The following is a 227,799-nucleotide window of genomic DNA, read 5'->3' on the forward strand; positions in this document are numbered from 1 at the left end:
CGGGGGGGGTTGGGGGGGGGGGGGGGGGGCCCCCCCCCCCCCCCCCCCCCCCACCCCCCCCCCCCCCCCCCCCCCCCCCCCCCCCCCCCCCCCCCCCCCCCCCCCCCCCCCGACACGGCCCCGCCCCACCCACCGAACCCCAGGCGCTACCCCCACCCCCACCGAAGCCGCACAGGCGCCGCAGGCATCCGCGCCCAAGCCCCCCACCCCCCGTCTCGTACCCTTGAGCCCGTGCAGGAACGACACGATGCCCCCCTCGCCCCGCTGACCACCTTCCGGCTGGGCGGTCCCGCGACCCGTCTGATCACCGCCACCACCGACGCCGAGGTGATCGCAGCGGTCCGCGAGGCCGACGACACCGGCACCCCGCTCCTGCTGATCGGCGGCGGTTCGAACCTGGTCATCGGCGACAAGGGCTTCGCCGGCACCGCACTCGTCATCGCCACCAAGGGCTTCGACCTCGACGGCACCCGCCTGGAACTCGCCGCCGGCGAGGTGTGGACCGACGCCGTCGCCCGCACCGTCGAGGCGGGGCTCGCCGGCATCGAGTGCCTGGCCGGCATCCCGGGCTCGGCCGGCGCGACCCCCATCCAGAACGTCGGCGCGTACGGCCAGGAGGTCTCCTCGACCATCACCGAGGTGATCGCCTACGACCGCCACACCCGCGAAACGGTCACCGTCCCGAACGCCGACTGCGCCTTCTCGTACCGCCACAGCCGCTTCAAGGCCGACCCCGAGCGCTACATCGTCCTGCGCGTCCGCTTCGAACTCGAGGGCGCCGACGGCCTCTCCGGCCCCATCAAGTACGCCGAGACGGCTCGCGCCCTCGGCGTCGAGCCCGGCGACCGCGTCCCCCTCGCAGCGGCCCGCGAGGCCGTCCTCAAGCTGCGCTCCGGCAAGGGCATGGTCCTGGACCCCGAGGACCACGACACCTGGTCCGCCGGTTCCTTCTTCACCAACCCGATCCTCACCGACGCCCAGTTCGCCGCCTTCCACGCGCGCGTGCGGGAACGACTCGGCGACGGCGTGGAGCCCCCCGCCTACCCGGCGGGCGAAGGCCACACCAAGACCTCCGCGGCCTGGCTGATCGACAAGGCGGGCTTCACCAAGGGCTACGGCACGGGCCCCGCCCGCATCTCCACCAAGCACACCCTCGCCCTCACCAACTGCGGCGACGCCACCACGGAGGACCTGCTCGCACTCGCCCGTGAGGTCGTCACCGGCGTCCGCGAGGCTTTCGGGATCACCCTGGTCAACGAGCCGGTGACGGTCGGCGTCAGCCTGTAGCGCCAGGCCGGCCTGTGGGGACGGCCAGGGGGCGCGGTGCGTACGCCTCTGGTACGCCCAGGGGCGCGGGGCATACCCCTAGTACGCCAGCCCCACCCCCTGCTTCACCGTCCCCTCGTCGTCGATCATCGCCAGCATGGCGTGCGCGACGTCTGCGCGTGCGATGAAGCGGCCCTTGCGCGGGAAGCCGCCGACGACGGTGCGATAGCGGCCGGTGAGCGGCTTGTTCTGCAGGCGCGGTGGCCGTACGGACGTCCAGTCCGTGCCGCTGCGGGCCAGCTCGGCTTCCATGCCGCGCAGGTCGGCGTAGACGTCCTTCAGGGCGGCAGACACCAGACCGCGCATCGCACGGTCGAGCGCGCCGTCGCCCTCGGCGGCGGGGCCGACGGGACTGGCGCTGACCACGAGCAGCCGTCGTACGCGCTCGGCCTCCATGGCGCGCAGGACCGTACGGGTCAACCGGGTGGCGACCCCGGCGTCCTTGCGGCTGCGCGCGCCGAGGCCGGAGAGGACGGCGTCCCGGCCACTGACGGCGGCACGCAACTCCTCGGGGTCGGTGAGGTCGGCGCGGAAGACCTCCAGTGCGTCCCCCGTGACGTCGAGCCGGGCCGGATCGCGGACCACGGCGGTCACTCGGTGGCCGGCGCCGAGGGCCTGACGCACGATCTCCCGGCCGATGCCGCCGGTGGCGCCGAAAACGGTGAGGTTCATGAGTGCTCCCGTACTCGGGACTGGTGGGTGAGTGTTCACTCACCCCTGCTTCTCCTAGAGTGGGTAATCACTCACTCACCCGTCAAGCCCGATTGGACGTCCCATGGAGCCGAAGCCGGCGCGTGTCCGCATCCTCGACGCCGCCCACGAGCTCATGCTCACCGTCGGACTCGCCCGCACCACCACCAAGGAGATCGCCCGAGCGGCCGGCTGTTCCGAAGCGGCCCTCTACAAGTACTTCGACAGCAAGGAGGAGCTGTTCGTGCGCGTGCTCGCCGAGCGGCTGCCGCGGCTCACGCCCCTCCTGGCCAGTCTCGCCGCCGAACCGGGACAGGGCACCCTGGAGGCAAACCTCACCGGGATCGCCCGCCAGGCCGCGCTCTTCTACGAGCAGAGCTTCCCGATCGCCGCCTCCCTGTACGCCGAGCCCCAGCTCAAACGACGCCACGACGACGCCCTGCGCACGCTCGGCGCCGGCCCGCACCGGCCCATCCAGGACCTGGACGCCTACCTGCGAGCCGAACAGGCCCTCGGCCGCGTCCGCGCCGACGCCGACACCTTCGCCGCGGCCTCCCTGCTGCTGGGCGCCTGCGCACAGCGCGCGTTCGCCTACGACATGACCGGCACCGGGGAGCGGCCGCCGCTCGACGCGTTCGCCGCACGGCTCGCGAGGACGCTGCTGGGCGGAATCTCCGTTGCGCCCACGCGCGCGTGAACCTCACGCTGGGTGCATGACAAGCAGCCGGACAGCCGCCCCGTGGAACACCCAATGCGGCTGAGGCTGCGCAAGTTCCGGCCCCGCACCGGACCACACGCATACCGGGTCGTCCAGCCCCGGCACACGTTGCGGCACACCTCCTTGCGCGCCCCCGACCCCATCGGCCTGCTGCTCGGCGACCACGACGGACTGAGCCGGCTGGCGGGTCTGTTCTCCTTCGCCGCCTGCTCCCCGCACACCGTCGTCCATGTGCCGCTGCGTGACGGCGTACCGCCCGACGAGGGCGTCGGCGAGCTGGTCGACCTCGTCCTGGTCCACCGCGGCCTCGGCCTGCGCGCCGGCCAGTGGCCCGCACTGCGGCGCAGGCTGCGGCAGGGCACCCCGCTCACCGTTCGCACCGACGAGGCGCGCACCGCGCGGGACGCCGCCGCCTGGCGTGCACGCCAGGAGCGGACCGGTTTCCAGGACGAGCTGAGGCACGCCACGCACGCGCGTACGGTCTTCTTCTTCGGTGGGCGGGACCTGTTCGCCGACACCGCCGTCCGGCTCGCCCACGCGGCGGGCCGCGGGCCACATCACAAGGGTGTCGGCGAGGGGCGCATGGCGTACATAGGATCGATCTTCCCCCTGGTCGACCCACCCGGCGGCGGACATCCGACCGAGGTGATGATCGGCTTCAAGGCATATCCGCCCTACGCCCACTTCAGGCCGCCGGGCGCGCCAGCCACTCGTCCACGCCGGCCAGCAGCCGTGCCCTGACGTCCTGGGGGGCGGCCGAGGCCCGGACCGACTGGCGGGCCAGCTCGGCGAGTTCGGCGTCCGAGAAACCGTGGGCCTGTCGGGCGATCTCGTACTGTGCGGCCAGCCGGGAACCGAACAGAAGCGGGTCGTCGGCGCCCAGCGCCATCGCGACTCCGGCGTCGTACAGCGTCCGCAGCGGAACGTCCTCGGGCTTCTCGTACACGCCCAGAGCCACGTTCGAAGCGGGGCAGACCTCACAGGTCACCCCCCGCTCGGCGAGCCGCCTCAGCAGCCGCGGGTCCTCCGCGGCCCGCACCCCGTGCCCGATCCGGTCCGCCTCCAGGTCGTCGAGACAGTCCCGTACCGACGCAGGACCCGTCAGCTCGCCGCCGTGCGGCGCCGACAGCAGCCCACCCTCACGGGCGATCGCGAACGCCCGGTCGAAGTCCCTTGCCATGCCCCGGCGCTCGTCGTTGGACAGCCCGAAGCCGACCACACCCCGGTCCGCGTACCGCACCGCCAGCCGGGCCAGCGTCCGCGCGTCCAGGGGATGCTTCATACGGTTCGCGGCGACCAGCACCCGCATCCCGAGCCCGGTCTCCCGCGAGGTCGTCTCCACCGCGTCCAGGATGATCTCCAGTGCCGGGATCAGACCGCCCAGACGGGGCGCGTACGAGGTCGGGTCGACCTGGATCTCCAGCCACCCCGAGCCGTCCTTCAGATCCTCCTCGGCGGCCTCCCGCACCAGCCGCTGGATGTCCTCGGGCTCCCTCAGGCACGAGCGCGCTGCGTCGTACAGCCGCTGGAAGCGGAACCAGCCCCGCTCGTCCGTCGCCCGCAGCCTCGGCGGCTCCCCGCTGGTCAGCGCCTCGGTCAGGGCTTCGGGCAGTCGCACACCGTACTTGTCGGCCAGCTCCAGCACGGTGGTGGGCCGCATCGACCCGGTGAAGTGCAGATGCAGATGGGCCTTCGGCAGCTCAGAGACATCACGTACACGCTCCATTCGAGGATCCTGCCGTACGCCCCAGCCGTCCCGGAAGCGGATTCCCCGTACGTGGTCTTGCTCGCACGAAAAAACGGACCCCCTCGCACGAGGGGGTCCGCATCCGCTCGGTCCGCACAGGTCAGTCCTGTGCCTCCGCCAGCAGCTTCTGGATCCGACTGACACCCTCGACGAGATCCTCGTCACCCAGGGCGTACGACAGCCGCAGATAGCCCGGCGTACCGAAGGCCTCGCCCGGGACGACCGCGACCTCGGCCTCCTCCAGGATCAGCGCGGCCAACTCCACGGTGTCCTGCGGCCGCTTGCCGCGGATCTCCTTGCCGAGCAGGCCCTTGACCGACGGGTACGCGTAGAACGCACCCTCGGGCTCCGGGCAGACCACGCCGTCGATCTCGTTCAGCATCCGCACGATGGTCTTGCGGCGGCGGTCGAAGGCCTCCCGCATCTTCGCGACGGCGTCCAGGTCCCCGGAGACGGCGGCCAGCGCCGCGACCTGGGCGACGTTCGACACGTTCGACGTGGCGTGCGACTGCAGGTTGGTCGCGGCCTTGACCACGTCCTTCGGGCCGATGACCCAGCCCACGCGCCAGCCGGTCATGGCGTACGTCTTCGCGACACCGTTGACCACGATGCACTTGTCGCGCAGCTCGGGCAGCAGCGCGGGCAGGGACACGGACACCGCGTCGCCGTACACCAGGTGCTCGTAGATCTCGTCGGTCAGCACCCACAGGCCGTGCTCGACGGCCCACCGGCCGATCGCCTCGGTCTCGGCCTCGGAGTACACCGCGCCGGTCGGGTTGGACGGCGACACGAAGAGGACGACCTTGGTCTTCTCCGTGCGGGCGGCCTCGAGCTGCTCGACCGAGACGCGGTAGCCGGTGGTCTCATCCGCGACGACCTCCACCGGCACGCCACCCGCGAGACGGATCGACTCGGGGTACGTCGTCCAGTACGGCGCCGGGACGATGACCTCGTCGCCCGGGTCGAGGATCGCGGCGAAGGCCTCGTAGATGGCCTGCTTGCCGCCGTTGGTGACCAGGATCTGCGAGACGTCGGGCTCCCAGCCGGAGTCGCGCAGCGTCTTCGCGGCGATCGCGGCCTTCAGCTCGGGCAGGCCGCCGGCCGGCGTGTACCGGTGGTACTTCGGGTTCTTGCAGGCCTCGACGGCGGCCTCGACGATGTAGTCCGGGGTCGGGAAGTCGGGCTCACCGGCGCCGAAGCCGATCACCGGACGCCCGGCGGCCTTGAGGGCCTTGGCCTTGGCGTCCACGGCGAGGGTGGCGGACTCGGAGATCGCGCCGACTCGGGCGGAGACCCGGCGCTCGGTGGGAGGGGTTGCAGCGCTCATGGGGCCCATCGTTTCAGACCGGAAACGACCCCGGCACGCGGGTTTCACAGACTGAACATCTGTGGGTCGACCACTGAACACCTGTCCGGAATGAGCCGGTGGCCTGGGTGATCTTCCACCGGTTTTCCGGCGATCTTCCTCCGCCAAGCCCCCTACGGGCGCTTTCTGTTCGACGATGCGCTCCGGACCACGTACACTCTCACCTCGTTGGCCATCAGCAGCCGCGCCGCGAGCGGTGCACACCGAGCACCCGGTCGGATGCGGTACGTTGGGGGACATACAAAGGGTCGTAGCTCAATTGGTAGAGCACCGGTCTCCAAAACCGGCGGTTGGGGGTTCAAGTCCCTCCGGCCCTGCTACACACACCTTCGCCAGGATGTGTGCGCATGTACGTACAGCAATGCAACGCCGTGCGGCTCAGACCGGGCGCGGCACGGCCACGACCCGGGAACAGGTGAGGACGAATGGCGGACGCCGTGGGCTCCATCGACACGCCTGATGCCCAGGACGAGGCGCAGGAGTCGAAGAAGAAGGCCCGCAAGGGCGGTAAGCGGGCCAAGAAGGGCCCGTTCAAGAGGCTTGCCCTCTTCTACCGCCAGGTCATCGCCGAACTCCGCAAGGTCGTCTGGCCTACGCGCAACCAGCTGACGTCGTACACCACCGTGGTGATCTTCTTCGTCGCCGTCATGATCGCCCTGGTGACCGTGATTGACTATGGGCTCAACCACGCGGCCAAGTACGTCTTCGGCTGAGCCGAGAGCGAAGGGCGCCGAGGTACCCGGCGCCCCTTTCGCATGTTCCACCCCTATGTATCCAGGAAGAAGCAGCCACCGTGTCTGACACGAACCTGAACGACGACGCCATCGAGCCGGACGAGTCCGTGGACGACGAGCTCGACATCGTCGAGGGCGCGGACGAGCAGGACGAGTTCGAGGCTGCCGAGGCCGAGGCGGGCGAGCCGGCCGAGGAGGCCGCCCTGCAGGTCGTGGACGAGGACGAGACCGCCGACGACGAGACCGCCGAGGAAGAGATCGCGGAGGAGGAGTCCGAGCCGGTCGACCCGGTCGAGGCCCTCCGCGAGGAACTGCGCACCCTGCCCGGCGAGTGGTACGTCATCCACACCTACGCCGGTTACGAGAACCGCGTGAAGACCAACCTGGAGCAGCGCGCCGTCTCGCTGAACGTCGAGGACTACATCTTCCAGGCCGAGGTGCCGCAGGAAGAGGTCGTCCAGATCAAGAACGGCGACCGCAAGACGATCAAGCAGAACAAGCTCCCGGGCTATGTCCTCGTCCGCATGGACCTGACGAACGAGTCCTGGGGTGTCGTCCGCAACACCCCCGGCGTCACCGGCTTCGTGGGCAACGCCTACGACCCGTACCCGCTGACCCTGGACGAGATCGTCAAGATGCTCGCCCCGGAGGCCGAGGAGAAGGCCGCCCGCGAGGCCGCCGAGGCCGAGGGCAAGCCCGCTCCGCAGCGCAAGGTCGAGGTCCAGGTGCTGGACTTCGAGGTGGGCGACTCGGTCACCGTCACCGACGGCCCGTTCGCCACGCTGCAGGCGACCATCAACGAGATCAACCCCGACTCGAAGAAGGTCAAGGGTCTGGTGGAGATCTTCGGCCGCGAGACGCCGGTCGAGCTTTCGTTCGACCAGATCCAGAAGAACTAGCAGCTTCTGGACGGACCGCTTCCGCGCAGGTCAGGCGGGCTCTCGTAGCCGGTCTGACCTGCTCGGTTTTTAGCCGCGCATCTATACCCGTTATCGTTGTGCGGTATGCCTTCATCCGGGACGCGACCCGGGCGGGGGCACGCCTCAATCGAAAGGACCCGGAGAGCAATGCCTCCCAAGAAGAAGAAGGTCACGGGGCTCATCAAGCTCCAGATCAACGCCGGTGCGGCGAACCCGGCTCCGCCGGTCGGCCCCGCGCTGGGCCAGCACGGCGTCAACATCATGGAGTTCTGCAAGGCGTACAACGCCGCGACCGAGTCGCAGCGTGGCTGGGTGATCCCGGTGGAGATCACGGTCTACGAGGACCGCTCCTTCACCTTCGTCACCAAGACGCCGCCGGCCGCCAAGATGATCCTCAAGGCCGCGGGTGTGGAGAAGGGCTCCGGCGAGCCGCACAAGACCAAGGTCGCCAAGATCACCGAGGCGCAGGTCCGCGAGATCGCCCAGACCAAGCTCCCCGACCTCAACGCCAACGACCTGGACGCCGCGTCGAAGATCATCGCCGGCACCGCCCGTTCCATGGGCATCACGGTCGAGGGCTGAGCCCCAATCCCCCAGCAGTAGAAGTGGCAGGGCCTGCTCGGCCCGCACCACGACTCCTCAAGAACACACAGGAGCAGTAGTGAGCAAGCGCAGCAAGTCTCTCCGCGCTGCGGACGCCAAGGTCGACCGGGAGAAGCTCTACGCCCCGCTCGAGGCCGTCCGTCTCGCCAAGGAGACCTCCACGACCAAGTTCGACGGCACCGTCGAGGTCGCCTTCCGTCTGGGTGTCGACCCGCGCAAGGCCGACCAGATGGTCCGTGGCACCGTGAACCTTCCGCACGGCACCGGTAAGACCGCCCGGGTCCTGGTCTTCGCGACCGGTGACCGTGCTGCGGCCGCGGAGGCCGCGGGCGCCGACATCGTCGGCTCCGACGAACTGATCGACGAGGTCTCGAAGGGCCGCCTGGACTTCGACGCCGTCGTCGCCACCCCGGACCTCATGGGCAAGGTCGGCCGCCTCGGCCGCGTGCTCGGTCCCCGTGGTCTCATGCCGAACCCCAAGACCGGCACCGTGACCCCGGACGTGGCGAAGGCCGTCAACGACATCAAGGGCGGCAAGATCGAGTTCCGCGTCGACAAGCACTCGAACCTGCACTTCATCATCGGCAAGGTGTCGTTCGACGACAGCAAGCTGGTGGAGAACTACGGCGCCGCGCTGGAGGAGATCCTCCGTCTCAAGCCGTCCGCCGCCAAGGGTCGCTACATCAAGAAGGCCGCGATCAGCACCACGATCGGCCCCGGCATTCCGGTCGACCCGAACCGCACCCGCAACCTCCTCGTCGAGGAGGACCCGGCCGCCGTCTGATCCTGACGGCAGTCGCGCGTACGCGTTTTTCCCACGGGCCCCGCACCCTCACTGGTGCGGGGCTCGTCCCTTTTCCCGGACGGGTGTCAGTGCTCTGCGTTAGCGTGCAGGCACAGCAATCGTTCAGGGGCGGGGGACCGATGAAGAGCACGACCGTGCGCCGGATGGGCCTTACGATCGCAGCGGTGACCGCGCTGTCGGGCGTGGCCGCCTGCAGCTCCTCGGACTCCTCAGGCAAGGGCGAGGGGGCCTCCGGCAAGGGGGCGACGCACGTCAGCCTCATAGCGGCCCTGCGCACCGCCGAGAGGTCCACCGACGGCGCCGACTCGGCGAAGGTCGAGTCCACGACCACCATGGGCTCCCTGATGTCCATGACGGGCGACGGCGCTCTGGGCTGGGCGGACGGCCTCACCGGCAACATGACCATCACGTACACCGGTGGCACCATCGCGGACACCATGCGCCGGCTCGGTACCACGTCGATGGCGGCCCGCTATCTGCCCGACGCCTTCTACGCGAAGATGGGCGACACGTTCGCCGGGCAGGCGGGCGGCAAGCACTGGATCCGGTACGGCTACGCGGACCTCGCCAAGCTCGGCGGCAGCTCCGGCGCGTACCTCAAGGACCAGATGCAGAACACGACCCCCAACCAGTCGGTGAAGCTGCTGCTGGCCTCCGGCGACGTCAGGAAGGTCGGCACGGAGAAAGTGCGTGGCGTCGACACCACGCACTACTCGGGCACGGTGGACGTCGCCGACCTCGCCCGCAAGAACTCCAACCTCACCGCGAGCCAGCTCGCCGGCCTGAAGAAGCAGCTCACCCAGGCCGGCGTCAGCACGGAGTCCGTCGACATCTGGGTCAACGGCCAGAACCTCCTGGTCAAGAAGGTCGAGAAGGGCCGCATGTCGGCCGGCGAGTACACCCAGACCGCGTACTACAGCGACTACGGCGTGAAGGTCTCCGCCACCGAGCCGCCCGCGAGCGACACCGAGGACTTCAAGCAGCTGATCAAGAAGCAGGGCTGGACACCGGGCAGCAGCGACACGGCCAGCGGATCCGGCAGCAGCTCCTGAGACCGGCGGAGCTGCTGATGTCCGAGGGAATACGGAAGACTCCTGCAGCCTGCTGAGGTTAGGCTCGCCTCCGTACTGTGTATCGGCCATGCACTCCATGGGGGGAATCAATGGGAACTTCCGTACGGGTTTCAGCGCGCCGTAAAGCGACGGGAGCAGGGCTCGCAGCCCTGCTGCTCGCCGGGGGAGCGGTCGGCTGTCAGAAGGGCGACTCCGCCGAGTCGCCCGCGATGACACCGGCGGCGGCCGTCGCCAAGGCGGCGAAGAACAGCGAGGACATCAAGTCCGCGCATTACAGGATGACGGGCCAGGTCCCGGGGGCGGGCCGGATTTCCGCCGAGGCGGCGGTGAGCATCAAGCCGCTGGCCATGAGCATGAAAATGACCGCCCAGAACCAGGCGACCAAGGGTCCGGTCGAGATCCGCCTCGTCGGCAAGGCCATGTACATAGGCGGGAACACCGCCATGGCCAAGGAGATGGACGGCAAGAGCTGGATCAAGCTCGACATGTCCGCACTCGGCGGCAAGGGGCTGAACCCGGATCAGCTGGGCGCCGGCCAGGCCGACCAGAACCCGGCCGCCAACTCCACCTTCCTCACGGGCTCCAAGAACGTGAAGAAGGTCGGCACCGAGACCGTCGGCGGCGTGAAGACCACCCACTACGAGGGCAAGGTCACCGTCGACGACCTCAAGGCCTCGTTCAAGGACAAGGACAAGACCGTCCGGGAACAGCGCGAGAAGAGCCTCGAACAGTTCGAGAAGATGGGCGTCGACTCGTTCACCATGGATGCGTGGATCGACGGCGACGACCACACCAAGCAGTTCCGGATGCGCGGCCAGGCCGACAAGGGCCCGCTCGACATGACGATCACCTTCCTCGACATCAACCAGCCGGTGAAGGTCACCGCCCCTCCGGCCAAGGAGACGGCCGACCTCGCCGAGATGCTGAAGGGCGCCCAGAGCTGAGCCGTAGAACCGGATTTGCTTGACAGCGATCCGTTCACGTACCCTCCTGGAGAAGCCAAAGACCGCTGGTCGTTGCCGTGCGCTCCTGGAGGGTGCGGTGGCCGAAGGATCCGCTGTACCGCGGACGACCCGCGCAGGTGACTGTGGAAGTGCTCCCGGAGCTCGCAGCTGGCGCTGTGATCGTCCGGTCGAGCTACGCCCCGTGCGCCTGCGCCGGGGCGTTTCGTTTGCCAGCCCCTTCCGAGCGGTCGTCATCACCCGGAAGGAGGCCGACGCTCATGGCAAGGCCCGACAAGGCTGCCGCGGTAGCCGAGCTCACGGACCAGTTCCGCAGCTCGAACGCCGCCGTGCTGACCGAGTACCGGGGTCTCACCGTGGCGCAGCTCAAGACGCTGCGTCGTTCGCTCGGTGAGAACGCCCAGTACGCCGTGGTGAAGAACACGCTGACCAAGATTGCGGCCAACGAGGCCGGGATCAACACGCTCGACGACCTGTTCAACGGTCCGACGGCGGTCGCCTTCATCACCGGTGACCCGGTGGAGTCGGCGAAGGGTCTTCGTGACTTCGCCAAGGACAACCCGAACCTCGTCATCAAGGGCGGTGTCCTTGACGGCAAGGCGCTGTCCGCCGACGAGATCAAGAAGCTTGCGGACCTCGAGTCCCGCGAGGTTCTGCTCGCCAAGCTGGCGGGCGCCCTGAAGGGCAAGCAGACGCAGGCTGCACAGCTCTTCCAGGCGCTTCCGACGAAGCTCGTCCGCACCGTGGACGCCCTTCGCGCCAAGCAGGACGAGCAGGGCGGTGCCGAGTAACTCGGCTCGCATCATGATCGCCGCCTGAGGCAGTCCGCCTGAGGCAGCGGTCGTAGCGGGCCGAACGTACGCCCGCCAGACATGTACATCCGGCACCAGCCGAAATTAGTGGAAGGAAAGCCATCGTGGCTCTCACCCAGGACGAACTGCTCGCCGAGTTCGAGGGCATGACCCTCATCCAGCTCTCCGAGTTCGTGAAGGCGTTCGAGGAGAAGTTCGACGTCACCGCCGCTGCCGCGGCCGTCGTCGCCGCCGGCCCGGCGCAGGGTGGCCCGGCCGCCCCCGCCGAGGAGGAGAAGGACGAGTTCGACGTCATCCTCACCGGCGCCGGCGACAAGAAGATCCAGGTCATCAAGGTCGTGCGTGAGCTGACCTCGCTGGGCCTGAAGGAGGCCAAGGACCTCGTGGACGGCGCCCCGAAGCCCGTTCTCGAGAAGGTCGCCAAGGACGCCGCCGAGAAGGCCGCCGAGTCCCTCAAGGGCGCCGGCGCCTCCGTCGAGGTCAAGTAAGACCTCTCGGCTCCACAGGGCCTGTAACGCCTGAGCACTGAAGAGCGATCATCCATCCGGGTGGTCGCTCTTCGGCGTTCCTGAGCGTCGGGTGGTGGCTGCCTTGCACCCGCGGGTGTGCGGAGTATGGTGATCTTCGTCCTGCCTCCAAGCACCCCAGGTGGTATGTGGTTTGGGCCATGGGGGCCTTGACGAACCGCACGCAGCGCGCAATTCTCAGGACGCGTCGTCACAAGGATCCGAATCCGAGGCATGGATCGACGACGAAGAGGGCAGTATCAACTCGCATTGAGGGCGTGGGCTTGCCGCAGGTGTTGAGAACAACGAGGGTCTCAGAAAACCGGGACTGGACATCAGTGTGCCGAGTGGCTACACTGACCCTTTGCGCTGCCTGTTAGCTGTCCCCTGCCCGTCACCAGGGGCATGCCCTCGCTTGAGCACCGACGATCGGAACGTCCCTGACCTGGCCTTTCGGCCAAATCGGGGAGTCCTGTCTCTGTGTGCGGGAGAGGGACCGGTACGCGCGTAGTGAGTCCGAGCCCTCGGAAGGACCCCCTCTTGGCCGCCTCGCGCACTGCCTCGACCGCGAATACGAACAACGGTGCCAGCACCGCCCCGCTGCGCATCTCCTTTGCAAAGATCAAGGAGCCCCTCGAGGTTCCCAACCTGCTCGCGTTGCAGACCGAGAGCTTTGACTGGCTGCTCGGGAACACCGCCTGGCAGAGTCGGGTCGAGGCGGCTCTGGAGTCCGGTCAGGACGTCCCCACCAAGTCCGGTCTGGAGGAGATCTTCGAGGAGATCTCCCCGATCGAGGACTTCTCCGGGTCGATGTCGCTGACGTTCCGCGACCACCGTTTCGAGCCGCCGAAGAACAGCATCGACGAGTGCAAGGAGCGCGACTTCACGTACGCCGCTCCGCTCTTCGTGACGGCTGAGTTCACCAACAACGAGACCGGCGAGATCAAGTCCCAGACGGTCTTCATGGGCGACTTCCCGCTCATGACGAACAAGGGCACGTTCGTCATCAACGGCACCGAGCGTGTCGTGGTGTCGCAGCTGGTCCGTTCGCCCGGTGTCTACTTCGACTCCTCCATCGACAAGACGTCCGACAAGGACATCTTCTCCGCCAAGATCATCCCGTCCCGGGGTGCCTGGCTGGAGATGGAGATCGACAAGCGCGACATGGTCGGTGTGCGCATCGACCGCAAGCGCAAGCAGTCCGTGACCGTTCTGCTCAAGGCTCTCGGTTGGACGACCGAGCAGATCCTGGAGGAGTTCGGCGAGTACGAGTCCATGCGCGCCACCCTGGAGAAGGACCACACCCAGGGCCAGGACGACGCGCTGCTCGACATCTACCGCAAGCTGCGTCCGGGCGAGCCCCCCACGCGTGAGGCCGCGCAGACGCTGCTGGAGAACCTGTACTTCAACCCGAAGCGTTACGACCTCGCCAAGGTCGGCCGCTACAAGGTCAACAAGAAGCTGGGCGCCGACGCTCCGCTCGACGCGGGCATCCTGACCGTCGAGGACGTCATCTCGACGATCAAGTACCTGGTCAAGCTGCACGCCGGCGAGACCGAGACGACCGGCGACAGCGGCGGCACGATCGTCGTCGAGACCGACGACATCGACCACTTCGGCAACCGTCGTCTGCGCAGCGTCGGCGAGCTCATCCAGAACCAGGTCCGCACGGGTCTGGCTCGTATGGAGCGCGTCGTCCGTGAGCGCATGACGACTCAGGACGTCGAGGCGATCACGCCGCAGACCCTGATCAACATCCGGCCGGTCGTCGCCTCCATCAAGGAGTTCTTCGGCACCAGCCAGCTGTCGCAGTTCATGGACCAGAACAACCCGCTGTCGGGTCTCACCCACAAGCGCCGTCTGTCGGCTCTTGGCCCGGGTGGTCTCTCCCGTGAGCGGGCCGGCTTCGAGGTCCGTGACGTGCACCCGTCCCACTACGGCCGCATGTGCCCGATCGAGACGCCTGAAGGCCCGAACATCGGTCTGATCGGCTCGCTCGCCTCCTACGGCCGTGTCAACGCGTTCGGCTTCGTCGAGACGCCGTACCGCAAGGTCGTCGACGGTCAGGTCACCGACGAGGTCGACTACCTGACGGCCGACGAGGAGGACCGCTTCGTCATCGCGCAGGCCAACGCCACGCTCTCGGACGACCTGCGGTTCGCCGAGAACCGGGTCCTGGTCCGCCGCCGTGGCGGTGAGGTCGACTACGTCGCCGGTGACGACGTGGATTACATGGACGTCTCGCCGCGCCAGATGGTGTCGGTCGCGACCGCCATGATCCCGTTCCTCGAGCACGACGACGCCAACCGTGCCCTCATGGGCGCGAACATGATGCGTCAGGCCGTGCCCCTGATCAAGAGCGAGTCCCCGCTCGTCGGCACCGGCATGGAGTACCGCTCCGCCGTCGACGCCGGCGACGTGGTCAAGGCCGAGAAGGCGGGTGTGGTCCAGGAGGTCTCCGCGGACTACATCACCACCGCCAACGACGACGGCACGTACATCACGTACCGCCTGGCCAAGTTCGCCCGCTCCAACCAGGGCACCTCGGTCAACCAGAAGGTCATCGTCAACGAGGGCGACCGGATCATCGAGGGCCAGGTCCTCGCCGACGGTCCGGCCACCCAGAACGGCGAGATGGCGCTGGGCAAGAACCTGCTCGTGGCGTTCATGCCGTGGGAGGGTCACAACTACGAGGACGCGATCATCCTGTCGCAGCGCCTCGTGCAGGACGACGTCCTCTCCTCGATCCACATCGAGGAGCACGAGGTCGACGCCCGTGACACCAAGCTCGGCCCCGAGGAGATCACCCGGGACATCCCGAACGTCTCCGAGGAGGTCCTCGCCGACCTCGACGAGCGCGGCATCATCCGCATCGGCGCCGAGGTCATCGCCGGCGACATCCTCGTCGGCAAGGTGACCCCGAAGGGCGAGACCGAGCTGACCCCGGAGGAGCGCCTGCTGCGCGCGATCTTCGGTGAGAAGGCCCGTGAGGTCCGTGACACCTCGCTGAAGGTGCCGCACGGCGAGACCGGCAAGGTCATCGGCGTGCGCGTCTTCGACCGCGAGGAGGGCGACGAGCTTCCCCCCGGTGTGAACCAGCTGGTGCGCGTGTACGTGGCGCAGAAGCGCAAGATCACCGACGGTGACAAGCTCGCCGGCCGGCACGGCAACAAGGGTGTCATCTCGAAGATCCTGCCCATCGAGGACATGCCGTTCCTCGAGGACGGGACTCCGGTCGACATCATCCTCAACCCGCTGGGTGTGCCGTCCCGAATGAACCCGGGACAGGTGCTCGAGATCCACCTCGGCTGGCTCGCCAGCCGTGGCTGGGACGTCTCCGGTCTCGCCGACGAGTGGGCGCAGCGCCTGCAGGCCATCGGCGCCGACCAGGTCGACCCGGGCACGAACGTCGCGACCCCCGTCTTCGACGGTGCGCGCGAGGACGAGCTCGCGGGTCTGCTGCAGCACACCATCCCGAACCGCGACGGCGAGCGCATGGTTCTCCCGTCCGGCAAGGCGCGGCTGTTCGACGGCCGTAGCGGTGAGCCGTTCCCGGAGCCGATCTCGGTCGGCTACATGTACATCCTGAAGCTGCACCACCTGGTCGACGACAAGCTGCACGCGCGTTCGACCGGCCCGTACTCGATGATCACCCAGCAGCCGCTGGGTGGTAAGGCCCAGTTCGGTGGCCAGCGGTTCGGCGAGATGGAGGTGTGGGCGCTGGAGGCTTACGGCGCCGCGTACGCCCTCCAGGAGCTGCTGACCATCAAGTCCGACGACGTCACCGGCCGCGTGAAGGTCTACGAGGCCATCGTCAAGGGCGAGAACATCCCCGAGCCCGGCATCCCCGAGTCCTTCAAGGTGCTCATCAAGGAGATGCAGTCGCTCTGCCTGAACGTGGAGGTGCTGTCCAGCGACGGTATGTCCATCGAGATGCGTGACACCGACGAGGATGTCTTCCGCGCTGCGGAGGAGCTCGGCATCGACCTGTCCCGGCGCGAGCCGAGCAGCGTCGAAGAGGTCTGACGGGAGTCCGGCCGGAGGCCCTGGTGAGGAACCTCCGGCCGGCCCCAGGACCCCCGTATCAGACCAAAGACTTACAACCCTGAGAGGGATTGACGCATAGTGCTCGACGTCAACTTCTTCGACGAGCTCCGGATCGGCCTGGCCACCGCTGACGACATCCGTCAGTGGAGCCACGGCGAGGTCAAGAAGCCCGAGACCATCAACTACCGCACCCTCAAGCCCGAAAAGGACGGACTCTTCTGCGAGAAGATCTTCGGTCCGACCCGGGACTGGGAGTGCTACTGCGGCAAGTACAAGCGCGTCCGCTTCAAGGGCATCATCTGTGAGCGCTGCGGCGTCGAGGTGACTCGCGCCAAGGTGCGCCGTGAGCGGATGGGCCACATTGAGCTGGCCGCTCCCGTCACGCACATCTGGTACTTCAAGGGTGTTCCGTCGCGGCTGGGTTACCTGCTCGACCTCGCCCCGAAGGACCTGGAGAAGGTCATCTACTTCGCGGCGTACATGATCACGTACGTCGACGAGGAGCGCCGTACCCGCGACCTGCCCTCCCTGGAGGCGCACGTCTCCGTGGAGCGCCAGCAGATCGAGAACCGCCGGGACGCCGACCTGGAGGCCCGCGCCAAGAAGCTCGAGTCCGACCTGGCCGAGCTCGAGGCCGAGGGCGCCAAGGCCGACGTGCGCCGCAAGGTGCGCGAGGGTGCCGAGCGTGAGATGAAGCAGCTGCGCGACCGTGCGCAGCGCGAGATCGACCGTCTCGACGAGGTGTGGACCCGGTTCAAGAACCTCAAGGTCCAGGACCTGGAGGGTGACGAGCTGCTCTACCGCGAGCTCCGTGACCGCTTCGGTACCTACTTCGACGGCTCCATGGGTGCGGCTGCTCTGCAGAAGCGCCTGGAGTCCTTCGACCTCGAGGAGGAGGCCGAGCGCCTCCGCGAGATCATCCGTACCGGCAAGGGCCAGAAGAAGACCCGTGCGCTCAAGCGCCTGAAGGTCGTCTCCGCGTTCCTGCAGACCAGCAACAGCCCCAAGGGCATGGTGCTGGACTGCGTGCCGGTCATCCCGCCGGACCTTCGCCCGATGGTGCAGCTGGACGGTGGCCGCTTCGCGACCTCCGACCTGAACGACCTGTACCGCCGTGTGATCAACCGCAACAACCGACTGAAGCGCCTTCTCGACCTCGGTGCGCCCGAGATCATCGTGAACAACGAGAAGCGCATGCTCCAGGAGGCCGTCGACGCGCTGTTCGACAACGGCCGTCGTGGTCGCCCGGTCACGGGCCCCGGCAACCGCCCGCTGAAGTCCCTCAGCGACATGCTGAAGGGCAAGCAGGGCCGTTTCCGTCAGAACCTGCTCGGCAAGCGTGTGGACTACTCCGCGCGTTCCGTGATCGTCGTCGGTCCGCAGCTGAAGCTGCACCAGTGCGGTCTGCCGAAGGCGATGGCGCTGGAGCTCTTCAAGCCGTTCGTGATGAAGCGCCTGGTCGACCTGAACCACGCGCAGAACATCAAGAGCGCCAAGCGCATGGTGGAGCGCGGCCGCACGGTCGTGTACGACGTCCTCGAAGAGGTCATCGCCGAGCACCCGGTTCTGCTGAACCGTGCTCCCACCCTGCACCGCCTCGGCATCCAGGCCTTCGAGCCGCAGCTGGTCGAGGGCAAGGCCATCCAGATCCACCCGCTCGTGTGCACCGCGTTCAACGCGGACTTCGACGGTGACCAGATGGCCGTGCACCTGCCGCTGTCCGCGGAGGCGCAGGCCGAGGCCCGCATCCTGATGCTGTCCTCGAACAACATCCTCAAGCCCGCAGACGGCCGTCCGGTGACGATGCCGACCCAGGACATGGTCCTCGGTCTGTTCTTCCTCACCACCGACGGCGAGATGCGCAACGTCAAGGGCGAGGAGCGTTCCTTCGCGTCCGTCGCCGAGGCGATCATGGCGTTCGACGCCGGCGAGCTCTCGCTGCAGTCGCGTGTGGACATCCGCTTCCCGGTGGGCACCATCCCGCCGCGCGGCTGGACCCCGCCGGCGCAGGAGGAGGGCGAGCCGGAGTGGCAGCAGGGTGACACCTTCCGGCTGCGGACGACCCTGGGCCGCGCGCTCTTCAACGAGCTGCTGCCCGAGGACTACCCGTTCGTCGACTACGAGGTCGGCAAGAAGCAGCTCTCCGAGATCGTCAACGACCTCGCCGAGCGCTACCCCAAGGTCATCGTGGCGGCGACGCTCGACAACCTGAAGGCGGCCGGCTTCTACTGGGCGACCCGTTCCGGTGTCACCGTGGCCATCTCCGACGTCGTCGTTCCCGAGGCGAAGAAGGAGATCGTCAAGGGCTACGAGGCGCAGGACGAGAAGGTCCAGAAGCAGTACGAGCGCGGTCTGATCACCAAGGACGAGCGCACGCAGGAGCTCATCGCGATCTGGACCAAGGCGACCAACGAGGTCGCCGAGGCGATGAACGACAACTTCCCGAAGACCAACCCGATCTTCATGATGGTGAACTCGGGTGCACGAGGCAACATGATGCAGATGCGTCAGATCGCCGGTATGCGTGGTCTGGTGTCGAACGCGAAGAACGAGACGATCCCGCGTCCGATCAAGGCGTCGTTCCGTGAGGGCCTGTCCGTGCTGGAGTACTTCATCTCCACGCACGGTGCCCGTAAGGGTCTGGCGGACACCGCTCTGCGTACCGCCGACTCGGGTTACCTGACCCGTCGTCTGGTGGACGTCTCGCAGGACGTCATCATCCGCGAGGAGGACTGCGGCACCGAGCGCGGTCTGAAGCTGCGGATCGCCAACCGCGGCGCCGACGGTGTGCTGCGCAAGGCGGACGACGTCGAGACCAGCGTCTACGCCCGCATGCTCGCCGAGGACGTCGTCATCGACGGCAAGGTGATCGCGCCGGCCAACGTGGACCTGGGCGACGTGCTCATCGACCAGCTGGTGCACCACGGTGTCGAGGAGGTCAAGACCCGCTCGATCCTGACCTGCGAGTCCCAGGTCGGCACCTGCGCCATGTGCTATGGCCGCTCGCTGGCCACCGGCAAGCTGGTCGACATCGGTGAGGCGGTCGGCATCATCGCCGCCCAGTCCATCGGTGAGCCCGGTACCCAGCTGACGATGCGTACCTTCCACACCGGTGGTGTGGCCGGTGACGACATCACCCAGGGTCTGCCGCGTGTCGTCGAGCTCTTCGAGGCCCGTACGCCGAAGGGTGTCGCCCCGATCTCCGAGGCCTCCGGCCGCGTCCGGATCGAGGAGACCGAGAAGACCAAGAAGATCGTCGTCACCCCGGACGACGGCAGCGACGAGACGGCGTACCCGATCTCGAAGCGTGCCCGGCTCCTGGTCAGCGAGGGCGAGCACGTCGAGGTGGGCCAGAAGCTCACCGTGGGTGCCACCAACCCGCACGACGTGCTGCGCATCCTGGGCCAGCGTGCCGTCCAGGTCCACCTGGTCGGCGAGGTCCAGAAGGTCTACAACTCGCAGGGTGTGTCGATCCACGACAAGCACATCGAGATCATCATCCGGCAGATGCTGCGCCGTGTGACGATCATCGAGTCCGGCGACGCCGAGCTGCTGCCCGGCGAGCTGGTCGAGCGCTCGAAGTTCGAGGTCGAGAACCGTCGTGTGGTCCAGGAAGGCGGCCACCCAGCCTCCGGCCGTCCGCAGCTGATGGGTATCACCAAGGCCTCGCTGGCGACCGAGTCGTGGCTGTCGGCGGCGTCCTTCCAGGAGACGACCAGGGTCCTCACGGACGCGGCGATCAACGCCAAGTCCGACTCCCTGATCGGCCTCAAGGAGAACGTCATCATCGGTAAGCTCATCCCGGCCGGTACGGGCCTGTCCCGCTACCGCAACATCCGGGTCGAGCCGACCGAGGAGGCCAAGGCCGCGATGTACTCGGCCGTCGGCTACGACGACATCGACTACTCGCCGTTCGGCACCGGCTCCGGCCAGGCCGTCCCGCTGGAGGACTACGACTACGGTCCGTACAACCAGTAAGGCCTACGTCCACTGAGGGGCGGTCACCTTTTGGGGTGGCCGCCCCTCGGCGTGTGCGCAGCTCTCGACCGGGAGACGCGGCATGGCCCCGGGCGGGTGGTCCTCGTCGGCGACGTCTCGCCCGGCCTTCGTCGCCTCCGCGACGCGGGCCCGTCGAGCCTCGTCCTGAGCCTGCAGGTGCAGCAGCACCTCCGCCATCTCAGGGGCGAAGCCGAGAGCGACGGCCGCACGGGCGGTGACCTCGTGCCAGATCGGTTCGAGACGAGCCCGTTCGCAGGGCGAAGGACGCGGCGGGCGAGCGGTCGCACGTCCTCTTCCTGGTACAGGGCTGGACCAAGGTCACGGCCTCCGCGGCCAACGGCTACGAGGCGCTGCCCGCGCTGCGTGGGCCCGGCGACCTCGTCGGCGAGTCGGCGGCACTCACCGGGCGGCCGCGGTCGGCGACCGTGGCCGCGCAGAAGGAGGCCGGACCGGACCATCGCGTCCCGGACGCGGTCTGTGCCGCAAATGCCGCTTCGGCGCATCATGGAGTGACTCGGGGGGTTCGGGGAGGTACTCGTGTCCAATCCGTCGTGGCAGCCCTGGCAGTCCGGGCAGGGGGACTCGCAGCGGGCGCAGGATGTCCCGCAGTCGGGGCAGGACGTACCCCTGCGGCCCTGGCAGCAGGGCTCGCAGGGGCAGCGTGGTCTGCCTCAGGCCTGGCAGGGGGGCTCGCCGCCGCTCCAGGGCCCGGGGCAGACCTGGCAGGGGCAGCCCGCTCCGTCCATGCTCGCCTCCCACGCCGACCGTGAGCGTGCCGTGGACGTGCTCCGGGCGGGGTACGGGGAGGGGCGGCTGGAGAAGGGGGAGTTCGACCGGCGGGTGGCGCGGGCCTACGCGGCCCGTACGGTGGGGGAGCTGGCCCTTCTGGTCGCCGATCTGCCGCAGGGCCCCGTGCCGGTCAGCCAGGCCGCTCCGGCCGTGCCCGCGACCTTTCTGCCGGCCCCGCCGCCGACGAACGGCAAGGCGGTCGGCTCCATGGTCTGCGGGATCCTCACGTTTTTCACCGCCGGGCTCACCGGCATCCCCGCGGTCATCCTCGGGCACTCCGCCCGCAGCGAAATGCAGCGCACCGGTGAGCGGGGCGAGGGCCTCGCCATGACCGGGCTTGTCCTGGGCTGGCTGTCGGTCGCCGGATGGGCGCTGATCATCACGATCCTGATCGCGGCGGCTCTGGCCTCCGCCTGACCTGGGGTGAGCTGCGGTGACGTAGCTTCCCAAGGTGTCGGGAACGTGAATTCGAAGATCATGTACGGCGTAGGGTCTTGACATGCTTCGTATGGCAATGCGGGCGCGGCCCATTTGTTTTGACCACAGCGTATGAGGTAGGTACGCTCAGACCTTGTGCCTGGGGTGTGCCCTGGCTCTTGTGCGTGCCATCAACCGCATAGCGAGCCGCTACTGGCCACCGTAATCTGTGCTCTTTTCGCCTCGCGGCGGGAGTCCGCCGGATTCGACACACCCGACCGCGTGGGTCGGCGACGTTCCAGGTTAGCTGTACCCATCGGCACACAGAAACCGGAGAAGTAGTGCCTACGATCCAGCAGCTGGTCCGTAAGGGCCGGCAGGACAAGGTCGAGAAGAACAAGACGCCCGCACTCGAGGGTTCCCCTCAGCGTCGTGGCGTCTGCACGCGTGTGTTCACGACCACCCCGAAGAAGCCGAACTCGGCCCTGCGTAAGGTCGCGCGTGTGCGTCTGACCAGCGGGATCGAGGTCACGGCCTACATTCCGGGTGAGGGACACAACCTGCAGGAGCACTCCATCGTGCTCGTGCGCGGCGGCCGTGTGAAGGACCTGCCGGGTGTTCGCTACAAGATCATCCGTGGCTCCCTCGACACCCAGGGTGTCAAGAACCGCAAGCAGGCCCGTTCCCGCTACGGCGCCAAGAAGGAGAAGTAAGAATGCCTCGTAAGGGCCCCGCCCCGAAGCGCCCGGTCATCATCGACCCGGTCTACGGTTCTCCTCTGGTCACGTCGCTCATCAACAAGGTGCTGCTGAACGGCAAGCGCTCCACCGCCGAGCGCATCGTCTACGGCGCCATGGAGGGCCTGCGCGAGAAGACCGGCAACGACCCGGTCATCACGCTGAAGCGCGCTCTCGAGAACATCAAGCCGACCCTCGAGGTCAAGTCCCGCCGTGTCGGTGGCGCCACCTACCAGGTGCCGGTCGAGGTCAAGCCCGGCCGCGCCAACACCCTGGCGCTGCGCTGGCTGGTCGGATACTCCCGCGCCCGTCGCGAGAAGACCATGACCGAGCGTCTGCTCAACGAGCTTCTCGACGCTTCGAACGGCCTCGGTGCGGCCGTCAAGAAGCGCGAGGACACGCACAAGATGGCCGAGTCCAACAAGGCCTTCGCGCACTACCGCTGGTAGTCGCTACCCACATCGAGACCGAGAGAAGACTGAAGCCTTATGGCTACCACTTCACTTGACCTGGCCAAGGTCCGCAACATTGGGATCATGGCCCACATCGACGCGGGCAAGACGACCACCACCGAGCGGATCCTGTTCTACACCGGTGTGTCCTACAAGATCGGTGAGGTCCACGACGGCGCTGCCACCATGGACTGGATGGAGCAGGAGCAGGAGCGTGGCATCACGATCACCTCTGCTGCCACCACCTGTCACTGGCCGCTGGAAGACGTCGACCACACCATCAACATCATCGACACGCCGGGCCACGTCGACTTCACCGTCGAGGTGGAGCGTTCCCTGCGCGTGCTCGACGGTGCCGTGACGGTGTTCGACGGCGTCGCCGGCGTGGAGCCCCAGTCCGAGACGGTGTGGCGTCAGGCGGACCGCTACGGCGTCCCCCGCATCTGCTTCGTCAACAAGCTCGACCGTACCGGTGCCGAGTTCCACCGCTGCGTCGACATGATCTCTGACCGCCTCGGCGCTCAGCCGATCGTGATGCAGCTGCCGATCGGTGCCGAGGCCGACTTCAAGGGCGTCGTCGACCTCGTGACGATGAAGGCCCTGGTCTGGTCCGCCGAGGCCACCAAGGGCGAGATGTACGACGTCGTCGACATCCCGGACACCCACGCCGAGGCTGCCGAGGAGTACCGCGGCAAGCTGCTCGAGGCCGTGGCCGAGAACGACGAAGAGATCATGGAGCTGTACCTGGAGGGCACCGAGCCCTCCGTGGAGCAGCTGTACGCCGCGATCCGTCGCATCACCATCGCGTCCGGCAAGTCCAAGGACACCACGGTCACCCCGGTGTTCTGTGGCACCGCGTTCAAGAACAAGGGCGTCCAGCCCCTGCTCGACGCGGTCGTGCGCTACCTCCCCTCCCCGCTCGACGTCGAGGCCATCGAGGGCCACGCCGTGAACGACCCGGAGGAGGTCGTCAAGCGCAAGCCGTCCGACGACGAGCCGCTGTCCGCGCTGGCGTTCAAGATCATGAGCGACCCGCACCTCGGCAAGCTCACCTTCGTCCGGGTCTACTCGGGCCGCCTGGAGTCCGGCACTGCCGTGCTGAACTCCGTCAAGGGCAAGAAGGAGCGCATCGGCAAGATCTACCGCATGCACGCGAACAAGCGTGAGGAGATCGACGCGGTGGGCGCCGGCGACATCATCGCCGTCATGGGTCTGAAGCAGACCACGACCGGTGAGACGCTGTGCGACGACAAGCAGCCGGTGATCCTGGAGTCCATGGACTTCCCGGCGCCGGTCATCCAGGTCGCCATCGAGCCCAAGTCCAAGGGTGACCAGGAGAAGCTGGGTGTCGCCATCCAGCGTCTCGCGGAGGAGGACCCCTCCTTCCAGGTCCACTCGGACGAGGAGACCGGCCAGACGATCATCGGTGGTATGGGCGAGCTGCACCTCGAGGTGCTGGTCGACCGTATGCGCCGTGAGTTCAAGGTCGAGGCCAACGTCGGCAAGCCGCAGGTCGCCTACCGCGAGACGATCCGCAAGGCCGTCGAGCGCGTGGACTACACCCACAAGAAGCAGACCGGTGGTACCGGTCAGTTCGCCAAGGTGCAGATCGCGATCGAGCCCATCGAGGGCGGCGACGCCTCGTACGAGTTCGTGAACAAGGTGACCGGTGGCCGCATCCCGAAGGAGTACATCCCTTCGGTGGACGCCGGTGCGCAGGAGGCCATGCAGTTCGGCATCCTCGCTGGCTACGAGATGACGGGCGTGCGCGTCACGCTCATCGACGGTGGCTACCACGAGGTCGACTCCTCCGAGCTCGCCTTCAAGATCGCCGGTTCGCAGGCCTTCAAGGAGGCCGCGCGCAAGGCCAGCCCCGTGCTGCTCGAGCCGATGATGGCCGTCGAGGTCACCACGCCCGAGGACTACATGGGTGAGGTCATCGGCGACATCAACTCCCGCCGTGGTCAGATCCAGGCCATGGAGGAGCGGGCCGGTGCCCGCGTCGTGAAGGGCCTCGTGCCCCTCTCGGAGATGTTCGGCTACGTCGGAGACCTCCGCAGCAAGACGTCGGGTCGCGCAAGCTACTCGATGCAGTTCGACTCCTACGCCGAGGTTCCGCGGAACGTCGCCGAGGAGATCATCGCGAAGGCCAAGGGCGAGTAACGCACTGCGTTAACGCACTGCGTTCATACGCCTTAGGCTTGACTCCGGAGCCTGCCGGGGCATTCACCCGCATTCGTCACCGTTTGCGGGGGGTGCCCCGGGGCCCGGGCACTAACAGCAAAGATCACCTGGCGCCGATGAAGTAAGGCGTACAGAACCACTCCACAGGAGGACCCCAGTGGCGAAGGCGAAGTTCGAGCGGACTAAGCCGCACGTCAACATCGGCACCATCGGTCACATCGACCACGGTAAGACGACCCTCACGGCCGCCATTACCAAGGTGCTGCACGACGCGTACCCGGACATCAACGAGGCCTCGGCGTTCGACCAGATCGACAAGGCTCCCGAGGAGCGCCAGCGCGGTATCACCATCTCCATCGCGCACGTCGAGTACCAGACGGAGACGCGTCACTACGCGCACGTCGACTGCCCGGGTCACGCGGACTACATCAAGAACATGATCACCGGTGCTGCCCAGATGGACGGCGCCATCCTCGTGGTCGCCGCCACCGACGGCCCGATGCCGCAGACCAAGGAGCACGTGCTCCTGGCCCGCCAGGTCGGCGTTCCGTACATCGTCGTCGCCCTGAACAAGGCCGACATGGTGGACGACGAGGAGATCCTGGAGCTCGTCGAGCTCGAGGTCCGTGAGCTGCTCTCCGAGTACGAGTTCCCGGGCGACGACGTTCCGGTCGTCAAGGTCTCCGCGCTCAAGGCGCTCGAGGGCGACAAGGAGTGGGGCCAGTCGGTCCTGGACCTGATGGCCGCCGTCGACACCGCGATCCCGGAGCCGGAGCGCGACGTCGACAAGCCCTTCCTGATGCCGATCGAGGACGTCTTCACGATCACCGGTCGCGGTACGGTCGTCACCGGCCGTATCGAGCGTGGTGTCCTGAAGGTCAACGAGACCGTCGACATCATCGGCATCAAGACCGAGAAGACCACCACCACGGTCACCGGCATCGAGATGTTCCGCAAGCTGCTCGACGAGGGCCAGGCCGGTGAGAACGTCGGTCTGCTCCTCCGTGGCATCAAGCGCGAGGACGTCGAGCGCGGCCAGGTCATCATCAAGCCGGGCTCGGTCACCCCGCACACGGAGTTCGAGGCCCAGGCGTACATCCTGTCCAAGGACGAGGGTGGCCGCCACACGCCGTTCTTCAACAACTACCGTCCGCAGTTCTACTTCCGTACGACGGACGTGACCGGCGTCGTGACCCTCCCCGAGGGCACCGAGATGGTCATGCCGGGTGACAACACCGAGATGAAGGTGGAGCTCATCCAGCCCGTCGCCATGGAAGAGGGCCTGAAGTTCGCCATCCGTGAGGGTGGCCGGACGGTCGGCGCCGGCCAGGTCACCAAGATCAACAAGTAATGTTGTTGACTTGACCTGGTAGCTCCCAGCGCGAGCTCCTGAAGGGGCCCGTACGACTTCGGTCGTACGGGCCCTTTCGCTTGCCCCGCGCCTGCCCCCGCCCGACGGGAGGCGACGGTCGCACGGTGAAGTCTCGGCGAACCTTGCGGGACGGCTCATGGAGAGTTCGGCCAACTCCCCGTTTCCGATGCCCCGAATGTTCTTGTCTGCTCACTGCGGGGCGCTGGTGACCCCCTAGCGTGAGGGGTCGGAACAGGCAAGACACAGGGATGGTCGTTGATGTCCACGATGGTCGACCGGCCGACGCGACAGCTGCGGACGGTGCAGGTACGCCGTCAAGCGGCCCCACTCCGCCGCGAGCGTCCCCGCCTGTACGCCATCGACGGCATCCGTCTCGTCGCCGCCCTGATGGTGGCCGTGCACCACTACGTCGGCAGCTGGCGCGTCGACCAGCCGGGCAACGCCATCTGGGGCCGGCCGGTGTCCGACACCATGCCGACGGTCTTCCACTTCGCCGCCTACGGCTGGATCGGCGTCGAGATCTTCTTCGTGATCAGCGGCTTCGTGATCTGCATGTCCTGCTGGGGACGCACCCCGCGCGACTTCTTCGTCTCCCGCGTGATCCGGCTGTACCCGGCCTACTGGTTCGGGATCGCCTTCACCACGGCCGTGCTGGTGGTGGCGCCGGGGCCGGGGATCTGGGACCGGCTGAAGCTGCGCGACATCCTGCTCAACTTCACGATGCTGCAGTCGGGTTCGGGCGTGGCGAACGTCGACCGCGTCTACTGGACGCTCTGGTCGGAGCTGCGCTTCTATCTGCTCTTCATGGTCGTCGTCGCCACCGGGCTGACGTACCGCAAGGTCGTGATCTTCTGCTGTGTGTGGGGTGCGGCAGCGATGCTCGCCCCGGTCTCGGAGTTCCGCCTCATGACGCTGGCCGCCAACCCGGAGGGCGCCTGGTTCTTCATCGCGGGCCTTGCCCTCTACCTCATGCACCGCTTCGGCCAGGACCTGCTGCTGTGGGGGATCCTCGGGATGGCGTGGCTGATGGGGCAGCGGCAGCTGGGGCTGAGGATCGACAACACCGAGCATGTCTCCGGGTGGCGGGGGAGCATGGTGATCTACACCGTGTTTCTGCTCGTGATGGTCGCGATCGCACTGGGTGCGACGGATCGCGTGCGGTGGAAGTGGCTGGTCACGGCGGGGAGTCTGACGTATCCGCTGTATCTGATCCACTACGTGGCCGGGACGACGGTGATCGGGCAGCTTCGGGACGCGATGGATCCCCGGGTGCTGGTCGCCGGCGTGATCGCCGGATTCCTCGTGCTGAGCTGGCTCGTCCACCGGCTCGTGGAGCGGCCTGCGGCCCGAGTGTTGAAGCGGGGGTTGGATACGTCGTTCGCGCGGTTGCGCACGGCGTAGCTCCGCAGGGCGTTGCCGGCGCCTCGTCAGAAGCGCAGCAGGTTCACCGCCCGGTCGAATGCCGAGTCCCTGTTGTGGACGAACTCCTCGCTGGTGAACACCGGCTCGGTGATCTGGGGCGGGATGCCCGTGCCGTCGAAGGTGTGGCCCGTGTGGGTCAGGAACTCCTCGTTGGGGAGCCAGGCCGTCATGCCGTTCGGGAGCTTGCGGGACATGACGTCGGAGAACACGCCCTGTGTGGGCTGCCCGATGCGGATCGTCCTGCCGGGGCGGTCCATGAGGGCCTGGGTGAAGGTCTCGCCCGCGCTGACCGTGGAGCCGCCGGTCAGGACGGCGACGGGGCCGGTGTAGCGGGGCGCGTGGGCGGGGACCACGGGTACGGGCTCGGGGCGGGTGTGCCGGGTCGGGTCGGCAGGGTCGTTGCGGGCGCGCTTGGCGTAGGCGATGTAGGGCCGACCGGTGAGCCGCTCGGCGAGGTGGATGCCGAGGGCGTCGGAGCCGCCGCCGTTGATGCGCAGGTCGATGATCAGACCCGGCAGGCGCCGGGTGCGCTCCGTGGTGAGGACGGTGTCGAGTGCCTTGTCGAGCTCGGCCAGGTTGGCGGCGTACGAGCCGTGGTCGGCGGTCGTGTACCCGCCGAAGCCGGAGACGCGCAGGTACCCGGGGCCGTTGCCGGGCAGGTCGGCGTACGTGACGCGCCCAGCGGCGAAGTCCCGCCGGTAGGGGGCTTTGGCGAGGTCGCGCTCGACGATGAACTTCTTGGCCCTGGCGTCCAGTTGCTCCGTGGGTATCTCGGTGCCTGGGCGGCCCTGGGCGAAGACGCGGTCGCCGTCCTGCACGGCGACATGGGCGTCGTGGAGCGGGGCGACCATCCGGCTGAAGACGTCGAAGAGCCGCGAGCGGGTCGTGTCCTTGTGGATCAACGGGCGGTAGCGGTCGCGCACGGCGTGCCAGTCGATGCCCTTGGCGGCGAAGAACGGGTAGTTCTCCTCGAAGGACTGCCAGAAGACGTCGAAGGCGGTACGGGGATCCTTGGGCGTCGGACGGGTGCACTTGTCGGGCAGCGCAGCGATCCGGAGCAGCTGCCGGTGGCCGACTGAGCTGTCCGCCGACAGCCGGGCGTGATCGTGGTCCCGTCCGAGGCGTACGGTCAGCGTGGTGCCGTCCGCCGTGTACGTGCCCGGGCCGGTCTGCCGCGCGGTGTCGCCCTTGAGGCAGCTCACCGCGGTGGTCTGGTACTCCTGGTACACCCCGTGGCCGAGGGCGAGGACGGTGCCGTAGCCGTCCGTGCGCCACAGGCCGTCCGTACCGGATGGGCCGGAGCCGGCCGCGGTGGCCGGTGCGGCTCCCGCCGCCAGGATCAGGATGACGGCGGTGGCCGTGACGATGCGCACGAGGTGTCCTTCCGGTGGCCGTGGGCTGTGCCACCACCGTGGCCGGGGCGGCTTCCCCCGGACCATCCGGCAAGCCGGTCCATCGGGGTGGGGGAAGCCCCAGGGGACGTCAGAAGCCCCTGGTCACGGCGTCACCACCTTGCGCGGTCTTGTCGTTCGAACCGCTCACGCCGAAGCGGCACGAGGTGCTCGTCCGGAACACGGACGTTCCCTGTAGCGGAAGACGTTTCCGGTGCCGGTGGTGGGCTTCGCCGCGAAGCCGTCCGCGTTCTCGCCGCCGGAGCCACGTTGTCGTGCGACTCCGAGCTCACGATCAGGTTGTTCCACGGCCACTGGCTGCTCGGGGTGCTGGAGGAGGTCCGGCCCAGCTGCAGGCCCGTGTCGCGGTGCCGCTCGGCGACACGTACCGCATGGTGCTCGCGGCCCGCGGTGATTCTTTTTCACGGACATGAACAAAAGCGGGGCTGGGGCGAGGGTCTGTCAGCGGCTCGTCCGAGGGGTGTCGGGGGTGCGGGTTTGACCTGCGTCACCCTGGGGGTATTCTCTCCGGCCTCGATTGGCCAGGCCCCTGCCCCGTATGGCAGACTGTCGGAGTTGCTCGGTCGAGTGTTGATGCTGCGCGCCTCCCGCCGGGAGGACCGGAAGCGAGTCCCACAGTACTCGTCGCCCTAACTGCCGTAAGGCAGCACTGGGGCGGACGTACGGGAATCTTCCGGGAAGTGCGGTGCGGCACTGGCCAGGCACCCGGGTGAACCTCTTTCCCAGGCAAGGGATGTTCGAACAAGGGACATCTGTGTCAGTGAAAGCGCGACACGCCCGACCGCGTGGGTCGGCGAGGAGCGTGTGGAGGACCGGGTTCCAGAGCGTGAAGAGACAAAGGACTACTGAGTAGCCATGGCGGGACAGAAGATCCGCATCCGGCTCAAGGCCTACGACCACGAGGTCATCGACTCCTCGGCGAAGAAGATCGTCGAGACGGTGACCCGCACTGGTGCGTCGGTCGCGGGCCCGGTGCCGCTGCCCACTGAGAAGAACGTGTACTGCGTCATCAAGTCGCCGCACAAGTACAAGGACTCGCGCGAGCACTTCGAGATGCGCACGCACAAGCGCCTGATCGACATCCTCGACCCGACGCCCAAGACCGTTGACTCTCTGATGCGACTCGACCTCCCGGCCGGTGTCGACATCGAGATCAAGCTCTGAGGGCCGGTGATCTGAGAATGGCTAAGCAGATCAAGGGCATCCTGGGCGAGAAGCTCGGCATGACGCAGGTGTGGGACGAGAACAACCGTGTTGTTCCGGTCACCGTCGTCAAGGCCGGCCCGAACGTCGTCACCCAGGTGCGTACGAACGACAGCGACGGCTACGAGTCGGTTCAGATCGCCTTCGGCGAGATCGACCCGCGCAAGGTGAACAAGCCCCTCAAGGGCCACTTCGCCAAGGCCGACGTCACCCCCCGCCGCCACCTCGTCGAGCTCCGTACCGCTGACGCCAGCGAGTACACCCTCGGCCAGGAGATCACCGCCGAGGTGTTCGAGGCGGGCGTCAAGGTCGACGTCACCGGCAAGAGCAAGGGCAAGGGCTTCGCCGGTGTCATGAAGCGCCACAACTTCGGTGGCCTCGGCGCCGGTCACGGCACCCAGCGCAAGCACCGCTCTCCCGGTTCCATCGGTGGCTGCGCCACCCCGGGCCGTGTGTTCAAGGGCCTCCGCATGGCGGGTCGTATGGGCAACGAGCGGGTCACCACCCAGAACCTGACCGTCCACGCCGTTGACGCGGAGAAGGGTCTGCTGCTCATCAAGGGCGCGGTTCCCGGTCCGAACGGCGGCCTCGTCCTGGTCCGCACCGCGGCCAAGGGGGCCTGAGGTAACCGATGAGCACTGTTGACATCCTTTCGCCGGCGGGCGACAAGGCCGGTTCCGTCGAGCTCCCCGCGGAGATCTTCGACGTCGAGAAGGTCAGCATCCCGCTGATCCACCAGGTCGTCGTCGCGCAGCTGGCCGCGGCCCGTCAGGGCACGCACAAGACCAAGACCCGTGGCGAGGTCCGCGGTGGCGGCAAGAAGCCGTACCGCCAGAAGGGCACCGGCCGCGCCCGTCAGGGCTCGACCCGCGCCCCGCAGTTCGCCGGTGGTGGCGTCGTGCACGGTCCCGTGCCGCGCGACTACTCGCAGCGGACCCCGAAGAAGATGAAGGCTGCCGCGCTGCGTCACGCCCTCACCGACCGGGCCCGCCACAACCGCATCCACGTCGTCTCCGGCGTCGTCGAGGGTGAGAACCCGTCGACGAAGGCCGCCCGGACGCTGTTCGGCAAGATCTCGGAGCGCAAGAACCTGCTCCTGGTTGTCGAGCGCGCCGACGAGGCCACGTGGCTGTCCGCCCGCAACCTGCCCCAGGTCCACATCCTGGAGCCGGGCCAGCTGAACACGTACGACGTTCTCGTCTCGGACGACGTGGTCTTCACCCAGGCCGCTTTCGAGTCCTTCGTGTCTGGCCCCAAGGCCGCTGACACCGAAGGGAGCGAGGCCTGATGGCTACGCGTCACCCGAGCATTGCCTCCAAGGCTGCGAAGGCCGCCAAGGCCGCGCGCGTCGCCAAGGCGCGTCGCCACGCCGCCGAGGGCAAGAACACCGTCGAGACCCCGCTGAGCAAGGCGTACACGGACCCCCGTGACGTGCTGCTCAAGCCGGTCGTCTCCGAGAAGAGCTACGCGCTTCTCGACGAGAACAAGTACACGTTCATCGTCGACCCGAGTGCCAACAAGACCCAGATCAAGCAGGCCGTCCAGGCGGTCTTCTCGGTCAAGGTCACCGGGGTCAACACGATCAACCGCATCGGCAAGCGCAAGCGGACCCGCACCGGCTTCGGTCAGCGTGCGGCCACCAAGCGCGCGATCGTGACCCTCGCCGAGGGCGACCGTATCGACATCTTCGGCGGTCCGACCGCGTAAGCGGGTCGGATCGTCCGATATCGGACGAGGACTGAGAAATGGGAATCCGCAAGTACAAGCCGACTACGCCGGGCCGTCGTGGCTCCAGCGTCGCCGACTTCGTCGAGGTCACGCGGTCCACGCCGGAGAAGTCGCTGGTCCGCCCGCTGCACAGCAAGGGCGGCCGTAACAACGCCGGTCGTGTGACCGTTCGCCACCAGGGTGGCGGACACAAGCGCGCCTACCGAGTGATCGACTTCCGTCGTCACGACAAGGACGGCGTGCCGGCGAAGGTCGCGCACATCGAGTACGACCCCAACCGCACCGCGCGCATCGCGCTGCTCCACTACGCGGACGGCGAGAAGCGCTACATCCTGGCGCCGAAGGGCCTGACGCAGGGCGACCGGATCGAGAACGGTCCCGGCGCCGACATCAAGCCCGGCAACAACCTGGCGCTGCGCAACATCCCGGTCGGTACGACGATCCACTCCGTGGAGCTTCGTCCGGGCGGCGGTGCCAAGTTCGCCCGCTCCGCCGGTGCCTCCGTGCAGCTGCTCGCGAAGGAGGGCACGATGGCCCACCTCCGCATGCCGTCCGGTGAGATCCGCCTGGTCGACCAGCGCTGCCGCGCCACGGTCGGCGAGGTCGGCAACGCCGAGCAGAGCAACATCAACTGGGGCAAGGCCGGCCGCAAGCGCTGGCTGGGCGTCCGCCCGACCGTTCGCGGTGTGGCGATGAACCCGGTTGACCACCCCCACGGTGGTGGTGAGGGCAAGACCTCCGGTGGTCGCCACCCGGTCAGCCCCTGGGGTCAGAAGGAAGGTCGTACTCGTTCGCCCAAGAAGGCGTCGAACAAGTACATCGTCCGCCGCCGCAAGACGAACAAGAAGCGCTAGGAGCGGGTTTAGATGCCGCGCAGTCTCAAGAAGGGGCCCTTTGTCGACGAGCACCTCGCCAAGAAGGTGGATGCTCAGAACGAAGCCGGCACCAAGAACGTCATCAAGACCTGGTCCCGTCGCTCGATGATCGTCCCGGCCATGCTCGGCCACACGATCGCGGTGCACAACGGCAAGACCCACATCCCGGTGTTCGTCACCGAGTCGATGGTCGGCCACAAGCTCGGCGAGTTCTCGCCGACGCGCACCTTCCGGGGCCACGTCAAGGACGACCGGAAGTCGAAGCGCCGCTAGTAGCGGATCGCATTCAGACACGTAAGTAACTGAGAGGGACAACCATGGAAGCCAGGGCCCAGGCGCGGTACATCCGCGTTACGCCCATGAAGGCCCGCCGCGTGGTGGACCTTATCCGTGGCATGGATGCCACGGAGGCTCAGGCTGTTCTGCGATTCGCTCCGCAGGCAGCCTCCGTGCCCGTCGGCAAGGTGCTCGACAGCGCCATCGCCAACGCCGCGCACAACTACGACCACACCGACGCCGACAGCCTCTTCATCTCCGAGGCGTACGTCGACGAGGGCCCGACCCTGAAGCGGTTCCGTCCGCGTGCCCAGGGCCGTGCCTACCGGATCCGCAAGCGGACCAGCCACATCACCGTGGTCGTCAGCAGCAAGGAAGGAACCCGGTAATGGGCCAGAAGGTTAACCCGCATGGGTTCCGGCTCGGTGTCACCACGGACTTCAAGTCCCGGTGGTACGCCGACAAGCTGTACAAGGACTACGTCAAGGAAGACGTCGCCATCCGTCGGATGATGACGTCCGGCATGGAGCGCGCCGGCATCTCGAAGGTGGAGATCGAGCGCACCCGTGACCGTGTGCGTGTGGACATCCACACCGCTCGTCCGGGCATCGTCATCGGCCGCCGTGGCGCCGAGGCCGACCGCATCCGCGGTGACCTCGAGAAGCTCACGGGCAAGCAGGTCCAGCTGAACATCCTCGAGGTCAAGAACCCCGAGACCGACGCTCAGCTGGTTGCTCAGGCCGTCGCCGAGCAGCTCTCCTCCCGCGTCTCCTTCCGCCGTGCCATGCGCAAGAGCATGCAGTCGGCGATGAAGGCCGGCGCCAAGGGCATCAAGATCCAGTGCGGTGGCCGCCTCGGTGGCGCCGAGATGTCCCGCTCGGAGTTCTACCGCGAGGGCCGTGTGCCCCTGCACACGCTCCGCGCGAACGTGGACTACGGCTTCTTCGAGGCCAAGACGACCTTCGGCCGCATCGGTGTGAAGGTCTGGATCTACAAGGGCGACGTCAAGAACATCGCCGAGGTCCGCGCCGAGAACGCTGCGGCCCGTGCGGGTAACCGCCCGGCCCGTGGTGGCGCCGACCGCCCGGCCCGTGGTGGCCGCGGTGGCGAGCGTGGCGGGCGCGGTCGCAAGCCGCAGCAGGCTGCCGGCGCCGAGGCCCCCAAGGCCGAGGCCCCCGCCGCCGCTCCGGCTGAGAGCACCGGAACGGAGGCCTGACCGACATGCTGATCCCCCGTAGGGTCAAGCACCGCAAGCAGCACCACCCGAAGCGCTCCGGCGCTGCCAAGGGCGGCACGCAGGTTGCGTTCGGCGAGTACGGCATCCAGGCGCTCACCCCGGCGTACGTGACGAACCGTCAGATCGAGGCCGCTCGTATCGCCATGACGCGTCACATCAAGCGTGGTGGCAAGGTCTGGATCAACATCTACCCGGACCGTCCCCTCACCAAGAAGCCTGCCGAGACCCGCATGGGTTCCGGTAAGGGTTCTCCGGAGTGGTGGATCGCCAACGTCAAGCCCGGACGCGTGATGTTCGAGCTGTCGTACCCCAACGAGAAGATTGCGCGTGAGGCCCTCACTCGTGCCGCTCACAAGCTGCCGATGAAGTGCCGGATCGTCAAGCGCGAGGCAGGTGAAGCGTGATGTCGGCCGGTACCAAGGCGTCCGAGCTGCGCGAGCTGGGCAACGAGGAGCTTCTGGCGAAGCTCCGCGAGTCCAAGGAAGAGCTGTTCAACCTCCGCTTCCAGGCGGCGACGGGTCAGCTCGAGAACCACGGCCGTCTGAAGGCGGTCCGCAAGGACATCGCGCGGATCTACACCCTGATGCGCGAGCGTGAGCTGGGCATCGAAACGGTGGAGAACGCCTGATGAGCGAGAGCAATGTGACTGAAGAGCAGACGACCGAGGCACGTGGCGCCCGCAAGACCCGTGAGGGTCTCGTCGTCAGCGACAAGATGGACAAGACCGTCGTCGTCGCTGTCGAGGACCGCGTGAAGCACGCGCTGTACGGCAAGGTCATCCGCCGTACGAACAAGCTCAAGGCGCACGACGAGCAGAACGCCGCGGGTGTCGGCGACCGTGTCCTCCTCGCGGAGACCCGGCCGCTGTCCGCGACGAAGCGCTGGCGCGTCGTCGAGATCCTCGAGAAGGCGAAGTAATCAAGCGGGGGCTCGCCCCCGCTGACCCCGCCGGGGCTTCGGCCCCGGCAGGGTTTCCGCCTCAAGAGGCGCAAGTAATTCCTGCGGGGCAAATCCGCAGGACGGTTCCGCCAGGCTCGCAGGTTCGCCCCCGAAGGGGCCCTGCGGGAACCGGCAGACAAACAGGAGATAGACGTGATCCAGCAGGAGTCGCGACTGCGTGTCGCCGACAACACTGGTGCGAAGGAGATCCTTTGCATCCGTGTGCTCGGTGGCTCCGGTCGCCGCTACGCGGGCATCGGTGACGTCATCGTCGCCACCGTCAAGGACGCGATCCCCGGTGGCAACGTGAAGAAGGGTGACGTCGTCAAGGCGGTCATCGTTCGCACCGTCAAGGAGCGCCGCCGTCCGGACGGCTCGTACATCCGCTTCGACGAGAACGCCGCCGTCATTCTGAAGAACGACGGTGACCCTCGCGGCACCCGCATCTTCGGCCCGGTCGGGCGTGAGCTGCGCGAGAAGAAGTTCATGAAGATCATCTCGCTGGCTCCGGAGGTGCTGTAAGCATGAAGATCAAGAAGGGCGACCTGGTCCAGGTCATCACCGGCAAGGACAAGGGCAAGCAGGGCAAGGTCATTGCCGCTTACCCGCGCGAGGAGCGCGTCCTGGTCGAGGGTGTCAACCGGGTCAAGAAGCACACCAAGGCCGGTCCGACCGCCAGCGGTTCGCAGGCCGGCGGCATCGTCACGACCGAGGCGCCGATCCACGTCTCCAACGTCCAGCTGGTCGTTGAGAAGGACGGCAACAAGGTCGTCACGCGTGTCGGTTACCGCTTCGACGACGAGGGCAACAAGATCCGCGTTGCCAAGCGGACGGGTGAGGACATCTGATGGCTACCACCACCACTCCGCGTCTCAAGACGAAGTACCGCGAGGAGATCGCGGGCAAGCTGCGTGACGAGTTCAAGTACGAGAACGTCATGCAGATCCCCGGCCTCGTCAAGATCGTGGTCAACATGGGTGTGGGCGACGCCGCCCGCGACTCCAAGCTGATCGAGGGCGCCATCCGCGACCTCACCACGATCACCGGTCAGAAGCCGGCCGTCACCAAGGCCCGCAAGTCCATCGCGCAGTTCAAGCTGCGTGAGGGTCAGCCGATCGGTGCCCACGTCACGCTCCGTGGCGACCGCATGTGGGAGTTCCTGGACCGCACCCTGTCGCTCGCGCTGCCGCGCATCCGCGACTTCCGCGGCCTGTCCCCCAAGCAGTTCGACGGCCGTGGCAACTACACCTTCGGTCTCACGGAGCAGGTCATGTTCCACGAGATCGACCAGGACAAGATCGACCGCGTCCGGGGTATGGACATCACCGTGGTGACCACGGCGACCAACGACGCTGAGGGCCGTGCGCTCCTTCGTCACCTCGGCTTCCCCTTCAAGGAGGCGTGAGCGAGATGGCGAAGAAGGCTCTGATCGCGAAGGCTGCTCGCAAGCCCAAGTTCGGCGTGCGTGGCTACACGCGCTGCCAGCGCTGCGGCCGTCCCCACTCCGTGTACCGCAAGTTCGGCCTGTGCCGCGTGTGCCTTCGTGAGATGGCTCACCGTGGCGAGCTGCCGGGCGTGACCAAGAGCTCCTGGTAATCCCCTACTTGGGGATACCTGAAGCTCTCGGTAAGCAAAGGGTTTGGTCAGGGGCCCACCCCTCCATGGCTTAGGCTGGGAGGGTTGGGCGCCCTGACGCCCGTACGACTTACTACGCCGTAGGTCCACCGCACCGCACCCGCCTCGTCTCGGATCGAGGAGAGGGATGGGCACCTGGAAACCCCGGCGAGAGAGGCCGAAGGCCAATTCATGACCATGACTGATCCGATCGCAGACATGCTTACGCGTCTGCGGAACGCGAACTCGGCATACCACGACTCCGTGTCGATGCCGGCATCGAAGATCAAGTCGCACATCGCGGAGATCCTCCAGCAGGAGGGCTTCATCACGGGCTGGAAGGTCGAGGACGCCGAGGTCGGCAAGAACCTCGTCCTCGAGCTGAAGTTCGGCCCGAACCGTGAGCGCTCCATCGCGGGCATCAAGCGGATCTCCAAGCCCGGTCTCCGGGTGTACGCGAAGTCCACCAACCTGCCCAAGGTCCTCGGTGGCCTCGGCGTGGCGATCATCTCCACGTCGCACGGTCTCCTGACCGACAAGCAGGCCGGCAAGAAGGGCGTAGGCGGAGAAGTCCTCGCCTACGTCTGGTAGCGGAAAGGAATCGGAGGAAACAGCTATGTCGCGTATTGGCAAGCTCCCCATCACGGTTCCCGCCGGCGTGGACGTCACCATCGACGGCCAGACGGTCTCGGTCAAGGGCCCCAAGGGCACGCTGACCCACACCGTCGTGGCGCCGATCGAGATCGCCAAGGGTGAGGACGGCGTCCTGAACGTCACCCGCCCCAACGACGAGCGTCAGAGCAAGGCCCTGCACGGCCTGTCCCGCACGCTGGTGGCGAACATGATCACCGGCGTGACCCAGGGTTACGTGAAGAAGCTCGAGATCAGCGGTGTCGGTTACCGAGTGACCGCCAAGGGTTCGAACCTCGAGTTCGCTCTCGGCTACAGCCACCCGATCACCGTCGAGGCCCCCGAGGGCATCACCTTCAAGGTGGAGGCCCCCACCCGGTTCTCGGTCGAGGGCATCGACAAGCAGAAGGTCGGCGAGGTTGCGGCCAACATCCGCAAGCTGCGCAAGCCCGACCCGTACAAGGCCAAGGGCGTCAAGTACGAGGGCGAAGTCATCCGCCGCAAGGTCGGAAAGGCGGGTAAGTAAGCCATGGCATACGGACAGAAGATCCTTAAGGGCGACGCCTACAAGCGCGCCGCGATCAAGCGCCGCCACATCCGGATCCGTAAGCACATCAACGGAACGGCGGAGCGTCCGCGTCTGGTCGTTACCCGCTCGAACCGCCACATCGTGGCCCAGGTGATCGACGACATCAAGGGTCACACCCTTGCGTCGGCGTCCACCCTGGACACCTCGATCCGCGGTGGCGAGGGCGACAAGTCCGCGCAGGCCAAGCAGGTCGGCGCCCTGGTCGCCGAGCGCGCCAAGGCCGCGGGCGTCGAGGCCGTCGTATTCGACCGTGGTGGCAACCAGTACGCCGGGCGCATCGCCGCCCTGGCGGACGCCGCCCGCGAAGCCGGGCTCAAGTTCTGAGCCGCTCGTAGCTAGCGGAAAGAGAGAGGTAATCCAATGGCTGGACCCCAGCGCCGTGGAAGCGGTGCCGGTGGCGGCGAGCGGCGGGACCGTAAGGGTCGTGACGGTGGCGCAGCTGCCGCCGAGAAGACCGCTTACGTTGAGCGTGTCGTCGCGATCAACCGTGTCGCCAAGGTTGTGAAGGGTGGTCGTCGCTTCAGCTTCACCGCGCTGGTCGTGGTGGGCGACGGTGACGGCACCGTGGGTGTCGGTTACGGCAAGGCCAAGGAGGTGCCGGCCGCCATCGCCAAGGGTGTTGAGGAGGCCAAGAAGCACTTCTTCAAGGTCCCCCGTATCCAGGGCACCATCCCGCACCCGATCCAGGGTGAGAAGGCTGCCGGCGTCGTGCTGCTCAAGCCCGCGTCCCCCGGTACCGGTGTTATCGCCGGTGGCCCGGTGCGTGCCGTGCTCGAGTGCGCCGGTATTCACGACGTGCTGTCGAAGTCGCTCGGCTCCGACAACGCGATCAACATCGTGCACGCGACCGTGGAGGCCCTGAAGGGCCTGCAGCGTCCCGAGGAGATCGCGGCCCGCCGTGGTCTGCCGCTCGAGGACGTCGCCCCCGCGGCTCTGCTGCGTGCGCGTGCCGGGGCGGGTGCGTAATCATGGCGCAGCTCAAGATTACGCAGGTCAAGTCCTACATCGGCAGCAAGCAGAACCACCGTGACACCCTGCGCTCCCTTGGTCTCAAGGGCATCAACACGCAGGTCGTCAAGGAGGACCGCCCCGAGTTCCGCGGCATGGTGCACACCGTCCGCCACCTCGTGACGGTCGAGGAGGTCGACTGATCATGGCGGAGAACAACCCGCTCAAGATCCACAACCTCCGTCCCGCCCCGGGCGCCAAGACCGCCAAGACCCGTGTCGGTCGTGGTGAGGCGTCGAAGGGTAAGACGGCCGGTCGTGGTACCAAGGGCACGAAGGCCCGCTACCAGGTTCCGGAGCGCTTCGAGGGTGGGCAGATGCCCCTCCACATGCGCCTCCCGAAGCTGAAGGGCTTCAAGAACCCGTTCAAGACCGAGTTCCAGGTCGTGAACCTCGACAAGCTGGCCGCGCTCTACCCCGAGGGTGGCGAGGTCACCGTCGAGGGTCTGGTGGCCAAGGGTGCCGTTCGCAAGAACAGCCTCGTCAAGGTCCTCGGCCAGGGCGAGATCTCCGTGGCGCTGCAGGTGACGGTCGACGCCGTCTCCGGCTCCGCCAAGGAGAAGATCACCGCCGCCGGCGGCACCGTCACCGAGCTCGTCTGACTTTCTCGGACGTCTCGATGACGTAAGCAGTCCCGACCGGGGATACCTCACAATGGGGTATCCCCGGTCGGTCGTTCCAAGGGGAGCCGTGCCGCCGGTAAGGTAGCCTGCACTGTTCTTTTTTGTATCCGTCGAACCTCAAGACCGTCACCCTTGACGCAGTTGCGCGGGGGTCGCAGGAGGCACCGTGCTCACCGCGTTCGCCCGGGCGTTCAGGACGCCCGACCTGCGCAAGAAACTGCTCTTCACGCTCGGCATCATCGTGGTGTACCGGGTCGGTACGCACATCCCGATCCCGGGCGTCGACTACAAGAACGTCCAGCAGTGCATGGATGTGGCCAGCTCGAACCGCGGCCTGTTCAGTCTGATCAACATGTTCAGCGGCGGCGCGCTGCTGCAGATCACGATCTTCGCGCTCGGCATCATGCCGTACATCACGGCGAGCATCATCCTGCAGCTGCTGACGGTGGTGATCCCGCGCCTCGAAGCCCTCAAGAAGGAGGGCCAGGCCGGCACCGCGAAGATCACGCAGTACACCCGGTACCTGACGGTGGCGCTGGCCATCCTCCAGGGCACCGGTCTGGTCGCCACCGCCCGCAGTGGCGCGCTGTTCTCCGGCTGCCCGGTGGCCAGCCAGATCGTCCCCGACCAGTCGATCTTCACCACCATCACCATGGTCGTCACCATGACCGCCGGTACCGGCGTCGTCATGTGGCTCGGTGAGCTCATCACCGACCGCGGCATCGGCAACGGCATGTCGATCCTGATGTTCATCTCGATCGCCGCGACCTTCCCGAGCGCGCTGTGGGCGATCAAGCTGCAGGGCAAGCTCGCCGGCGGCTGGATCGAGTTCGGCACCGTGATCGCCGTGGGTCTGGTGATGGTCGGTCTGGTGGTCTTCGTCGAGCAGGCCCAGCGGCGGATCCCCGTGCAGTACGCGAAGCGCATGATCGGACGCAGGTCGTACGGCGGTACGTCCACGTACATCCCGCTGAAGGTCAACCAGGCGGGTGTCATCCCCGTGATCTTCGCCTCGTCGCTGCTCTACATCCCCAGCCTGATCGCGCAGTTCTCGGGCGGCAACTCCGGCTGGAAGACGTGGGTCCAGAACAACCTGACCAAGGGTGACCACCCGGTTTACGTGGCCACGTACTTCTTGCTGATCGTTTTCTTCGCGTTCTTCTACGTGGCGATCTCCTTCAACCCCGAGGAAGTCGCCGACAACATGAAGAAGTATGGTGGCTTCATCCCGGGCATCCGGGCTGGCCGACCGACCGCTGAGTACCTCAGCTACGTACTCAACCGGATCACCTGGCCGGGTTCGCTGTATCTGGGTCTGATCGCTCTCGTACCGACGATGGCGTTGGTTGGCTTCGGGGCAAGCCAGAACTTCCCGTTCGGTGGTACCAGCATCCTGATCATCGTGGGTGTTGGCCTCGAAACGGTGAAGCAGATTGAGAGCCAGCTTCAGCAGCGCAATTACGAAGGGTTCCTCCGCTGATGCGAATCGTCCTCGTCGGGCCGCCGGGTGCAGGGAAGGGCACGCAGGCCACTCGCCTCGCCGACAAGCTGCGCGTCCCGCACATCTCCACGGGCGACCTGTTCCGCGCCAACATCAGCCAGCAGACGGAGCTCGGGAAACTCGCGAAGTCCTACATGGACGCCGGCAACCTCGTCCCCGACGAGGTCACCATCGCGATGGCCAAGGACCGCATGGAGCAGCCCGACGCGGAGAACGGCTTCCTGCTCGACGGTTTCCCGCGCAATGTCTCGCAGGCCGAGGCGCTGGACGAGCTGCTCAAGACCGAGGGCATCAAGCTGGACGCGGTACTCGACCTCGAGGTCCCCGAGGAAGAGGTCGTCAAGCGGATCGCCGGCCGGCGCATCTGCCGCAACGACTCGTCGCACGTGTTCCACGTGACGTACAGCCCCGCGAAGAAGGAAGGCGTCTGCGACGTCTGCGGCGGCGAGCTGTACCAGCGTGACGACGACTCCGAGGACACCGTGCGCACGCGGCTGGAGGTCTACCACACGCAGACCGAGCCGATCATCGACTACTACAAGGCGCAGGGCCTGGTCGTCACGATCTCGTCCCTGGGCCCGGTGGCCGAGGTCACGCAGCGGGCGCTGGAAGCCCTCAAGCGCGAGGACGACGGCAAGTAGCCGTCAGCCAGTTACGGCCGTGGCACCCGAAGGGGCGTCACGGCCGTACTGTTGTGTACGTAACCGGTTGACGTGAGTGACGGAGAGCGCAGGCCACCCATGGTGCAGATCAAGACCCCCGAGCAGATCGCCAAGATGCGTGAGGCGGGGCTGGTCGTCGCCGCCATCCACGCGGCCACTCGTGAGGCCGCGGTGCCCGGGGCCACCACCAAGGACCTGGACCAGGTCGCGCGCAAGGTCCTCGCCGAGCACGACGCCAAGCCGAACTTCCTCGGCTACGGCGGCTTTCCGGCGACCATCTGCACCTCCGTCAACGAGGTCGTCGTCCACGGCATCCCGTCCGACGACGTCGTCCTGAAGGACGGCGACATCATCTCCATCGACTGCGGCGCGATCATCGACGGCTGGCACGGCGACGCGGCGTACACCGCCTTCGTCGGCTCCGGCCACGCCCCCGAGCTGATCGAGCTCTCCCGGGTCACGGAAGAGTCCATGTGGGCCGGCATCGCCGCGATGAAGCAGGGCAACCGGCTGGTGGACGTGTCGAGGGCCATCGAGACGTACATCCGCCGCCAGCCGAAGCCGGGCGGCGGCAAGTACGGGATCATCGAGGACTACGGCGGTCACGGCATCGGCACCGAGATGCACATGGACCCGCACCTGCTGAACTACGTCGAGAAGCGGCGCGGGAAGGGCCCGAAGCTGGTGCCCGGTTTCTGCCTCGCCATCGAGCCGATGGTGTCGCTCGGGACGCCGAAGACGGAGGTCCTCTCCGACGACTGGACCGTCATCACGATCGACGGTACGTGGTCGTCCCACTGGGAGCACTCGGTGGCGCTGACGGAGGAGGGCCCGCTGGTGCTCACGTCTCCCGACGGGGGCAGGGCGAAGCTGGCGGAGCACGGGATCACCGCCGCCCCGGACCCGCTGGCGTAGCCCCGCAGGCAGAGGTCGGCTTAATGATCTCCCCGTCTGGGCATCCTTCCTCGATTCGTCTTTCAGGGTGTGCTGACGTAGACTGACTCGTCGGCTCTCGTGCACCCGCATGTCCGCATGCACCCGTAAGGGAAACGCACGGAGTCGATCAAGGTAGTCGATTCGAAGGGCGAAGCGTGGCCAAGAAGCAAGGTGCCATCGAGATCGAGGGCACTGTCGTCGAGTCTCTTCCGAACGCCATGTTCAAGGTCGAGCTCCAGAACGGCCACCAGGTCCTGGCACACATCAGCGGCAAGATGCGTATGCACTACATCCGCATCCTCCCTGACGACCGGGTCGTGGTGGAGCTTTCTCCGTACGACCTGACGCGTGGCCGGATCGTCTACCGCTACAAGTAGATCTTGCCCGCACTCCGCCTCGGCGGGGTGGTGGCACTGACCCGGAGAACCTCAATCCCATGAAGGTCAAGCCGAGCGTCAAGAAGATCTGCGACAAGTGCAGGGTGATCCGCCGTCACGGTCGGGTCATGGTCATCTGCGAGAACCCGCGCCACAAGCAGCGCCAGGGCTGACGCACGATCGACCGATCCCTCTGCATCGATATCGCAGAGATTCGCGCGACGCGAGCTGAATATGTTCATACGCAGGACCCAAGCCGACACGGCTTGATACCCCCGGTTCGGAGGCCGGGGACTCGGTTCGTACCTAGTACGGCGGCCGGGAATCGGTTCTGTGGCAGACCTCCGAAGATCACCAGGAGCCATTAAGTGGCACGCGTTTCCGGTGTTGACATCCCGCGCGAAAAGCGCGTGGAGGTCGCCCTCACCTACGTGTTCGGCATCGGCCGGACCCTTTCGCAGCAGACGCTCGCGGAGACGGGCATCGACCCGAACACCCGTGTTCGTGACCTGAGCGAAGAGCAGCTCGTCGCGATCCGCGAGTACGTGGACAACAACATCAAGACCGAGGGTGACCTCCGTCGCGAGATCCAGGCCGACATCCGCCGCAAGGTCGAGATCGGTTGCTACCAGGGTCTCCGTCACCGTCGCGGTCTGCCCGTCCGCGGTCAGCGCACCAGCACCAACGCCCGTACCCGCAAGGGTCCGCGTCGCGCCATCGCCGGCAAGAAGAAGCCGGGCAAGAAGTAGTCCTCAGCGGACAACGCTTCATCAGCGGTCTTCGCTGTAGGACCGACCACCTCCCCGTAGGAGTTAGTAGATGCCCCCCAAGGGTCGTCAGGGCGCTGCCAAGAAGGTGCGCCGCAAGGAAAAGAAGAACGTCGCTCACGGCCACGCGCACATCAAGAGCACGTTCAACAACACGATCGTCTCGATCACGGACCCCTCGGGCAACGTGATCTCCTGGGCCTCCGCCGGCCATGTCGGCTTCAAGGGTTCGCGCAAGTCCACCCCCTTCGCCGCGCAGATGGCCGCCGAGTCGGCCGCCCGCCGCGCGCAGGAGCACGGCATGCGCAAGGTCGACGTCTTCGTGAAGGGCCCGGGCTCCGGTCGCGAGACCGCGATCCGCTCCCTCCAGGCCACCGGCCTCGAGGTCGGCTCCATCCAGGACGTCACCCCCACCCCGCACAACGGCTGCCGTCCGCCGAAGCGTCGTCGCGTCTGACGCACGGCCGGTAGGTCTTCGGGTTTCGGGCGGTACGGCGCGGTCAAAGCGCCGTATCGCCCGTACCCTTGCAGTACCCGTCCCTTGTGCCGGGGCGGTTCCGTCGGGCGTCAAATAGCGGGCGTCCACGAATGAAGGATCTGATCCACACATGCTGATCGCTCAGCGTCCCTCGTTGACCGAAGAGGTCGTCGACGAGTTCCGCTCCCGGTTCGTGATCGAGCCGCTGGAGCCGGGCTTCGGCTACACCCTCGGCAACTCCCTGCGTCGTACGCTCCTCTCCTCGATTCCGGGTGCGGCGGTCACGTCCATCCGCATCGACGGCGTTCTGCACGAGTTCACCACCGTGCCGGGCGTCAAGGAGGACGTCACCGACCTGATCCTCAACATCAAGCAGCTGGTCGTCTCCTCGGAGCACGACGAGCCGGTCGTGATGTACCTGCGCAAACAGGGCCCGGGTCTCGTCACCGCCGCCGACATCGCGCCCCCGGCCGGTGTCGAGGTGCACAACCCCGACCTGGTCCTCGCCACGCTCAACGGCAAGGGCAAGCTGGAGATGGAGCTGACGGTCGAGCGCGGCCGCGGTTACGTCTCCGCCGTGCAGAACAAGCAGGTGGGCCAGGAGATCGGCCGTATCCCGGTCGACTCCATCTACTCGCCGGTGCTCAAGGTCACGTACAAGGTCGAGGCGACCCGTGTCGAGCAGCGCACCGACTTCGACAAGCTGATCGTCGACGTCGAGACCAAGCAGGCGATGCGTCCCCGTGACGCCATGGCCTCCGCCGGCAAGACCCTGGTCGAGCTGTTCGGTCTCGCCCGCGAGCTGAACATCGACGCCGAGGGCATCGACATGGGCCCGTCCCCGACGGACGCCGCCCTTGCCGCTGATCTGGCGCTGCCGATCGAGGAGCTGGAGCTCACCGTTCGGTCGTACAACTGCCTCAAGCGTGAGGGCATCCACTCCGTGGGTGAGCTCGTCGCCCGCTCCGAGGCCGACCTCCTGGACATCCGCAACTTCGGTGCGAAGTCCATCGACGAGGTCAAGGCGAAGCTGGCCGGCATGGGCCTGGCCCTGAAGGACAGCCCGCCCGGATTCGACCCGACCGCCGCCGCGGACGCCTTCGGCGCCGACGACGACGCGGACGCCGGGTTCGTGGAGACCGAGCAGTACTGATCGGTCGTTTGCCGGTGAGCATCCGCTCATCGGGTTCCTGACCCCGGTACCTGATACGGCCGGGGCAGACACACAGGAGAAGAACAATGCCGAAGCCCACCAAGGGTGCCCGTCTGGGCGGCAGTGCCGCGCACGAGAAGCTGCTTCTCGCGAACCTCGCGAAGTCGCTGTTCGAGCACGGCCGTATCACCACCACCGAGGCGAAGGCCCGTCGGCTGCGGCCGTACGCCGAGCGTCTGGTGACCAAGGCGAAGAAGGGCGACCTTCACAACCGCCGTCAGGTGCTGCAGGTCATCACGGACAAGAGCGTCGTCCACACGCTCTTCACCGAGATCGGCCCGCGCTACGAGAACCGTCCGGGTGGCTACACCCGCATCACCAAGATCGGTAACCGCCGTGGCGACAACGCGCCCATGGCTGTCATCGAGCTGGTCGAGGCGCTGACGGTTGCGCAGCAGGCGACGGGTGAGGCCGAGGCCGCCACCAAGCGTGCCGCCAAGGACGCCGAGGCTGCCGCTCCGGCTGCCGAGGAGACCAAGGTCGACACGGCCAAGGCCGACGAGGTCGAGGACGCTGCCGCCGAGGAGTCCAAGGACGCGTAAGCGTTCTGCCGGGGGGCTGTTCGGTTGGCGGCTGCGGGTTCGTTGTGGCTGGTCGCGCAGTTCCCCGCGCCCCTGTCGGGGCGATTGCGGGTCCGTTCCTTTTCAGGAGCGGGCCCGCTTTTGTGTGGGTGAGAGGATCTCTGTGTGAGTGACGAAGTGCAGCCCGGGTTCGTTCGTGTCCGTCTTGATCTGTCCTACGACGGTTCCGAGTTCTCCGGGTGGGCCAAGCAGGCCGGGGGGCGGCGGACCGTTCAGGGGGAGATCGAGGACGCGCTGCGTACCGTCACGCGGTCTCCGGAGACCTATGAGCTGACCGTGGCCGGGCGGACCGACGCCGGGGTGCATGCGCGGGGGCAGGTGGCGCATGTGGATCTGCCGCGGGAGGTCTGGGGTGCGCACCACGACAAGCTGCTCAAGCGGCTTGCCGGGCGGCTGCCGCGGGATGTGCGGGTGTGGGCCCTCAGGGAGGCGCCCAGCGGCTTCAACGCCCGTTTCTCGGCGATCTGGCGGCGGTACGCGTACCGGGTCACCGACAACCCGGGCGGGGTCGATCCGCTGCTGCGCAGCCATGTGCTCTGGCACGACTGGCCGCTCGACGTCGACGCCATGAACGAGGCCGCCGAGCGGCTGCTGGGGGAGCACGACTTCGCCGCCTACTGCAAGAAGCGGGAGGGCGCGACCACCATTCGTACGCTGCAGCAGCTGAGCCTGGTGCGCGGGGACGACGGGATCATCACCGCGACCGTGCGGGCGGACGCCTTCTGCCACAACATGGTGCGCTCGCTGATCGGGGCGCTGCTGTTCGTGGGGGACGGGCACCGGGGGCCGGACTGGCCGGGCAAGGTGCTCGCGGCCGGCGTGCGGGACTCGGCGGTGCATGTCGTACGGCCGCACGGGCTGACCCTGGAGGAGGTCGGCTACCCGGCCGACGAGCTGCTCGCGGCGCGCAACAAGGAGGCACGCAACAAGCGGACGCTGCCCGCGGCCGGGTGCTGTTAGTTACTGGTTCGCTGCTGCCGACGCCTGGGCCTCGCCGCGGGCGTGGATCTGGCGGAAGGTGTACAGCTGCAGGTCGTTGCCGGTCTTGAAGACGGACGTGGACTGGTTCGTGACGTCCTTGCCGTTGGTGAAACCGACGGTGGCGAAGTAGGCGTAGCGGCCGTAGGAGTTCGCCGTCGTGAGGCAGGTGGCCGCGTTGCAGAAGGCCTTCACGCCGTTGCCCGGCAGGGCCGTGACGAAGGCCTTCTGGTGTGCCTTGGCCGCCGCGTTCGACTGCGTTCTGGCCTTGGCCGCCTGCGCCTCGGTGTCGAAGACGGCGACGCCGACCGTCACCGCGACGCCGTCCTTGCTGTAGGTGGCGCGCAGCAGGCGGGTGCAGCCGTTGCCGGTGAGGATCTTCGGGAGGGAGTCCTGGGCGGCCGAGGCGCAGTTCTTGGTGTCGGCCGTGGCGCCCCTCTTGTAGACGTTCGACTCCATGGTCAGCTGCGCGAGCGGGAAGAGGTTCTGCACGCTGAGCGGGGCCGTGTCCTTGGCCTTGCTGGCGATGAACTCCTTCGGGTCCAGCGGGGGCGGCGCGCTGGTCGGGGCGAAGGAGGGCGCCGAGGCGCTGCCGCTCGGGATGGCGCCGCCGGCGGGCAGGTTGGACGGGTTGCCCGAGGCCTCGTTCTTGCCGTTCGCCGAGACGACGGCCATGGCGACGGCGGTGCCGATCGCGATCGTGGCGAGAGCGCCGCCGCCGATGAACAGCAGCCGGCGCCTCTTGTTGCGTGTCTCGGAGGCCTCGGCGAGCGCTGCCCAGTCCGGGGTCTGGCCGTCGTCGCCGCCGCTGGTCCACGGCTGCTGCGAGTGCGGTTTCCAGGGGTCCCACTGGGACTGCGGTCCCCCCTGCTGCCCAAAGCTCATGGGGCGCATCTTAGACGGGAGGCGGGTGGTGCCGGTGAGGGTCCGGGGAGGCCCGCGGGGACCTTTCCGGCAGGGCCGTACATCTCGGCCGGGTATTGTCGCCGTGGCGTTGTGCGGGAGAGGGGGCGGGCCTCGTTTTGACCCGTCTGGGGCAGCGCTAGTACCCTTGCGGTTTGTTATGCGTATTGGCTTGGTCGCTCTCCGGCGGAAGGCCCTTACGTAGGTTCCCTGGAGCAGTTACCAGTGGGCGGCATACGGGCAGTGGTCCCGGCTTCTGTCGTCCCCAGCTGCACGATCGCTTCAAGGATGCCTTGTGTCAGCACCCATCCCTGAAGAAGAAGGCTGAGAAGTGCGTACGTACAGCCCTAAGCCCGGCGATGTGACTCGCCAGTGGCACGTCATTGACGCTCAGGACGTCGTCCTGGGCCGTCTCGCCACCACCGCCGCTTCCCTCCTGCGGGGCAAGCACAAGCCGATCTACGCCCCCCACGTCGACACCGGTGACTTCGTCATCATCATCAACGCCGACAAGGTGCACCTCTCCGGCAACAAGCGGACCCAGAAGATGGCGTACCGCCACTCGGGCTACCCGGGTGGTCTGCGCTCGGTCCGCTACGACGACCTCCTCGCGAACAACCCCGAGAAGGCCGTCGAGAAGGCCGTCAAGGGCATGCTCCCCAAGAACACCCTGGGCCGTCAGATGCTCTCCAAGCTGAAGGTCTACTCGGGCGACCAGCACCCGCACGCTGCCCAGCAGCCGGTGCCGTTCGAGATCACCCAGGTCGCGCAGTAAGTCCGGCCACCCCCTAAGACTGAAGAGAATCTGAGGAGAATCGTGGCCGAGACCACCGTTGAGCAGCCGGTCGAAGAGACTGAGCTCGTCGACATCGACAGCTACACCACCGAGTCCGAGGTCCCCGTCGAGGGCGAGTACACCTCGGAGTCCCTCGCGTCCCGCTTCGGCGAGCCCCAGCCGGCCGCCGGCCTGGGCCGTCGCAAGAACGCCATCGCCCGCGTCCGGATCGTCCCGGGCACCGGCAAGTGGAAGATCAACGGTCGCACCCTCGAGGACTACTTCCCGAACAAGGTGCACCAGCAGGAAGTCAACGAGCCCTTCAAGGTGCTCGAGCTCGAGGGCCGTTACGACGTCATCGCCCGCATCGCGGGTGGCGGTGTCTCCGGTCAGGCCGGTGCGCTCCGTCTCGGTGTCGCCCGCGCGCTGAACGAGGCCGACGTCGACAACAACCGCGGCCCGCTCAAGAAGGCCGGCTTCCTCCGCCGCGACGACCGTGCGGTCGAGCGCAAGAAGGCCGGTCTGAAGAAGGCCCGCAAGGCCCCGCAGTACAGCAAGCGCTAAGCTTCGCTGCCTGCTCGTACGTACGCCCCGGCGGCACGCCTCAGTGCTGTCGGGGCGTTCGTTTATCACCGTCGGGGGCGTATAACGGCACAAGACCCTCGAAGGCTTGTCTGATGGGCTGCCGGTACGCCTGCGACAACTGACGCTTCCTCAGGAGGACAAGTGGGACGACTCTTCGGCACGGACGGCGTGCGCGGCGTCGCCAACGCGGATCTGACGGCGGAGATGGCGCTCGGCCTCTCCGTGGCCGCGGCGCACGTACTGGCCGAGGCGGGCACCTTCGAGGGCCACCGAGCGACGGCGGTCGTCGGACGGGACCCGCGCGCGTCCGGAGAGTTCCTGGAGGCCGCCGTGGTCGCCGGCCTCGCCAGCGCCGGTGTGGACGTCCTGCGTGTCGGCGTGCTGCCCACTCCTGCTGTGGCGTATCTCACGGGTGCGCTCGGCGCCGACCTGGGTGTCATGCTCTCCGCCAGCCACAACGCCATGCCCGACAACGGCATCAAGTTCTTCGCCCGCGGCGGCCACAAGCTCGCCGACGAGCTCGAGGACAAGATCGAGGCCGTGTACGAGTCCCACCGGCACGGCGAGCCCTGGGAGCGGCCGACCGGCGCGGGCGTCGGGCGGGTGCGGTCGTACGACGAGGGGTTCGACCAGTACGTCGCGCATCTGATCGGCGTGCTCCCGAACCGGCTCGACGGGCTGAAGATCGTCCTGGACGAGGCGCACGGTGCGGCGGCGGGGGTGTCGCCGGAGGCGTTCTCGCGGGCCGGCGCCGAGGTGATCACGATCGGCGCCGAGCCGGACGGACTCAACATCAACGACGGCTGCGGTTCGACCCATCTGGGCCCGCTGAAGGCCGCCGTCGTCGAGCACGGGGCCGCGCTCGGCATCGCGCACGACGGGGACGCGGACCGGTGCCTCGCCGTGGACCACACCGGTGCGGAGGTCGACGGCGACCAGATCCTGGCCGTGCTGGCGCTCGCGATGCGGGAGCGGGGCGTGCTCCGGGAGGACACCGTTGTCGCGACGGTCATGTCCAACCTGGGCTTCAAGCTGGCGCTGGAGCGGGAGGGGCTGCATCTCGTCCAGACGGCGGTCGGGGACCGGTATGTGCTGGAGGAGATGAAGGAGCACGGGTACGCGCTCGGCGGCGAGCAGTCCGGGCACGTGATCATCCTCGATCACGCGACCACCGGTGACGGCACGCTGACCGGGCTGCTGCTGGCGGCCCGGGTCGCCGAGACCGGTCGTACGCTCAAGGACCTCGCGGGGGTCATGGAGCGGCTGCCGCAGGTGCTGATCAATGTGCCGGACGTGGACCGGGCGCGGGTGAGGACCTCCGCGGAGCTGGCGGCAGCGGTTGCCGAGGCCGAGCGGGAACTCGGGTCCACCGGGCGGGTGTTGCTGCGGCCGTCGGGGACGGAGCCGTTGGTGCGGGTGATGGTCGAGGCCGCGGACATCGACCAGGCTCGGGCCGTGGCCGGGCGGCTTGCCGACGTGGTGAAGTCGGCGCTGGGTTAGAGCCGACCGCGTCACCCGAAGGTCGTAACATGATGTGCCGAACGGGTTACTGATTGTTTCACTGACGTCGAGGCCGCCTGCGCGTGGCGTCCCCGACGGAAGTGAGAAAGGCACCATGAAGACAGTCAGCAGCACCCTGAAGCGAGCGGCCGTTCCGGCCCTGGTCGCGAGTCTCGCCGTCCCGGCGCTCGCCACCCCGGCCGCGGCCCAGACCCCCGGCTCCACCGCGTTCCGTCTCTTCGGCATGGTGATCCTCAGCGCACGTTCAGGCGCGGCCAACCAGGTCACCGCCAGTACCTCCACGGGTCGTGTGATCCTCACGGACTCCACGGGCATCGCGCTGGGGCCCGGTTGTACTCGGTTGTCCGCCACCAGCGTCGACTGCGGCAGCGTCGCCGGCACCTCCCAGCTCTCCATCGGGCTGGGTGACCTGAACGACAGCTTCGACGGCAGAAACGTTTCGCTGCGCACCCTCGTCGACGCCGGCACGGGCTCCGACACCGTGGCGACCGGCAGCGGCAACGACACGATCGGAGTGAGCGGCGACTCGCCCGCCGTCGACACGGTGAGCTGTGACGGCGGCTCCGACGTGGTGTTCGCCGACCCCGGCGACAGCGTCGCGTCGGACTGCGAATCGCGCTCCTAGACGCCGCCCGCCTTGGCCGTGCGTTCACGCTGCCTGGCCCAGAGCCATTTCTGGGCCAGGAGTGTGAGGGTGCCGGCGAGGACGATGCCGAGGAGGTTCAGCAGGAGCTGCTCGGTGGAGCCCCAGGCCTGTCTGTACTCGTCGTAGGCGAAGGCCACTGCCGCGTTGGCGGCGGCGGGAACCGTCGTCACCGAGATGGCCACGCCCACCAGGGCACCCGACTTCGCCGAGGTGAGGGAGAGGGTGCCTGCTGCTCCGGCCAGCACCGCGACGACGAACGAGAACGCGTCGGGGCGGTAGATGAAGTTGGTGTTGGGGCGTTCGGCTTCCAGCCGGACCTTGGTGAACAGGTCGACGCCGTCCATGAAGTGGGTGAAGCCGACCGTCACCAGCATGGCGACGGCGAAGCCGACCAGCAGGGCGGTCAGCGAGCGCAGGGCGAGGCGTGAGCTGCGCTGCACGATGGCCGTACAGATGCCCGCCAGCGGGCCGAACTCCGGGCCCACCGCCATGGCGCCCACGATCAGGATCGCGTTGTCGAGGACGACGCCGCAGGCCGCGATCATCGTGGCGAGCGTGATGAAGGCGACGTAGGTGACGGAGAGCGTGGACTCCTCGTGCGTCGCGCCGGTGAGGTGCTCCCACAGCACGGCGTCCGCGCCTTCGCCCGGTGCCTCCGCCTCGGCCTTGTCGGCACGCTTGGACAGCGACAGGTCGATGTTCTCCACGGCGATGGATCCGGTGCGGTCGAGCTCCAACGCCCTGAGCTCACCGATGAGTTCGTCGCCCGCCTCGCGTGCGACGTCGCACAGCACGACATCGCCCACGGGGTTGCGGGCGGCGCCCGGCATCACGACGAGATGCGTGGTGCCGACGGTCCTCTCGATCAGGCGGACCACATCGTCGGTCCTGTCGGACGGTGTGATCAGACGCAGGTGCAGCATGGTCCTTTTTAACAGGCGGGTTTGCCAGGCGGCTCAACAGGCGGGTTTGCCAGGCGGCTCTACAGCTTGCGCAGCCGCAGGCGCTGGACCTTGTGGTCCGGGCCCTTGCGGACGACCAGGGTGGCGCGGCCGCGGGTCGGGGCGATGTTCTCCACCAGGTTGGGCTTGTTGATGGTGCGCCACTGGGTGCGGGCGTACTCGAGGGCCTCCTCCTCGGACACCTGCGTGTACTTGCGGAAGTACGAGTGCGGGTCCTGGAAGGCCGTCTGACGCAGCTTCTTGAACCGGTTGAGATACCAGCGTTCGACGTCCTCGGCGTTCGCGTCGACGTACACGCTGAAGTCGAAGTAGTCGGCGAGACCGACCCGGGTGCGGCCGTCCTTGCCGGGCAGGGCGGGCTGGAGGACGTTGAGGCCCTCGACGATCAGGATGTCGGGGCGGCGGACGACGAGCTTCTCGCCCGGGACGATGTCGTAGATCAGGTGGGAGTAGACGGGGGCGGTGACCTCGTCCTTGCCCGCCTTGATGTCGGCGACGAAACGGGTCAGGGCCCTGCGGTCGTAGGACTCGGGGAATCCTTTCCGCGACATCAGGCCGCGGGCCTGCAGCTCCTTGGTCGGCAGCAGGAAGCCGTCGGTGGTCACCCGCTCCACGCGCGGGTGCTCGGGCCAGCGGGAGAGGAGGGCCTGCAGGAGACGGGCGACGGTCGACTTGCCGCACGCCACGGATCCGGCGATCCCAATCACGAACGGGGTGCCGGACTGGGACCCCTGTTCGCCGAGGAAGGTGTTCAGGGCGCCTCTGAGGCCGTCGGTGGCCCCGACGTAGAGGTTGAGGAGCCGGGACAGCGGCAGGTAGATGTCCCGCACCTCGTCGAGGTCGATGACATCGCCGAGGCCGCGCAGCTTCTCGACCTCTTCGGCGGTGAGTGGCAGCGGAGTCTTGTCGCGCAGCGCGCTCCACTCGGAACGGGTGAGGTCGACGTAGGGAGTCGCCTCCGGCCTGGGCCGGTGGGCGCTCCGGGGTGTCGAGGAGACCGGTGAGATCACAGTCCATTGTTAACGGAGTTTGAACGGGGGTGCGGGGTGGGGTGCGTCACGTGACGGGGACACGGCGAGGGCGGCCCCCTGCGGGGGAGCCGCCCTCGCTGTGATCAGGCCGGGTGCCGGTCGTCGGACGCCCGCCAGTATCCCGGCCGCCACCAGTACAGAGTGGTTCTGTCCGGTGGCCAGTATCCGGACTCCGTCCGCGGGTCGGGACCGCGGTCCAGTTCCACGTCGAACGGCCTCCAGCCCGCGTCCCGCTCGTCGGACGCCAGCGGGGCGGTTGCCCACTGACGCCGGCGCGGATCACTCACACCGGTCTCCGCGAACGAGCGCTGGGCCTCCATGAGTGAAGGCCGGTTCGTCCCGTCGGGAAGCCAGGGCGAGCGGAGCTGCCCCGGATCGTCCTCCCAGCGGCAGATGCGGCAGATCTCGTACGCTCCGGGCCCGTCATCGAGGACGAGGTACCCGCAGCACGGACAGGGATACACGGTGCTCGCTACCACGGAATCGCCGTACCCGGCGGGACGATCGCGCCCTGCACGCGGAGCGGGTCGTTGAAGTAGTCCACCCCCCGGTCCGGCTTGAAGTAGGTGACGAGGCCCTTCTTGCTCTTCACTGCGATCTCCCCGGTGTGGGTGTCGAAATAGGTCGCCGTCTGGGTGATGGAATCGAACCTGCGCAGAATGGTCGGATCGGCCGGGTCGCAGTCGCAGGCGAGGACAGCCGCCCCTGCTTCGTACTCCCGTTCCGACTGCGCGCCCACTTCCGCGCCGTGGTCGATGAAGTGGTCCCGAAGGCTACCGTGGCTGGTCCAGCGGTCCCCGCAGTTGTGGACCAGGACCGGTGTGGCGCCAGCCTTCACATAGAAGGTGTGGAGGTCGGCGACGGTCAGGTCCCAGACCCGCTGCGGCGCGGTCACCGCACGGACACCGACCACGGCGTCCGCGGCACCGGTCGCCGTCCGGAGCTGGTCCTTGGGGTGTAGGTCGGAGGCCTGGGCCCAACCGCGTCCCACCACATACACCCGGTGTCCCGGCGTGGTGAGGATCCGTCCGCCGTCGGCGAGGGTGATCTCCAGCAGCCGGTCCGTGGGGTGGGAGAAGGTCGCGGTGACCCGTGCCGGCCGGGTGATGCCCACGTCGGGGTCGGTGGCGAGCAGTTCGTCACCATCGGCGATCTGATCGATCGGCTTGGTCGTTCCGTCGGCCAGCAGGACCGGTGTGCCTGCGGGGAAGCTGTCCTTCAGGCAGCCGGATCCCAGCTTCCTGAGTGTGGACTCGCTGACCCCGGCGACCGCGTCCGCCTCCAGCCCGGCGGCCCTCAGCCCGCGCCATGCGTTGAGGACTCCGATCCGGGTCTTCAGGGCGGCGTCGAGCGCCTTGACCGCGTCGGCGGCCACCTTGATGATCTTGCCGTCGAAGAAGGAGGCAACGTCGACGGCGGCCCAGGCGCAGTCGCCCCAACTGCCTCCGTTGCCGGTCAGCTTCTCGCCGCAGCCGATGAAGTCGCCCAGGAGGACGTCGACGGGGTCGATGTTCGAATTGAAGTCGACCATCGAGATGGTGTGGGTGACCGTGTCCCACTGGTCCTTGACGAGCTGGGACCTCAGGTACACCGTCTCCGACGACGGGCATCCGGTGACCGGCAGCTCCGCCAGGGTGCACAGGTAGAAGTCCAGCCTCACATTGAAGTGGATCTTCGCCGTGATGACGCAGTCCCCGAAGTGAACGATCGGGTTGCAGTTCTTCTTGTCGAGGACCTCCGGTTTCCCGATGGGTTCGATCTTCTCGTCCCAGAACACGCTGCCGATGCCGCTGCCGGCGCCGTCCGAGATCCGCTGAGCGTTCTTCGCGCTCTCGGCCCGGTCGGCCGCGTCCTGGGCTTCCTTGGCGTACTTGTCGGCGTCCTTGGCGGCCTGTTCGGCTTCGGTGGCGGCTGCGTCGGCGCGGTCGGCGGCGGCGCGGGCGTCCTTGGCGTCCTGTTCGGCCTGGGTGGCGGCGGAGCGGGCGGCTTCGGCGTCGAGGGCGGCGGCGTCGGCTGAGTCGCGGGCGTCCTTGGCGTAGCCCTCGGCGTTGCCGGCCGCGGTGTCCGCTGCTGCCGCGTCGGCGGCGGCCTGTTTGTCGTAGTCGATGGTGCGGGCCAGGGAGGCTGAGGCTGCTGCCGCCGCCTTCGCGGCGTCGGCCGCGTAGCCGAGGGCCTCCTTGGAGTAGGTGCGGGCATCCGCCGCGTACTGGGCCGCGTTGGCCGCGTGCTGGTAGGCCTCCTTGGCGTCGCCCTTGGCCTGGTCGGCGAGGTTCTTGGCGGCCTGGGCCTCGGCGGCGGCGTTCTTGGCGTGCGCGTCGGCGACGGCCTGCTGCTGCTCCGCGATCGTCTTCGACGCCTGTCCGGTCAGGACGACCAGACCGGCGGCCGAGTCGGTGTCGACGTAGGCCGAACCGAGTTGGATGGCGTCGTTGGCCGGGTCGGCGACCTGCTGGGCCGCTTCGCCCGCGTCCACGGCGGCCTGCGCGGTGACATGCGCATACCCGGCGGCCTTCGCGGAGGCTTCGAGTGCCTTGCCGGCCTCGGTGTTCGCCGCGTCGGCCTGGGTTTTGGCGTCCTTGGCGTGCTGTTCGGCCTCGTCGGCGAGCTTGACCGCGGTCTTGGCCTCGGTGGCGGCGTCCTGGGATGCCTTGATGGCGTCGGCTGCGGCGCTGGTGGCGGTCTTCACCGCCGCGTCGGCCTTCAGCTTGTCCGCCTGCGCGGCATCCGCATCGGAGCGGGCCCGCTTGGCGGCCGCCTCGGCGCGGGTGGCCGCTGCGTCCGCGTCGGCGGCGGCCTGGGTGGCAGCGTCGGCCTCGGAACGGGCCTTGGTGGCTGCTGCTTCCGCGTCGTCGGCGGCCGTGTCGGCGTCGTTGGCGGCGGTGCGGGCGGCGCTCGCGGCGTCCCCGGAGTCGAGCGAGTCGGCGTAGGCGTCCTTGGCGTCGGCCTTGGCGCGCGCGGCGTCGGCCTTCTGCTTGGCGTCCCACGCGTCGTCGCGCATCGCCTTGGCGTGGTCCTTGGCCTTGACCGCGTCGTCGCGCTTGCCCTCGGCGGTCTTCTCGGCGGCGTCGGCCTTGTCCTTGGCGTCCTTCGCGGCGGTCGCCTGGGTCTCGGCGTTCTTCTTGTGCTCGGCGGCCTCGGCCTGCTTGGCCGCGGCCGTCTCCTTCTCCGCCTTGGCCGTCTTCTCCTCGGCCTCGGCGTCGAGCCGCTTGGCGTGCGCGTCGGCGGCGGCCGCCTTCGCATCACCCTCGGCCGTCAGGGCGTCGGTGAGCTTGGCCTCCGCGGTCTCCTTGTCCTTCTGGGCGTTGTCCCGGTGCATCTTGGCCGCGTCCGCCGCGGCCTTGGCCTGCAGCTCCGCCGCCTCGGCGGCCTTCTTGCGGAACTCCGCCTTCGACTGCGCCGCCTGCGCCAGGGCGCGCTGCGCAATCGTCTCGCTGTCCCCGGCCGCGGCACGGGTCGCGGCCTCCGCGGTCTCACCGGCCTTCTCCAGCGCCTGCAGCGCGGCAGCCGCACCCTTGGTGACCTGGTCCTTCTGCAGACCGACCAGCAGACCACGACCCCGCGGAGCACCAGCCGCATCAGCGATGCCGTACGCCGCCTGCAGCGCGGTGTCCGACGTGGTGGCGGCCTTCTGCCCGGCCGTCAGCTGCGTCTTGAGTACGGCCAGCTGGCTCTTCGCGGCGCTCTGGGCGGCCGTGAGACCGGCCTTGGCCTTGGTGAACTGAGCCTTGTCCGGATAGCCCAGCTTGTCATCGCCGGTGTGCCCCTCGGGGACGAGGCGGAACTTCTGCGCGGAGGAGCCGTTGCAGGTCGACAGCACGGCGTCTTTGCTGTTGTCGAACGTCGGCAGGTGCAGACACTTGTCGGTGGCCGCGTTGCGCAGCTCACCGGCGGCACGGACGTCGAACTGCCACTGCTGGGCATTGGCGTTGCCGCAGTCGCGGATCTGGATCTTCGTGCCGTTGGCGTTGTTGCCGTTCAGGACCTCAAGGCACCTGCCCGAGTTGATGTTGCGCAGGGTGTAGCTACCGTCGTGGTAGGACCCCAGCTGCCACTTCTGGGCACTGCTGCCGTTGCAGGTGTAGACCTGAACCGGGGTGCCGTTGGTCTTGCCGGAGCCCTGGACGTCGAGGCACTTGCCGGCAGCGCCCGGCACCTGGATGACCAGCGGGGCGTCACCGATGTAACCGATGCCGCCGGGGGACCAGTAGTCCTGCCAGCGGGTGATGTGGTCGGCGACCCAGGACTGCCCCAGCATGTCGGAGAGGGCCTTCGCGCCCTTGGCCAGGGCGTCGGTGGCGTCCTTGTTCGCGCCGACGATCTGGTTGCGCTGCGTGGCCTGCGAGGAGATCTCCTGCTGCCACTCGCCGGCCGCGGTCGCCGTGACGTCGTCGAGAACCCGGTCCGGGTCGAGCGGGTCACGCCACGCGCACGAGGCGAAGCGGGTCTTCAGGTCCTCGACCGCAATGCGGTACTCCGGCGTGCCCGGCTGCGGGGCGGTGCGCGGGAAGCCACCCGAGGACAGGAAGATACGGGCGTCGTCGGCGCCCATGTTGGCGTTGCTGAAGTTGTGCATCCACGCGAAGGCGTTGTGCTCGTCGAGCGCCCGGTTCCAGTCGGGCCGATGCGGGTCCGGGTCCTGTGCGTACAGCGGGTTGCCGAGATCGTCGACGGCCTTGACGGTCTGGGCGTCGGCCTTGGGGGTCGAGTCCTCGTAGAAGTCGCCGTCGTTCTTCCAGAACCGGTCGGCGACCCAGGTGGTCAGACCCGTCTGGTCGTAGAAGGTCTGCTTGCCGTCGCCCGGCGACCCGGGCGGCCAGTGGAAGTCCGTGTCGGTGAAGCCGACCGGGGTGTTCAGGCCCGACAGGGGCTTCTGCCATCCGTCCCGGGCGGCGGCGAGGTCGTCCAGCTGCTTGCCGGCGGCGTCGCGGTCGCTCTTGTAGGCGGTCGCGAGCGGCGTCTGGTCCCAGTGGTCGCGGTTGGCGAGGACGTGGAGTTTGTCCGCCGGCTGGTTCAGTCCGTCCTGCGCGGTCGTGGCCATCGACGGGCCGCCCAGCCGCAGGACCTCGCTCATCAGGCACTGGTCCTGGCGCAGTTGCTCGGCGGCCGTGTCCTCGTACCACGGGTCCGAATCGCTCACGGGTGCGGCGTTCGGCCGGATCGAGCCGGGCTGAACCGCCAGGCCTGCCACGACGGCCAGGGCGGCGACGGACGTGACAGCGGAGGTGAGCTTCTGTGATCTTCGTTTTCCGGGCAGGCGGAACCACGGTCTGGGCTGCAAGGAGGCATCCCTTTCTGCGTTCAGCCGGGGGTGCGGGTGCGGGCCGGAAAGGCGTACGACGGCATGGCGATGCGACCCCTCCCCGTGAGCGACGGCGTTCCCCCGGTCGCTGGTTGGCGCGCGTGAAGGCGGAATGGTCAGGTTCGGCCCATACGCGGCGACAGCATAAGCATGTACACGCAGAACCGCACAAGGTTTCGCTTCGGCTGGATTGCCGTAGGCCCTCGCACCCCAGCGGGAATTTCCGAAATCGGGCAAGCGGAGGGCGGTTTCGGCGGCCGTCGGATCGTAGGCTGCCGCCCATGTGCGGAATCGTGGGATACGTGGGGTCGCAGTCGGCGCTTGATGTGGTGATGGCCGGGCTGAAGCGGCTGGAGTACCGGGGGTACGACTCGGCGGGTGTAGCCGTGCTGGCGGACGGCGGACTGGCGGCCGCGAAGAAGGCCGGGAAGCTGGTGAACCTGGAGAAGGAACTGGTGGACCGGCCGCTGCCGACGGGCTCGACGGGGATCGGGCATACGCGCTGGGCCACACACGGCGGCCCCACGGACCCGAATGCACATCCGCATCTGGACAACGCGGGGCGCGTCGCCGTCGTCCACAACGGGATCATCGAGAACTTCGCCCTGCTGCGGGCCGAACTGGAGGAGCGGGGGCACGACCTCGCCTCCGAGACGGACACCGAGGTGGTCGCCCATCTGCTCGCCGAGGAGTTCTCGGCGTGCGCGGATCTCGCCGAGGCGATGCGGCTGGTGTGCCGGCGGCTGGAGGGGGCGTTCACCCTGGTCGCGGTGCATGCGGACGAGCCGGACGTGGTGGTCGGGGCGCGGCGGAACTCACCGCTCGTGGTGGGCGTGGGGGAGGGTGAGGCGTTCCTGGCCTCCGATGTCGCCGCGTTCATCGACCACACGCGGTCCGCGGTCGAACTGGGCCAGGACCAGGTCGTCGAGCTGCGGCGCGACGGGGTGACGGTGACGGGGTTCGACGGCAGCCCGGCCGACGTGCGCTCGTACCACGTCGACTGGGACGCCTCCGCCGCGGAGAAGAGCGGCTACGACTACTTCATGCTCAAGGAGATCGCCGAGCAGCCGAAGGCGGTCGCCGACACGTTGCTGGGGCGCATCGACGCGGGAGGTTCGCTGACGCTGGACGAGCTCCGGATCAGCGCCGCCGAGCTGCGGGAAGTCGACAAGGTGGTGATCGTGGCGTGCGGTACGGCATTTCATGCCGGGCTCATCGCCAAGTACGCCATCGAGCACTGGACGCGGATTCCGTGTGAGGTGGAGCTCGCGAGTGAGTTCCGGTACCGGGATCCGATCCTCGGGGCGCGGTCTCTCGTCATCGCCATCTCGCAGTCCGGCGAGACCATGGACACGCTGATGGCGTTGCGGCATGCGCGGGAGCAGGGCTCCAAGGTGCTGGCCATCTGCAACACCAACGGGTCGACCATTCCGAGGGAATCGGATGCGGTGCTGTACACGCATGCGGGGCCGGAGGTGGCCGTCGCGTCCACCAAGGCGTTTCTGACGCAGCTTGTGGCCTGTTATCTGGTTGCTCTGTATCTGGGGCAGGTGCGCGGCACCAAGTGGGGCGACGAGATCGGGGCCGTCATCCGGGACCTGTCGCACATCTCCGGCGAGGTCGAGCGGGTGCTGGAGACAATGGAGCCGGTACGGGAGCTCGCGCGGTCGCTCGCCGACAAGAACACGGTGCTGTTCCTGGGGCGGCATGTGGGGTATCCGGTCGCACTGGAGGGGGCTCTGAAGCTGAAGGAGCTCGCCTACATGCATGCGGAGGGGTTTGCGGCGGGGGAGTTGAAGCACGGTCCGATCGCTTTGATCGAGCCCGATCTGCCGGTGGTCGTGGTCGTGCCGTCGCCTCGGGGGCGGTCCGTCCTCCACGACAAGATCGTGTCCAACATCCAGGAGATCCGGGCGCGGGGGGCGCGGACGATCGTGATCGCGGAGGAGGGGGACGAGGCGGTCGTGCCGTACGCCGACCATCTCGTACGGATCCCCGCGACACCCACGTTGCTGCAGCCGCTGGTGGCCACGGTGCCGTTGCAGGTGTTCGCGTGCGAGCTGGCTACGGCTCGTGGCAACGAGGTGGATCAGCCGCGGAACCTCGCGAAGTCGGTGACGGTGGAGTAGGGAGCAGGGGTTCAGTCGAGGGTGCCCCTGGAGTTGCGGTAGGCCCGGTGGGCGAAGCGGATGATCAGGGCGAACGGCACGATAACGCGCAGGAGGTGACTCCACTGAGGTTCGGAGGAACCGGCCTCGTGGAGGGCGGTGAGCAGGATGCCCGCCCCGAACACCACGTACACCCCGAGCAGGATCGTGAACCCGAGCGACCAACTCCAGGGCGTTTTCTCCCCGGTGCCCACCGCCGCCTCGCTCAGCTGTTCCCTTGGCGGGGCGGTCTCCCGCTTGCGCGGCTGCGGTATCTGATCCGCAGTTCGGGCCGGTAGGGCGACGACCGCGGCTGGGGGGACGCCCGCGTCCAGCACCGCGATCCGCTCTGCCGTGACGTCCTCGAACAGCGTCGGCTCCACCGCCACGCGGAAGCCGTCGAGGCCGGTCAGGTGCCGGGCCCCGTCGGGGCGGGTGGTCATCGCGGCGCAGGCGTCGTACCGCACGGTGACCAGGCCGCCCGGCAGCGACAGGGTTACGCCGGTGTCGGCGATGACCAGCGTGACGTCGTCGTCCTCCAGTGACGGGTGCAGGGTGCCGGAGACTCCGGTAGGCGAGTACTGCGGGGCGGCGGTGAGGCCCGCCCAGTCGGCACCCAGGGTTGGCACCTGCAGCAGCCCGCCGTCCCACGCCTCACGGGCGACCTCGCGCAGATCCTCGACCGTGACCGCCCGCAGTTCGGCCCGGTGCTGCTCGGGGGCCATGATCGGATGCCCGAGCAGCAGGCTGAGCGCGTACGACGGCAGCACGGCCGCGCCGAGGTCGGGAGTGTCGTAGACCTTGAGCAACTTGGCGCGCGCGGAGTCCAGTTCGGCCTGCTCGATACGGCCCGCGCGCAGCCGGGCGAACGCGTCGACGAAGCCGCCGACCACCGCGTCCTGCTTCTGCGGCAGCGCGTCGGCGTACGCGGTGAGGGTGGCGAACTCGGCGTCGCGCGGGGTGTAGTCGGCCTCCGCGGAGTACGAGTAGCCGCCTTTCTGGCGCAGGTCCTGGAAGAGGGCGCGGCCCAGGATGTCGGCGAAGACGCCGGCGGCGGTGGAGCGGCGCAGCACCGAGTCGAAGACGACGTGGCCGTCGTCGCCGCAGATGTAGGCGGGCGTGACGGGCAGCGCGCTGGTCGCGGCCGGTGCGGGGAGGCTGCTGCCGGCGGGCAGGGTGAGGTCCAGGCCGTCCGGTACGCGGTCGCCGGTGAGCCAGAGCACCGCGTTGTCCCGGGTGAAACGGGTCTCGGCCCAGTGCCGTACCTGGTCGGCCGTCAGGCTCCAGGTGCCCAGTTCGTCGTAGCCGGCCAGCCCGTAGCTCTGGGCGCCGTAACGCCACAGCGGCAGCTGGGACATGGGGCCGCTGCCCCGGCTGTGCGCCTCGGTCCGCAGGATCTCCTTCTCCGTCTCCAGACGGTCCAGCGGCAGGTCGCACAGGGCCGCGCAGACGCTGTTGAGGTAGGTGACGACCTCGTCCTCGTCGCCGGTGACGTGGAAGAGGGTGTACACGTTCGCCGTGGCGCCGTTGTAGTGCAGGTCGGACAGGCCGAGGCGGTGCAGGGCGAGGTGTTCGACGAGGTGGGTGAGCCCGGCCGTGGCCAGGGTCTCGTCGGCACGACCCACACGGAAGAGGAGGCCGGCCGTGATGTGGCCGGGGCGGGGGGCGAAGAGCGTGGGAATGCCGTGGGTGATGGTGTGGCTGACGAGGCCGTGGAGGGCGCCGAGATCGGTGACGGGCGGCTGCGCGGTGCCTGCGGTGTCCTGCGTGGTCATGTGTCCGTCTTCCCTCAGATCAGACCGTCGCCAGAGCGGCCGTGCGGTATGTCGCGAACCGGCTCTTCCAGTCGGGCAGGTACTGCCAGAAGGACTCGGACGCCGTGTCTCCCAGCGCGGTGAAGTGCCGGGCGGCGTCTCCGAGATGGCCGCCGAGGGAGAAGGCCAGGGCGAAGGCGCTGTGACCGCCGATGTGGTGCCGGCGCGGGCGGTGGTCGGGGTGCAGTACGGAGATCTGGGCGGCTTGCCGCAGTTCGTTACGGACCTTCACGTCCCGCAGGTACTCCGTGGCCTCAGCACCGTCCAGATCCAGCCAGTGTTCGATATGGGCCTCGGCGATGAGGATCCCGGCGTCCGAGCCCTCCGGCGCGGCGCTCGCACACTCCTGCGCGAAGCCGTGCGCGGCCTCCCAGGAACCGCCCCACTTGGGGCACAACTGCTGCAGCAACTGCGACTGCGCGCGGAAGTAGGGCCGGTGATGCTCCGCCAGCCGGTCGTAGCGCCGCCGGGCCTCGGACTGCCCCAGTTCCAGGCCGCGGGCGGTGAGCAGGCGGGCGGTCCAGGCGGGCGTGAACGCGGGCTGCTCGGCACACACCTCGATCAGGAGCTGTTCCGCTTTGCGCAGCCACTCATGAAAGTCCTTGAACTGCTCCCGAGAGACATTCCTGGCCCGGCCGCCGCCGCGAAGGCGCCAGCCGATGCGGATGTACCGCTCGGCGACGAGCGTGCGGGGCAGGGGGTCGGCGGGCAGAGCCTTCGCGGCCCGCTCCAGGTACGCCTCGGTCCTCTCGACACCGGCGAGGAGCCCGGCGGCGAACGAGACGTCGTCGGGGGAGCCGAGCCCCGCGAAGAATCCCTGGGTGGCGGACCAGTCCTCGTCCCGGGCGGCGGTGCGCAGAGCGGCCAGCTCGGGCAGCACGTCGAACGGATCAACTACGAGCACTGCGCCCCCCCCGGCGTATCAATGTGCAGCGCGCGCGAACTGGCCCCCCAGGCGCGCGAGATGCTGCGCAGGCTAGCAGGGAGGCGTGACGCGGGGTACTGAGATATTGGGGTGCCGGGGGTGGTCTTGAGGGCGTCGAGGAAGGCGGAGAAGGCTCCGGCCGGGAAGGTGAGGGTTGCCCTGGCCGGGGCTTTTGAGTCGCGGACGGCTGTGTGGGTGGGGTCGGAAACAACGTTTCCAGCGCTGCCCACTGCTCGTCCGTGAGATCTCCCCGCCCCATGAACCGTGATCATTCACAGCCTGAGATGCACTTTCGACACACGCCCTGGTACGGACCTCGCTCGCCTCGACGACTGGCTCGGCCGAGCCGGAACGGTCGAGCGAGCCGAGGGCCTGCTCAGCGAGGGCGCGGCGGCCACCCCGGAATAGAGTGCCCGAATGAGCATCATCGGGGTCGGTATCGACGTGGCCGAGATCGAGCGGTTCGAGGCGTCGCTCAAGCGGACGCCCGGGATGGCCGAACGGCTGTTTCTGGAGAGCGAGTTGCTGCTGCCCAGCGGGGAGCGTCGGGGGGTGGCGTCGCTCGCCGCCCGGTTCGCCGCCAAGGAAGCCCTGGCCAAGGCTCTCGGTGCGCCGGCCGGGCTGCTGTGGACGGATGCCGAGGTGTTCGTCGAGGACAGCGGGCAGCCGCGGGTGCGGGTGACGGGGACCGTGGCGGCGCGGGCGGCGGACCTGGGTGTGCGGTCCTGGCATGTGTCGCTGAGCCATGACGCCGGGGTGGCCTCGGCGGTGGTGATCGCCGAAGGCTGAGGGCAGACTCGACCCCATGCGTACTGCGTACAGCGTGGAGACGGTAAGGGCAGCAGAGCGGGAGCTCATGGCGCGGCTTCCCGAGGGGGCGTTGATGCAGCGGGCGGCCGCCGGGCTCGCCGCCGCTTGCGCCGATCTGATCGGGCGCGTCTACGCCAGCCGGGTCGTGCTGCTCGTCGGGAGCGGCGACAACGGGGGTGACGCGCTGTATGCCGGGGCGCGGCTGGCCCGGCGTGGGGCGGCGGTCGCGGCCGTGCTGCTCGCACCCGAGCGGGCCCATGCCGGAGGGCTTGCCGCCCTGCTGCGCGCCGGAGGGCGGGTCGTGGGCAGCGGGGCGGGCGCCGGGGCCGCTGCCTCCGCCGGGGTCGGTGCCGTCGAAGAGGCGATTCTTCGGGCCGATCTCGTCGTCGACGGGATCGTCGGGATCGGCGGGACGGGTGGACTTCGGCCCGAGGCCGCGCAATTGGCCGCGTGCGTCGAGGAATCCGGTGCCGCCGTCGTCGCCGTCGATCTGCCGAGCGGTGTCGACGCCGATACGGGAGAGGTGCGCGGTGCCGCCGTCCGGGCCGATCTCACCGTCACGTTCGGCACGCACAAGCCGGGGCTGCTGATCGACCCCGCGCGGGAGTACGCCGGGTCGGTGCGGCTCGTCGACATCGGACTGGGGGACGTACTCCCCGAAGAGCCCGAGTTGGAGGCCCTGCAGCACGCCGACGTCGCCGCGCTGCTGCCCGTGCCCGGTGCCGAGAGCGACAAGTACCGGCGTGGGGTGGTGGGGATCGCCGCCGGGTCCGCGCGCTATCCCGGGGCCGCCGTCCTCGCGGTGTCCGGGGCGCTCAGGGGCGGCGCAGGGGCCGTGCGGTACGTCGGGCCCGCCGGGGACGCCGTCGTCTCGCGGTTCCCGGAGACCCTCGTATCGGATCAGGGGCCCGCGAAGGCCGGGCGGGTGCAGGCCTGGGTCGTCGGGCCGGGTGCCGGGGACGACGCCTCGACCGTGGCCGAGGTGCTGGAGGCGGACGTACCCGTGCTCGTCGACGCGGACGGGCTGCGGCTTGCCGAACGGGATGCCGTACGGGCCCGTAGCGCCCCGACGCTCATGACCCCGCACGCCGGGGAGGCCGCCGCGCTGCTCGGTGTGGCGCGGGAGGAGGTCGAGGGGGCGCGGCTGGCCTCGGCGCGCGAACTCGCCTCGCGGTACGGGGCGACCGTGCTGCTCAAGGGGTCCACCACGCTCGTCGCCGATTCGAGGGGTGGGGTCGTACGGGTCAATGCGACCGGGACGCCGTGGCTCGCCACCGCGGGCAGCGGGGATGTGCTGTCGGGGCTCGCCGGGTCGCTGCTGGCGTCCGGGCTCTCCGCGCTGGACGCGGGGAGCGCGGCGGCCTATCTGCACGGGCTGGCCGGGCGGTTCGCCGCCGACGGGGCGCCGGCCGGGGCGCACGACGTGGCGGAGGCGATTCCGGGAGCCTGGCGGGACGTGCGGGACTGACCGACCGTCGGCAGGTGGCCGACGGTTCCTCCGCAAGCCCGACTTCGGTGCCGCGATGTGCCGTCGATCGGGTGCGGTGTCATCGTGGCTGGGCGCTCCCTCACTCTCGGCTTCGCTCGAGCGGGGGGACCCCCATCGCGGCGGGAGCCGCATGGTCGATACAGCCCCGTGCCCCTTCGGCGCGCGGCGACACCGCTGCCGTCGCCCCGGCGGTGCTCGTCGGAAAGGGTGAACCCGCCGCGCGCCGCTCCCGGCCTGTCGGCCCAGCGCGATTCTCTGATTGGATGATCAGTAGACATTTTGCGCATACCGCCTGCCAGGGTGTCGCGGTCGTGCTCGCCGCCGTCACCGTCCTCCCTGCCGGCGCCGCCCCGGCCTCCGCCGCGCCCCCGCCCCCGGATCCGGGGGCGACCTCCGTTCACCGGCCCGCCGACGACGAGGATGCCGTAGAGGACGCGGACCTCGTCGAGGTCGTGCCGCCCAAGGACGCTGCCGGGAAAGCGAAGTGCAGCCGGCGGACCGGGCCCTATCAGCGGGCGGTCGAGAAGTGGCTGAAGCTGAAGGTGGACGGGAAGCAGTCGGCCGCCGACTGCCGGGCCGTCCGGGACTTTCAGGAACAGCACGGGATCAAGCCCGCGACCGGGTTCGCCGGGCCCGCCACCTGGGCGACCATGCAGCTCGTCTCCGCCAAGGACGATCCGAACGCGAAGCACAAGTGTCCTGTGCGCGAGCGCCGGGTCGCCTGTGTCGACCTCGACCGGCAGCTGACCTGGGTGCAGAAGGCCGGCGAGGTGGTCTACGGGCCCGTCCCGATGCGCAGCGGTCGGGTCGGACATGCCACCCGGACCGGGTGGCACAAGATCTACTGGAAGCACAAGAACCACTGGTCGACGCTGTACAACGCGCCCATGCCCTATGCCCAGTTCTTCAGCGGCGGGCAGGCCTTCCACGGTGTCCACGACAGCATCTACACCACCCTCGGCTCCTGGGGGTGCATCAATCTGCGGCTGGACGACGCCCGGAAGCTGTGGCGGGTGCTGAAGAAGGGTGACCGTGTGTATGTGTGGGGACACCGGCCCGGGAAGTAGGCGCCTCGACGGGGGCCGGTGCCTCGGGGAGTGTCCGACCCCTCTGCGACACTGGGTGCGCCATGACTGAGACAGCAGCTGCCCCGACCGCGCCCCTGCGCGCCCGCGCCGAGATCGACCTGGCCGCCCTGCGCGCCAACGTGCGGACCCTGCGCGCCCTCGCGCCGGGCGCTGCCCTCATGGCCGTGGTCAAGTCCGACGCGTACGGCCACGGAGCCGTGCCGTGCGCCCGGGCCGCCGTGGCGGCGGGCGCCGCCTGGCTGGGGACCGCGACGCCCGAGGAGGCGCTCGCGCTGCGGGCCGCCGGGCTGCCCGGACGCATCATGTGCTGGCTGTGGACGCCGGGCGGGCCCTGGCGGGAGGCCGTCGAGGCCGACATCGACGTGTCGGTGAGCGGGATGTGGGCCCTGGACGAGGTCACCGCGGCCGCCCGGGCTGCGGGAATTCCGGCGCGCGTGCAGCTCAAGGCCGACACCGGGCTGGGGCGGGGCGGCTGTCAGCCGGGGGAGGACTGGGCCGAGCTGGTCGCGGCCGCCCTGCGTGCCGAGGCCGAAGGGATCATCCGCGTCACCGGGCTCTGGTCGCACTTCGCGTGCGCCGACGAACCCGGGCACCCCTCCATCGGCATCCAGCTCACCCGCTTCCGCGAGATGCTCGCGTACGCCGAGGGGCAGGGCGTGCGCCCCGAGGTGCGGCACATCGCCAACTCGCCCGCCACGCTCACCCTCCCCGAGGCCCACTTCGACCTGGTACGGACCGGTATCGCCCTCTACGGCATCTCGCCGAGCCCCGAGTTGGGCAGCCCCGCCGACTTCGGGCTGCGTCCGGTGATGACACTGTCGGCGTCCCTCGCGCTCGTGAAGCACGTTCCGGGGGGCCACGGCGTCAGTTACGGGCATCACTACGTCACCCCCGGCGCGACGACCCTCGGACTCGTGCCCGTCGGGTACGCCGACGGCGTTCCGCGGCACGCCTCCGGGGCCGGTCCGGTGCTGGTCGGCGGCAAGTGGCGGACCATCGCCGGGCGGGTCGCGATGGACCAGTTCGTCGTCGATCTCGGCGGGGACGAGCCCGCGGCCGGTACGGAAGCGGTGCTGTTCGGGCCCGGCGACCGCGGCGAGCCCACCGCCGAGGACTGGGCGCAGGCCGCGGGCACCATCGCGTACGAGATCGTCACGCGGATCGGAACGCGCGTTCCCCGCGTCTACGTGAATGAGCAACAAAGCGGGTAACCGCACAGAGGCCCGACAGTCCTCGGACCGGCAGAAGTGCAGCACCCGTAAGCCGAGCAACATCAGGCAGTCGATCGACAGCGATACCAAACAGGCAACACGTGTAACGCAAGCAACACCTGTATCACCCGACCCAGCGAACAGCAGTAATGATCCGGCGAAGAGGAGCGGTACGTGAGCGAGAGCAGTGCGGAGGCCGTCGCAGCAGCCGTCGCCTCCGCCACGGGGGCGGCCGGGAACTGGCGCAGGGCGACCGGCATCGCGGGCGCCGCGATAGGCGTGGTCGCCGCGGGCGCGGCGGCCGGAGTCGCCATAGAGCGGCTCACCGTCGGCCGCGGGATGCGGAAGAAGGCGCGGCTCGCGCTCGATTCGACCGGACCGTACGGGGCGCTGCGCGGCACGCCCGGCAAGGCCACGGCCGACGACGGCACCGAGCTGTACTACGAGGTCGACGACGTCGACCCCGACGCCGTGCCCGCGCTCGGCCCGCGCCGCCGCCGGCTGTTCGGCCGTAAGGCGCCCGCTCCCGTCACCGTCGTCTTCAGCCACGGCTACTGCCTCAACCAGGACTCCTGGCACTTCCAGCGGGCGGCCCTGCGCGGCGTCGTACGGACCGTGCACTGGGACCAGCGCAGCCACGGGCGGTCCGGGCGGGGTGCGCAGCAGGTGCAGGACGGCGTGCCGGTCAGCATCGACCAGCTGGGGCGCGATCTGAAGGCCGTCATCGACGCCGCCGCGCCGGACGGGCCCATCGTGCTCGTCGGGCACTCCATGGGCGGCATGACCATGATGGCGCTGGCCGACCAGTATCCCGAGCTGATCCGGGAGCGGGTGGTCGCCACCGCCTTCGTCGGTACGTCGTCCGGGCGGCTCGGCGAGGTCAACTTCGGGCTGCCGGTCGCGGGCGTCAACGCGGTGCGGCGGGTGCTCCCCGGCGTGCTGAAGGCGCTGGGGCAGCAGGCCGCGCTGGTGGAGAAGGGGCGGCGGGCGACCGCCGATCTGTTCGCCGGGATCATCAAGCGGTACTCGTTCGCCTCGCGGGACGTCGACCCGGCCGTCGCCCGGTTCGCCGAGCGGATGATCGAGGGCACGCCGATCGACGTGGTCGCGGAGTTCTACCCGGCGTTCACTGAGCACGACAAGACCGAGGCGCTGGTGCACTTCGCGGACCTGCCGGTGCTGGTGCTGGCCGGGATCGGCGATCTCGTCACCCCCAGCGAGCACAGCGAGGCGATCGCCGACCTGCTGCCGGACGCCGAACTGGTGCTGGTGCCGGACGCCGGCCACCTGGTGATGCTGGAGCACCCGGAGGTGGTCACCGACCGGCTGGCCGACCTGCTCACTCGTGCGGGTGCCGTCCCGGCAGGAGCTACCGTGGGTGGCTATGGAAGCACCAGCAGCACCGCACAACCCGGCTGAGACCGAGGCCGCCGTGTCCCCCGCCGTGTCTTCTGCGGAGATCGCCGTCACGTCCCCCGAGCAGATGCGGGACCTGGGCCGCCGCCTCGCCAAGCTGCTGCGCGCCGGCGACCTCGTGATGCTCAACGGGGAACTCGGCGCGGGCAAGACGACGCTCACCCGCGGGCTGGGTGAAGGGCTCGGCGTCCGGGGCGCGGTCACCTCGCCGACCTTCGTGATCGCCCGTGTGCATCCGTCGCTGGGCGACGGTCCGCCGCTCGTGCACGTCGACGCGTACCGCCTGGGCGGCGGGCTCGACGAGATGGAGGACCTCGACCTCGATGTCTCGCTGCCCGAGTCGGTGATCGTCGTGGAGTGGGGCGAGGGCAAGGTCGAGGAGCTGACCGACGACCGGCTGCACGTCGTCATCCACCGGGCCGTCGGCACTGTGTCTTCCCGGGGGGCGGCCCCCGGACTCCCGGACGTGGACGAGGTGCGGCACGTGACCGTGACCGGGCTCGGGGAGCGGTGGTCGGCGGTGGACCTGAGCGTGCTGTCCGTCTGACGGCCGCACGGCCGACGCACGATTCCGTGAACGTTCCGACAAGACGTCGGCAAGATGTTGCATTCGGTGTCTTGTGCGTGGTCACATGGTATCCAGTTCGTGGTTAGGTCTACCTAACTACGCCTGCCCCCGGGTCCTCAGGAGGCGTCCATGCCGGCCACCGAGAGCAACGCGCAGCCGCAGAAGCCGTCCGCCGTCGTCGCCGCTGTGTCCATGCGCGAACTACTGGCGTCATGCGCCGCGGCGGACGCGGTCTCGACCCCGCCGCGGCTGCCGGACCCCGAGGTGTCCGAGCCGCCGGCCCGGCACCGGGAAGCCGCGTAGCGAAGCCGCTCAGGGGATCACGGCGATCTGTGCGCCGATCGTCGCGAACTCCCACAGCGCGGCGCCGTCCTTTCGGGACTCGCGGATCCCGCCCGTGCGCACCGTCGGGTCGGGTGCCGCCGGCGAGGTCCTGACCGCCGCGCTGAAACCGACGGGGACGCCTTCCACGCTGGTGAAACGGACGACGTGCTCGATGGCGGTGCCGTCGGTGCCGATGGCGGAGTTCGAGCGGGAGGTGACCCCGTAGACGCCGGGCGCCGGGTCGACATTGCCCGGGGCGACCGGGAAGCTGCGCAGGACCTGGTTGCGGGCGTCGACCAGCCAGACCCGGGCGGAGCCCACCGAGTAGACGACACGTTGCCCGGCGCCGGACGCGGCGGGCGGCAGGCCGGAGTTGCGCTGGGCGCCGGGCGCTCCCGGAACGGCCACGGTGGGTGAGGCGCTCGCCTGCGGCTTGCCGAAGCCGGCCGGCGCGGTCACGTAGGCCCGGTAGCCGAGGAAGCCGACGGTGGCCAGGGCGGCCACGGTGAGCCCGAACACGAACCCGGAGCTGCTCCTCGCCATGGTCGCCACCTGCCCCATTCGCCTCGAACGTCACGCTTTGCGGCGACCGTAGCAGCCCGTAGCCGCCCGACCGGGGCGGCGATGCCCGAGGTGGGGGCCCGTGTCGGACACCCGGCCTGCCCCACGGAGCCCGGCACAGGCTCCCCTTTGCGGTCGCCCGGTCCGCCACGCTCGAACAGCTTCGCGCGGAACGCCTTGGTGCTGGGGGGCCGGTCTCTGTGCGCGGACGACGGGGCGTCCGACACGGGCCCCGGGAGCCGTAGGCTGTTTGCGTGCTCTTGCTCGCTCTGGATACCGCAACCCCAGCCGTGACCGTCGCCCTGCACGACGGCACGGACGTCATCGCCTCCTCGAGCCAGGTGGACGCCCGCCGGCACGGTGAGCTGCTGCTGCCGGCCGTCGACCGGGTGCTCGCCGAGGCTGGGCTCGGGCTCGACGCCGTCACCGGCATCGTCGTCGGCATCGGGCCCGGCCCCTACACCGGACTGCGCGTCGGCCTGATGACCGCGGACACCTTCGGGCTCGCGCTCGGTGTCCCCGTGCACGGAGTGTGCACGCTCGACGGTCTGGCGTACGCGGCCGACATCGACAAGGGCCCCTTCGTCGTGGCGACCGACGCCCGGCGCAAGGAGGTCTACTGGGCGCGCTACGCGGACTCCCGGACCCGGCTGACCGACCCCGCCGTCGACCGGCCCGCCGACATCGCCGACCGGGTGGCGGGGCTGCCCGCCGTCGGCGCGGGCGCGCTGCTGTACCCGGACACCTTCCCGAGCGCGCACGAGCCGGAGCACGTGTCGGCCGCCGCGCTCGCGAGTCTGGCCGCCGAGCGGCTGGCCAAGGGCGAGGAACTGCCCGAGGCCCGGCCGCTGTACCTGCGCCGCCCGGACGCCCAGGTCCCCAAGAACTACAAGGTGGTCACCCCCAAGTGACCGAACCCGTGACCACTCGGCTGCGCGAGATGCGCTGGTGGGACATCGACCGCGTGCTCGAACTGGAGAAGGACCTCTTCCCCGAGGACGCCTGGTCCCGCGGCATGTTCTGGTCGGAACTCGCCCACGCCCGCGGCCCCGAGGCGACCCGCCGCTATGTCGTCGCCGAGGACGGCGAGGGGCGGGTGGTCGGGTATGCGGGCCTCGCCGCCTCCGGAGACCTGGCCGACATCCAGACGATCGCCGTCACCCGCGAGCAGTGGGGCACCGGCCTCGGCGGACGGCTCCTCGCCGAGCTGCTGCGGGCCGCCACCGCCTTCGAGTGCGCCGAAGTGATGCTGGAGTGCCGGATCGACAACATCCGCGCCCAGAAGCTCTACGAGCGCTACGGCTTCGAGGCCATCGGCTTCCGGCGCGGCTACTACCAGCCCGGCAATGTGGACGCCCTGGTGATGCGGCTGACCACGCAATCCGACGGCGGCCCCGCCGCGGGACCGACTTCCGAACGAGAAACCGAGATCCATGGCTGACGAACCCCTGGTCCTGGGAATCGAGACCTCCTGCGACGAGACCGGCGTCGGCATCGTCCGCGGCACCACCCTGCTGGCCGACGCCGTCGCCTCCAGCGTCGACGAACACGCCCGCTTCGGCGGCGTCGTCCCCGAGGTCGCCTCCCGGGCGCACCTGGAGGCGATGGTGCCGACGATCGACCGCGCGCTGAAGGAGGCGGGGGTGAGCGCGAGGGACCTGGACGGCATCGCGGTCACCGCCGGTCCGGGCCTGGCCGGCGCCCTGCTGGTCGGCGTGTCGGCGGCGAAGGCGTACGCGTACGCGCTGGGCAAGCCGCTCTACGGCGTCAACCACCTCGCCTCGCACATCTGCGTGGACCAGCTGGAGCACGGCGCGCTGCCCGAGCCGACGATGGCGCTGCTGGTGTCCGGCGGACACAGCTCGCTGCTGCTGTCGACGGACATCACCTCGGACGTACGTCCCCTGGGCGCGACCATCGACGACGCGGCCGGCGAGGCCTTCGACAAGATCGCGCGGGTGCTGAACCTCGGCTTCCCGGGCGGCCCGGTCATCGACCGCTACGCACGTGAGGGCGACCCCTCGGCGATCGCGTTCCCGCGTGGACTGACCGGTCCGCGCGACCCGGCGTACGACTTCTCCTTCTCCGGGCTGAAGACGGCCGTGGCCCGCTGGATCGAGGCCAAGCGGGCGGCGGGCGAGGAGGTGCCGGTGCGGGACGTGGCGGCCTCCTTCCAGGAGGCGGTCGTCGACGTGCTCACCCGCAAGGCCGTACGCGCCTGCAAGGACGAGGGCGTCGGGCATCTGATGATCGGCGGCGGTGTGGCCGCCAACTCCCGGCTGCGCGAGCTCGCCCGGCACCGCTGCGAGGCGGCCGGGATCGAACTGCGGGTGCCGCGGCCGAAGTTGTGCACCGACAACGGGGCGATGGTGGCCGCTCTCGGCGCGGAGCTGGTGGCCCGCAACCGGGCGGCGTCGAGCTGGGACCTGTCCGCCGACTCGTCGCTGCCGGTGACGGAGGCGCACGTACCCGGGCACGACCACGACCATGTGCACGAGGTCAGCAAGGAGAACCTGTACTCGTGACGGTCGCGTTGATGTGGGAGGCACGGGCGGCCGAGGGCCGGGGCGAGGAACTGCTCGCCTGGGCGCGGGCGCAGGAACTCCCGGCGCGACCGGTGCGCCGGGAGACCTTCCGGGCCGCGCAGGACCGCGTCCTCGTCATCACCTGGTGGGACGCGGCCCACGACGCCGAGCTGCCCGAACTGCCCGAGCCGGACGGTGAGTTGGTCATGCGGGCGGTGCACCGGTGGCGGTTCGAGTCGGTGGGGGAGGGCTGAGGGGCGAGTAGGCCAGCTGCCGCTCCCCGTCCTCGTCGGACAACCGCCACAGCAGCTTGCCGTGCCGGCGTTCCCACAGGCCGCCGACAGCCGCCTTGGCCAGGTAGTCCGTCGCCACCAGCAGAACGAAGACCCAGATGTCGGACCAGACGTAGACGAGGCCGACCGCCAGCACGAAGAGGATGACCGAGCGCACCGCGGTCTCTCCGCTGCCGGACGCCTGGCCGGCCTCCGGCAACGGGCCCGCGGACTCGAAGTCCCGTCGGTGGCCGAAACGGGTGGAGCGCACGAGTGCCGCGATGACCAGGAAGGCGAGGGCCACGATCGCCGCGTTCTCCGTGTCGGTGGTCGACCACTGCCGGCTCCCCCGCGTGCCGACCGCCACCGCCGTACCGGCCACGATCCCGGCCAGCTTCGCCGCACCTGACGCCAGTTCGTGGCGCACGTATCTGACCATCGCACCCCCCCGGGTTCCTCGGCCCGGGGTCACCCTGCCCCCGAAACCTCCGTCTCGCAGCACAGCCGCCGCTCGGTGCCGAGCACCCGCACCGGGCCGGTGAGCTGGAGGTGTGCCGTGTGTCGTACCTCCGCGCTCGACGCGGCCAACCGTAGTTCGAGGGCGCCCGGCTCGACCACCCGGCGGCCCGAACGGTCGGTGAACGCCGAGAGGTCGGTGTGGAAATGAAAGGTGACCCGGGAGGCCTCTCCCGGGTCCAGCTCCAGCCGCCGGTAGCCGATGAGGCGTACGTCGGGCCGCGTCACCGAGGCCACCGGGTCGTGCAGGTAGAGCTGCACGACCTCCGCGCCCGCGCGCTCGCCCGTGTTGCGGACGGTGACCGTCACGTCGTACGAGCCGTCCGTGTCGATCTGCGCCCCGGCGGACTCGGACTCCCACGCGAACGTCGTGTACGAGCGGCCGTGGCCGAAGGGGTACAGCGGGGTCGGGTCGAGGTTGCTGACCTCGCCCGCGAGGCCCAGCGGAGGCTGGAGGTACGTCCACGGCTGGCCGCCGGGGACCCGCGGGACGCTCACCGGGAGGCGGCCCGAGGGGTTCACGCGGCCCGACAGCACTCCCGCCACCGCCGGGCCGCCCTCCTCCCCGGGGAAGAACGCCTGCACCACCGCGGCCAGCCGGCCGTCCCAGCGGCCCAGGGCGTACGGGCGACCGGTGAGCAGCACGAGGACCACGGGCACCCCGGTGGCGACCAGCGCGTCCAGCAACTCGCCCTGCACACCCGGAAGCCGGAGGTCCGTCACATCGCAGCCCTCGCCCGAGGTGCCCCGGCCGAACAGGCCCGCCCGGTCGCCGAGGACCGCCACGCACACGTCCGCCTCGGCGGTCCGCGCCACCGCCTCCTCGATCCCCGACAGGTCCGGGTCCGAGGTGTCGCAGCCTTCCGCGAACGTCACCTTGGCGTCCGGGAGTTCGGCCCGCAGCGCCTCCAGGACGGTCGGGATCTCCACACCCATGGGAACGTCGGGATGGTGGGCCAGGACGTGGGACGGGAAGGAGTAGCAGCCGAGCATCGCCAGCGCGTCGGCCGCGCGCGGCCCGACCACCGCGATCCGGGTGTCGGGCGGGAGCGGAAGGACCCCGGCCGGGTTGTCCAGGAGCACCACCGACTCCTCGGCGAGACGGCGGGCCAGCGCCCGGTTCGCCGCCGAGTCCAGGTCGATCACGGCGGCGGGCTCGGGGTCCCAGTCCTCGTCCAGGAGGCCCAGCTCGCACTTCTGGAGCAGTACCCGGCGGGCCGCGCGGTCCACCAGCGCCTGAGGAACCACTCCCGCTCGTACCGCCTCCAGCAGGGGTTTTCCGTAGCACTTGAGCGTCGGCAGCTCCACGTCGATGCCGGCCGCGAGCGCCGCGTGCGCCGCCTCGGCGGGGGAGCCCGCCACCCGGTGCAGGGTCTCCAGGAAGCCGATGCCGAAGTAGTCCGCGACCACCGTGCCGGTGAACCCCCAGTCCTCGCGGAGGAGTTGGGTCAGCAAGGACGGGTCCGCGGAGGCCGGAATGCCGTCCGTGTCCGTGTACGCCGCCATGACCGAGCGGGCGCCGCCCTCGCGCAGCGCCAGCTCGAACGGCGGCAGGGTCACGTCCGCGAACTCGCGGATGCCGGCCCGCACGGGTGCGAGATTGCGGGCGCCCGCGGAGGACGCGTACCCGGCGAAGTGCTTCAGCGTGGCGACGATCCCGGCGGACTCAAGGCCGCGCACATAGGCCGCCCCGACCGTGCCCACCAGGTACGGGTCCTCGCCGATCGTCTCCTCGACCCGTCCCCAGCGCGGGTCGCGTACGACGTCCAGGACCGGGGCGAGGCCCTGGTGCACCCCGGCCGTGCGCAGGTCGCCGCCGATGGCGCGGGCCATCTCCTCGACCAGCGGCGGATCGAAGCTCGCGCCCCAGGCCAGCGGGACGGGGTAGGCGGTGGCGCCCCAGGCCGTGAACCCGGCCAGACACTCCTCGTGCGCCACGGCCGGGATCCCGAACCGGCCCGCCTCGGCGATACGGCGCTGGGCGCGGGCCAGTGCCTGCGCGCCCAGCGCCGGGTCCACGGGGGCGGTGCCGTAGGAGCGGGTGAGCTGGCCCAGGCCATGGGTGATCAGCTCGTCCCAGTCGTAGTCGGCGGTCATCTCGCTCTGCAGGGGGGCGACTCCGTCGCCGTCCGTGGCGGCGCCCACCCACACGCCGTACAGCTGGGCGGTCTTCTCCTCGAGGGTCATCCGGGAGAGGAGGTCGTCGACGCGGGCGGCGGCGGGCAGGGCGGGGTCACGCCAGGGGGCGGTGGTCATGAAACTCCTGCTCTGGTCGAGTGGGTGGGGCCCTCTCACGAACGCTGACAAACTCTGGCGACGAATGTTTCGTTATGTATATCGAATGTTCCGGGAACCTAGGCCGGTCCGGAGGCTTCGTCAAGAGGTCGTGCAGGGATACGATCGCCGCCATGACACCCCCGGAGCCCGTTGAAACACGGACGACAACCCCGACAGTGGGCCGGTCGGCACAGACCGCGACGCTCGCCGAGATCGCCCGCGAGGCCGGCGTGTCCGCGCCGACTGTTTCGAAGGTCCTCAACGGCCGCGCGGACGTGGCCCCGGCCACCCGCACGCGCGTCGAGGAACTGTTGCGCGCCCACGGCTACCGGCGCCGACGAGCCGAGGCGAGCCGCTCGCCCCTGATCGACCTGGTCTTCCACGAGCTGGAGAGCGCGTGGGCGATGGAGGTTATCCGGGGCGTGGAGAACGTGGCCCGGGACGCGGGCCTCAGCGTGGTGCTGAGCGAGAGCGCCGGGCGGCTGACGCCCGGGCGGACCTGGGCGGACCAGGTCGCCGCCCGCCGCCCGCACGGCGTGATCCTGGTGCTGTCCGGCCTTGACGAGTCGCAGCGGGCGCTGCTGACCAGCCGCTCCATCCCGTTCGTGGTGATGGACCCGGCCGGCGACCCCGGCGTCGACGTCCCCTCGATCGGCGCGACCAACTGGCAGGGCGGTCTCGCCGCCACCCGGCACCTGATCGAACTCGGCCACACCCGCATCGGCGCCATCACGGGACCGTCCCGGATGATGTGCAGCCGCGCCCGCGTCGACGGCTACCGGGCCGCGCTGGAGACCGCGGGCCTGCCGGTCGACCCGGCGCTGATCGCGACCGGCGACTTCCACCACGAGGCCGGCTACCGGCAGGGCCTGGAGCTGCTGCGCCGCCCGGACCGGCCCACCGCCGTCTTCGCCCTCAACGACCTCCAGGCGCTCGGCCTGTACGAGGCCGCGCGCGAACTGGGCCTGCGCATCCCCGAGGACCTGAGCGTGGTCGGCTTCGACGATCTGCCCGTCGCGCGCTGGGTGGGGCCGCCGCTGACCTCCGTACGGCAGCCGCTGACGGAGATGGCGGAGGCGGCGGCCAGGCTCGTCCTCGACCTGGGGCGGGAGGACCAGGCGCCGGTGGCCACCCGGGTGGAGCTGGCGACCAGCCTGGTGGTGCGCAGCAGCACGGCACCGCCACCGGCGTGACGAACGTGCCCTGGGTGGCCGGAAGTTGACGTATTGACGGGTGGTACGGCCGCCTCCACACTCCTCCGAAGCCAATCGGTTGCACGACCGAAACTTTCGGAGGCACCCGCGATGAGATCTCTGAGAACATCTCTGAGCACCTCTCTGAGAACAGGCTCATTCCTGGCGGCTCTCGCCACCGGCGCCGCGCTGCTGTTCACGGCGCCCGCGGCGCACGCCGCCGACACCCCGCTGCGCGACCTGGCCGCCGCCAAGGGCAAGGTCATCGGCACGGCGGTGACCGGCTCCAAGCTCACCGGGACGTACGGCGACCTCGCCGGGGCGCAGTTCAACTCGCTGACCCCCGGAAACGCCATGAAGTGGGGCTCGGTCGAGCCCGCCCGCGGCAGCTTCGACTGGACAGAGGCCGACCAGATCGTCGCCTTCGCGCAGGCCCACAACCAGCAGGTGCGCGGCCACACCCTGGTCTGGCACAACCAGAACCCCAGCTGGCTCACCAACGGCAACTGGACCTCCGCCCAGCTCAGCAGCCTCCTCCAGAACCACATCACCACCGAGGTCGGCCGCTACAAGGGAAAGATCGCCGCCTGGGACGTGGTCAACGAAGCGTTCAACGAGGACGGCACCTATCGCTCGGACCTCTGGTACAACACCCTCGGCGCCGACTACATCGCGAACGCCTTGACCTGGGCGCATGCCGCGGACCCTGCCGCCAAGCTGTACATCAACGACTACAACGTCGAGGGCGTCAACGCGAAGTCGACCGCCCTGTACAACCTGGTGAAGGACCTCAAGGCCCGTGGCGTCCCGATCGACGGCGTCGGCCTGCAGGCGCATCTGATCCTCGGTCAGGTGCCCTCGTCCTTGCAGCAGAACATCCAGCGCTTCGCCGACCTCGGCGTCGACGTGTCGATCACCGAGCTGGACGTGCGCATGGCGCTCTCCGCGGACAGCACGAAGCTCGCCCAGCAGGCCGCCGACTACAGGTCGGTGCTGAACGCCTGCGTGGCGGTCACCCGGTGCGCGGGCGTCACCGTCTGGGGCTTCACCGACTCCGACTCCTGGGTGCCGAGCACGTTCCCCGGCTACGGGGCGGCGACGCCGTACGACGAGAACTACGCGCCGAAACCGGCGTACCACGCGATCGCGGAGGCCCTCGGCGGTACGGCGACCCCGCCGCCCAGCGGTGCCTGCACGGCGACGTACAGCGTGACCAGCCAGTGGAACACCGGGTTCACCGGCCAGGTGACGATCGCCTGCTCGGGAGCCTCGCTGTCGTCCTGGAAGGCGAACTGGACGTTCGGCGCGGGCCAGCAGATCACTCAGGCCTGGAACGCCACCTGCAGTCAGTCGGGTACGGCGGTCACCTGCACGAACGCCTCCTACAACGGCTCGGTGCCGGACGGAGGTTCGGTGAGCTTCGGGTTCAACGGGTCCTGGAGCGGCAGCAATCCGGTGCCGGCGGTGACGCTGGGCTGAGGGTGAGATTTTCCGAAGAAAACCGTTCCGTGCCGTCGTCACTAACAATCCCCTAATAATTCGGACTTACGTTCCTGTCCGTGACGGGACTCGATGACAGCGCGGACGCGGGCAGACCCAGGGGCCGGCGGTCGAAGGCACTGAAGATCGCCGGCCTCACCATGGCGGGCCTGCTGGTGCTGGGCGCGGGTGCGGCGGGGTGGGCGTACTGGCACCTCGACCACAACATCAAGAGCGTCGACATCAACCAGGCGCTCGGCGACGACCGCCCCGCGAAGGCGGTGATCACACCCTCGCCGTCCGCGTCCCCCCTCCCGACCGGCTCCCTGAACATCCTGGTGCTGGGCTCGGACTCGCGCAGCGGCAAGGAGAACAAGGCACTCGGCGGGGGCAGCAGCTCCGGCGCCCGCTCCGACACGGCGATGGTCGTGCACATCGACGCGGGCCGGAAGAAGGCGACCGTCGTCAACATCCCGCGCGACACGCTCGTCACGCGTCCGTCCTGCCCGCTGAAGTCCGGCGGGTCGACGGCGGTGGCGTACAACTCGATGTTCAACAGCGCCTACTCGGTGGGCGGCGCGGTGTGCGCCGTGAAGACGGTCGAGTCGATCACGAACGTCCGCATGGACCACTACGTCGAGATCGACTTCTCGGGCTTCGCGAAGCTGGTGAACGCGCTCGGCGGCGTCACCGTGACCACCGGCCAGGACATCGACGACGACGACAGTCACCTCCACCTGAAGGCAGGCACCCACACCCTGAACGGCAAGCAGGCGCTGGCCCTGGCCCGCACCCGGCACGGCATAGGCGACGGCAGCGACCTCGGCCGCATAGGCCTGCAGCAGAAGCTGGTGAAGGCGCTGCTGGAGCAGATCTCCTCGACGAACCTGTTCACCGACCCCGCCAAGCTGTACACGGTGGCCGAGGCGGTGACCAGCAGTCTGACCACCGACACCGGCCTGGACTCGCTGAGCGAACTGGTCGGCCTCGGCGAGAGCCTGAAGGGCCTCTCCGCGGACCGGGTGAGGACGGTGATGATGCCGGTCGTGGCCGCGCCCTCGGACCCCAACCGGGTGGTGGCGAAGGAACCGGCGGCGAGCAGGCTGTGGGAATCCCTGCGCTGAAAGTGAGCCGGGGGACTACAACCATCGGGTGACACTGGGGGTCTCCTGGGTGACTGCATTGCCGTAACCAGGGGGATTCCAGATGTCCATCTCGCGTTCGTACAAAGCAACTTGGGCCGTGCCGATGATCGCCGGTGTGCTGGCGCTCGGGGGTGTTCCCGCGCTGGCGGGCAGCGCCGCGGCCGCTGCCCCGAAGACCGTCCGGGACGACTTCAACGGCGACGGTTACAAGGACCTCGCCATCGGCGCCCCGAACGCCACCGTCAGCGGCCGGCAGGGGGCCGGCGAAGTCGTCGTCATGTACGGCGGCCCGCACGGCCTCACCAAGGACCGGCGCACGGTCATCAGCCGTGCCAGCAGCGGCATTCCGGGCAGCCCCCAGTCGGGCGACTACTTCGGCGTCCAGCTGTCCAAGGGCGACCTGGACGGCGACGGGCGCACCGATCTGATCGTCGGGGAGGCGTCCTCGGAACGCGACGCGGTCGTCGTCTGGGGCGGCCAGCGCGGTCTGTCCGGCGGGGTGTCCGTGCCCGCCGCGGTCACCCAGGCCGGCGACTTCGACGGTGACGGCAAGCAGGACCTCGTCCTGTTCCGCGGGGGCCGCTCCGGGCACGACGAACCCAACGGCACCACGGCCACCGTCTGGACCGGCCCGATCTCCCGCACCGGCAAGCCGGCCGCCACCAGGGCCTTCGGCGCGACCGACCTCCAGTACGACGACGTCCTGGACACCGCCGCCGGCGATGTCAACGGCGACGGACGCGACGACCTCGCGCTGACCGACTACATCGGCGAGGGCGCCTCCACCTCCCGGTTCTACCTGGCCAACGCCTCCTCAGACGCCTTCACCCCCGCCAAGGCCCCCGAGGGCGACGGCGGGGTGGCCTTCGGCGACATCAACCACGACGGCTACGGGGACATCGTCCGGGGCGCCGAGAACTACAACACGGTCACCGTGGCCCTCGGCTCGGCCTCCGGTCTCAAGCCGCAGTCCACCTGGAAGACGTACAGCCAGAACACCGACGGTGTCCCCGGCGGCAAGGAGACCGTGGACGAGTTCGGCGCCGCGGTGGCGGTCGGCGACATCAACGGCGACGGCTACGACGACGTGGCCGTGGGCGCGCCCGGCGAGGAACTCGGCTACGACGACGGGGCCGGCACGGTCGACGTCCTGTACGGCACCCGAAGCGGTCTGACCGGAAAGGGCGCGCAGGGCTTCACCCAGAACACCAAGGGCGTCCCGGGAGCCGTCGAGACGAGCGACGGCTTCGGCGGCGCGGTCAGCCTCCTCGACATCAACGGCAACGGCTACGCGGACCTCGCGGCGGCGGCGCCCCACGAGAACGCAGGCGACGGCGCGGTCTGGTCCCTGCGGGGGCGTCCCACGGGCATCGTGACGGACGCGGCGTTCACCTTCGGCGGGCGGACGGTCGGGGCGCCGTACACGAAGGCGGCGTTCGGCTGGGAGCTGTCCTAGCAGGTCCTGGCAGGTCAGCGCTCCGGGAAAAAACTCCGAAGAAATACGCGGAGTCCGTCGATCCCGGCCTCTCCCGATCGACGCACTGGTGAGAGGCCGGGAAGGACCGGCCCCGTAGCGACCAAGGAGTCACCATGCCGCGTTACCTGTCGATGGTCCAGATCGACGAGAAGACCGCCCCCGCCGAGGGTCCCAGCGAGGCCCTGATGCAGCGCATGGGCGAGCTGATCGAGGAGATGACGAAGGCCGGGGTGCTGCTCGACACCGCCGGGCTCACGCCGACCGCCCAGGGGACCCGGGTGCGGTGGGAGAACGGGCAGCTGTCGGTGACCGACGGCCCCTTCACCGAGGCGAAGGAGGTCGTCGGGGGCTACGCGATCATCCAGGCCAAGGACATGGCCGAGGCGATCGAGTGGACCAAGCGCTTCCTGAAGGTGCACGAGGAGCACTGGACGGTCACCTGCGAGGTCCGGGAGATCATGGAGGGCTGAGCCGCTTCCTTGGCTGCGGGGACGTACGGGTGTCGAATGGGGGGCTGTGACCTCACAGCCCCCCACCACCGATGCCCGCTCCTCCGTGGAGACGGTCGTGGAGACCGTCTTCCGCATGGAGTCGCCGCGCATCATCGCCGGTGTCACCCGTGTCGTCCGGGACGTCGGCATCGCCGAGGAGCTCGCGCAGGACGCGCTGGTCGCCGCGCTGGAGCAGTGGCCGCGCGACGGCGTTCCCGACAACCCGGGCGCCTGGCTCATGGCCATCGCGCGGCGCCGGGCCGTGGACCTGGTCCGCCGCCGGGAGAACTATGCCCGCAAGCTGACCGAGATCGGCCGGGACCTGTCGGAGACCGCACCGCCCCAGGAGCCCGCCGACCCCGAGGACATCGACGACGACCTGCTGAGGCTCGTCTTCACCACCTGTCACCCGGTGCTGTCCGCGGAGGCCCGCACCGCCCTCACCCTGCGCCTGCTCGGCGGCCTGACCACGCAGGAGATCGCCCGCGCCTTCCTCGTCCCGGAGCCCACGGTCGCCCAGCGCATCGTCCGCGCCAAGAAGACCCTCGCCACCAGGAACGTCGCCTTCGAGGTGCCCTACGGCCCGGAACGCGAGGCCCGGCTCGGCTCCGTCCTGGACGTCATCTACCTGATCTTCAACGAGGGGTACGCCGCCACGGCCGGCGACGACTGGCTGCGCCCCGCGCTCTGCGAGGACGCGCTGCGCCTGGCCCGCGTGCTGTCCGCTCTGATGCCCAAGGAGCCCGAGGTGCACGCCCTGACCTCCCTCCTGGAGTTCCAGGCGTCCCGCGCGGCCGCCCGCACCGGTCCGGACGGCGAACCCGTCCTCCTCAAGGACCAGAACCGCCGCCGCTGGAACCGCATGCTCATCGCCCGCGGCATCACGGCCCTGCACCGCGCCGACGCCACCGCCACGGGCGCCCCGGGCCCGTACGCCCTCCAAGCCGCCATCGCCGCCTGCCACGCGCACGCGTACACCTACGAGGAGACCGACTGGAAGAGCATCGCGACGCTGTACGGCCTGCTCGCCGCCCGCGCCCCGTCCCCGGTCGTCGAACTCAACCGCGCCGTCGCCGTCTCCATGGCGGAGGGACCGGCACAGGGGCTGGCGATCGTCGACGCCCTGGCCGCCGAACCCACCCTGCGCGACTACCACCTGCTGCCCAGCGTCCGCGGCGACCTGCTGGCACGGCTCGGGCGCAGGGACGAGGCGCGCGAGGAGTTCGTACGGGCGGCGGGACTCGCGCGCAACGAACGCGAGCGGGAGCTGCTGCTGCGCCGTGCGGCCGATCCGTCCTGATCAGGCGGGGTGCCCGACAAGCATGGTCGGTGCCCCCGCCACACGCGTCAGGAACACGGTGGCCGAGCCCGGCCCCTGGGGCTTGACCTTCTTCCGCAGCTCCTCCGGCTCCACCGCCGAGCCCCGCTTCTTCACGGTCAGGATCCCGACCTCCCGCTCCCGCAGCAGGGCCTTCAACTTCTTGACGTTGAAGGGGAGTTGATCGGTGATCTCGTACGGGGTCGCATACGGCGTCGGCCGCAACTCGTCGGCGGTGATGTACGCGATGGTGGCGTCGACCAGCCCGCCGTCGAGTTCCTCGGCCACCTCGGCGACCAGATGGGCCCGGATGACGGCGCCGTCGGGCTCGTACAAGTACCGCCCTACGGGCCGGACTTGGGGGTCGGGCAACATGATGTCGGGCGAGGCCCAGATGCCGGCGAGCGACGGCAGCAGTGTCGCCCGCCGCGCGCCCGGTGTCCTGCCCGCGCCGAACCACAGCACCGCTTCCTTGACGTCCCCTCGGTCCGAGATCCATTCGGCCTCGGCCTCGGCGGGGATGGCTTCGTGCGGAATGCCGGGCGCGATCTTCAGCACACCGAGCGGCGCCTTGGACGCGGCGGACACGGCCCAGGACAGGGGAGGGGAGTAGGCCTCGGGGTCGAAGATCCGCCCTCGGCCGCCGCGCCGGGCCGGATCGACGAACACGGCGTCGTAGCCGGCCGTGTCCACCTCCGTGACGTCCGCCTCCCGCACCTCGATCAGCCCGGCCAGCCCGAGCGCGTCGGCGTTCGCGCGCGCCACGGCCGCCGTCGCCGGATCCCGGTCCACGGCGAGGACCCTGATCCCGGCCCGGGCGAACGCGATCGCGTCCCCGCCGATCCCGCAGCACAGGTCGGCCACGGACCGCACCCCCAGTGCCTGGAAGCACTCCGCCCGGTACGTGGCGACGCTCGCCCGCGTCGACTGCTCCACCCCGTTCGGCGTGAAGAACATCCGCTCCGCGTCCTCGGCGCCGAACTTGGCCGCCGCCCGCTGCCGCAGCCGCGCCTGTCCGAGTGCCGCCGACACCAGCCCGGCGGGGTGCTCGCGGCGCAGCCGGGTGGCGACGGCGAGCTCGTCGGCAGGGGCCGTGCCGCGCACCTCGTCGAGGAGGGCGCGGCCTTCGGGGGTGAGCAGGTCGGCGAGGTCGTTCACCGGCCCATTGTGGGCCAGTCGGTGGACGGTGCGCCTCCGGCCGCGTGGCGGGCCGGGATCCGGGCGCAGGCCTGCGAGGATCCGGCACCATGCGAGCAGTAGTACAAAACGATAAAAATCGTGCTTACGGGGTGACGTGGGTCCGCGGTGGAATCGCCGTGCTCGCCGTCGCGGCCATCGCCTCGGGCTGTGCCCAGTTCGGCGGCCCGCCGGTGCACCCGGCCCCCGGCCAGGAGCCGCCCCTGCACGCGCCCGCGGCCCGCGCCCTCGACTCGTACGCCACGAAGCTGCACAGCGCGTACCTCGCCCGCGCCGCCGCGGCGCGCCACTGGGACCTGGCGAAGGTCCCGCTGACGGCTCCGTCACCGCCCGTGAAGAAGCCGAAGATCAGGGCGCGCAAGGGCTTCGAGGTGGACGACCAGGAGGAGCTGAACCTCCCGCCCGTCTTCACGACCGTCCCGACCAAGCAGAAAGTCGTCTTCCTGACCATCGACGACGGCGCCGAGAAGGATCCGGCGTTCCTGCGGATGATGAGCGACCTGAAGATCCCGTACTCCGCCTTCCTCAGCAACTTCCTGGTCAAGGACGACTACGCCTACTTCCGTCGGATGCAGTCCGAGGGAGTGACCCTCAACAACCACACGCTCACCCACCCCTACCTCCCGGGCCTGTCGTACCGGGAGCAGAAGCACGAGATCTGCGGCATGCAGACGATCATGCGGAAGCAGTTCGGCCGGCGCCCGATCCTCTTCCGCCCGCCCTTCGGCAACTACAACCAGGACACCCTGATGGCCGCCAAGGCCTGCGGCATCAAGTACGCGCCCATCTGGGACGAGGAGGTCTTCGTCGACCACTGGGAGTACCGCGAGGACGACCGGGACCTGCACCCCGGCGACATCGTCCTCACCCACTTCCGCGGCCGTGACGAGTGGGACGGCACGATGGTCGACGACATGCGCCGCTTTCTGAACAAGGTCACGGCCGAGGGCTATGCGGTGGCCCGCCTGGAGGACTACCTGTGAGCCTGAGGGGCCTGGCGGCCGCCGCCCTGGCGTGCGCGCTCCTCACCGGCTGCGCCCAGTCCGTCGATCCCATCGAACGGCTGGGTGAGAAGGCGGCCCAGCGCGTACGGCCGCACGGGCCCACCGGAACACCCCGGCGGCCGTACCGCCGCTGGGGTCTCACGGCCCCGCTGCCGCCCGCCCCGAAGCCTTCTCGGGCGACGCGGGCCCGTACGGCGGGCAAGGGGCTGCCCCCGGTCGTGTCCCGCATCCGTACCCACGACAAGGTCGTCTTCCTGACCTACGACGACGGCGCCGAGAAGGACCCCCGCTTCGTCGACCTGGTCCGTGAACTGCGGCTGCCGGTCAGCATGTTCCTCACGGACAGCGTGGCCGGACCGGGGTACGGCCACTTCGCCCGGCTCCGCTCGGTCGGCGCGAGCATCCAGAATCACACCCTCGACCACCCCGCCCTGCGCGGCCTGTCCTACGCTCGCCAGCGCGCCGAGATCTGCGGCCAGCAGGACAGACTCGGATCCCGCTTCGGCAGCCGCCCCCGCCTCTTCCGCCCGCCCTACGGCACCTACGACACCACCACCCGCCGGGCGGCCGCCGACTGCGGCATCGCGGCCCTGGTCCTGTGGCGGGTGTCGATGACGGCAGGCGGCGAACTGACGTACCGGCGCGGCGCCCACCGGCTCCGTCCCGGCGACATCGTGGCCCTGGACCCGGACGAGGACTCGGGCCTCACCCTGAAGGAGCGCACGGTGCGATTGCTGAGACGCGTCCAGGAGGCCGGCCTGACGGTGGGCCGCCTGGAGGACTACGTCTGACGTCCCGTCCCGGCCCGTCCGGCGGGCGAGGACGAGGCCCTTCAAGCCGGTGAACCGGGGCGACGCGCCGCGGGCATTGGCACTCCGCTTGACCGAGTGCTAATCCCGGTCATAGTCTCGGCTCTGGCACTCCCCACTGGAGAGTGCCAACTACGCGACGGGCAGGTCCGGCACCCGCGACGACGGATCCACCTGGTCGCCACCTCAGACAGTTAACCCCGTGAGATCTCCGAAGGGGGAGGTCGGATCGTGACGACCACCAGCTCCAAGGTTGCCATCAAGCCGCTTGAGGACCGCATCGTGGTCCAGCCGCTCGACGCGGAGCAGACCACCGCCTCTGGCCTGGTCATCCCGGACACCGCCAAGGAGAAGCCCCAGGAGGGCGTCGTCCTGGCCGTGGGCCCGGGCCGCTTCGAGAACGGCGAGCGCCTTCCGCTCGACGTCAAGACCGGCGACATCGTGCTGTACAGCAAGTACGGCGGCACCGAGGTGAAGTACAACGGCGAGGAGTACCTCGTCCTCTCGGCTCGCGACGTCCTCGCGATCATCGAGAAGTAATTCACTTCAAGCATTTCTTGCTTGTGAGCTGCGCCCCGGGTTCCCGCGACCTTATGAAGCCGGGCGTCCGGGGCGCAGTTCGTTTCACCCACGTTTTCCGAGAGGGCTGAACCGCTCCCATGGCGAAGATCCTGAAGTTCGACGAGGACGCCCGTCGCGCCCTCGAGCGCGGCGTCAACAAGCTGGCCGACACGGTCAAGGTGACGATCGGCCCCAAGGGCCGCAACGTCGTCATCGACAAGAAGTTCGGCGCGCCCACCATCACCAACGACGGCGTCACCATCGCCCGTGAGGTCGAGGTCGAGGACCCGTACGAGAACCTCGGCGCGCAGCTGGTGAAGGAGGTGGCGACCAAGACCAACGACATCGCGGGTGACGGCACCACCACCGCCACCGTGCTCGCCCAGGCGCTGGTGCGCGAGGGCCTGAAGAACGTCGCCGCGGGTGCTTCCCCGGCGCTGCTGAAGAAGGGCATCGACGCGGCCGTGGCGGCCGTCTCCGAGGACCTCCTCGCCACCGCCCGCCCGATCGACGAGAAGTCCGACATCGCCGCCGTGGCCGCGCTCTCCGCGCAGGACCAGCAGGTCGGCGAGCTCATCGCCGAGGCGATGGACAAGGTCGGCAAGGACGGTGTCATCACCGTCGAGGAGTCCAACACCTTCGGTCTGGAGCTGGACTTCACCGAGGGCATGGCCTTCGACAAGGGCTACCTGTCGCCGTACTTCGTGACGGACCAGGAGCGCATGGAGGCCGTCCTGGAGGACCCCTACATCCTCATCAACCAGGGCAAGATCTCCTCCATCGCCGACCTGCTGCCGCTGCTGGAGAAGGTCATCCAGACCAACTCCTCCAAGCCGCTGCTGATCATCGCCGAGGACGTCGAGGGCGAGGCCCTGTCCACCCTGGTCGTCAACAAGATCCGCGGCACCTTCAACGCCGTCGCGGTGAAGGCCCCGGGCTTCGGCGACCGCCGCAAGGCGATGCTGCAGGACATGGCGATCCTCACCGGCGCCACCGTCATCTCCGAGGAGGTCGGCCTCAAGCTCGACCAGGTCGGCCTGGACGTGCTCGGCTCCGCCCGCCGCGTGACGGTCACCAAGGACGACACCACCCTCGTCGACGGTGCCGGCAACTCCGAGGACGTCGTCGGCCGCGTGGCCCAGATCAAGGCCGAGATCGAGAACACGGACTCCGACTGGGACCGCGAGAAGCTCCAGGAGCGCCTCGCGAAGCTGGCCGGCGGCGTGTGCGTGATCAAGGTCGGCGCCGCCACCGAGGTGGAGCTGAAGGAGAAGAAGCACCGTCTGGAGGACGCCATCTCCGCGACCCGCGCCGCGGTCGAGGAGGGCATCGTCTCCGGTGGTGGCTCCGCGCTGGTGCACGCCGCCAAGGTGCTCGAGGGCTCCCTCGGCAAGACCGGCGACGAGGCCACCGGTGTCGCCGTCGTCCGCCGCGCGGTCGTCGAGCCGCTGCGCTGGATCGCCGAGAACGCGGGCCTCGAGGGCTACGTCATCACCTCCAAGGTCGCCGAGCTCGAGAAGGGCCAGGGCTTCAACGCCGCCACCGGCGAGTACGGCGACCTGGTCAAGGCCGGTGTCATCGACCCGGTCAAGGTCACCCGCTCCGCCCTGGAGAACGCCGCCTCCATCGCCTCCCTCCTGCTGACGACCGAGACCCTGGTCGTCGAGAAGAAGGAAGAGGAAGAGCCGGCCGCCGCGGGCCACGGCCACGGCCACGCCCACTGACCTCGCTCAGTAGTCGGTACGAAGGCCCGGCACCCCTGGGGGTGCCGGGCCTTTCGCCGTCCTCCTACTGCTCCAGCCCCTCCAGCGCGCCCAGTTGCGCCATCAGCCCCAGCCGGTCGTACTGCCACCAGCCCTCGACGATCTTCCCTTCCTCATTGCACCGGAAGAGGGTCGTGCCGGTCATGACGACGTTCTTCCCGGTGGACGGGAGCCCCATGAACTCACCGGTCTGGGTGCCGCGCCAGGTCCACCGGGTGCTCACCCGGTCACCCTGGGAGATCTGGTCCTCGACGTCGAAGGTGAAGTCGAACCCGCTGCGCCACATGCCGATCTCGCGCCGCATGGCGTCCATGCCCATGGTGTCCTGCTCGTTGGCGGGATCGTGGTCGTGGTAGTTCTCGGCGATGAGATCGTTCAGCGGCGGCAGTTCGCCCCTGGTGGCGATGGTCTCGAAGAACCGCCGCACGTTCGCCGCGTACAACTGCTCGTCGCGCACGACGTCCAGGTCGGTGAAGGTCGGCATCTCGTCGCAGAGAGCCACCATCTCGCGGAAGACCTTGTCGGTCTCGGGCAGGTTGGAGTTCCGCATCGCCTCCTCGAACGAGGGGAACTCCACGATCTCGATGAAGTGGGACGCATCGGAGTGGTCCTTGCCGACCACCGCGTGCGTCGCCGTCCGCTTCCCCCTGGTCTGTTCGACCCATGTGTCCATCAGCCGGTTGATGTCGTCGAACCGGCTGGTCCTGCAGTCGATGATCTGCACGAAGGTCATGGCGTCGCCTCCGGTTCCCCGGGCTGCGGTTGAACAGCACCATTCTCCCACCGGGGCTCCCCGGCGCCCCCCGAGCGCCGGGAGGCTACTGCGGCCCGTACTTCCGCCCGGTCCGCGAGGTGATCCCGCCCAGCAGGCCCCGGGGCGTCACCTTCACGATCCCCATCAGCGCCTTGTACCGCGGGTCCGGAACGGACAGCGACTTGCCTCGCGCCAGGTCCGACAGGGCCGCCGCCACCAGCTTGTCTGCATCGAGCCACATCCAGCCGGGGATGTTGTCCGTGCCCATCCCGGCCCGCTGATGGAACTCGGTCCGCACGAATCCCGGGCACAGCGCCATCAACCGCACCCCGCTGCCCGCCAGGTCCTTCGCCGCCCCCTGCGTGAACTGCACGACCCACGCCTTGGAGGCGCCGTACGTGCCGCGCGGCACGAAGGCGGCCACCGACGCGACGTTGACGACCCCGCCGCGGCCGCGCTCGCGCATCGCCTCGGTCGCCGCCGCCGTGAGGCGCAGCACCGCCTCGCAGTGCACCTTGAGCATCGTCAGCTCGTCGGCCATCGCCACGTCGAGGAAGCGGCCCTTGTTGCCGAAGCCGGCGTTGTTGATCAGCAGGTCGACGGGGTTCTTGCGGTCGGCCAGGCGCGCGGCCACGGCCTCGATGCCCTCGTCCGTGGCGAGGTCGGCGGTGAGCACCTCCGCCTCGATGCCGTGCCGGTCGTGCAGTTCGGTCGCCTGTTCTCGCAACCGCTTGGTGTCGCGGGCGACGAGCACCAGATTGTGCCCGTCCGCCGACAGCCGCCGCGCGAACGCGGCGCCGATGCCCGCGGTCGATCCCGTAATCAGAGCCGTTGTCATGGCCCAAGGGTAGTGACCCGGACTGCGGGAATCCGATCTCTGCACAGGGCCCGACGGTGGTGAAGCATCCGGGGAGAGCGGACATCTGACGAGTCGTCAGGAACCGTGCTTCTCCAGGTACAGCCGTGCCGCCTCGCGGCCGTCCGGATGCAGTGCCTCGCCCGCCGCCAGCAGCCGCGGCAGCAGTTCCCGCTCCGTCGTGACCGCCCGGAACTGCAGCGCCACCGTCACGTCGTGGTCCGGCAGGTGCACGATCTCGACCGGGTCGCCGGCGCGGATCTCGCCGGGCTCGATCACCCGCAGGTACGCGCCCGGGGCACCCTTCTGCGTGAACCGCCTCACCCACCCCTTCTCACCCAGATGGCCCTGGAAGGTGAGGCAGGGGATCCGGCCGGAGGTGACCTCCAGGACGACGTCCGGTCCGATCCGCCAGCGCTCGCCGATCAGTGCGCCGGATATGTCGAGGCCCTCGGTGGTGAGGTTCTCGCCGAACGAGCCGCTCGGCAGCTTGCGCCCCAACTCGCGCTCCCAGTCGTCGAGGTCCTCGCGCGCGACCGCGTACACCGCCTGGTCGTCGCCCCCGTGGTGGCGCAGCTCGCACACCGCGTCCCCGGCCAGCCCGCTCGCACCGACGCCCTTGGGCCCGGGCGCCGCCACCCGCACCGGACCGTCGACCGGCCGCTTGTCGATGCCGGTCACCCCATCCGGCTGGCCGGTGTACGGCACGCGCTTCGGGCGGCCGAGGTTCACTGACAGTAGCTTCATGACCGAACAGTAGGTCACGTCGACTCAAAGCGTCGACGCATTATCGGGCGCCCTACCAAAGGATCACTTATCCTCGAACGGTGATCGAAGCCCGTCATCTGCGCGTCCTGCGCGCCGTCGCCACCACCGGCTCCTTCTCGGCCGCGGGCCGCGAACTGGGCTGTACGCAGCCCGCCGTCAGCCAGCAGATGAAGGCCCTGGAGGCGTCGGTCGGCACACCGCTGCTCGTCCGCGGCGGGCGCGAGATGCGGCTGACCCAGGCCGGTGAGGCGCTGGTGCGGCATGCCTCGGGGATCCTGGCCGGGCTCACGGCGGCGGAGGAGGAGGTCGCCGCCATCGCGGGGCTGCGCGCCGGACGCGTACGGCTCGTCTCGTTCCCGAGCGGCAGCTCGACGCTCGTGCCCACCGCCCTCGCGGCCCTGCGCGCCGCGCACCCCGGCACCCGGGTCTCCTTGGAGGAGGCCGAACCGCCCGCCTCCGTGGAGCTGCTGCGGGAGGGCGACTGCGACGTGGCGCTGGCCTTCCGCTACGAGCGCGCGGCGGGCGCGGAGGAGTGGGACGACCTCGTCGTACGGCCGCTGCTGAGCGACCGGCTGGTCGGGCTCGTGCCCGAGCGGCACCGGCTCGCACAGGCCTCGGCCGTGGCCATCGGGGACCTCGCGCACGAGCCGTGGATCGCCGGGTGCCCGCGCTGCCGCGGGCAGCTGGTCGAGGTGTGCGAGAGCGCGGGGTTCACGCCGCGCATCGACTTCGCCACCGACGACTATCCGGCCGTCGTCGGCCTGGTCGGTGCGGGACTCGGTGTCGCCGTACTGCCGCAGCTGGCCATCGAGTCGGTACGGCCGCGGCACGCGCGCGTGCTGACGCTGGAGCCGGCGGTGCGGCGGGAGATCGTGGCGCTGACGCTGCCCGATCTGGCCCAGGTGCCGGCGGTCGCGGCGACCCTGGAGCAACTCGGGCGCGCAGCCGCCCGGCAGTGATGAAGGGCACGCGTACGTGCCCTTCGCTTGGGGAGCTCGGGGTCCGGGAGCTCAGGGACCCGGGAACGCAGAAACGTTCCTTCAATTGTTCGAGACGCCGTCCCCGGCGGTCGCCGCCGCCACCAGCCGGTTCCGTGCCCGCCCCATCAGCTCTTCGCGCTCGTCCTCGGTCAGGCCGCCCCACACGCCGTATGGCTCTCTCACCGCCAGCGCGTGCGCCGCGCACTGCGCGCGCACCGGGCACCTCATACAGACCTCCTTGGCCGAGTTCTCGCGAGCGCTCCGGGCCGCACCGCGCTCACCCTCCGGATGGAAGAAGAGCGAGCTGTCCACCCCGCGACAGGCAGCCAGAAGCTGCCAGTCCCACAGGTCCGCGTTCGGTCCGGGAAGGCGGGAGAAATCTGCCATTGCGTGACCCCTTGTAGCCGTTCTGAGCGGATACGGTGCCCACGACCGTATATCTACGATCTAAGGTTATGAAAATATGACTCATTGCGAATCTAGCCTCAGACACCAGTAGATGGGAAGAAAAAGGGCTAAATGGGGCATGGGTTGTGATGAAACGTTGAGAGTCCGCCCTGCATGTCTGCACCGTGTCCGTGCCCTCACGTAGAGTGCCGAAGATGGCACACGCCCCCGTAACTCTTTCGAGTGACCATCGTTGAGAGTGCGGAGGCGGTTGAAGCAACAAGTGCTCGGGCAGGCGTCCGAGACGGTCGACCGCACAGGTGACGATTTCGTACCAGCCTGGAGGCTCAAGGTGACGTGCATCAGCTGCGGAGGGCGGCCATGACATCCGTCCTCGTCTGCGACGACTCCCCGCTTGCCCGAGAGGCGCTCCGCCGCGCGGTCGCGACCGTGCCCGGCGTCGAGCGCGTGACGACCGCGGCCAACGGCGAGGAAGTCCTCCGCCGCTGGGGCGCCGACCGTTCGGACCTGATTCTGATGGACGTACGCATGCCCGGACTGGGCGGCGTCGAGACCGTCCGCCGGCTGCTGTCCGCCGACCCCGGCGCGCGCATCATCATGCTGACCGTCGCCGAGGACCTGGACGGCGTGGCCCTCGCGGTCGCCGCGGGTGCCCGCGGCTATCTGCACAAGGACGCCTCGCGCGCGGAGTTGCGCGCGACCGTCACCCAGGCGCTCGCCGACCCGACCTGGCGGCTGGCCCCGCGCCGGCTGCGCTCCGCCGAGATGGGCGCCGCGCCCACGCTCACCGCGCGTGAGATCCAGGTCCTGGAGGGCATGAGCCACGGCCGCTCCAACGCGGAGATCGGCCGCGAGCTGTTCCTCTCCGAGGACACGGTGAAGACGCACGCCCGGCGGCTCTTCAAGAAGCTCGGCGCCTCGGACCGGGCGCACGCCGTGGCGCTCGGCTTCCGCTGGGGCCTGGTTCGCTAGGCCGGTCGGGTGTGTTGCAGCGGGGGTTCGAGAACCCCCGCCCACCGCGAGGTGGGTGAGACCGGGCGACCCCGGGGAAGTTCGGGCACGCCCCCACACCGCCCGGCACGCGCGCGCTCCGGTGCACCGGTCAAAGGCCCTGGCAGCTCCGCTGCGAGGGCCTTCGTCCGGCATGCCGCAAGCACGCACCGGCCTCGACGCCGGCCGCTGCCGTGGGACGCGGGGAACGGCACCCGCACCCCCTCGGAGCCGCTTGTCAAAAGGCCCCGCCGGGTACCCGATGCTCGTTTCGGCGCGGATGCCGCATCCTTGAGGTGTGGAGTCTCTCGGGGACGAGTCGGTCGAGCGGAAGGGGAGGGCGCAAGGGATGAGTTCCGGCGCACCTGCTCATAACGCTTCGGTGCACAACATCGGACACGGTGCCACGGCCCGCGCGGCCGCAAGGCACCATGGACCGATGCGCGACGACGAGGCGGCGAGTGCCGCAGGGGCGATCGGTGCACTCGTCCATCGCGCCGTGGACGGGGACGAGCAGGCCACACACGACCTGCTGGCCCATGTCCACCCCCTGGCGCTGCGCTACTGCCGCACGCGTCTGTCCCGTCTGCCGGGTGATGCCCGGCACTTCGTGGAGGACCTCGCGCAGGAGGTCTGCGTCGCCGTCCTGCTCGCGCTGCCGCGCTACAAGGACACCGGCCGCCCCTTCGAGGCGTTCGTCTTCGCCATCGCCGCGCACAAGGTGGCGGACCTGCAGCGGGCGGCGATGCGGCACCCGGGGTCGACGGCGGTCCCGTCCGACGAGATGCCCGAGCGGCCGGACGACTCGCTCGGCCCGGAGGAGCGGGCGCTGCTCAGCAGCGACGCCGAATGGGCCAAGAAACTGCTGGCCAACCTGCCGGAGAACCAGCGCGAGCTGCTCCTGCTGCGGATCGCGGTGGGTCTCACGGCCGAGGAGACGGGACAGATGTTGGGAATGTCACCCGGAGCGGTGCGGGTCGCACAGCACCGGGCGCTGAGCCGGCTCAGGGCGCTCGCAGAGCAGTGATCCCACTGCCGTAAGCGCCTTCCTTGAACAGGGCTCCCGACGATTCCGTACGAACATACGAAGCCCAGGGTCCTGCGGAACCGTGGAATTCGAGAGCCGTGCTTCCCGTTAGCATGGACATCCGCACCGATCAAGGCCATTTGGGGAAGGTGTCATGACTGCGAACGTCGACGGAGTGCCCGGTAAATTCGCGACACTCGGGCTGACCTACGACGACGTGCTGCTGCTGCCGGGCGCATCCGAGGTGCTCCCCAACGCGGTCGACACCTCGTCCCGCATCTCCCGCAACGTCCGGGTCAACATCCCGCTGCTCTCCGCGGCGATGGACAAGGTGACCGAGTCCCGCATGGCGATCGCGATGGCCCGCCTCGGCGGCGTCGGCGTGCTGCACCGCAACCTGTCCGTGGAGGACCAGGTCAACCAGGTCGACCTGGTCAAGCGGTCCGAGTCCGGCATGGTCACCGACCCGATCACCGTGCACCCGGAGGCCACGCTCGCCGACGCGGACGCGCTGTGCGCCAAGTTCCGCATCAGCGGTGTCCCCGTCACCGACCCGGCCGGCAAGCTGCTCGGCATCGTCACCAACCGTGACATGGCCTTCGAGTCCGACCGCAGCCGCCAGGTGCGCGAGGTCATGACGCCGATGCCGCTGGTCACCGGCAAGGTCGGCATCTCCGGCGTGGACGCCATGGAGCTGCTGCGCCGCCACAAGATCGAGAAGCTTCCCCTGGTCGACGAGGCCGGTGTCCTCAAGGGTCTGATCACGGTCAAGGACTTCGTCAAGGCCGAGAAGTACCCGAACGCCGCCAAGGACTCCGAGGGCCGCCTGCTCGTCGGTGCCGCCGTGGGCGCCAGCCCCGAGGCCCTGGAGCGCGCCCAGGCGCTCGCCGAGGCCGGTGTGGACTTCCTGGTCGTCGACACCTCGCACGGCCACAACAGCAACGCGCTGAGCTGGATGTCCAAGATCAAGTCGAGCGTCTCCGTCGACGTGATCGGCGGCAACGTCGCCACCCGCGACGGCGCGCAGGCTCTCATCGACGCCGGTGTCGACGGCATCAAGGTGGGCGTGGGCCCCGGCTCCATCTGTACGACCCGAGTGGTCGCCGGCATCGGCGTCCCGCAGGTCACCGCCATCTACGAGGCCTCCCTCGCGGCCCGCCGGGCCGGCATCCCGCTGATCGGCGACGGCGGCCTGCAGTACTCCGGCGACATCGGCAAGGCCCTCGCGGCCGGCGCCGACACGGTGATGCTCGGCTCGCTGCTCGCGGGCTGCGAGGAGTCGCCCGGCGAGCTGCAGTTCATCAACGGCAAGCAGTTCAAGTCGTACCGCGGCATGGGCTCGCTCGGCGCCATGCAGTCTCGCGGCCAGGCGAAGTCGTACTCCAAGGACCGCTACTTCCAGGGCGAGGTCGCCTCCGACGACAAGCTCGTGCCCGAGGGCATCGAGGGACAGGTGCCCTACCGCGGCCCGCTGTCCAGCGTCCTGCACCAGCTCGTCGGCGGTCTGCGCCAGACCATGGGCTACGTGGGCGCGGCCACCATCGAGGAGATGGAGTCCAAGGGCCGCTTCGTGCGGATCACCTCCGCGGGCCTCAAGGAGAGCCACCCGCACGACATCCAGATGACGGTCGAGGCGCCGAACTACAGCCGCAAGTAGTCCACCCGAGCGGTCAGCAGGCTCCTTCAAGGGCGGTCCCGGAAGCACCGGGGCCGCCCTTGTCGTACCCGTCGGCGATACTGGAAGACGCTGCAACGCATCAGGGAAAGGCCACAGACGTGACTGAGATCGAGATCGGGCGCGGCAAGCGCGGCCGCCGGGCGTACGCCTTCGACGACATCGCCGTCGTCCCCAGCCGCCGTACGCGGGACCCGAAGGAGGTCTCGATCGCCTGGCAGATCGACGCCTACCGCTTCGAGCTGCCGTTCCTGGCCGCCCCCATGGACTCCGTGGTCTCCCCGGCCACCGCGATCCGCATCGGCGAGCTCGGCGGTCTCGGCGTGCTGAACCTCGAGGGCCTGTGGACGAGGTACGAGGACCCGCAGCCGCTGCTCGACGAGATCGTCGGCCTGGACGCGGACCGGGCCACGCGCCGGCTCCAGGAGATCTACGCGGCCCCCATCAAGGAGGAGCTGATCGGCGCGCGTCTGAAGGAGGTGCGCGACTCCGGCGTGGTCACCGCAGCCGCGCTCTCCCCGCAGCGCACGGCACAGTTCTCCAAGGCCGTCGTGGACGCGGGCGTGGACATCTTCGTCATCCGCGGTACGACGGTCTCCGCGGAGCACGTCTCCGGCTCGCACGAGCCGCTGAACCTGAAGCAGTTCATCTACGAGCTCGACGTCCCGGTGATCGTCGGCGGCTGCGCCACGTACACGGCGGCCCTGCACCTGATGCGCACGGGCGCGGCGGGCGTGCTCGTCGGCTTCGGCGGCGGCGCCGCGCACACCACGCGCAACGTGCTGGGCATCCAGGTCCCGATGGCGACCGCGGTCGCGGACGTGGCGGCGGCCCGCCGTGACTACATGGACGAGTCCGGCGGCCGGTACGTGCACGTGATCGCCGACGGCGGCGTGGGCTGGTCCGGCGACATCCCGAAGGCGATCGCCTGCGGCGCGGACGCCGTGATGATGGGTTCCCCGCTCGCGCGCGCGACCGACGCGCCTGGCAAGGGCAACCACTGGGGCATGGAGGCCGTCAACGACGAGCTGCCGCGCGGCAAGAAGGTCGACCTCGGCACGGTCGGCACCATCGAGGAGGTGCTGACCGGCCCGTCGCACACCCCTGACGGCTCCATGAACCTCTTCGGCGCGCTGCGGCGGGCGATGGCCACGACCGGCTACAGCGAGCTGAAGGAGTTCCAGCGGGTCGAGGTGACGGTGGCGGACTCGCAGCACAAGCGGTAGGGGTTACGGCGCCTGAAGGGCCGGTCATCCATCCCACGGGGTGGGCGACCGGCCCTTTTGCGTGCCCAAGTGGGCTGGCGGGGGCGTGTGTTGAGAGGCGGGGGCGCGTGGTTGCGTTCGGGGCGAATGTGGGCCGAACGGGCGTAAGCGGGCGGTAGTGTCCTTGATCGGCGACCCGCTCTCTGGGGCGCCCCCTTCCACGGAGCACGTGTCCGGACCTAGTAGCCCGGGGCCCGGCCCGGAGCTCCAGTGGACCGCCCCACCGGGATAAGCGGGCGGCGTCATGGAAGGGGGCGCGCCCATGGGCCGTCACCGCAAGCCCACTCGCTGGGATCGACTCCGTCTTCGGATGGTGCAATGCCGGAGGAGGTGGGTATTGCGGATTTTCGGCTGGTGAGCGGCCGCCCCCATAGAGGGTAGGGGCGGACACCCGTAAACCAGCCAGGAGCCTGCCGCAGTTCCCGCTGCGGTGGGCTCCACCTTTTCGGTGGTGAGCGGCCGCCCCCAAGCTACCTAGGGGCGGACACTCCGTGAACCATCCAGGAGCCTGCCGCAGCGCTCACTGCGGTGGGCTCCACTTAGTGGGCGTGATGGTGAGCGGCCGTCCCTACACAACCTAGGGGCGGACACTCCCTGATCCATCCACGAGCCTGCCGCAGTGCCCGCTGCGGCCGACCCCACCTGTCTCCGTAAGGTACCCGCGCCGCGCCCCGCATGCCACCAGCCCCGCAGCCCTCCGCACCCGCGCGCCCCCCTTCACCACCGACGCGCCGCCCCGCCCCGCACCGGCAGCGTCAGACCGCCGCCTTCTTGGCACCCGTGAACGCGACGTACGCGGCGATCGCGAAGAACACGAACGTCAGCGGGTCGGCGTCCGCCTTCCAGGCCTCCTGGACCACGTTGAGGTGCTGGAAGAAGACCTCGTTGAAGCCGACCTTCACCTGGTCCGCGATGAGCATCGCCTCGCCCACCAGCTGGCCGACGTAGACGGCACCCAGCGACAGGACCGCGCTCGCGACCGGCAGGACCGGGTTGCGGCCGCCGAGCCGGCCCGCCGCGAGACCGATCAGGAAGCCGACGCCGACCGCCGCCCAGCCGATCTCGTGCTTGGTCAGGCCGATGATCGCGCCGTAGACACCGGCGACGACCACGGCGGCAGCGAACGCGGCCCCCAGGCCGAGCCCGATGTTGTTCTTCACCGGAGCGGGCGCGGGAACGGACGCGTACGGAACGCCCGGCGCCGGAGGCTGCGGTGCCGCGTCCGGCTGCTGGGCCTCCGGGGCGGCGTCGGCCTGCTGGGGCTGCGGCGGCGGTGTTGGAGCTGACTGGCTCATGACAGAAATCCCCCCACGGGATGGAACGAGCGGATGGTGAAGCGAAGAAAGTGTGCGCACGTGTGTGCGACGAGTGGAGGGAGAGTAACAGGTGGGTGTGACAGGGCGGCCAGCGAAATATGCGGTCAGAGGCGGTGGGCGGCCCCCGTCGGAACGGCTCCGCGCGTGTCCAGCAGCAACTGCGCCTTCACCGAGAGCCCTTGGAGGTCGTACGTCCGGTGCTGCTGGAGCAGGATCGTCAGATCGGCCTCGGCCGCGGCCTCGTAGAGGGCGTCCGCGCGCGGGACCGGGCGGTCCTGCACGCTCCAGGACGGGACGTGCGGGTCGTGGTAGCTGATCGAGGCGCCCAGTTCCATGAGGCGGACGGCGATCTCCGGGGCGGGGGTGCCCTGTTGGTCGGCGAGGTCCGGCTTGTAGGTGACGCCGAGGAGCAGCACGCGTGCGCCGCGCGCCGACTTGCCGTGCTCGTTGAGGAGGGCCGCGGCGCGCTGGACGACGTAACGGGGCATCTGGCTGTTGACCTGCTGGGCCAGTTCGACCATGCGCAGGGTGCGGCCGGGGAGGCCGGCCAGGTCCTGGGGGACGGCGTGGCCGCCGACCCCGGGGCCGGGGCGGAAGGCCTCGAAGCCGAACGGCTTGGTCTCCGCGCAGCGGATGACGTCCCAGACGTCGACGCCGAGGTGGTTGCAGAGGACGGCCATCTCGTTGACGAGCGCGATGTTGACGTGCCGGAAGTTGGTCTCAAGGAGCTGCACGGTCTCCGCCTCTCGCAGGCCACGCGCGCGTACCACCTTGTCGGTGAGACGGCCGTAGAACGCGGCGGCGGACTCGGTGCAGGCGGAGGTGAGGCCGCCGATCACCTTGGGGATGTTGGCCGGGGTGAAGGCGCGGTTTCCGGGGTCGACCCGGCTGGGGGAGTAGGCGAGGTGGAAGTCGCGGCCCGCCTGGAGTCCGGAGCCCTCCTCCAGGAGGGGGCACAGGAACTCCTCGGTGGTGCCCGGGGGGACGGGCGACTCCAGGATGACCGTGGTGTGCGGGCGCAGCCGCGCGGCCAGGGCGCGGGCAGCCGCCTCCACCTGGCCGAGGTCGAGCTTGCCGTCGGCGCCGCGCGGGGTCGGCGCGCAGATGACCGCGGTGCGGACACGGCCGAGCTCGGCCGGGCTGGTGGCGTGCCTGAAGCCCCCTGAGAGCATCCGGCGCAGTTCGGCGGGGCTGAGGGAGCCCTGCTCGGGCCCGGTCCGATAGCCGAGTGTGGGGATGCCGGCCGCGACGGCCGCCTGAGCCAGGGGTAGGCCGAACGGGCCGAGTCCGATGACGGCGAGATCTGCGGGCATGGCGTGGGCCGTCCTCCCAGTAACCGAAGCGGGGCAGGTGCGCAAGCCCTGTGGACAAGACAGGCGAAGCGCAATGTCACACTAGGAGTAAATATGACCGATTTGCTGGATTGGTTGTCCGTGTTTTCCGCAGGTCTCGGGAATGTTGTCCACAGGCTGAGGGCGACTGGTGGCTGAAGCCGGGCAAGCCGGTCAGAATTTGGGCATGGGGGATGAGAAACGGGCTTCGCCCGACGGGTGCGGCCGACGCTACCGATAGCGGGAGGCAGCGGTGAGGACAGCGACACTGGGGCCGGCGCAGCGAGCCGAGTCACTGGCGGCAATGGCCGAGCGCGAGCTGGACGTACTGGTGGTGGGCGGCGGCGTGGTCGGTGCGGGCACCGCCCTGGACGCCGTGACCCGCGGTCTGTCCACCGGCCTGGTCGAGGCGCGTGACTGGGCTTCGGGCACCTCCAGCAGGTCCAGCAAGCTGATCCACGGCGGACTGCGCTATCTGGAGATGCTCGACTTCGCGCTCGTACGGGAGGCACTGAAGGAGCGCGGCCTGCTGCTGGAGCGGCTCGCCCCGCACCTGGTGAAGCCGGTGCCGTTCCTCTACCCGCTGCAGCACAAGGGCTGGGAGCGCCTGTACGCCGGTTCGGGCGTCGCGCTCTACGACGCGATGTCGATGGCCCGCGGACACGGCCGCGGCCTGCCCACGCACCGCCATCTGACCCGCCGCCACGCCCTGCGCGTGGCACCCGCCTTGAAGAAGGACGCGCTGGTCGGAGCCCTGCAGTACTACGACGCCCAGATGGACGACGCGCGTTATGTGGCCACTCTGGTGCGCACGGCGGCGGCGTACGGCGCGAAGGCCGCCAACCGCGCGCGCGTGACGGGCTTCCTGCGGGAGGGCGAACGCGTCGTCGGCGCGCGTGTGCAGGACGTCGAGGCGGGCGGCGAGTACGAGATCCGCGCCAAGCAGATCGTCAACGCGACCGGTGTGTGGACCGACGACACCCAGGGCATGGTGGGCGAACGCGGACAGTTCCACGTCCGGGCGTCCAAGGGCATCCACCTGGTCGTACCGAAGGACCGCATCAGCTCCTCGTCGGGGCTGATCCTGCGCACCGAGAAGTCCGTGCTGTTCGTCATCCCCTGGGGCCGGCACTGGATCGTCGGCACCACGGACACCGACTGGGACCTCGACAAGGCGCACCCGGCGGCCTCCAGCGCGGACATCGACTACCTGCTGGAGCATGTGAACTCGGTGCTCGCGGTGCCGCTGACCCGGGACGACGTGCAGGGCGTGTACGCGGGGCTGCGTCCGCTGCTGGCCGGCGAGTCGGAGGCCACCAGCAAGCTGTCCCGCGAGCACACGGTCGCCCATCCCGCGCCCGGGCTCGTCGTGGTGGCGGGCGGCAAGTACACGACCTACCGGGTGATGGCCAAGGACGCGGTGGACGAGGCGGTGCACGGCCTCGACCTGCGGGTCGCCGAGTGCGTGACGGAGGACGTGCCGCTGCTGGGGGCCGAGGGCTACCGGGCGCTGTGGAACGCGCGGGCGCGGATCGCGGCGCGGACGGGTCTTCATGTGGTGCGCGTGGAGCATCTGCTGAACCGGTACGGATCGATGGCGGAGGAGGTCCTCGACCTCGTCACCGCCGACGCCTCGCTCGGGGAGCCGCTGCAGGCCGCCGACGACTATCTGCGCGCCGAGGTCGTGTACGCCGCCTCGCACGAGGGCGCCCGGCACCTGGACGACGTGCTGACCCGGCGCACCCGCATCTCCATCGAGACCTTCGACCGGGGGACGCGCAGCGCACGGGAGGCGGCCGAGCTCATGGCGCCGGTCCTCGGCTGGGACAAGGACCAGATCGAGCGCGAGATCCAGCACTACGAGAAGCGGGTGGAGGCCGAGCGGGAGTCGCAGCGGCAGCCGGACGACCTGACGGCGGACGCGGCGCGGTTGGGGGCGCCGGACATCGTGCCGTTGTAGGACGCCGGGCATTCCATTCACCGGGACATCACTCGAACGGGTGGCGGGATCCGGGATCTTCGTTCGGAACCCGGCCGTTCTACGGGGTGCGAGGGCAGAACTCGGCGGAGAGCAGGGCCGGTTCGAGGCCGGGATCTGCGATCGCCGTCGTGTTCACGCGGAAGGTGAGGACATGGCGGCCGTCGGCGGTGGCTGCGGTGCGCACGTAGCTGCCGGTGATGCGTCCGTTGTGGCCCCACACCGTGATGCCGCACGACAGCTTCTCGGGGAACAGGCCCATGCCGTACAGGCCGTGTGCGGTGCGGGTGTCGCGCATCTCGCGCAGCCGGCGCGAGGGCAGCAGTTCGCCGTCCAGCAGGGCCGCGTAGAAGCGGTCCAGGTCGGCGAGCGTGGTCACCAGCTCGCCCGCGGCTCCGGCCACCCGCGGGTCGAGTTCGGTGACGTCGGTTCCGTCGGCCGCGTAGGCGCGGCCGTGCGGGGAGGGCAGAGAGGTACGGGAGCCGGGGAAGGAGGTGCCCGTCAGACCCAGCGGAGCGATGATGCGGCGCTCGGCCTCGGTGGCGTACGAGTGGCCGGTGACCTGCTGGATGACCATGCCGAGCAGCACGTAGTTGGTGTTCGAGTAGGAGTAGCGGCCGGGGTCGGCCGGGGGATGGGTGAGGGCGATGCGTACGGCTTGACGAGGGGAGAGGGGGACCAGGCCTCCCGTATCCGCGGTGAAGTTGCTCAGGCCGCTGGTGTGGGTGAGCAGGGCGCGCAGGGTCATCGTGCGGCCGTCGTTGCCGGCTCCGTGCACCAGGCCGGGCAGATGCTGCTCGACGGTGTCGGACAGGGACAGCCGGTGTTCCGCGGCGAGCTGCAGCACGACCGTCGCGATGAAGGTCTTCGTGATGCTGCCGGCGCGGAAGTGGTCGGCACGGGCGATGCCGTGGCCCGCCCGGGCGTAGCGGGTGCGGGAGTCCTCGTCCGCCAGGAGGGCTGCGGCGGGGGCTCTGCCCTGCGTGACCAGCAGGGGAAGGAGCGTGTCCGTGGCCGGTGCCGCGGGGGCCGAGGAGGAGGTCGGGGACAGGGCGAGGAGCGCAAGCGACACGGGCGCGGCCAGTAGCGTCCTGAGCGGCGGCATCGCGAGGTCCTCCCTTGTCGGGGCCCATCATCCAGGGTGGCGCGACGCGTGGTCCGGCGGGGTTCAGGGCGCACGGGCTCCTCGTACGGTGCCACGGGCACCCTGGGCGTCGGGCACTTGTCGGGTGAGGGACAATGGAGGCTCTGTCAGGGCGGGTTGCATGAGGGGACGCATGTCGGAGGCGGAGCGGGCGGGGACATCTCGTCAGGACACTCGTCAGGACAACAGCGAGCGTCTTCTCGCCGGGCGGTACCGGCTGGGGAGGGTGCTCGGCCGCGGCGGCATGGGCACGGTGTGGCGGGCCGAGGACGAGACCCTGGGCCGGACGGTCGCCGTCAAGGAGCTGCGGTTCCCGTCGAACATCGACGAGGACGAGAAACGCCGGCTGATCACGCGGACGCTGCGCGAGGCCAAGGCGATCGCGCGGATCCGCAACAACAGCGCGGTGACGGTCTTCGACGTGGTCGAGGAGGACGACCGGCCGTGGATCGTCATGGAGCTCGTCGAGGGCAAGTCGCTCGCCGAGGTCATCCGCGAGGACGGCCTGCTCGAGCCGAAGCGGGCCGCCGAGGTCGGGCTCGCGATCCTCGACGTGCTGCGCTCGGCGCACCGCGAGGGAATCCTGCACCGTGACGTGAAGCCGTCCAACGTCCTGCTGGAGTCCGACACCGACCGGGTCGTGCTCACCGACTTCGGTATCGCCCAGGTGGAGGGCGACCCGTCCATCACCTCGACCGGCATGCTCGTCGGCGCGCCCTCCTACATCTCCCCGGAGCGGGCTCGCGGGCACAAGCCGGGCCCCGCGGCCGACCTGTGGTCGCTGGGCGGACTGCTGTACGCGGCCGTCGAGGGCGTGCCGCCGTACGACAAGGGTTCCGCGATCGCCACCCTCACCGCGGTGATGACCGAGCCGATGGAGGAGCCGAAGAACGCGGGGCCGCTGAGGGACGTCATCTACGGGCTGCTGACCAAGGATCCCGCCAAGCGGCTCGACGACGCGGGTGCGCGGGCGATGCTCAACCGCGTGATCCACGCGCCCGAGCCGAAGGAGGCCGAGCCGGAGCCGCCGATGGACGCGACGCGGGTCGTGCCGTTGCCGGTGCAGCCCGACGCCCCCAAGGGCAAGGGGAGTTCGGGGGGCTCCGGAAGCAAGCGGGGCGAGGAGGCGGCGGAGAAGCTGCGCGGGGCGCTGCGTTCCGTGCGGAAGGCCGCCGTGGCGGCGGGAGCGGTGGCCGGTTCGGCGGCTGCGACCCGCGGCAAGTCGACGAACGGTACGGCCGGTTCGGGGTCCGGCGGCACCAAGTCCGCCGGGGCGTCGGGTGCGGCCGGTTCCTCGGCTTCGCCGGCACCCTCTGCTCCGCCTGCCCCTCCCGCTCCGACGACTCCGATGCCTGCGGTGCCTCCGGCTCCGCGGTCGGCCGCGTCGCCGTCTTCGGCGCCGTCCGCACCGGTGCAGTCCTCGGCTTCGGCGGCGGCTTCGGGAGCCAAGGCGCCTTCCGGTACCTCTGCGGGTTCCGGTTCATCGGCTGCTTCGGGTCTTGCGGATGCCTCGGCCTCGTCGGCCGGTGCGGCTTCCGGGAGCCGGGAGAGCGGGGCGCACGGGGCAACTACGCAGGCGGGTGGGCGCAGTTCGGGGTGGCCGGTCGTGCCGCCGCCGGATCTGCCGCCGCGGCCCGTGCCGAGGGCGCCGCTCACCGACGTGGTGCCGAAGCGGACGCTGGTGATCATCGCGGTGGTGGTCGTGCTCGCCGTCGTCGGGACCGTGCTGGCCCTCGTGCTCGGCGGGGACGGCAAGAGCTCGAACGGCGGCAGGAGCAGCGGAGGCAAGGCCGTGGCCAGTGCGTCCGCCGGTGCCCGCACCAAGGAGGACGCGAGCGGCGGCACCCGTGCGGGCGGAGCCGACTCGCAGTCCGGGTCGGCGTCGACGGACGGCAGCACCCCCAACAGCCCGAGCGCGTCCGGCGGCAGCAGCGCGGGAACGGGCGGTTCGTCCGGGGACGACGGCGCGGTGCAGACGAAGTACAACGGAAGCCAGGGGTACTCGATAGGGCTGCCCAAGGGCTGGAAGTACCAGTCGGCGAGTTCCGCCGGGGACCGGTTCACCGGGCCCGACGGGCAGAAGCTGCTCGTCGCCTGGACGTCCACGCCCAAGGGCGACCCGGTGGCCGACTGGAAGAACCAGGAGCGCTACATGACGCGCTCGCAGTACCAGAAGATCCGGATAGAGCAGGTGGACTACCGCGGCTGGAACACGGCCGACTGGGAGTTCACCTATGTGGAGAGCGGGACGGAGTACCGGACGATCGACCGCGGGTTCGTGGTCAACGACCATCTCGGATATGCGCTGATGTACACGGCGAAAGCCGCGAACTGGGACAGCGACCTGCGTAAGGCCACCTGGAACACCCTCGCGAAGACGTTCGAACCCAAGTCGTGATGTGACCGAACCCGTGTTTGGGCCGTGAGATCTGGCATCCCCTCATTGCAGGTTGCCTCCGGCACGTATCGTGAGTGTTTGCGGACCGTACGCATCCAGGTATGGGTGCGGAACGGGGCGCAAGGCGAACGGAATTGACCAACCGGGCGGCCGGGGGAGGCATCGTGGACGACTATGCGGGACGGGTTCTTGCCGACCGCTACCGCCTGCCGCTGCCACCCGCCGACGAGTACGAACTCACCGACACCCGCGCCTTCGACACCTACAGCGGTCAGGAAGTCCTGGTCAGGCAGGTGCCGTTGCCCGAAGTGGTCGAGGCGGAGGTGCTCGACGCGGAGGGGCTGCCGGACGGTTTCACGGCACGTGACCCGCGCCAGCGGGGGAGCGGGCGGTCCGCGGCACGCACCGGGGTGAGGCGGCCCACCGACCCGGCGGTGCGGCGTGCGGTCGAGGCCGCGCAGGCCGCGGCGCGGATCCCCGACCATCCGCGGCTCGACCAGGTCTTCGACGTGTTCGCCGAGGGCGGTTCGCTGTGGATCGTCAGCGAGTTGGTGTCGGCGCGGCCGCTCGCGGCACTGCTCGCCGAGAAACCGCTCACGCCGTACCGGGCGGCCGAGGTGGCCTCCGACGTCCTCATGGCGCTGCGGGTGCTGCACGCCCATGGCTGGGTGCACCGGAACATCACGGCTCGTACGGTGCTGGTCTGCGACGACGGCCGGGTGATGCTGACCGGGCTCGCGGTCGGGGCGGCGGAGGAGGCGCTGTGCGGGTACGACCCGGTGCCGGCTCCGGAGGGTGACGGGGACGTCGGGTTCGGACCCGCGGGCGGTTCCCCGGGTGAGCCGGGCGGGCAGGCTGGACATGCCGGACATGCTGGATCCGGTCTGCCGGGCGGCCGGAGTGCGCAGAGCCTCCAGGGTTCCCCTGGATTCCAGGGTGCTCAAGGCGGCCCCGGGGGCGGCGATCCCGAGGCCGCTCGGCGTGCCGCCATCCGGGCGCGTACGGCCGGGGGGCTGCCCAGCGCCGGAGCGGACACGGCGAACGGGGCGGGGGCGCCGGGTGCGCTCGCGCCCAAGGCCCTGGAGACCGGCGGGGACATCCGGGCCGCGCGGGCCGGGGCGATCGCCGCCTATCGGGCGGGTGCCCGGGCCGCGGCCAGGGTTCAGGAGGCGCAGCAGAGCGGGCGGGCGGCGCTGCCCGGTGCCCGTTCCGCGCCCGAGGTCGGCCCCGCCTCGCCGGCCAACGGCTCGGCACAGGCCCACACTTCAGGCGAAGGCGTGGAGACCTCGCCGCGCACCACGACCCCGCCGGGGCAGATAGCCGACCCGTACGGAGTGAGCGCCTGGCACGGGGCCGCGCCCCGGAGCGGAATCGGCGGAGCCCCGGCCGTCGAGAGCGGTGAAGCGGCCGGTCTCGCGGGCCAGAGCGGTGGTACGGCACTCCCGCCGGGCGACGGCGGCTCCTACGCCGGCGGAAGCCCCTACGGCAACGGCGGCACCTCGGCGCCCGGTGCCGGCGCTCCCTCGGCCTCCGGCGTTCCAGCGCCCCGCCTCGACAAGGCTCCCCCGACGGGAGTTCCGGCGCCCGGCTCGCACACTCCCGCCCCCCTCCCGCCCGGAGCTGTGCCCCCCGGCCGCTGGGACGACCTCGTGGCCGGCACCCCCGCCCCGCGCGGTCCCGCAACGCCGCTCGCCGCCGAGCGGGCCCGGCAGGCGCGGATGGCCGTGGTGGGGCCCGTGACCGAGCGGTGGGCGCCGGAGCAGGCCGGGCCCGTGCACGAGAACTGGCAGCTGGCGGCACCCATCGGACCCGCGACCGACCTGTGGGCGCTCGGGGCGCTGCTCTTCAGGGCCGTACAGGGGCATGCGCCGTATCCGGAGGAGTCGACGGCCGAGCTGGTGCAGATGGTGTGCGCCGAGCCGCCCGCCTTCGCGGAGGAGTGCGGACCGCTCAGGCCGGTCGTGGAGTCGCTGCTGCGTCAGGACCCCACCGAGCGGCTGGACTTCGAGGAGCTCAGGGGCTGGCTGCGGTCCCTCGTGCGGTCCGCGCCAGAGCCCGACGCCGGTACGCATGTCATCGCGGCGCCCCCTGCCGACCCGAACCGGCTGCCGATCGTACGGCGGCGGGGCGAGCTGGTGCGCAGGCGGCGCGCCGGACTGCCCGCGACCAGCGCGCACGGACGGCACAAGCGGGCCAAGGAGCAGGCGCGTTCGCCGCGCAGCCTCGGCCGCACCCTGCTGATCCTGATCCTGCTCCTGCTGGCCGCCGCGGTCGCGTACGCCGTGCTCTTCATGCCGAAGGCCGGGGGGAAGGACGCGGCGGGCAGCGACCGTACCGGCAGTGCGGGGCAGGTCAGCCCCGCGCCCGAGCAGTCGGACCAGGGCGCGGGCAGCCGGCCACGCCCCGACCAGACCTCGCCCAAGTCCGAGGAGAGCCCGTCGAATTCGGCGAGTGCGACCGAGAGCCAGACCACCGGACCGGCCGTCGCCGACGGTTTCACGCTGCGCAGCGACCCGGAGGGCTTCCGGATCGCCGTGGCCAAGGGCTGGTCCCGGGCCGGAAAGAACGACTGGAACCAGGTGGTGTACTCGCACGGCGCGTTCGAGCTCATCGTCGTGAAGGGACGCGACGGCGCGGTCACCTACGGCAGCGACCCGATGGCGTACCAGCGGGACACGGAGCACGAGTTGCAGCCGTACCGCAGCTCCAGCTGGGCCACCGCGACCGGGCTGCGCACCGTCACGGTGGGCACGCGCACCATGGCGGAGGGACAGTTCACCTGGACCGACGACAGCGGCAACGACCTGTATGTGCGCAACCTCGCGATGCTCATCGACGGGCGGTACCACATCGTGCAGGTGCGCGGGCCCGAGTCGCAGCGGGACGAGGTGACGAAGCTGTACGAGCAGGCGTCGGCCACCTATCAGGTGACTGGCTGACCTCACCTGTGAACGGTCCGTGAAGCGCAAACGGTTGCTGTCCGGGCCCCTGAGCGACAACCGTCACAGTGCGGTCTCCTTGGGACCCCCGTTGTTCCCTGTTGACGGGCCGGTCCTTAGTCTGACCCTGTCAAGAGCATTGCGGGGCAACGTGAATCAGATGCAGGGCCAGCTTGTCGCGGGCCGCTACCGGCTCGCCGACTCGATCGGCAGCGGCGGCATGGGCCGTGTGTGGCGCGCACACGACGAGGTGCTCCACCGCGCTGTCGCCATCAAGGAGTTGACCGCCGCGCTCTATGTGTCCGAGAGCGAACAGGAGCGGCTGCTCGCGCGTACCCGCGCGGAGGCGCGCGCCGCCGCGCGCATCAACCACTCCGCCGTGGTCACCGTGCACGACGTGCTCGAACACGACGGCCGCCCGTGGATCGTGATGGAGCTGGTCGAGGGCTACTCGCTGGCCGACGCGGTCAAGGAGCGGGGGCGCGTCGAGCCCGCCGAGGCCGCCCGCATCGGACTGTGGGTGCTGCGCGCGCTGCGCGCCGCGCACGCCGCCGGAGTGCTGCACCGCGATGTGAAGCCCGGCAACGTCCTCATCGGCCACGACGGCCGCGTCCTGCTCACCGACTTCGGCATCGCCCAGATCGAGGGCGATACGACGATCACCCGCACCGGAGAGGTCGTCGGCTCCGTCGACTACCTCGCCCCCGAGCGGGTCCGCGGCCACGACCCGGGCCCCGCCTCCGACCTGTGGGCGCTCGGCGCCACCCTCTACACGGCGGTGGAGGGCCGCTCGCCGTTCCGTCGCACCTCGCCGCTGTCCACCATGCAGGCGGTCGTGGAGGAGAACGCCGCCGATCCGCAGCACGCCGGTCCGCTCGGACCCGTCATGGCCGCGCTGCTGCACAAGGACCCCGCCGCACGGCCGTCCGCGGCCGAGGCCGAGCACATGCTCGCCGAGGCGGCGGAGGGCCGGCGGTCGAACGCGGCGCAGGCGTACGTTCCGACACAGCACACCGGCTCCCGCTACGAGACCGCGGCCACCGCCACGGGGCCGCACACCGGCTCCGGCACGGGACCGCGGACGGGCTCCGGCACGCCGTACCCGCCGACGACCGGGCCGACGTCGATCGGGCCGACCGGGATGGGCCCGGAGCACGGGACGAGCACCGGCCCCGCGCCGAAACGCCGCCGCCTGCGCACCTGGATCCTCTCGATCGCCCTCGCGGCCATCGTCGGCGGGGGCGCTGCCGTGGTGCTCCAGTCGGGGGACAGGGAAACGCCGAGCGGCACCGCCGGTACCTCCACGACGCCGAGCCCGACGCCCTCGAACTCATCCAGCCCGGACGCCAACGGAACCGTTCCTGCCGCATGGCAGCGCTACGACGACCCCTGGGGCTTCAGCCTCTATCTGCCCAAGGGCTGGAGCCGGAAGGTCTTCGGCGTCTCCGGCGAGATCAGGCAGGTCGACTACACACCCGACAACGGCAAGCACTTCGTCCGCATCGCCATGGACACGGCACCGGACTTCAAGGACGCCTACTCCCACCAGGTGAGCCTGGACCACCAGCTCCAGCGGCGCTTCGCCGACTACCACCGCGTACGGCTGGAAGCGAACATCTACCGCGACCGGCCCGGCTCCGTCTGGGAGTACACCTGGACCGCGTTGAAGGGGCAGCAGGGGGTCCCGTTCCCCGGTCCGCGCCGTGCCGTCGAGGAGACGTACATGGCCGGGGACGGCACCGAGTACGCGATCTACATCTCGTCGCCCGCGGCCGACTGGGCCACGACGAGCAAGCAGTTCAGGTGGGTCCTGCAGGGCTGGCAGGAGAACACCTCCCAGTAACCGTTGGGCCGGACGGGGGTTGGCCGGTCACCGCCCCGGAGCACGTCCGTCCGGTGGGGCATGATGGGGCGCATGGGGACCGAGGGGGAAGGCGTCCGTGTCATAGCGGGCCGTTACCGGCTCGAGGCGAGACTCGGGCGCGGTGGCATGGGTGTGGTGTGGCGGGCGACCGACGAGCTGCTCGGCAGGCAGGTGGCGGTCAAGGAGATCCCCCTCGACCTCGACGAGACGCTCTCCGCGGAGGAGACCAGGCGGCAGCGCGACCGCACCCTGCGCGAGGCGCGCGCGGTGGCCCAGTTGCGCCACCCGCACATCATCGTCGTCCACGATGTCGTCGAGCAGGACGAACGTCCTTACATCGTCATGGAGTTGATCGACGGCGGCTCCCTCGCCGACCGCATCTCCCAGCGCGGACCGCTCGCCCCCGCCGAGGCCGCCCGGATCGGCGCCGCCCTGCTCAGCGCCCTGCGCACGGCGCACGAGGCCGGGGTGCTGCACCGCGACATCAAGCCCGCCAACGTCCTCCTCGAATCCGGCACGGACCGGGTCGTCCTCACCGACTTCGGCATCGCCCAGGTCGCGGGCGCCACCACGCTCACCGAGACCGGTTCCTTCGTCGGTTCGCCCGAGTACACCGCGCCGGAGCGGATGTCCGGGGCGAGGACCGGCCCCGAGTCCGACCTGTGGTCGCTGGGCGCGCTGCTGTGCACCGCGCTGAGCGGCGAATCCCCGTTCCGGCGCGACTCGCTCGGCGGCATCCTGCACGCTGTCGTGTTCGACGAGATACGGCCGCCCGCGCAGGCCGAGCCGCTCCTGCCCGTCGTTCTGGGCCTGCTGGAGCGCGATCCCGACCGCCGGCTGGACGCGGCGCAGGCCGAACGGATGCTGCGCGCCTACCGCGACACCGGCCGCACCCCGGCCCTGCCCCCCGGCTACACGCCGACCGAGCAGGACGTGCCCCGCCCGGCCGCGCCGCAGCCCGCGCCGTCACCGACGCCGTCGCCCACCGTGGAGACCAGGCAGTCCACCCGGGGCGTGCTGGTGGCCGCGCTGCTGGTCGCCGCGATGGCCGGGGCGGGGGTCTCGGCGGCGGCGCTGCTCATGAACCGGGGCGGTGAGGGGGGTGGCGGCACGCCGACGAGTTCGGCACCCGGGACTTCGGTGAGCGCATCGCCGTCGCACCCCTCCCGTACGCCGAGCCCGTCCCGCACACCGTCCAAGTCCCCCGTGACCGCCACCCGCCCCTCCGCCCCCTCCGGGTACCGCGTCGCCGAGGACCCGGCCGGCTTCTCCCTCGCCGTACCGGAGGGCTTCACCCGCTCACCGCAGGGCGAGCGCGTCTTCTACCTGTCATCGGGGGAGACCTTCCGTCTCGGCATCAAGGCCACCGACCCCCAGACGGGCGGCCCGCTCGCGGTGATGCGGCGCGCCGCCGCGGGCGGCGCCGACACCAACCCCGGCTACCACGACGGCCGGGTCACCTCGACCACCCAGCACGGACACCCGGCCGCCCTCTGGGAGTTCACCTGGAACGGCTTCAGCGCGGCCGAGGGCCCCCGGCACACCTACGACCTGTGCTGGGAGGAGGGCGGCCGGATGTACGACGTGTGGGTGTCGGCGCCGGTCGGCAAGGTGCGGGAGGCGAAGGAGTACTTCGACGTCGCGGTGGACACGTTCGTGGCCGGGTGAGGCGCGGGTCCGGGGATTCCCCGGGGGCTACGTCACGGGTGTGTGACCGGAGTGCGCCGGGCCTGGATGCGTGAGCGTCCGGCGCGATATGGATGGTCCATGAGCAGCAGCGGGGGAGTCGGCCACGAGTCCGACGACACGACGAGTTTTGTCCTGCAACCTCCCAGACCCCGGCAGTCGGAGCCGGGCACCGGGCGCCTCGTCGCGGGCCGTTACCGGCTGCTGGCCAAGCTCGGACACGGTGGCATGGGCACGGTGTGGCGGGCCAAGGACGAGACCGTCGACCGCGAGGTCGCCGTCAAGGAGCCCCGCGTCCCGGATCATCTCCCCGAGCGCGAACGCGCCAACGCCTACGAGCGGATGCGCCGGGAGGCCCGCGCCGCGGCCCGCCTCGACCACCCGGCGGTGGTCACGGTCCACGATGTGGCGGTCGTCGACGGCCGGCCGTGGATCGTGATGGAGCTGGTGCAGGGCCGTTCGCTCGGCAGCGCCCTCCAGGAGGGCACGCTGGGCGCCCGCGAGGCCGCCAGGATCGGCCTGGAGGTGCTCGGCGCGCTGGAGGCCGCCCACGCGGCGGGCATTCTGCACCGCGACGTCAAACCGGACAACGTGCTCCTCGGCCGCCACGACCGCGTCGTCCTGACCGACTTCGGCATCGCCCGGATCGAGGGCGAGTCCAGCCTGACGGACACGGGCGGCTTCGTCGGCTCGCCCGAATTCATCGCCCCTGAGCGGGTGCTGGGCCAGCGCCCCGGCCCGGCCTCCGACCTCTGGTCCCTCGGTGTCGTCCTCTACGCGGCGACGGAAGGCGTCTCCCCCTTCCGCCGCAGCAACACGCCGGCCACCCTCCAGTCGGTCCTCAACGCCACGCCGGCACCGCCCGCTTCGGCCTCGGGACCGCTGGCCGAGCTGATCACCGGCCTGCTGCAGAAGGACCCGGCGAAACGTCCGAACGCCGCCCGGGCCCGGGCGCTGCTGGAACAGACCGCGAACCCGCCGGCGCCCGCGCCCCCCACGCAGCCCGTACGGATCGTCACCCAGGGGCTCCGGATCGGCCGCAAGGCGTGGATCGGGGCGGGTGCGGGCGTCCTCGCGGCGGCGCTGGCGGCGTATCTGGTGATCGCGCGTCCCTTCGCGGGCCCGTTGCCCGACGGCTGGAAGACGCACCACGAGAGCGACGTGGCCGCGACGCTGGCGGTACCGGACGGCTACCAGCGGGCGGTGCCCGACCGGAAGACCGACAAGACCCACTGGGTGACGTACAGCGACCTGAGCGGCGCGATCGGGATCACCCTGAGCCACCAGAAGAAGTCCGAGGACACCGGCGGCACCATCAAGGACTCCGCGGCCGCCCAGATGTACGACGACAACGGCGCGTTCAAGCAGAGCGGCGCGTACGAACTGAACATGCCCGGCGGCCCGGAGACGAGGACGAAGACCAGGCTGACGACGTACGAGAACAAACCGTCCGCCGAGAACACGGTGGCCTACAAGAGCAACGACAGCCAGCACCCGCTCCCGCGCGAGGTGCGGATCTTCTACTACAAGTCATCGGCCGGCGACCTCTACAAGCTGATCGTCAGCTACCCGGGCAAGGGCGACTTCACCGCGCGAGGACGTGCGGTCGCGCAGGCCGCGATCGCGAATCTCGCCGTCGACAAGCTCTGACCCGCCGTCAGCGCCGCACCTGGGCCCGATACCTGCCCGGCGTCACCCCGAACTCCCTGCTGAACGCGTGCGAGAGGGCGTACGGGCTGCTGTATCCCGCCTCGCGGGCCACCGAGGCCAGCGGCGCGTCGGTGTCACGCAGGAGCGTGGCCGTGCGGGTCAGCCGCCACCAGGTCAGATACGCCATGGGCGGGCGGCCGACCAGGGCGGTGAACCGGCGGGCCAGCGTGGCACGGGAGACGCCCGCCTCGGCGGCCAGACGGTCGTTGGTCCACGGGGCGGCCGGGTCCGAGTGCAGGGCGCGGAGGGCGGCCGTGGTCACCGGGTCGCTGAGCACGGCCGGCCAGGCACCCGTCGCCGTGTCCGCCTCCGTCGTCCACGCCCGCACCATGTAGATCAGCAGCAGGTCGAGCAGGCCCGGCAGGGCCAGACAGGAACCCGGGCGCCGCTCGTCGAGCTCGCGCGCCAACAGGTCTACGGCGGCGCGCAGTTCGGGATGGGCGCCGACCCGGTTCGGCAGATGGACGACCTGTGGCAGCTCCGCCAGCAGCGGGTGCACCCGGCTGCGGTCGAGGCGGTACTTGCCGCACAGCAACTCCACCTCACGCCCGCCCGGCGATCCCGCCGGCGGCCGCATCTCCTCGAACGGCACGGCCCGCGCCGTGTCGCCCGGTGCGTCCGCCAGGACATGCCCCGCCCCGTGCGGCAGCAGTACGACGTCCCCGGCGCCCAGCGTCACCGGCTCACCGCCCCCGTCGGGCAGCAGCCAGCAGCCGCCCGCGAGGACGACATGGAACCCCGCGCCCTCGTACGGGGCGAGCCGCGTGCACCAGGTGCCGGCGACCCGCAGCCGGTTCGAGGAGGGCTGTCCGACGCGTATGGCGGAGATCGCGTCACTCACCACGTCCATGAGACGCAAGCGTATCCGAATGAGCCGGACAGGCATTGGGTCACTCATGGCAGTGCTTCTAGGGTTCTTGTCATGGCTGATGAGAACGTGCAGAGTTTCCTGATCGGTGACGTCGAGGTGCTCCGGGTCGTCGAGTGGCGGGCGCCCTACGCCCCGGCCCGGGACCTGGTTCCGGGCGCCGGCCCCGAGGTGTGGCAGGACAACCGGGAGGCGCTCGTCCCGGACCACTGGGAGCCCGGCAGCGACCGTGCCGTGGTCGCGCTGCAGACCTGGGTGGTCCGCAGCGCCGGCCGCACCGTCCTCGTCGACACCGGAGTGGGCAACGGCCGCGAGCGGCCCGGCAACGCCCTCTTCCACCAGCGGCAGGGCGACTTCCCGGACCGCCTCGCGCAGGCCGGAGTGCGGCCTCAGGACGTCGACGTCGTCGTCAACACCCATATCCACGGCGACCACGTCGGCTGGAACACGCACGACGTGGAGGGCGGCTGGCTCCCCACCTTCCCGAACGCCACCTACCTTCTCCCGGCCGCGGACGACCAGCACTTCGGCCCCGACGGCGGATACGGCGGCGGTGTACGCCCGGACGACCGGCTGATCTACGAGGACAGCATCGCGCCCGTGCACAAGTCGGGACAGGCCCGGTTGTGGGACGGGGAGCACCGCATCGACGAGCACCTCACCTTGGAGTCCGCCCCCGGCCACACCCCCGGCTCGTCCGTCCTGCGGGTCGCCTCACGCGGTGAACGGGCCGTGTTCGCCGGGGACTTGCTGCACAGCCCGGTCCAGATCCTGCACCCCGAGTGCAGCAGCTGCTTCTGCCTGGACCCCGGGCAGGCGGCCACCAGCCGCCGCCGGGTGCTCGAACGAGCCGTGGACGAGGGCGAGTTGCTGATCCCCGCGCACTTCGGCGGATCGGGGGTCGTGGAAGTGCGGCGAAGGGGCGGCGCCCTCGCCTTCGCCCGCTGGACCCCCTGACGCAGGCCCCACGTCGACAAGTCCCCGTTCCGCAAGGTACTCATGAGGCATGAGTGCAGGCGGCGAACGGACGCGCGAAGGTCGGCTGCTGGGCGGGCGCTACCGGCTGACCGAGCGCATCGGCTCAGGCGGCATGGGCACCGTCTGGCAGGCGTACGACGAACTCGTGGAGCGGGACGTCGCCGTGAAGCAGCCGCGGCTGCCGGGAGACCCGGAGGACGAGCACCACCGGAGGGCCGCCCATCGCCTCTACCGTGAGGCCCGCGCCGCCGCCCGCGTCGACCACCCGGCCGCCGTCTCCATCCATGACGTCGTGGTCGAGGAGGACGGACTGCCCTGGATCGTCATGGAGTTGATCCGCGGCGAGTCCCTCCACGAAGTCCTCCAGCGCGGCCCGGTCGAGGCCTCGGAAGCCGCCCGTATCGGCCTCGCCGTGCTCGGCGCCCTGGACGCGGCGCACACCGTCGGCATCGTGCACCGGGACGTCAAGCCCGCCAACGTCCTGCTCGGCGCCCACGGCCGGGTCGTCCTCACCGACTTCGGCATCGCGCACGTCCAGGGCGAGGAATCCCTCACCGTCAGCGGCGAGTTCGTCGGCTCCCTGGAGTTCGTCGCGCCCGAGCGGATGTCGGGCCGGGGCGCCGGTCCCGCCTCCGACCTGTGGTCGCTGGGCGTGCTGCTGTACGCGGCCGTCGAGGGAGTCTCCCCGTTCCGGCGTACGACAGTGGAGTCCACCCTCGCCGCGGTCATCGCCTCCGACGCGCCCGAACCGAAACAGGCCGGACCGCTCGGCCCGCTGATCGCCCGGCTGCTGGTGAAGGACCCGGAGCAGCGGCCCGGCGCGAAGGAGGCCGGGGCGGTGCTGGAGGCGGTGGCGGAGGGCTGGCCGGTACCGCAGGTCGAGCCCGGTGCGGCGGCGGCGCAGGACACGACGGGACTGCGGGAGTTCGCCGACGACATGGGAACCGTACGACTGGGGGCGGCGCCCGTGCCGGACACGCGCGCCCCCGCGGCGGCGGCCCCCGCGGCCGCACCGGAATCCGACACCGCGCCCACCTCCGAGCCCAGGCGGGCATCCGGGCCGTCCGCCGAACCCGCGACCGCCGGCGTCCCTCACCCCGACGCGGCTCCGAAGCGCGCCCTGCTGCTCCGCCGCGTCTCCCTTGCCGCGCTCGCCGCCCTGCTCGTCGGCGGCACCTGGCTCGGCATGCCCTACTTCGTCGAGACCGACAGCGGAGGCGTCACCGAACGGACCGCAACCCTCACCGAGACTCCGGCCCGCGAGGAGACCCCCGGCCCCAGCGTCACCCTCTGGGCCGCGCACCGCGAGCAGGCCATGGACGCCGTGCTGACCCTGCCGAGCCGGTACCGGGAGTCCGCCAGGGAAGGCAGCGCCGCGAGCCCGTCACGCCTCGTCGAGTACGACGGGCCCGACGGCAAGGTCACCATCCGCCTCACCCAGTGGGACAAGGCTCCCCGCTCCCCGATGGCCGAGGCGCAGCAGGCGCACGCCGACTGGAACAGCTACAGCGGGGACGCCCGCACCCAGTACACCCGCACCACCTTCCAGGGGTATCAGGCCGTCCAGGCCGACACCTCCTACGGCCTGGACGGCACCCCGGAGCGGGTGATGCAGCTGATGATCCGCACCGGCGACGGGCGCATGTACGAACTGCGCGTGGACATGCCCAAGGGCACCCCGGCCGAGAAGAAGGGCACCGCGCTCTTCAAGGGCGCACGTGACCGCCTCGTGATCGGAAAGAGCTGAACCGCTCCCCGCTGTCCCCGCACAACGCCTGATCAGCGCAAACCTTGCCAGTGGGCACTGGCGGCGTGTGTGTACTCCGTGAAGCCGCGTTACCGACGGGTACCCAAAGGCCCCGCGCCGTCATACCCTGCGGCTCATGACGGAAGCGCATGCCGAGGCCAAGACCGGCACGAACCCTCTCGCCCCCGCCCCCGAAGGCGCCCGTACCGCCGCCGACGTGGTCACCCCCGAGCTGATCGCGCAGCTCACCAAGGGCGTGGTCGGCTCCGGACGCACCGCCAACCACACGCCGTTCACCGGCGAGAAGCTGGCCGACCTGCCCGAGTCCACGCCCGAGGACGTCGCCAAGGCCTTCGACGCGGCCCGCGCGGCGCAGGCGGTCTGGGCGCAGACACCGGTCCGGCAGCGCGCGGCCGTCCTGCTCCGCTTCCACGACCTGGTCCTCGCCCGCCAGGCCGAGGTCCTGGACCTGATCCAGCTGGAGACCGGCAAGGCCCGGCTGCACGCCCACGAGGAGGTCCAGGCCGTCGCGGTCGCGAGCCGCCACTACGGACGCCGGGCCGCCGCCTATCTGAAGCCGAAGCGGCACGCGGGCGCCATGCCGACGCTGACGAAGGTCACCGAACTCCGTCACCCGCGCGGTGTGGTCGGCCAGATCGCCCCGTGGAACTACCCCCTGGAACTCTCGGTCGGCGACGCGCTCCCGGCCTTCGTGGCGGGCAACGCGGTCGTCATGAAGCCGGACACCGAGACCTGCCTGACCGCCCTGTGGGCCCGCGATCTGCTCATCGAAGCCGGCCTCCCGGCCGATGTCTTCCAGGTCGTCCTCGGTGAGGGCCCCGTCGTCGGCCCCGAGGTCGTCAAGCACGCCGACTACGTGTCCTTCACCGGCTCCACCCGCACCGGCCGCGAGGTCGCCCAGGGTGCCGCCGCCCGCCTGGTCGGCGTCTCCCTGGAGCTCGGCGGCAAGAACGCCATGCTGGTCCTCGACGACGCCGACATCGAGAAGGCGGCCGCGGGCGCGGTCCGCGCCTGCTTCTCCTCCGCAGGCCAGCTCTGCATCTCCATCGAGCGGCTGTACGTCCACGAGTCGATCGTGGACGCCTTCCTGGAGCGCTTCGCCACCCGCACCAAGGCCATGCGCCTCGGCACGTCCCTCGCGTACGGCGCCGACATGGGTTCCCTGGTCGGCGAACGCCAGTTGGAGACCGTCACCCGCCATGTCGAGGAGGCCGTGGCGAAGGGCGCGAAGGTCGTCGCCGGCGGTGTCGCCCGCCCGGACATCGGCCCGTACTTCTTCGAGCCGACCATCCTCGACGGCGTGACCGAGCCCATGTCGGTCTGCACCGAGGAGACCTTCGGCCCGGTCGTCTCGATCTACCGCTTCAAGACCGACGACGAGGCGATCGAGCACGCCAACTCCACGCCGTACGGCCTGAACTCCTCGGTCTGGACGAAGAACGGCAGCCGCGGCCGCGAGGTCGCCTCCCGCCTGCGCACGGGCACCGTGAACGTCAACGACGGCTACGCCCCCGCCTACGGCAGCGTCCAGTCCCCCATGGGCGGCATGAAGGACTCCGGTCTCGGCCGCCGCCACGGCTCCGAGGGCATCCTCAAGTACACGGAGGCCCAGACGGTCGCCCACCAGCGCCTCCTGCCGATGGCCCCCTCGCTGGGCATGGACGACGAGAAGTACGCGCAGTTCATGAGCAGGAGCCTGCGGCTGATGAAGGCCCTGCGCTTCAAGTAGCAACACCCGTTCTCAACGAGGAGAGCACGTGTCACAGGACACCTACGACTACGACGTCATCGTCGTCGGCTCAGGCTTCGGCGGTTCCGTCACCGCCCTTCGCCTCACGGAGAAGGGCTACCGCGTAGGTGTCCTGGAGGCCGGCCGTCGCTTCACCCGGGAGTCCCTCCCCAGGAACTCCTGGGACCTCAGGAACTACCTCTGGGCGCCGAAACTCGGCATGTACGGCATCCAGCGCATCCATCTGCTGGGCAACGTCATGGTCCTGGCCGGCGCAGGCGTCGGCGGTGGCTCCCTCAACTACGCCAACACCCTCTACGTACCGCCGAAGCCCTTCTTCGACGACCCGCAGTGGCGTGACATCACGGACTGGCAGGAGGAGCTGAAGCCGTACTACGACCAGGCCCAGCGCATGCTCGGCGTACGGCTGAACCCGACGATGACCCCGTCCGACGTGCACCTGAAGGCCGCGGCCGAACGGATGGGCGTCGGTGACACCTTCCACATGGCGCCGGTCGGCGTGTTCTTCGGCGACGGGAAGGACGCGGAGGGCAAGTCGAAGGCGGCGCCCGGCGGGCAGGTCGACGACCCCTACTTCGGCGGCGCGGGACCGGCCCGCAAGGCGTGCACCGAGTGCGGCGAGTGCATGACCGGCTGCCGGCACGGCGCGAAGAACACCCTCAACGAGAACTACCTCTACCTCGCCGAGAAGGCGGGCGCGGTCGTGCACCCGATGACGACGGTCGTGTCGATCACGGACGACTCGCAGGGCGGCTACGCCGTCGCCACCCTCCCCACCGACGAGAAGAGGAAGGCCAAGGGCCGCACCTTCAAGGCCCGCCGAGTGGTCCTGGCGGCCGGCACCTACGGCACCCAGACCCTGCTGCACCGCATGAAGGCGGGCGGTCAACTCACGTACATCTCGGACAGGTTGGGAGAACTGACCCGTACGAACTCCGAGGCGCTGGTCGGCGCGCAGACGGACAACCGGCGCTACCGGAAGGCGACCGGGCAACCGAAGGTCGACTTCACCCGGGGGGTCGCCATCACCTCGTCCATCCACCCGGACGAGAACACCCACATCGAGCCGGTCCGCTACGGCAAGGGCTCCAACTCGATGGGCAGCCTGTCCATCCTCCAGGTGCCGTACGCGGAGGGCTCGTCGAGGGTCATGGGCTGGCTCGCGAACGCCGCCCGCCACCCCGTCCTCGTGCTGCGCTCCCTCTCCAACCGCCGCTGGTCGGAGAAGACCATCATCGGCCTGGTGATGCAGTCGCTGGACAACTCCCTGACGACGTACCTCAAGCCGGACGGTGTCGGTAAGGGCCTGCTTACCGCCCGACAGGGCCACGGCGCCCCCAACCCCAAGCAGATCAGGGCCGCTTCGGAGGGCGCGTCGGCGATCGCCGCCGACATCAACGGCTTCGCGGGCTCGAACGTCGGCGAACTCATGGGCACCCCCCTCACCGCCCACTTCCTCGGCGGCTGCCCGATCGGCAGCTCGCGCGAGACCGGCGTGATCGACCCGTACCACCGCCTCTACGGCCATCCCGGCATCTCGGTGGTGGACGGCGCGGCGGTCTCGGCCAACCTGGGCGTGAACCCGTCCCTCACCATCACCGCCCAGGCGGAGCGCGCGATGTCGTACTGGCCCAACAAGGGCGAGGAGGACCCGCGTCCGGCTCAGGGAGCGGCGTACGAACGTCTGAAGCCGGTGGAGCCCAAGGCCCCCGCGGTCCCGGCGGACGCCTTCGGCGCACTGAAGCTGCCGTTCCTGGGAATACCGGCCGTCCCGCCGAAGAAGTAAGCCGCACAGGTACAGCGAAGGACCCGCACCCCCCTCCGAGTGCGGGTCCTTCTTTCCTTGCGGTGAGCTGCTGTTACGCGCCCGCGCCGGCCCGACGGCGACGCACCGCGAACACCGCACCGGCACCGGCGACGACGGCGACACCGCCGACCAGGCCGATCACCGGCAGGGCGGAGCTTGAGCCGGTCTCGGCGAGGTTGCCGGTCGGCAGGTCGGAGATCTCGCCCTGCGGCTTCTTCACCGAGTCCTTGCTGCCCTTGTCGCTCGGGGTGGCGGAGCCCGGGTCGGTGTTGGCCGAACCGGCCTTCAGCACCTCGAAGTCGTACTGTGCCCAGCCCTCGGCGATGCAGTCCTGTCCCTCGACGTTGTCGAGGTAGGCACCGGAACCGAAGGAGTAGGCGTCACCGGCCGGGGCCTTGGCGTCGATGCTGACGCGCAGGGCGACCGTCTCGCTCTGACCGGCCTTCAGCTCCTTGACGAAGAAGAAGTAGTCACCCGCCCAGTCGGCGGAACCGATGCGGTCCCAGGAGCCGGTCTCCGGGTTCTTGAACTCCAGGTCGACGTACGGGCTCAGGTACTTCGACTCGTCGAGCTCGTAGTTCTCCACCTCGGCGTAGAAGGCGACGCCCTCCACGGTGGTCTTCGCGTCGTTGGTGACGGTCAGCTTGAAGTTGTGGAACCCGTCGCCCGCGACGATCTTGCCCGGCAGGCCCTTGATGTCCGCGGAGACCTTGGCGCCCTCGTAGTTCTTGTCGACGTCCTCGCAGAAGGGGACGTCCGGGTCCGAGGGGTCCTCGCTCGGCTCGGCCGAGGTGGAGGGGGTGGGCTCGCCCGACTGGCTCGCGGTGGCGCTCGCGGTCGGCGTCGAGCTGGTCGCCGGGGCGGTCGGCGTGGCCGTGTCGGTGGGTAGTCCGGTGTCCGTCGGCGTCGCCGTGGCCGTGTCGCTCGGCGCCTCGGTGGGGGTCTCGGACACAGTCTCGGTGGCGCCTGCGGTCGGCGTCTCGTCCGCGAAGGCGGCGGGCGCGGACAGCAGCGCGAGGGGTGCGATGACCGCGGTGGCGGCCGCGACACCCATGGCACGACGAAGCTTCATGACAACCTCAAGGGAGTCCAGTCCAATGGGAGGGCTCCGCGTGTGGGGCGCGGGTGTGGCCCTTGGTTCGCATGGTTGGATCCGTGAAGCCTGTGAATGGTTGCACAGGCATTAACCAAATTCTTATGTGGCCTACGTCACCAGATCCCGGCAGGTCGCAGTTCACGAAGCCGCCATCTTTGCGCGAGCCGGGTCACGTACGCTCTGCTGCTCGACAGGCGATGCACATGACAGCCGCCGCCGAGCACCTCGATGATCCCGAAGAGCCCGAAGAGTCCCAAGAGCCCCAAGAGCCCCAAGAGCCCTGGCAGAAAGGCGTCCGCGTCGTGGCCGACAGACCATCCGGAGAGCGAAGATCCGGTTCCGGCGAGGAGCCTTCCATACCCGACGACGTGTGGGAGAAGTTCCTCAAGCAAACCGAGGCGGAGCTCGCCTCCGCCCCCAAGGAGCCCTCCGCCCGCGCCCGCATGGTCACCGAGCGGCTGCGGCAGCAGGACGCCCGCGGCGAGAACCCGGACAGCCGGCGCGCCGCTCCGGCCCGCCCCGAACGGCGCCGCCGCGTCTGGCCGGTGCTCGGGGTCCTCCTCGCCGCTGCGGTGGCCGTCGTGGCCGTGAAGCCGTCGGTCATCCCCGGCGACCCCCTGGGCGCGAAGGACCACGCGGCCCCCTCCGTCTCCCCCCTCCCGGCGGAGACCGCGGCCCCCACCGCCCCGCCCTCCCCGGCCGACTCCGAAACCCCCTCCTTCGCCCGGCCGTTCGCCGGCTCCCCGGCCGAGCGCTGGGCCGACGGCGCGGCGGGCATCGTCCTGCCGAAGGCGACCCCCGTCGGCACGCTCTCCAAGGCCCGGGTCGAGCAGGCCCTGCAGCAGACCAGAACCCTCCTGGTCGACGCGAACCTCAACCCGGCCACCCTGCGCGGCGAGCGCCCCGCCACCGCGCTCGGCGTGATCGAACCGCAGCAGACGGACCTCCTCACGAAGCTCAAGTCGGCCCTGGCCAAGCCGGACGAGAAGCACGACCCGCTGTCCATGTTCAGCCGCTTCGACCCGGCGCAGATCAGACTCGTCGGCGACGTGATCAAGACCCGCGGCCGCATCACCTTCAAGGCCGGCGAACAGTCCTCCGTCGCCGTGCACGCCGACTACACCTTCGTCTACCCGGTCGCCCGCACCGACGGCTCGAAGGAGGTCACCCGCACCATCGTGCGCCGCATCCTCGACATCCAGATGTCCGACCCGGCCCGCTACAAGGTCACCCCCGGCAAGATCACCATCCGCCGATACGACCGCGACGTCGGCAACTCCGCCTGTGACGTGTACGACGGCTATCTGCATCCGGGGTTCGCGTCGGACACCGCGACCGGCGCCCCTCCCACGGGCCCGACGTCGGACCCGTACGACCGCAGCAAGGGCATCGACGACGGGCTCACGAAGGGCTGCGGGACGGTGTCCAGGGTCTGACCGGTGCCCGTGGGCGCGACCGGTGCACGGACATGCGAAGGGCCCCGCGGGCTTGGGCCGCGGGGCCCTTCTCCGTCAGCACCGACGTCAGGGCAGCGCCGGTGCCGGGGAGCGGCGCCGGGGGGTTGCGCCGCTTGTCCTGTGTGCCCTGGGTTGTTCTTTGTGCCCTGGGTCGCCGCCCCGGCGCATTCGGGGCGCGCGGATGGTCTCGACCTCTGACGGTACGGAAGTGCAAGCAATGCAGCTGTCTGCGGCGGGACTTGGGGCTTTCTACGCATCGTGCTGGATGGACGGGGCGTACGCAACCGTTTGACCCAGGGTTGTGCATTTTTGCATTTTCCGCCGGTCGGCCCCGGGCGTCCCCGGGGCCGACCGTTTACTTGGGTGACCGGGCTGCTGTCCCCTGCCGTCCGGTCACAACCCTGGAGTGAGGTCCCACGACGTTCGGCACGACCCGTACGTCTCATCACTCCAGCAAGCCACGCGTGGTTCTTTCGGGCCCGCCCCTGGCTGGCACGGACACCACCACCAACGAAGGGATTCGCCGGGCGGTCACGCGCCGTACGGGTTAAAGGGACTGCGAACTCAGATGCGACCGCGGCACAGTTCGAGCAGCGTCATGGCGAGGGACGTACCGGGCTTGCCGAGGGCCTCGCTGTAGTGGCCGAGGACCTCCATCTCACGGGACAGGTTCACGCGCCGCCCGCCGGAGGCGATGCGGGCCTCCTGGATGACGGCGGAGACGGCCATCCGTTCCTGGATCAGACCGATGATCCGGTCGTCGAGCGCGTCGATGCGCTCCCGCGCGCCGGTGATGACGCCGGCGGCCTCGGTGGTACGGGCGCCGGTCTTCTCTGCGACGTTCTTCTCTGCTGCGGTGGCGGTCATGTCGGGGGCTCCTCATCAATGGGTGGGATGCGGTGCCCCGGAGCGGCAGGACCCGGAAAACGACAGGCGCCCCGGGCCTTGTCGGCCCGGGGCGCCTGGGAAGTCGCTTGTCAGTAGCTCAAGCAGCACGACCATGGCAGCCGGCGGGCCGGTTGCCATAGGTAAAGAGGAAGGTCGGGTGCGTGAGCATGGGGCCAGTATGCCCGGCCGGGCGATGCGGTCCAACCCGGTTCGCATCGTGAGACCCGTGTCAGCCCGTCGTGGGGACGCTTGAGGACGAGGCCGTTCAGGCCGAGGCGGGGGCCCGGGGGCGCAGTCCCCAGCAGACGGCGAGGTCACCACACGGCCACCCCGGTAGACTCGGCAACCAAAGACCCCGCCCAACCGCCGGAAGGCACCCCGTGTCATCAGCGACCCCCGCTGCCGCCGCTCCCGACACCGTCCTGGTCGTCGACTTCGGCGCGCAGTACGCCCAGCTCATCGCCCGTCGCGTCCGCGAGGCCCGGGTCTACAGCGAGATCGTGCCGAGCACCATGCCGGTCGCTCAGATGCTCGCCAAGAACCCGGCGGCGATCATCCTCTCCGGCGGCCCCTCGTCGGTCTACGCGGAGGGCGCCCCGCGCCTCGACCGCGAGATCTTCGAGTCCGGCGTCCCCGTCTTCGGCATGTGCTACGGCTTCCAGCTGATGGCCACGACCCTCGGCGGCACCGTCGACAACACCGGCGCCCGCGAGTACGGCCGTACGCCTCTGCACGTCTCCAAGACCGGCTCCACCCTCTTCGAGGGCACCCCGGACGAGCAGTCGGTGTGGATGTCGCACGGCGACGCCTGCTCCGCCGCCCCCGAGGGCTTCACCGTCACGGCCTCCACGGACGTCGTCCCGGTCGCGGCCTTCGAGAACGACGAGAAGAAGCTGTACGGCGTCCAGTACCACCCCGAGGTGATGCACTCGACGCACGGCCAGCAGGTCCTGGAGCACTTCCTGTACCGGGGCGCGGGCCTGACCCCCTCCTGGACCACCGGGAACGTCATCGAGGAGCAGGTCGCCGCCATCCGCGAGCAGGTCGGCGACAAGCGCGCCATCTGCGGTCTGTCCGGCGGCGTCGACTCCGCCGTGGCCGCTGCCCTCGTGCAGAAGGCCATCGGTTCCCAGCTGACCTGCGTGTACGTCGACCACGGCCTGATGCGCAAGGGCGAGACCGAGCAGGTCGAGAAGGACTTCGTGGCCGCGACCGGCGTCCAGCTGAAGGTCGTCGACGCTCAGGAGCGCTTCCTCAAGGCGCTCGCCGGGGTCTCCGACCCCGAGGAGAAGCGGAAGATCATCGGCCGCGAGTTCATCCGCGTCTTCGAGCAGGCCCAGGCGGAGATCATCGCGGACGAGGGCCCGGCGGTGGAGTTCCTGGTGCAGGGCACCCTCTACCCGGACGTGGTCGAGTCCGGCGGCGGCACCGGCACCGCCAACATCAAGTCCCACCACAACGTCGGCGGCCTCCCCGAGGACCTCGAGTTCCAGCTCATCGAGCCGCTGCGCAAGCTGTTCAAGGACGAGGTCCGGATGGTCGGCCAGGAGCTCGGGCTCCCGGAAGAGATCGTCCAGCGCCAGCCCTTCCCGGGCCCGGGCCTCGGTATCCGTATCGTCGGCGAGGTCACCAAGGAGCGTCTCGACCTACTGCGCGAGGCCGACGCCATCGCCCGCGAGGAACTGACCGCGGCCGGCCTCGACCGTGACATCTGGCAGTGCCCGGTGGTCCTGCTCGCGGACGTCCGCTCGGTCGGCGTCCAGGGCGACGGCCGGACCTACGGCCACCCGATCGTCCTGCGCCCGGTCTCCTCCGAGGACGCCATGACGGCGGACTGGTCGCGTCTGCCGTACGACGTCCTCGCGAAGATCTCGACGCGGATCACGAACGAGGTCGCGGACGTCAACCGGGTCGTCCTCGACGTGACCTCGAAGCCGCCGGGCACCATCGAGTGGGAGTAGGCCCCTGCGGTGAAGGGGCTCAGGTGCGCTTGACCGTGCGCACCGGCTCACCGGGCTTCCAGACCTGGACGACGAGGTACTTGTCGTCCTCCACATAGGTCCTCACGACCTCGGTCAGCTCGGTACGGAAGAGGTGGAACGGCTCCGGCGGTTCCACCTCTTTGCTGTACGCCGCCTTCGCCTCGCCGTCCTCGACGCCGACCGCCCGCCCGCTGATCCGCACGTCACCACCGCCCATTCCGGTCCCCGGCCCCGGATTCGCCTGGAGCGCGAAGCGCGGGTCGCGGTTCAGGTCGAGGGCCTTGAGCGAGCCCGGCATCATGCCGAGCCACAGCTCGCCGCCGAGAAAACGGACCTCGAGGCCGGTCGTGCGCGGCGAGCCGTCCTTGCGGAGGGTGGCGAGAACGTGGTGGGTGAAGGCGCCGAAGCGCTCCTCGGTGATCTTCGCGAATTCGGGTTCGGCGGCGGCGAACGCCGCCCAGTTCGATGCCATACGCCGAGTCTCGCGCCGATACCCGACATCTGCTGTCGGGTATCCGAGCCGTTCGCCGTAGGACCAGCGACCTCGGGCACCGGTTGCGCAAGCTCTTCACGGAACGGGCCTGTTCTCCTGCGCTGACCGACGGTAACTTCCGCCCCGTAGACAAACCCAGTGCTGGAGGAACACATGCACGGGACCCCCGGGACCGGGCCCACCCCGCCGCCCGCCCTTCCCAGCGACCGGCTGCGGTTCGCGATGCCCCCGATGCACGACTCGGTCGACGACGAGCGCCGGCATCGCAAGGAACGGCTCGCGGGCGCGCTGCGGATCTTCGGGCGGCTCGGCTTCGAGGACGGAGTCTCGGGGCACATCACCGCGCGTGACCCCGAGTACAGCGACTGCTTCTGGGTCAACCCGTTCGGGATGCCGTTCAAGCACGTCACCGTGAGCGACCTGGTGCTCGCCAACTCGGAGGGCCAGGTGATCGAGGGGCGCTACCACGTCAACCAGGCCGCCTTCACCGTCCACGCCCAGGTCCACGCCGCCCGTCCGGATGTCGTCGCCGTCGCCCACTGCCACTCGGTGCACGGCCGCGCCCTGTCCGCGCTCGGCGACCTCCTGGACCCCATCACCCAGGAGAGCTGCGCCTTCTACGAGGACCACGCCCTCTACGACGCCTACACCGGCGTCGCCGTCGACGCCGAGGAGGGCCGCCGCATCGCCTTCGCGCTCGGCACCCGCAAGGCGCTCGTCCTGCGCAACCACGGGCTGCTGACGGTCGGCGACTCGGTGGACGCGGCGGCCTGGTGGTTCCTGTCCATGGAACGCTCCGCCCAGGTGCAGCTGACCGCCAAGGCCGCCGGACGCCCCCTGCTCATCGAGCACAGGGCAGCCGTGGCGACCCGCGAGCAGCTCGGCGGCGACCTGGTGGCATGGATCAACTACCAGCCGCTGTGGCAGGACGTCAGCCGCAGCGAGCCGGATCTGCTCAGTTAGAAGCCTCGCAGTACGGCCGCCTTGGTCATCGCGAACTCCTCGTCCGTGAGCACCCCCTCCCGGTGCAGCTCGCCCAGCTCCCGCAGCCGCCGCAGGAGTACGTCGTGGTGGTCGGCCGCGGGCGGCACGGCTGCCACCGGTGCCCGTCGCTGCGCCTGCGCGCCGCCGTCGCGGGTGGACGGATGCGGCAGCCGCGCGGTGATCGCGGTGGCGACGAGCGCGGTGAGCAGGTCGCGCCGGGCGCTGCCCCACAGGTCCAGGGCGTACGGGTCCTTCTCCGGCGGCAGTTTGGAGAACACCGTCTCGCGGGTCACAAAGCGCAGGAAACCGTCCTCGTAACCGGAGTTGGGCAGCCACTCGACCTGCACGAGATCCCCGACGGCGATGATCCGCGGCCCGGTCGCCCGCTTCACCCGGTCGGAGGTGTCGGCCCAGTCGATGCGCACCTGGGTGCCGTCGAAGGAGACGGTGCCGTCGGAGGAACGCACCGAGACCGGGACGGGCGGCCCCGGCAGCAGATACGCCTTGGTCGGCTCCTTGGGGATCTGGTCGAGCAGCAGGGCCCGGCGGATCTCCTCGGCGACGTACTCGGCGACCCCGGCCCGGTCCACGTCCACCACCAGCCGGTACGGGTCGGCCGGATCCGGCAGCCGCCCGCCGGTCGCCTGGAGCAGCGGGTCGGCGCCCTCGCGCAGCCGTATCCGCAGCCGTCCGCGCTTGCGCTCCGGTTCGAAGACCACGCCCGCGACGGCTTCGAGGGGCACCGCGACCTCTCCGTACGTCTGCCGGAACAGCGGCACGGAGCGGTGGAGACCGGGCGTGATCCTGACCGTGGCGCCGTCGAAGGCCCAGGTCCCGTCCCGCTGGATGATCTCGGCCATAGGGAAATTCTCGCAGCCGGGTCAACATGGTGGTCCCACATCACCCCGGGCTGACCAGACCTGCCGGGCGGGGCCGGCGTGGCGTAGGGCACAATTCGCTGTCATCACACGGGTGATTGCGGGGCGGCGGCCGACTGCCGGACAGGGCCGCCGGTCGTAGGGGTTGCGGGGAAGGCGGGCGGCGGGCGTGGCGGTGCAGGAGGCGAGAGGCGGCGCGGACGCGGGCGCCCGCAGAGGTGCGCACGGCGGTGGCTGCACCTGCGGGGACTGCCCGCACGGGGCGCGCGAGGGGCACCGGCGCGCGGTCGCCGAATTCCTGCTGATGCGCGACGGTTTCGCGGCCGGGCAGGGGCTGCCCGCCGCGGTGGCGCACTCGGCCTCGGCCTCCCGCCAATGGGTCTCGGAGGAACTCACCCAGTCCGCGGAACTCGTCGCCGAACGCGGCCGCGCCGAGGGCGAGGCCTGGCTGGCCCGGCTGTGGCGGCGGACAGTGTGTGCGGTGTGGGCGCTGGTGGTGCTGTTGCTGCTGGTGCAGTCGCTCACGGCCATCGGCGCGGGCTGGACGACGGCCCGCACGGCGGGGCTGCTCGCGGCCGTGATCGTGGGCGGTGTGCTGACCGCCGCGTCCTGGTTCCACCGGGCGCGCGGCGGTGTGCTGGCTCCCGTCCTCGGTGAGGACAACCGTCTGTCCACGTCCCGCACGGTGGCGGCGGCCTGGGTGCTGTTCGTCGCCTACGCGGTGCTGCTCCTGGCCGGCCGTCTCGCCGCCGCCTCCGACCACGCGGAGCGCGACGCCCTGCTCTCGGGGCTCGAACTCGCCCGCGGCGCCGGTGTCGTCACCGTCCTCGCCGTGGTGTGCGGCATCGCGGTGCTGGTGCGGCGCGTGGTGGGGCTGCGGGTCCTCGGCCAGCGGCTGCAGAAGGTACGGGCGGACCGGCCCCGGGCGGCCGACCTGCTCACCGACGACTCGGGGCGGGGCACCTTCGCAGACATCCAGTACGTCGTGATCAGCACCGTCGCCGTCCTGTTCGCCGCGGTTCGGCTGGCTCGCCGCCCCGACCAGCTGCCGGACCTGCCGTGGGGTCTTGCCGTGGTGGTGCTGGTGTCGGCGGCGACCTATGTGGCCGGCAAGTACGCGGAGGGCGGCCGCCCGGTGATCCTCTCCGTGGTGCGCGCCCGTGAGGCCGGTGACCTCGACGCCCCGATCCGCACGGGCGACGACATCGAGATCCGCGGCGCGGGCTTCGTCCCGCCGGGCGCCCAGGGCGCCGACCGGCTGACGCGGATGGTGGTGCGCATCGGCACGGTGAACGTCCATGTGCCCCTCGTCCCGGTGACCGGCGGTTTCAGCAACCCGACGGACGTGGCGCTGACCGTGCCCGTGCCGGCGGAGGTGGAACCCGGGAGGGTCGAGGTGCAAGTAGTCACGGCAGCGGGGGTAGAGACGAATAGATACGCGATTGACGTGACGGACTGAAGGGGACACCCCCTCCCTACGCAGGGCACGGGCGCTGAAATCGGCACGAACGCATTGCACGAACGCATTGAGCGCACCGTCCTCGACGTACGTATCGTCTTGTGAGGGGTCCCGGCACCGCGGGCGAGAGGCGACAGCGATGACTCACGGCATGCGCACCGAAACGCACACCCCGTACCTCGACGGCGACCGGAGCTGGCGCGACTCCGCCACCCGACACGCCCTCCTTCCGCTCCGCGTCTTCCTCGGCGTCACCTTCATCTACGCCGGGCTGGACAAGCTCACCAACAGCGCGTTCATGAAGGGCTCCGGTTCCGGGTCCATCGGCGAGATGATGCGCAACGTCCGTGACTCCTCCGCCATCCCCGCCATGGTCGACATGGCACTGAAGAACCCCGTGGGCTTCGGCTACGCCATCGCCCTGGGTGAACTGGCGGTCGGCATCGGCACCCTGATCGGCCTGTTCGCGCGCCTGGCAGCGCTCGGCGGAGCGCTGATCTCCCTCAGCCTGTGGCTGACCGTGAGCTGGGCCTCCGACCCGTACTACTACGGCAACGACCTCGCCTACCTGATGGCCTGGCTCCCCCTCGTCCTCGCGGGCGCCGCCACGTTCTCCCTGGACGCCGCACTCCGCGCACGGCGCAGGCAAAGGGCGGCAGGTTACCGGTAGTTACTGGTCGGCGGGGGCTACTGGTGGCGAGGCCCATGGCACGACCCGGGTCGTGTCTCCGGGCGCGGAGCGGCTGCCCCCGGAGCCCCGGTCAGGTTCCCGGTGCATTCAGCTGTGGCTCACTCGTGCCCTTTCCGGACATCGCCGCCCTGCGTCTCCGTATGCCCCGGGCCAGTGCTCCCACCACGCCGGCCAGGCAGAGCCCGCCCGTGACGACCGGGATCACCGCGAACCACGGTGTCTCCCACAGACCGGCCGCGTCACCGGCGTAGAGGGTGCCCGCGAGGATGAGGAAGACGCCGGCTACCAGCTTCCCCGGCTGGAACTCATGACGCAGCACGGCTCACCTCCGCCTGTCCGAGACCGACTTGGAGCTCGAGGTCGAGCGTGCCGGTGTTCTTGCCGCCCGAGACCGGCGACAGGGTCACTTCCTTGTGCTTGCCCGGCTCCACGTCCACGTCTCCCGGCTTGTCGCCCGGCAGCTGGATGTCGCCCATCCCCACGTCGATGCTCAGCTTCACGGTCACGTCCTTCGGCACGATCACCTTCAGCCGGCCCAGGCCGACATCGGCCCTCGTGCTCACCGTCTCCCTCTCGGCCGGGTGCAGCCGGCTCAGGTCCAGGGTGCCGACCCCGCTGCCGACCTCGTACTTCTCCCGTACGTCGGCCACCGCGGTCGGCTGCCAGGTGGTGCGTATCCAGTGGGTGCCGACGTCCTTCGGCAGGGCCGCCGAACCGGCGAGCAGGGCCGCCGTGACGATGGCGAGGAAGACCGACCCCGCGCCCGTACGCCCCAGGAACGCGCTGACCGCGATGCCCAGGCCGAGGACCAGGAGCGCGCAGGAAAGCCCGGTCTGCAGGCTGGTGCCGAGCGCATGGTCGTGCCAGGTCAGCCCGGTGCCGAGGCCGCCCGCGAGCAGGGCGAGCAGGAAGACCCAGCCGCCGATCCAGCGGGGGCCGCGCGGTCTGGGTGCGGGGGAGCGCGGTGTGCGGATGTTCGCGCGGTTGGTCCAGGAGGTGCCGAGGCTGATGTTGACCGCCGCCGCGATGTCACGGTCGCGGGAGTCCTGGGGGCCCCACAGATAGCCGGTGCCGCCGACATGCGTGCCGTCCTTGACGATCGGGTCGCGCCACCAGGAGGGGTAGGCAGCGGGGACCGGCGGTGCCTGGGCCTCCGGCGGGGCGTCGGCGACGGCCTGCGCGGCCAGCGGGTCGGGGTCGGGGGCGCCGCGCTGCCGCGACCAGTACCCGGCACCCGCGAGGAGCAGGGAGAGGACGACGGCGAAGGCCAGCACACTGCCGTTCTTCAGCAAGGACAGGAACACCCCGCAGCCGACCAGCGCGAACATCACCGCGGTCAGCGCCTGGCCGTCGACGCGGCCGGTGAGGAGCTTGCGGACCTCGTTCTCCTCCTCGTCCTCGTACGGGATGAGGAGCCAGGCGAAGCCGTAGAAGAGCAGGCCGATGCCGCCGGTCGCGGAGAGCACCGCGAGCGTGATCCGGAAGATCACCGGATCCATGTCGCACTGCCGCCCGAGCCCGGCACAGACCCCGGCGAGCACCTTGTACCGGCGGTCGCGGCGGAACCTGCGGGGAGCCTCGGTGCCCTCCGCGCCCGCAACCCCCTCCTCCTGCGCGCCCGCCCGCCCGTGCGCGCGCGAGCCCGCGCCCGCACCGGGCCCCGCCCCGGCGGCGGGTGCGGCGTCCGCGGCGGGCGCGGCATCCTGCGGCCCGGCGCCCGCAGCGAGGCGCGGGCCGGAGCCGGGCTTGGGGCCCGTCGCGGCGCGCTCGTGATCTGTCATGTGTCCATGGTGACGGGCGAGCCGCTCGGACGGGAGTCGGTACGACCCTGGCCGGACCCTGATATCGCCCCTGAGCCGGCTCCCGGGAACCGTTCGACCGGGCCCGGGTTCGAAGATCAGGGGTGTCTCGGGGGTCGACCCTGATGCCCCTGTCCGCCGACCCTGCGAGTATCGATGGCATGCCGGAAGCCGTCGCAGCGCCACTCGTCGAACCGCGGCCGCCGCGCAAGCTCTACCGCAGCAGCGACGGACGCTGGCTCGGTGGCGTGGCGCGGGGGCTCGCCGGGCATCTCGGGCTGCCGGTCATCTGGGTGCGGCTGGTGTTCGTCGGCCTGTTCATGGCGGACGGCCTCGGCGCGCTGCTGTACGCCGCGTTCTGGTTCTTCGTGCCGCTCGGCGTCGGTGGCGTCGGCGGCCAGAAGCCCCCTTCGCTGGTCAGTACCGAAACCTCCCCGGACGGCCGCCGCAGACTGGTCGCCCGCAAGCCGGACAAGGGCCAGATCGTCGCCCTGCTCCTCATGGTCGTCGTGGCCTTGGTCTTCGTGGGCAATGTGAAGGTGGGCGGCGCAGCCAAGGCCTACCTCTGGCCCGCCGTCCTCGTCGGCGCGGGCGTCGCTCTCGTCTGGCGCCAGGCGGACAACGCCCGCCGGGCCCGCTGGGTCGAGGTCGGCAGCCGCCGGCGCACACTCACCCTGCTGCGCGCGGCCGGCGGTGTCCTCCTCGTCACCGCCGGCGTCTCCGGCATCTTCGTGCTCCAGGGCTCCGCCGCCCACCTCGGTTCCGTCCTGCAGGCGGCCCTCGCGGTCCTCGTCGGGATAACGCTCCTCGCGGGGCCCTACCTCGTCCGTATGACCCAGGACCTCTCCGAGGAGCGCCTGATGCGCATCCGCGCGCAGGAGCGCGCCGAGGTCGCCGCCCATGTCCACGACTCCGTGCTGCACACCCTGACCCTGATCCAGCGCAACGCGGAGAACGCGAACGAGGTGCGCCGCCTCGCCCGCGCCCAGGAGCGCGACCTGCGCACCTGGCTCTACAAGCCCGAGGGCACCGGCAAGGACGAGGCCGACGAACCCACCGACCTGGCCGAGGCGGTGCGGCGCAACGCCGCGGAGGTCGAGGACAAGCACGGCGTCCCCATAGAGGTCGTCATCGTCGGCGACTGCCCGCTCGACGAGAGGATCGCCGCGCAGATGCAGGCCGCGCGCGAGGCGATGGTGAACGCCGCCAAGTACGGTGGCGAGGGCGGCGCCGTACAGGTCTACGCCGAAGTCGAGGGAAGGACCGTCTTCGTGTCGGTCCGGGACCGCGGCCCCGGCTTCGACCTGGACTCGATACCCGCCGACCGCATGGGCGTCAGAGAATCGATCATCGGCCGCATGGAGCGCAACGGCGGTACGGCGCGGCTGCGCGCGGTGCCGGACGGCGGCACGGAGGTCGAGCTGGAGATGGAGAGGGCGGAGAAGACGTGATGAGCGACCCGACCGAGGCGAACGCGGAGCCTGTGGAGCCGGCGGCCGGCGGTGGCGCGGGCGAACGGCACGTGCGGGTGGTCCTCGTCGACGACCACCGCATGTTCCGTACGGGCGTCCAGGCCGAGATCGGCCAGACCGAGCAGACCGGAGTCGAGGTCGTCGGCGAGGCCGCGGACGTCGACCAGGCGGTCACGGTCATCACCGCGACCCGCCCCGAGGTGGTCCTCCTCGACGTCCACCTCCCGGGCGGCGGTGGCGTCGAAGTCCTGCGCCGCTGCGCGCCGTTGATGGCGGACACCGAGCAGCCCGTCCGCTTCCTCGCGCTGTCCGTGTCGGACGCGGCGGAGGACGTGATCGGCGTGATCAGGGGCGGCGCGCGCGGCTACGTCACCAAGACGATCACCGGCACGGACCTCGTCAACTCCATCTTCCGCGTGCAGGAGGGCGACGCCGTCTTCTCCCCGCGTCTGGCGGGCTTCGTCCTCGACGCGTTCGCCTCCACCGACGCCCCGCCGGTCGACGAGGACCTCGACCGTCTCACCCAGCGCGAGCGGGAGGTGCTGCGGCTGATCGCCCGGGGGTATGCGTACAAGGAGATCGCCAAGCAGCTGTTCATCTCCGTGAAGACGGTCGAGTCCCATGTCTCTGCGGTCCTGCGGAAGTTGCAGCTGTCCAACCGGCACGAGCTGACGCGGTGGGCGACGGCGCGACGGCTGGTCTGAGGGCGTCGGCCCGAAGCTCACACCACCCGCGTGGCCCCCGCGAACGGCATCTCGTCGACCGGTGCGACCTTCACGGGCTCCGACGGATTCGGGGCGTGGATCATCATCCCGTTGCCGATGTAGATGCCGACGTGGCTGATGCCGGAGTAGAAGAACACCAGGTCGCCCGGTGCCAGTTCGGAGCGGGAGACGCGGCGCCCGGCGTCGATCTGGGCGTAGGTCGTGCGGGGCAGGGAGATGCCCGCGGAGCGGTAGGCGGCCTGGACGAGGCCCGAGCAGTCGAAGGCGTCCGGGCCGGTCGCGCCCCACACATAGGGGCTGCCCAGCTTGGAGTACGCATACGAGAGGGCCGCCGCCGCGCGGGAGTCGGGCGCCTCGGCGGTCGCGGAGCCGAGAGACACGAGGCCGTCCCGGGTGCCCGCGCCGGACCGTGAGGCGCGGTCGGCGCCGTCCCCGAGCCGAGCGCGCTCGGCGGCCGACAGCCGGGACACCAGCCGCCGCGCCGCATCCAGCTTCCCGGTGATCGTCTTCTCGTCCCGCTTCAGCTCCGCCTGCCGCGACCTGAGTCCGGCCAGCTCGATGCGGGCGGCCCCGCGCAACTGCTCGATCTCCCGCAGCTGTTCGCGTACGTCCGCCATGGCCGCCGCCTGCCGGGTGCCCGCCCGGTCGACGAACTCGGCACCCTCGAGATAGTGGTCGGGGTCGTCCGACAGCGCGAGTTGCAGTGCCGGGTCGAGACCGCCGTCCCGGTACTGCGCCGCGGCGATGGAACCCAGCTCGTCCCGCGCCGAGTTGAGCCGGTCCGCCTTGCGCGCCGCCTCGTCCCGCAGCGTCGACAGCCGCCGCTCGGCTGCGTCCGCCTGCTCCTTCGCCCCGTCGTACTTCTCGGTGGCGGCCTCCGCCTCCTGGTACAGCCTGTCCACCTCCGCCTTGACCTGCGTCGGCGTCAGATCCGGCTCGGCGTGCCCGGTCCCGTCGAAGCCCGTCGCGGTCGCCGCGCCCGCCACGGCGATCGTGAACGCCGTCCGGGCCGGACCGCCGTTGAGCGAGCGCCGGCTTGGCCTGCGGTGCGCTGCCACGTGGACTGCCCGTCCTTTCGTACGACCGCCCGTTCCGGGGCGGCTTACGCGTCCGGCGGCGGCCCGCACAGGGGGAGCGGGCCGCCGCCGGACCTTCTCGGCGGTGGTGGCCGACTGCCGCCCCTGGCCCGGGCGGCGGTGGGGAGCCGGTCACCTGGTGGAGGACGCTAAACCTGTCCGTGCCGGCTCGGTAACGCGATGTGCGGAAGTGCCCTCGGCGGATCGCCGGCTGACCGTATGCGGCCGTGATCCAGGACTCGCGCCGTCGACTTCACGCAGTGCGCTGACCGATGTGGTGGTTCCGGGACACGAGCGGGTGGCGGAGTGCTATGGGCCGCATATATGCAAGATCCACCGATGAAGGCCGGGGCGGTGTCCGGCGCCCCGCGCGCCCCTGTTTAAGCTCCGGCCTCATGGACGTACTCATCCATCTCTTCGTCGGCCTGCACATCATCGGCATCGCCGCGCTCCTCGGCGGCTTCTTCACCCAGATGAAGGCGATGGGCCGCGGCGAGGCCCGCTTCGTCCCGGCGATGCTGCACGGCGCGCTGACGATGCTGGTCACCGGCGCGATTCTGGTCGGCCTCAACCAGGCCGACGACCATCACGTCAACACCGTCAAGATCGGCGTGAAGCTGGCCCTGCTGATCGTGATCCTCGGCCTGGTCTATGTGAAGCGGGAGGACGAGAAGATCGACAAGAGCCTGTTCGGGCTGGTGGGCCTGCTCACCACGGCGAACATCTTCATCGCGGTGCTGTGGACCTGATGCCGGCACGGGCCGCGACGACGGCTCCCGCGGCGACGGACAGCACGGCTGCCGCCGTCATCCCCAGCGGGAAAACGATCGCGCGGCGCCACACGTCGTAGCCGCGCCGCGGCCTGACCGCCTCGGCGACGAGCAGTACGGCGTACCAGGCCGGGTCGAGCACGAGCAGTGCCACGGTGACGGCGCGCAGGACACCGCACTCGTCGCCGTTCCACAGATACAGGCGCGCGCTGTCCGCCGGGACGAGCTTCGATCCGGCGACCGTCATTGTGTCGGTCGGGCTGCACCTGACGGGTACGAGGTGCTGTCGAGGGTCGTCCTGGGCCTGGCCCGTGTCGCCCGGGTGGCGCTTGCGGCAGGCGTCGGTGTCCGTCTGGTGCGGGAGCCGGAGAGGTGGCGGGCGGAGGCGGGGGCGCCGGGAGCGCTGACCGCCGTCGCGGCGACCGCCGTCCTCGGGACCCGGTTCTCCGCCCTCGGACGGCAGACCCTCGCCGCGGCCCTGCTCGCGCCGGCGGCCGTGCCGTGGCCGCTGCTGCCGGCCTGGCGCGGTGTTCCTGTGCTTGCGTGGCCACACAGGGGGCTCGCGGTGCTCGGCGCCACGCTCGCCGGGGCGGAGGCGACGGCATGGCTCGCGCACGCGGCGCTCGCGCTGCTCCGGCTCGGGCTCGTCCTCTACGGCTGCGCGCTCGCCGTCACAGCGGCCCCGGCCGCAGGCGAACGCTGCGCCCAGCAGGAGCGGAGAGAGGCGGGGCCTGACATGGGGCCATGCCAAGGAGTGCGTCGCGGGTTGAGCGCGGCCACGCGCGCGTGCGTCACAAACTGCCCCGCACGCGCGCGTGCCCTGCCCTGCGGTGCCTCAGGCAGGCCGCACCACACTGTGGATGATCGATTCGCCGCCGTAGTAGATCGACTCCTCGCGCACGTATGCGCCGGGCTTGGGGGCGTGGATCATCATGCCGTTGCCGATGTAGATGCCGACGTGGCTGATGTCGTCGTAGAAGAAGATCAGGTCGCCGGGCTGCGCGTCGGTCAGGGAGACCGTGGTGCCGGCGTTGACCTGGTCGTAGGTGGTACGGGGGAGGTCGACGCCGGCGGCCTTCCAGGCGGCCTGGGTGAGGCCGGAGCAGTCGTAGGACTCGGGGCCGGTGGCGCCCCAGACGTACGGCTTGCCGATCTGCGCGCGGGCGAAGGCCAGCGCCTTCTCGGCCTTGGTGGCGTACGAGGAGTCGCTGGTGGAGGTGGATCCCGAGCCGGAGGAGCCGCTGTCCTGGGCCGCGGCCTCTTCCTTGGCCTTCTCCGCCGCCGCCTGCTGCTTCGCCAGCTCCGCGGCCTTGCGGGCGGCCTCTTCCTCCTTCTGCTTCTGGATCGCCGCGAGCCGCGCCTTCTCCTCGGCGGTCAGCTTCGACAGCAGCTCGCGCGCGTCGGAGAGCTTCTTCTGCACCGTGGACTTGGCGGTCTGCAGGTCGTGCTGTGTCGCGGTGAGCGTCTCGAGGCTCCTGGAGGCCTCCTGGCGCTTCTTCATCGTCGCGGACTGCTCGGTGAAGTACTCGTCGACCGCGCTCTTCTGACGAGAGGTCAGCCGACTCATCAACTGCGTCTGGTCGAAGTAGTCCTGCGGGGAGTCCGCGAGCAGGAAGGTCGCCGTGTCGGGTGCGGCGGCTCCGGTCCGGTACTGGGCCGCGGCGAAGGAACCGAGCTGGTCCCGCTCCTCGTTGAGCTTCTGCGTGCGCTTGGCGACGTCGTCGAGGAGGGTGTCGACGTTCTTGCGCTGCTTCGTGGTCTTCTCTTTGGCCGCGTTGTACTTCTCGGTGGCCGACTCCGCCTGGCGGTAGAGGTCGTCGACCTTCTTCTCGACCTCTTCGAGGCTGGGGTTGCCGTCGGCGGCGGGGGCGGCGTTCGCCGACTGGGACAGCAGGGCCACCGAGGTGAGGGCGGCCGTGGCGAGGGCGGGGGTGCGTATGCCTGCTACGCGCGTACCCGCGGGGCGCGACTTGCGGTGCGACGCCAAGGGAGGCGACTCCTTCCATGTTCCGCCTACCGGGTTAGCTGTCGGGTTCGGGCGGGTGGTTCGGAAGGGTTGCCCTACGGTCCGTGCCCCGAAAGGGAGGAGGACCGATTCACCCCAAGGTCGGTGTGGGTCCCCGGCTCCGGATGCGCGGCGGCGCTCCGGACTCGGCGGAGGCCGCGCGGCCCGGCGACGTTCGCCGGTGGGGGTCGTGCGGCCTGCCGGAACGGTAGCCAACTCGTGTGGCCCCTGTGAAGGTTGATGTTCGATATGCCCGATACATTTTCGTGACCTTCGGTCAGGGGGCCGGGTACGGTCGCCAATCCGGAACCCTCTGTGGAGGCTGGGCATGTTTTGATCGGAGTCGTAGTCTTCGACCCGCTTCCGGCGGATTGCTTCCAGCCTGGAAGTCGCCGTCCGCCTACGGGGCGGCATGATCCATGTCCCTGGTCGATTACGGACCGTGACGGTGCGGTTCTGGAGGGCGAGAGGGCGCCAGTGGTCGGCTCTGGAGGAATCAGGGATTCTGCGGCCGCGGCACCCCGGGGAGCCCGCGGATTCCGGCGATGTTCTCAGGGCGGCGGCGGGCTGTCAGTGGGGCACCCTAGACTCGGAGAGCGATGAGCAGCCTCTTTGACGACAGCTTCCTGGCGAACCTCCAGGCCCCCCGCGGGCACGAGGAGGAACCTCCGCCGCCGCCCGAGGACGATCACGTACCGGAGCCGGTTCCGGACGATCTGTTCGGCGGGAAGTTCGACGTGCCACCGGACCGGGAGGCCTACTACCGCGACGGCGCCCCCCGCCCGGCGGTCGACCCGGCCGCGCTCCTGGACGGGCTGAACGAGAACCAGCGCGCGGCCGTCGTCCACTCCGGCACCCCCCTGCTCATCGTGGCCGGTGCCGGCTCCGGCAAGACCCGCGTGCTCACCCACCGCATCGCCTACCTCCTGGGCGAGCGGAACGTGCATCCGGGCCAGGTCCTCGCGATCACCTTCACCAACAAGGCCGCGGGTGAGATGAAGGAGCGCGTCGAGCAGCTCGTCGGCCCGCGCGCGAACGCGATGTGGGTGATGACCTTCCACAGCGCGTGCGTGCGCATCCTGCGCAGGGAGTCCAAGAAGCTCGGTTTCACCTCCTCCTTCTCGATCTACGACGCGGCCGACAGCAAGCGCCTGATGGCCCTGGTCTGCCGCGACCTGGACCTCGACCCCAAGCGCTACCCGCCGAAGTCCTTCAGCGCCAAGATCTCGAACCTGAAGAACGAGCTGATCGACGAGGAGGACTTCGCCGCCCAGGCCGCCGACGGCTTCGAGAAGACCCTCGCCCAGGCCTACGCCATGTACCAGTCAAGGCTGCGCGAGGCGAACGCCCTCGACTTCGACGACCTGATCATGACGACGGTCAACCTGCTGCGCGCCTTCCCGGACGTCGCCGAGCACTACCGCCGCCGCTTCCGGCACGTCCTGGTCGACGAGTACCAGGACACCAACCACGCCCAGTACGCGCTCGTGCGGGAACTCGTCGGCACCGGCACGCACGATGAGGACGTACCGCCGAACGAGTACGACCTCCAGCCCGCCGAACTCTGCGTCGTGGGCGACGCCGATCAGTCGATCTACGCCTTCCGCGGTGCGACGATCCGCAACATCCTCCAGTTCGAGGAGGACTACCCGGACGCGACGACGATCCTGCTGGAGCAGAACTACCGCTCCACCCAGACGATCCTCTCCGCGGCCAACGCGGTCATCGAGCGCAACGAGTCCCGCCGCCCCAAGAACCTGTGGACGAACGCGGGCGCGGGCGCCCGCATCACCGGCTACGTCGCCGACACGGAGCACGACGAGGCCCAGTTCGTCGCCGACGAGATAGACCGTCTCACGGACGCCGGCGAGACGAAGGCCGGAGACGTCGCCGTCTTCTACCGCACCAACGCCCAGTCCCGTGTCTTCGAAGAGGTCTTCATCCGCGTCGGCCTGCCCTACAAGGTCGTCGGCGGTGTCCGCTTCTACGAGCGCAAGGAGGTCCGGGACGTCCTCGCCTATCTGCGAGTGCTGGCCAACCCCGAGGACTCGGTGCCGCTGCGCCGCATCCTCAACGTGCCCAAGCGCGGCATCGGCGACCGCGCGGAGGCGATGATCGACGCCCTCGCCCAGCGGGAGAAGATCAGCTTCCCGCAGGCGCTGCGCCGCGTCGACGAGGCATACGGCATGGCCGCGCGGTCGGCCAACGCCGTCAAGCGGTTCAACACGCTGATGGAGGACCTCCGGACGATCGTCGAGTCCGGGGCGGGCCCGGCGACCGTCCTGGAGGCGATCCTCGAACGCACCGGCTACCTCGCCGAGTTGCAGGCCTCCACCGACCCGCAGGACGAGACCCGCATCGAGAACCTCCAGGAACTCGCCGCCGTGGCCCTGGAGTTCGAGCAGGAGTCGGGTGAGGGTGAGGAGTCAGGCTCTCTCGCCGACTTCCTGGAGCGCGTCGCGCTGGTCGCCGACTCCGACCAGATCCCCGACGAGGAGGAGGACGGCTCCGGAGTCATCACCCTGATGACCCTGCACACCGCCAAGGGCCTCGAGTTCCCGGTGGTCTTCCTCACCGGCATGGAGGACGGCGTCTTCCCGCACATGCGCGCCCTCGGCCAGACCAAGGAGCTGGAGGAGGAGCGCCGGCTCGCGTACGTCGGCATCACGCGCGCGCGTGAGCGGCTGTATCTGACGCGGTCGTCGCTGCGCAGCGCGTGGGGGCAGCCGTCGTACAACCCGCCCTCCCGGTTCCTGGAGGAGATCCCGGCGCAGCACGTCGACTGGAAGCGCACGGGCGCCGCCGCCCCGGTCTCCTCCGGCCCGGCGTCGGGCCTGGCCGCCTCCTTGTCGTCCTCCCGCTCGCGCTCGTCGGCATCGGGAGCGTCCGGTTTCGCCACGAGCCGGGCCTCCGAGAAGCCGGTGGTCTCGCTGGCCGTGGGCGACCGGGTCACGCACGACCAGTTCGGGCTCGGCACGGTCGTGGCCGTGAAGGGCACGGGCGGCAACGCCGAGGCGACGATCGACTTCGGCGACACCAAGCCGAAGCGCCTGCTGCTGCGGTACGCACCGGTCGAGAAGCTGTAACTGCCGGTGCCCCACCGCCCGTCGTGGGGGTCCCCCCGCTTGAGCGAAGCCGAGAGTGGGGGAGGTCGAGGACGAGGCCGTTCAGGCCGAAAGGAGGGTCTGGGGGGCAGCCCCCAGCTCTCCTACGTCGGGTCCAGCCCGTGACTCCGCAGCCACGGCAGCGGGTCGATCGCCGACCCCCCGCCCGGGCGGACCTCGAAGTGCAGGTGCGGACCGGTCGAGTTGCCGGAGTTCCCGGAGTAGGCGATCGGGTCGCCGGCCTTGACCGTCGTACCGGAGGCGACGCGATAGCTGGAGAGGTGGCAGTACCACGTCTCCGTGCCGTCCTTCGCGGTCACTATCATCATGTTCCCGTACGCGCTGTTCCACTGCGTGCGGACGGTGCCGTCGGTCGCGGCCATCACCGTCGTGCCGTACGAGACCGGGAAGTCGATGCCGGTGTGCACGGACATCCAGTTGATGCCGGCCTGGCCGAAGTAGGCGCTGAGCCCCTTCTGGGTGACCGGAAGGACGTACTTCGGGCGCAGCCGCTCCTTGCGGGCCGCCTCCGCTGCCGCCTTCTTCTTCTCGGCCTCCTGCTGGGCCTTGAGGTCGATGCGCTCCTGCGTACGGCTGGCCCGGTCGGCGAAGTCGTCGGCTCCGGCGGAGAGGCTCCGGAGCTGGGTGTCCAGCTTGTTGTTGGCGGCGGATGGTTTCACCGCATGTGCGTCAGACGCGGTCGTCGAGGTGCCCTGGTCGCCGCTGAAGGTGCCCACGGAGGCGGCGGCGATACCGGCCACGCCCACCACACACGCGGAGGGCACGGCGATGGTCAGCAGCGCGGACCGCTTGGCGGGCGCGCGACGGCGGGAACGGGCCCCGCTGCGGGAGCCCGCGCGCGAGGCCGGAGCCGGCGTGGCCTCTTCCTGCTCGTCGAGGAGCGGGGCGACCGAGGGCAGCTCCCCCGTGGCGTTCGACTGGCCGCCGTCCGGGAAGGATTCGTCGTACGAACCGTGCTCGGCCCGCTGCTCGTAGTCGTCGGCGGGTCCGGTGGTCGCGGCGGTGTCGCCGCCCTCAGGGCCCTCGGAGTTCCACTGCGTGGCGTCGTACGCGCCGGTGTCGAAGGCCTGGGTGCCCCATTCCCACTGCTGGGTCTGGTCGGCGTGGCTGCCCGAATGGTCGGGCTGCAGCCAGGCGTTCGCATCCCACTGACCTGAGACGTCGTGACCGGTGGCCTGCGACGGGATGACGGCAAGCGGCTGGTACCCGGTGGTCCAGACGCTCGTGTCGTACACGCCGGTGTCGTAGGCGGCATGGTGCTGTGCCGCGTACGCGTCGTAGTTCAAGGTCTGCTGGCCGCCCGTGGCCCACTGGCCGGAGTCGTACGAACCACTGCTCTCGCCCGGGAGGCTGCCGAACAGGGGGTCTGCGGCGAAGGTCGCGGTGGGGTGGCTGCCGGTTGCAAAACCGTTGGAGTCGTAGCCACCGTACGTGGTGAAGTCGCCGTACTGGGCTTCCTGCGTGCCGTACGACGCATAGTGCGCCGAGGCGGCGTCGGAAGCCGGAGCCGGGGTCATGGTCCCCGACGGGTGACGGTCGTTCACCAACTTCTCTTTCGCCTCGACAACAGGGGCTGCCAGAGCAGTGCGGTGACTGTACCCGGCGGTACGCGGGCTCGACAATCTTCAACAGGTTTCGTGCCCGCAGGAAACGGGCAATCGGCCGTGTTTCGGGGGACGGCGGGCACGGCTTTGGCCCTGTGTTCGAAGGATGTTCGAGGCCAAATGGCTGTCGCATAGCCGTACGGGTGCTGTCCCAGGGCTGTAGGCAGGCTGTGTGGGAGGCGGCTGTACCGGACGTGGCTGTAAGGGATGGGGTCAGGCCACTGTCAGGCCGCCGGCGTGCGCGGCGGCTTCAGCTCCTGTCCGCTCGGCGTCGAGGGCCTGGCGTATCCCGGTCGCGACGGCGGGGTGCACGGGCAGGGCGAGATGTCCGATTCCGCTGACGCGCACGTTCTGCACCATCAGGTCGGGGTGGTCGATACAGGCGGTCTCCAGCGGGTCCATCAGGTGATCGAGATCGCTCCAGAAACTCACGAAGTGCGTACGGCAGCCCGGCGCGGGCCGGGTCAGCTCCTCGAGCAGCTCCGAGCCGGGGCGCATCTGGCGGACGATCGGATGCGCGTTCGCCAGCGGCACCACCCGGGTGCCGGAGTGCGGGGTGCCGAGCGTCACCAGCGTGCGGACGCGGATGTCACCGCCCAGCCGCTGCACGTAGTACCGCGCTATCAGCCCGCCGAGGCTGTGCCCGACGACGTCGACCTGCCTGCTGCCCGTGCGCTCGCAGATTTCTTCTATGTGCCGGCTCAGCAGCTCGGCCGCGGTGCGGATGTCACAGGTCAGCGGTGAGTAGTTGAGCGACTCGACCTGCTGCCTGCCGTGCTGGGCGAGGCTGCGGCGCAGCAGCACGAAGACCGAGCGGTTGTCGATGAAGCCGTGCAGGAGGACGACCGGGGGTTTGGTCCCGGTCGGCAGCTGTGCGGCGCCGTCCGACGACGGGAGCGGGGCCGATGGTCCTCGGCGTTCCTGTGTGACACCGGAGGGATAGAGGAGGAGGTGGCCCGCGAGGATCGCGAGTTCCAGGGCGGTCGCCTTCAGCAGGGCCAGTGAGAGTCCCGCCAGTCTGCTCGGCAGCAGCCGCTGGCAGAGCGGGAGAAAGGGCAGCGCTGCCCTCGTGACCTTCATGGCCGACCTCCTGTCGGCACGCAGGAGGACGCCTCTGTCCCCCGTGTGCCCTCGTGGAAGGCCGCGAGGAAGGCGGTCGACGGCCCTTCACGGCATCGTCGACACGCCGCATCGCCACGGCGCGCGGCCTGCGGCGCGGTGGTGCGGCGACCTCTTTGCGGCTCCCGTTGCGCGTGTTCCCGCCGGAACGGTGCGCGGTGAACGTGTCCCATCGTGTGATTTCCCCCTCGCTCTTCACCGCGAAACTGCGGGTTGCGGGATGCTGGCGATAACGTTCGTTCACTTCCCCGGCCGGTTCGGGTACCCAGTACTTGTCGGTAGGGATGGATGCAGTCGCTTCATGGAGGCAGTGATGGGTGTGGCAGCCGGTCCGATCCGCGTGGTGGTGGCCAAGCCGGGGCTCGACGGCCACGATCGCGGGGCCAAGGTGATCGCGCGTGCGTTGCGCGATGCCGGTATGGAGGTCATCTACACCGGCCTTCACCAGACCCCCGAGCAGATCGTCGACACCGCGATCCAGGAGGACGCCGACGCGATCGGGCTGTCGATCCTCTCCGGTGCCCACAACACGCTCTTCGCCGCGGTGATCAAGCTGCTCAAGGAGCGGGACGCCGAGGACATTCTGGTCTTCGGCGGTGGGATCATCCCCGAGGCGGACATCGCTCCGCTGAAGGAGCAGGGCGTCGCGGAGATCTTCACGCCAGGGGCCACGACGCAGTCGATCGTGGACTGGGTGCGGGCGAATGTCCGTCAGCCTGCCGGAGCGTAGGCCTCCGGCGGGGCGGGCGTTGTCCGGTGCGAGTCGGCTGGGGTGACCGGTCCTGGGGGCTCTGCTCCCAGACCCCCGTTTCGGCCTGAACGGCCTTGTCCTCAAACTCCCCCACGCTCGGCTGCGCTCGAGCGGGGGGACCCCCACGACGGGCTGGGAGTAGCCGACCGGCCCTGAAGAGTGCTGCGGGCCGCAGGACAGGCCTACGCCGCGTCCAGCTCCTCCGCCATCGCCGCCCGCAACCGCAAGGTCGTCACCAGGCGCTGGAATGCCTCCGCCCAGTAGCCGCCCGCCCCCGGTGACGCGTCCTCCGTCTCGTCGGGTATCGCCAGCAGGCCGTCGAGGCGGCTTGCCTCGGAAGGGTCGAGGCAGCGTTCGGCCAGGCCCATCACTCCGCTGAAGCTCCATGGATAACTCCCGGCGTCCCGCGCGATGTTGAGCGCGTCCACCACCGCCCGTCCGAGCGGCGCGGACCACGGCACCGAGCACACCCCGAGCAGCTGAAACGCCTCGGACAGGCCATGTGCCGCGATGAACCCGGCCACCCAGTCGGCCCGTTCGGCGGCGCTCAGCGTGCCGAGCAGCTTGGCCCGTTCGGCCAGCGACACCGCGCCCGGACCGCCGGCCTCGGGCGCGGACGGGGTTCCGAGGAGCGCCCGGGCCCACTCGGGGTCCCGCTGCCGCACGGCGGCCCGGCACCAGGCCGCATGCAGTTCGCTCTGCCAGTCGTCCGTCACCGGCAGCGCCACGATCTGCCCTGGCGTACGCCCACCCAGCCGCCCGGACCATGTCCCGAGCGGTGTCGCCTCCACCAACTGGCCGAACCACCACGACCGTTCCCCCCGCCCCGCCGGAGCCTTGGCCACGACACCGTCGCGCTCCATGCTCGCGTCGCACTCGTGCGGAGCCTCGACGCTGATCATCGGTGAGTCGCCCGTGTGGTCGACGGCCACGCACGCCGCGGCTCTGAGGGCCATGCGCGCGGCGAGCGCCGAACCCGGCAGTGCGGAGAGCAACTCGGCTGCCGTCGCCCGCACGTTGCGACTGCGGTCGGCCAGTGCCTGTTCCAGGAAGGGCTCGTCCTCGGCGCCGAGTCCCGTGCGCAGCGAGTCGAGGAACATCAGGCGGTCCTCGGCTCGCTCCGTCGACCAGGTTGTACTGAGCAGTTCGCGGGCGGCGGCGGGCTCGCGGGCGCGTATGGCGGACAGGAGCGCGACCCGCTCGGCGAACAGGCCTTCCTCCCACAGGCGCCGGGTCTGCTCCGTGTCCTCGGGGTGGGGCAGGGCGGCGCCTCCGCCCGGGGTCGCACGCAGGGCGAACCGCCAGTCGGGGTTCAGCCGGGCGAGCCAGACAGCGCGCGGCCCTGCGAACGCCAGCGCCGCCGGCCGCAGATCCGTACGCCCCCGGGCCGCGTCCAGCAGGGCGGGCAGCGCCTGAGGGGGTGCCGCGAATCCCCGGGCGTTCGCCGCCGCGAGCCACTGCGGCAGCAGCTCCATGAGGTCCGGCGCCGTACCCCTGCGGCCGCCACCGCCCGTGCCCGGCCGGTCGGCGAGCAGCAGCGCGAGCCTGCGGGCCGCCGCGGGGGGCAGCACGGGCCGCGGGTCCTCGGCAGCGGGCTCCGGCCGGCCGGCCGCCCGCGCCGCCCTGAGCCCGGCCCGCCGCCTCACGGTCTCCGCGGCCGCCGCGTCCAGCAGCGCCACCGGCGCATCCCGCCCCGGCGCTGTGCCCGGTGGGGTGCGCCGCTCCGTCCCGAGCAGTGCCGCCGTGACGAGTTCCTCCCAGGCGCCCGAGGCGGGCGCATCCACCGGCGTGGACGTCCTGTTCATGCGGTTCCTTTCCGTGAGGGCCAGTCCTCTGCGGGCGTCGTACGACGGTCGCCGGACTGGTGGGTCAGCACAGCCGCACCGCCTCTCCCGCCCCCTCCGGCCACGCCGTCAGCGGCGTGAAGCCGCGGTGGCCGCACTCCCCGAAGACCTTGACCGGGGCGCCGCCCGAGAGGGCCACCAGGCGCCACAGGCCGGGGCGGGTACGGGCAGTGGAAGTCAGTGGCAGCGCCGCGTCCGCGTCGGCGTCCGCCAGCTGCCAGGAGTCGCCGTCCGGGATCGGTATGACCCGGTCCAGCGTGACCGGGACGGAGTCCAGCCAGGGGTCGTTCCGCAGTGCCTCGCCGTAGCGGGCGGCCGCCTGGGCGGTCGTCACTCCCGGCGGCCGTGTCACCGACGGGGCCGGTGGTGCGAACTGCTCGCCCAGGGCCGCCCGCAGTTGCCCGGCACCCGGATAGGCGGACACCTCGGCGTCCAGGGTCAGCCCGACGGGCAGCGCCAACTCCGGGGCGCGGCCCGCGGCGCCGTAGGAAAGGAGCAGTGCGGTGCGGTCCGAGTCCGTGCCGTGCAGCCAGATCCTGCGGGTCGTCAGGCGTGCGTCCGACGTGTCGTACTGCGCGAGGACCAGCCAGCGGTCGCGCAGCGGCGGGCCGTCCGCCGTGCCGGGCAGACCGATCCGGGAGCGGACCGTGGCCGCCAGGCCGTCCGGGAGCTGGTCGCGATGCAGCCAGCCCTGGTCGAGGAGATGGAGCAACGCACACTCCTCCAGCAGACGTACCGGCCAGCCCGGCCCGGACGAGGAGATCGCCCCCAACTCCCGCACCCGCGCGGCCAGCCCAGGGGCCTGGGCGTCGACCATGCGGGCCGCAGTCTCCTCCCACAGCCCGTATCCCGCCTGCTCCGCGCTCGCCAGGCCGCCGCGCAGCAGATCCGCCAGGCGCTGCTCCAACTCGGTCGCACCCGCGGTGATCCGCTCGGCCCTGCGCTCCGCCCGGCGCCGCGCAGCCTCCGGATCACCGGACCCGGACGGTGATCCTGACGCCCCCGCCGTCCGCTTCTGCCCGGCGCGCTGCCTTCTCCCCTCTATCCACTGCTCCGCCCAGTCCGGCGCCTGCCCCGACGGCACCGCGCCGTCCCCGCCCGCCCAGAGCAGCAGCAGCCCGAGCGCGTGCTTGCACGGGAACTTGCGGCTCGGGCAACTGCACTTGTACGCGGGGCCCGCCGCATCCGCGATGTCCACGACCGTCTGATACGGCTTGCTGCCACTGCCCTTGCACTGCCCCCACACCGTCCCCTCGTCGGAACTCCCCGCCTCGGACCACGGCCCCGCCGCGCCGAGTTTGCTGCCCGCTTTGCGTGACGCGGCGTCAGGCGCCAGCGCCAGCACCTGATCCGCGCTCCAGCGCACCCCCTGCTGAGTCATGCCATCGAAGGTAGATCCCGCCACTGACAATCGGCCCTGCGAGCACACTCGCACAGGGGTTTCCGCAGGTCAGAACGGATTGTCAGTGGCGTAGTGCAACGTGGGTGCCAGATCCGAACCGGCCGAGCTGGAGGGGGCCTCAGCCATGTCTGTGTCCGTGGAACCGACGATCGTCGAAGCAGCCGAAGTACCCGCGAAGGAGCCGGCCGAGGCGTTGCGGCCGCACGCCGAGGACGCCTTCGCCGGTGAACTCGCCGCGCTGGCCGCGCAGGACGACCGCCCGCGCCCGGCCCGCTGGAAGCTGTCGCCGTGGTCGGTGGCGACGTACCTGCTCGGCGGCACCCTGCCGGACGGCACGGTGATCACACCGAAGTACGTGGGCCCGCGCCGCATCGTCGAGGTCGCCGTCACCACACTCGCCACCGACCGCGCCCTGCTCCTGCTCGGCGTGCCCGGCACCGCGAAGACCTGGGTGTCCGAGCACCTGGCCGCCGCGGTCAGCGGCGACTCGACGCTGCTCGTGCAGGGCACGGCGGGCACGCCGGAGGAAGCGATCCGGTACGGCTGGAACTACGCGCAGCTGCTGGCGAACGGCCCGAGCCGGGCCGCCCTGGTGCCCAGCCCCGTCATGCGGGCCATGGCGGAGGGGATGACGGCGCGGGTGGAGGAGCTTACCCGTATCCCCGCCGACGTCCAGGACACGCTCATCACGATCCTCTCCGAGAAGACGCTGCCGATACCGGAGTTGGGGCAGGAGGTGCAGGCCGTCCGGGGCTTCAACCTGATCGCCACGGCCAACGACCGGGACCGCGGGGTCAACGACCTCTCCAGCGCCCTGCGCCGCCGCTTCAACACAGTGGTCCTGCCGCTGCCGGAGAGTGTCGAGGCCGAGGTCGACATCGTCTCGCGCCGCGTCGACCAGATCGGCCGCTCGCTCGACCTGCCGGCCGTGCCCGACGGCGTCGACGAGATCCGCCGGGTCGTGACCGTCTTCCGCGAGCTGCGCGACGGGGTCACGTCCGACGGGCGTACGAAGCTCAAGTCGCCGAGCGGCACGCTGTCGACGGCGGAGGCGATCTCGGTCGTCACCAGCGGACTCGCCCTGGCCTCCCACTTCGGTGACGGCGTGCTGCGGGCCGGGGACGTCGCCGCGGGCATCCTCGGCGCCGTCGTCCGCGACCCGGCGGCCGACCGCGTCATCTGGCAGGAGTACCTGGAGGCGGTCGTCCGCGAGCGCGACGGCTGGAAGGACTTCTACCGGGCCTGCCGGGAGGTGAGCGCGTGAACGACCTGGGGTGGGGCCGGTCGGGCGGGAACAGCGGGAACAAGGGATCGGGCGGAGGCCAGGGATCGGGCGGATCGGTGTGCACGGCGCACGAGGACGGCAGCGGCCCGGACGGCGCCCGGAAGGCATCCGGCGGCCGCATTCGAGGGGCGCGATGACCAGGACGGCGAGGGGGACGGCGTGACAGGGACGGCGAGGGGCAGGAGCGGCGCGGCCGGTGACGGTCCGCTGCTGCTCGGCGTACGACATCACGGCCCCGGCTCGGCACGAGCGGTACGGGCGGCGCTGGACGCGGCCCGGCCCCGGGCCGTGCTGATCGAGGGGCCGCCGGAGGCCGATGCACTGATCCCGCTGGCCGCCGAGGAGGACATGCGGCCGCCGGTCGCCCTCCTCGCCCACGCGGTGGACGAGCCCGGCCGCTCGGCCTTCTGGCCGCTCGCCGAGTTCTCCCCTGAGTGGATCGCGATCCGGTGGGCCCTGGAGCACGAAGTACCGGCACGCTTCATCGACTTGCCGGCGACCCACACCCTGGCGTGGAGAAGGGACACGGAGGGCGAACTCGGCGGGGGCGCGGGCGACGGACGTGGGGGCGACGCCGATACGGCCGGGGGCGGTGCGTCCGGTGCCGATGCCGAGCGCGGGGGCGGCGCCAACCCGGACAGCTCGGTCATGGAGACCGACGTCCGTATCGACCCGCTCGCCGTGCTCGCCGAAGCCGCCGGGTACGACGACCCGGAGCGGTGGTGGGAGGACGTCGTCGAGCACCGGGGGGTGGGAGAGGGGGACGCGTTTGCGCCGTTCGTGGTGCTTGAAGAGGCCATGGGGGAGCTGCGGGAGGCGTACGGCAGCGGGGGGCATGACCGGGATCTCGTCCGGGAGGCGTACATGCGGCTCCAGGTGCGGGCCGCGCAGCGGGAGTTCGGGGACGAGGTGGCCGTCGTGTGCGGGGCCTGGCATGTGCCGGCGCTGCGGCAGAAGACGGCTGTCGCCGCCGACCGGGCGCTGGTGAAGGGGCTGCCCAAGGTCAAGACGGACATGACTTGGGTGCCGTGGACGTACCGGAGGCTCTCGCGGGTCAGCGGGTACGGGGCGGGCATCGACTCGCCGGGCTGGTACGGGCATCTGTTCGCCGTCCCGGACCGGCCGGTCGAGCGGTGGATGACCAAGGTGGCCGGGCTGCTGCGGGGCGAGGACCGGATCGTCTCCTCGGCGCATGTCATCGAGGCGGTGCGGCTGGCGGAGACGCTCGCGGCGATGCGGGGCCGCCCGTTGCCGGGGCTCGGCGAGACGACCGATGCCGTGCGCGCGGTGATGTGCGAGGGCTCGGACGTGCCGCTGGCGCTGGTGCACGACCGGCTGGTCGTCGGGGACGTGCTGGGGGAGGTTCCGCAGGCTGCGCCGGCGGTGCCGTTGCAGCGGGACCTCGACCGGGTCCAGCGTCAGCTGCGCCTCAAACCGGAGGCACTGGAGCGGGAGTTGGAGCTCGACCTGCGCAAGGAGACCGACGCGGGCCGCAGCAGGCTGCTGCACAGGCTGCGATTGCTGGGCGTGGCATGGGGCGAACCGGCGGCTTCGCGGGGGAGCACGGGTACGTTCCGGGAGACATGGCGGCTGCGCTGGGAGCCGGAGCTGGCCGTGCGGGTCGCGGAGGCCGGGGTGTGGGGCACGACGGTGCTCGCCGCCGCGACGGCCAAGGCGGAGGCGGACGCCGTCGCCGCACAGACCCTGGCCGAGGTCACCGGGCTCGCCGAGCGCTGCCTGCTGTCCGAACTCCCCCAAGCGCTACCGGTGGTGATGCAGGTCCTCGCCGACCGGGCGGCCCTCGACACGGACGTCGGCCACCTCGCGCAGGCCCTGCCTGCCCTGGTCCGCTCCCTCCGGTACGGCGACGTACGCGGCACGGACACGGGAGCGCTGGCGGGAGTCGCCGCGGGCCTCGCCGAGCGGATATTCGTCGGCCTGCCCCCGGCCTGCGCGGCGCTGGACGCGGACGCAGCCGAGGAGATGCGCCGCCATGTGGACGCGGTGCACGGGGCGGTGGGGCTGCTGGGCGACGCGCCCGCGCCGGACCATCGCGATCTGCGGGGGCGCTGGCACTCGGTGCTGCGCGTGCTGTCCGTCCGGGACACCGTGCCCGGTGTGGTGCGGGGGCGGGCCGTGCGGCTGTTGCTGGATGACGGGGAGTTGGGGCAGGACGAGGCAGCGCGGCTCATGGGTCTCGTGCTGTCGCCGGGGACTCCGCCGGGGGATGCCGCCGCTTGGATCGAGGGTTTCGTCGGCGGAGGGTCCGGCGGCGGAATGCTGCTCGTGCACGACGAGCGGCTGCTCGGGCTGGTCGACTCCTGGCTGACCGGGGTGCCGGCGGAGGCGTTCACGGACGTACTGCCGCTGCTGCGGCGGACGTTCTCGGCATACGAGCCGGGGGTGCGCCGGACGCTGGGCGAGCTGGTCCGGCGCGGACCGGGGGAGCGGGGGAGCGTGACGGCGGCCGGCTCCGGCATACCGGGCTTCGCGGCCGACCTCGACCCCGGGCGCGCGGACGCCGTGCTGCCGGTGGTCCGGCTGCTGCTGGGCCTGGAAGCACCGGGCGGCCCGGGCGAAGTGGAAGAGGACATCGACAACGACCTTGCGGGGGTGGCGGGATGACGAAGGACGGACTGACGCAAGCCCAGGAGGATGTCGGCGCGATCGCCGTCGGCAGGAACCGGAACGGCAGCGGGAATCGCGCCAGGCACGGCAGCGGGGCGAAAGACCGTCCGGCGGTCGCCGTCGCCGTGATGCCGCTCTGGGACCGGCCCCGTACAGGGGTGTGCCGATGACGGCCGGGGAGATGGATCCGGCAGCCCCGGCGCAGGAGCGGCTGAGGCGCTGGCGGCTGGTGCTCGGGGGCGAAGCCGCCGACGGCACGGGATGCGCGCTGTCGGGGCAGGACAGCGCGATGGACGGGGCGTTGGCCGCGCTCTACGGGAAGGGCGACAAGCAAGGGCAGGCAGGGCGGGACCGGTCGGCGGGGCTCGGGGCGTCGGCGCCGTCGGTGGCGCGCTGGCTGGGGGACATCCGGACGTACTTCCCCTCCTCCGTCGTCCAGGTCATGCAGCGCGACGCCATCGACCGGCTGGGGCTGTCCGCGCTGCTGCTGGAGCCGGAGATGCTGGAGGCGGTGGAAGCCGACGTCCATCTCGTCGGCACGCTGCTCTCGCTCAACAAGGCGATGCCGGAGACGACCAAGGAGACCGCACGGGTCGTCGTGCGCAAGGTCGTCGAGGACCTCGAGAAGCGGCTCGCCACCCGCACTCGGGCCACCCTCACCGGCGCCCTCGACCGCAGCGCCCGCATCAACCGGCCGCGCCATCACGACATCGACTGGAACCGCACCATCGCGGCCAACCTCAAGCACTACCTGCCCGAGTACCGGACGATCGTGCCGGAGCGGCTCATCGGCTACGGACGGGCGTCCCAGTCCGTGAAGAAGGAAGTCGTCCTCTGCATCGACCAGTCGGGGTCGATGGCGGCATCCGTCGTCTACGCGTCCGTGTTCGGGGCGGTGCTCGCGTCCATGCGGTCGATCAACACGCGACTCGTCGTCTTCGACACGGCGGTGGTGGACCTCACCGACCAGCTCGACGACCCGGTGGACGTGCTCTTCGGCACCCAGCTGGGAGGCGGTACGGACATCAACCGGGCGCTCGCCTACTGCCAGTCGCAGATCACCCGGCCCGCCGAGACGGTGGTCGTGCTCATCAGCGATCTCTACGAAGGCGGGATACGGAACGAGATGCTCAAGAGGGTCGCCGCGATGAAGGCGTCCGGAGTCCAGTTCGTCACGCTGCTCGCGCTCTCCGACGAAGGCGCGCCGGCCTACGACCGGGAGCACGCGGCCGCGCTCGCCGCACTGGGGGCACCGGCGTTCGCGTGTACGCCCGATCTCTTCCCCGAGGTGATGGCGGCGGCCATCGAGAAGCGACCGCTGCCCATACCTGACACCGCATGACCGGACACGACACGGCATGACCGGACACGGCGCGACCGGGCTGACAGGGAACGGTCACTGACGATTTGTCGATGCATTGTCGTCCGACTTCGCCCAGCAAAACGGACATGCCTACCCATCAGTAACGGGGGGCTTGCGCAACCTCGGGAGGCCCGTGCGAGGATCGACGCCTCATCAGCGGCGCGCCGTTGCGCCGCCTCGTCCGTACCGCACCGCGTCGCGCCGACTCGTAGCTCGTTACGGCTCGTTACGTGAAATTCGTTCCGCCGCACGGGAGGACCACCCCCTCTTGACCTGGCCAGCAGCCTTGCCCAGTGCAGCTCTGCGCGTGATGCGCACGGCGGCCGGACGGCGTGCGCTGCAAGTGGTCGTGCTGGTGGGCGGGTTGTTCGCGCTGGGGTTCCTCTGCGGGCAACAGGCGCACGCGGCGGAGGGAGCGCCGTCCGCCTCCTCGTCCGAGATCCTGTCGACCGCTCCGGCGGACGGCGTCCGGGCGTCGTTGACGAGCGATACGGTCGCCACGGTCACTCGGCTGACGGACACGTCGGCCGCTACGGCCGGCCGGCCGGCGAGCACTTCGGCCGCACTCGTGGCGCAGGCGCCCCGACCCCGGCCGGACGCTCCGGGCAGGCCCGAGCCGACGCGTCCCGCCGCACCAGCACCGGCACCGGCACCGGTCCCGGCATCGACCGATCCCAAGCCCGTCCCGAATCCCGCTGCCCTGCCCGAGACGCCGGGCGCAGCCGGTCAGGCCCTCACTCCGTTGGCGGGTGAGCTCGTCCGCTCCGTGGGCGATCGCGTCGTGCAGCCGGTCGGTGGTCTGGTGGAGAGCGTGACCGCCGGGCTGGGCAGGGCGACCGCGCAGCTACCGCCGTTGTCGTCGTTGCCCTCCCTGCCGGGGCTGCCCGGATCGCCGTCGATGCCGGGTCTGCCCGGCCTGCCCGGCTTCCCTCCGTCGCCGGGACAGATACTTCCCGCGCCCGTCGCGCAGGCGCCGCAGCCGGGTGTCGCAGGGCACTCGGGGCTGGAAGGCGCCGTGGACGACAGGCGCTCCGCAGCGGCGGCGAGCGGTACGGCGTACGGCCCGCGGTTCGTCGTGGACGCGACCGCGGGCGACGCCACCGCCGTGCGGGGCGGCGGGCGGAGGGCCGCCGGTGCCGGGTATGCCCCGGCGCGGCAGGCCCCCGACGGCGATCCGGCCGGTGTGCCGGCCAACCGGGCCGCGGTCGACAACGGCACCCCGAGACACGGTGACGCGCACGCCGTCGCCCTGAACCACCGGCCGTTCATGCGGCTCGTGTCCGGCGCCGCCGTTCGCGCGGCCGCGGCCGGTACCCGGGACCGGCACCGGGACATTCCCGTATTCCCCGGCTAGGGCAGGCCCTTCCCCCGCCACGGGCCTGCCGCGCGGGGGCGGAGCAGGTCTGCCCGCCCGTCCGGACACCCCTTCGTTCGCCGGACGCAAGTCGCCGACTCCGCTGGTCCCGACTCCCCGGACCAGGACCGGACACGGCGCCGGAATTGTCCCCAAGCCTTTCGAGGAAGCCCCGGAACTCCCCGGATCTCCCCTGAGATCAAGGAGCGCGGAGCTTCCAGGGATCTAAGGATCTGACGCACGCATGAACAAGAACATCCGCCGCTCCATCGTCATAGCCGCCGGTGTCACCGGCGCGTGGGCGCTCGGTTCCGCCGTCGCCAGCGCTGACGAGTTGCCCTCCTCCTCCCTGTCCGTGTCCGACACGACCTCCGACCCGGCCACCGATCCGACCACCGACGCGACCGTCGACTCCGGCAGCACCCTCGGCGCGCTGACCGACACCGTCACCGGCACGGTCGACGGTGTCGTCACCGGCGTCCAGCACACCGTCTCCGGCATCACCGGGGCGGCCGGCTCCACCGCGGCCAAGGCGACCTCCACGGTCACCGGCGTCGAGAAGACGTCGCCCGGCGGCACCGCCGAGCAGACGCGTAAGTACGTCGACGCCAAGGTGCCGGCCCCGCAGGCGGTCAAGAAGGCCTCCAAGGTCAAGGGCGCCGCCGCCATCCAGGGCGCCAGGGCCGCCCGCGCCGCGCAGGCCGAGGCGAAGGCCGCGGCCGTCCAGGGCGCCACCACCGTCACCGACACGACCTCCTCCCCGCAGGGCGCGGTCGACTACCTCTTCGGCCCCCTCGCCGCGTTCGCGCCGGAGCTGGAGCAGGCGCTGGCCGCCGCCCAGACGAAGCTCCAGGGCGTGCAGTCGGCGGCCCGCACCCAGGCGCAGGGCGTCGACGGTGCCGTACGGACGAGGGCGCAGCAGACCGTCGCGGGCGCGGGCCGCACCGCGGCGGGCGTCCAGGGACGTGCCGCAGGTGCGACGGCTCTCGCGCAGAGTGAAGCCGGTGTCGTCGCCGGTGCCGCCCAGGCCTCCGTGGCCGCGGTTCCCGGTCATGTCACGGGCACGGTCGGCGGGGTCGAGCAGAAGGTCGTCGGCACCGTGAAGAGCGTGCCCGGCACGGTCACCCCGGTCGTCGCGGAGACGGCCGCAGCCGCCGTCCCGCCCCTGGCCGCCCACGCCGTGCAGGGTGTGACGCCGGTTGCCGGCCAGGCGGTGGCGGGCGTCGTCCCGGTCGCCCAGCAGACCGTCGCCGGGGTCGCGCCCACGGTCACCCACGCCGTGGACGGGGTGACGCCGTTGGCCACGGGCGCCGTGAGCGGCGTGCTGCCGGTCGCCACCGGTGCGGTGGACGGCCTGGCGCCGGTCGCCACCGGTGCGGTGCACGGCGTGCTGCCTGTCGCGGGCGGTGCCGTGACCGGCGTCGGGCAGACCGCCGGTCGGGCGGTCGGCGCCGCGACGGCGCTGGCGTACGGCGTGGTGGCCGACGTCCAGCCGGTCGCGGGCGGGGTCGTCGAGGGCGTGCAGCCGGTGCTCTCCCACACCGTGCGGGGCGCCCAGCCGGTCGCCGCGGGCGCCGTGGAGGGCGTGCAGCCGGTGGCGGGAGGCGTGGTCCAGGGTGTGGCTCCCGTCGCCGCGGGGGCGGTGTCCGATGTGCGGTCCGTGGCCGGTGGTGCCGTGTACGGCGCGGCGCCGGTCGCCGGTGGTGTCGTCGCGGACGTGCCGTCGTACGCCTCCGGTCTGGTCGGTCAGGTCACCGAGGACGCGACGGGCGCCGTGCTGCCGCCGGTCGTGCACACCGCCGTGGAGGGCGTGCTGCCGGTCGCCGGGCGGGCCGTGGCGGACGCGGGCGGGCTGGCGTACGGCGTGACGGGTGACGTCCGGCGATTCGCCGGTGGGATCGCCGACGACGTGGCGCCGCTCGCGTACGGCGTGGCCGGTCACGCGACCGGCCTGGGACACGGCGTCACCGGGCAGGTGCCGCAGTTCGCGCAGGGTGTCACCGAGGCCGCCCAGCCCGTCGTCGGCCTCGTCGAGCCGGTGGTCCAGGGCGTCGGCGGCAGCGCCACGACGCTCGCGTACGGCGTAGCGGGCGATGCCACTCCCTTCGCGTACGGCGTCGTCGGGGACGTCGCCCCCTTCGCTCACGGCGTCGTGGGCCAGGTCGCGCCCTTCGCCGGCGACCTGACCGGCACCGTCCGGTCCACCGGCGGCCCGCTCGCCGGGCACGCCGTCACCGGCGTCCAGGGCGTCACCGAGTCGATCACGCCGGACTACGTGCACAACGTGCAGTACGGCGTCTGACGCCCGACCGACTCCGCGGACCCAGGGACCCGGACGGCCGAAAGCCGTCGGACCGGCCGGCCCGAACCCCGCGGGCGGAGGCAGGTGATCCCCATTGGGGTGGGGATCAACTGCTCCGAGCCCCCTCTCGGGGCTGTGAATGGGGGCCTCACCGGGTCAACCCCAGCCCGGTGAGGCCCTTCCCCGTACGCCCTCGCACGCCCTTGCGGACCGTGCCCGGCCCTCACATCCGGCACGCCGTGCCAGTGAGCGCGGCATCATGTGACAGGTATCACCGCTCAGGTGTGACCCTCGATTTAGGGGCCCTCCGCAAGCAGCGATAACCTGCGAGACGGACATGCCGCGCGCTCGGACACCGTGTGCGCCTCCCCTGTGACTAGCGGACGTCACGTTGCCCTTCGCGGCACGCCCACGCATCCAACGAACCGCGAGATCACTGATAGGGACGGAAGCGCGTGGACCTGTTCGAGTACCAGGCGAGGGACCTCTTCGCCAAGCACGATGTACCGGTGCTGGCCGGTGAAGTCATCGACACGCCTGAGGCGGCCCGCGCAGCCACCGAGCGCCTCGGTGGCAAGTCTGTCGTCAAGGCCCAGGTGAAGGTCGGCGGCCGTGGCAAGGCCGGTGGCGTGAAGCTCGCCGCCACCCCGGACGAGGCCGTCGCCCGCGCGACGGACATCCTCGGCATGGACATCAAGGGCCACACGGTCCACAAGGTGATGATCGCCGAGACGGCCCCGGAGATCCTGGAGGAGTACTACGTCTCCTTCCTCCTCGACCGTGCCAACCGCACCTTCCTCTCCATCGCCTCCGTCGAGGGCGGCATGGAGATCGAGGAGGTGGCGGCCACCCGCCCCGAGGCCGTCGCCAAGACGCCGATCGACGCCAACGAGGGTGTGACCGAGGAGAAGGCCCGCGAGATCGTCGCGGCCGCCAAGTTCCCGGCCGAGGTCGCCGACAAGGTCGTGAACGTCCTCGTCAAGCTGTGGGACACCTTCATCAAGGAGGACGCCCTCCTGGTCGAGGTCAACCCGCTGGCGAAGGTCGCCTCCGGTGACGTCATCGCCCTGGACGGCAAGGTCTCGCTGGACGAGAACGCCGAGTTCCGCCAGCCGGAGCACGAGGCCCTCCAGGACAAGGACGCGGCCAACCCGCTCGAGGCCGCCGCCAAGGAGAAGAACCTCAACTACGTCAAGCTCGACGGCGAGGTCGGCATCATCGGCAACGGCGCGGGTCTCGTCATGAGCACCCTGGACGTCGTCGCGTACGCCGGTGAGAACCACGGCGGCGTGAAGCCGGCCAACTTCCTCGACATCGGCGGCGGCGCCTCCGCGGCCGTCATGGCGAACGGCCTGGAGATCATCCTCGGCGACCCGGACGTCAAGTCCGTCTTCGTCAACGTCTTCGGCGGCATCACCGCCTGCGACGAGGTCGCCAACGGCATCGTCCAGGCGCTGAAGCTCCTGGAGGACCGCGGCGAGGACGTCACCAAGCCGCTGGTCGTGCGTCTGGACGGCAACAACGCCGAGCTGGGTCGTCAGATCCTCTCCGACGCCAACCACCCGCTGGTGCAGCGCGTGGACACCATGGACGGCGCGGCCGACAAGGCCGCCGAGCTCGCGGCTGCGAAGTAAGGGACGAGGGACACACAGCCATGGCTATCTTCCTCAACAAGGACAGCAAGGTCATCGTCCAGGGCATGACCGGCTCCACGGGCATGAAGCACACCAAGCTCATGCTCGCCGACGGCACCAACATCGTCGGTGGCGTCAACCCGCGCAAGGCGGGCACGACCGTTGACGTCGACGGCACCGAGATCCCGGTCTTCGGCACCGTCGCCGAGGCGATCGAGAAGACGGGCGCGAACGTATCCGTCCTCTTCGTACCGCCGGCCTTCGCCAAGGCCGCCGTCGTCGAGGCCATCGACGCCGAGATCCCGCTCGCGGTCGTCATCACCGAGGGCATCGCCGTCCACGACTCGGCCGCGTTCTACGCGTACGCCGTGTCCAAGGGCAACAAGACCCGGATCATCGGCCCGAACTGCCCCGGCCTGATCACCCCCGGCCAGTCGAACGCCGGCATCATCCCGGGCGACATCACCAAGCCGGGCCGCATCGGCCTGGTCTCGAAGTCCGGCACGCTGACGTACCAGATGATGTACGAGCTGCGTGACATCGGCTTCTCCTCGGCCGTCGGCATCGGTGGCGACCCGGTCATCGGTACGACGCACATCGACGCGCTCGCCGCGTTCGAGGCCGACCCCGACACCGACCTGATCGTGATGATCGGTGAGATCGGTGGTGACGCCGAGGAGCGCGCCGCCGCGTTCATCAAGGAGAACGTGTCGAAGCCGGTCGTCGGTTACGTCGCGGGCTTCACCGCGCCCGAGGGCAAGACCATGGGTCACGCGGGTGCCATCGTCTCCGGGTCGTCCGGTACGGCTGCGGCGAAGAAGGAGGCCCTCGAGGCCGCCGGTGTCAAGGTCGGCAAGACGCCGACCGAGACGGCGAAGCTGGCGCGCGAGATCCTCGCCGGCTGAACGGCTTTTCAGCTGAGCGTCGGTGGGCCCGTTCCCCTGGGTGGGGGCGGGCCCACCGGCGTTGTGGCACGAATGCCCGCAGGCTGCGCGGCTATTGAGTCAGCGGTACGAGTCTTTCCGGCCCGTGCGCCGTTGCCCCCCTCAGCTTCGCCCGTAGTTGCACCTCCCCCCGTGACAGCGCCCCAAGGGCCACCCGGGGTGGGACCCCTTGCACGGCTGCGCCCGGCGGCACCGGGGCCTCGTAGTGCGTGGGTGCCGTTTGCAGGGCCAGGGCCGTCGTGCCGATCAGGGCCGTCGTGAAGGCGATGGCCGCACGCGTCCAGAAGCGGGCGCTGCGTTCGCCGCGGCTGCGTACCGTCGGTGGTCCGGGGGCGGGCTGCCGCTCCGTGGAGGCCAGTTCGACCAGGCGGCGGTTCAACTCGGACGGGTCGGCAAGTTCCGGCAGACGCGCGGCGATCGCCTCGCGCGCGTGCAGCAGCCGGTGCGCCGCCGCCGGAGTGCTCGCCTCCGCCTCGGCCGCCGTCTCCGGCAGATCGAGGCCGACACCGTCGTAGAGCAGCAGCGCCCGGCGGTACGACGGCGGGAGTTCCATGAGTACGTTCATCAGCTCGCGGTCACGCCGGTCGACGAGCGGGGGCTCGGGGCGGCGCCGCAGGGAGGGGCGGAACCGGTGCCAGGGCGAGAGCGCGTACTCGTACGCCGTCGCCCTTACCCACCCCGCCGGATCCCGGTCGACGGCCACCTCGGGCCAGCGCTGCCAGGCGAGTTGGAAGGCCCGCTCGACCGACTCGCGCGCCAGCTCGCGCCTCCCGGTGAGCAGGAACGTCTGCCGTACGAGGGCGGGAGCGCAGAACGCGTACAGCGCGTCGAAGGCCTGAGCGGGCGTCAGCTCGAGCGCCGGCGGGCTCGCAGGGGTCGACGTCACGAGGCGCCCTTTCGTACGAAAAAGTACATAAACGTATATTGAGCGACACTTCGGCGGTTTGCCTATTACGGCGAGAAAGCGCGTGTCGTTGGGAGCATGGCGGTCGTGATCCAGACGACCGCTCGCCGAGCTCCGTTGCCGTACCTGCGTGCCCGGATCCGGGCCAGGATGCAGGACCGATCGCCCGGCCTTGGCGCCGGCGTGGCGGGCGGTGCGGTGGCCGCCGGGCTGGGGCTCGGGGCGATCACCGTGCTGGTGATGGTGTTCTGGATCAGCTCGCCGTACCCCGACAGCGGGCCCGGCGGCGCGCTACATGTCGCCGCCGCGCTGTGGCTGCTGGCGCACGGCACCGAACTGCTCCGCACCGACACGCTCTCCGGTGTCCCCGCCCCGGTGGGTGTGACGCCGCTGCTGCTGTTCGCGGTGCCGGTACTGCTGGTGCACCGGGCGGCGCGGGACGTGGTGTACGGCGGCGAGGAGGACGGGCCGCTGCTGTCCGCCCGTACGGCCTGGGCGGGCGTCGTCCTCGGCTACCTCGGCGTCGGCGCGGCCGCGGCGCTGTACGCCTCCGGCGGAGAGCTGCGGCCCTCCTGGGGGCGGGCCATGCTGTGCCTGCCGGTGCTCGTCATGGTGATGGCGGGGGCCGGGGTGTGGACGGCGTACGGGCATCCGCGCAGGGCGTTCGACGGTGTGCTGAAGCTGCTGCCGTCCGGTCTGCGCAGCTTCGTCCGCGGGCCGGGTTCGCACGCCCGCCTGGGCATCGCGGCGCGGTCCGCGGGGGCCGGGGCGGCGGTGCTCGTCGGGGGCGGGGCGGCCCTGGTGGCCGTGTCACTGGTGTGGCACGGCGGGACGGCGCGGGTCTCCTTCCTGCAGCTCACGGAGGGCTGGTCGGGCCGTTTCGCCGTGCTGTTCCTGTGCCTGGTGCTGGTGCCGAACGCGGCCGTGTGGGGGGCGGCGTACGCCCTCGGGCCCGGGTTCGTGCTCGGCACCGGCCATGTGGTGGACCCGCTGTCCTCGGCACCGGCCCCGCTGTTGCCACCGTTTCCGCTGCTGGCCGCGGTGCCGGACGCGGGGGCCGGCGAGTGGCCGAACTGGGTCGCGGGAGCGGTGCCGGTGGCGGCCGGACTCGCGGTGGGGTGGTTCGTGGGCGGGGCGGAAGCGCGCGGCGCGTCCTCCTCGGCCGACGCCGCAACATCCGGTGCCCGGCAGACCGCCGGCACTGCCTTGCTGGCGGCGCTGCTGTGCGGGGCGGCGATGGCCGTACTCGCGACGATGGCGGGCGGGCGGCTCGGGGTCGCGGAGCTCGCCAGGTTCGGTCCGGTGTGGTGGGAGACGGGGGGCGCGGCGGTCGTATGGACGGCGGTCGCGGCGATTCCGACGGCGGTCGGCGTGCGGGCCTGGCGGTGCCGGACGCGCCGGGGACGTGGGGGAGAAGCCGGGTCGAACACCCTCCATCTGAGGCCGAAGCCCATGGATCCCGAAGCGAAGATCGTCGAGCCGAGGCCGGAGGCCACGGACTCGAAGCAGGACAAGCAGGAGAAGCAGGAGAGGTCGAAGAAGGCCGAGAAGGCCGAGAAGGCCGAGAAAGCCGAGAAAGCGGAGAAGGCGAAGGGCCGGGGCCGGTTCCGGAAGAAGAAGTCGGCCTCGGGAGGAGCGCAGAATCCGGCGGACACCGGGACGCCCTCCGCCCCCTACGACCAGGACGACGCGTACGGCGCGCTGCGTGACCAGGAGGAGGCGGGGTTCCGGGAGTACGACTTCCTGCCCGCCGAACCGTCGCCCCAGCCGGCGGCCTCATGGCCCGGCGAAGCCACCCGCGAGTCCCGCTGGGCAGCCCTCAAGGACGCGTCCGACCCGCCTCGGACGCCGGACGCACCGGACGGGCCGTGAACGCCGGCCGCGCTGCCGTGCCGGCCGTTCGTCAGCCGTTCGTACCCAGCAGCCCCCGCAGGTCCTTCGGCAGCAGCTGGGTGCAGGACTGCCTCGCCTGGTTCGTGAGGGCGTCGTTGGTGCAGGTGTAGTAATCGCTGTACACCATCTGCGCGGTGAACGTCGCGGCCACCAGCACGATCGCCAGGGACGCCGTGACCAGGCCGGTCACTGCCGCCGTCGTCTGCGGCCGGCCGCCCGGATCGCCCGCGGGCTCGGCGGCGGTCCCGGCGCGCAGGGCGCTGATGCCCCAGTACAGGGCGAGGGCGCCCAGCAGCAGGGCCACATACGGCCAGCTGAACAGGGCGAAGAAGAACGCCCACATGCCGCACAGCAGGGCGTAGCGGGCGCGGCGCTGCGAGGGGTCCGTCGGGTCCCAGCGCATGCCGGAGCCCGGGGTGTTGCCGCCCTGGCCCTCGGGGCCGGGGGGCGGACTGCCGGGGCGCTCACCGAAACCGCCGGGGGAGCGGCCCGGCTGGCGGTCGCTCCACTGGCTGCCCCAGGGGGAACCGGACTCGCCGGACCCGTCGCCGTTCTCCCCCTCGGCCGGGCGGCGCGGCCGCCACGGGCGGTCCGGGGTGCCCTCCGGAGGCGGGGCGAACGGGTTGTCGTCCTCGGCGGAGTCGCCGGGTTTCCGGTCCGAGGGCGCGTCGGGCGGAGAGGCGGGGCGCTCCCGCAGCAGCACGCCGCGGTGCTCCCCTCCCTCCACCGACTGCGGGGGGAGCGTGAGCAGTCGCAGGCTGCGGTCCGGCATCAAGTGAGCGTCTTCCCCTAGGCGATACGGCGGTGAGCAGGCGTTGATCAAGCATTGACAGGCGTTCGTACAGCTGTCTTTGCACGAGCTTCCACTTCGGAAACGCACAGCACCACGACCGCGTTCCCGACCCGGGCTCTCCCAGACGCTACCTTCCGGCCGCGCCCCCGTCCCGTGGGGGCTGCCCGGAGTGCCGGTATCGTTGCTGGCGTTCGGCCGCTTCGTAGACTTCCCCGTATCCCGGGGCGCGAAGCATTCGTACGAACGTACATACGGCCGACTGTACGGAAACGCTCCCCCGAGAAAGGGCCCCACCGTGGCCGCCAAGCCCGTGGCCAAGCGCCTCGTCGTGCTGGTCTCCGGATCCGGCACCAACCTCCAGGCGCTGCTGGACGCCATCGAGACGACCGGCGTCGAGGCCTACGGCGCCGAGATCGTGGCCGTCGGGGCCGACCGCGCCGGCATCGAGGGGCTCGCCCGCGCCGAGCGCGCCGGGCTGCCGACCTTCGTGACGAGGGTCAAGGACTACGGGAGCCGCGAGGAGTGGGACGCGGCGCTCGCCGAGGCGGTCGCCTCGTACGAGCCCGACCTGGTCGTCTCCGCCGGGTTCATGAAGATCGTGGGCAAGGAGTTCCTGGCCCGCTTCGGCGGCCGGTTCGTGAACACGCACCCGGCCCTCCTCCCCAGTTTTCCCGGAGCCCACGGTGTGCGCGACGCGCTCGCGTACGGCGCCAGGGTCACCGGCTGCACCGTCCACTTCGTCGACGACGGCGTCGACACCGGACCGATCATCGCTCAGGGCGTGGTGGAGGTCCGGGACGAGGACGACGAGAGCGCTCTGCACGAGCGCATCAAGGAAGTCGAGCGAAGGCTGCTCGTCGATGTCGTGGGGCGGCTCGCCCGCAACGGCTATCGCATTGAGGGACGAAAGGTAGTTATCCAGTGACCGCCGACAGCAACAAGCGGCCCCTTCGCCGGGCGCTCGTCAGCGTCTACGACAAGACCGGCCTCGAGGACCTCGCACGCGGCCTGCACGAGGCGGGCGTGGAGCTCGTCTCCACCGGGTCCACCGCCGGCCGTATCGCCGCCGCGGGTGTCCCCGTCACCAAGGTCGAGGAGCTCACCGGGTTCCCCGAGTGCCTGGACGGCCGGGTCAAGACCCTGCACCCCAGGGTGCACGCGGGCATCCTCGCCGACCTGCGCCTGGAGAGCCACCGCGAGCAGCTGGCCGAGCTGGGCGTCGAGCCGTTCGACCTCGTCGTGGTCAACCTCTACCCGTTCCGCGAGACCGTCGCCTCGGGAGCGTCCCCCGACGAGTGCGTCGAGCAGATCGACATCGGCGGCCCGTCGATGGTCCGCGCGGCCGCCAAGAACCACCCGTCGGTCGCCGTGGTCACCAGCCCGGCGCGGTACGGGGACGTCCTGGCCGCGGCCAAGGACGGCGGCTTCGACCTCACCACCCGCAAGCGGCTCGCCGCGGAGGCCTTCCGGCACACGGCCGAGTACGACATCGCGGTCGCGAGCTGGTTCGCGAGCGCGTACGCGCCTGTGGACGACTCTGTCTTCCCCGACTTCCTGGGCGCCACCTGGGAGCGCGCGCACACCCTGCGCTACGGCGAGAACCCGCACCAGCCCGCCGCCCTGTACGTCGACACTGCATCCATCAGCGGCTCCGCCGCGGGCGGCAGCGGCCTCGCGCAGGCCGAGCAGCTGCACGGCAAGGAGATGTCGTACAACAACTACACGGACACGGACGCCGCGCGCCGTGCCGCGTACGACCACGACGAGCCGGCCGTCGCGATCATCAAGCACGCCAACCCCTGCGGTATCGCGGTCGGTTCGGACGTCGCGGAGGCGCACCGCAAGGCGCACGCCTGTGACCCGCTGTCCGCGTTCGGAGGCGTCATCGCGGTCAACCGTCCGGTGTCGAAGGAGATGGCCGAGCAGGTCGCCGAGATCTTCACCGAGGTCATCGTCGCGCCGGACTACGAGGAGGGCGCGCTGGAGGCCCTCGCCAAGAAGAAGAACATCCGCGTCCTGAAGGCCCCGGCGGCCCCCTCGCACCCCGCAGAGATCAAGCCCATCGACGGCGGCGCGCTCCTCCAGGTCACCGACCGCCTCCAGGCCGAGGGCGACGACCCGGCCAACTGGACGCTGGCCACGGGCGAGGCACTCTCCGCGGACGAACTGGCCGAGCTGTCCTTCGCCTGGAAGGCCTGCCGTGCCGTCAAGTCCAACGCGATCCTCCTCGCCAAGGACGGCGCCTCGGTCGGCGTCGGCATGGGTCAGGTCAACCGCGTCGACTCCGCGAAGCTCGCCGTCGAGCGGGCGGGCGCCGAGCGCGCGCAGGGCTCGTACGCCGCCTCGGACGCGTTCTTCCCCTTCCCGGACGGCCTGGAGATCCTCATCGAGGCCGGCGTGAAGGCGGTCGTCCAGCCGGGCGGCTCGGTCCGCGACGAGCTGGTGGTCGAGGCCGCGAAGAAGGCGGGCGTGACGATGTACTTCACGGGGACGCGGCACTTCTTCCACTGAGCCGCCTCCGCTGAGCCGCGCACCTGATGCCGTCTCATCCGCCCGTACGCGGTTCGCCGCGTACGGGCGGTTCTTCCGCGCTCCCAAGTCAGGCCCGCCTGGTCCGACCCATCGGATCCGTTGCTAGGCTCCCCTCTCGATTGCGGTCCTTGAGGGGGCATCTCGACGGGGGCATGTCGGGCGACTGGTTCAGGCGCCGGGCATCGGGAGGGTATGGAAGATGTCGGACGGGTTCTCCGTGGATCTCGACGCGCTGCGCAAAGCCGCATCCGGGATCAGTACCACTCTGAACGCGATGGCCACCAAGAAGGTGAGCGACATCGATGCTCCCAAGGACGACTTCGGACACGATGAACTGGCCTCGGCAGTCAACGATTTCTGTGACCGGTGGAACATCGGCGTCTCACATCTGGCCTCTGACGGTGCGGAGGTCTCCGACCGGCTGAACCACTGCGTCACGAACTACGAAGCGGCCGAGCAGCATATCCAGCTCTCGACGCAGGGAATTCTTGAGTCCTCGTCCGGCAAAGACCCGGGGGCGTCCTGATGGCCGAGCTCGGAGAGACGTCGGATCCCCGCGAGCTCGTACCCGGCGCACCGGACTCTCTGACCACGACGGCCCAGTCCCTGCTCGCCTACGGTGATGTACTCGTAGAGGCCGGTGAAGGGCTGGCGAAAATCGACACCGCGGATGGCTGGAGGGGCGAGGCCGCCGATGCCTTCCGTGATCGATTCCATGGTCAGCCGACGAGATGGATCGAGGCGGGCAATGAATTCCATGCCGCCGCGAACGCCCTGTACGACTACATCTACACCCTGCGGTCGGCCCAGCAGCGCGCCGGTGAGGCCATATCCCAATTCGCGCGTGGCGAGGCAGCCACCAAGGCCGCCAAAAGCGCCTACGAGCAACAGGTAAACCAGGCGCGCAGCAAAGGGGACAACTCCGAGATCCCTTTCAACGACCCCGGCGAGGCGGACCGTGCCACGGCCCGCGGGAATCTCGAAACCGCTCGCAGCAATGTGGACAGCGCGGGACACACCGCGGCCACGCTGGTGAAGAAGGCCACGGAGTCCGCTCCGGAACGCCCGGGATTCTGGTCCAAGGTCGGCGACTTCTTCAGCGATGCGGGTGAAGAACTACTGGACGGAGGCAAGACGGTCGTCAACGACCTCGCCTCCTTCGGGAACGCCATGCTCCAGCATCCCGGCGACAGCGCTGCGATGCTCGGCGGCATGCTCCTGGCCGGGGTCAGCGCCGGCGGCGAGGGCGTAGGCGTTCTCCTGGACGCGACAGGCGCGGGCGCCATCGCCGGAGTGCCCCTCAACGTCGTCTCCGCCGCCGGGATCGCCACAGGCGTCGGTATGGCGGGTGCGGGCGCGCTGGACCTTGCCCAGCACGCCACGAGCGACTCCGCGGTCGAACCCCTGCAGATGAACAGCGAGGGCTCCGGCGCCGGCGGCTCCGCACAGCAGCAGGCGTCCGATCTGATCAAGAATGGTCAGGAGTTCAAGGGCACCGGCGGTCGCGCGGGAAACAATCTGCCGGTGGAGAACGGTCCGAAAGACGGAACCCTCTACAAGACCGATCCGCAGACCGGAAAAGTAACCAACTACACGACTTACGACTCCGAAGGCCGTGCCCTGAAGCGGGTGGACCTGGAGGGCGCCTCGCACGGCGGAGTGGAGACTCCGCACGTCGTAGAATACTCGCGTAATACCAATCCGAAGACCGGTGAGGTCTTTGTGCGCCCATCGAGGTCAGTGCGCGCCGCATTCCCCTGGGAGATCCCGTGAGCACCAGAAAACCGGCGTGGTCCGAACGCGAACTGCCGGCGTTCTTCAAGCGGTGGCGCACCGAATGGAAGGACGAGGAGCTCTCCCCCTCCAACTACCTCGACTACGAGGGCGGCTTGCGCTTCGTCCTGGCAGCGGCCTGGCTGTTCTGTCCCGAGACGGTCGAGTACCGCGGTTGCGTGTTCCTCAAGGAGAACTTCAGCCAGGACACTGTCGACAACTGGTTCACGACTGTGGGCCCTGATCGGGAGCGCATCGAAGCAGTCGTCAATCAGGTCAGATTGTGGGACGTCTTCATCAACGCTTCCCGGACGGACGACGAACAGCTCGGGGAGGAGCTGCCCCAGCTCGCGCTGGCTCTGGGGGAGTGCTGGCAGGGAGTCCTGTCCGCGCGCTATCCGGACCGGGAGATCACCGTCGAGGTCGGCGACGAGGAGGACGGGTCCTATGGGCCGGCTGTGACCTTCTGGACCTCCCCGGCCGTCCCGGATTTCGGCTAGCAGCCCGCGTATCGCCCGTGGACAGGGCAGCCGCCGGCTTCAACTCCGGAAGCCAGGAAGCGATCCGCGCCGCGCATCTTGTCAAACATTGAACGGACTCCTACAGTCCGGATGATGGGAGTGGGACCGCTCCCACACCCCCATGTCATCCGAGCGATGGAGCCGCGATGTCAGCTGCACTTCTCCGGCCGGGACGCCTCATAGTGGCCGCCCTGGCGGCACTGTCCCTGCTTCTCCTGGGACAGCCGCAAGCCCACGCCGCGTCCTGGGGAGCCCCCCAGACCGTCAACTCGTGGAACGTCATCAACGCACGGTGGACCGCCAACAACGAGCTGGAGACCTACACTCCGGGCTGCGTCTGGTACGAGGGCAACACCCTCGTCATCAAGACCTACAGGTCGGGCGGCACGTACTACTCGGGCCGGGTCGAGTCCAAGGCGCTCTACGGCTACGGCACCTACAGCTTCACCGCGAACATGCCCAACGGCCAGGGCCTCCTGCCCGCGGTGTGGGCGGCCTACCTGAATCCGTGGCTGCCCGAGTTCGACGCCGCCGAAATCGTCGGCCAGAACGCGAACACCGTCTACCAGACCTCCCACGACACCAACAACGCCCAGACCCAGTTCTCGAAGACGAACGGTGCGGGCTGGACCAACGCGTACCACACGTACTCGTTCACCTGGTGGCCCGATCACATCGACTTCGCCGTGGACGGCACCATCACCGGCACCAAGTGGTACACCACTCCCGCGGGTGTGGGGATGCACTTCATCGTCAACACCGCCGTCGGCGGCGACTGGCCGGGCAACCCCAACGACTCGACCTGGGCCACGGGAGACGGTGCGAGGTATCTGAAGGTCTCCTCGATCACCTACACGCCGTACTACCCGTAAGGCGCCTCAGGTCGAACTGCGCAGTGCCGCCCAGGTGTTGGGGCCCACCTGGCCGTCGACCTCCAGTCCCCTGGCGGTCTGGAAGCTTCGTACCGCCGCGTCGGTGTCCTTGCCGAAGTCGCCGTCCACGCCCGAACCGCCCACGCTGTAGCCGCGTTTGGTCAGCATGCACTGCACCTGTACGACGCGTTGGCCGCGGTCCCCGAGCTGGGTCTGTTCGGTGCCGGAGTAGTAGGTGCAGTCGGTGAGCCACGGTGGTTTCGCGGGGGCGGGGGTCGACTTCGAGGGGATGGGGGTCGGGGTGCCGGGTGTCCTGGAGGTGGGGTGGGGAGTGGGGCCGGCGCTTTGAGTGCTGTTGCCGGACGGGGAAGGGGTGGCGGAGGCGCCCGTGTCCACCAGCTGCCCCTGCCCCTGCCCCTTCGGCTTGTGCTGCCCCTTCTCCTTCGGATTCCAGGAGGGCGCGGAGGGCCCGCCGCCGTCGTCGGCCGTGGTGGCGGTGGAGGCGGCGCCCGCGGTGGCGTCGGAGGACGACGGGCGGGTGAGCAGGAAGGCGGTTGCGGCGACCGTGCACACCGCGAGTACGGCGGCGACGGCGGCGTACGGCCTCCTGCGGCGCCCGGCCGGTGCGGCCGGCGGGGGCACCGGTACCACCGGAGTCACCGGTGGGCCGAACCCCGGCCCTGCCCCCGGGTACGTCACCCGCTGGGTCGGCGTCTGCTGAGGGTGTCCGCCCGGCACCGGGCCGGCCCGGAGTACCTCGTAGGCCTTCTGACGGGCGAGGAGGCGGCCGCCCAGGGGCTCCTGCCAGGACGTGGCCCGTGGGTGTGCGGCGGCGGTGTCGATGAGGTCCTGTGGGCCGGGCCGTAGCGCGGGGTCCTTGCTGAGGCAGGCCGTCAGGAGCGCGGCCAGGGCGGGGTCGATGGCCGCGACCTCGGCCATGATCTCGGCGTTCGGCTGCTCGGAGGCGACGCGGTGCAGGACGTCCATGCCGGTGCCGTCGCCGAACGGGGCGTGCCCGGTGAGCGCGTGGACCACGGTGCTCGCGCAGCAGAACACGTCGGATGCCGTGTCGCAGCGGCCGTCCCTGAGGTACTCCGGGGACATGAAGGCCGGGGTGCCGACCCTGCTGCCGGTGGTGGTGATCGCGCTGGCGTCGACGGCCTGTGCGATGCCGAAGTCGATGACGTGCGCGCCCTGTTGAGTGAGCAGTACGTTCGACGGTTTGAAGTCCCGGTGCACGATCCCGACGGCCGCCAGCGCGCCCAGTGCCCGGCCGAGATCCGCCACCAGCCGCCACGCCCCGGACGGCTCCAGCACGCCGCAGTCCCGTACCGCGTCCGCGAGATTGAGCCCCGGCAGATACGCCGTCGCCATCCACAGCAACTCGCTGTCGGCCTCGAACCCGGTACCGAAGAGCTCCGGCGTGTACGGCGCGCCCACGCGCGCGTGCACGGTGGCCTCCCGCTCGAACCGCCGCCGGAAGCGCGGATCTTCGGCGAGCTCGGGCCGAACGACCTTCACCGCGGCCAGCCCGGGCGTCCCGTCGCCGTACCGCGCCAGATAGACGCGCCCCATGCCACCGCTGCCGAGCAGCCCCAACGGCACATACGGCCCGATACGCGCCGGGTCGGCCGGCCGCAGGAGCCTCGCACACGTCTCCGCGAGGGCGGCGTCTGACATGGATCCCCCGACGTGTTCTCTGTCGACCTCGGTCACCCCAACGAGCCCTGCGGCACCACTGGTTGACGAGAGACTACCGGGTCACCGGATCGCGTTGTGCGGCGTAGGCCGCCGCCTTCGACGCGCAGGCCGTCCGTGGCTTCCCCGCAGGCACCCAGGCCTCCAGCTTCTGCAGCACGCTGAACTCGTCCTCGTCGGCGCCGCCCTTCTTCTTCAGGGCTCTGAGCGTTGTGTCGACGACGGTCGTCAGGTGGGGGAGGTCCTCCGTGCAGCGTGGCGCCAGTGCCGCCAGTACCTGTTGGTACTGGTCGGCAGGCCGAAGGTTGCCGTCGAGGTCGGCCAGCTTCTGTGCCGGGCCGGGTGGGGGTGACGTCTGTGCCGCCGGGGTCGCCGCCGGGCTGCTGTGCCCGGCGGCAGGTTTCGCGGCCGCCGTCGAGGTGTCGTGTGTGCCGGCGTTCTTGGATCCGCAGGCCGTGCCCGCCATCAGCACCGGAGACACGATCAGTGCCTCCACCGCGACCGCGGTCCTCCTTCTCCTGCTCAGCGGCGTCTTCGGTGCCGAAACGAGCTGCATGCTCACGAGCCCCCTGTCCACAGGTCCCGCTCCCTGGTCTCGGGCGCGGCATCCGGACCGTACAACAGCCGGACGTACGCGGTCTCCGGCCCTCCCCCGAGGGAGCCGGAGACCGCTGCCTGTTGGGTTCCCTGTCAGCAGGGGCGCAGGGACCAGATCGGGTCCCAGCTGGCCGTGCCCGCCTCGTACGCCGTGGACGTCCAGCGGACGCTGCCGTCCTGGTTGTAGAACCTGGCGACCGTGCCGGGCGTCTGGTTGTTGGTGAACGGGCCGTCGCCGGTCCAGTTGCTGACGGTCCAGGTCTGGCACTTGTAGAAGTCGAACTTGGTGCCCCTGACGACCATGCACAGGTGGCCGTAGTCACAGGCCAGGTCCTGGGCGCCGAGCTTGCTCTTCGGGGCGCGGGTCAGGGTCAGGCCGTCGTACTTGACCTCGTCGGCGGTGGACTTGAGGGCCTTCGGGTGGCCGGTGAGCACCTGGTCGGCGGTCTGCTGGAGGCTGTTGACGCGGATGCCGTCCGGCGTCGAGGTCACCCGGGTGCCGTCCGGGGTGTCGGCCGCGGTGGCCGCGACCGTGGAGCCGGCGAGCAGGGCGGTGGCCGCGAGGAAGAGTGCGGCGGGCTTGGCGATGTTCACGATGTTTCCCCCATGAACTCTGGTGGTCGTTCCGCCGTGGCGGAGTGGTACCACCGTGCCGCCGGCACCCGCCGGCCGGTACCTCGGAAGTCTCAGGGTCACCAACTCCCGGGTGGCGTGTACTCCTTGAGGTACTGGGTGAGCCGCTTGCAGTAGTCGCGGTATTCGGGGGGAATCCCGCGTGTGGCGTTCACTCGCTTGTACGAGGTCCGGTACGCGGCGGCGATCAGCACCCGCTTGTCGCCGGGCAGGTTGGGTGTCAGGTTCGGCTCGATGTAGCAGAGGTAGTGGCCGAGGGCCGTGATCGAGTCGGGGACGGAGAGGGGTGGCTTGGGCATCGACTTCACCGGCCTGCCGTCGGCCCGGATCCACCAGCGCAGAAGCCTCGGGGTCCAGCGTGCGATGCCGTACTCGTCCTTGCCGGGGTCGGAGAGCTTCGGATCGAAGTTGCTCTCCGCCTTGAGCATGGCTGCGATGAGCGCGGGCGTGACGTCCGCCTGGTCGCAGCGGTGAGCCGCGTCGACGATCATCGGGCGGTAGACCGCCGGGATGTCCCGGTCCGTGCGGAGTTCGGCGGAGCCGTAGGTGGCGGGGGTGATCTTCACCGTGGGGGAGGCGCTCTTGACGGCAGGCGGGCTGCCGCCGGAGTCGGCCCAGGTGCTGATGCCGTAGCCGAGTGCGGCGATCGCGACGGTGGCTGCCGTCGCGCTCGCGATCACCGTCGAGCGGCGTCCGGGGCGAGGGAGGCGGGGCGGGCGGTCCGTGCCTGCCGCCTGCGCGACCCGGCGCAGCAGGGTGTCCGTGCCGACGCGGTCGGCGTGCGTGCGGGAGAGGCAGTCGCGGACGATCTGCCGCCAGGCGTCCGGGAGTTCGGGCGACAGGCGCAGCTCGTCGGTGCCGCGGGCGTAGGCGGCGGCCGCGTCGCGGCGGGCGGTCGGGGTGCCGCCGGGGAGGGGGAAGGAGTCGGTCAGCACCAGGTGCGCCAGGACGCCGAAGGCCCAGACGTCGGCGGAGGGGCGGATCTGGCGGCCGCGGGTGCCGATCTCCGACCACAGGAGTTCGGGCGGGGTGTAGTCGGGCGTCGAGAAGGCGGGGGTGTACGCGTGCGTGCCTTCCAGCTCCGCCGCCATGTTGAAGTCGGCGAGCCGCGCCGAACCGTCCTTCATCAGCAGCACATTGGCCGGTTTCAGGTCGCCGTGCACCCAGCCTGCCCGGTGCAGCTGGGCCAGCCCCTCGCAGATCTGCGCGAGCAGCGCCGGCCCGGCCTTCGGTCTCGGCGAGTGCGCGAGCAGCGCCGACAGGGAGCGTTCCGCCTTCTCCAGTACGAGGACGGTGGCGCCGTCCAACTCCGGCCGGCCGGGGTCGTCGACGGTGAGGGTGCCGTACATCCGGATCAGGCGCGGCTGCTTGAGGCGGCGGTGCAACTGGACCTCGCGGTCGATGAGTTCGCGCAGGTGAGCGAGTTGGCGGGGGGTTCCGGTGCCGGTCGGCAGGAACTTCAGGGCGGCCGTGCGGGGCAGCTCCTCGCCGGGGCCTGCCAGGTCGTCGCCCGTGCGGCGGCCCTCGTACACGCTCCCGAAGGCGCCCGTCGCGATCGGCTCCCGCACCTCCCAGACGCCCACCCGGTACCCCTTGGGCACCGGCACGGCGTACGGCTCGGTCACCGGACCGCCCGGCCGGACGGGGAGGCGGCCAGGACCACCAGGTCGTCCTCGCGGACGAGGTCGAAGCGGAGTGCGAGCGAGACCAGCGACTCCTTCTTGCCGTTGAGGCGCGGACCGGTGTCCGCCTCGTCCGGGCCCGGTTTCAGGCGCAGCTTCACCGCCAGGTAGTCGATGTTCCACTGCACGGACGTGCGGGACGCGGCCGGCCAGTTGGGGCGCAGGCGGTCGACGACCTGGTCGACGGTGGGCAGGGGCGCGTGTGGTTCGCCGCGCAGACGGGGTTCGCACAGGGCCGCGAGGACCGCGAAATAGCGCTTGGTGCGGTCGACGGAGAAGGCGGGGGCGGTGGTGGCGCCGTCGAGGCCGCCCTCGGAGTGGAGGTAGTCGTGGCGGGGCGCCCACACCTCGACGGCCAGCAGGTCCCCGGCGGCCGGCAGCACGATCCGGGAGAACTCGAAGGGGACGGGGGCGTCGAGGCGGCCCGGGCCGACCTTCATGTGCTCGCCGGCGCCCTCCGGATTCTCCACGACGTACGTCTGCTCCCGGCTGAGGTTGCTCAGTATCCAGAAGGCGCCCTGCGCGGTGATCTCACCCGCCCTGCGGGAGACGCCCTTGTGGGGGATCTCCACGTCGCAGTCGGCGCTGCGCCCGAACGTGAGCCGCTCGCCGGGCGCGAGCCTGAGCTGGGTGCGAGTGGACTGGTTCTCCGTGGTCGGCGGAGGTACCACGATGATGCTGTACAAGGTGCGTCTCCCGTGCCTGCCGGCTACCCACGTCAGAGTAGGGCGACGCACCAGGGCCGTGTCCCCCTCGGACGGGGAGACACGGCCCTTGGCGATTTATTGGCGCGAACTGTTCAGTGGCGCCGGGCAGTTCACTGGCGTACGCGGTTGAACCAGGCGGTTCCGTTCGCGTTGCCGGCGAACACGGCTATCAGAATGCCGAGAACCGTGTGGAGGAGACCCACGACGACGAAGGGGTAGAGGCCCAGCATCGCGGTGATGACGCCGAAGACGATGGCCGTGATCCGGACACGGTTGCCGCCGTCGCTGAACTTCAGCGCCAGCACGGCCGCGAACACCGCCCAGGCCAGCGCGAACACCACCAGCGCCCACAGCACGCCGGACGAGTACTCCTTGATCTTCTCGAAGGAGGCGTCGTTCTCGACGCCGGCGTTCGAGGTCCTGCGAACCACCCCGGCGACGAAGGCGAACAGGCCCACGCCGATGAGCTGCAGCGGGACGATCACCCACAGCAGCACGCGACCCGCGCTCACGCTGCCCGGCATCGTCGTCATCACCGGAGCGCCCCCGTAGGGGCCCACCGGGGGAGCCGTGGGGTAGCCGTAGCCCGGCTGCTGGCCCTGTTGCGGGCCGTAGGGGTTGGTGGGGCCGCCGAAACTCATGGGGGGTGTTCCTCCGTGAAATGGGGTGGAGCAGCGCTCAGTTCGTACGGATCACGATCGACGAGCAGACCTTGTCGGCGAACGTCTGGCGCTTGGCGTCCCAGGCCGGCCACAGCCAGCCGAGGTAGCAGGCGAGGCTGTCCAGGAAGTGCGCGAGCCGGCGTACGAAGGCCATGCCGACGCCGAGGGGCTGCCCGTCGCTCTCGCGCACCAGGCGGATGCCGACCGCCTTCTTGCCGACCGTCTGGCCGGTCTGGCCCTCCTTGATCAGCTGCCAGATCGCCAGGCCGATGAGGGCGAGGTAGCCGATGATCGCCACGGCCCAGGTCTTGGAGACCCCGCCGACGATGACGATGATGTAGGGGACCAGGAACACGAGCCCGTCGACCAGCGTGCCCAGGAAGCGCTGGCCCCAGTTCGCGTACGGCGGCTGCACGCCGTAACCCGGCTGCTGCGGGTAGCCGTAGCCGGCGGGGGCCTGCGGCGCCTGCGGATAGCCGTAGCCCGGCTGCTGCGGCGGCACGCCCTGCGGGGCCTGCTGCGGGTAGCCGTAGGGCTGCTGGCCGCCCTGCTGGGGGTAGCCGTAACCGGGCTGCTGCGGCGGCTGCTGGGGCTGGCCGTAGGGGTTGTTCGGGTCGCCGTAACTCATGGCGGGATTCCTCCGTTGCGCATATGGGGACATTGCGGATTGCGCGGAGGAATCACACGATGTGAGCGGTTTGCCCCCCGAACACGAACCGCGATACTGCGCCGTTCATCGTTCTTTACGGCTGCTCGCCTTGTCCAGTGGCATTTCGCATGTGTTGTGCAAGTGCAATCTTGCCGATCATGACCGTCCCGCCGGTCCGGCACCCGGATTGGAACCGGGGGGCGGTCATCCGCGAGGATGGGGGGTATGACCGCCCAGATTCTCGATGGCAAGGCCACCGCAGCCGCGATCAAGTCCGATCTGACCGCCCGCGTGGCGGCGCTGAAGGAGAAGGGCGTCACGCCCGGCCTCGGCACGATCCTCGTCGGGACGGATCCCGGCAGCCAGAAGTACGTCGCCGGAAAGCACCGCGACTGCGCCCAGGTCGGCATCGCCTCCATCCAGCGCGAGCTTCCGGAGACGGCGACGCAGGAGGAGATCGAGGCGGTCGTCCGGGAGCTGAACGAGGACCCGGCGTGCACCGGCTACATCGTCCAGCTGCCACTGCCCAAGGGCATCGACGAGAACCGGATCCTGGAGCTGATGGACCCGGACAAGGACGCCGACGGCCTGCACCCGATGAACCTCGGGCGTCTCGTCCTGAACGAGCCGGCCCCGCTGCCCTGCACCCCGAACGGCGTCCTCACCCTGCTCCGTCAGTACGGCGTCGAGATCAAGGGCGCCGAGGTCGTGGTCGTCGGCCGCGGTGTCACCATCGGCCGCCCGATGCCGCTGCTGCTCACCCGCCGCAGCGAGAACGCGACCGTGACCCAGTGCCACACCGGCACCCGTGACCTGTCCTCGCACCTCAGGCGCGCGGACATCATCGTCGCCGCCGCCGGTTCGGCCCATCTGATCCGGCCCGAGGACGTGAAGCCGGGCGCCGCCGTCCTCGACGTCGGTGTCTCGCGCAGCGCCGAGGGCAAGATCGTGGGCGACGTCCACCCGGGCGTCGCCGAGGTCGCCGGCTGGATCTCGCCGAACCCCGGCGGTGTCGGCCCGATGACCCGTGCCCAGCTGCTCGTCAACGTGGTCGAGGCGGCGGAGCGCAGTGCCGGCTGAGGCGAAGCACCCCGAGGGTGCGGCGAAGCAGCCCGAGCGCGCGGTCGAGGACCCCGAGCTGCAGGCCGAGGAGACCGTCCGCGACGCGATCAGCGCGCCCGACGCCGAGGGCAGGCCGCGCCGCACGACGCGCCGTTTCCCGCTGTTCACGAGGGACACCGCACGTCCCGAGGGCGGCGGCCGGGCGGCTCGCAGCGACGCCCCCGCGCCCGCCCGGCAGTGGCCGATCCTCGCCGTCCTCGGCATGGTCGGGCTCGGCCTGCTGCTGACCGCGCTGGACGTCTTCCGGTACGGCACCCTGCTGATCGGCGTCGCCCTGGTGGCCGGGGCTGCGCTGCGCTGGATCCTGCCCGACGTCGGCATGCTCGCCGTGCGCTCCCGCTTCACGGACATCGTCACGTACGGCGTGCTGGGTCTCGCGATCGTGCTGCTGGCGATGATGGTGCAGCCGCATCCGTGGCTGCAGATTCCGTTCCTGAAGGACACGCTGCATTTCACGGTGAGCAGTTAGGCCGCGCAGTAGGCGTTCCCTGTGCCGAGATGGGCCGTCGATCGTCTGCGGGGCCGTTGTGGCTGGTCGCGCCCACGCGGCGGAGCCGCACATCGACACAGCCCCGCGCCCCTTTGGGGCGCGGTCGTCGCCGACGCCCAGCCTCCTGCGCGGGGAACCAACGGCGGCCCGGCTTCGTCCCCTGGTCAGGGCGGGTAACGCGAAGGATCTGGTGGAGGTGCGCGATGGGCGGCTGGCAGCCGCTGCCGGACGATCTGCCGCCGGAGGTGCGGCACTTCGTGGAGCAGCTGCGGCTCCTCAAGGACCGGACGGGGCTCAGCCTCGTCTCGCTCGGCGCCCGCACCGCGTACAGCAAGTCCTCCTGGCACCGCTATCTCAACGCCACCCAGCCCCCGCCCCGGCAGGCGGTCGCCGCCCTGTGCCGGATCGCGGGCCTCGCCGAGGCGGAGGCCGAGCGGTTCGGGGTGCGCTGGGAACTGGCGGTCCAGGCCTGGCCGCGCCAGGCCACCCTTCCGGTGAAACCCGCCGACGGCTCGGGGGAAGCGGGAGGGCCGGGCGGTGAGGAGTACGAGGACGATCCCACCCTGCCCTGGTGGGACACACCCGAAGAGACCCGCCGGCGGCAGGGCGGGCGGCTGCTGCTGTACGCCGTACTGCTGCTGCTCCTCATGCTGGTGATCGCGCTCGTGGGCGTCCTCGCGAACGGCTGAGGTGTCCCTGGGCGGGGTGAATACGCCCGTGACGGGCGAGGTTGTCCGTGTGTGTCTCCGGTGTCGATGTATGACAAGTTTGCGGGATTGACACGGGGTTGTTCGATAAGGGCCCTAGTGTGGGCGGGTCCGGCCGGACGGCAGAGGGGGCCGCCGGTGGGACAGTGGACCGCGGTCGGATCGGCGTGCAACGGTGCCTGCCGAACGACCCCAACGCTCCCGTGCGCCCCCATCCCGGGAACTGAGATCCTTACTGGGCGCATCCCTGTGGGTAGCCAGAACGGGCACCACGCGCGGGGGAACGCGAGGAATACCAGCACCAACCGGGGGGAAGAGGGGGGAAGCAATGCCTCGTTGGAGGACCTTGCCGGACGAACTCGATCCGCAGGTCAGGGAGTTCGCGAGCCAGCTGCGCCGGCTCGTGGACCGCAGTGGCCTGAGCATCGCGTCGGTGGCCGACCGTACGGGCTACAGCAAGACGTCCTGGGAGCGGTATCTGAACGGCCGGCTGCTCGCGCCCAAGGGCGCGATCGTGGCGCTGGCCGAGGTCACGGGTACCAACCCGATCCATCTGACGACCATGTGGGAGCTCGCCGAGCGCGCCTGGAGCCGTTCGGAGATGCGCCACGACATGACCATGGAGGCCATCCGCATCTCCCAGGCGCGCGCCGCGCTCGGTGAGTTCGGGGCGCCTCCCGCCAATGCCAAGGCGAGCGGCAAGGCGAGCAGCAAGAGCGGCGCGACGGCCCGCAGGTCCGGCAGCGCGACGGCGACGCCGGGAATCGCGGGACCGGCGGGCGTGGCGCCGACGGTGCCCCCGCAGCCGGTGGGGCCGGAGGTGCGGGACGCGGTGCGGGAGAGCGGAGCCTCGCCCGCCGCGGAGGCGCCGGAGAGCTCCTCGGGCGCCAACTCGTGGGGGCTGGCCGGGTACAAGGGCCCGTCGCCGTCCGGTGCGCGTGCTCCCGGGGCCGCGGCTCCGGCGCCGCAGCCGGCGGCCGGCGGTCAGGGCTGGACGCCGGAGACGACGCCGAGTCCGTTCGGTGAGCCGCCGCAGGGCCCGCGGCCCGGCGGGGGTCCCTCCTCGGGCGGCGGCAGGCGGAAACTGACGATGTTCCTCGCGGGTCTCGTCGGCGTACTGGTCGTCATAGCGGCCGTGTTCTATCTGACCGACAACGGCTCGGGCAAGAAGAACGAGGGCGGTGCCAAGCCGTCCCCGTCCGTCAGCGCCCCGGCCGACCTGCCGGCCGGAGTGAAGTGCAGCGGCGCCTCCTGCACCGGCAAGGACGCGGAGGCCATGGGCTGCACCAAGGACGCCGCCTCGGTCACCACCGCCAAGACCGCCGTCGTCGGCACGTCCACCGTCGAGGTGCGGTACAGCAAGACGTGCGGTGCGGCGTGGGGTCGTGTCACCCAGGCCACCCAAGGGGATTCCGTCCAGGTGACCGCCGGTGGGACCAAGGAGAGCGACAGCATCACGGCCACCGGGGACAACATCGCCTACACGCCGATGGTCGCGGTCAAGGACGCGGGCGAGGCGAAGGCGTGCGCGACGCTGGCGTCCGGGCAGAAGGGGTGCACGAAGTAGCCCGCTCCAAGCAGGGCAGAAAAAGGGGCGGCCGCCCGTCCGGGAGAGGGGGGACTGAGGCGGCCGCCGTGGGGGGACCGACCGTGCCGGACTCCCGTGGGGGTACGGTTCGCGTGCCCGGGATGGGGACGACTATTCCTCCCGTCCCGCTTTTCTTCTGAGCCGGTTGAGTCGCCGGTCCACTCTGTGGGACGGGCCACACGGACCCGGACGTCCGGGATCCCGGATGCGCGATAGCCTGACCGGTGGATCTCTCTTGATACCAAGAGATCGATCATTTGTACGTCCGTCCGCACCCCAGGGCAAGGACGCCCACCGCCAGCTGTCATACGGAGAACGCCATGACCCGCACTCCCGTGAACGTCACCGTCACCGGCGCGGCCGGCCAGATCGGTTACGCCCTCCTCTTCCGCATCGCCTCCGGCCAGCTGCTCGGCGCGGACGTGCCGGTCAAGCTGCGCCTGCTGGAGATCACGCCCGCGCTGAAGGCCGCCGAGGGCACGGCCATGGAGCTCGACGACTGCGCGTTCCCGCTCCTGCAGGGCATCGACATCACGGACGACCCGAACGTCGCCTTCGACGGCACCAACGTCGCCCTCCTCGTCGGCGCCCGCCCCCGCACGAAGGGTATGGAGCGCGGCGACCTGCTCTCCGCCAACGGCGGCATCTTCAAGCCGCAGGGCAAGGCCATCAACGACCACGCCGCGGACGACATCAAGGTCCTCGTCGTCGGCAACCCGGCCAACACCAACGCGCTCATCGCGCAGGCCGCCGCCCCGGACGTACCGGCCGAGCGCTTCACCGCGATGACCCGCCTCGACCACAACCGTGCGCTGACCCAGCTCGCGAAGAAGACGGGCTCCACGGTCGCCGACATCAAGCGCCTGACGATCTGGGGCAACCACTCCGCCACCCAGTACCCGGACATCTTCCACGCCACGGTCGCCGGCAAGAACGCCGCCGAGACCGTGAACGACGAGAAGTGGCTGGCCGAGGAGTTCATCCCGACCGTCGCCAAGCGCGGCGCGGCGATCATCGAGGCCCGTGGCGCGTCCTCGGCGGCGTCGGCCGCCAACGCCGCCATCGACCACGTGTACACCTGGGTCAACGGCACGGCGGACGGCGACTGGACCTCCATGGGCATCCCGTCGGACGGCTCCTACGGCGTCCCGGAGGGCCTGATCTCCTCCTTCCCGGTCACCACCAAGGACGGCCAGTACGAGATCGTCCAGGGCCTGGACATCAACGAGTTCTCCCGCGCCCGCATCGACGCCTCCGTGAAGGAGCTCGAGGAGGAGCGCGAGGCGGTCCGCGGTCTCGGCCTCATCTGAGCCGGGCCGTACGGCTTTACGGTTCTGTCACGACCCTGCACGGGCCCCGTTCCGGTTCCTTCCGGAACGGGGCCCGTGGCCGTTTTCGCCGCTACCGTCAGAAGCGGTAGCCAATGGGGTGATTCGGGGGGTGTGCCATGAGCGGTCGGTACGGCTACGAGGACGGTCGCTCCGGTTCCGGACCGGAGCGTGAACCGAGCGAGGAGAGAGGCCAGGCGGCCTGGGCCGCCCAGCAGCCGGTGACTCCACCCCCGTGGTCGTCGGCCGAGACGCGGACGGGCCAGGCGCCACCGCCCTGGGCCTTCGCGCCGACCCACACGGGTGGTGTCCTGCCGCCGACCTGGCCGCCACCGCCGCATCCCGTGAAGCCGCGCGCCGGAGCCCGGCGTGTCCTGGCCGTCCTCGCGGCCACGCTCGTCCTCGGCGCGGGCGCCGGAGCAGGCGCCTGGTACCTCACCCGCGACCACGCGCGCGGCACCGGGGCCGCGCCCGCGACGAGCGTGAGCGTCACGGCCACGACGACCCCGCCGCAGAGTCCCACGCCCACCCCCACCGCGTCCGCCTCGCTCCTGACGTCCTCGTCCCCCTCGGTCGGCTACCGCCGCGCCCAGGACCCCGTCGGCTACTCGGTCGACGTCCCGAAGGGCTGGACCCGGCGTGAGGAGCAGGGCAAGCTCGCGCGGATCGTCTACTACGACGCCCCCTCCGACGGCCGTCAGCTGCAGATCTTCCAGGTCACCGAGTCCACCCCGTACGAGTCGCTGACCCTCGCCGAGACCGACCCCGGCTACGGCTTCGCCCAGCAGCCCGGCTACCGGGTCGTCGAGCGCGACCACGGCGACACCTGGGCGGAGCTGACGTACCGCTACGACGACCAGCACAAGGGCACCCGCCAGGTCATCGACCACCGCTTCCGCGCGGCCGACGGCACGCTCTACGCGATCCGCTCCAGCGGACCCGCGGGCCTGGCTCCCGAGCGGGTCCGGGCGCCGCTGAGGATGGCGGTCGGCTCCTTCTGCCCGGCCGGGGCGCGGTGTTGAGGGTTGTGCGGGTCGTGCGTGGCGGGTCTTGAGGCCCGGCGGTTACGCGACCGGCTCCTTGGGGCGGGGGGACGAGGCCGTCTTGCGAGAGGGGGCGGTGCTTCCGCGGTGGCCGGACACGACTGCCGCCGTTGCCGCCAGGACCAGGACACCCACCGTCCGCAGGGCCGGGCCCATTCCGTCGGTGAAGGTGGGGTGGGAGGCCAGGACCGTGCCGGTGACGGCGACGCCGAGGGCCGCGCCGATCTCGCGGGCCGAGGTGCCGAGGCCGGAGCCGAGGCCCGCCTGGTGGGCGGGGAGGGATGTGACGACACCGAGGGTGAGGGCCGGCATGGACAGGCCCGCGCCGGCCGAGATGACGAGAAGCCAGCAGGCGTACAGGGCGTAGGGCGTGCCCGCGTCCGCGGTGGACGCGCCGAGCAGACCGAGTCCGATCAGTGCGAGACCGGCGCCGATGACCGGGCGGGGGCGTGACGCCCAGCGAGCCGCCAGCTTCGGGACGAGCGCCATGCCGACGATCAGGGGCACGATCGCGACCCCGGTGACGGCAGGGCCGTAGCCCTTCACGCCTTGCAGGTACTGGGAGTTGACGTAGAAGAGGGCGAAGAGGCCGAAGAAGCCGGTCGTCATGCCGAGGGTCGTGGCGCGCAGGCCGGGGGAGCGGAACACCCGGGGGTCGAAGAGGGGGGTGCGGGAGCGCAGGGCGCGGAGCGTGAAGGCGGCCGTGAGGAGGGCGCCCGTCGCGAAGACGGCCAGGATGCGCGCGGAACCCCAGCCGTACGCCGGGCCCTCGATGATGCCGAAGAGGAGCGCGACCAGGGCCGCGGTGAGCAGCAGGGTGCCCGGGGGGTCGAGATGGTTGCCGGCGGCCCGTTCCGTGCGCGGCGTGGTGAACGCGACGGTGACGGCGAGCAGCGCGGCCAGGGGGACCATCGCGCCGAACAGGGCGCGCCAGGTGAGGAACTGGCCGACCAGACCGCCGCCGAGGTTGCCGGCCATGCCGCCGAGGCCGATGGCCAGCGTCCAGGAGGCCATCGCCTGCGCACGGCGTTCCGGGCCGGCGAGGCGCATCAGGATCGACATCGTGGCCGGGGTGATCAGCGCGGCCCCCGCGCCGGAGATGCCGCGCCCGGTGATGAGGAGGGCGGGGCCGGGCGCGAGCGCGCTGGTGGCCGCGCCCGCCGCGAACAGGCCGAGGCCGGCGAGCAGGGCGCCCTTGCGGCCGAACCGGTCGCCGAGCGCGCCGGCCGGGATCAGCAGGGAGGCGAAGGCGATGACGTACGCGTCGACCGTCCACAGGATCTCGGCGTGCGAGGGACGCAGGGAGGACGAACTCAGCTGCGGGATCAGGAGGTTGACGGCGGCGACCATGCTCTGGGCGACCAGGACGCAGGCGCACAGCGCCAGCAGGGTGGACCGTTTCAGGGCGTGCGGGGGCATGGCTCCTCCCAAGGAGCTCGACGGGTGGTGTGGGACGCCCTGTCACCGTAGGCTCGGTCGTGTCCTGCACTCCAGTGCAAGTTCTGCAAGGGATCGATGCGTGTGACGCAATCAAGCGGTGTGGATCTGAATCTGCTGGTCGCCCTGGATGTGCTGCTGGAGGAGCAGAGCGTGGGCGGCGCCGCCCGCCGGCTGCATCTGTCCGAACCGGCCATGTCCCGCACCCTCGGCCGGATCCGCAAGGCGCTCGGTGACCCGGTGCTCGTGCGGGCCGGGCGGCAGATGGTGCCGACACCGCACGCGCTGGCCGTGCGGGCCGAGGTCAGTGCGGTGGTGGAGCGGGCCCGGGCGTTGTTCGCGCCGGGCCGGGACGCGGACCTCAGGACCGTGCAGCGCACCCTCACGATCATCGGCCACGACGCCGTCCCCGCCGCCTGCGGAGCCGCGCTGTTCACCCGTGCCGCCGAGGAGGCGCCCGGTATCCGTATCCGGTTCCTGGCGGAGAGCCATGTGGACGCACCGGTCCTGCGCGAGGGGACCGCCGATCTCGAGATCGGGGTCGTGGACACGACGGCACCCGAGGTGCATGTGGAGGCCCTGCACGAGGACCGGATGGTGGGGGTCGTACGGGCAGGCCACCCGCTGCTGGAGGGCGAGCTGACGGCGGAGCGGTTCGCCTCGGAGGCCGATCACCTGACCGTGTCGCGGCGGGGCAGGCTGCACGGGCCGGTGGACACGGCCCTCGCCGAACTCGGCCTGAAGCGACGGGTGGTGGGGGCGGTCGCCACCTTCCCGGCCTCACTGTTCATCGTCCGGGACACCGACCTCGTCGGACTGATCAACTCTTGGGCCCTGCCGCCCGCGGCGACCCTGGACCTGGTCACCTTCGACGTGCCGCTCAAGCTCCCGCCACTGCACCTCGGCCTCGCCTGGCACCCGCGGCACGACGCCGACCCGGCGCACGCCTGGCTGCGGCGGACCGTCCGGGAGCTGCTCGCCCAGTGGTCAGCCGGCCGGGCCTGACAGCCGTTTCTCGAACCAGTGGTCGCCGTACACGTGGTCGACGTAGGCGGGGATCTCCGTGTAGCCGGACGCCCGGTACATCGCCTGCGCCTCGGTGAGGCTCGCGTGGGTGTCGAGGCGTACGACGGTGCAGCCGCGCGTGGCCGCCGCCTCCTCCAGGGCACCGAGGATCCGGCGGGCGAGGCCGAGGCGCCGGGCCCGCGGGTGCACCCACACATGCCGGATCTCGCCGACGCCGGGCTCCAGGCGGCGCACCGCGCCGCAGCCCAGCGGGCGGCCCTCCTCGTACGCGACGAAGAACGCGCCCGCTTCACCGGACACCTCCTCCGGGCCCACGAGGTCGGACTTGTCGAAGCCCTCGGGGAAGCGTGCGTCGATGTCGGCGGCATACGCGTCCAGGCAGGCGCGGGCGTCCGGGGAGCCGCCGTCGACGCGTTCGACGGTGATGGCGGCCAGCCGCAGGAGGCGCTGCGAGGTGGCCATCGCCTCGATCAGCTGCGCGCGCTGGCCGGGGGCGAGGGTGTCCAGCAGGCCTGCCGCGAGGGCGTTGGCCCGGCGGTTCTGCTCCTTGACCTCGACGCGTCCGGCGGGCGTCGGCTCCACCATGCGCAGCCGGTTGTCGTCCGGGTGGACACTGAGCCGGACCAGGCCCTGTGCCTCCAGCGCCTTCGCCATGCGGCTGAGGTAGCCGGCGTCGAGAGCGAGGCGGCTCCTGAGCTCCCGGAGCGAGACCCCGCCCGGGTTCTCGGCGATCTCGAACAGCAGACGGGCCTCGCCGAGCGGGCGGTCCTGGCCGAGGTAGTGGTCGTCCAGGGCCCCGATACGGCGGGTGAAGTAGCGGTTGAACCGGCGGAGGGCCGCCACCTGCTCGGCCGGCACCGGCTCCGTATGCACTGGCTCCATTCTTTGACCTTAGTCAAAGAATATCGGGCCGTCCACTGCTCTCCGTGTCCGTCCCTTGGCATTCCGCTTCCACCCGTCCCACTCGCCCCTCTATGCTGATGGTTTGTCAACTGAACGTCTGACAACGGTCTTTCCACGCATCGGGGGAGTTCGCGTGAGCACCGCATTTGTGCCACAGCAACCGCAGCCGACGACGCCCACAGGGGCGCCACCGACACCACCGCCCACTCCGCCGCACGCCAGCGAGGCGACCCGGCTGCTGTGCGCGGGCACCTATCTGGACTCCGGTTACCGCGACCGTGTGATCGAGGAACTGCACCTCAACGAGCAGCGGATCGTGGCGCCCTCGCTCGGCTTCGACGCGGCCCGCGTCCTCGCGCACGCCCTGCGCGCCCGCCGCCAGGAGCTGCTGTGGGCCGGGGCGATCCTCGGGCTGTGGGTGGTCGGCTCGGCCCTCAGCGGAGGGCTGCTGCTCTTCTTCCTCTGGCCGAGCGTGCTGCTCGCCCTCGCGCCGTGGATCAGGGGGCGCGGCGAACAGCCGTGGCTGCCCCGCCGGATCGCCGCGTTCCTCGTCCGCTGGTGGGGCCGTGCGTTCTTCGCGACGATACTGGCCCTGCTGGTCGTCGCCGCGTTCGGCGGAGGCTCGGACGACAGCTCCTCCTACGGTTCGTACAGCTCCGACTACGGCTCCGGCTACGGCTACTCGGACTCGCCGAGCGTCAGCGACGCGTTCTCGCCGAACAGCATCGCCGACGCGATCAGGCCGTGGCAGGCCTGGCTCACGCTCGCCGTGTTCGCGCTCATCGCCTGGTGTGTGCACTCCCAGCGCCAACAGTTCAGCCGCGCACTGGCCGCCGAGCTCTCCCCGCAGCGCTTCCCGGACGCCGCCTCCGACCCCGCCGAGCAGGCCGAGAACCCCCGCCTCCAGCGGCTGAAGCAGCGCATCCGCATCGAGCAGCACGCACCGCTGGTCATGTACCACGAGGCGCGTCCGTTCTGCGGGGCCGGAGCGGCGTACAACACCTGGGTGCTGGCCGTCGAACTGCGGCGGGACGAGCTGAAGGAGCAGCAGCCGCTCAGTAACCGCGCGATCCTGGAGCGGGTCCGCCCGCTGCTCGAACAGCTCCGCGTCCCGGCCGAGTACGCGGGCCCCGGCGTCCGCGACCGGCTGCGCTGGCTGGAGATCGACGAGTGCGTGTTCCTGCCCGCGGAGGGGCTGCTCACCCGGGACCAGGCGCCGTACACCCCGCAGGCCTTCGAGGAGCACCGGGCGCGGGCGGTCGAGGAGGGTGCCGAGAAGCGGCGCCACTTCCTGCGCATCCGCGTCGGCGGCTGGGAGGAGGAGCTGGTCGTCACGGTCTTCGTGCGCATCCACACGCAGGGCCGGATGCTGATGCTGGAGATAGCGCCGCATGTGCTGACGCCGGTGCGTGCGGAGTTCAAGGACGCCGACCGTACGGCCCACCGGTTCCGCAACAACAACGTCCTGGGCAAGGCGGCCGGCGCCGTCGTCCTGGTGCCCGCCTCGGCGGGCCGCTCGCTCGCCCAGCTCGGCCGTGGCCTGGTGTACGTGTGGCGGCTGCTGACCGGCGGGTACGCGGGCGCGCTGCCCGACGGCCCGGCGCTGTCGGTGCGCGAACTGGGCTCCGTGCAGACCGGTTCGCTCTTCCAGGAGATGGACGTGGCGCGCTATCTGAAGAGCGTGCAGGACAGGGTCGCCAACGGCGTGCGCGCGGCGCTCGCCGAAGCCGGTTACGAGACCGGCGAGTTCATGCAGAAGATCGTGAACATCAGCAACGGCGACGTCCACATCGGCAACATCTCCGGCAGCAACAACTCGATCGCGGCGGGCATGCAGAACTCCGCCTCGTCGTCCCACTCCTCTGGTTCCAATGTCTCGGGCGGCGCGGCGCCGCAGAAGGGGGCCGACAGCAATGGCCAGTGAACAGCCGAGCATCAACATCGGTGACATCTCCGGCAGCAACAACGCGGTCGCCGCCGGCCGGGGCGCAAGCGCCGAGAGCCATGTGTACCAGGGCACGGGAGCGCAGCCGGACGAGGAGACCCGGCAACTCCTCGTGGCCGTGCGGAAGTTGCGGGAGGACCTGGCGCTGGTGAACAGCACCGAGCAGACCGTCGCGCTGGGCCAGGCGCTCGCCGACACGGAGACCGAGATCACCCGCACCGGCCAGGCGGCGCCCACGCGCCGCCAGCGCCTTCGGGAACTGCTCACCGACTCCCAGGCCCTGGTCACCTTCCTCTCCTCCGCCGGCGCCCTGGCCGGCCTCCTGGGGCGGTGAGAGGGACACCATGAGCGGGGGACAGCGGTACTGGAACGAGGACACCCAGCGCTGGGAGGACGGCGCGGGCGGGCCCCCGGTGGCCGAACCGACGCTGCCGACGCCGACGCCGACGCCTGCGGAGGAGGGGCCGCCGGTCACCGGTCCGGTCTACCCGGCGCCCCCGGCCTCGACTCCCACGGTGGGGACGCAGGCTCCCGCCGCGGGGACGGAGGCACCCACCGCGGGGACGGAGGCACCCGCCGCGGGGACGGCGCAGGGCTGGCCCGGCAGCGGTGCGGACAGCGCCTGGCACGGTCCGGGGACCGAGGGCGCCGTGCCCGAGTGGTCCAGTGGTGTCTCCTGGCCGCCCCCCGAGCCGCTCCCCGCACCCGCCCCCGCCCCAGGGCTCAACCGGCGGCTCGTCTGGTCCGTGGTCGTCGGTGCCGCCGTGGTCGGGGTCGCCGTGAGCCTCGTACTGACCCTGGTGGTCGGGAAGGACGACGGGGCGGGGAGGAAGCACGTGGCGGCGAGTCCCGCCCCGTCCTCCACGGCCTCCGCGTCGCCGGACGTGTCGCAGTCGCCGTTCGCCGACGGCACGGCATCGCCGTCCCCGTCGGCCTCCGCGCCGCCCGCGGGGTACGAGCTGCGTGATGACGCCGAGGGGTTCCGGATCGCGATACCCGAGGGGTGGTCGCGCAGCAGCGTCGCCTCCGTCTACGGGATGGCCGTGGTCAACTACCGCAGCGCCGACCGGGAGCACCGGCTGCAGGTGTACCAGGTGCAGGAGTCGTCCCCCGACGCTTCCTTCAAGCTGTATCTGTCCGACCAGACGCCCAAGCCCGCCGGTTTCAAGAAGCTCGACCTGCAGAAGCTCGACGACGGCGCCTTCACCGGCTCACGGCTGGAGTACCAGGCCGACACGCTCAAGGGCGAGCCCGACATCGGCACCTGGCACGTGTACGACGAGCGCTTCGTCGCGGCGGACGGAAACATCTACGCCATCGCCTCCTACGGCCCCGACTCCGGCAGCCACGAGGACCAACTCGCCCAGCTCACCACGGCGTTGGACTGGTTCTGCCCGCCCTACACGACCTGCGACCCGGATCCGGGGACCGACTGACCGCTCTGGTTCGCAATCCGCTCCCTTTCGCCCCATTTGCCCGCATTTTCAGTGACGCAGCGCACTTTCCGCCATGGATTGCGCATGCAACCGAAGGCGGGGGGCAGGCGCTCACGGTCCTCGTGAGGGACACACGTGTCACTCAGGGGTACCGAACAGGAACGGAAGGCAATACGGATCATGGCGGAGAGAGCGGAAACCCAGGGGCTGGACGCGCAGGCGACCATCCACGTGGCAGGGGAGTGGCGAGAGGCCTTCTCCGGTGCCACGCGCGAGATCATCGACCCCGCGGACGGCCAGGGCTTCGCTCTGGTTGCGGAGGGCGACGAGAAGGACACCGACCTGGCGGTCGCGGCCGCCCGGCGCGCCTTCGACCACGGCGACTGGCCCCGCACCCCCGTGGCCGAGCGCGCCGCGCTGCTGCGCCGCGTCGCCGCCCTGCTCGTGCGCGACCGCGAGCGGCTCGGGCTGCTGGAGAGCCGCGACGCCGGCAAGACCGTCGAAGAGGGCCGGGTCGACATCGACTGCGTCGCCGACGCCTTCCGCTACTTCGCCGACCTGGTGGCCGGCGAGGCCCCGGGCCGGGTCGTCGACGCCGGCTCGCCGGACATCCACAGCGTCGTCGTCCACGAACCGGTCGGGGTCTGCGCGCTGATCACCCCCTGGAACTACCCCCTCCTCCAGGCCAGCTGGAAGATCGCCCCGGCGCTCGCGGCGGGCAACACCTTCGTGATCAAGCCGAGCGAGATCACCCCGCTCACCACCATCGCGCTCATCGACCTGCTCTCCGAGGCCGGGCTCCCCACCGGCGTCGCGGGCATCGTCACCGGCCCGGGCCACACGGTCGGCGCCCGGCTCGCCGAGCACCCCGACGTCGACCTGGTCTCCTTCACCGGCGGCCTGGTCAGCGGCACCAAGGTCGCGCAGGCCGCCGCCCCCAGCGTCAAGAAGGTCGCCCTGGAACTCGGCGGCAAGAACCCCAACGTCGTCTTCGCCGACGCCTGCGCGACGGACGAAGGGTTCGACACCGCCGTCGACCAGGCGCTGAACGCGGCCTTCATCCACAGCGGCCAGGTCTGCTCGGCCGGCTCCCGCCTCATCGTCGAGGAGTCCGTACGGGAGCGCTTCGTCGCCGAGCTCGCCCGCCGAGCCGCCCGGATCCGCCTGGGCCGCGGCACCGAGGACGGCGTCGAGTGCGGCCCTCTCGTCTCCGAGCAGCAGCGCGCCAAGGTCGAGTCGTACGTCGCCTCCGCGCTGGCCGAGGGTGCGGTGCTGCGGACCGGTGGCAGGCGCCCCGAGCCGTCCGAGGAGCGCCCCGCGGGCGGCTACTTCTACGAGCCGACCGTTCTCGACCAGTGCCACCGTGAGATGCGTGTCGTGCGCGAAGAGGTCTTCGGGCCCGTCCTCACGGTGGAGACGTTCCGTACCGAGGACGAGGCCGTTGCCCTCGCCAATGACACGGAGTACGGCCTCGCGGGTGCCGTCTGGACCGCCGACGCGGGGCGGGCCCGGCGGGTGGCCGGCCGGCTGCGGCACGGCACCGTGTGGATCAACGACTTCCATCCCTATCTTCCGCAGGCGGAGTGGGGCGGGTTCGGCAAGAGCGGGGTGGGGCGTGAGCTCGGTCCTGCGGGGCTGGCCGAGTACCGCGAGAGCAAGCACGTCTATCAGAACCTGGCGCCGAAGGCGGTTCGCTGGTTCGCCGGTTAGTACTTGGGTCAACTGGGCGACTACGGATGTGCCGCGATGTGTTGTCGGTCGTCTGCGGCGTCGTTGTGGCTGGTCGCGCAGTTCCCCGCGCCCCTATGGGGCGCGTTCGATCCCCCTTGGAGTTACACCCCCCATGTCCGAGAACACCCAGATCTACGACTACGTCGTCATCGGAGGCGGGACCGCAGGGTCCGTCATTGCCTCCCGCCTCACCGAGGACCCGGACGTCACCGTCGCCGTCATCGAGGGCGGGCCCAGTGACGTCGGGCGTGAGGACGTACTGACCTTGCGCCGCTGGATGGGCCTTCTGGGCGGCGAGCTGGACTACGACTACCCCACCACCGAGCAGCCACGCGGCAACTCGCACATCCGGCACAGCCGGGCCCGGGTGCTCGGCGGCTGCTCCTCGCACAACACGCTGATCGCGTTCAAGCCGCTGCCGTCCGACTGGGACGAGTGGGAGGAGGCCGGCGCCAAGGGCTGGGGCGCGGTGCCGATGGAGGCGTACTACGCCCGGCTGAAGAACAACATCGTCCCGGTCGACGAGAAGGACCGGAACGACATCGCCCAGGACTTCGTCGACGCCGCGCAGCACGCGGTCGGCGTCCCCCGGATCGAGGGCTTCAACCGCTCGCCCTTCACCGAGGGCGTGGGCTTCTTCGACCTCGCCTACCACCCCGAGAACAACAAGCGGTCCTCGGCTTCGGTGGCCTATCTGCACCCGGTGATGGACGAGCGCGAGAACCTGACGATCCTCCTGGAGACCTGGGCGTACAAGCTGGAGCTGAACGGCACCCGGGCCGAGGGCGTGCACGTCCGCACCAAGGACGGCGAGGAGATTCTCGTACGGGCGCGCAGCGAGGTGCTGCTCTGCGCCGGTGCCGTCGACTCCCCGCGGCTGCTGCTGCACTCGGGCATCGGTCCCCGGCAGGACCTGGAGGCGCTCGGCATACCCGTGGCGCTCGACCTGCCGGGCGTCGGCGAGAACCTCCTCGACCACCCCGAGTCGGTGATCGTCTGGGAGACTCACGGCCCCCTGCCGGAGAACTCCGCGATGGACAGCGACGCCGGGCTGTTCGTGCGCCGTGACCCCGGACACCAGGGCCCTGACCTGATGTTCCACTTCTACCAGGTGCCCTTCACGGACAACCCGGAGCGGCTGGGTTACGAACGGCCCAGGTACGGCGTCTCGATGACGCCCAACATCCCGAAGCCGAAGAGCCGCGGCCGGCTCTACCTCACCAGCGCCGACCCGTCGGCGAAGCCCGCCCTCGACTTCCGGTACTTCACGGACGAGGACGACTACGACGGCCGCACCCTGGTCGACGGCATCCGCATCGCCCGCGAGATCGCGCAGACGGAGCCGCTGGCGAGCTGGCTCAAGCGCGAGGTGGCGCCCGGCCCGCACCTCACCGGCGACGAGGAGCTCGGCGAGTACGCGCGCAAGGTCGCGCACACCGTGTACCACCCGGCCGGGACCTGCCGTATGGGGGCGAGCGACGACGAACTGGCCGTCGTCGACCCGCAGTTGAGGATCCGCGGTCTGGACGGCATCCGCATCGCCGACGCCTCCGTGTTCCCGACCATGACCGCCGTGAACCCGATGATCGGAGTGCTGATGGTCGGGGAGAAAGCCGTAGACCTGATCGGAAGTGGTGCGTGATGAACGCGACGAACGTGATGAGCAAGCCGGTCTTCTCCGTCGAGGGGCTGTGGAAGGTGTTCGGCCCGAAGGCCGACCGCGTCCCCGCCGATGCCGGGCTGACCTCGCTGGAACCCGCCGAACTCCGCGCCCGCACGGGGTGCACCGCCGCCGTGCGTGACGTCTCCTTCGACGTGCGCAAGGGCGAGGTGTTCGTGGTGATGGGCCTGTCCGGCTCCGGCAAGTCGACGCTGGTGCGCTGTCTGACCCGGCTGATCGAGCCGACCGCCGGCACGATCGCCATCGACGGCGAGGACGTCCGCGCCATGGACAAGTCCCGGCTGCGTGAACTGCGCCGCCACCGCGCCGCCATGGTCTTCCAGCACTTCGGCCTGCTGCCGCACCGCACGGTCCTCGACAACGTGGCGTACGGCCTGGAGATCCAGGGCGTGGGCAGGTCCGAGCGGCGCTCGCGTGCCCAGGAGGTCGTCGCCAAGGTCGGTCTGGACGGCATGGAGCAGCGCCGTCCGAGCCAGCTCTCCGGCGGTCAGCGGCAGCGCGTGGGTCTCGCCCGCGCCCTGGCCGTGGACCCCGAGGTCCTGCTGTTCGACGAGCCGTTCAGCGCCCTCGACCCGCTGATCCGGCGGGACATGCAGGAGGAGGTGGTCCGTCTGCACCGCGAGGAGGGCCGCACGATGGTCTTCATCACCCACGATCTCAGCGAGGCCCTGAAACTCGGCGACCGCATCGCCCTGATGCGCGACGGCCGGGTCGTCCAGCTGGGCACCCCGGAGGAGATCGTGGGCAGCCCGGCCGACGACTACGTCCGTGAGTTCGTCCGGGACGTCTCCCGTGAGCAGGTCATGACTGTACGCACGGCCATGCGGCCCGGCGACTGCGGCGGCACGGAGCATCCTGGGGCGCTCGCGCCGGGTGAGCTCGTCGCCGACGCGATCAAGGTCGTGGCCGCGAGCGGCAAGCCGGCGTGTGTGGTCGACGACGGCCGCTGCCTGGGGGTCGTCGACCACGAGAGGCTGCTCGGCGTCGTCGCCGGAACGGAGCCGAGGAAGGAGGCCGCCTGATGGCTACCGTCACCGCATCCGCCCCGCGCGCACTGCCCGGCGGTCTGCTGAAACACCGCGCGGTGCAGAAGCTGCTGCTCCTCGCCCTCGCCGCCGCAATCCTCGTCCCGCTGGCCAACGCCCGATGGGCCAGCGGCAGTTGGCCCGCCGCCCTCACCGTCGACCTCTCCAAGCCGCTCACCAGCGCCAGCAACTGGGTCATCGACAACCGCGACAGCAACCCGCTGTTCCTCTACTTCTTCGGCTACCTCAGCAACGCGGTCGTGATCTCCGTACGCGCCGTGTACCTGGTGCTCCTCGCCGCGGGCTGGGCAGGCGTCACGGCCCTCGGCGCCCTCGTCGCCTGGCGCGTCGCCGGAGTCCGGCTCGCCCTCGGCACGGGCGCCGCGTTCCTGGCCTGCGGTCTGCTCGGCATGTGGGTGCCGACCATGCAGACGCTCGCGCTGATGGTGGTAGCGGTGCTCGTGTCGGTCGTCGTCGGCATGGTGCTCGGGCTCGCGGCCGGACTCTCCGACCGCCTCGACCGCGGCCTGCGCCCGGTCCTCGACACCATGCAGGTGCTGCCCGCCTACGCGTATCTGCTGCCGGTCGTCCTCGTCTTCGGCATGGGCGTGCCCGCCGCCGTCCTCGCGACCGTCGTCTACGCGGCTCCGCCGATGGCCCGCCTCACCGCCCTCGGTCTGCAGGGCGCCGACAAGGAGGTCCTGGAGGCCGTCGACTCGCTCGGCGCCACCGCGCCCCAGCGCCTGCTGACCGCCCGGATCCCGCTGGCCCGCAAGGAGCTCCTCCTCGGCCTCAACCAGACGATCATGATGGCGCTGTCGATGGCCGTCATCGCCTCCGTGATCGGCGCGGGCGGCCTCGGTGACCGCGTCTACCAGGCGCTGGCCTCCGTGGACGTGGGCGCGGCGCTCGCGGCCGGCATCCCGATCGTGCTGCTCGCCGTCGTGCTGGACCGAGTGACCGGCGCCGCGGGCGAGCAGGCCGGCGAGGAGCCCGGAAGCCTCAGGCCGTGGCTCTACGCGGCGGCCGCCGCCGTGGCCGTCGCGCTCGCCGGACGGCTGGCGGGCCGCCTCGACTGGCCCGACTCCTGGACGTTCGACATCGCCGAGCCGGTCAACCGCGCCGTCGACTGGATGACCGCGCACCTCTACTCGGGCGTACCCGTCGTGGGCGGCACCGCCGACTGGGCGGGCCACTTCACCACCTGGGTGCTGAACCCGGTCCGCAGCGGTCTGCAGGGGCTGCCCTGGTGGTCGGTCCTGCTCGTCGTCGCCGCCCTGGCCTGGCTGATCGGCACCTGGCGCACCGCGCTCACCGCGGTCCTCGCCATGGCCGCGATCGGCGTGCTCGGCGTGTGGCAGCCCTCGCTCGACACGCTCTCCCAGGTGCTGGCGGCCGTCGCCGTCACCCTGGTCCTGGGCTTCGCCATCGGGATCGCGGCGGCCCGCAGCGACCGGTTCGAGCGTCTGCTCCGCCCCGTTCTGGACGTCTTCCAGACGATGCCGCAGTTCGTGTACCTGATCCCGGTGGTCGCGCTGTTCGGCGTGGGCCGGGCGCCCGCCGCGGCGGCCGCCGTCGTCTACGCGCTGCCCGCCGTCGTCCGCATCACCACGCAGGGCCTGCGCCAGGTCGACCCTGCCGCCCTGGAGTCGGCCCGCTCGCTCGGCGCGACCCCCGCCCAGCAGCTGCGCCAGGTGCAACTCCCGCTCGCCCGGCCGGCGTTGCTGCTCGCCGTCAACCAGGGCGTGGTCCTCGTCCTCGCCGTCGTGGTCATCGGCGGCCTGGTCGGCGGCGGCGCGCTCGGCTACGACACCGTCTTCGGCCTGGCACAGGGCGACCTGGCGACCGGCCTGGTGGCGGGCGCCGCGATCGTCTGCCTGGGCCTGATGCTCGACCGGGTGACCCAGCCGACCGAACGCCGCGCGAAGAAGGGAGCGTGACATGCGACTTCGTACGAAGACGAGTACGGCTCTGAGTACGGCCGCCGTGGTGGGCTCCCTGGTGCTGCTCACCGGCTGCGGCGCCGCCGACATGACCAGGCAGGCGTCCCCGTTCGCCAACGCGCAGGGCGCCAAGTCCGTGACCCTGTCCGTCCAGTCGTGGGTGGGTGCGCAGTCCAACGTGGCCGTCGCCCAGTACCTCCTGGAGCACAAGCTGGGCTACCGGGTCGACACCGTCCAGGTGGACGAGGTCCCCGCCTGGGACGCCCTCAGCCAGGGCCGCGTCGACGCCATCCTGGAGGACTGGGGCCACCCCGACCAGGAGAAGCGCTACGTCGACGACAAGAAGACCATCACGCGCGGCGGCGGCCTCGGGGTGACCGGACACATCGGCTGGTTCGTGCCGACGTACCTGGTCAAGCAGCACCCCGACATCACCGACTGGAAGAACCTCAACAAGTATTCGTCGCTGTTCCGCACCGCGGAGAGCGGCGGCAAGGGCCAGCTGATGGACGGTTCACCGTCCTACGTCACCAACGACAAGGCGCTGGTGAAGAACCTGAAGCTGGACTACCAGGTGGTGTTCGCGGGCTCCGAGGCCGCGCAGATCACCCAGATGAAACAGTTCGCCAAGGAGAAGAAGCCCTTCCTGACGTACTGGTACGCGCCGCAGTGGCTGTTCAAGAAGGTCCCCATGACCGAGGTGAAGCTGCCGCCGTACAAGGAGGGCTGCGACACGGACCCGGCGAAGGTCGCCTGCGCCTACCCGCACACCCCGCTGCAGAAGTACCTCAACGCCGACTTCGCGAAGCGGGGCGGCAAGGCGGCGGCCTTCCTGAAGAAGTTCAAGTGGACGACCGAGGACCAGAACCAGGTCTCCCTGATGATCGCCGACCAGAAACTGACCCCGGAGCAGGCGGCGAAGAAGTGGGTGGACAGCCACGCGTCCACGTGGAAGGCGTGGCTGTCCTGATCACGGCAGCTTCCTCAGCTGCTCGGCCATCCCCTGCAGCGCCAGCGCCGCCCACCGCTGCAGCCCGGGCCCGAAGGTGACGCGGGTGGCCCCGAGTTCACCGAGTCCGGCGGGTGAGGGGTCCCTGCCGTCCAGCGTGCCGTGCATGTTGATCGGCCCCTGGATCCCGGACCGCAGCAGCGGCAGTACGTCCGCCGGGGCGCCGATCGGATAGACGCAGTCGGCGCCCGCGGCGACGTACAACGCGGCCCGCTCGATGGCCCGTTCGGGGTCGCCGTCGCCGTACGCGAAGGTGTCGACGCGGGCGTTGACGAAGAGCCGGTCGCCCGCCGCGTACCGCACCTCGGCGAGCCACTCGGCGTGCTCGTGCGGGTCCTTGAGGACACCCCCGTTCGAGTCCTCGAGGTTGCAGCCCACGGCTCCCGCCTCCAGCAGCCGCTCCACCAGCTCCTCGGGCGCGAGCCCGTACCCGTCCTCGACGTCCGCCGACACCGGTACGTCCACGGCCCGCGCGATGCGCGCCACCGCGGCGAACATCTCGTCGGCCGGTGTGGAGCCGTCCTCGTGTCCGAGGGAGGCGGCGATCGCCGCGCTGGGCGTCGCGAGGGCGGGGAAACCGGCCTCGACGAACACCCGGGCGCTCACCGCGTCCCAGGGTCCGGGCAGGACGAGCGGGTCGTCCGGGGTGCGGCGCCTGTGCAGCGCGCGGAAGACATCCACCTTCCTCATGACGTACGGCTCACTTGTGCTGTCCCGCCTCGTAGTGGCCGGGAGCCATGCGGCAGGTCACGCCGAACCGGTTCCATGCGTTGATCACCGTGATCGCGGCGATCAGCTGCGCCAGCTCGGGCTCCTCGAAGTGCTTGGCGGCCTGCTCGTACACCTCGTCCCGGACGAATCCGTCGGTCAGCACGGTGACGGCCTCGGTCAGCTCCAGGGCGGCGAGCTCCTTCTGGGTGTAGAAGTGCTTCGACTCCTCCCACGCGCCGAGCTGGACGATCCGCTCGACGCTCTCCCCGGCCGCGAGCGCGTCCTTGGTGTGCATGTCCAGGCAGAACGCGCAGTGGTTGAGCTGCGAGGCGCGGATCTTCACCAGCTCCAGCAGCTTCGGGTCGAGGCCCTGCCGGGCGGCCGCGTCGAGGCGGACCATCGCCTTGTAGACCTCGGGGGCGTGCTGGGCCCACAGGAGCCGGGCGGGCTGCTCCGGCGCGTACGCGGTGGCTTCTTCTGTCGTCATGCCCACGACCCTAGAAGGGAGGCAGCCCAGCGGTATGGTCCATTCCCATGGCGAAATCCTGGGCCACTTTGGGCGTCGACCTGCACCTGGAACCGACAGGTCCTGGCCTTCGCAGGGGTCTGACCGACGCCCTGCGCGAGGCCGTACGCACCGGCCGGCTGGCCCCCGGCACCCGGCTGCCCTCCTCTCGCACCCTCGCCGCCGACCTGGGCATCGCCCGCAACACGGTCGCCGACGCGTACGCCGACCTGGTCGCGGAGGGCTGGCTGACGGCCCGGCAGGGCTCGGGCACCCGGGTGGCCGACCGGACGGTGAGCCGGCCCGCCACGCCCGCCCCCCGCCCCCGCACCCTCGACCGCCCCGCCTACGACCTCATCCCCGGCACCCCCGACCTGGCCTTCTTCCCGCGCGCCCAGTGGCTCAAGGCCGCCCGCCGCGCCCTCATCGCGGCCCCGCACCGGGCCCTCGACTACGGCGACCCGCGCGGCCGCGTCGAACTGCGCACCGCCCTCGCCGGCTACCTCGCCCGCGCCCGGGGCGTACGCACCGACCCCGAGCGCATCCTGGTGTGCGCCGGCATCTCACACGGCCTGCGCATCCTCGGCGCGGTCCTGCGGGCGCGCGGCGCGAGCACCGTCGCCGTGGAGTCGTACGGCCTGTATGTGCACTGGGACCTGCTGGCTCAGGCCGGGCTGCGGACGGTCCCGCTGCCGTTCGACGAACGGGGCACGAATCCGGGCGGGTTGACGGACGAAGACGCGGTCCTGCTCACCCCCGCCCACCAGTTCCCGATGGGCGGCACCCTGCACCGCGACCGGCGCGCCGCCGCCGTCGAGTGGGCGCGCCGCACCGGCGGCCTGCTCGTCGAGGACGACTACGACGGCGAGTTCCGCTACGACCGCCAGCCCGTCGGCGCCCTCCAGGGCCTGGACCCGGACCACGTCGTCTACGCGGGCACGGCCAGCAAGTCCCTCGCCCCCGGCCTCAGACTGGCCTGGCTGGTCCTGCCGCCGGACCTCGCCCGGGAGGCGGCGAAGGCCAAGGGGCACATCGACTCCTGCGGGGCCCTGGACCAGCTGACGCTCGCCGAGTTCCTCACCTCCGGCGCCTACGACCGGCAGGTGCGCGCCGCCAGGCTGCGCTACCGCCGCCGCCGGGACGCGCTCGTCGCGGAACTCGCGCGGCGGGCCCCGCAGGTCGGTGCCACGGGTATCGCGGCGGGCCTGCACGTGGTGCTGCGGCTGCCGCCGGGCACCGAGCAGGCGACGCTGCGAGCGGCGGCCTGGCAGGGCCTCGCGGTGCACGGGCTGCACCGCTACCGGCACCCGCTCGCGACCGTGGAGCCGCACGACGCACTGGTGGTGGGCTACGGGACCCCACCGGACAGCGCATGGGCGGGCACCCTGGACGCGCTGTGCGCGGCACTGCCGGAGGTGTAGCCCTCAAGGCCCGCGGAAAGCGCTCCCGGTGCCGGTCGTGGCCGCGCATCCGGACGTCGCGCACCGGCCACGAGCAACCGCCCGACGGGCTCCGCGGCTACCGGCGGATGAGCAGCCGGAGGAAGAACCGCTCACGCCGCCGCTTCCGTGGTGGTCGGGGCGTCCGTCGTCGGTGCCTCCCCGAACCGCGCCAGCGCCAGCGCCCCCGCGACGGCGACCAGGAACCCCAGCACCGCAAGCCAGGCGAGCCCCTCCCGGGTGCGGTCCCCGAGCCACACCACACCCACCGCCGCAGGACCGATCGTCTCGCCGATCACCATCCCGGCGGTGGCCGTGGTCACCGAGCCGCGCTGCAACGCCGAGGTCAGCAGCAGGAATGCGGCGCCTCCGCCGATGACGAGGGCGTACGTCGCCGGGTTGGTGAGCAGCTCTGACGGTGCGAGCGAGTCGATCAGCCGCACCGACACCTCCACCACCCCGAACCCGAACCCCGCGCCGAGGCCCAGCACCAGTGCCCGCCCCCGCCCGGACCACCGCCCCCCGAACAACCCGAGCAGCAGCACCAGGACGGCGATCGCGAGCATCGCGTACTTCAGCGCCGTCGACCCCTCGCGATCCCCCTCGGCTCCGGACGCCAGCCCCAGCATGGCGAGCCCGGCGCACACCACCCCGACCGCACCCCACTCCGTCCCGCTCAGCCGCACCTGCAGCAGGCGCGCCGCGACCACCCCGGTCACCGCCAGGCTGGACGCGAGCGCCGCGGCCACCGCGTAGATCGGGATCGACCGCAGGGCGGCGATCTGGAACAGGAACCCCAGCCCGTCCAGCGCCAGCCCGGCCAGATACCGCCACTGCCGCAAGGCCCGCAGCAGCAGCGCCGCCTCCCCGCCCTCACCCGTGTCGGCCGACCGCGCGGCAACCGCCTGCAAAACCGTCGCGGTACCGAAGCAGACCGCCGCGCCCAGCGCGCACACCATCCCAAAGATCACAAAGTGACTGTAGGGGAGACGCACGGGAACCGGCGACGCCCGGTGTCCGCTCTCACCGATCTCTGGCTTTGCACACCGGTGCAAGGTGCATGTCCGCGAGGGCCGTTGTCCCTGCCCCTGCTGCCGCCCGGCTCGGCTCCCCCGAACCACCGTCCACGACCCGGGCGGCAGGTTTCCACCATCGCCCCGACGCCCCTCGACCGGCTATCCGGTTACGGCTGAAAAGCCGCCGTTTTGTGGATAGCGCCGGGCTCACGGACCGCCCCAGTCCCCCGCAACGTCTGCGACGGCGTCTCCCCGTACGTCTGCCGATAGTGCCCGGTGAACCGCCCCAGATGCGCGAACCCCCAGCGCAGTGCCACCTCGGTGACCGTCCCCAGCGCCTGCCCGTCGGCGATCACGAGCAGATCGCGCCGGGCCAGATCCAGCCGTACGCGCCGCAGATACGCCAGTGGAGTCGTGGCCAGATGGCTCCGGAACCCCTCGCGCAGGCTGCGCGGACTCACCCGCGCCGCCACCGCCATGTCGGCCACCGAGATGGGCTCGTGGGCATGCTCGGCACAGAAGTCCGCGGCCCGCCGCACCGCATGGGGCAGCACCGCGGGCCCGCGGCCCGCCACCGCTTCGCTGAGCCGGTGCGGCTGCGCGTCCAGCAGACCGTCGACCAGCAACTGCTCGAAGTGCCCCACCGCCAGCGGCGATCGCGCCGCCAGCCCCGAGTCGGCGAACTCGGCGAACGCCCGCACCACCCGCAACCACGCCCGGACCACCCCCATCCGCGGATCCAGCACCGGTGCGAAGTGCAGTGGCACGGAGGGCAGTTCACCCAGCCGCACCGCGAGCGCCCGGTCGACGGTCTGCCGGGGAATGATCAGCACCCGGTTCAGCGTCTCCCCGCTCCACCGCATCGACAGCCGCTGCCCGGGATTGACGATGCTGAGCACGGAAGCCAGGGCGACCCCGTCCGCGGTGACGATGCCGTCCCCGGCGAGCGGCACATGGATGTTGTAGAACTCCGGCAACTCGCCGGGCGTGACGTCGACCTCCGCCCCGTACCCCAACTCGTACAGCGCCACGGCCCCTTCGTGCACGCACCGGAACCGCCCGTCGACCGGATGCTCGTCCAGCACCGTCAGCCGGTGCGGCGCGAACCGCTTGCTGACCAGCGCGTGCAACTCCTCGACGTCACGCCCCCGAAAGAGCAGCCCCCGCCCCGCACCCGCCGGCACGGCACCCGACCCGCCTTCGCCCATGACGGACATGCCTCTCGCCGCGTGTCTCCTGCGCCCGTACCGCCCGAGTTTCCCGGCCTCCGCGGGCCCTCGTCGAGGGCCGAAGGTCCCGAAGCCGAAGCCCGAAGCCCAGGCTGTACGGGAGTACGCCGCCCCCGTCGAGCGGCTCAGATCCCGAGCACTGCCCGCAACTGGGCGAGACCCCAGTCCAGGTCCTCCTTCGCGATCACCAGCGGAGGTGCGATCCGCACCGTCGGCCCGTGCGTGTCCTTCACCAGCACCCCCCGCTCCATCAGCTTCTCGGACACCTCCCGTCCGGTGCCGTACCGCGGTGCGATGTCGACACCCGCCCACAGCCCCCGCCCGCGGACCGCCTTCACCCGTCCCGTGCCGGTCAACGCCCGCAGTTCCCGGTGCAGATGACCGCCCAGCTCCGCGGACCGCGCCTGGAACTCGCCCGTCCGCAGCATCGCGATCACCTCCAGCGCCACCGCGCACGCCAGCGGATTCCCGCCGAACGTCGAACCGTGCTCACCGGGCCGGAACACTCCGAGGACATCGGCCGACGACACCACCGCCGACACCGGCACGATCCCGCCCCCCAGCGCCTTGCCGAGCACATACACATCCGGCACCACGCCCTCGTGCTCGCACGCGAAGGTCTTTCCGGTCCGTCCGAGACCCGACTGGATCTCGTCCGCCACGAACAGCACGTTCCGCTCCCGCGTCAGCTCCCGCACCGCCGGCAGATAGCCGGCCGGCGGCACCAGCACCCCCGCCTCGCCCTGGATCGGCTCCAGCAGCACCGCCACCGTGTTCTCCGTGACCGCCGACCGCATCGCCGTCAGGTCCCCGTACGGCACGATCTCGAAGCCCGGCGTGTACGGACCGAAGTCCGCCCGCGCCTCCGGGTCGGTGGAGAAGCTGACGAGGGTCGTCGTACGGCCGTGGAAGTTGTTGCCCGCGACCACGATCTTCGCCATCTCGGCGGGCACGCCCTTGATCCGGTAGCCCCACTTCCGGGCCGTCTTCACCGCCGTCTCCACCGCTTCCGCGCCGGTGTTCATCGGCAGCACCAGCTCCATCCCGCACAGGTCGGCGAGCTCGGAGCAGAACGCCGCGAACCGGTCGTGATGAAACGCCCTCGACGTCAGCGTCACCCGCTCCAGCTGCGCCTTCGCCGCCTCCACCAGGCGCCGGTTGCGATGCCCGAAGTTGAGCGCCGAGTAACCGGCCAGCAGGTCCAGATACCGCCTCCCCTCCACATCCGTCATCCACGCCCCGTCCGCGGAGGCGACGACCACGGGCAGCGGGTGGTAGTTGTGCGCGCTGTGTGCGTCGGCGGCGGCGATGAGTGTCTCCGTAGCGGTCACGGGATCTCCCGAAGGTGCCAGGTGCTGTGCGGGTGCCCCTTTCCTATCGTCGCTCGCATGGTGGACGCGGGACCTCTGCCTTTCGACGCGCCCGGTAGGCTGATCGACGGGTCGTGACTGGCGCGCAAGGATGGGACGGACCATCGGGGAGCGGCCCGTGCGTGACCGAGTGCCGTGCGCCTGGGCCAGACCGAGAACCGTGACCGCTTGCACGCCACGCCACCCGGAGGCCGACGACATGTCAGAGCAGCAGCCCCTCTCCACCGAGTCCACCGCCTTCCGTGCCGCCCTGGACGTGATCCGCGCGGTCGAGCCGCGGGTCGCCGACGCCATCGGTCAGGAGGTCGCCGACCAGCGCGAGATGCTCAAGCTGATCGCCTCCGAGAACTACGCCTCCCCGGCCACCCTCCTCGCGATGGGCAACTGGTTCAGCGACAAGTACGCCGAGGGCACCATCGGCCGCCGCTTCTACGCAGGCTGCCGCAACGTCGACACCGTCGAGTCCCTCGCCGCCGAACACGCCAAGGAGCTCTTCGGCGCCCGCCACGCCTACGTCCAGCCGCACTCCGGCATCGACGCCAACCTCGTCGCCTTCTGGTCCGTCCTCGCCGACCGGGTCGAGGCCCCCTTCCTGGAGAAGACCGGCGCCCGCCAGGTCAACGACCTCACCGAGGCCGACTGGGCCGAGCTCCGCCAGGCCTTCGGCAACCAGCGCATGCTCGGCATGTCCCTGGACGCCGGCGGCCACCTCACCCACGGCTTCCGTCCGAACATCTCCGGCAAGATGTTCGACCAGCGCTCCTACGGCACCGACCCCGCCACCGGCCTCATCGACTACGAGGCCCTGCGCGTCTCCGCCCGCGAGTTCAAGCCGCTGATCATCGTCGCCGGCTACTCCGCCTACCCCCGGCTGGTGAACTTCCGCATCATGCGCGAGATCGCCGACGAGGTCGGGGCGACCCTGATGGTGGACATGGCGCACTTCGCCGGCCTGGTCGCGGGCAAGGTGCTGACCGGCGACTTCGACCCGGTCCCGCACGCCCAGATCGTCACCACCACCACCCACAAGTCGCTGCGCGGCCCGCGCGGCGGCATGGTCCTGTGCGACGACTCCCTCAAGGACCAGGTCGACCGCGGCTGCCCGATGGTCCTCGGCGGCCCGCTCCCGCACGTCATGGCCGCCAAGGCCGTCGCCCTCGCCGAGGCGCGTCAGCCGTCCTTCCAGGACTACGCCCAGCGCATCGTCGACAACTCCCGCGCACTGGCGGAGGGCCTGATGCGCCGCGGCGCCACCCTCGTCACCGGCGGCACCGACAACCACCTCAACCTCATCGACGTGGCCACCTCCTACGGCCTCACCGGCCGCCAGGCCGAGGCGGCCCTGCTCGACTCGGGCATCGTCACCAACCGCAACGCCATCCCCGCCGACCCGAACGGCGCCTGGTACACCTCCGGCATCCGCATCGGCACCCCCGCCCTGACCACGCGTGGCCTGGGCACCGCCGAGATGGACGAGGTCGCGGGCCTGATCGACCGCGTCCTCACGACGGCCGAGCCGGGCACCACCAAGTCGGGCGCCCCGTCCAAGGCGCAGCACGTCCTCGACCCGAAGATCGCGGACGAGATCTCCCGCCGCGCCACCGACCTCGTGGCCGGCTTCCCGCTGTACCCGGAGATCGACCTGGGCTGACCAGCGCTTTCGTGGCTCCTCCCGCGGCGGTCCGGCACCCTGCCGGGCCGCCGCGCGGCATATCGGCAGCTCTGCCGGGCCGCAGCGGACGGATCGGTCCCCACCTGTTTCCGACCAGTTCCGGATCGGCTCGACAGACCTGAGAGAATGGTGAACATGGCCTCTGATCGTCCCCGCGTGCTCTCCGGAATCCAGCCCACCGCAGGCTCGTTCCACCTCGGCAACTACCTGGGCGCCGTCCGCCAGTGGGTGGCCCTGCAGGAGTCCCACGACGCGTTCTACATGGTCGTCGACCTGCACGCGATCACGGTTCCGCAGGACCCGGCCGAGCTGCGCGCCAACACCCGGCTCGCCGCCGCCCAGCTGCTCGCCGCCGGTCTCGACCCCGAGCGCTGCACGCTCTTCGTCCAGAGCCATGTCCCCGAGCACGCCCAGCTGGCCTGGGTCATGAACTGCTTCACCGGCTTCGGCGAGGCGAGCCGTATGACCCAGTTCAAGGACAAGTCCGCCAGGCAGGGCGCCGACCGCGCCTCCGTCGGCCTGTTCACGTACCCGATCCTCCAGGTCGCCGACATCCTGCTCTACCAGGCCAACGAGGTCCCGGTCGGCGAGGACCAGCGCCAGCACGTCGAGCTCACCCGCGACCTCGCCACGCGCTTCAACGGCCGCTTCGGCGAGACCTTCACCATCCCGAAGCCGTACATCCTCAAGGAGACGGCGAAGATCTACGACCTGCAGGACCCGTCGATCAAGATGAGCAAGTCGGCGTCCACGCCGAAGGGCCTCATCAACCTCCTCGACGACCCCAAGGCCACCGCCAAGAAGGTCAAGAGCGCCGTCACCGACACCGACACCGTCATCCGCTACGACGCCGAGAACAAGCCGGGCGTCAGCAACCTGCTGACCATCTACTCGACCCTGACCGGCAGGACGATCGCCGAACTGGAGCAGGAGTACGAGGGCAAGATGTACGGCGCGCTCAAGACGGACCTCGCCGAGGTCATGGTCGAGTTCGTGACGCCCTTCCGGGAGCGCACCCAGCAGTACCTGGACGACTCGGAGACGCTGGACTCGATCCTGGCCAAGGGCGCGGAGAAGGCCCGCGCCGTCGCCGCGGAGACCCTCTCCCAGGCGTACGACAAGGTGGGCTTCCTGCCCGCCAAGCACTGACGCGCACCGGCGCACGCATGCACCACTCGGCAGAGCGCTGCACATCACTACGGTTGCGCCTGCCCGCGACCCGGCCGTGGCCGTACAGTCGATAACCGACGGCTGAGAACAAATCCGTCACGACGACAGGAGACGACGTGGGGACCGTAACGATCGGCGTGTCGATCGCGGTCCCGGAGCCTCACGGCAGCCTGCTCCAACAGCTGCGCGCGGGCTTCGGCGACGCCGCTGCTCACGGCATCCCCACGCACGTCACCCTGCTGCCGCCGACCGAGGTCGACGGCAGCGACCTGCCGACCGTGGAGGCGCATCTGGCCGAGGTCGCCGCGAGTGGCCGGCCGTTCCCGATGCGGCTGTCCGGCACCGGCACCTTCCGGCCCCTGTCACCCGTCGTCTACGTGCGGATCGCCGAGGGCGCCGAGGCCTGCACCCAGCTGCAGAAACAGCTCCGCGACCCGGCGGGCCCCGTCCCGCGCGAACTGCAGTTCCCCTACCACCCGCATGTCACGGTCGCGCACGGCATCGACGACGAGGCGATGGACCGCGCCTTCGAGGAGCTCGCCGACTACGAGGCCGACTGGCCGTGCACCGGCTTCGCCCTCTACGAGCAGGGCGCGGACGGCGTGTGGCGCAAGCTGCGGGAGTACGCCTTCGGCGGCCTGGTGGTGCCGCCGCAGGCCGGGCACGTGGAGCGCGGCTCCCTGCCGACCCGGTGACCACGGGCGGCTACAGGGGCAGCCGGCGGAACAAGCCGCGCGGCACGTGCCGCAGCGCCGACATCACCACGCGCAGCGTGCCGGGCACCCACACCGTCTCCGAGCGCCGCCGCAGCCCCAGTTCGACGGCTGTCGCGACCGCCTCCGGGGTCGTCGCGAGCGGTGTCTTCGCGAGGCCGGCGGTCGTCTTCGAGCGGACGAACCCGGGGCGTACGACCATGACGTGCACGCCCGTGCCGTAGAGGGCGTCGCCCAGGCCCTGCGTGAAGACGTCCAGGCCTGCCTTGCTGGAGCCGTAGATGAAGTCGCTGCGGCGGGCCCGCTCGCCGGCGACCGAGGAGAGCACCACCAGCGAGCCGTGGCCCTGCGTCTGCAGCGCGCGTGCGCTCACCAGGGCCGCCGACACCGCGCCCGTGTAGTTGGTCTGTGCGACGCGCACCGCCCAGGCCGGTTCGCGCTCGTCGCGCGCCTGGTCGCCGAGGATCCCGAAGGCCAGCAGCACCATGTCGACGTCGCTCTCCGCGAAGACCTTGCCGAGGGCGGTCTCGTGGGAGTCGGTGTCGAGCGCGTCGAAGGCGACGGTGTGCACATCGGCACCGTGGCCGCGCAGTCGCTCCGCGGCCTGCTCCAGGCCGGGCGAGGGGCGTCCCGCGAGCCACACCGTGCGGGTGCGGCGCGCGATGAGACGGCGGGCCGTGGCGAGCGCGATCTCGGACGTACCGCCGAGGACGAGCAGGGACTGGGGGAGGCCGAAGGCATCCTTCACGACAGCAGCTCCTAGGTGACGGACCCCGCAGCCCCGGACGGTGACCGGAGCGGTGTCGGAGGGCATGTCGGTGACCGTATCGCCCCCATATGAGCAGTCAGCAGTGAAACGGGAGGCCTATGCCCGTAATGGGCGATTAATGGGATGTCGCCCCCTGGTGAAATGAGGCGCCCCGAGAGTGCTCGCGCCGACCGCCGCGCGGCACTTTGCCGCGTTTTCGGGGTACTCGCACATTGGTCTTCCACACCTGGGGGAGAGTCTGATCATGGACTGGCTCAAGAAGCTCCCCGTCGTCGGGCCGCTGCTCGCGCGCCTCATGCTCACGCACGCCTGGCGGTCGTTCGAACGACTGGACAGGGTGAAGTGGACCCGGCTGGCCGCCGCGATGACCTTCACCAGCTTCGTCGCACTGTTCCCGCTGCTCACCGTGGCCGCCGCGATCGCCGCGGCCACGCTCAGCACGCAGCAGCAGAGCGACCTGCAGAACAAGCTCGCCGAGCAGGTGCCCGGCATCTCCGACCAGCTCGACATCCAGAACCTGGTCCAGAACGCCGGCACCATCGGCCTCATCGCGGGCGCCGCCCTGCTGTTCACCGGCATCGGCTGGGCGGGCTCGATGCGCGAGTGCCTGCGCGCGGTGTGGGAGCTGCCCGACGAGGAGGAGAACCCCTTCCTGCGCAAGGCCAAGGACCTGGGCATCCTCGTCGGTCTCGGCGGCGCCGTCCTCGCCACGCTCGCCGCCTCCACGGTCGCCTCCGCGATGGTCGGCTGGATCACCCGGCAGCTCGGCATCGACAACGGCGGCTGGGGCGGGGTCCTCCTCCACATCGCCGCGTTCGCCGTCGCCGTGTTCGCCGACTTCCTGCTGCTCCTGTACGTCCTCACGCTGCTGCCCGGCGTCGAACCGCGGCGCCGCCGCCTGATCGTCGCGGCGCTGACCGGCGCCGTCGGCTTCGAGCTGCTGAAGACGCTGCTGAGCGGCTATTTGCAGGGCGTGGCCGCGAAGAGCATGTACGGCGCGTTCGGCGTGCCCGTGGCGCTGCTGCTGTGGATCAACTTCACGGCGAAGCTGGTCCTGTTCTGCGCCGCCTGGACGGCGACGCAGAGCGAGCAGCACGAACAGGCGCAGGGCGACGAGCAGGACGAACAGGAGGAACGCGACCAGCAGGACGCCGGGGCGGACCTCACGGACGGGACGACCGGCGACGTACCAGATCGGGCAGCGGCCAGCGGCGGTTGACCAGGAACGCGGCCGCCGCGAGCACCACCAGCACCCCACCGCTTATGGCGAAGGCGACCCCCATACCGCCGGAGCGGCCCGCGGCCGAGGCGCTCGCCACCGGCGAACCGGACGCCTTGCCGGCGGCCCCGCCCGTCTGGCCCGCCGACCCGTTCCCGCCGGACTGCCCGCCCGACTGCGCGGCGCTCTTCGGCGCCACCAGTTCACCCACAGGCCGCGCCTTCCCGGCCGCCTGGAAGCCCCAGTCGAAGAGCTTGGCGGTCTCCTTGTAGACCTCGTTGTGCTCGTGCTTCTCCGGGTTCATGGCGGTGACGAGCAGCACCCTGCCGTTCCGCTCGGCGACACCGGTGAAGGTCGCGCCCGCGTTCGTCGTGTTGCCGTTCTTGACGCCCGCGATGCCCTGGTAGACGGGGATGTCGGAGTCGCCGCTCAGCAGCCGGTTGGTGTTCTGGATCTCGAAGGACTCGCGGACCGACTTGCCCTTCTTCTCCTTCGTGTCGCCCGGGAAGCTGGCGCGCACCGTCGAGCAGTACTCGCGGAAGTCCTTCTTCTGCAGCCCGGAGCGGGCGAACAGCGTCAGGTCGTACGCGGACGAGACCTGCCCCGGGGCGTCGTACCCGTCGGGGGTGACCACGTGGGTGTCGAGGGCCTGCAGCTCCTCGGCGTGCTCGTTCATCTCCTTGACGGTGGTCTCGACGCCGCCGTTCATCGCCGACAGCACGTGCACCGCGTCGTTGCCCGAGCGCAGGAAGACGCCGAGCCACAGGTCGCGCACGGTGTACGTCTGGCCCTCCTTTATCCCGACCATGCTGGAACCGGCGCCCATGCCGGCGAGGTCGGAGGGCACCACCTCGTGCTCCTGGGTCTTCGGGAACTTCGGCAGCACCGTGTCCGCGAACAGCATCTTCATCGTGCTCGCCGGAGGCAGCCGCCAGTGCGCGTTGTGCGCGGCGAGCACCTCGCCGGACTCGGCGTCGGCGACGATCCACGAGCGCGCGGTGATGTCCTTGGGGAGCACGGGCGCACCGCTGCCCAGATCGACCTGTGTGCCCGGCTGCCCGAGACGGGCGCCGCCCACGGACGACATGTCCGCCGGGGGAGTGGCCGTCGGAGTCGGCGAGGGGCTCGGGGCCGCGAAGGTGACGGGCGCGGTCAGCGCGATCGAGGACAGGACGGCGGAGGTGACCAGCAGGGATCGCCTGACGGTCTTCTTGGGAGCGGACACGGACGAGAAAGTACATGCCACGGGCCGTGAAGTCCCGCGTCCCACCCCACCCCGGACACGGAACGAAAGAGGCGGCGGCGATACTGAACGCATGAAGCTCAGCCGCCCGGTCTCCTGGTTCCTGCTCGTCTTCGGGGTGTGGTCCTGGGTCATCTGGGTCACTTTCGTTAAAAATCTCATCAAGGACGGCAGCGGGCTCGCGTTCGACGACGGTCACCCGACGGCGTACTTCTGGGTGCATCTGACGCTCGCCGTCGTCTCCTTCGTATGGGGGACGGTCATCGGGGTCATCGGGTTGCGCGGACTGCGCGCTTTGCGCCAGACCTCATAATTCGCGGCAAATACACACAAACGGCAGAACCGGCAACGGGGGTCACGGCACGATGGTCGTCGTCTTCGGGGTGTTCGCGCTGCTGGCGCTCGGCGTTCTCGTCGCCGTGAACCGGTACCTGTGGCAGCGTCTGTTCCGCGACACGACCAGGGGCCCGGGCCTCGCGCGCCGCGCGGGTGCGGCGGGCATCGCGGGTGGCTGGCTGCTGGCGGTCGGAGCCGTCGTCGGCGAGCGCACGGGCGCACCCTTCTGGCTCCAGCAGGTCCTGGCCTGGCCCGGCTTCCTCTGGCTCGCGCTGTCGATCTATCTGCTGCTGGCCGTGGTGGCGGGTGAGCTGGTACGGCCCCTGCTGCGCCGCCTGCCCGAGCGGCGGACGCGCGCCACGGCGGCCGTAGCGCAGGCGCAGCCGGTACCGGCGGGATCCGTACCCCCGCAGGCGCCCGAGACCGAGCCCGCACCGCTCCCGGAGCCGTCGCGCCGCCTCTTCGTCTCGCGCGTCGTCGCAGGAGCCGCGGCCGCTGCCGCCGTGGGAACGGTCGGCTACGGCACCTACGGCGTGCTGCGCGGCCCCGCCGTGAAGCGCGTCACCGTGCCGCTGGCCAAACTCCCGCGCGCGGCCCACGGCTACCGCATCGCGGTGGTCAGCGACATCCACCTGGGCCCGACGCTCGGCCGGGGCTTCGCGCAGAAGGTCGTCGACACGATCAACGCCACCCAGCCGGACATCGTCGCGGTCGTCGGCGACCTGGTGGACGGCAGCGTGAAGAACCTGGGGCCCGCGGCGGCACCGCTCTCGCAGCTGAAGGCGCCCTCCTACTTCGTCACCGGCAACCACGAGTACTACTCCGGCGCCGCTCAGTGGGTCGAGGAGGTGCGGAGGCTCGGGCTGCACCCGCTGGAGAACGCCCGCACCGAGCTGCCCTGGTTCGACCTGGCCGGTGTCAACGACCTCGCGGGCGAGAGCGAGGGCCAGGGGCCCGACTTCACCAAGGCGCTCGGCGACCGGGACACGGCACGCGCCTGCGTGCTCCTCGCCCACCAGCCGGTCCAGATCCACGACGCCGTCAAGCACGGCGTCGACCTCCAGCTCTCCGGCCACACCCACGGCGGCCAGCTCTGGCCCGGCAACTTCATCGCGGCCGCCGCGAACCCGACCGTCGCGGGCCTGGAGCGCTACGGCGACACACAGCTCTACGTCAGCCGGGGCGCGGGCGCCTGGGGGCCGCCCACGCGCGTGGGCGCGCCCTCGGACATCACCGTGATCGAACTGGCCTCGACGCGGGCCTGACCGAAACCGCTCGTCGCACCCCCTGTGAGAGCGCTGTGAAATCTCCCCGAAACCCCTTGCGGTAACGGCTTTCTCAACTCGCCAGATCCCTCTTCCCCCAGGTGAAACACCTGTGATTAGGTGAGCCGCGCCGCTAGGGGAGTGGCATATGGGTGGGGGCCCGTCAGGGCCGGGGAGGGCAACCGATGCGCTCGGTTCGCATGCGGATTCTCGCGACACTGCTGGTACTGGCGGGCGTGGGGGTCGGCGGCTGGCAGCTGCTGCCGTCACAGGAGAACACCGACAGGACCATCGAGGTCGGCACGACGGACGAGGTCACCTCGCTCGACCCGGCCGGTGCCTACGACGCGGGCTCCTGGGCCTTGTTCAGCAACGTTTTCCAGTCACTGCTGACCTTCGAGCCGGGCGGCACCGCGCCGGTGCCCGACGCGGCCCGGAGCTGCGACTTCGTGGGCAGTCAACTGACCACCTACCGCTGCACGCTGCGCACGGGACTCGCCTTCCCCAGCGGCCGCACGATGACCGCCGAGGACGTCAAGTACTCCTTCGACCGGGTCAAGGCGATCAACTCCGACGTCGGCCCGGCCTCGCTGCTGAGCACACTCCGCTCGGTCGACGCGAGCGGCCTGACGGTCACCTTCCATCTGTCCTCGCCCGACGCCACCTTCCCGTTCAAGGTGGCCACCGGGGCGGGCTCGATCGTCGACAGCCACAAGTACCCGAAGAAGGGTCTGCGCACCGACGCCGGCGCCGACGGCACCGGACCCTACGAGCTGACGTCGTACACAAAGGGCAAGAAGGCGGCTCTCACGCCGAACACGCACTACCAGGGCGCCGTCCAGAAGACGGGCCGGCCGGTCGACCTGCTCTACTACGTCGACTCGGACGCCCTCGACAAGGCCTGGACCGCGAAGCAGGTCGACGTCGCCACCCGCCAGCTGCCGCCCAAGGTCCTCGCCGGGCTCTCGGCGAGCGACCCGAACCAGCGCCTGGCCGAGTCCGACAGCGCCGAGACCCGCAACCTCTACCTCAACACCCGCGCGAACTCGCCCCTGCACGACAGCAGGGTCCGGCAGGCCATGGCATGGCTGATCGACCGCGAGGAGCTGGCCTCCACGGTGTACCAGGGGACCGTCGACCCGCTGTACTCGCTGATCCCGACGGGCATCACCGGCCACACCACCTCGTTCTTCGACGCCTACCCGAAGCAGGACGCGAAGAAGGCGAAGGCCCTGCTCACCGCCGCCGGTGTGACGACGCCGGTCCGCTTCACCTACGGCTACGGCAAGGGCCGCGGCTCCGCCGAGCAGGAGGCCGAGACCATCAAGCAGCAACTGGAGTCGAGCGGCCTGTTCAAGGTGACCCTGAAGGGCTACGAGTGGTCCGACTTCCAGAAGCGCTGGGCCACCGGCAAGCTGGACGCGTACGCCGTCGGCTGGGTCGCCGACTACCCGGACCCGGACACCTTCGGCGCCCCGCTCGTCGGCACCAAGGGAACCATGAGCACCGGCTACAGCAACAAGGCCGTCGATCAGCTCATCCAGGCCAGCCAGCGGTACGCCGACCGCGGCGACGCCGCCTCCGACTTCAGCACGCTGCAGCAGGACGTCGCGCACGACGTGCCGGTCATCCCGCTGTGGCAGGGCAAGGAGTACGTCCTCAGCACCGAGGACGTCGGCGGCAGCCAGTACCTCGACGACGGCACCGGTGTGTTCCGGCTCTGGAGCCTGGGCTGGATCTGACGCTTCTCGCGGCGTTGACATTCGCCCCGGTGACGTCGGACGCTCACCTGACGCGGGACCATGTGGCGGAGGTGTGCGCGGGGTGAGGAGTAGACGTGGTGAGACGCAACTCCTTCCGGTTGCCCCGGCATCCGGCGTCCGTCGGTATGGCCCGGCGCCGGGTGCGGGACCATCTGGCCGACTGGGGGCACGCGCCGGACGATCCGGCGCTGGCGGACGCGGTGCTGCTGGTGTCCGAGCTGGCGACCAACGTCGTACGCCACGGACCGCTCCTCGAGCGGGAGTTCGAGGTGGCGGTGACCGCGCTCGCCGACGGCTCCTGCCTCATAGAGGTCTCGGACGAGGGCCGGCCGGAGCCCCGGTCACGGCTGGTCGGCGAGGGGGACGAGAGCGGCCGGGGCCTGCATCTGGTGGAGACCGTCGCGGCGGCCTGGGGGGTGTGGAGCAGAGGGCGCCACGGCAAGACGGTGTGGGCGCTCGTCGTCGTCAACACCTGAGCCCCGCCCGGTGGTCATGGCCGTACCGCCGTCCGGGACGGCAGCGTGACCGTCACCTGCAAGCCCTCGCCTGGCGCCGTCTCCACCGCCACCTCACCGCCATGAGCGTCCACCACCCCCTGCACGATCGCCAGGCCCAGCCCGCTGCCCGCGCCGCCGCCGGCCCGGAAGAAGCGGTCGAAGACCCGCGCCGCGTCCTGTGCGCACAGCCCCGGACCCTCGTCCGCGACACACAGCCGCACCACCCCGTCCTCCCGCTCCACGCTCAGCCGCACCGCCACGTCCGCGGGTGTGTGCGTGCGTACGTTGCCCACCAGGTTGCCCAGCACCTGTCTGAGCCCCGACTCGTCGGCGTGCACCAGCACGGCGCCGTCGGCCGCGACCTTGATCGGCCGCTCCGGCTGCTGCACCCGCAGGTCCTCGGCCGCGTCCCGCACCAGACGGCTCACGTCGACGTTCCTGAAGCGCAGCTCGGGCTGCTGGTCGAGCCGGGCCAGGGTGAGCAGTTCGTCGACGAGCCGCCCCATGCGGTCGGTCTCCGCCAGCACCCGCTCCCAGGCCCGCTTGCGCTCGTCCGGATCGCTGAGCATGCCCTTGTCGTACAGCTGGAGATAGCCCCGTATCGCGGACAGCGGGGTGCGCAGCTCGTGCGAGGCGTCGGCGACGAAGCGGCGCAGCTGGGCCGCGCTGTGCTCGCGGGTGCGGTACGCCGACTCGACCTGGTGGAGCATGGAGTTGAGGGCGAGCCGCAGCTGTTCGACCTCCTGGGTCGGATGGTGGCTGGAGGGCACACGCCGGGTCAGGTCGCCCTCGGCTATCGCCGTGGACGTCTCCACCATGTCCTCCAGCGGCCGCATCCGGCGGCTGACGCTCATCATCGTGAGGCAGGCCAGCAGCGCCAGCAGCAGCGAGCCGATGGCGAGGTCGAGCTTGAGCGCCTTGAGCATGCCCTGGTGGAGGGCGTCGGTGGAGGTGGCGAACAGGATGTACGTGCCGTCGGCGAGACGGGTCGCGGTGGCGCGGTAGCGGGCGCCGTGCACCCTGATGTCGTGCGGGCCCGCGGCCGCGGCGAGGGCGCGGGGATCGGCCACCGCGCCCGCGAGGGCGCGCTGGGTGTCCGTCGGTGCGAAACGGGCCAGGGATTCCGGTTTTCCGCGCGCGTCGACGGCGGTGAGGATCGAGTCCGGCCGGGCCTTTTCGTCGTGCTGCGGCATGAACCGGTCGCGGACGATCGCCAGCGCGCCCAGCGCGTCGATCTGGTCCATCGTGAGCGAACCGCCCAGCGACTGCCGGGTCTTGTTCAGTTCGGCGTCGACCTGGTTCAGCAGGTAGTACCGCATGCCCATCAGGCTGACCGCGGTCGCCGCGACGATGCCGAGCGCCAGCAGCGCGACGTTCGCCAGCGTCAGCTTGGCGCGCAGCGAATGCATGCCGCGCTCGCAGTGCGGCCACCGGATCCTCATGCCAGCCCGTATCCCACACCACGCCGCGTGGTGATCATCGGCGGGCCGAGCGTCTCCAGCTTGCGCCGCAGATAGCTGATGTAGGTCTCCACGACGGTCGACTCCGGCGGTGTGTGCTCGTACTGCCAGACATGGCGCAGGAGCTGCTCCTTGGGCACGATCCGGCCGCCGTTGCGCACCAGGAAGCGCAGCAGGGCGTACTCGGTGGGGGTGAGCTCGACGGAGCGGCCCGCGCGGTGGACGCTGTACGTCGTCTCGTCCAGCTCCAGGTCGCCGTAGCGCAGCGGGGGCCGCTGGGGCAGGACGTCCGCCGTGCGGGTGCGCCGCAGCACCGCGGTGATACGGGCGACGACCTCGTCGATGTTGAACGGCTTGGTGATGTAGTCGTCGCCGAAGCCGAGGGCGCCGACGATCTCGGCGGGCGAGTCCCGCGCGGTGAGGAAGACCAGCGCCAGGTCGGGCCGCCTGGCGCGCAGCTCGCGCCCCAGTGCCCGCCCGTCCCCGTCCGGGAGCATGACGTCGAGCAGCGCCGCGTCGGGCCGGGTGCGCTCGGCGAGCGCGAGGGCCTCGCGGACGGTGCCCGCGACCATCACCTCGAACCGGTGGTAGCGCAGGGCGATGGCGAGGACGTCCGCGATGCTCGGCTCGTCCTCCACCACCAGCACGGTGCCTGGAGCCGTCGTCATGACCCCAGTATCGGGCGGGCCACTGACAGCTGAGTCCGGAACCGTCTTTGGAGTTCCTTGAGAGTCATGCGCATTCGGGTCCACGCGCGCGCGGCGCCGCCAATCCTGTTGCGCAGGACCTGGGGGGACCAACCGACGAACTGCGAAGGAGCGTTGATCGTGGCGGCATTGGCACGGTGGTGCTATCGGCACCGGCTGGTGGTCCTGTTGCTGTGGGTGGGGGCGTTGTTCGGCCTGGGCTTCTCGGCCTCGACGGCGGGCACGAACTACGCGAACGTCTTCTCTCTCCCGGACACGGACTCCAAGAGCGCGTACGACCTGATGGAGAAGGCCTTCCCGAACACCTCGGGCGACACCGACACGGTGGTGTGGAAGGTCGACCAGGGATCGGTGAAAGACCAGGCGGTCCAGGACCGGATCCAGCCGGCCCTCGACAGGATCGCGAGGATGAAGGGCGTGGGCGCGGTCGCCAGCCCCTACACCGGCCCCCGGGGCGCGGCGCAGATCAGCAGTGACGGAAAGATCGCGTACGCCCAGCTGACCTTCGCCAAGCGCGCGAACGAAGTGCCCAAGGACCTCGTACAGAACGTCATGGACACCGCGCAGGGCGCCAGGAAGAGCGGCCTGCACGTCGAGTTGGGCGGCCAGGCCATCCAGCGCGTCCAGCAGCCGCCACAGGGCCTGTCCGAGTCGGTCGGCATCATCGCCGCGGCCGTCGTGCTTTTCCTGGCCTTCGGCTCGTTCTTCGCGATGATGCTGCCGATCGCCATCGCGGTCTTCGGTGTCGGCATGGGCCTGTTCTCCACCCAGCTGCTCAGCCACACCACCGACATCCCCGACATCGCCCCGCTGCTCGCCTCCCTGATCGGCCTCGGTGTCGGCATCGACTACGCGCTGTTCATCGTGACCCGGCACCGGCGCGGCATCCTGCGCGGCCTGGACCCCGAGGAGTCGGCGGTCACGGCCCTCAACACCTCGGGCCGGGCGGTGCTGTTCGCGGGCGGCACCGTCTGCATCGCACTCGCCGGCATGCTGGTCACCCGACTGCGCTTCCTGGACGGCGTGGTCGTCGGCACCTCGCTGACGGTGGTGCTCAGCGTCCTGGCCGCCACCACCCTCCTCCCGGCCCTGCTCGGCTTCCTCGGCCCGCGCGTGCTCAGCCGCCGCCAGCGCCGCAGGCTCGCCGCCGACGGCCCCGAGCCGGAGCGGGCGAGCGGCCTCGCGGCCCGCTGGTCCACCAATGTCGAGAAGCGGCCCCGCAGGATCGCCGCACTCGCCCTGGTCGTCATGGCCGTCCTCGCCATCCCTGTGCTGTCGCTCCGCCTCGGCGCCACCGACCAGGGCAACGACAACGCCTCGTCGACCACCAGGAAGGCCTACGACCTGCTGGCCGATGGCTTCGGCCCCGGCTTCAACGGCCCGCTCCAGGTGGTCACCGCGGGCGGCGACACGGCCCAGCTGGTCAAGGGCATCGAGTCGACGCCCGGCGTCGCGCGAGTGGCCGCCCTGCCGCCCGCGCAGGGCGTGACGGTCATCCAGGTCGTACCGAAGACGTCACCGCAGTCCAAGGAGACCGACGACCTGATCGACACGCTGCGGGACGAGGTGATCCCGAAGGCCGGGGCCGAGGCCCACGTCGGCGGTGTGACGGCGGTGTCCAAGGACTTCGCGTCCGTCACCGGCGACCGTCTGCCGCTGTTCATCGCGACGATCATCGGCCTCGGCTTCCTGCTCCTGCTGATCGCCTTCCGTTCCCTGGTGGTGCCGCTGACGGCCGCCCTGATGAACCTGATCGCCGCGGCCTCCTCCTTCGGTGTCCTCGTCGCGGTCTTCCAGTGGGGCTGGGGCCTGGACCTGCTGGGTCTCGGCAAGGAGGGCCCGATCAACGCCTTCCTGCCGGTCATCATGCTGTCCCTGCTGTTCGGCCTCTCGATGGACTACCAGGTCTTCCTGGTGAGCCGGATGCACGAGGAGTGGGTGCACACCCGCGACAACGCCCGCGCGGTGCGGGTCGGCCTGGCGGAGACCAGCCGGGTCATCAACTCCGCGGCCCTGATCATGGTCTGCGTGTTCCTGGCCTTCGTCCTGAGCGGCGACTCGGGGGCCGCGATGGCGGGCGTGGGCCTGGCCGCCGCTGTCGCCCTGGACGCGTTCATCCTCCGTACGGCACTGGTGCCGGCCGCGATGCACCTGCTCGGCAACTCCAACTGGTGGCTGCCGGCCTGGCTGGAGAAGCGGCTTCCGCACCTGGCGGTCGAGCCGAGTGAGGAGGCCGAGCCCGAACCCGGGGAAGGCCCCGCCTCCGTGGTCCACGGCTTCATACGCTCCGTTGACGGCGAGCCGGTGGGCGGCGCCTCGGTGACGCTGCTGACGAAGGGCGGACGCCAGCTGGACCGGGTGACGTCACTGGCGGACGGCTCGTACATCGTGTCGGTACCGGGGCCGGGAGCGTATCTGCTGGCGACGACCGCGGAGTCGTACGGCTCCAGGGCGGCACAGGTCGTGGTGGCGGACGGGCCGCTGGTGTTCGACGTGGAGTTGGCGGAGGGGGAGGTGGACGCGGTGAACTGACCGCGTCCCGCGCCTCAGGACGACTTGCCGGGGTCCGGCAGCACCTTCGTCATCCCCGGCAGGAAGTCCGTGAACAGCTCGTGCACCTCCCGCACCAGCGGCCGCAGCACCCGGAACCGGGCCAGCGACACCCCGCGGGCCGTCAGCCGCGCGCCCCGCTCCGCCAGCCGGTAGCTCCGCTCCCGGCCCTCGGTCCGGTCGAAGATCCAGTACAGGACGAGTCCCATCTGGGAGAGCCACATCAACTCGGGCAGGACGTCCCTGAGTTCCTCCGGGACCTTCGTCTTCGTCGCGCCCGCCAGCACCTCCCGGTGGACCGAGATCGCCTCCACGCGCGCGTGCTCCGACTCCTCGGAGAACGGGCTGAGCGGGCTGTCCGGGTCGGCGGCGTTCTTGAAGAACTGCACCGCGAACTCGTGGTACGGCGTGGCGATGTCCAGCCACACCTTCAGAACGCCCGCGAGCCGCGCCTCCAGATCGGTCTCCCGGTCCAGGACGTCCCGGATCGCCACCCGGTGCTCGGCGGCGAGCCGGTCGTAGAAGCCCTGGATCAGATGTTCCTTGCCGGCGAAGTAGTAGTACGCGTTGCCGACGGAAACGCCTGCCTCCTGGGCGATGGCCCGCATCGTCGTCTTCTCGTAGCCGCGCTCCTGGAACAGCCGCATGGCGGTCTCCAGGATCAGCGCACGGGTCTGCTCGGACTTGCTGGGGTTGCCGCCCTCGTCGGGGCCGTCGTTCTTCGCAGGCACGGAAAGAGAGCCTACGGGGTGACGCAGGAGCCGCCGTCGCAGCCCGGTGCGCTGTACGTCCAGCCCTGGCCCGGGTGGTAGGCCCACCCGTCGGCGCGGCGGTACACCTGGCCGCCCCACTGCTGCCCGCCCCCCTGCTTCCCGCCCCACATCGCGCCCCGCCACTTCGCCGCCGCGAGGACCGCGCCCCTGGCGAGCCTCGCCCCCGACGGAGTGCTCAGCCGGTGGGCGAGCGGCCGGTGCTCGCGCAGCGCCCACAGGGTGACGATCCAGGCGGCGGCGGACCGGTAGACCTGCCCCGCGTCACCGACGACGGTGATCTCGTCGAGGGTGGCGCCGTGGTCGAGGCCGGGGAAGCGCTGCCGGGCCGCTTCGGACGCCGCGGGTACGAACTCCAGCGGCACGAGCTGCGGCTGCCGTACGAGCCAGTCGCGCAGGAAGGCGCAGAGCGCGCACTCGGCGTCGTACAGGACGGTGAGCCGGCGGACCGGGACCCGGTCCGCCCTCGTGGCGCTCACGTCGCTCACGCCCCGACCCAGTCCTGCGGCGCGACCGGCGGCACCTGCTCCCGCTCCAGCATCCCGCGCCGCCGGATCTTGTTGAGGACGTACACATTGCCCAGGTGCATCACACCGAGCACCAGCAGTACCACGCCGAGCTTGGTCGACAGGGCCTCGAAGATCCCCCGGGTGTCCTCGATGGTCTCGTCGCCGCTCAGATACAGGGCGACGAAGCCGAGGTTGACGAGGTAGAAGCCGACCACCAGGAGGTGGTTGACGGCCTCGGCGAGCTTCTCGTTCCCCTTCAGCACGTCGGCGAGGAAGATCCGCCCGTTTTGGCTGAGCGTGCGGGCCACCCAGATGGTCAGCGCGATGCTGACCAGCAGGTAGATGACGTAGGCGATGACCGTGCGGTCCATGCCCCACCCCTTCTTGAACGCGTTCAAAACGCTGACAGGGGTGACTGTAGACCTGTTTTTGAACACGTTCAAGCGGGGTGAGGTGCCGGCGGGACCTCAGGGGCGGCGGCCGAGCTCCGGGCGCTTGGTGTAGTCGGTGAACCCGATGACGTTGCCCCACGGGTCGGCGATCTCCACGGTCCAGCCGGTGGCGACGGAGAAGGGGTCGTCGAGGAGGGGGATGCCCGCCGCGGCGAGGGAGTCGGTGGCCTTCCGCGCGTCGGCCACCTCGATCCAGACGCGGGGCGAGGGCCACGGTGGCGACCGGTGCCCCAGTTCCTCCTCCTGCCGCAGCAGGATCCCCGGTGTCTCGCCCCCGACCTTCAGCAGGGCGATCCCGGCCTCGTCGAACCGGAAGCCCACCGTGAACCCGGCGCGCCGGTAGAAGTCGACCGCCACGGAGAGGTCCCCGACGGGCAGCAGCACGTTGTCGAATCCGAGCAGTTCGTACGACTGGTCATCTGACATACCGTCAGAATAGGAGCGGGGTGCGCGCCCCGTCGGGACCGGCCGTGCGGGGTCACTCGCCCGGGCGAGCAGCCGGCCGTCTGCCGAGGAGAGCCCGGACCCGGTCTCCCCGGAGTCCCCGGGGTGTACGAAAAAGGGTCAGATCACATGCTGCTCAGTGAGCGGGCGTAGTTGATCTGCCCCATGACCTGGGCGAAGTGCTGTGGGCCGAAGGACGGGATCATCGTCGAGTGGTGTCGGCCCGCGCTCGTCACGGTGACCTGGATGTAGCCGATGGTCTTCCTCTCCTTCATCAGGAGGAAGAGCAGACCGAGGAGGCAGAAGACGAAGAAGACGATCGCGAGCACGATGGCGTGCGTCGGGATCTTCTCCTCGGTGTGCGACATGTCGGTGGCGTTCCACACCGCGCCGCGCAGGGGGAGGTTGCCGGCGGGCGTGATGATCTGGTCGCCCATCACCGTGATGTCCCCGATGGACAGGAGCGGGGCGCCGCCCACGGGGGTGGGGCCGGCCGACTGCTGGGGGAAACCGTGGGGCGGTGGGGCCGGCTGCTGTGGATAGCCGTACGCCGGGCCGGGGTTGGGGTATCCGTAGCCGGGCGGCGGGGTCGTGGGAGGCTGCGCCGGCGGCGGGGTGCCCGGGCCCCACTGGCCCGCTCCGCCGCCGTACGGATTCTGCTCGGTCACGCTGTCGTCCCCCGTTTTCCACGCCGTGAACCAGCCCTGCGCGATCGGGCTGCTGGAGCAGCGACTCATATTGCCAGCAGGGCCGTTCCCCCCGCCACCGGGGGGAACGGCCCTGGTCATGCCTGCCGTGACGAAACGTCAGAAGCGGCGCGTGATCAGTGCCCGCTTCACTTCCTGGATCGCCTTCGTGACCTCGATACCGCGCGGGCAGGCGTCCGTGCAGTTGAAGGTCGTGCGGCAGCGCCACACGCCGTCGCGGTCGTTGAGGATCTCCAGGCGCTGCTCGCCGGCCTCGTCGCGCGAGTCGAAGATGAAGCGGTGCGCGTTGACGATGGCGGCCGGACCGAAGTACTGGCCGTCGTTCCAGAAGACCGGGCAGGACGAGGTGCACGCGGCGCACAGGATGCACTTGGTGGTGTCGTCGAAGCGCTCGCGGTCCTCGGCGGTCTGCAGCCGCTCACGCGTGGGCTCGTTCGTGTCCTTCGTGATGAGGAAGGGCATGACGTCCCGGTACGCCTGGAAGAACGGCTCCATGTCGACCACGAGGTCCTTGAGGACCGTCAGGCCCTTGATGGGCTCGACCGTGATCGGCTTCTCGGGGTTGATGTCCTTGATGAGGGTCTTGCAGGCAAGACGGTTCTTGCCGTTGATCCTCATCGCGTCCGAGCCGCAGATGCCGTGGGCGCAGGAGCGGCGGAAGGTCAGCGTGCCGTCGACGTCCCACTTGATCTTGTGGAGGCCGTCGAGGACGCGCTCCTTGGGGTCGATCTCCAGCTGGAAGTCTTCCCAGGTCGCCTCGGCCGAGACCTCCGGGTTGAACCGGCGGACGCGGAAGGTGACGGTGATGTAGGGGGACGCGGCGGACTCCGCCTCCACCTTGTCCAGTACGGGGGTTGCCATCAGTACTTACGCTCCATCGGCTGGTAGCGGGTCTGGACGACCGGCTTGTAGTCGAGACGGATGGACTCGGTGCCGTCGTCGCCCACCTCGCGGTACGCCATGGTGTGGCGCATGAAGTTGACGTCGTCGCGGTTCGGGTAGTCCTCGCGGTAGTGACCGCCGCGGGACTCCTTGCGGGCCAGCGCCGACACCGCCATGACCTCGGCCAGGTCGAGCAGGTTGCCCAGCTCGACGGCCTCGAGCAGGTCGGTGTTGAACCGCTTGCCCTTGTCCTGGATCGCGACGTTCTTGTAGCGCTCGCGCAGCTCGGCGATCTTCTCGACCGCGGTCTTGATCGTCTGCTCGGTGCGGAACACCATGACGTTCGCGTCCATGGTCTCCTGCAGCTCGCGGCGCAGGACCGCCACGCGCTCGGTGCCCGTGGACGTACGCAGCCGCTCGATCTGCGCGACGACCAGCTCCGCCGGGTTCTCCGGGAGCTCGACGAAGTCCGCCTTCTGGCTGTACTCGGCCGCCGCGATGCCGGCCCGGCGGCCGAACACGTTGATGTCGAGCAGCGAGTTGGTGCCGAGGCGGTTGGCGCCGTGCACCGACACACAGGCGACCTCGCCGGCCGCGTACAGGCCCGGCACGACCGTCGTGTTGTCGCTGAGGACCTCACCCTCGACGTTCGTCGGGATGCCGCCCATGGCGTAGTGCGCGGTGGGCTGGATCGGGATCGGGTCCGTGTAGGGCTCGATGCCGAGGTAGGTGCGCGCGAACTCGGTGATGTCCGGGAGCTTGGCGTCCAGCTGCTCCGGCGGGAGGTGCGTGAGGTCCAGGTAGACGTGGTCGCCCTCGGGACCGCAGCCGCGGCCCTCGCGGATCTCCGTGTAGATGGAGCGGGAGACGACGTCACGGGACGCGAGGTCCTTCATGACCGGCGCGTACTTCTCCATGAAGCGCTCGCCGTCCTTGTTGCGGAGGATGCCGCCCTCACCACGGGCGCCCTCCGTCAGCAGGATGCCCATGCGCCAGATGCCGGTCGGGTGGAACTGGAAGAACTCCATGTCCTCCAGCGGCAGCCCGCGCCGGTACACGGCGGCCTGGCCGTCACCGGTCAGGGTGTGCGCGTTCGACGTCACCTTGAAGAACTTGCCGCAGCCGCCGGACGCGTAGATCACGGCCTTCGCCTGGAAGACGTGGATCTCGCCGGTCGCCAGCTCGTACGCCACGACGCCGGCCGACTTCTTGACGCCGTCGACCTCGGTGATCAGCTGGTCGAGGACGTAGAACTCGTTGAAGAACTCCACGCCCTCCTTCACGCAGTTCTGGTACAGCGTCTGGAGGATCATGTGGCCGGTGCGGTCGGCCGCGTAGCAGGAGCGGCGGACGGGCGCCTCACCGTGGTTACGGGAGTGGCCACCGAAACGCCGCTGGTCGATCGTGCCGTTCGGGGTGCGGTTGAACGGCAGGCCCATCTTCTCCAGGTCGAGGACCGAGTCGATGGCCTCCTTCGCCAGGATCTCGGCGGCGTCCTGGTCGACCAGGTAGTCACCGCCCTTGACCGTGTCGAAGGTGTGCCACTCCCAGTTGTCCTCCTCCACGTTGGCCAGCGCGGCGGCCATGCCGCCCTGCGCGGCGCCCGTGTGGGAGCGGGTGGGGTAGAGCTTGGTCAGCACGGCGGTGCGGCTGCGCTTCGTGGACTCGATGGCCGCGCGCATACCGGCGCCACCGGCGCCGACGATGACGGTGTCGTACTTGTGGATCTTCATGGTGGTTGCCTCAGCCCCGTGCCTAGCGGATGTTCGGGTCGAAGGTGAAGATCACCAGCGTGCCCAGCAGGATGGTGAACACCGTGGCGGTGTAGAGCAGGCCCTTGAGCCACAGCCGGGTGTTCGCGCGCTCCGCGTAGTCGTTGATGACCGTGCGCAGACCGTTGGCGCCGTGCAGCATCGCGAGCCACAGCATCAGCAGGTCCCAGACCTGCCAGAACGGGCTCGCCCAGCGGCCCGCCACGAAGGCGAAGCCGATCTTCGACACGCCGCCGTCCAGCACGAGCTGGATCAGCAGGTGGCCGAGGACCAGGACGACCAGCACGACGCCGGACAGGCGCATGAAGAGCCAGGCGGCCATCTCGAAGTTGCCCCGGGTCGACTTCGGGGTCTTCTTGGTGCGCTTGCGCGGGGCCTCGATGAGGGGCGCCGGGTTGTCGACGTTGTAGAGCGAGCCGCCCTCGACGGGGCCGATCCCGGACGCGGTGGTTTCAGTGGTGGCCATCGGTGTCAGCTCCCGAACAGTTCACGAGCGGCGTGACCGAGGACGGGGTAGATCGCCCCGAGCATCAGCACGACCCACAGGCCCACGACGGACCAGAGCATCTGCTTCTGGTAGCGCGGGCCCTTCGACCAGAAGTCGACGGCGATGACGCGCAGGCCGTTCAGTGCGTGGAAGAGGATGGCGGCGACGAGGCCGTACTCCAGGCACGCGACGATCGGGGTCTTGTACGTGGCTACGACCTTGTCGTAGTCCTCGGGTGAGACACGGACGAGAGCGGTGTCCAGCACGTGAACGAACAGGAAGAAGAAGATGAGGACGCCGGTGACTCGGTGAGCCACCCAGGACCACATTCCTTCCCGGCCGCGGTACAGCGTTCCAGCCGGCACGGAAGTCCCTCCGGGAGCGGGGATTGGGGCCGCGCCGGCTTTGCCTGTCGGTCGGGCCCGGCCGGGTACGGTCCACCGGCCCCCAGCATCGTAGCGACGCGCTGGCGCAAGCTTTACGGGGGGCCTACCGGTGTGATCAAAGTGGCACGCGTATGGGTTAGCGTTTGTGGCTTCTGGGGTGGGGTGTCCTGTTATTTGCCGGGTGCGGGTCCACTGTGGCTGGTCGCGCCCGCGCGGCGGCAGCCGCACATGGTCACAGCCCCGCGCCCCTGAGGAGCTGCACCAAACGTTCCCTGGCCAGGCGCCGGAGCTCCTCTGCCGCAACCACCCGTTCTTCCTCCGGGTCGTTTGTCAGGCGTGAGCGGATTCCTGCCAGGGCGTGGTCCAGCGTCTCGTCCGGAGAGAGGCCCTCCAGGCAGATCACGAAGGCGTGGCCGAATTTTGCCTCGTAGGCCGCGTGGGCCGCGCTCAGGGCCGTGTAGGCGATTGCGTACGTTTCGTCCGGCAGTGGCGGCAATGTCTCGCCTGCCAGGGCCTCCGACAGATCCGCCGGGGACAGGTCGTACGCCGCTTCGTCCGAGGCGGCGAGCAGGGAGTCGATGTCCGGGTAGGGACGGTGGTCGGCCACCCGGCGGGCCCAGCGGAGGCTGCGGAGGCAGCCCAGGAGGAGCTTGCGGGCCTCTTCCGCGGGCGCGATGTTGAAGGCGTCCAGGATGCTGGGCAGCGTCGGTATGGCGGCGACTCGGCCAGGAGGGTGTGTGGGCGTCACGTGTGTTTCGGCAGAGGATGCTGTGAGAGCGTGAGAGATGTGGTCTTACGTTATCGAGATCGGACCCGAGGTGTCCGACGGATGCCCGAATTTCACTCGCAAGAGAGAGTTTCGGAATGTGTGGTGGACGCATCGTGTTGTCTGTGGGCTTTAGGTTGACGCTGTGAGCCAGCACAGGCGCCGGTCTCCGGCGCAGAACGTGAAGCAGCGGCGCATGATCATCGCGGGTGCGTTCGCCGGGACCGTCGCGCTCGGGATCGGCCTGGGGTTCTGGGTCTCCGGCGACGACAGCGGGCCTGCCGGGTCCGCGCAGCAGCAGTCGCCGTCCGCCGGCAGATCCGCGGCGGCGCCCGGCACCTCGGACGGCGGGAGTGCGGCGCCGCGCCCGACCCGTTCGTACGCCCTGTCGAAGGCTCCTCAGACCATCCCCGCCGTGCGCTCCCACACCGCGGCGCGCGGGCCCGGCTGGCGTCCGGTGCGGGGGGAACGGGTCGTCGTGAACGATGCCGACCTGGCCGACGAGGGGCGTCTGATCGCCGGTGAGCTGGGGCTGACGTACGCGGGTGAGAAGAGCGACGTGCGGGCCGGGGACGTACGGCTGGCGCTGGGCGACGGCGAGGGGGCGAACCCGGAATCGTATGCGATGACCGTGCGCGGTGGCCGGGTGAACATCAGCGGACCGACGGACGCCGGCGTGTTCTACGGCACGCGGACGCTCAAGCAGGAGGTGCACGGCGGGGGCACGGCGCCCGAGGGGGTCGTGAACGACCAGCCCGCCAAGGCGGTGCGCGGGTTCATGCTGGACATCGCGCGCAAGCACTTCACCGCGGGCTGGATCGAGGACCGGGTGCGGGAACTCGGGGACCTGAAGTTCAACCAGCTGGGGCTGCACTTCTCCGACGACCAGGGGTTCCGGATCCAGTCCGACACGCACCCCGAGATCGTCTCGCAGCCCCATCTGACGAAGGCCGAGGTGAGGCGGATCGTCGATCTCGCCGCCAGCCGGCACATCACCGTGGTGCCCGAGATCGACTCGCCCGGGCATCTGGGAGCCGTCATCGCCGCTCACCCCGATCTGCAGCTGCGCAATGCGCGGGGCGTGGCGGCGAAGGGGGCCGTCGACATCTCCAAGCCGGCCGCCGCCAAGATCGTCGACGATCTGCTCAACGAGTACGCCGGCCTCTTTCCCGGCAGCCAGTGGCATCTCGGCGGTGACGAGTACCTGGCGCTGATGGCGTCCAACCCGGCCGCCTCCTATCCGCAGCTGGCCGCCGCCGCGGTGAACAAGTACGGGCCCACCGGCACCGTCTCCGATCTGACCACCGGATGGCTCAACGACCGTGCCGACACGATCCGGGCCCACAACCGGACCATGCGGGTGTGGAACGACGGGTTCTTCCGCGGGACGTCCGTGCAGCCCGCGAAGGATCTGCAGGTCGCGTACTGGACGGGCAAGGAGATCGGCGCGCGGCAGCCGGTGGAGTATCTGAGCGCCGGACGGAAGCTGATCAACTACAACGACGAGTTCCTGTACTACGTCCTCGGGCAGCCCAACAATTTCGTCTACCCGACCGGGCAGCGGATCTACGAGCAGTGGACGCCGCGCGTCGTGCGGGGCACGCAGGCGATCCCGGCGCGGTACGACGGGCAGATTCTCGGCGGGTCTTTCGCCGTGTGGTGCGACCTGTCGAACTCCCAGACGCAGGACCAGGTCGCGGCCGGGATCCGGATGCCGCTGCGGGCGACGGTGCAGAAGCTGTGGGATCCGGGGCCGCCGGGGCTGTCGTGGACACAGTTCAAGGCGCTGGCCGGCCGGCTGGGCTGAGCGCGCCCGGCCGGCGGGGTCTTCTGGCCCATACAGCTGCGAACTGTCGTACGA

208 protein-coding genes, 1 tRNA gene, 3 pseudogenes and 2 riboswitches are annotated in these 227,799 nt (G+C 70.4%); of the genes and pseudogenes, 143 read left to right on the forward strand and 69 right to left on the reverse strand.

Translation table 11 applies throughout. The features are described from left to right. Positions 1-231: 231 nt before the first annotated feature. Complete coding sequence (locus tag ACFY1U_RS06545) at positions 232-1,287, forward strand: UDP-N-acetylmuramate dehydrogenase (protein ID WP_390693024.1); 1,056 nt, start codon at positions 232-234, stop codon at positions 1,285-1,287. 78 nt (positions 1,288-1,365) lie between these two features. Here the strand turns inward: ACFY1U_RS06545 and ACFY1U_RS06550 are convergent, their stop codons facing one another. Next, positions 1,366-1,998 (reverse strand): NAD(P)-dependent oxidoreductase, encoded by a 633-nt coding sequence (locus tag ACFY1U_RS06550; protein ID WP_390693025.1) that lies wholly within the window; start codon positions 1,996-1,998, stop codon positions 1,366-1,368. A gap of 103 nt (positions 1,999-2,101) precedes the next feature. Between ACFY1U_RS06550 and ACFY1U_RS06555 the strand changes: the two genes are divergently transcribed. Together ACFY1U_RS06555 and ACFY1U_RS06560 are read left to right on the forward strand one after the other, a co-directional pair. Then, complete coding sequence (locus ACFY1U_RS06555; protein ID WP_390693026.1) at positions 2,102-2,713, forward strand: TetR/AcrR family transcriptional regulator; 612 nt, start codon at positions 2,102-2,104, stop codon at positions 2,711-2,713. 54 nt (positions 2,714-2,767) lie between these two features. Continuing rightward, entirely contained in the window at positions 2,768-3,475 is a 708-nt protein-coding gene (locus tag ACFY1U_RS06560; RefSeq protein ID WP_390693658.1) for a hypothetical protein, read from the forward strand. Here ACFY1U_RS06560 and ACFY1U_RS06565 read toward each other — a convergent pair. Both ACFY1U_RS06565 and ACFY1U_RS06570 read right to left on the reverse strand, forming a co-directional pair. Then, the gene (locus tag ACFY1U_RS06565; protein WP_390693027.1) at positions 3,420-4,460 is read right to left on the reverse strand and encodes an adenosine deaminase; all 1,041 of its coding nucleotides are present in this window, start codon (positions 4,458-4,460) and stop codon (positions 3,420-3,422) included. The genes ACFY1U_RS06560 and ACFY1U_RS06565 overlap by 56 nt on opposite strands. A gap of 121 nt (positions 4,461-4,581) precedes the next feature. Then, positions 4,582-5,808: a pyridoxal phosphate-dependent aminotransferase gene (locus tag ACFY1U_RS06570; protein ID WP_390693028.1), complete on the reverse strand. Its 1,227-nt coding sequence runs from the start codon at positions 5,806-5,808 to the stop codon at positions 4,582-4,584. 283 nt (positions 5,809-6,091) lie between these two features. Here ACFY1U_RS06570 and ACFY1U_RS06575 point away from each other — a divergent pair. From ACFY1U_RS06575 to ACFY1U_RS06625, 11 genes are all read left to right on the forward strand, one after another. After that, a tRNA-Trp gene (locus ACFY1U_RS06575) sits at positions 6,092-6,164 on the forward strand. Positions 6,165-6,272: 108 nt separating this feature from the next. Continuing rightward, positions 6,273-6,560 carry a preprotein translocase subunit SecE gene (gene secE, locus ACFY1U_RS06580; RefSeq protein WP_115906468.1) on the forward strand — a complete coding sequence of 96 codons (288 nt, stop codon included), beginning with the start codon at positions 6,273-6,275 and terminating at the stop codon, positions 6,558-6,560. A gap of 80 nt (positions 6,561-6,640) precedes the next feature. Beyond that, the gene (gene nusG / locus ACFY1U_RS06585; protein WP_390693029.1) at positions 6,641-7,480 is read left to right on the forward strand and encodes a transcription termination/antitermination protein NusG; all 840 of its coding nucleotides are present in this window, start codon (positions 6,641-6,643) and stop codon (positions 7,478-7,480) included. 168 nt (positions 7,481-7,648) lie between these two features. Beyond that, positions 7,649-8,083 carry a 50S ribosomal protein L11 gene (rplK, locus tag ACFY1U_RS06590; RefSeq protein ID WP_037858373.1) on the forward strand — a complete coding sequence of 145 codons (435 nt, stop codon included), beginning with the start codon at positions 7,649-7,651 and terminating at the stop codon, positions 8,081-8,083. Positions 8,084-8,162: 79 nt separating this feature from the next. Further along, positions 8,163-8,888: a 50S ribosomal protein L1 gene (gene rplA, locus ACFY1U_RS06595; RefSeq protein ID WP_115906465.1), complete on the forward strand. Its 726-nt coding sequence runs from the start codon at positions 8,163-8,165 to the stop codon at positions 8,886-8,888. Between the two features lie 140 nt (positions 8,889-9,028). Then, a complete protein-coding gene (locus ACFY1U_RS06600) occupies positions 9,029-9,961 on the forward strand; it encodes a hypothetical protein (protein WP_390693030.1) in 933 nt (310 codons plus the stop codon). A gap of 110 nt (positions 9,962-10,071) precedes the next feature. After that, the gene (locus ACFY1U_RS06605; RefSeq protein ID WP_390693031.1) at positions 10,072-10,926 is read left to right on the forward strand and encodes a DUF1396 domain-containing protein; all 855 of its coding nucleotides are present in this window, start codon (positions 10,072-10,074) and stop codon (positions 10,924-10,926) included. A 278-nt stretch (positions 10,927-11,204) separates the two neighbouring features. Next, positions 11,205-11,735, forward strand: coding sequence for a 50S ribosomal protein L10 (rplJ, locus tag ACFY1U_RS06610; RefSeq protein ID WP_390693032.1), 531 nt, complete (start codon positions 11,205-11,207; stop codon positions 11,733-11,735). Positions 11,736-11,857: 122 nt separating this feature from the next. Next, positions 11,858-12,244 carry a 50S ribosomal protein L7/L12 gene (gene rplL / locus ACFY1U_RS06615; RefSeq protein ID WP_115906461.1) on the forward strand — a complete coding sequence of 129 codons (387 nt, stop codon included), beginning with the start codon at positions 11,858-11,860 and terminating at the stop codon, positions 12,242-12,244. A 558-nt stretch (positions 12,245-12,802) separates the two neighbouring features. After that, positions 12,803-16,288 (forward strand): DNA-directed RNA polymerase subunit beta, encoded by a 3,486-nt coding sequence (gene rpoB / locus ACFY1U_RS06620; RefSeq protein ID WP_390693033.1) that lies wholly within the window; start codon positions 12,803-12,805, stop codon positions 16,286-16,288. A 99-nt stretch (positions 16,289-16,387) separates the two neighbouring features. After that, positions 16,388-20,287, forward strand: a complete 3,900-nt coding sequence (locus tag ACFY1U_RS06625; protein ID WP_351462489.1) for a DNA-directed RNA polymerase subunit beta' — start codon at positions 16,388-16,390, stop codon at positions 20,285-20,287. Positions 20,288-20,290: 3 nt separating this feature from the next. Here ACFY1U_RS06625 and ACFY1U_RS06630 read toward each other — a convergent pair whose 3' ends face one another. Next, entirely contained in the window at positions 20,291-20,485 is a 195-nt protein-coding gene (locus tag ACFY1U_RS06630) for a hypothetical protein (protein WP_390693034.1), read from the reverse strand. A 104-nt stretch (positions 20,486-20,589) separates the two neighbouring features. Here ACFY1U_RS06630 and ACFY1U_RS06635 point away from each other — a divergent pair. From ACFY1U_RS06635 to ACFY1U_RS06665, 7 genes and pseudogenes are all read left to right on the forward strand, one after another. Next, positions 20,590-20,742: pseudogene (locus ACFY1U_RS06635) on the forward strand (cyclic nucleotide-binding domain-containing protein); the annotation flags it as partial. 310 nt (positions 20,743-21,052) lie between these two features. Continuing rightward, a complete protein-coding gene (locus tag ACFY1U_RS06640; RefSeq protein WP_390693659.1) occupies positions 21,053-21,514 on the forward strand; it encodes a DUF1707 and DUF4190 domain-containing protein in 462 nt (153 codons plus the stop codon). Positions 21,515-21,855: 341 nt separating this feature from the next. Continuing rightward, positions 21,856-22,227, forward strand: coding sequence for a 30S ribosomal protein S12 (gene rpsL, locus ACFY1U_RS06645; protein WP_003948652.1), 372 nt, complete (start codon positions 21,856-21,858; stop codon positions 22,225-22,227). A 2-nt stretch (positions 22,228-22,229) separates the two neighbouring features. Continuing rightward, on the forward strand, positions 22,230-22,700 hold the full coding sequence (gene rpsG, locus ACFY1U_RS06650) for a 30S ribosomal protein S7 (protein WP_003998848.1): 471 nt from the start codon (positions 22,230-22,232) through the stop codon (positions 22,698-22,700). A 39-nt stretch (positions 22,701-22,739) separates the two neighbouring features. Beyond that, the gene (gene fusA / locus ACFY1U_RS06655) at positions 22,740-24,866 is read left to right on the forward strand and encodes an elongation factor G (protein ID WP_115906453.1); all 2,127 of its coding nucleotides are present in this window, start codon (positions 22,740-22,742) and stop codon (positions 24,864-24,866) included. A 178-nt stretch (positions 24,867-25,044) separates the two neighbouring features. Beyond that, positions 25,045-26,238 (forward strand): elongation factor Tu, encoded by a 1,194-nt coding sequence (tuf, locus tag ACFY1U_RS06660; protein ID WP_344404671.1) that lies wholly within the window; start codon positions 25,045-25,047, stop codon positions 26,236-26,238. Positions 26,239-26,517: 279 nt separating this feature from the next. Beyond that, positions 26,518-27,660, forward strand: coding sequence for an acyltransferase family protein (locus tag ACFY1U_RS06665; RefSeq protein WP_390693035.1), 1,143 nt, complete (start codon positions 26,518-26,520; stop codon positions 27,658-27,660). A 26-nt stretch (positions 27,661-27,686) separates the two neighbouring features. Here the strand turns inward: ACFY1U_RS06665 and ACFY1U_RS06670 are convergent, their stop codons facing one another. After that, positions 27,687-29,054, reverse strand: a complete 1,368-nt coding sequence (locus tag ACFY1U_RS06670; RefSeq protein WP_390693036.1) for a S41 family peptidase — start codon at positions 29,052-29,054, stop codon at positions 27,687-27,689. A 213-nt stretch (positions 29,055-29,267) separates the two neighbouring features. Next, positions 29,268-29,455, reverse strand: a pseudogene (locus ACFY1U_RS06675) (right-handed parallel beta-helix repeat-containing protein); the annotation flags it as partial. 493 nt (positions 29,456-29,948) lie between these two features. On the opposite strand from ACFY1U_RS06675, the gene rpsJ reads away from it, so the two are divergent. From rpsJ to truA, 31 genes are all read left to right on the forward strand, one after another. Next, positions 29,949-30,257: a 30S ribosomal protein S10 gene (gene rpsJ / locus ACFY1U_RS06680; RefSeq protein ID WP_003948644.1), complete on the forward strand. Its 309-nt coding sequence runs from the start codon at positions 29,949-29,951 to the stop codon at positions 30,255-30,257. A 17-nt stretch (positions 30,258-30,274) separates the two neighbouring features. Further along, positions 30,275-30,919: a 50S ribosomal protein L3 gene (rplC, locus tag ACFY1U_RS06685; RefSeq protein ID WP_390693037.1), complete on the forward strand. Its 645-nt coding sequence runs from the start codon at positions 30,275-30,277 to the stop codon at positions 30,917-30,919. Between the two features lie 8 nt (positions 30,920-30,927). Continuing rightward, entirely contained in the window at positions 30,928-31,584 is a 657-nt protein-coding gene (gene rplD / locus ACFY1U_RS06690; RefSeq protein WP_390693038.1) for a 50S ribosomal protein L4, read from the forward strand. Next, on the forward strand, positions 31,584-32,003 hold the full coding sequence (gene rplW, locus ACFY1U_RS06695) for a 50S ribosomal protein L23 (protein WP_390693039.1): 420 nt from the start codon (positions 31,584-31,586) through the stop codon (positions 32,001-32,003). Before rplD ends, rplW begins: the two co-directional genes overlap by 1 nt. Before the next feature lie 38 nt (positions 32,004-32,041). Beyond that, positions 32,042-32,878, forward strand: coding sequence for a 50S ribosomal protein L2 (gene rplB, locus ACFY1U_RS06700; protein ID WP_058923763.1), 837 nt, complete (start codon positions 32,042-32,044; stop codon positions 32,876-32,878). 12 nt (positions 32,879-32,890) lie between these two features. Next, positions 32,891-33,172, forward strand: a complete 282-nt coding sequence (rpsS, locus tag ACFY1U_RS06705) for a 30S ribosomal protein S19 (RefSeq protein WP_351462482.1) — start codon at positions 32,891-32,893, stop codon at positions 33,170-33,172. A 44-nt stretch (positions 33,173-33,216) separates the two neighbouring features. Continuing rightward, complete coding sequence (rplV, locus tag ACFY1U_RS06710) at positions 33,217-33,564, forward strand: 50S ribosomal protein L22 (RefSeq protein WP_003974262.1); 348 nt, start codon at positions 33,217-33,219, stop codon at positions 33,562-33,564. Continuing rightward, positions 33,564-34,391, forward strand: a complete 828-nt coding sequence (rpsC, locus tag ACFY1U_RS06715; protein ID WP_030839666.1) for a 30S ribosomal protein S3 — start codon at positions 33,564-33,566, stop codon at positions 34,389-34,391. The genes rplV and rpsC overlap by 1 nt, the downstream gene beginning before the upstream one ends. A gap of 5 nt (positions 34,392-34,396) precedes the next feature. Then, positions 34,397-34,816: a 50S ribosomal protein L16 gene (rplP, locus tag ACFY1U_RS06720; protein WP_009327094.1), complete on the forward strand. Its 420-nt coding sequence runs from the start codon at positions 34,397-34,399 to the stop codon at positions 34,814-34,816. Beyond that, positions 34,816-35,040: a 50S ribosomal protein L29 gene (gene rpmC, locus ACFY1U_RS06725; protein ID WP_030930505.1), complete on the forward strand. Its 225-nt coding sequence runs from the start codon at positions 34,816-34,818 to the stop codon at positions 35,038-35,040. The genes rplP and rpmC overlap by 1 nt, the downstream gene beginning before the upstream one ends. Continuing rightward, on the forward strand, positions 35,040-35,330 hold the full coding sequence (gene rpsQ / locus ACFY1U_RS06730) for a 30S ribosomal protein S17 (protein ID WP_099930779.1): 291 nt from the start codon (positions 35,040-35,042) through the stop codon (positions 35,328-35,330). The genes rpmC and rpsQ overlap by 1 nt, the downstream gene beginning before the upstream one ends. 174 nt (positions 35,331-35,504) lie before the next feature. After that, positions 35,505-35,873, forward strand: a complete 369-nt coding sequence (rplN, locus tag ACFY1U_RS06735) for a 50S ribosomal protein L14 (protein WP_003998823.1) — start codon at positions 35,505-35,507, stop codon at positions 35,871-35,873. 2 nt (positions 35,874-35,875) lie between these two features. Further along, a complete protein-coding gene (gene rplX / locus ACFY1U_RS06740) occupies positions 35,876-36,199 on the forward strand; it encodes a 50S ribosomal protein L24 (RefSeq protein ID WP_030930498.1) in 324 nt (107 codons plus the stop codon). Continuing rightward, positions 36,199-36,756, forward strand: coding sequence for a 50S ribosomal protein L5 (gene rplE / locus ACFY1U_RS06745; protein WP_007494758.1), 558 nt, complete (start codon positions 36,199-36,201; stop codon positions 36,754-36,756). Before rplX ends, rplE begins: the two co-directional genes overlap by 1 nt. Positions 36,757-36,761: 5 nt before the next feature. After that, positions 36,762-36,947, forward strand: coding sequence for a type Z 30S ribosomal protein S14 (locus ACFY1U_RS06750; protein WP_003948630.1), 186 nt, complete (start codon positions 36,762-36,764; stop codon positions 36,945-36,947). 210 nt (positions 36,948-37,157) lie between these two features. Beyond that, entirely contained in the window at positions 37,158-37,556 is a 399-nt protein-coding gene (rpsH, locus tag ACFY1U_RS06755) for a 30S ribosomal protein S8 (protein ID WP_030930492.1), read from the forward strand. A gap of 25 nt (positions 37,557-37,581) precedes the next feature. Continuing rightward, on the forward strand, positions 37,582-38,121 hold the full coding sequence (gene rplF / locus ACFY1U_RS06760; RefSeq protein ID WP_115906445.1) for a 50S ribosomal protein L6: 540 nt from the start codon (positions 37,582-37,584) through the stop codon (positions 38,119-38,121). A 3-nt stretch (positions 38,122-38,124) separates the two neighbouring features. Further along, positions 38,125-38,508, forward strand: a complete 384-nt coding sequence (rplR, locus tag ACFY1U_RS06765) for a 50S ribosomal protein L18 (RefSeq protein WP_007494754.1) — start codon at positions 38,125-38,127, stop codon at positions 38,506-38,508. 36 nt (positions 38,509-38,544) lie between these two features. Next, positions 38,545-39,150, forward strand: a complete 606-nt coding sequence (gene rpsE / locus ACFY1U_RS06770; protein WP_019753099.1) for a 30S ribosomal protein S5 — start codon at positions 38,545-38,547, stop codon at positions 39,148-39,150. A 2-nt stretch (positions 39,151-39,152) separates the two neighbouring features. After that, positions 39,153-39,335 (forward strand): 50S ribosomal protein L30, encoded by a 183-nt coding sequence (rpmD, locus tag ACFY1U_RS06775; RefSeq protein ID WP_003974250.1) that lies wholly within the window; start codon positions 39,153-39,155, stop codon positions 39,333-39,335. 2 nt (positions 39,336-39,337) lie between these two features. Continuing rightward, positions 39,338-39,793, forward strand: coding sequence for a 50S ribosomal protein L15 (gene rplO / locus ACFY1U_RS06780; RefSeq protein WP_003974249.1), 456 nt, complete (start codon positions 39,338-39,340; stop codon positions 39,791-39,793). A 187-nt stretch (positions 39,794-39,980) separates the two neighbouring features. After that, positions 39,981-41,294, forward strand: a complete 1,314-nt coding sequence (secY, locus tag ACFY1U_RS06785) for a preprotein translocase subunit SecY (RefSeq protein ID WP_390693040.1) — start codon at positions 39,981-39,983, stop codon at positions 41,292-41,294. Beyond that, positions 41,294-41,956, forward strand: a complete 663-nt coding sequence (locus ACFY1U_RS06790; RefSeq protein WP_390693041.1) for an adenylate kinase — start codon at positions 41,294-41,296, stop codon at positions 41,954-41,956. Before secY ends, ACFY1U_RS06790 begins: the two co-directional genes overlap by 1 nt. 99 nt (positions 41,957-42,055) lie before the next feature. Then, positions 42,056-42,892, forward strand: a complete 837-nt coding sequence (map, locus tag ACFY1U_RS06795; protein ID WP_390693042.1) for a type I methionyl aminopeptidase — start codon at positions 42,056-42,058, stop codon at positions 42,890-42,892. A 176-nt stretch (positions 42,893-43,068) separates the two neighbouring features. Then, the gene (gene infA / locus ACFY1U_RS06800) at positions 43,069-43,290 is read left to right on the forward strand and encodes a translation initiation factor IF-1 (protein WP_003948620.1); all 222 of its coding nucleotides are present in this window, start codon (positions 43,069-43,071) and stop codon (positions 43,288-43,290) included. A gap of 59 nt (positions 43,291-43,349) precedes the next feature. Further along, positions 43,350-43,463 (forward strand): 50S ribosomal protein L36, encoded by a 114-nt coding sequence (gene rpmJ, locus ACFY1U_RS06805; RefSeq protein ID WP_003998809.1) that lies wholly within the window; start codon positions 43,350-43,352, stop codon positions 43,461-43,463. A gap of 195 nt (positions 43,464-43,658) precedes the next feature. Continuing rightward, the gene (rpsM, locus tag ACFY1U_RS06810; RefSeq protein WP_020135802.1) at positions 43,659-44,039 is read left to right on the forward strand and encodes a 30S ribosomal protein S13; all 381 of its coding nucleotides are present in this window, start codon (positions 43,659-43,661) and stop codon (positions 44,037-44,039) included. Positions 44,040-44,109: 70 nt separating this feature from the next. Beyond that, the gene (rpsK, locus tag ACFY1U_RS06815) at positions 44,110-44,514 is read left to right on the forward strand and encodes a 30S ribosomal protein S11 (protein ID WP_003956432.1); all 405 of its coding nucleotides are present in this window, start codon (positions 44,110-44,112) and stop codon (positions 44,512-44,514) included. A gap of 151 nt (positions 44,515-44,665) precedes the next feature. Then, entirely contained in the window at positions 44,666-45,688 is a 1,023-nt protein-coding gene (locus ACFY1U_RS06820) for a DNA-directed RNA polymerase subunit alpha (RefSeq protein WP_003966937.1), read from the forward strand. An 86-nt stretch (positions 45,689-45,774) separates the two neighbouring features. Continuing rightward, positions 45,775-46,290 carry a 50S ribosomal protein L17 gene (rplQ, locus tag ACFY1U_RS06825; protein ID WP_365834928.1) on the forward strand — a complete coding sequence of 172 codons (516 nt, stop codon included), beginning with the start codon at positions 45,775-45,777 and terminating at the stop codon, positions 46,288-46,290. Between the two features lie 144 nt (positions 46,291-46,434). Beyond that, a complete protein-coding gene (gene truA / locus ACFY1U_RS06830) occupies positions 46,435-47,289 on the forward strand; it encodes a tRNA pseudouridine(38-40) synthase TruA (protein WP_390693043.1) in 855 nt (284 codons plus the stop codon). On the opposite strand, the gene ACFY1U_RS06835 is transcribed toward truA, so the two are convergent. Next, a complete protein-coding gene (locus ACFY1U_RS06835) occupies positions 47,290-48,192 on the reverse strand; it encodes a hypothetical protein (protein ID WP_390693044.1) in 903 nt (300 codons plus the stop codon). A 349-nt stretch (positions 48,193-48,541) separates the two neighbouring features. Between ACFY1U_RS06835 and rplM the strand changes: the two genes are divergently transcribed. From rplM to ACFY1U_RS06855, 4 genes are all read left to right on the forward strand, one after another. Next, positions 48,542-48,985: a 50S ribosomal protein L13 gene (gene rplM, locus ACFY1U_RS06840; protein ID WP_030930458.1), complete on the forward strand. Its 444-nt coding sequence runs from the start codon at positions 48,542-48,544 to the stop codon at positions 48,983-48,985. 42 nt (positions 48,986-49,027) lie between these two features. Beyond that, positions 49,028-49,549 (forward strand): 30S ribosomal protein S9, encoded by a 522-nt coding sequence (gene rpsI, locus ACFY1U_RS06845; RefSeq protein WP_115906438.1) that lies wholly within the window; start codon positions 49,028-49,030, stop codon positions 49,547-49,549. A 162-nt stretch (positions 49,550-49,711) separates the two neighbouring features. Beyond that, positions 49,712-51,070: a phosphoglucosamine mutase gene (gene glmM / locus ACFY1U_RS06850; RefSeq protein WP_390693045.1), complete on the forward strand. Its 1,359-nt coding sequence runs from the start codon at positions 49,712-49,714 to the stop codon at positions 51,068-51,070. 115 nt (positions 51,071-51,185) lie between these two features. Then, positions 51,186-51,716 carry a hypothetical protein gene (locus ACFY1U_RS06855; protein WP_390693046.1) on the forward strand — a complete coding sequence of 177 codons (531 nt, stop codon included), beginning with the start codon at positions 51,186-51,188 and terminating at the stop codon, positions 51,714-51,716. Here the strand turns inward: ACFY1U_RS06855 and ACFY1U_RS06860 are convergent. The 4 genes from ACFY1U_RS06860 to ACFY1U_RS06875 all read right to left on the reverse strand — a co-directional run bounded on the left by ACFY1U_RS06860 (position 51,713) and on the right by ACFY1U_RS06875 (position 59,008). Then, the gene (locus ACFY1U_RS06860) at positions 51,713-52,660 is read right to left on the reverse strand and encodes a DUF389 domain-containing protein (RefSeq protein ID WP_390693047.1); all 948 of its coding nucleotides are present in this window, start codon (positions 52,658-52,660) and stop codon (positions 51,713-51,715) included. The two genes, ACFY1U_RS06855 and ACFY1U_RS06860, sit on opposite strands and share 4 nt — an antisense overlap. Before the next feature lie 59 nt (positions 52,661-52,719). Continuing rightward, entirely contained in the window at positions 52,720-53,709 is a 990-nt protein-coding gene (gene coaA / locus ACFY1U_RS06865) for a type I pantothenate kinase (RefSeq protein ID WP_390693048.1), read from the reverse strand. Between the two features lie 104 nt (positions 53,710-53,813). Continuing rightward, entirely contained in the window at positions 53,814-54,209 is a 396-nt protein-coding gene (locus tag ACFY1U_RS06870; protein ID WP_390693049.1) for a CPCC family cysteine-rich protein, read from the reverse strand. Then, positions 54,203-59,008 (reverse strand): RICIN domain-containing protein, encoded by a 4,806-nt coding sequence (locus ACFY1U_RS06875; RefSeq protein ID WP_390693050.1) that lies wholly within the window; start codon positions 59,006-59,008, stop codon positions 54,203-54,205. The genes ACFY1U_RS06870 and ACFY1U_RS06875 overlap by 7 nt, the downstream gene beginning before the upstream one ends. A 302-nt stretch (positions 59,009-59,310) precedes the next feature. Between ACFY1U_RS06875 and glmS the strand changes: the two genes are divergently transcribed. Continuing rightward, complete coding sequence (gene glmS / locus ACFY1U_RS06880) at positions 59,311-61,158, forward strand: glutamine--fructose-6-phosphate transaminase (isomerizing) (protein WP_390693051.1); 1,848 nt, start codon at positions 59,311-59,313, stop codon at positions 61,156-61,158. Between the two features lie 11 nt (positions 61,159-61,169). On the opposite strand, the gene ACFY1U_RS06885 is transcribed toward glmS, so the two are convergent. The 3 genes and pseudogenes from ACFY1U_RS06885 to ACFY1U_RS06895 all read right to left on the reverse strand — a co-directional run. Beyond that, a complete protein-coding gene (locus tag ACFY1U_RS06885; protein WP_390693052.1) occupies positions 61,170-62,951 on the reverse strand; it encodes a M16 family metallopeptidase in 1,782 nt (593 codons plus the stop codon). Positions 62,952-62,970: 19 nt separating this feature from the next. After that, a complete protein-coding gene (locus ACFY1U_RS06890; RefSeq protein ID WP_390693053.1) occupies positions 62,971-63,894 on the reverse strand; it encodes a hypothetical protein in 924 nt (307 codons plus the stop codon). 113 nt (positions 63,895-64,007) lie between these two features. Next, a pseudogene (locus ACFY1U_RS06895) lies at positions 64,008-64,187 on the reverse strand (DUF397 domain-containing protein); the annotation flags it as partial. Positions 64,188-64,332: 145 nt separating this feature from the next. On the opposite strand from ACFY1U_RS06895, the gene ACFY1U_RS06900 reads away from it, so the two are divergent. From ACFY1U_RS06900 to ACFY1U_RS06930, 7 genes are all read left to right on the forward strand, one after another. Then, a complete protein-coding gene (locus tag ACFY1U_RS06900) occupies positions 64,333-64,704 on the forward strand; it encodes a holo-ACP synthase (protein ID WP_390693054.1) in 372 nt (123 codons plus the stop codon). A gap of 16 nt (positions 64,705-64,720) precedes the next feature. Beyond that, a complete protein-coding gene (locus tag ACFY1U_RS06905; RefSeq protein WP_390693055.1) occupies positions 64,721-66,193 on the forward strand; it encodes an NAD(P)H-hydrate dehydratase in 1,473 nt (490 codons plus the stop codon). Positions 66,194-66,477: 284 nt separating this feature from the next. Further along, positions 66,478-67,281: a L,D-transpeptidase family protein gene (locus tag ACFY1U_RS06910; RefSeq protein WP_390693056.1), complete on the forward strand. Its 804-nt coding sequence runs from the start codon at positions 66,478-66,480 to the stop codon at positions 67,279-67,281. Between the two features lie 62 nt (positions 67,282-67,343). Next, positions 67,344-68,513, forward strand: coding sequence for an alanine racemase (gene alr / locus ACFY1U_RS06915; protein ID WP_390693057.1), 1,170 nt, complete (start codon positions 67,344-67,346; stop codon positions 68,511-68,513). A 174-nt stretch (positions 68,514-68,687) separates the two neighbouring features. After that, the gene (locus ACFY1U_RS06920; RefSeq protein ID WP_390693058.1) at positions 68,688-69,932 is read left to right on the forward strand and encodes an alpha/beta fold hydrolase; all 1,245 of its coding nucleotides are present in this window, start codon (positions 68,688-68,690) and stop codon (positions 69,930-69,932) included. Next, entirely contained in the window at positions 69,898-70,476 is a 579-nt protein-coding gene (gene tsaE, locus ACFY1U_RS06925; RefSeq protein WP_390693059.1) for a tRNA (adenosine(37)-N6)-threonylcarbamoyltransferase complex ATPase subunit type 1 TsaE, read from the forward strand. Before ACFY1U_RS06920 ends, tsaE begins: the two co-directional genes overlap by 35 nt. A gap of 150 nt (positions 70,477-70,626) precedes the next feature. Next, positions 70,627-70,800, forward strand: coding sequence for a hypothetical protein (locus tag ACFY1U_RS06930; RefSeq protein WP_390693060.1), 174 nt, complete (start codon positions 70,627-70,629; stop codon positions 70,798-70,800). A 9-nt stretch (positions 70,801-70,809) separates the two neighbouring features. On the opposite strand, the gene ACFY1U_RS06935 is transcribed toward ACFY1U_RS06930, so the two are convergent. Then, entirely contained in the window at positions 70,810-71,364 is a 555-nt protein-coding gene (locus ACFY1U_RS06935) for a hypothetical protein (RefSeq protein ID WP_390693061.1), read from the reverse strand. A gap of 272 nt (positions 71,365-71,636) precedes the next feature. Between ACFY1U_RS06935 and tsaB the strand changes: the two genes are divergently transcribed. Genes tsaB through ACFY1U_RS06955 form a run of 4 tightly spaced genes read left to right on the forward strand, consistent with a single transcriptional unit; the run spans position 71,637 to position 74,161 of the window. After that, positions 71,637-72,293 (forward strand): tRNA (adenosine(37)-N6)-threonylcarbamoyltransferase complex dimerization subunit type 1 TsaB, encoded by a 657-nt coding sequence (gene tsaB, locus ACFY1U_RS06940; RefSeq protein WP_390693062.1) that lies wholly within the window; start codon positions 71,637-71,639, stop codon positions 72,291-72,293. Then, a complete protein-coding gene (rimI, locus tag ACFY1U_RS06945; RefSeq protein WP_390693063.1) occupies positions 72,290-72,823 on the forward strand; it encodes a ribosomal protein S18-alanine N-acetyltransferase in 534 nt (177 codons plus the stop codon). Before tsaB ends, rimI begins: the two co-directional genes overlap by 4 nt. Then, positions 72,816-73,907, forward strand: coding sequence for a tRNA (adenosine(37)-N6)-threonylcarbamoyltransferase complex transferase subunit TsaD (gene tsaD, locus ACFY1U_RS06950; RefSeq protein ID WP_390693064.1), 1,092 nt, complete (start codon positions 72,816-72,818; stop codon positions 73,905-73,907). Before rimI ends, tsaD begins: the two co-directional genes overlap by 8 nt. Next, positions 73,904-74,161 carry a hypothetical protein gene (locus ACFY1U_RS06955; RefSeq protein WP_390693065.1) on the forward strand — a complete coding sequence of 86 codons (258 nt, stop codon included), beginning with the start codon at positions 73,904-73,906 and terminating at the stop codon, positions 74,159-74,161. Before tsaD ends, ACFY1U_RS06955 begins: the two co-directional genes overlap by 4 nt. Here ACFY1U_RS06955 and ACFY1U_RS06960 read toward each other — a convergent pair. Both ACFY1U_RS06960 and ACFY1U_RS06965 read right to left on the reverse strand, forming a co-directional pair. Beyond that, positions 74,112-74,618, reverse strand: a complete 507-nt coding sequence (locus ACFY1U_RS06960; protein ID WP_390693066.1) for a hypothetical protein — start codon at positions 74,616-74,618, stop codon at positions 74,112-74,114. The genes ACFY1U_RS06955 and ACFY1U_RS06960 overlap by 50 nt on opposite strands. Positions 74,619-74,647: 29 nt before the next feature. Beyond that, positions 74,648-76,951 (reverse strand): glycoside hydrolase family 3 N-terminal domain-containing protein, encoded by a 2,304-nt coding sequence (locus tag ACFY1U_RS06965; protein ID WP_390693067.1) that lies wholly within the window; start codon positions 76,949-76,951, stop codon positions 74,648-74,650. 152 nt (positions 76,952-77,103) lie between these two features. Between ACFY1U_RS06965 and ACFY1U_RS06970 the strand changes: the two genes are divergently transcribed. The 6 genes from ACFY1U_RS06970 to ACFY1U_RS06995 all read left to right on the forward strand — a co-directional run bounded on the left by ACFY1U_RS06970 (position 77,104) and on the right by ACFY1U_RS06995 (position 84,057). Next, positions 77,104-78,165, forward strand: a complete 1,062-nt coding sequence (locus tag ACFY1U_RS06970) for a LacI family DNA-binding transcriptional regulator (RefSeq protein WP_390693068.1) — start codon at positions 77,104-77,106, stop codon at positions 78,163-78,165. Between the two features lie 111 nt (positions 78,166-78,276). Next, positions 78,277-79,644, forward strand: a complete 1,368-nt coding sequence (locus ACFY1U_RS06975) for an endo-1,4-beta-xylanase (protein WP_390693069.1) — start codon at positions 78,277-78,279, stop codon at positions 79,642-79,644. Positions 79,645-79,805: 161 nt separating this feature from the next. Further along, positions 79,806-80,768: an LCP family protein gene (locus ACFY1U_RS06980; RefSeq protein WP_390693660.1), complete on the forward strand. Its 963-nt coding sequence runs from the start codon at positions 79,806-79,808 to the stop codon at positions 80,766-80,768. 82 nt (positions 80,769-80,850) lie between these two features. Next, a complete protein-coding gene (locus tag ACFY1U_RS06985) occupies positions 80,851-82,245 on the forward strand; it encodes an FG-GAP-like repeat-containing protein (RefSeq protein ID WP_390693070.1) in 1,395 nt (464 codons plus the stop codon). A gap of 134 nt (positions 82,246-82,379) precedes the next feature. Further along, the gene (locus ACFY1U_RS06990; RefSeq protein WP_365834869.1) at positions 82,380-82,736 is read left to right on the forward strand and encodes a YciI family protein; all 357 of its coding nucleotides are present in this window, start codon (positions 82,380-82,382) and stop codon (positions 82,734-82,736) included. Positions 82,737-82,782: 46 nt separating this feature from the next. Then, positions 82,783-84,057 (forward strand): RNA polymerase sigma factor, encoded by a 1,275-nt coding sequence (locus ACFY1U_RS06995; RefSeq protein WP_390693071.1) that lies wholly within the window; start codon positions 82,783-82,785, stop codon positions 84,055-84,057. Here ACFY1U_RS06995 and ACFY1U_RS07000 read toward each other — a convergent pair whose 3' ends face one another. Then, the gene (locus tag ACFY1U_RS07000; RefSeq protein WP_390693072.1) at positions 84,058-85,233 is read right to left on the reverse strand and encodes a methyltransferase domain-containing protein; all 1,176 of its coding nucleotides are present in this window, start codon (positions 85,231-85,233) and stop codon (positions 84,058-84,060) included. Between the two features lie 89 nt (positions 85,234-85,322). Here ACFY1U_RS07000 and ACFY1U_RS07005 point away from each other — a divergent pair, with 89 nt between their 5' ends. From ACFY1U_RS07005 to groL, 4 genes are all read left to right on the forward strand, one after another. Next, entirely contained in the window at positions 85,323-86,255 is a 933-nt protein-coding gene (locus ACFY1U_RS07005; protein WP_390693073.1) for a polysaccharide deacetylase family protein, read from the forward strand. Further along, complete coding sequence (locus tag ACFY1U_RS07010; RefSeq protein WP_390693074.1) at positions 86,252-87,067, forward strand: polysaccharide deacetylase family protein; 816 nt, start codon at positions 86,252-86,254, stop codon at positions 87,065-87,067. Before ACFY1U_RS07005 ends, ACFY1U_RS07010 begins: the two co-directional genes overlap by 4 nt. Positions 87,068-87,316: 249 nt before the next feature. Then, positions 87,317-87,625 carry a co-chaperone GroES gene (groES, locus tag ACFY1U_RS07015; protein WP_003998759.1) on the forward strand — a complete coding sequence of 103 codons (309 nt, stop codon included), beginning with the start codon at positions 87,317-87,319 and terminating at the stop codon, positions 87,623-87,625. Positions 87,626-87,744: 119 nt separating this feature from the next. Next, entirely contained in the window at positions 87,745-89,370 is a 1,626-nt protein-coding gene (groL, locus tag ACFY1U_RS07020; RefSeq protein ID WP_351462442.1) for a chaperonin GroEL, read from the forward strand. 64 nt (positions 89,371-89,434) lie between these two features. Here groL and ACFY1U_RS07025 read toward each other — a convergent pair whose 3' ends face one another. From ACFY1U_RS07025 to ACFY1U_RS07035, 3 genes are all read right to left on the reverse strand, one after another. Further along, positions 89,435-90,142 (reverse strand): ester cyclase, encoded by a 708-nt coding sequence (locus ACFY1U_RS07025; protein WP_390693075.1) that lies wholly within the window; start codon positions 90,140-90,142, stop codon positions 89,435-89,437. An 85-nt stretch (positions 90,143-90,227) separates the two neighbouring features. Beyond that, positions 90,228-91,001, reverse strand: a complete 774-nt coding sequence (locus tag ACFY1U_RS07030) for an SDR family NAD(P)-dependent oxidoreductase (RefSeq protein ID WP_390693076.1) — start codon at positions 90,999-91,001, stop codon at positions 90,228-90,230. 96 nt (positions 91,002-91,097) lie between these two features. Beyond that, positions 91,098-91,766: an MOSC domain-containing protein gene (locus ACFY1U_RS07035; protein ID WP_390693077.1), complete on the reverse strand. Its 669-nt coding sequence runs from the start codon at positions 91,764-91,766 to the stop codon at positions 91,098-91,100. Positions 91,767-91,846: 80 nt separating this feature from the next. On the opposite strand from ACFY1U_RS07035, the gene ACFY1U_RS07040 reads away from it, so the two are divergent. Beyond that, entirely contained in the window at positions 91,847-92,746 is a 900-nt protein-coding gene (locus ACFY1U_RS07040) for a LysR family transcriptional regulator (protein ID WP_390693078.1), read from the forward strand. Between the two features lie 81 nt (positions 92,747-92,827). Here ACFY1U_RS07040 and ACFY1U_RS07045 read toward each other — a convergent pair whose 3' ends face one another. After that, positions 92,828-93,154 carry a WhiB family transcriptional regulator gene (locus tag ACFY1U_RS07045; protein WP_115906403.1) on the reverse strand — a complete coding sequence of 109 codons (327 nt, stop codon included), beginning with the start codon at positions 93,152-93,154 and terminating at the stop codon, positions 92,828-92,830. A gap of 381 nt (positions 93,155-93,535) precedes the next feature. Here ACFY1U_RS07045 and ACFY1U_RS07050 point away from each other — a divergent pair, with 381 nt between their 5' ends. The 4 genes from ACFY1U_RS07050 to ACFY1U_RS07065 all read left to right on the forward strand — a co-directional run bounded on the left by ACFY1U_RS07050 (position 93,536) and on the right by ACFY1U_RS07065 (position 98,093). Beyond that, positions 93,536-94,147: a response regulator transcription factor gene (locus tag ACFY1U_RS07050; protein ID WP_003948568.1), complete on the forward strand. Its 612-nt coding sequence runs from the start codon at positions 93,536-93,538 to the stop codon at positions 94,145-94,147. Between the two features lie 457 nt (positions 94,148-94,604). Next, positions 94,605-95,192, forward strand: a complete 588-nt coding sequence (locus tag ACFY1U_RS07055) for a sigma-70 family RNA polymerase sigma factor (protein ID WP_030930346.1) — start codon at positions 94,605-94,607, stop codon at positions 95,190-95,192. A gap of 154 nt (positions 95,193-95,346) precedes the next feature. Then, positions 95,347-96,849: an IMP dehydrogenase gene (gene guaB, locus ACFY1U_RS07060; protein ID WP_390693079.1), complete on the forward strand. Its 1,503-nt coding sequence runs from the start codon at positions 95,347-95,349 to the stop codon at positions 96,847-96,849. A gap of 119 nt (positions 96,850-96,968) precedes the next feature. Next, a complete protein-coding gene (locus ACFY1U_RS07065) occupies positions 96,969-98,093 on the forward strand; it encodes a GuaB3 family IMP dehydrogenase-related protein (protein WP_390693080.1) in 1,125 nt (374 codons plus the stop codon). 794 nt (positions 98,094-98,887) lie between these two features. Here the strand turns inward: ACFY1U_RS07065 and ACFY1U_RS07070 are convergent. Both ACFY1U_RS07070 and ACFY1U_RS07075 read right to left on the reverse strand, forming a co-directional pair. Beyond that, on the reverse strand, positions 98,888-99,427 hold the full coding sequence (locus ACFY1U_RS07070; protein WP_390693081.1) for a hypothetical protein: 540 nt from the start codon (positions 99,425-99,427) through the stop codon (positions 98,888-98,890). Positions 99,428-99,552: 125 nt separating this feature from the next. Beyond that, positions 99,553-100,761 carry a nucleotide sugar dehydrogenase gene (locus tag ACFY1U_RS07075; protein WP_390693082.1) on the reverse strand — a complete coding sequence of 403 codons (1,209 nt, stop codon included), beginning with the start codon at positions 100,759-100,761 and terminating at the stop codon, positions 99,553-99,555. A 271-nt stretch (positions 100,762-101,032) separates the two neighbouring features. Between ACFY1U_RS07075 and ACFY1U_RS07080 the strand changes: the two genes are divergently transcribed. Beyond that, positions 101,033-102,739: a glycerol-3-phosphate dehydrogenase/oxidase gene (locus ACFY1U_RS07080; protein ID WP_390693083.1), complete on the forward strand. Its 1,707-nt coding sequence runs from the start codon at positions 101,033-101,035 to the stop codon at positions 102,737-102,739. A gap of 79 nt (positions 102,740-102,818) precedes the next feature. Here the strand turns inward: ACFY1U_RS07080 and ACFY1U_RS07085 are convergent, their stop codons facing one another. Continuing rightward, positions 102,819-103,862 (reverse strand): serine hydrolase domain-containing protein, encoded by a 1,044-nt coding sequence (locus tag ACFY1U_RS07085; RefSeq protein WP_390693084.1) that lies wholly within the window; start codon positions 103,860-103,862, stop codon positions 102,819-102,821. Between the two features lie 172 nt (positions 103,863-104,034). On the opposite strand from ACFY1U_RS07085, the gene ACFY1U_RS07090 reads away from it, so the two are divergent. The 5 genes from ACFY1U_RS07090 to ACFY1U_RS07110 all read left to right on the forward strand — a co-directional run bounded on the left by ACFY1U_RS07090 (position 104,035) and on the right by ACFY1U_RS07110 (position 114,438). Beyond that, positions 104,035-106,299: a serine/threonine-protein kinase gene (locus tag ACFY1U_RS07090; RefSeq protein ID WP_390693661.1), complete on the forward strand. Its 2,265-nt coding sequence runs from the start codon at positions 104,035-104,037 to the stop codon at positions 106,297-106,299. Positions 106,300-106,463: 164 nt separating this feature from the next. Further along, on the forward strand, positions 106,464-109,238 hold the full coding sequence (locus ACFY1U_RS07095; RefSeq protein WP_390693085.1) for a protein kinase: 2,775 nt from the start codon (positions 106,464-106,466) through the stop codon (positions 109,236-109,238). 160 nt (positions 109,239-109,398) lie between these two features. Then, complete coding sequence (locus tag ACFY1U_RS07100) at positions 109,399-111,081, forward strand: serine/threonine-protein kinase (RefSeq protein ID WP_390693086.1); 1,683 nt, start codon at positions 109,399-109,401, stop codon at positions 111,079-111,081. 72 nt (positions 111,082-111,153) lie between these two features. Next, positions 111,154-112,770, forward strand: a complete 1,617-nt coding sequence (locus tag ACFY1U_RS07105; RefSeq protein ID WP_390693087.1) for a protein kinase — start codon at positions 111,154-111,156, stop codon at positions 112,768-112,770. 99 nt (positions 112,771-112,869) lie between these two features. Continuing rightward, complete coding sequence (locus ACFY1U_RS07110; protein WP_390693088.1) at positions 112,870-114,438, forward strand: serine/threonine-protein kinase; 1,569 nt, start codon at positions 112,870-112,872, stop codon at positions 114,436-114,438. 7 nt (positions 114,439-114,445) lie between these two features. Here ACFY1U_RS07110 and ACFY1U_RS07115 read toward each other — a convergent pair whose 3' ends face one another. Then, positions 114,446-115,348 (reverse strand): AraC family transcriptional regulator, encoded by a 903-nt coding sequence (locus ACFY1U_RS07115; RefSeq protein WP_390693089.1) that lies wholly within the window; start codon positions 115,346-115,348, stop codon positions 114,446-114,448. Positions 115,349-115,420: 72 nt separating this feature from the next. Here ACFY1U_RS07115 and ACFY1U_RS07120 point away from each other — a divergent pair, with 72 nt between their 5' ends. The 4 genes from ACFY1U_RS07120 to ACFY1U_RS07135 all read left to right on the forward strand — a co-directional run bounded on the left by ACFY1U_RS07120 (position 115,421) and on the right by ACFY1U_RS07135 (position 121,648). Beyond that, positions 115,421-116,323: an MBL fold metallo-hydrolase gene (locus tag ACFY1U_RS07120; protein WP_390693090.1), complete on the forward strand. Its 903-nt coding sequence runs from the start codon at positions 115,421-115,423 to the stop codon at positions 116,321-116,323. Positions 116,324-116,372: 49 nt separating this feature from the next. After that, positions 116,373-118,091 carry a serine/threonine-protein kinase gene (locus ACFY1U_RS07125; protein WP_390693091.1) on the forward strand — a complete coding sequence of 573 codons (1,719 nt, stop codon included), beginning with the start codon at positions 116,373-116,375 and terminating at the stop codon, positions 118,089-118,091. Positions 118,092-118,227: 136 nt separating this feature from the next. Then, positions 118,228-119,841: a succinic semialdehyde dehydrogenase gene (locus ACFY1U_RS07130; RefSeq protein ID WP_390693092.1), complete on the forward strand. Its 1,614-nt coding sequence runs from the start codon at positions 118,228-118,230 to the stop codon at positions 119,839-119,841. A gap of 28 nt (positions 119,842-119,869) precedes the next feature. Then, on the forward strand, positions 119,870-121,648 hold the full coding sequence (locus ACFY1U_RS07135) for a GMC family oxidoreductase N-terminal domain-containing protein (protein ID WP_390693093.1): 1,779 nt from the start codon (positions 119,870-119,872) through the stop codon (positions 121,646-121,648). A gap of 73 nt (positions 121,649-121,721) precedes the next feature. On the opposite strand, the gene ACFY1U_RS07140 is transcribed toward ACFY1U_RS07135, so the two are convergent. After that, positions 121,722-122,741, reverse strand: coding sequence for an LAETG motif-containing sortase-dependent surface protein (locus ACFY1U_RS07140; RefSeq protein WP_390693095.1), 1,020 nt, complete (start codon positions 122,739-122,741; stop codon positions 121,722-121,724). A gap of 326 nt (positions 122,742-123,067) precedes the next feature. Here ACFY1U_RS07140 and ACFY1U_RS07145 point away from each other — a divergent pair, with 326 nt between their 5' ends. Further along, a complete protein-coding gene (locus ACFY1U_RS07145) occupies positions 123,068-124,201 on the forward strand; it encodes a hypothetical protein (protein ID WP_390693096.1) in 1,134 nt (377 codons plus the stop codon). Between the two features lie 585 nt (positions 124,202-124,786). Here the strand turns inward: ACFY1U_RS07145 and ACFY1U_RS07150 are convergent. Next, a complete protein-coding gene (locus ACFY1U_RS07150) occupies positions 124,787-125,089 on the reverse strand; it encodes a chorismate mutase (RefSeq protein ID WP_390693097.1) in 303 nt (100 codons plus the stop codon). Positions 125,090-125,490: 401 nt separating this feature from the next. On the opposite strand from ACFY1U_RS07150, the gene guaA reads away from it, so the two are divergent. Then, positions 125,491-127,071, forward strand: coding sequence for a glutamine-hydrolyzing GMP synthase (guaA, locus tag ACFY1U_RS07155; protein ID WP_365846803.1), 1,581 nt, complete (start codon positions 125,491-125,493; stop codon positions 127,069-127,071). Between the two features lie 19 nt (positions 127,072-127,090). Here the strand turns inward: guaA and ACFY1U_RS07160 are convergent, their stop codons facing one another. Beyond that, positions 127,091-127,564 carry a pyridoxamine 5'-phosphate oxidase family protein gene (locus tag ACFY1U_RS07160; protein ID WP_390693098.1) on the reverse strand — a complete coding sequence of 158 codons (474 nt, stop codon included), beginning with the start codon at positions 127,562-127,564 and terminating at the stop codon, positions 127,091-127,093. 174 nt (positions 127,565-127,738) lie between these two features. On the opposite strand from ACFY1U_RS07160, the gene ACFY1U_RS07165 reads away from it, so the two are divergent. After that, positions 127,739-128,548, forward strand: a complete 810-nt coding sequence (locus ACFY1U_RS07165) for a class II aldolase/adducin family protein (protein ID WP_390693099.1) — start codon at positions 127,739-127,741, stop codon at positions 128,546-128,548. Here ACFY1U_RS07165 and ACFY1U_RS07170 read toward each other — a convergent pair. Beyond that, positions 128,545-129,429, reverse strand: coding sequence for a DUF4429 domain-containing protein (locus ACFY1U_RS07170; protein WP_390693100.1), 885 nt, complete (start codon positions 129,427-129,429; stop codon positions 128,545-128,547). The genes ACFY1U_RS07165 and ACFY1U_RS07170 overlap by 4 nt on opposite strands. Positions 129,430-129,616: 187 nt before the next feature. Here ACFY1U_RS07170 and ACFY1U_RS07175 point away from each other — a divergent pair, with 187 nt between their 5' ends. Together ACFY1U_RS07175 and ACFY1U_RS07180 are read left to right on the forward strand one after the other, a co-directional pair. Then, positions 129,617-130,906, forward strand: a complete 1,290-nt coding sequence (locus ACFY1U_RS07175; protein ID WP_390693101.1) for a hypothetical protein — start codon at positions 129,617-129,619, stop codon at positions 130,904-130,906. Between the two features lie 139 nt (positions 130,907-131,045). After that, positions 131,046-131,576 carry a DoxX family protein gene (locus ACFY1U_RS07180; protein ID WP_390693102.1) on the forward strand — a complete coding sequence of 177 codons (531 nt, stop codon included), beginning with the start codon at positions 131,046-131,048 and terminating at the stop codon, positions 131,574-131,576. Positions 131,577-131,667: 91 nt separating this feature from the next. Here the strand turns inward: ACFY1U_RS07180 and ACFY1U_RS07185 are convergent, their stop codons facing one another. Both ACFY1U_RS07185 and ACFY1U_RS07190 read right to left on the reverse strand, forming a co-directional pair. Then, positions 131,668-131,916, reverse strand: coding sequence for a hypothetical protein (locus tag ACFY1U_RS07185; protein WP_390693103.1), 249 nt, complete (start codon positions 131,914-131,916; stop codon positions 131,668-131,670). After that, positions 131,903-133,378 carry a PspC domain-containing protein gene (locus tag ACFY1U_RS07190; RefSeq protein WP_390693104.1) on the reverse strand — a complete coding sequence of 492 codons (1,476 nt, stop codon included), beginning with the start codon at positions 133,376-133,378 and terminating at the stop codon, positions 131,903-131,905. Before ACFY1U_RS07190 ends, ACFY1U_RS07185 begins: the two co-directional genes overlap by 14 nt. A 179-nt stretch (positions 133,379-133,557) precedes the next feature. On the opposite strand from ACFY1U_RS07190, the gene ACFY1U_RS07195 reads away from it, so the two are divergent. Continuing rightward, positions 133,558-134,847, forward strand: coding sequence for a PspC domain-containing protein (locus tag ACFY1U_RS07195; protein WP_390693105.1), 1,290 nt, complete (start codon positions 133,558-133,560; stop codon positions 134,845-134,847). Continuing rightward, positions 134,847-135,572, forward strand: a complete 726-nt coding sequence (locus tag ACFY1U_RS07200; protein WP_390693106.1) for a LuxR C-terminal-related transcriptional regulator — start codon at positions 134,847-134,849, stop codon at positions 135,570-135,572. Before ACFY1U_RS07195 ends, ACFY1U_RS07200 begins: the two co-directional genes overlap by 1 nt. A gap of 17 nt (positions 135,573-135,589) precedes the next feature. Here the strand turns inward: ACFY1U_RS07200 and ACFY1U_RS07205 are convergent, their stop codons facing one another. Next, complete coding sequence (locus tag ACFY1U_RS07205; protein WP_390693107.1) at positions 135,590-136,651, reverse strand: NlpC/P60 family protein; 1,062 nt, start codon at positions 136,649-136,651, stop codon at positions 135,590-135,592. Between the two features lie 413 nt (positions 136,652-137,064). Between ACFY1U_RS07205 and ACFY1U_RS07210 the strand changes: the two genes are divergently transcribed. Then, the gene (locus ACFY1U_RS07210) at positions 137,065-137,418 is read left to right on the forward strand and encodes a hypothetical protein (protein WP_390693108.1); all 354 of its coding nucleotides are present in this window, start codon (positions 137,065-137,067) and stop codon (positions 137,416-137,418) included. Here ACFY1U_RS07210 and ACFY1U_RS07215 read toward each other — a convergent pair. Next, positions 137,396-137,686 carry a hypothetical protein gene (locus ACFY1U_RS07215; RefSeq protein WP_390693109.1) on the reverse strand — a complete coding sequence of 97 codons (291 nt, stop codon included), beginning with the start codon at positions 137,684-137,686 and terminating at the stop codon, positions 137,396-137,398. The genes ACFY1U_RS07210 and ACFY1U_RS07215 overlap by 23 nt on opposite strands. 588 nt (positions 137,687-138,274) lie before the next feature. After that, positions 138,275-139,426 (reverse strand): NlpC/P60 family protein, encoded by a 1,152-nt coding sequence (locus tag ACFY1U_RS07220; protein ID WP_390693110.1) that lies wholly within the window; start codon positions 139,424-139,426, stop codon positions 138,275-138,277. An 8-nt stretch (positions 139,427-139,434) separates the two neighbouring features. Then, positions 139,435-139,592, reverse strand: a riboswitch (cyclic di-AMP (ydaO/yuaA leader). A 451-nt stretch (positions 139,593-140,043) separates the two neighbouring features. Here ACFY1U_RS07220 and pcrA point away from each other — a divergent pair. Continuing rightward, positions 140,044-142,530 (forward strand): DNA helicase PcrA, encoded by a 2,487-nt coding sequence (gene pcrA / locus ACFY1U_RS07225; protein WP_390693111.1) that lies wholly within the window; start codon positions 140,044-140,046, stop codon positions 142,528-142,530. Positions 142,531-142,652: 122 nt separating this feature from the next. On the opposite strand, the gene ACFY1U_RS07230 is transcribed toward pcrA, so the two are convergent. Beyond that, positions 142,653-144,113, reverse strand: a complete 1,461-nt coding sequence (locus tag ACFY1U_RS07230) for a M23 family metallopeptidase (protein ID WP_390693112.1) — start codon at positions 144,111-144,113, stop codon at positions 142,653-142,655. A 273-nt stretch (positions 144,114-144,386) separates the two neighbouring features. Then, positions 144,387-145,253: a lipase family alpha/beta hydrolase gene (locus ACFY1U_RS07235; protein ID WP_390693113.1), complete on the reverse strand. Its 867-nt coding sequence runs from the start codon at positions 145,251-145,253 to the stop codon at positions 144,387-144,389. A gap of 352 nt (positions 145,254-145,605) precedes the next feature. On the opposite strand from ACFY1U_RS07235, the gene ACFY1U_RS07240 reads away from it, so the two are divergent. Next, positions 145,606-146,022 (forward strand): cobalamin B12-binding domain-containing protein, encoded by a 417-nt coding sequence (locus tag ACFY1U_RS07240; RefSeq protein ID WP_030930230.1) that lies wholly within the window; start codon positions 145,606-145,608, stop codon positions 146,020-146,022. 203 nt (positions 146,023-146,225) lie between these two features. Here ACFY1U_RS07240 and ACFY1U_RS07245 read toward each other — a convergent pair whose 3' ends face one another. Both ACFY1U_RS07245 and ACFY1U_RS07250 read right to left on the reverse strand, forming a co-directional pair. Then, entirely contained in the window at positions 146,226-147,848 is a 1,623-nt protein-coding gene (locus ACFY1U_RS07245) for a DUF5691 domain-containing protein (protein WP_390693114.1), read from the reverse strand. Positions 147,849-147,912: 64 nt separating this feature from the next. Then, positions 147,913-149,268, reverse strand: a complete 1,356-nt coding sequence (locus tag ACFY1U_RS07250; protein ID WP_390693115.1) for an SWIM zinc finger family protein — start codon at positions 149,266-149,268, stop codon at positions 147,913-147,915. Between the two features lie 145 nt (positions 149,269-149,413). Here ACFY1U_RS07250 and ACFY1U_RS07255 point away from each other — a divergent pair, with 145 nt between their 5' ends. From ACFY1U_RS07255 to sucD, 7 genes are all read left to right on the forward strand, one after another. Beyond that, positions 149,414-150,553, forward strand: a complete 1,140-nt coding sequence (locus ACFY1U_RS07255) for an AAA family ATPase (RefSeq protein WP_390693116.1) — start codon at positions 149,414-149,416, stop codon at positions 150,551-150,553. A 180-nt stretch (positions 150,554-150,733) separates the two neighbouring features. Beyond that, complete coding sequence (locus ACFY1U_RS07260; protein ID WP_390693117.1) at positions 150,734-153,199, forward strand: DUF5682 family protein; 2,466 nt, start codon at positions 150,734-150,736, stop codon at positions 153,197-153,199. A gap of 169 nt (positions 153,200-153,368) precedes the next feature. Beyond that, a complete protein-coding gene (locus tag ACFY1U_RS07265; protein ID WP_390693118.1) occupies positions 153,369-154,544 on the forward strand; it encodes a VWA domain-containing protein in 1,176 nt (391 codons plus the stop codon). Between the two features lie 307 nt (positions 154,545-154,851). After that, positions 154,852-155,919, forward strand: coding sequence for a hypothetical protein (locus ACFY1U_RS07270; RefSeq protein ID WP_390693119.1), 1,068 nt, complete (start codon positions 154,852-154,854; stop codon positions 155,917-155,919). Positions 155,920-156,163: 244 nt separating this feature from the next. Beyond that, on the forward strand, positions 156,164-158,221 hold the full coding sequence (locus tag ACFY1U_RS07275) for a hypothetical protein (RefSeq protein WP_390693120.1): 2,058 nt from the start codon (positions 156,164-156,166) through the stop codon (positions 158,219-158,221). A 455-nt stretch (positions 158,222-158,676) separates the two neighbouring features. Continuing rightward, complete coding sequence (gene sucC / locus ACFY1U_RS07280; protein WP_390693121.1) at positions 158,677-159,855, forward strand: ADP-forming succinate--CoA ligase subunit beta; 1,179 nt, start codon at positions 158,677-158,679, stop codon at positions 159,853-159,855. A 20-nt stretch (positions 159,856-159,875) separates the two neighbouring features. Continuing rightward, positions 159,876-160,760, forward strand: coding sequence for a succinate--CoA ligase subunit alpha (sucD, locus tag ACFY1U_RS07285; protein ID WP_232647486.1), 885 nt, complete (start codon positions 159,876-159,878; stop codon positions 160,758-160,760). A 91-nt stretch (positions 160,761-160,851) separates the two neighbouring features. Here sucD and ACFY1U_RS07290 read toward each other — a convergent pair whose 3' ends face one another. Then, on the reverse strand, positions 160,852-161,685 hold the full coding sequence (locus ACFY1U_RS07290) for an RNA polymerase sigma factor (RefSeq protein WP_390693122.1): 834 nt from the start codon (positions 161,683-161,685) through the stop codon (positions 160,852-160,854). A 96-nt stretch (positions 161,686-161,781) separates the two neighbouring features. Here ACFY1U_RS07290 and ACFY1U_RS07295 point away from each other — a divergent pair, with 96 nt between their 5' ends. Continuing rightward, positions 161,782-163,575, forward strand: a complete 1,794-nt coding sequence (locus tag ACFY1U_RS07295) for a DUF6350 family protein (protein ID WP_390693123.1) — start codon at positions 161,782-161,784, stop codon at positions 163,573-163,575. Positions 163,576-163,606: 31 nt separating this feature from the next. Here the strand turns inward: ACFY1U_RS07295 and ACFY1U_RS07300 are convergent, their stop codons facing one another. Continuing rightward, the gene (locus tag ACFY1U_RS07300) at positions 163,607-164,368 is read right to left on the reverse strand and encodes a hypothetical protein (RefSeq protein ID WP_390693124.1); all 762 of its coding nucleotides are present in this window, start codon (positions 164,366-164,368) and stop codon (positions 163,607-163,609) included. 316 nt (positions 164,369-164,684) lie between these two features. On the opposite strand from ACFY1U_RS07300, the gene purN reads away from it, so the two are divergent. The 6 genes from purN to ACFY1U_RS07330 all read left to right on the forward strand — a co-directional run bounded on the left by purN (position 164,685) and on the right by ACFY1U_RS07330 (position 170,087). Beyond that, the gene (gene purN / locus ACFY1U_RS07305) at positions 164,685-165,314 is read left to right on the forward strand and encodes a phosphoribosylglycinamide formyltransferase (protein WP_344404563.1); all 630 of its coding nucleotides are present in this window, start codon (positions 164,685-164,687) and stop codon (positions 165,312-165,314) included. Next, positions 165,311-166,900 (forward strand): bifunctional phosphoribosylaminoimidazolecarboxamide formyltransferase/IMP cyclohydrolase, encoded by a 1,590-nt coding sequence (gene purH, locus ACFY1U_RS07310; RefSeq protein WP_390693125.1) that lies wholly within the window; start codon positions 165,311-165,313, stop codon positions 166,898-166,900. The genes purN and purH overlap by 4 nt, the downstream gene beginning before the upstream one ends. Before the next feature lie 238 nt (positions 166,901-167,138). Continuing rightward, a complete protein-coding gene (locus ACFY1U_RS07315; RefSeq protein WP_390693126.1) occupies positions 167,139-167,447 on the forward strand; it encodes a hypothetical protein in 309 nt (102 codons plus the stop codon). Continuing rightward, on the forward strand, positions 167,447-168,694 hold the full coding sequence (locus ACFY1U_RS07320; protein ID WP_390693127.1) for a putative T7SS-secreted protein: 1,248 nt from the start codon (positions 167,447-167,449) through the stop codon (positions 168,692-168,694). The genes ACFY1U_RS07315 and ACFY1U_RS07320 overlap by 1 nt, the downstream gene beginning before the upstream one ends. Beyond that, positions 168,691-169,194 (forward strand): hypothetical protein, encoded by a 504-nt coding sequence (locus ACFY1U_RS07325; protein WP_390693128.1) that lies wholly within the window; start codon positions 168,691-168,693, stop codon positions 169,192-169,194. Before ACFY1U_RS07320 ends, ACFY1U_RS07325 begins: the two co-directional genes overlap by 4 nt. Positions 169,195-169,361: 167 nt before the next feature. Further along, entirely contained in the window at positions 169,362-170,087 is a 726-nt protein-coding gene (locus ACFY1U_RS07330; protein WP_390693129.1) for a family 16 glycosylhydrolase, read from the forward strand. 6 nt (positions 170,088-170,093) lie between these two features. On the opposite strand, the gene ACFY1U_RS07335 is transcribed toward ACFY1U_RS07330, so the two are convergent. The 7 genes from ACFY1U_RS07335 to ACFY1U_RS07365 all read right to left on the reverse strand — a co-directional run bounded on the left by ACFY1U_RS07335 (position 170,094) and on the right by ACFY1U_RS07365 (position 176,694). Next, positions 170,094-171,767, reverse strand: coding sequence for a protein kinase (locus ACFY1U_RS07335; protein ID WP_390693130.1), 1,674 nt, complete (start codon positions 171,765-171,767; stop codon positions 170,094-170,096). A 73-nt stretch (positions 171,768-171,840) separates the two neighbouring features. After that, complete coding sequence (locus ACFY1U_RS07340; protein WP_390693131.1) at positions 171,841-172,341, reverse strand: hypothetical protein; 501 nt, start codon at positions 172,339-172,341, stop codon at positions 171,841-171,843. 134 nt (positions 172,342-172,475) lie between these two features. Further along, positions 172,476-172,976 carry a hypothetical protein gene (locus tag ACFY1U_RS07345; protein ID WP_390693132.1) on the reverse strand — a complete coding sequence of 167 codons (501 nt, stop codon included), beginning with the start codon at positions 172,974-172,976 and terminating at the stop codon, positions 172,476-172,478. A gap of 98 nt (positions 172,977-173,074) precedes the next feature. Then, positions 173,075-174,640 (reverse strand): protein kinase, encoded by a 1,566-nt coding sequence (locus tag ACFY1U_RS07350; protein WP_390693133.1) that lies wholly within the window; start codon positions 174,638-174,640, stop codon positions 173,075-173,077. Beyond that, positions 174,637-175,383, reverse strand: coding sequence for an FHA domain-containing protein (locus ACFY1U_RS07355; RefSeq protein ID WP_390693134.1), 747 nt, complete (start codon positions 175,381-175,383; stop codon positions 174,637-174,639). Before ACFY1U_RS07355 ends, ACFY1U_RS07350 begins: the two co-directional genes overlap by 4 nt. 131 nt (positions 175,384-175,514) lie before the next feature. Then, on the reverse strand, positions 175,515-176,045 hold the full coding sequence (locus tag ACFY1U_RS07360; RefSeq protein ID WP_390693135.1) for a hypothetical protein: 531 nt from the start codon (positions 176,043-176,045) through the stop codon (positions 175,515-175,517). 37 nt (positions 176,046-176,082) lie between these two features. Beyond that, entirely contained in the window at positions 176,083-176,694 is a 612-nt protein-coding gene (locus tag ACFY1U_RS07365; protein ID WP_390693136.1) for an RDD family protein, read from the reverse strand. 246 nt (positions 176,695-176,940) lie between these two features. On the opposite strand from ACFY1U_RS07365, the gene ACFY1U_RS07370 reads away from it, so the two are divergent. The 6 genes from ACFY1U_RS07370 (at position 176,941) to ACFY1U_RS07395 (ending at position 182,972) form a co-directional block, all read left to right on the forward strand. Further along, positions 176,941-177,795 carry a bifunctional methylenetetrahydrofolate dehydrogenase/methenyltetrahydrofolate cyclohydrolase gene (locus ACFY1U_RS07370; protein WP_390693137.1) on the forward strand — a complete coding sequence of 285 codons (855 nt, stop codon included), beginning with the start codon at positions 176,941-176,943 and terminating at the stop codon, positions 177,793-177,795. A gap of 58 nt (positions 177,796-177,853) precedes the next feature. Then, complete coding sequence (locus tag ACFY1U_RS07375) at positions 177,854-178,306, forward strand: DUF3017 domain-containing protein (RefSeq protein ID WP_390693662.1); 453 nt, start codon at positions 177,854-177,856, stop codon at positions 178,304-178,306. Positions 178,307-178,530: 224 nt separating this feature from the next. Next, the gene (locus tag ACFY1U_RS07380) at positions 178,531-179,016 is read left to right on the forward strand and encodes a helix-turn-helix domain-containing protein (protein ID WP_390693138.1); all 486 of its coding nucleotides are present in this window, start codon (positions 178,531-178,533) and stop codon (positions 179,014-179,016) included. Positions 179,017-179,380: 364 nt separating this feature from the next. Next, positions 179,381-180,601 (forward strand): DUF2690 domain-containing protein, encoded by a 1,221-nt coding sequence (locus ACFY1U_RS07385; RefSeq protein WP_390693139.1) that lies wholly within the window; start codon positions 179,381-179,383, stop codon positions 180,599-180,601. Between the two features lie 341 nt (positions 180,602-180,942). Next, positions 180,943-181,932, forward strand: a complete 990-nt coding sequence (locus ACFY1U_RS07390) for a malate dehydrogenase (protein WP_390693140.1) — start codon at positions 180,943-180,945, stop codon at positions 181,930-181,932. Between the two features lie 137 nt (positions 181,933-182,069). Continuing rightward, entirely contained in the window at positions 182,070-182,972 is a 903-nt protein-coding gene (locus ACFY1U_RS07395; protein ID WP_390693141.1) for a hypothetical protein, read from the forward strand. Between the two features lie 42 nt (positions 182,973-183,014). Here the strand turns inward: ACFY1U_RS07395 and ACFY1U_RS07400 are convergent, their stop codons facing one another. Further along, positions 183,015-184,412, reverse strand: a complete 1,398-nt coding sequence (locus tag ACFY1U_RS07400; RefSeq protein WP_390693142.1) for an MFS transporter — start codon at positions 184,410-184,412, stop codon at positions 183,015-183,017. A gap of 96 nt (positions 184,413-184,508) precedes the next feature. On the opposite strand from ACFY1U_RS07400, the gene ACFY1U_RS07405 reads away from it, so the two are divergent. Next, entirely contained in the window at positions 184,509-185,435 is a 927-nt protein-coding gene (locus ACFY1U_RS07405; protein ID WP_390693143.1) for a LysR family transcriptional regulator, read from the forward strand. Here ACFY1U_RS07405 and ACFY1U_RS07410 read toward each other — a convergent pair. Further along, positions 185,418-186,338 (reverse strand): GNAT family N-acetyltransferase, encoded by a 921-nt coding sequence (locus ACFY1U_RS07410; protein WP_390693144.1) that lies wholly within the window; start codon positions 186,336-186,338, stop codon positions 185,418-185,420. The genes ACFY1U_RS07405 and ACFY1U_RS07410 overlap by 18 nt on opposite strands. Before the next feature lie 154 nt (positions 186,339-186,492). Here ACFY1U_RS07410 and ACFY1U_RS07415 point away from each other — a divergent pair, with 154 nt between their 5' ends. From ACFY1U_RS07415 to ACFY1U_RS07450, 8 genes are all read left to right on the forward strand, one after another. Further along, positions 186,493-188,283, forward strand: a complete 1,791-nt coding sequence (locus ACFY1U_RS07415; protein WP_390693145.1) for a hypothetical protein — start codon at positions 186,493-186,495, stop codon at positions 188,281-188,283. Beyond that, positions 188,273-188,638, forward strand: coding sequence for a hypothetical protein (locus ACFY1U_RS07420; RefSeq protein ID WP_390693147.1), 366 nt, complete (start codon positions 188,273-188,275; stop codon positions 188,636-188,638). The genes ACFY1U_RS07415 and ACFY1U_RS07420 overlap by 11 nt, the downstream gene beginning before the upstream one ends. Before the next feature lie 10 nt (positions 188,639-188,648). Then, on the forward strand, positions 188,649-189,740 hold the full coding sequence (locus tag ACFY1U_RS07425) for a hypothetical protein (protein ID WP_390693148.1): 1,092 nt from the start codon (positions 188,649-188,651) through the stop codon (positions 189,738-189,740). Positions 189,741-189,920: 180 nt separating this feature from the next. Beyond that, positions 189,921-191,450 (forward strand): aldehyde dehydrogenase family protein, encoded by a 1,530-nt coding sequence (locus ACFY1U_RS07430; RefSeq protein ID WP_390693149.1) that lies wholly within the window; start codon positions 189,921-189,923, stop codon positions 191,448-191,450. Positions 191,451-191,583: 133 nt separating this feature from the next. Beyond that, entirely contained in the window at positions 191,584-193,113 is a 1,530-nt protein-coding gene (locus ACFY1U_RS07435; protein WP_390693150.1) for a GMC family oxidoreductase, read from the forward strand. Next, complete coding sequence (locus ACFY1U_RS07440; RefSeq protein ID WP_390693151.1) at positions 193,113-194,174, forward strand: glycine betaine/L-proline ABC transporter ATP-binding protein; 1,062 nt, start codon at positions 193,113-193,115, stop codon at positions 194,172-194,174. The genes ACFY1U_RS07435 and ACFY1U_RS07440 overlap by 1 nt, the downstream gene beginning before the upstream one ends. Then, positions 194,174-196,117 (forward strand): ABC transporter permease, encoded by a 1,944-nt coding sequence (locus ACFY1U_RS07445; RefSeq protein WP_390693152.1) that lies wholly within the window; start codon positions 194,174-194,176, stop codon positions 196,115-196,117. Before ACFY1U_RS07440 ends, ACFY1U_RS07445 begins: the two co-directional genes overlap by 1 nt. Before the next feature lies 1 nt (position 196,118). After that, complete coding sequence (locus ACFY1U_RS07450; protein ID WP_390693153.1) at positions 196,119-197,090, forward strand: ABC transporter substrate-binding protein; 972 nt, start codon at positions 196,119-196,121, stop codon at positions 197,088-197,090. Here the strand turns inward: ACFY1U_RS07450 and ACFY1U_RS07455 are convergent, their stop codons facing one another. Both ACFY1U_RS07455 and ACFY1U_RS07460 read right to left on the reverse strand, forming a co-directional pair. After that, positions 197,091-197,819 (reverse strand): isocitrate lyase/phosphoenolpyruvate mutase family protein, encoded by a 729-nt coding sequence (locus ACFY1U_RS07455; RefSeq protein WP_390693154.1) that lies wholly within the window; start codon positions 197,817-197,819, stop codon positions 197,091-197,093. 10 nt (positions 197,820-197,829) lie between these two features. After that, positions 197,830-198,327: a carboxymuconolactone decarboxylase family protein gene (locus ACFY1U_RS07460; RefSeq protein ID WP_390693155.1), complete on the reverse strand. Its 498-nt coding sequence runs from the start codon at positions 198,325-198,327 to the stop codon at positions 197,830-197,832. Positions 198,328-198,374: 47 nt separating this feature from the next. Here ACFY1U_RS07460 and ACFY1U_RS07465 point away from each other — a divergent pair, with 47 nt between their 5' ends. Then, the gene (locus ACFY1U_RS07465) at positions 198,375-199,766 is read left to right on the forward strand and encodes a PLP-dependent aminotransferase family protein (protein ID WP_390693156.1); all 1,392 of its coding nucleotides are present in this window, start codon (positions 198,375-198,377) and stop codon (positions 199,764-199,766) included. A 131-nt stretch (positions 199,767-199,897) separates the two neighbouring features. On the opposite strand, the gene ACFY1U_RS07470 is transcribed toward ACFY1U_RS07465, so the two are convergent. The 3 genes from ACFY1U_RS07470 to rocD form a co-directional block, all read right to left on the reverse strand. Further along, complete coding sequence (locus ACFY1U_RS07470; protein WP_390693663.1) at positions 199,898-200,743, reverse strand: hypothetical protein; 846 nt, start codon at positions 200,741-200,743, stop codon at positions 199,898-199,900. Between the two features lie 224 nt (positions 200,744-200,967). Further along, positions 200,968-202,017, reverse strand: a complete 1,050-nt coding sequence (locus ACFY1U_RS07475; RefSeq protein ID WP_390693157.1) for an AraC family transcriptional regulator — start codon at positions 202,015-202,017, stop codon at positions 200,968-200,970. 137 nt (positions 202,018-202,154) lie between these two features. After that, on the reverse strand, positions 202,155-203,360 hold the full coding sequence (gene rocD / locus ACFY1U_RS07480; protein WP_390693158.1) for an ornithine--oxo-acid transaminase: 1,206 nt from the start codon (positions 203,358-203,360) through the stop codon (positions 202,155-202,157). Positions 203,361-203,463: 103 nt separating this feature from the next. After that, positions 203,464-203,553, forward strand: a riboswitch (ZMP/ZTP riboswitch). Positions 203,554-203,598: 45 nt separating this feature from the next. On the opposite strand from rocD, the gene ACFY1U_RS07485 reads away from it, so the two are divergent. The 3 genes from ACFY1U_RS07485 (at position 203,599) to ACFY1U_RS07495 (ending at position 206,936) form a co-directional block, all read left to right on the forward strand. After that, positions 203,599-205,050, forward strand: a complete 1,452-nt coding sequence (locus tag ACFY1U_RS07485; protein ID WP_390693159.1) for a glycine hydroxymethyltransferase — start codon at positions 203,599-203,601, stop codon at positions 205,048-205,050. Positions 205,051-205,206: 156 nt separating this feature from the next. After that, positions 205,207-206,220 carry a tryptophan--tRNA ligase gene (gene trpS / locus ACFY1U_RS07490; RefSeq protein ID WP_390693160.1) on the forward strand — a complete coding sequence of 338 codons (1,014 nt, stop codon included), beginning with the start codon at positions 205,207-205,209 and terminating at the stop codon, positions 206,218-206,220. A 137-nt stretch (positions 206,221-206,357) separates the two neighbouring features. Beyond that, entirely contained in the window at positions 206,358-206,936 is a 579-nt protein-coding gene (locus ACFY1U_RS07495; RefSeq protein WP_390693161.1) for a 2'-5' RNA ligase family protein, read from the forward strand. Between the two features lie 10 nt (positions 206,937-206,946). On the opposite strand, the gene ACFY1U_RS07500 is transcribed toward ACFY1U_RS07495, so the two are convergent. Next, positions 206,947-207,702, reverse strand: coding sequence for a decaprenylphospho-beta-D-erythro-pentofuranosid-2-ulose 2-reductase (locus ACFY1U_RS07500; protein WP_390693162.1), 756 nt, complete (start codon positions 207,700-207,702; stop codon positions 206,947-206,949). A 265-nt stretch (positions 207,703-207,967) separates the two neighbouring features. Between ACFY1U_RS07500 and ACFY1U_RS07505 the strand changes: the two genes are divergently transcribed. Further along, complete coding sequence (locus ACFY1U_RS07505) at positions 207,968-208,942, forward strand: YihY/virulence factor BrkB family protein (RefSeq protein ID WP_390693163.1); 975 nt, start codon at positions 207,968-207,970, stop codon at positions 208,940-208,942. On the opposite strand, the gene ACFY1U_RS07510 is transcribed toward ACFY1U_RS07505, so the two are convergent. After that, a complete protein-coding gene (locus ACFY1U_RS07510; RefSeq protein WP_390693164.1) occupies positions 208,887-210,167 on the reverse strand; it encodes a D-alanyl-D-alanine carboxypeptidase family protein in 1,281 nt (426 codons plus the stop codon). The two genes, ACFY1U_RS07505 and ACFY1U_RS07510, sit on opposite strands and share 56 nt — an antisense overlap. 91 nt (positions 210,168-210,258) lie before the next feature. Here ACFY1U_RS07510 and ACFY1U_RS07515 point away from each other — a divergent pair, with 91 nt between their 5' ends. The 4 genes from ACFY1U_RS07515 (at position 210,259) to ACFY1U_RS07530 (ending at position 214,025) form a co-directional block, all read left to right on the forward strand. After that, positions 210,259-210,498, forward strand: a complete 240-nt coding sequence (locus ACFY1U_RS07515) for an SCO4848 family membrane protein (RefSeq protein ID WP_390693165.1) — start codon at positions 210,259-210,261, stop codon at positions 210,496-210,498. A gap of 52 nt (positions 210,499-210,550) precedes the next feature. Beyond that, positions 210,551-211,786 carry a metallophosphoesterase gene (locus ACFY1U_RS07520; protein ID WP_390693166.1) on the forward strand — a complete coding sequence of 412 codons (1,236 nt, stop codon included), beginning with the start codon at positions 210,551-210,553 and terminating at the stop codon, positions 211,784-211,786. Between the two features lie 185 nt (positions 211,787-211,971). After that, the gene (locus ACFY1U_RS07525; RefSeq protein ID WP_390693167.1) at positions 211,972-213,528 is read left to right on the forward strand and encodes an ABC transporter substrate-binding protein; all 1,557 of its coding nucleotides are present in this window, start codon (positions 211,972-211,974) and stop codon (positions 213,526-213,528) included. Positions 213,529-213,623: 95 nt separating this feature from the next. Beyond that, a complete protein-coding gene (locus ACFY1U_RS07530; RefSeq protein ID WP_390693168.1) occupies positions 213,624-214,025 on the forward strand; it encodes an ATP-binding protein in 402 nt (133 codons plus the stop codon). Between the two features lie 14 nt (positions 214,026-214,039). Here the strand turns inward: ACFY1U_RS07530 and ACFY1U_RS07535 are convergent, their stop codons facing one another. Next, positions 214,040-215,488, reverse strand: a complete 1,449-nt coding sequence (locus tag ACFY1U_RS07535) for a sensor histidine kinase (protein WP_390693169.1) — start codon at positions 215,486-215,488, stop codon at positions 214,040-214,042. Then, the gene (locus ACFY1U_RS07540; protein WP_390693170.1) at positions 215,485-216,174 is read right to left on the reverse strand and encodes a response regulator transcription factor; all 690 of its coding nucleotides are present in this window, start codon (positions 216,172-216,174) and stop codon (positions 215,485-215,487) included. Before ACFY1U_RS07540 ends, ACFY1U_RS07535 begins: the two co-directional genes overlap by 4 nt. Positions 216,175-216,342: 168 nt before the next feature. Between ACFY1U_RS07540 and ACFY1U_RS07545 the strand changes: the two genes are divergently transcribed. Further along, complete coding sequence (locus ACFY1U_RS07545) at positions 216,343-218,745, forward strand: MMPL family transporter (RefSeq protein WP_390693664.1); 2,403 nt, start codon at positions 216,343-216,345, stop codon at positions 218,743-218,745. Between the two features lie 14 nt (positions 218,746-218,759). On the opposite strand, the gene ACFY1U_RS07550 is transcribed toward ACFY1U_RS07545, so the two are convergent. The 10 genes from ACFY1U_RS07550 to ACFY1U_RS07595 form a co-directional block, all read right to left on the reverse strand. Then, the gene (locus ACFY1U_RS07550) at positions 218,760-219,494 is read right to left on the reverse strand and encodes a TetR/AcrR family transcriptional regulator (RefSeq protein ID WP_390693172.1); all 735 of its coding nucleotides are present in this window, start codon (positions 219,492-219,494) and stop codon (positions 218,760-218,762) included. 11 nt (positions 219,495-219,505) lie between these two features. Next, complete coding sequence (locus ACFY1U_RS07555) at positions 219,506-220,021, reverse strand: thiol-disulfide oxidoreductase DCC family protein (protein WP_390693173.1); 516 nt, start codon at positions 220,019-220,021, stop codon at positions 219,506-219,508. After that, a complete protein-coding gene (locus tag ACFY1U_RS07560) occupies positions 220,018-220,413 on the reverse strand; it encodes a hypothetical protein (protein WP_390693174.1) in 396 nt (131 codons plus the stop codon). Before ACFY1U_RS07560 ends, ACFY1U_RS07555 begins: the two co-directional genes overlap by 4 nt. A 96-nt stretch (positions 220,414-220,509) precedes the next feature. Next, positions 220,510-220,920 (reverse strand): VOC family protein, encoded by a 411-nt coding sequence (locus ACFY1U_RS07565; protein WP_390693175.1) that lies wholly within the window; start codon positions 220,918-220,920, stop codon positions 220,510-220,512. A gap of 143 nt (positions 220,921-221,063) precedes the next feature. After that, positions 221,064-221,606, reverse strand: coding sequence for a hypothetical protein (locus ACFY1U_RS07570; protein ID WP_390693176.1), 543 nt, complete (start codon positions 221,604-221,606; stop codon positions 221,064-221,066). Between the two features lie 138 nt (positions 221,607-221,744). Continuing rightward, positions 221,745-222,506 (reverse strand): succinate dehydrogenase iron-sulfur subunit, encoded by a 762-nt coding sequence (locus ACFY1U_RS07575; RefSeq protein WP_351462344.1) that lies wholly within the window; start codon positions 222,504-222,506, stop codon positions 221,745-221,747. Further along, complete coding sequence (sdhA, locus tag ACFY1U_RS07580) at positions 222,506-224,260, reverse strand: succinate dehydrogenase flavoprotein subunit (protein ID WP_390693177.1); 1,755 nt, start codon at positions 224,258-224,260, stop codon at positions 222,506-222,508. The genes ACFY1U_RS07575 and sdhA overlap by 1 nt, the downstream gene beginning before the upstream one ends. Positions 224,261-224,282: 22 nt before the next feature. After that, a complete protein-coding gene (locus ACFY1U_RS07585) occupies positions 224,283-224,765 on the reverse strand; it encodes a succinate dehydrogenase hydrophobic membrane anchor subunit (protein ID WP_390693178.1) in 483 nt (160 codons plus the stop codon). 5 nt (positions 224,766-224,770) lie between these two features. Beyond that, positions 224,771-225,151: a succinate dehydrogenase, cytochrome b556 subunit gene (gene sdhC / locus ACFY1U_RS07590; protein WP_115906317.1), complete on the reverse strand. Its 381-nt coding sequence runs from the start codon at positions 225,149-225,151 to the stop codon at positions 224,771-224,773. Between the two features lie 253 nt (positions 225,152-225,404). After that, positions 225,405-225,920, reverse strand: coding sequence for a 2-oxo-4-hydroxy-4-carboxy-5-ureidoimidazoline decarboxylase (locus tag ACFY1U_RS07595; RefSeq protein WP_390693179.1), 516 nt, complete (start codon positions 225,918-225,920; stop codon positions 225,405-225,407). A gap of 214 nt (positions 225,921-226,134) precedes the next feature. On the opposite strand from ACFY1U_RS07595, the gene ACFY1U_RS07600 reads away from it, so the two are divergent. Continuing rightward, positions 226,135-227,745 (forward strand): glycoside hydrolase family 20 protein, encoded by a 1,611-nt coding sequence (locus tag ACFY1U_RS07600; RefSeq protein WP_390693665.1) that lies wholly within the window; start codon positions 226,135-226,137, stop codon positions 227,743-227,745. Positions 227,746-227,799 lie beyond the last annotated feature (54 nt).

The sequence above is a fragment of the Streptomyces sp. NPDC001351 genome, from assembly GCF_042896045.1.
Classification (GTDB): domain Bacteria; phylum Actinomycetota; class Actinomycetes; order Streptomycetales; family Streptomycetaceae; genus Streptomyces.

Coding starts and splice junctions, on each gene's coding strand:
- rplO (WP_003974249.1), top strand. CDS start 39,338: ATGGCGGAGAACAACCCGCTCAAGATCCACAACCTCCGTCCCGCCCCG.
- ACFY1U_RS06560 (WP_390693658.1), top strand. CDS start 2,768: ATGCGGCTGAGGCTGCGCAAGTTCCGGCCCCGCACCGGACCACACGCA.
- ACFY1U_RS06555 (WP_390693026.1), top strand. CDS start 2,102: ATGGAGCCGAAGCCGGCGCGTGTCCGCATCCTCGACGCCGCCCACGAG.
- rplJ (WP_390693032.1), top strand. CDS start 11,205: ATGGCAAGGCCCGACAAGGCTGCCGCGGTAGCCGAGCTCACGGACCAG.
- rpsK (WP_003956432.1), top strand. CDS start 44,110: ATGCCCCCCAAGGGTCGTCAGGGCGCTGCCAAGAAGGTGCGCCGCAAG.
- ACFY1U_RS07475 (WP_390693157.1), bottom strand. CDS start 202,017: ATGTCCGTCATGGGCGAAGGCGGGTCGGGTGCCGTGCCGGCGGGTGCG.
- ACFY1U_RS07090 (WP_390693661.1), top strand. CDS start 104,035: ATGTCGGAGGCGGAGCGGGCGGGGACATCTCGTCAGGACACTCGTCAG.
- ACFY1U_RS07340 (WP_390693131.1), bottom strand. CDS start 172,341: ATGCAGCTCGTTTCGGCACCGAAGACGCCGCTGAGCAGGAGAAGGAGG.
- rplB (WP_058923763.1), top strand. CDS start 32,042: ATGGGAATCCGCAAGTACAAGCCGACTACGCCGGGCCGTCGTGGCTCC.
- ACFY1U_RS07190 (WP_390693104.1), bottom strand. CDS start 133,378: ATGACAGATCACGAGCGCGCCGCGACGGGCCCCAAGCCCGGCTCCGGC.
- ACFY1U_RS07115 (WP_390693089.1), bottom strand. CDS start 115,348: ATGGACGTGGTGAGTGACGCGATCTCCGCCATACGCGTCGGACAGCCC.
- ACFY1U_RS06905 (WP_390693055.1), top strand. CDS start 64,721: ATGCGTACTGCGTACAGCGTGGAGACGGTAAGGGCAGCAGAGCGGGAG.
- rpsE (WP_019753099.1), top strand. CDS start 38,545: ATGGCTGGACCCCAGCGCCGTGGAAGCGGTGCCGGTGGCGGCGAGCGG.
- ACFY1U_RS07450 (WP_390693153.1), top strand. CDS start 196,119: ATGCGACTTCGTACGAAGACGAGTACGGCTCTGAGTACGGCCGCCGTG.
- ACFY1U_RS07240 (WP_030930230.1), top strand. CDS start 145,606: ATGGGTGTGGCAGCCGGTCCGATCCGCGTGGTGGTGGCCAAGCCGGGG.
- ACFY1U_RS07360 (WP_390693135.1), bottom strand. CDS start 176,045: ATGAGTTTCGGCGGCCCCACCAACCCCTACGGCCCGCAACAGGGCCAG.
- ACFY1U_RS06965 (WP_390693067.1), bottom strand. CDS start 76,951: ATGACCACCGCCCCCTGGCGTGACCCCGCCCTGCCCGCCGCCGCCCGC.
- ACFY1U_RS07600 (WP_390693665.1), top strand. CDS start 226,135: ATGATCATCGCGGGTGCGTTCGCCGGGACCGTCGCGCTCGGGATCGGC.
- rpsC (WP_030839666.1), top strand. CDS start 33,564: ATGGGCCAGAAGGTTAACCCGCATGGGTTCCGGCTCGGTGTCACCACG.
- ACFY1U_RS07410 (WP_390693144.1), bottom strand. CDS start 186,338: ATGGAGCCAGTGCATACGGAGCCGGTGCCGGCCGAGCAGGTGGCGGCC.
- ACFY1U_RS07025 (WP_390693075.1), bottom strand. CDS start 90,142: ATGACCTTCGTGCAGATCATCGACTGCAGGACCAGCCGGTTCGACGAC.
- rpsJ (WP_003948644.1), top strand. CDS start 29,949: ATGGCGGGACAGAAGATCCGCATCCGGCTCAAGGCCTACGACCACGAG.
- ACFY1U_RS07300 (WP_390693124.1), bottom strand. CDS start 164,368: ATGCCGGACCGCAGCCTGCGACTGCTCACGCTCCCCCCGCAGTCGGTG.
- ACFY1U_RS07335 (WP_390693130.1), bottom strand. CDS start 171,767: ATGTCAGACGCCGCCCTCGCGGAGACGTGTGCGAGGCTCCTGCGGCCG.
- rpsQ (WP_099930779.1), top strand. CDS start 35,040: ATGAGCGAGAGCAATGTGACTGAAGAGCAGACGACCGAGGCACGTGGC.
- rplP (WP_009327094.1), top strand. CDS start 34,397: ATGCTGATCCCCCGTAGGGTCAAGCACCGCAAGCAGCACCACCCGAAG.
- ACFY1U_RS07370 (WP_390693137.1), top strand. CDS start 176,941: ATGACCGCCCAGATTCTCGATGGCAAGGCCACCGCAGCCGCGATCAAG.
- ACFY1U_RS07195 (WP_390693105.1), top strand. CDS start 133,558: ATGCCGGAAGCCGTCGCAGCGCCACTCGTCGAACCGCGGCCGCCGCGC.
- rplW (WP_390693039.1), top strand. CDS start 31,584: ATGGCTACGCGTCACCCGAGCATTGCCTCCAAGGCTGCGAAGGCCGCC.
- fusA (WP_115906453.1), top strand. CDS start 22,740: ATGGCTACCACTTCACTTGACCTGGCCAAGGTCCGCAACATTGGGATC.
- ACFY1U_RS06750 (WP_003948630.1), top strand. CDS start 36,762: ATGGCGAAGAAGGCTCTGATCGCGAAGGCTGCTCGCAAGCCCAAGTTC.
- ACFY1U_RS07235 (WP_390693113.1), bottom strand. CDS start 145,253: ATGAAGGTCACGAGGGCAGCGCTGCCCTTTCTCCCGCTCTGCCAGCGG.
- ACFY1U_RS06975 (WP_390693069.1), top strand. CDS start 78,277: ATGAGATCTCTGAGAACATCTCTGAGCACCTCTCTGAGAACAGGCTCA.
- ACFY1U_RS07445 (WP_390693152.1), top strand. CDS start 194,174: ATGGCTACCGTCACCGCATCCGCCCCGCGCGCACTGCCCGGCGGTCTG.
- glmS (WP_390693051.1), top strand. CDS start 59,311: ATGTGCGGAATCGTGGGATACGTGGGGTCGCAGTCGGCGCTTGATGTG.
- ACFY1U_RS07250 (WP_390693115.1), bottom strand. CDS start 149,268: ATGACTCAGCAGGGGGTGCGCTGGAGCGCGGATCAGGTGCTGGCGCTG.
- ACFY1U_RS07460 (WP_390693155.1), bottom strand. CDS start 198,327: ATGACGACAGAAGAAGCCACCGCGTACGCGCCGGAGCAGCCCGCCCGG.
- ACFY1U_RS06985 (WP_390693070.1), top strand. CDS start 80,851: ATGTCCATCTCGCGTTCGTACAAAGCAACTTGGGCCGTGCCGATGATC.
- tsaD (WP_390693064.1), top strand. CDS start 72,816: ATGGCTGACGAACCCCTGGTCCTGGGAATCGAGACCTCCTGCGACGAG.
- ACFY1U_RS06885 (WP_390693052.1), bottom strand. CDS start 62,951: ATGACCACGCAGGACACCGCAGGCACCGCGCAGCCGCCCGTCACCGAT.
- ACFY1U_RS07045 (WP_115906403.1), bottom strand. CDS start 93,154: ATGGCAGATTTCTCCCGCCTTCCCGGACCGAACGCGGACCTGTGGGAC.
- map (WP_390693042.1), top strand. CDS start 42,056: ATGGTGCAGATCAAGACCCCCGAGCAGATCGCCAAGATGCGTGAGGCG.
- rpsS (WP_351462482.1), top strand. CDS start 32,891: ATGCCGCGCAGTCTCAAGAAGGGGCCCTTTGTCGACGAGCACCTCGCC.
- ACFY1U_RS07420 (WP_390693147.1), top strand. CDS start 188,273: ATGGCCAGTGAACAGCCGAGCATCAACATCGGTGACATCTCCGGCAGC.
- ACFY1U_RS07525 (WP_390693167.1), top strand. CDS start 211,972: ATGCGCTCGGTTCGCATGCGGATTCTCGCGACACTGCTGGTACTGGCG.
- ACFY1U_RS06550 (WP_390693025.1), bottom strand. CDS start 1,998: ATGAACCTCACCGTTTTCGGCGCCACCGGCGGCATCGGCCGGGAGATC.
- ACFY1U_RS06790 (WP_390693041.1), top strand. CDS start 41,294: ATGCGAATCGTCCTCGTCGGGCCGCCGGGTGCAGGGAAGGGCACGCAG.
- ACFY1U_RS07465 (WP_390693156.1), top strand. CDS start 198,375: ATGGCGAAATCCTGGGCCACTTTGGGCGTCGACCTGCACCTGGAACCG.
- ACFY1U_RS06860 (WP_390693047.1), bottom strand. CDS start 52,660: ATGCTGCACCTGCGTCTGATCACACCGTCCGACAGGACCGACGATGTG.
- ACFY1U_RS07365 (WP_390693136.1), bottom strand. CDS start 176,694: ATGAGTTACGGCGACCCGAACAACCCCTACGGCCAGCCCCAGCAGCCG.
- ACFY1U_RS07160 (WP_390693098.1), bottom strand. CDS start 127,564: ATGGCATCGAACTGGGCGGCGTTCGCCGCCGCCGAACCCGAATTCGCG.
- rpmJ (WP_003998809.1), top strand. CDS start 43,350: ATGAAGGTCAAGCCGAGCGTCAAGAAGATCTGCGACAAGTGCAGGGTG.
- ACFY1U_RS06980 (WP_390693660.1), top strand. CDS start 79,806: ATGGCGGGCCTGCTGGTGCTGGGCGCGGGTGCGGCGGGGTGGGCGTAC.
- ACFY1U_RS07395 (WP_390693141.1), top strand. CDS start 182,070: ATGAGCGGTCGGTACGGCTACGAGGACGGTCGCTCCGGTTCCGGACCG.
- rplD (WP_390693038.1), top strand. CDS start 30,928: ATGAGCACTGTTGACATCCTTTCGCCGGCGGGCGACAAGGCCGGTTCC.
- ACFY1U_RS06630 (WP_390693034.1), bottom strand. CDS start 20,485: ATGGCGGAGGTGCTGCTGCACCTGCAGGCTCAGGACGAGGCTCGACGG.
- ACFY1U_RS07035 (WP_390693077.1), bottom strand. CDS start 91,766: ATGAAGCTACTGTCAGTGAACCTCGGCCGCCCGAAGCGCGTGCCGTAC.
- rplV (WP_003974262.1), top strand. CDS start 33,217: ATGGAAGCCAGGGCCCAGGCGCGGTACATCCGCGTTACGCCCATGAAG.
- ACFY1U_RS07425 (WP_390693148.1), top strand. CDS start 188,649: ATGAGCGGGGGACAGCGGTACTGGAACGAGGACACCCAGCGCTGGGAG.
- ACFY1U_RS06970 (WP_390693068.1), top strand. CDS start 77,104: ATGACACCCCCGGAGCCCGTTGAAACACGGACGACAACCCCGACAGTG.
- ACFY1U_RS06600 (WP_390693030.1), top strand. CDS start 9,029: ATGAAGAGCACGACCGTGCGCCGGATGGGCCTTACGATCGCAGCGGTG.
- tsaE (WP_390693059.1), top strand. CDS start 69,898: ATGGAAGCACCAGCAGCACCGCACAACCCGGCTGAGACCGAGGCCGCC.
- ACFY1U_RS07575 (WP_351462344.1), bottom strand. CDS start 222,506: ATGGCAACCCCCGTACTGGACAAGGTGGAGGCGGAGTCCGCCGCGTCC.
- ACFY1U_RS07330 (WP_390693129.1), top strand. CDS start 169,362: ATGTCAGCTGCACTTCTCCGGCCGGGACGCCTCATAGTGGCCGCCCTG.
- ACFY1U_RS07070 (WP_390693081.1), bottom strand. CDS start 99,427: ATGAGCCAGTCAGCTCCAACACCGCCGCCGCAGCCCCAGCAGGCCGAC.
- ACFY1U_RS07565 (WP_390693175.1), bottom strand. CDS start 220,920: ATGTCAGATGACCAGTCGTACGAACTGCTCGGATTCGACAACGTGCTG.
- rpsG (WP_003998848.1), top strand. CDS start 22,230: ATGCCTCGTAAGGGCCCCGCCCCGAAGCGCCCGGTCATCATCGACCCG.
- ACFY1U_RS07320 (WP_390693127.1), top strand. CDS start 167,447: ATGGCCGAGCTCGGAGAGACGTCGGATCCCCGCGAGCTCGTACCCGGC.
- ACFY1U_RS07540 (WP_390693170.1), bottom strand. CDS start 216,174: ATGACGACGGCTCCAGGCACCGTGCTGGTGGTGGAGGACGAGCCGAGC.
- ACFY1U_RS07125 (WP_390693091.1), top strand. CDS start 116,373: ATGAGTGCAGGCGGCGAACGGACGCGCGAAGGTCGGCTGCTGGGCGGG.
- ACFY1U_RS07030 (WP_390693076.1), bottom strand. CDS start 91,001: ATGACAACGGCTCTGATTACGGGATCGACCGCGGGCATCGGCGCCGCG.
- ACFY1U_RS07455 (WP_390693154.1), bottom strand. CDS start 197,819: ATGAGGAAGGTGGATGTCTTCCGCGCGCTGCACAGGCGCCGCACCCCG.
- ACFY1U_RS07515 (WP_390693165.1), top strand. CDS start 210,259: ATGAAGCTCAGCCGCCCGGTCTCCTGGTTCCTGCTCGTCTTCGGGGTG.
- ACFY1U_RS06565 (WP_390693027.1), bottom strand. CDS start 4,460: ATGGAGCGTGTACGTGATGTCTCTGAGCTGCCGAAGGCCCATCTGCAT.
- ACFY1U_RS07585 (WP_390693178.1), bottom strand. CDS start 224,765: ATGGCCACCACTGAAACCACCGCGTCCGGGATCGGCCCCGTCGAGGGC.
- ACFY1U_RS07150 (WP_390693097.1), bottom strand. CDS start 125,089: ATGACCGCCACCGCAGCAGAGAAGAACGTCGCAGAGAAGACCGGCGCC.
- ACFY1U_RS06935 (WP_390693061.1), bottom strand. CDS start 71,364: ATGGCGAGGAGCAGCTCCGGGTTCGTGTTCGGGCTCACCGTGGCCGCC.
- ACFY1U_RS06990 (WP_365834869.1), top strand. CDS start 82,380: ATGCCGCGTTACCTGTCGATGGTCCAGATCGACGAGAAGACCGCCCCC.
- ACFY1U_RS07100 (WP_390693086.1), top strand. CDS start 109,399: ATGCAGGGCCAGCTTGTCGCGGGCCGCTACCGGCTCGCCGACTCGATC.
- ACFY1U_RS07400 (WP_390693142.1), bottom strand. CDS start 184,412: ATGCCCCCGCACGCCCTGAAACGGTCCACCCTGCTGGCGCTGTGCGCC.
- ACFY1U_RS07505 (WP_390693163.1), top strand. CDS start 207,968: ATGGACTGGCTCAAGAAGCTCCCCGTCGTCGGGCCGCTGCTCGCGCGC.
- ACFY1U_RS07255 (WP_390693116.1), top strand. CDS start 149,414: ATGTCTGTGTCCGTGGAACCGACGATCGTCGAAGCAGCCGAAGTACCC.
- ACFY1U_RS07210 (WP_390693108.1), top strand. CDS start 137,065: ATGGACGTACTCATCCATCTCTTCGTCGGCCTGCACATCATCGGCATC.
- ACFY1U_RS07200 (WP_390693106.1), top strand. CDS start 134,847: ATGAGCGACCCGACCGAGGCGAACGCGGAGCCTGTGGAGCCGGCGGCC.
- ACFY1U_RS07435 (WP_390693150.1), top strand. CDS start 191,584: ATGTCCGAGAACACCCAGATCTACGACTACGTCGTCATCGGAGGCGGG.
- ACFY1U_RS06665 (WP_390693035.1), top strand. CDS start 26,518: ATGTCCACGATGGTCGACCGGCCGACGCGACAGCTGCGGACGGTGCAG.
- ACFY1U_RS06570 (WP_390693028.1), bottom strand. CDS start 5,808: ATGAGCGCTGCAACCCCTCCCACCGAGCGCCGGGTCTCCGCCCGAGTC.
- ACFY1U_RS07485 (WP_390693159.1), top strand. CDS start 203,599: ATGTCAGAGCAGCAGCCCCTCTCCACCGAGTCCACCGCCTTCCGTGCC.
- ACFY1U_RS07560 (WP_390693174.1), bottom strand. CDS start 220,413: ATGGACCGCACGGTCATCGCCTACGTCATCTACCTGCTGGTCAGCATC.
- ACFY1U_RS07180 (WP_390693102.1), top strand. CDS start 131,046: ATGACTCACGGCATGCGCACCGAAACGCACACCCCGTACCTCGACGGC.
- rplF (WP_115906445.1), top strand. CDS start 37,582: ATGTCGCGTATTGGCAAGCTCCCCATCACGGTTCCCGCCGGCGTGGAC.
- ACFY1U_RS07075 (WP_390693082.1), bottom strand. CDS start 100,761: ATGCCCGCAGATCTCGCCGTCATCGGACTCGGCCCGTTCGGCCTACCC.
- ACFY1U_RS07245 (WP_390693114.1), bottom strand. CDS start 147,848: ATGAACAGGACGTCCACGCCGGTGGATGCGCCCGCCTCGGGCGCCTGG.
- ACFY1U_RS07005 (WP_390693073.1), top strand. CDS start 85,323: ATGCGAGCAGTAGTACAAAACGATAAAAATCGTGCTTACGGGGTGACG.
- ACFY1U_RS07470 (WP_390693663.1), bottom strand. CDS start 200,743: ATGGTGTGCGCGCTGGGCGCGGCGGTCTGCTTCGGTACCGCGACGGTT.
- ACFY1U_RS07130 (WP_390693092.1), top strand. CDS start 118,228: ATGACGGAAGCGCATGCCGAGGCCAAGACCGGCACGAACCCTCTCGCC.
- rplE (WP_007494758.1), top strand. CDS start 36,199: ATGGCTACCACCACCACTCCGCGTCTCAAGACGAAGTACCGCGAGGAG.
- ACFY1U_RS06640 (WP_390693659.1), top strand. CDS start 21,053: ATGCTCGCCTCCCACGCCGACCGTGAGCGTGCCGTGGACGTGCTCCGG.
- ACFY1U_RS06820 (WP_003966937.1), top strand. CDS start 44,666: ATGCTGATCGCTCAGCGTCCCTCGTTGACCGAAGAGGTCGTCGACGAG.
- rplR (WP_007494754.1), top strand. CDS start 38,125: ATGGCATACGGACAGAAGATCCTTAAGGGCGACGCCTACAAGCGCGCC.
- ACFY1U_RS06910 (WP_390693056.1), top strand. CDS start 66,478: ATGATCAGTAGACATTTTGCGCATACCGCCTGCCAGGGTGTCGCGGTC.
- rpmD (WP_003974250.1), top strand. CDS start 39,153: ATGGCGCAGCTCAAGATTACGCAGGTCAAGTCCTACATCGGCAGCAAG.
- ACFY1U_RS07050 (WP_003948568.1), top strand. CDS start 93,536: ATGACATCCGTCCTCGTCTGCGACGACTCCCCGCTTGCCCGAGAGGCG.
- alr (WP_390693057.1), top strand. CDS start 67,344: ATGACTGAGACAGCAGCTGCCCCGACCGCGCCCCTGCGCGCCCGCGCC.
- rplC (WP_390693037.1), top strand. CDS start 30,275: ATGGCTAAGCAGATCAAGGGCATCCTGGGCGAGAAGCTCGGCATGACG.
- ACFY1U_RS07265 (WP_390693118.1), top strand. CDS start 153,369: ATGACGGCCGGGGAGATGGATCCGGCAGCCCCGGCGCAGGAGCGGCTG.
- ACFY1U_RS07165 (WP_390693099.1), top strand. CDS start 127,739: ATGCACGGGACCCCCGGGACCGGGCCCACCCCGCCGCCCGCCCTTCCC.
- ACFY1U_RS07520 (WP_390693166.1), top strand. CDS start 210,551: ATGGTCGTCGTCTTCGGGGTGTTCGCGCTGCTGGCGCTCGGCGTTCTC.
- ACFY1U_RS07295 (WP_390693123.1), top strand. CDS start 161,782: ATGGCGGTCGTGATCCAGACGACCGCTCGCCGAGCTCCGTTGCCGTAC.
- ACFY1U_RS06855 (WP_390693046.1), top strand. CDS start 51,186: ATGAAGACAGTCAGCAGCACCCTGAAGCGAGCGGCCGTTCCGGCCCTG.
- ACFY1U_RS06605 (WP_390693031.1), top strand. CDS start 10,072: ATGGGAACTTCCGTACGGGTTTCAGCGCGCCGTAAAGCGACGGGAGCA.
- ACFY1U_RS07380 (WP_390693138.1), top strand. CDS start 178,531: ATGGGCGGCTGGCAGCCGCTGCCGGACGATCTGCCGCCGGAGGTGCGG.
- groL (WP_351462442.1), top strand. CDS start 87,745: ATGGCGAAGATCCTGAAGTTCGACGAGGACGCCCGTCGCGCCCTCGAG.
- ACFY1U_RS06930 (WP_390693060.1), top strand. CDS start 70,627: ATGCCGGCCACCGAGAGCAACGCGCAGCCGCAGAAGCCGTCCGCCGTC.
- sucD (WP_232647486.1), top strand. CDS start 159,876: ATGGCTATCTTCCTCAACAAGGACAGCAAGGTCATCGTCCAGGGCATG.
- ACFY1U_RS07170 (WP_390693100.1), bottom strand. CDS start 129,429: ATGGCCGAGATCATCCAGCGGGACGGGACCTGGGCCTTCGACGGCGCC.
- rplQ (WP_365834928.1), top strand. CDS start 45,775: ATGCCGAAGCCCACCAAGGGTGCCCGTCTGGGCGGCAGTGCCGCGCAC.
- ACFY1U_RS06900 (WP_390693054.1), top strand. CDS start 64,333: ATGAGCATCATCGGGGTCGGTATCGACGTGGCCGAGATCGAGCGGTTC.
- ACFY1U_RS07105 (WP_390693087.1), top strand. CDS start 111,154: ATGGGGACCGAGGGGGAAGGCGTCCGTGTCATAGCGGGCCGTTACCGG.
- pcrA (WP_390693111.1), top strand. CDS start 140,044: ATGAGCAGCCTCTTTGACGACAGCTTCCTGGCGAACCTCCAGGCCCCC.
- secE (WP_115906468.1), top strand. CDS start 6,273: ATGGCGGACGCCGTGGGCTCCATCGACACGCCTGATGCCCAGGACGAG.
- rplK (WP_037858373.1), top strand. CDS start 7,649: ATGCCTCCCAAGAAGAAGAAGGTCACGGGGCTCATCAAGCTCCAGATC.
- ACFY1U_RS07110 (WP_390693088.1), top strand. CDS start 112,870: ATGAGCAGCAGCGGGGGAGTCGGCCACGAGTCCGACGACACGACGAGT.
- ACFY1U_RS07215 (WP_390693109.1), bottom strand. CDS start 137,686: ATGACGGTCGCCGGATCGAAGCTCGTCCCGGCGGACAGCGCGCGCCTG.
- ACFY1U_RS07440 (WP_390693151.1), top strand. CDS start 193,113: ATGAACGCGACGAACGTGATGAGCAAGCCGGTCTTCTCCGTCGAGGGG.
- trpS (WP_390693160.1), top strand. CDS start 205,207: ATGGCCTCTGATCGTCCCCGCGTGCTCTCCGGAATCCAGCCCACCGCA.
- ACFY1U_RS07140 (WP_390693095.1), bottom strand. CDS start 122,741: ATGAAGCTTCGTCGTGCCATGGGTGTCGCGGCCGCCACCGCGGTCATC.
- ACFY1U_RS07390 (WP_390693140.1), top strand. CDS start 180,943: ATGACCCGCACTCCCGTGAACGTCACCGTCACCGGCGCGGCCGGCCAG.
- ACFY1U_RS07055 (WP_030930346.1), top strand. CDS start 94,605: ATGCGCGACGACGAGGCGGCGAGTGCCGCAGGGGCGATCGGTGCACTC.
- rpmC (WP_030930505.1), top strand. CDS start 34,816: ATGTCGGCCGGTACCAAGGCGTCCGAGCTGCGCGAGCTGGGCAACGAG.
- rpsH (WP_030930492.1), top strand. CDS start 37,158: ATGACCATGACTGATCCGATCGCAGACATGCTTACGCGTCTGCGGAAC.
- ACFY1U_RS07275 (WP_390693120.1), top strand. CDS start 156,164: ATGAACAAGAACATCCGCCGCTCCATCGTCATAGCCGCCGGTGTCACC.
- sdhA (WP_390693177.1), bottom strand. CDS start 224,260: ATGAAGATCCACAAGTACGACACCGTCATCGTCGGCGCCGGTGGCGCC.
- ACFY1U_RS06835 (WP_390693044.1), bottom strand. CDS start 48,192: ATGAGCTTTGGGCAGCAGGGGGGACCGCAGTCCCAGTGGGACCCCTGG.
- ACFY1U_RS07430 (WP_390693149.1), top strand. CDS start 189,921: ATGGCGGAGAGAGCGGAAACCCAGGGGCTGGACGCGCAGGCGACCATC.
- ACFY1U_RS07405 (WP_390693143.1), top strand. CDS start 184,509: ATGCGTGTGACGCAATCAAGCGGTGTGGATCTGAATCTGCTGGTCGCC.
- ACFY1U_RS07085 (WP_390693084.1), bottom strand. CDS start 103,862: ATGCCGCCGCTCAGGACGCTACTGGCCGCGCCCGTGTCGCTTGCGCTC.
- ACFY1U_RS06960 (WP_390693066.1), bottom strand. CDS start 74,618: ATGGTCAGATACGTGCGCCACGAACTGGCGTCAGGTGCGGCGAAGCTG.
- rplX (WP_030930498.1), top strand. CDS start 35,876: ATGAAGATCAAGAAGGGCGACCTGGTCCAGGTCATCACCGGCAAGGAC.
- ACFY1U_RS07120 (WP_390693090.1), top strand. CDS start 115,421: ATGGCTGATGAGAACGTGCAGAGTTTCCTGATCGGTGACGTCGAGGTG.
- guaB (WP_390693079.1), top strand. CDS start 95,347: ATGACTGCGAACGTCGACGGAGTGCCCGGTAAATTCGCGACACTCGGG.
- ACFY1U_RS07535 (WP_390693169.1), bottom strand. CDS start 215,488: ATGAGGATCCGGTGGCCGCACTGCGAGCGCGGCATGCATTCGCTGCGC.